Below are 230,686 nucleotides of genomic sequence, written 5' to 3' on the forward strand. Positions count from 1 at the left end.
AATTAGAATCATCACTGGAAAAAGAATTTAAGCGGTTTAACCTCGATATTAGAGTATATGCATCTCCAGATTCAAAGCTTTTCATAGATGCGGAGGGCTTAGGCTTTAATTATTCATATGAAAGCGAGGAAATACTAGGCGAAGCCATTAATAATCCAACAACAAAAGACCAGGTAATCAAGCAATTTTCAAGATTAAATGATACGATATTCGAACTTAATCATGTGGAATATGAAGAATGCAATGCGTTTATTCCAGCTAAACTGTTAAATGCAGCAAGAAGGGATATTGTACTGGGCTTATATGACTTGAAGCTTAACAGCCAAAAGAAACGAACCAAGGCTTTGGAAGCAAAAGAAAAAATAAGCTTTGCCCCTGAAGAACCATACCTTACCGCCTCTGTAACGACTAAGGAGCAGTACGAGGCTTGCGTAAGCTGTGGAATTAAGGAAATCTATTTTAAAAACGTTGTTAGAAGAAATCAGATTGATTATAAGGAAAAGGAAGGGCAGCTACTCATTGGAGGATATGGTGGAATTTATCACTACAGAGACACGAATCCGTTTGTTACGGACTATTCTCTAAATGTTGTTAATGCTACTAGTTGCTATGAATTATATAAATTAGGGGCAAAACGAGTCACTTTATCTTATGAATTGAATAAGAGCCAAATTGAAGATTTAAGGAATGCCTATGTTGAAGATAATGACGGCTATCCTGCGCTGGAAATGATTGTATATGGCAGGGTTCCTTTGATGTTTACTAAATATTGTCCGATGAAAAAAATGAATCAATGCAGAATTTGCAGAACGAAGAGCTATGAGTTAAAAGATGAGCACGGAACGTTCCCTATCATTTCCCATAATGATTGTACAACGACGCTCCTTAATGGGAAGACACTTAATCTTCTGGATGAGCTGCCAAACATCAAAGGAATCGAGGCGCTCAGATTAAACTTCACAGTTGAATCTAAAGAGCAAGTTGTGAAAGTCATTAATATGGCGTCAGGTAAATTAAATGGCTCAATGAATAATGCTGTCTTTAATCAGGAAACAGACACAAGAGGACATTTTAATAAAGAGATTGTGTAGTCGTGGAATTCATTAAATGTCCAAAATCTTGGGAAATACTACAAGTAAATCTGGGACAGGTGCAATTCAATCCAATCATAAGGATGACCTTCAGATGAAAATATTATTAGTTGAAGATGATAAGACGATCGCGTCGGGACTGGAATATTCGCTGCAGCAAGAGGGTTATTGGACCGTTCTCTGCCATGATGCCGCTTCAGCCCGAAAGGTGCTCGCCGAAGACATCGATCAGTTCACTTTGTGCCTGTTCGATTTACAGCTTCCAGACGGAACTGGTTATGAATTATGCAAGATGGTGAAGGAACGACGGGATATTCCGGTCATTTTCTTAACGGTGATTGATGATGAGGTCAATGTCGTGATGGGACTCGATATGGGAGCCGATGATTACATTACCAAACCTTTTCGGGTTCGCGAGCTTCTCTCCAGGATCAAATCCGTCTTGCGGAGATACCAGAAGCTGTCCCACGCCGGAGCGGTCATCGACATTGACAATGTGCGCATCCATACGCTGGAAGGCAAAGTATATAAAAACGGTGCCGAAATTTCGCTAACCGCCTTGGAATACCGCTTATTGCTGATCTTTGGCAACCACGTTGGACAGGTCCTCACCAGGAATCAGCTCTTGGAGCAAATCTGGGACGTGGCCGGCGACTTCGTGAATGACAACACGTTAACGGTCTATATCAAAAGGCTAAGGGAAAAGCTGGAGGATAATCCAGAGCAGCCGGCTCTGATCAAAACGGTACGCGGTTTAGGCTATAAGGTTGGTGATTAGATGCTGCGCAATCGGGAAAATCAAATATTATTACTCGTCATGGGCTCGATCAGCTTATCGGCGATCGTCATTGCTGCTTTCATTTCGTCCGTCGCCGCAGCCCTGGTTATTATTGTATCCGTGCTGCTTACCGGCACAGCTTTATTATTCACAAAACGGAGATATTACGAGCTAGAGAAGCTGTCCGTCTATTTGCGGGAGATTAGCAGCGGCCAGGCCTCCCTTGACCCTCGCGATAATCAAGAAGGTGAGCTTAGCATCTTAAAGAATGATATTTACAAGGTGACACGCATGCTCTCCGAGCATCGTTCGCTATTGCAGCGGGATAAGCTTCAACTGACCGATGCCATCTCCGATATTTCACATCAGCTCAAAACACCGATCACCTCTATGACAGTCATGGCAGATCTGTTAAGCGCCCCTGATCTGCCTCCACGCAAAAGAACGGAGTTCACCCATCATATTCGCATTCAGCTTGAACGGATCGATTGGCTTGTTTCATCCTTATTAAAGCTAGCGAAAATGGAAGCGGGAACTATCCCGTTCAAAAAAGATCGAATACACATGGAAACCCTAATCCAAAAGGCACTGGAGCCGGTTATGATTCCGATGGATATTAAGGGACAGACCGTTTCCATCACAGGGGATGACAGCGTCTCTTTTGCCGGCGATTTCCATTGGACTGCTGAAGCGGTTATCAATATTTTGAAAAATGGAGTGGAGCATACACCTGAGGGCGGTGCGATTACCATCACATTTTCCGACAACGTGCTATTTACGGAAATCGTTATTGCTGACAACGGAGAGGGCATTCCGAAAGAGGATTTGCCTTATATTTTCAAACGTTTTTATAAAGGAAAAAATGCTAATGAAGGAAGCATCGGTATAGGGCTTGCGATGGCTCACAGCATCATTGCAAGCCAGAACGGCGTGATTGATGTAACGAGCGACAGCGGGACTGGTACAGAGTTTCGGATCAAATTTTATAAGCATGTGATTTAACAGCACTCCGTAAGTGACTGAACTGTCACCTCCAACGTCACTGTAAAGTCATTTTGGACAGATAAAATGATATTCATCAGATGAACGATGGAGGTACAACCATGCAAGTGAAGCAGCAGCGCAAGATTACTTTTATTATCACGATAGGCTACACCCTGATTATTCTTTATTTTATGCTTTTTGCTTTCGGCAGAGCGGATAAGGTAGATCAAATCAGTCAGTACACCTTTATTTTTTTGCCGGACGGTTTTTTTAGGGTGCCGGGTCTTTCCGATCTTCTACATCCGACACTGATGGACTTGGTGGGTATTGGAAACTTTGCAGCCTTCATACCTTTTGGCATACTGTTTCCGTTGTTATACCGCACCAGCTTTGTTCGCTTCATGACAGGGTTTATCCTGTCCATTCTTGTGGTGGAGACCATCCAGGCACTAACATTCCTCGGCAGCTTCGACACGAACGACGTCATACAGAACTCATTGGGCGCTGCTATTGGATTCGGGGCGTACAAGATTGGCTTCCGTACAAAAAACTACTGGAGAAATATCGCTGCTACGGGAATTGCAAGTGCTGTCTTAATGCTCGGCGTGTGGGGGGTCTTCGGAGTAGTTGATCAAGTGTTCACCAAAGAGGTGGGCCCTTTTGTAGCGATAAACGAATGGAAAGATAGTAACGGAAATCGATTAACGGGAACCAAACAGGACAGTCTTAAGATTGGCGGTCAAGACGTGACACCCCAATATAATGTGTATGGCATCGAAGGTAAAAAGAAGGAAACATATACGTATTCGCTAGGCAATAAGGGAGAGCTGTATCTTAGCTTGAATTATGGAATTCCTGATCATAAGGATTTTCAGGGCAGCATTAAGGTTACGGTTGACGGGCATGAGCTCCTGTCTGTATCTGCAGAAGATCAGCTCCATGAGCCGGATATGAGGATCCTTTATCTCACCCGGGCTAATGAGCTTAAGATAACCATTGAGGGGAATGAAACCCTTTGGGATATTGGATATAGAGAGATGGTATATACCTGGAATTGAGCATCTAGGGAAGGGGGGATGACAATGGAGATTTTAACAATTGAAAATTTGTCCAAAATATACGGCACAGGCGAATCGGCGGTGAAGGCGCTTGATGATGTTTCCTTTTCGGTCCAAAAAGGTGAATTCGTCGCAATTATCGGACCTTCCGGATCGGGAAAATCGACACTCCTTCATATGCTGGGCGGTGTGGATCGACCGACTGGCGGGAAAGTGTATGTTCAGGATACGGATATGTATACCTTGGACGAAACGCAGCTGGCCATCTTTAGACGCAGGCAAATCGGGCTGATCTACCAGTTTTTCAATCTGATTCCCGTCCTGACGGTGGAAGAGAATATTACGCTGCCGCTCTTGCTGGATCAACAAAAGGTAGATCAAAAGCAATTGGCTGATCTTGTGAATACGTTGAATTTGCAGCATCGATTAAACCATCTGCCGAATCAGCTATCCGGCGGACAGCAGCAGCGTGTCTCGATTGGCAGGGCGATCATCGGCAATCCTGCGATCATGCTGGCCGACGAACCCACCGGGAATCTGGACAGCAGGAATAGCAGCGAGATCGTCGATTTATTGAAAATGCTGAATAAGACCTATCATCAGACACTGATCGTAATCACGCATGACGAACGGATCGCCCTGCAAGCCGACAGAATCATTTCAATCGAAGATGGGAGGATTGCCAAAGACGAGGTGATAAGGCGATGAATATTGTCAATACATTAACCATCCGGCATCTGAAGCAGAACAAGAGACGAACACTTGTGACTATTCTTGGCGTAATTATTTCGGTATCCATGATGACCGCTGTCATTACGCTTGTTTTTTCCTTTGCGGATTTAATGATCAGACAAACTATCACAGATACAGGGGAGTGGCATATTCAGTATCAAGATATATCCAAGGAACAGCTTGCGGCGATACAGGGCGATGATGCAACCAAAACGGTTGCAATCACAAGAGACCTTGGGTATGCCCCATTAGAAGGGGGACAAAATTCCAATAAGCCGTACTTGTTCATTAAGGAATATGATGTGCAAGGGTTCACACAATTTCAGATTGAAATAAGCAAGGGGCGTCTTCCGCACACGGACAAGGAGGTTGTGATCTCCGAGTCTGTTGCAACAAATGGCAAAGTGAAGTACGAAATCGGCGACCGTCTAACGCTTCGCGTCGGCGACCGATTCGAACAAGGGGGCGATCATCCCCTGGATCAGACGGAACCGCTGCGCAGGGAAGACGGCACATTGACCGAGACATTACAGCATAGCATAATTAGGGATTATACGGTGGTAGGCTTCATTAAACGTCCGGTGTCGGAAACGGCTTGGGCCCCGGGTTATACGATCATTAGCTATGTCGATGATCATATCATCGGGGGGGACGATCGGGTCGATGCGTCGGTGGTCTTGCAGCAGGTCAATCCGTTCTTGTTCGCACATGCGGAGAAGCTGGCTGAGAAAAACCAAATTGACACTGTCCAATATAATAACGATTTGCTTCGTTATTATGGCTTGTCCAGCAGCGGAGCCTCATCCAGCATGATGTTCTCATTATCGGCAATCATTATGGGGGCCATTATAATTGGCTCGGTTGGGCTCATCTATAACGCTTTTGCGATATCCGTCTCGGAACGTTCCCGCCATTTAGGGATGCTCGCGAGCGTGGGGGCGACGAAAAGGCAGAAGCGAAATTCCGTATTTTTTGAAGGTATCGTCATTGGTTTGATCAGCATTCCCATTGGCATCTTATGCGGTCTTGCCGGAATCGGAATCACCTTTTCGTTCATGAACACAATGATTGAAGGGGCATTATGGACTAGTGAAAAGCTGAGGCTTATCGTCACGCCGTTATTGCTCTTGATTACTTGTCTTGTTTCGATGCTGACGATTTTCGTTTCGGCGTATCTCCCGGCGGTTAAAGCATCTAGGGTATCTCCCATGGACGCGATTCGCCAAACCACTGACGTAAAGCTTACGGCCAAAGCAGTGAAGACGTCGAAGATCATTCGTAAGCTCTTCGGAATCGAAGCAGAAATCGGGCTGAAAAACTTAAAAAGGAACAAACGAAGACATCATGTTATTCTTTTTTCGCTTGTCATCAGCATCGTTTTGTTTTTGACGATATCGTTTTTCACGACTGGCCTGACACAATCTCTGGCATTGTCGCTGGAAGGCATCAATTACGATATTGAAGTGTCGTCCAGTAATGGAAAAAGACTAGATGACCGGTTGATGCAATCGCTTGTATCTCTGGATGGCGTCACGGAATACAACGTGAGTCATGAGTTAGTCGGGAACGCTTGGGTCGATGCAGCAAGCATCGCCGACGAGTTGCAAGAGAAGGTTAAGCAGGATAAGAGTATGCTGCAAGACGGGAAATACCCTTACGAAATTAAACTCTATGCACTGAATGATTCGAGCCTGCAAGCCTATGCCAGAGCGGTTGGCGCAGATTACGAACAGCTTACGGATCTGGATCATCCCGCCGCAATCGTGATGGATACGATTCATTACAAAGATATAGATACGGGGAAATATATTCAGACGAAGTCTATATATGCGAATATCGGTCAACATATCGAGCTAACGAGTTTTATTAATGAGAGCGGGGAAGAAACGAAGGCAAATAAAGTGATATTTGCCGCATTGACGGATAAGGCACCGATGGGGATGAGCCCGGTAGGCGTAGGTGGGTTAAATATGATCGTGTCGGAACGCGTCATGAATCGGCTGGCAGACGGCGAGGAGCTGGCTAACGCTTCGATGTACCTCCATTTGAAAAGCACGGAACCGGTGAAAACGCAGCAGGAAATTGAAGCGATGAATGAGACCAATCTGAATGTCTACAATGTATATCAATCCAGAATAAGCGAAGAACAACAGATTCTGCTGATGAACGTCTTTTCTTACGGTTTTATCGTATTAATCTCTGCGATTTCCGTTGCGAACATCTTTAATACGATCTCAACAGGGCTGGCTCTTCGCAAACGGGAATTTGCGATGCTGAAATCCGTAGGCGCGACGCCAAAGGGGTTTGCAAAAATGCTGAACTATGAGAGTGTTTTTTATGGGGTCAAGTCGCTCTTGTATGGGCTTCCTGTCAGTTTCGCCGTGATGGTTCTAATCTATAAAGCATTTGCGAACAAATTCAGCTATGGGTTCACCCTGCCCTGGATGAGCATTCTGTCTGTCACTGTGTGTGTATTTGTCATTGTCAGCTCTGCGGTTGTTTATTCCGGAGCTAAAGTAAAAAAGGAGAATATTATTGATGCATTAAAGCAAGAGAATATATGATTCACTTACTTCACCCAGAGGAGGAGACGTTACCCGACGTCACACACAATCATGCGAGTCAATCGATTGCTCTCCATGCTGCTGATCATCTCCGGTAAAGGTACGGTAACGGGCAAGGAGCTTGCCGAGCATTTCGAGGTATCCTTGCGGACGATCTACCGGGATATCGAAAAAATAGGAGAAGCCGGCATACCGGTTGCATCGTCCAGCGGCAAGGGCGGAGGATACTATATTATGGACAGCTATAATATAACCAGCCTCTTTTTAAACCAGGATGAAGCTCATACGTTTGTAGCTGTAATGAAGAATTTACACGGCTTGTTTGGCAGGAACGAAGCTTTTAATGACATCATGCTAAAGGTTGAGCATACCTATAAGCAGGAGCAAGGTAAGCACAAACTGACTCTGGATATGTCCCATTTCAGCATGGAGCAGGAAATTAAAGAGTACATGGGGATCATAAGCAAGGCCATCACGGATAACAGGCTGCTGGTGTTCGACTATATCAACAGGGATATGGAATACCTGGAGCGAACGGTAGAGCCAAGCTGGATTGACTTTCGCCACGGCCATTGGTACGTGATAGGTTTTTGCCGGGTCAGAGAGGACTACCGCAGATTCAAGCTCGTGCGGATCAAGCAACTGAAGCAGGGACCGCCTTTTGCAAAAAGAGAGCTGCCCGATGACCGAATCGCCGAGGTCATTGAGCACAGCTATTCGCAGCGGGACATACAGGTTGTGCTCAGATTCACTTCGCGAATTGGCGCGCAGCTTACTGAGTACTTTCAGAAAGAGAAAATTAGCCGGGGTGAAGATGGCTTCTATCTCGTTAGGGATACTTTTCCTCATGAGGAGGGCCTGCTGAAATTCATTCTAAGCTTCGGCAAGGAGTGCGAGCTGCTGGAGCCTCGTGAATTACGGGCGGAGCTTCAGCAATATATGCAAAATATGCTTCTATCCTACAATGACTGACGCCCTGGTGTCAGTCATTGTGTTCTATAGTGGGGATATCGGCGGAAAGAATACATACCGCCCGCTATAACTAGGCTAGGAGTGAACCGACTAAATGAAAGCCAGTATTTTGGACGATGATTTCAATGAATGGGGTACGGAGGACACACGAACAGAACTGATACGGAAGCTGCAAAGATTGGAGGAGGAACGTTATATCCTGCGTGAGGGAGAAAGGTTACAAGACTTTACCTGTCTGATGCTGCGACATATTGGCGATCCGGAGCCTGTGCTCCGTGAGCATATCTATTCGATTTTTTACATATGGCTGAAGCGCGATAATAAGTTCTCCTGTGAGGAAATGTGGAAACTTTTGGCTGTTCTAATGGATGACCGGCATTTGTTCTATCGGATTGGAAGCGAGGGTGACCAAAGTGTGCTTACCAGGGCGTTCTCGGTTCTGCCTGTCGCTCTTATTGTGCAGCGGGACAGGAACAATCCATTCTTGACTCCGGATGAGTTCCAGCATCTAAAGCATTCGCTGCTTCGCTACTACCAGGAGGAGAAGGACCTGCGCGGTTATCTGGCAGTCGAAGGCTGGGCTCATGCTGCGGCTCATGGGGCAGATGCCCTGGAGGAGCTGATCCGCTGTCGGGAAAGCGATAATGTGTTGCAGCGCGAGGTGCTGGAGGCGGTTAAAGGGATGCTGCATAACGGTGTGCGGATTTTTGACGAGGAGGAAGACGAGCGCATGGCCAGCATTGTGGACACGATGATTAGCGAAGCACTGCTTCCGCAGCAGGAGATTGCCGACTGGATTCATTGCTTGTCGAAGTGTACGGAATGGCCGGATACGCGCACGCAGAGAATCGCCAGAGTAAACGGGAAAAATTTCGTACGCAGCCTGTATTTCAGAACAAGGGTCCGGAATGACGGAAATAATCTTATTCTTAACGGCGCCATGCTGACGGCTGAAGCTAAATTAAACCGTTTTAATGAGGCTAATTAAGAAGTGCGCTAGAAATAATACATATGGAGGTAATTAAGTTTGAGTACCCACTACTATTTCAGTTGGTTTAATGAATTTTTTCCGGAGAAGCTGGTCCATTGTTTGCAGGAGGATATACAAGACAGACAATCGCTTGTTATGATTAGTGCTGACCCGTCTGGTTATACAGATGAGCCAATTAACTTTGATGATATCTCTGAATGGACATGGCTGAATCAGGCTAATATTATTTTTGATGAATATCATTTCATTGATTACCGCATGCAGAAGGAAGATGCCCGGCGATTCATTCAGAACGCTTCCGTCATTTTTTTATGCGGCGGTTATCCTGGTTTGCAGAAGGATTTCTTGGCGGATTATGAATTAGCGGACATTATTAAGAACAGCAATGCCATTATACTGGGTGCCAGCGCCGGTGCGCTAAACATGTCTGCTCAATGGTTAAGCTTGAATGACACGGACCATGAAGTTGAAACAGGTACTATTTATGAAGGTATGGGCTTTGATCAATTTGCCTATGAATCTCATTCTAAACGGGGCTACGACACGTTTGTTCAAGGCTACCTGTTCCCCTTGTCTGAAGAGATTGATGTCTATGCGGCAGAACAGGAGAGCGCTATACGGGTAAAGGACGGCAAAATCGAAACAATGGGTCCTATATATTTAATTTCCCGCTCAAAGATTCAGAAATTGGTTGAGACGCTCTTCCTGAATTTTTCGGAAAAGGCTTTTATTTTATCCAAGAAAATTCCTTTCAGTTGATCGGAACCTTCTTTCGGTGCAGCATAAGCCTTATAACCGCCAAATGATTCAATGCAGACAGCGGCTTCTCTCAGATCAGCGGGGATATTCCGGTCTATTATTTCTTTTGTCTCCTTTTGCTTCTCATTGCAAATGAAGTATCCCATTCTTTTCTAAAGCAATTCATTATGATTTTTTTTGATAAAGTCGCGAATGGGTTTGTATATTTTCCCGTCCCTGACTCCTGCACCCAAAATGATGTAATCAAAATCCCCGATATTAGGCTTCTCCAGTTCTATATTACAAAGGGTACAATCCGAAATCTCTTCTGCTAAAATTTTTATACATTGTTCTGTTGCCCCTGTTTTCGTAGCATATACAACTAGTACTGCCATTTGACTCATCCTTTGTCATTTAGAATATGAATCTGTTCCTCTAGAACGAACGGTAACCAAAATGTGGTCAAGTTTTCCCGTGATATTAGAGAGGCCTGTGTTAAAAATGGGGGGATTCGCCCAGCTCTGTCACGGCAAGTCAGCGTCTTTACGTAAAATGCGCCCAGGCGATTGGATGATCTACTATTCCCCACGCACGGAAATCACGAAAGGTGAACCACTCCAAGCGTTCACAGCAATCGGAGAAGTGGCTGATGATAGAGTCTATGAATATCCGATGTCCGAATCGTTTGTGCCATTCCGCAGAAATATCAGCTATATATCATGCCAGGAAGTAAAGATTAGAGATCTATTAGAGCAGCTTAGCTTTACGCGCGGGAACCGAAACTGGGGGTATTCCTTCCGCTACGGCCATTTTGAAATCGGACGCGAGGACTTTCTGATCATTGCCAGTGCGATGCTTGAGCCAAGCTTGCAGATAGAATGTTTTTGAACTTGTCTCTTCAGACAGCGCGGGGAACCGTATCATAAGTAGGGCGGAATTTTTATAGCTGCAATAATAGCTTTGGGAATTCAAGTTTCTTAAGGTCTGCAGGTTATGTGAGCTTGGAAACCTAACTCTTTATACGTAGAAATAAAGGATGATAGTAGCCAAAACAGTTGAATAGTTTGTGCTGAAGTGTTGCCACCTTGTCGTAGCTCATTGAGTTCAGACAGGACCCTACTCTTTGAAATATAGTTTACCACAATGTAAATATGGCTTGTTGCATTAGGATGATTCAGCGTTTTGATTTTTAAGTCTGTTGTTTCAATGCATAGCATAAGATAGCATATTTGGCCTTGATCGGAAATATTTGTTTATGGCTAGTTTGGGTGAACCATACCACAAATAGTGGTAAAGCGGAAAGTTGAGTTGAGGGTTGAAGCTTCAATGCTAAATCTATTAAGAAGCGCGTTAAGACCTAACTCATGTGGAATTGGTCATATATGCCGAGACAAGACCTTTATCAGGAATAGTTCTCCACCATTTGATATAAATAATTTCGAAAGTCTTCAAGATAGGTTTTGGGCTCTACAACTTTTAGATGAGTGCCAAAGCTTGCTAAAAGTTGAAATCCCAAATAATTTTGAGGGACATATATGGTTGCTAATAAAAGTCCAGAACCATGGTCTTCAATACTTCGTCGACCATACCTTTCGATGATTTGATCTTTTATGCTAGGCGATATCCATGCCTTAATCGTGACGAATTGCGGTAGATAACTTGCTTCGTGTCCTTGCTCAGACCAATCGTCTCTAGGATGAAACGCGCGTTCATCCATAGTAATATGATCGATCCGGGATAACTTGAATGTTCGAGACCCCTGTCGATGTAAACAGAATCCTTTCAAGTACCAACTCGATTCGCTAAAATGCAGCTCATAGGGCTCAACCATTCTATCCGTTACAGCCCCGTCTTTATCTGTATAATCAAACGAAACCAGCCTTTTCTTTGATATGGATTCTTGACATGTCTTTAAGGTTTCAAGAATCTCGGACCGACCTTCCCAATCATAAAACGACAGTTGAATGGAACGATTCAGAGACAATGGACTAACCATTGCCTCTATTTTTTTTATCGTTCTTTCCACTTCTTCAGTAAGGAGGAGTTGTTCCAATCCGCCGAGCGCAGCCAATATATTCTGTAAATCGGAGCTGCTTAGAAGGCGTTTATCGACCTTGTATTCCTCCATTATGCCGTAGCCGCCTTTGACGCCAATGACAGAGTAGATCGGGATGTTACATAAGCTCAATGTTTCCATATCGCGAAGGATCGTTCTTTTGGAAACATGGAATAGTTGTGAGAATTCCGTTGTAGAAACAATCTCTTTCCTCAGCAATATCATGATAATCGAAATGAGTCTCTCCACTTTGTCCATAATTGCCCTCTTTTTTCTACATGAATTCAGAACGGTGACAATAAGATGTCACCGTTTATCCATTATACTACATGTATCACAAGAAGGAGGTTTTGATTTAATGTTTAATCCAACCGATTTTCCCAAGCCCACCCTTATCTCAGTCAATGGTGTGGAACTCGAAGTGTTTGAAGCAGGCCGAGAAAACGCTGGAAAACCTATTGTACTCTGCCACGGCTGGCCAGAGCATGCCTTTTCTTGGCGCCATCAGATGGCCGCCCTTGCCGCAGCGGGCTACCATGTCATCGTCCCCAACCAGCGGGGTTACAGCAACTCATCCCGTCCGCCCGAAGTAACAGACTATGACATTGAACACTTGTCAGGTGATCTCATCGCGCTTCTCGATCACTATGGATACGAGGACGCTACCTTTGTCGGTCATGACTGGGGTGCATTTGTCGTTTGGGGACTGACCTTGTTGCATCCAAACCGCGTCAATAAAGTGATAAATCTGAGCTTGCCTTACCAAGAGCGCGGAGAAAAACCCTGGATCGAGTTCATGGAAGAAATACTTGGCGGCGATTTCTATTTCGTCCACTTCAATCGACAGCCAGGCGTCGCGGACGCCGTATTCGAAGACAATACATACAGGTTCCTTCGCAACCTGTACCGGAAGAACGAGCCTCTCAGAGCACCTGAGCCAGGTATGGCGTTGATCAATCTCGCCAGAGCAGAAACACCGCTCGGTGAGCCCGTAATGAGCGAAAGTGAGCTGGCCGTTTACGTCTCCGCTTTTGAAACATCAGGATTCACGGGCAGCATAAATTGGTACAGGAACCTTGACCGCAACTGGCGGTTATTGGCGAAAGTGAACCCAATCATCCAGCAGCCGACCCTCATGATCTACGGCGACCGGGATGTGGTTGCGAAGTCTGAAAACCTGACAAAGTTCGTGCCCTATGTGGAAGTGGTCAATCTGGATTGCGGTCATTGGATCCAGGAAGAAAAGCCGGAAGAAACAAACCAAGCGATTTTGAGATGGCTGGAACAGCAGAATGCCATCTAGTCCCAAGAGCGTTTCAAGGCTGAGCCTGCCCTACGGCTTGACCGGAGGGTGGAATGAGACGCGGCCACCGTCTTTGAGGTGACTGATTGGGCACCGCAACCCCGGTTGGGCTAGTACGTGTCTTCTAATGGTGTGGCGGTCGTGAGCCATGCGGGCGGCGTACGGTGTGGTCAGCGTGTTGAAGGAGGGCAAGGGGCATGATCAGGCTCATGGGTCTGATCTCCGAGTACTTCGTCGCTTGGATAGAAGTGGACTCGATCCCGCCGCACGCGGTGCACGGCGGTACAATACTTGTATAACAACATTCCTAGCAATCTACCGGCTGACACAGTGCAAGCCGCGATGATGCTGAATAGAGTCGCTTAGCAAGCAAAACATAGAAGGACAATAAGGGCACCCTAAGAGGGTGCTTCTTGATTTCGCGCTATTAAAAATACATAGAAAAAACAACAAATGATTTCGCGTTAGAGATGATACGGTGAACCGTATCATAAGTAGGGGCAAGTTTTTTGCTGACTTTTTTGTGCAGAGAATGCACGGCATTCACTTCTTATCTCCGATAAAATTTATCTTGAAGGGAGGGAAAACGATGGATTGGTTGGACAGGATGATTAGCGCCATGGAATATATCGAAGCAAATCTGGCGGACAATATCTCATATGATGAAATAGCTCAGAGAGCCTGTTGCTCTACTTATCATTTTCAAAGAATGTTTCCGTATATTACTGGAGTATCGTTATCTGAGTACATCCGACGTAGACGGTTGACATTGGCAGCATTTGAACTGCAGACAACAAATGCAAAGGTTATAGATATTAGAGTATATGCATGTCCAGATTCAAAGCTTTTCATAGATGCGGAGGGCTTAGGCTTTAATTATTCATATGAAAGCGAGGAAATACTAGGCGAAGCCATTAATAATCCAACAACGAAAGACCAGGTAATCAAGCAATTTTCAAGATTAAATGATACGATATTCGAACTTAATCATGTGGAATATGAAGAATGCAATGCGTTTATTCCAGCTAAACTGTTAAATGCAGCAAGAAGGGATATTGTACTGGGCTTATATGACTTGAAGCTTAACAGCCAAAAGAAACGAACCAAGGCTTTGGAAGCAAAAGAAAAAATAAGCTTTGCCCCTGAAGAACCATACCTTACGGCCTCTGTAACGACTAAGGAGCAGTACGATGCTTGCGTGAGCTGTGGAATTAAGGAGATCTATTTTAAAAACGTTGTTAGAAGAAATCAGATTGATTATAAGGAAAAAGAAGGGCAGCTACTCATCGGAGGATATGGTGGAATTTATCACTACAGAGAAACGAATCCGTTTGTTACGGACTATTCTCTAAATGTTGTTAATGCTACTAGTTGCTATGAATTATATAAATTAGGTGCAAAACGAGTCACTTTATCCTATGAATTGAATAAGAGCCAAATTGAAGATTTAATGAATGCTTATTATGAAGAAAATGACGGCTATCCTGCACTAGAAATGATTGTATATGGTAGGGTTCCTTTGATGTTTACAAAATATTGTCCGATGAAAAAAATGAATCAATGCAGAATTTGCAAAACGAAGAGCTATGAGTTAAAAGATGAGCACGGATCGTTCCCTATAATTTCCCATAATGATTGTACAACGACTCTCCTTAATGGGAAGACGCTTAATCTTTTAGATGAGCTACCAAACATCAAAGGAATCGAGGCGCTCAGATTAAACTTCACAGTTGAATCCAAAGAGCAGGTTGTGAAAGTCATTCATATGGCGTCAGGTAAATTAAATGGCTCAATGAAAAATGCTGTCTTTAATCAGGAAACAGACACAAGAGGACATTTTAATAAAGAGATTGTGTAGGTAGCCAAAGGGATGGTTCTGGCGATATGATGGCGGGGGCGAAACCAACAGCGGCAGCAGTCAGATTATGGCGTACATAAATGCCCGGACGGCAGACTCTGCGATGGGGGTATTCCGCGTACAGAGTGTTATGGTGAAGAGTATTTCTTTGATAATGCCCCGGGTAACTTTGGTGGTTAAGGTAGAGCGATTATAAAAAAGAGGCTTGATTTACTCAAGCCCCCTAAGATTATTTGCGACGAGAAATTATCATGATTTCCATACTGTCTACCTTTAACGGATTGTTACTGAATTGTCCCGCCATGCAACCATAAGCTGCTTCGACTTCAAATCCTTCACTTTCTAAAAGCATTTTTAATTCTCGGAAAGTAAAGGCAGTAGTATAAATAGATACTTCTTTTGTTTCGCCTTTCTGGGCTAATGACCTCATCTTTATCGATAATCGTACAAGAGTATGGGTCAAAGTGCGATTCGTCATTAACATTTCGAGCCAAATTTAGAGCATTAACAACCGTAAGAATAAATAAAGAACCAGCTCGTAATGATTGATGGACACCTCTTAGAACATTTCTATGGTTCTCCTCACTGCCAGCTAAACCAAACGCACCTTCGCAAAGACAAATAGCTGCATCAAATTCTTGGTTAAAGGTTAGTTCACGAGCATCCGCAACCAAAAACTCTGCATTTAGCTTTTCATTTATTGCTGCTTGATTGGCGTATTTGATAAATTCCGAAGAAATATCAACGCCTACTGATTTAAAACCACGTCGGGCAAGTTCTAAGCTATGACGACCTGGTCCGCAGCCAATATCCAAAATGCAATTATTTGGTTTAAGGCTCATCAGTTCTACCAAAAAGTCAACTTCCTGTATTGTTCCCTTGGTAAATCCGAATTTCAAATAATTATCACGAATGAAATCTCCAATTTCTTCGTAGAAACCGCCGTTATATTCAATACCTGAAGCTTTTTTATCAATACTCAATGTTTTTCCCTCCGTGTAGTAGTTGCACGGAAGTGTATTAGCAAGAAAGCCTAATTATCCTTCCGTGCCTCGAATAATAGTATTTGGCGTATTAATTATTGTCGCACTCATAAACTCACTCACTTTCTTTTGGATTCATTATAAGGTTAACCTAATAGGGAAAAAATGTAAATATAAAAAATGCTTTTAATTAACATTACAACCCGTACCCGCCTGGCTCTATATAGTGACAAAGTGGTTCTGACTCATTAGGCGGATGGCTCTTTTACATTGTAATAATCATGGGATTAATAAAAATCCCGAACACGGTTGGTAGTGTTCAAAGGTTACCTTAAGTTTGATTGCATTTATTCGTTTGTCCCCACTTATGATACGGTGAACCGTACCACAAGTAACGGCAAGTTTTTTTGGTGGAGAGCAGGCAAACTCCATGCCTGGCAAGGGTTTTTCATGTTGGGCTAAAACAAGTTAATTTTTGGGAAACCCTTGAAGTTATCGTAGCGTCAAGTGCTAGAATATACTTAGAGCTCGGAAAGGAGACCCAAAATGAACAGATCTGTTGCAATAAATAAATTGTCGGAGCAGATGGGACTGACGAGTCGCACCTTACGGCACTGGGAATCAGAAGGATTGTTCAAGAGTGAAAGGGATACATCCTCTGGATGGAGAGTGTATGGCGAGAATGCACTCCTTTGTATCAGAATTACAGCCATTTTAAGAAAAATGGATATTCCCATAAAGGATATTAAAACTGTGATTGCAAACAAATCCCTATCACAGTTGAGCATGGTTGTTAAAAATAAGATCTCCGAACTACAGTTACAGAAAGCTGAATTATCTCTTTTTCAAGAACAACTAGAACAAGTTCAAAAATTCCTTCAAAAACAAGATGTAGGTTGTTTTTCAAATGTTGATGTAATCCTTACTGAGACGGAGGACTTGTTTATGCGCAGTTTAAGTGAAAGTAGTATGGTCAAAATCATTGCCCTTCCTCCTATGAGAGTAGCCTACAATATAGCCATTGGTGTCTCTCCGGAAGATGAAGCAATGGCACCGGTGCTAGAGTGGATAAAATCCTCGAATTTATTAGGTACAGCACGTTTTTTCGGTGGCAATGTTAAACCGATGCCAAGCCATCTCGGAAAACCTTATGGTTATGGTATGTGTGCGACAATTCCAGACGGAATTACGGTTCCGAAGCATCTGAAAGAAATGGTTCTACCTGGTGGTCTTTATGCAATGCTTGAGAGTAGTGACGATGTTAATTTATCGTGGAAAACTTTAATGAAGGGTTTGTCAAAGGACGGAATTTACCATTCTGATCGATCACGACTATGTTTGGAAGAACACATTCGCAACGAAAAACCAGATGGAAGTGGGAACGAGTATCACTTGATTTTGTTGGAGCCTGTAAAGGCAATTAAAAACTAGGAGTACAAAAAGCTAAGCAAAAAGGCCATCCTTTGCGGGATGGCCTTAAAACTTGCCGTTACAGCCAGCGCGGTGAACCGTATCATAAGTGGGGCGAAATTTGGGCCAAGGCACTGCTTTGTAGGAGACATATGATAACATATTTCTATATGATCCAGGCAAGGGGGTAATACTGTGGGTGATAATTTTAGAGAGGTTTACAGGCAACTACAGACAAGTCAGGACAAGTATATTTAATTCATTTTGGCTGCTTCATTAGCTTCATTAGCTTTCGCTATCAAGCAGTCGCAAGTTTTGCCTCTTGAGATGAGTCAGAGGAATTGCCGCACCTGTAGAATGGAAATCATTCAGATTACATACTCGTCCCGGAAGTGCTTGCATTCAATGAACTGGCACAGGGTGTCTAATTTTCTACATCAGACACCCTGCAGTGTTCACGTAGGATTAGGCCGCGATTATCTAGTATTTACTATGTCTTCTTTCGTAAGTTCTTGGTATAGGGTAAGTTTCTCTTCGGCGAGAGAAATCATGTATTCAATTTCTTGTCGCCTGGATTCCAGTTCCATCAGATGCTTCTCAAGGATTTCAATCCGCTTTTTTAAGGTGGGATTATAATTAGAAGGATTTTCCCCTTGTTGAATTTTATCCATTACACAGCCCTCACGAGTAAATTCCGTAATCTCCTCAAGCGATAAACCCAATTTTTTTAGTTTATTTAGACATTGAATGTAGGAAACCTCGCTTTCTTTGTAGACACGTGCCCCTCCATTACTACGCTTGGGTTCATGTAGTACCCCGATTTTTTCATAATAACGTATCGTATAAGGAGTTAATCCCGTTTTTTCTGACACTTGACTGATTGTAAGCATCCGATTTCTGCCCCTCCTTTTTAATGCTGATATTGAAAAATATTATACAGCTTTCAGTCAACTCAAAGCGAATGTTTACAATTCCCCCTAACTTCACCCTGAAGAATCTCTTGACTTCCAGTTGACTCTAACTTGTAAGTTAACTCTACTAATTGATAAAGGGGTGCAACAATGAACAACGAGTATTTCACCATTCAACAAGCATCGGAAGGTATCTGGGGTGTTATTTCGGTTCCAGGTAGCGGTTCTCTGGGGAATTCAGCAATTATTGATCTTGGGGATTTAACCGTTGTAGTGGATACAACCAACCTGCCACATTCTGGTGCTTTGTTACGTCATACTGCTGAACAATTAACAAACAAACCGGTTAAATATGTAGTGAATACACATTTTCATGGAGATCATGTCAACGGTAATCAGCAATTTATGAAAAGCGAATTTATATCTACCGTTTGGACAAGAGATTTGCTTTCTGATATGGGTGAAGTGAATATTGATCTCATGCAGCAAAACATTCAAAAGATAATAACTAGCCTAAATCAGGTACGTTCAACGCAAAAAGATCCCCACATGCTGACTGAAATCGACTATGATCTTTCCGTACAGCGTGCCCTTTATGATGCCATCCCTTCCCTTTGCAGGGTGATACCCACGATAACTTTTGAGGATAAACTCGTTATTCAAGGAACAAAGCGAACAATCGAAGTTCTATCTTACGGAGGCGGCCATTCTTTAAGTGATGCTGTTGTGTACGTTCCAGAAGAGCAAACTTTGATCGCGGGCGATTTAATAACGACTAAGACCATTCCGGTCATACCATACGGTAATCCATACGCTTGGATACGCATCCTTAAACGCATTCAAAAAGACCTCAAGGTCGATACTGTCATTCCTGGACACGGAGAGGTATCTAATTCAGATCGAATCACGGATGTCATACGCTTTTTGGAGAATACGATCACTTATGTTTCTGGAGCTGTAAAAAGCGGGAAATCAGAGTCTTACTGGCTGGAACAAGGGGTATTAAAAGGCTATGAGGATTGGCATCTGCCCCAGTATTTCAGATGGAACTTTCGCTGGCTCTTTAACAGTATGCTTGTTCAAAACAACAGATGAGACAACAAACAGCACTGTTTGCAAAATAAATATAGAAACGAGGATAAGTATGAAGTATACCTTATAATTTACGCGAAGAGGGCACCCATCGTGTGCCTTTCGATTTCGCTCAATAGATGTTGTCACTTGCGACAAAAAAACTAGGGGGTGTTATTCCTGATGGATATTGACTACAGTGCGATAAGAGATCTTCCTCAAGCAGCGCACCTTTCCGATGAGGACTGGAACCTGTTTGAAGAACGTACACGAACAAAACGAATCCCTAAAGGAGTCACCCTAATTCAGGCGGAACAATTGGTGAAGCATGCTTATTTTTGCACAATGGGCTTATTTCGCCTGTATTATACGCTTCAAGACGGCAGGGAATATAATGTTGCCTTTACGGTGGAAAATGATTTTGCTACTTCTTATGGTGCCATGGTCATGGGGACGCCTTCTTTCTTTACAATCGAGGCTATGGAAGACTCTGCAGTTATCGAAATATCTTATGATATTCTGAAGGAGTTAATGGATAAAAGCCGTGCATGGGAACGTTTTGTGTATAAGAGTGTTGAAAGATTATATATACGAAAGGAAGAAAGAGAGCGGGAATTGCTTTACCTGACCGCGAAGGAAAGATATGACGTGTTTTTGGTCAAGTACCCTGGATTGGGCCATCGGATTCCTCAGTATCACATTGCGTCCTATTTGGGAATTACCCCTGTTTCTCTGAGCCGGATCCTTCATTCGGAAAAAGATTAACCTATGTTAATGCGAAGCCAGCGCTTTGCCGCTAAAATAAAACAAAAATAAGCAAATAAAGGTGGTAAAGAAATGCGGTACATGATGGTTGTGCTGTTGGAGTTTTATCCTTCCTGGCTTGCATTGCCTCGGGAGGAACGGAGAACATATGCCGATTCATTGCAGGAGATTATACAAAAATACGGTCAGCACGTCAAAGTGCGATTCTTTGACGCAGAAGCGCTGCCTGGAAAAGATTATACGGATTTTGTCCTGTGCGAAACGGTAGACTTAAAGCAGTACCACTATATGTGGGAAGAAATCAGAGACTCGCTCCCGTACACCAAAGGGTATATGAAAATCAAAGATGTTGTGATGGGAATAGAAAACGCGTTTCAATCGTATGAGGAAGAAGTACTGAATATGGGCCCCTAAAAACCGAATGCGAAACGTACCAAAACTACTTCATGGGGAAGGTCCTTAATGAAATGATTCCCTAGCCTTGCGAAAGCGCTCCGCCTAATTGTTCGTTAGTCAATGCTTGACCACCAATGCCCCATGCTCCATCGACTGCATGAATAACGTTGATCCAGATTTGCTCTTTTGGTAAATTTCCACCTGACATTTCATGAATGATGTCGGTCGCTTCCATGAAATACCCCTGTTGAATTTCTCGGGTATTAAATGCTGTCGCTGGGGTTTTCCATTCAATAAAAGCGACAGGCGCTTCTTTCGAGCCAGAGAATGTGTGCTCTTGCGAAATGATGTGAATGGAGCCGACAATGTTTGGTGTCATGATCTTGTTGCCGCTAAGCCCGTGCCATTCTAACATCAGGTCACTTAGACGTGAGAACGCTAGTTTCTCGGTTCCTTGGGGTAAAACACCTTCTGTAAGAGTAAGGGTTAGAGGCATGCACATACATCTCCTTTTGGATTATATTATCGGAACTGTTTCGCTATTCGGTTTTCAAGGAACAAAGAGCAGTCCTAGAGGACCCGCATGGCAACGTCCTAATCTCCCAGGACCTTGCGGTCCAAGTACCATTGGCGATGGAGAGCTTAACGGTCGTGTTCGGGATGGGTACGCGTGTGACCCCTCCGCTGTTGCCACCAAACGGATCTGTAGAAAATTTCTCGTTGCTTAATTTTGGAGTGTTCACTCCACTATTTACGAACTCATCATAACGTTGCGATTCTGGATTGTCAACTCCATTTTTGATATACTACAAGTATGGAAAACTTAACTGAAATCAAAAAGCAAGAGCATCGGCTGACAAAAAAGGGAAAAGAGACCCGCTCACGTATTGTAGCCGCTGCGGCCAAACTGATGTTTGAGCGGGGTGTTGCGGGTACAAGTGTGGAAGACGTTCAGCGGGAGGCGAAGGTAAGCGCCTCTCAGCTATATCATTATTTCAAGGAAAAGCGAGAGCTCGTTCTGGCGGTCATTGTGTATCAGACGGAGTGTGTACTGAATGCCCAGGAGCCCTTACTGAGCCATCTGGACAGTATGGAGGCGCTGCAAACTTGGCGGGATGCGATCGTACAAGTTCAGATTGAACGAAAATGTCAGGGGGGGTGTGCCATCGGCTCGCTTGTCAGCGAGCTGGCCGATACGGAACCGGCGGCTCGTACCGAACTCGTGTCCGCATTTGTGCAGTGGGAGCACTCCATTAGACGAGGACTTCGCGCAATGCATGAGCGCGGTGAGATGAGAGCCGACGGTGATCCGGACAGCCTCGCGCTTGCGCTGCTGACCGCCCTTCAGGGCGGACTTCTTCTTACACAGGTCCGCAGGGAGACGAGCCCGCTCGAAGCGGGATTGGACGCCATGATCGCGCACATCCGCTCGTTCATGGTCTGAAGTGCTGCACCTTAGGGATGTAATCACATTCCAAGGTAGGACTATTGCGGAGGTTAGACAAGCATTTCAGGATTCAGTTGAAAATCCCGATAAGATCCGCCATAGTGTTGGAACCCGAACCATTCGATTCGTGAGGAAGCCCTGGAAATTCTAAAACGCTACTGACATAACGTTGTCAGTAGCGTTTTTTTATAATTGAACATGTAAATGTAAGAGAGATAGATAATTAAAAAATTAGGAAGGATGATATCTGGTGAACTTCGCTTCTGTACGCATCATTACGGACGACGTGGACCGTCTCGTCGAGTTCTATGAGCACGTTATGGGGGTTTCGGCGGAGCGACCCGCGCCTGTATTTGCCGAACTCGTTGTGCCATCATGCACCCTTGCCATCGGCCACTCCCAAACGGCGCAGTTATTCGGCGCCGGTTCCGTAGTGGGGGCTAATAATCGTACTGTCATTATTGAGTTCCGTGTCGTCGATGTCGAGGCCGAATATGTACGCTTGAAGCCATTTGTCGATAATTGGGTAAAGGAACCGACCACGATGCCGTGGGGGAACCGTTCTATGCTGTTCCGCGATCCCGACGGCAACCTTATTAACCTCTTCGAGCCGGTGACCGAGGATGCGATTAAACGGTTTAGAGGTAGAATGTGAGAAGAATGTTTCTTTATTGAATTTATATAAGATAACAGAATCGCTTGAAGTTAATTTAGTCCAGTTGTTTAAGAATTATTATGAGGCAAAGCCCTATAGGGCCCATGAAGTCGTAAAAAGCAAAACGCACAAGCCATTGGCTTGTGCGTTTTGCTGTAGCGTATGTGTAGCACTTATTTTATGATTAATGGCAATAATCAGAGGCGGGAAACCTGGATCGGCGAGGCAATTAAATATCTTTGTATTACAGCTAAATGAATTACTAAAATTGAGGTGCACAATGAACATGGTGAAAAGAGTAATCATCGTTGATGATGATATAGAATTATGTACGGTATTGAAAAAATGCCTTGAAAGTGAGGGTTATTCCGTAGACGTGGCTCATTCCGGGCTCGCAGGAATAAACATGGTGAGAAATAATCACTATGAGCTGGTTGTGTTAGATGTGATGTTACCGGAAGTAGGCGGCTTAGAGGTTCTAGCTGAACTGCGCAGAACCTGTAATATGCCGGTTCTTATGCTATCAGCGAAAGATCAAGAAATGGACAAGGTATTAGGTCTGAAAGCAGGTGCAGACGATTATCTTACCAAGCCATTCAGTCTTTCTGAATTGAATGCCCGTGTGAACAGTTTGATTCGAAGGTTTACAGTATTCGGGGGTCGAGTAGACGATAAGGAAAGTAACCACGTTCTTACTTTTGGGAAGTTAACAATAGATCGTGAAAGACATCTAGTTTCTAAGAATGAAACGGAAATATTATTAACTGCAAAAGAGTTCGAACTGCTGAACTTTTTGGCCAGCCATCCTGAACAAGTATTTAGTAAAAGACAAATTTATCAGAACGTTTGGAACGAGGAATATGTGTATGACGATAACAATATCATGGCGCTAATCCGCCGTACACGTAAGAAAGTCGAAGATAATCCGGACAATCCTCAGTATATTCAAACGGTTTGGGGCGTGGGATACCGCTTCCACTACGAGGCAGCTTATGACGAATAATTTATTACTTATCTTTTTCATTGTTGTATTGCTTGTTTCAGTGGGATTAATAGTTCGCCAATGGCAAACTCGTAAACGTATTAAAGAAATGGAATCTATACTGGAAAAAGTATTGGAGGGCAATAATAAATTACATTTATTTACCATGCCCGGAAAAGAAACGGCGAACTTATCCTTGCAAATTAATCAACTCATGGAATCCTATCAAAAGGAACGTATTCTAGTGAACCGGGAACAACAGGCGAGAAAACAACTACTGGCAAACCTTTCACATGATGTTCGCACTCCTTTGGCTTCTGTTATTGGTTATTTGGAAGCCGTTACTGGGAAACTGGTTCATGGTAATGAGCGGGAGCTCTATCTGCAAACCGCGCTGCAAAAATCATACGACTTAAAACGCCGCGTTGACCAGTTGTTTGAGCTCGTGCGGCTTGATGCCAATGAAATTCAACTGAAAGAGAAAAAACTAGATATTTGTGAACTGGTTCGCGGTGTTGTTATCGATTTCGTCCCCCTGCTTGAAAAAAGCCATTTCGATGTGGAAACGCAAATTCCTCATGAAGAATACTTTGTAAAGGTAGATCCATCCGCTCTTAATCGTGTGATCCAAAACTTAATTCGCAATGTGCTTATTCATGGGAAATCAGGTTGTTATTTAGGAATCCACGTCTATGTAGAGAATAAGCATGTTTTTGTAGAAGTCATCGATCATGGAAACGGTATAGCTGCACAAGATATGGAGTTCATTTTTGATCGATTGTATCAAGGTGATGCGGCTAGAACAGAACATGGTGGGCTTGGTCTTGCGATTGCTTACGAACTTATGAAGAAGATGGGTGGTAACATTAATGTAAGTAGCCTGCCATCTTCACAAACGGTGTTTAAGCTGCAATTGCCATTAGCAAGATAAGAGGAGGGAATGCCAAGAGCATTTCCTCCTTTTTGTATGACTATCAGAAAAAAATCAGAATTATATCAGTGGCGTATAGAATTTACTCCTTACAATGAAATCATGAAGCACAAATGTTAGGAGTGGAATGCTGTGGGATTATTTCTGAAATTTGTTATGACATCAGCGATGGAGAAGAAGGGGAAGTTTATCATGCTTCTATTTGCTATCCTGATGAGTGCTACTTTGTTCATTGCAAGCTTGGGAGTCACAGACGTTATGATGAATAACTACATCGAGTCCTATACTCAGGTGATGGAGAACAAAGAGATTTCAATTAAAAGCAAAGACCCAAGCGTTGGAATTCAATTAGATGAGGTGAATTTGAAAGGGGTACAAGATATCGTTCCCCAATTAGAATTGAAGGGGATTTACCGCCATGACTTGGATAACAGTACAGTGACAGTCCTCGGCAGGAACACACAAGATATCATCACTAAAAACATTAATGAAAAAAGAGCACTGGACCATTTTCATGGTGCAACATGCATTATTTCACAGAAAGTGAGTCAGGATCTTCATTTGAAAGTGAATGATACCTTACAGCTTAATGTGAATCATCAGGACATAACCGTTCAAGTAGCGGGACTGTTCCTGAATGAGGGGATCTTTTTTGGAGATACCAACGAAGCGTTCCAAATGATTGTACCGTACGATTTTCTGGCTGGGCAATCGAATATGCCGGGAATGTACAACAACATTATCGCTACAGGAACAGGACCATCTACTCAAGCGTCCATTGATGAGTTTAATAGTGCCAATGAAAACTATGTTGCAAGAACAAGTTTTACGGATCAACAAGGAATGCTGAATGCAATTAAAGAAGGAAGAATCATCTGTTTTGCCCTGTTAGCCGTCGTAATGTTGCTCAGTGCGGTGATTATCTCCAGTTCTTTCAGACTCATTATTGCAGAAAGAATGCCTGTGATTGGCACTTTTTTTAGTCAAGGGGCTACGAAACCTAACATTATTAACGTTCTACTATTGGAAAGCATCCTTTTTGGCGCAATTGGCGGTGTTCTATCATTTTTAGCTGGTAGTGGAATCACCTATGGAGCAGCTTACTTTCTGTCCCCGCATAGAGAGTATGGGATATTCAAATGGCCCACAATCCCCATCTATTACTTTGTATTGGCAGTTCTGTTTGGAATCTTGTTGTCTGTGATTTCATCGATCCTCCCCATTCTGCAAATCAATAAACTATCCATCAAGGATGTCATATTGGGAGCAGCTGTAGAGAACAGAGCAGGCAATAATACAAGAAAGCTATTAGGCAGTGGCTTTCTTGTCATTTCTCTCTTATTGTTTCTTGTGCAAATAGACGGGATCGTAAGCATTCAGTGTATTCTGCTCATTGCGGGGATTTTATTAGTTCTCCCGAATCTGATTCATGTGGTAACAGCTAAGCTATATGGGATACTCAAGGACAAAGTACCTGTATTGGCTCTAGCCCTTAATAATATCCGGACTTCGAAAGAACTGTTAGGCAACATTACCTTAATGCTGATCGCAGCATTATCGGTAATTACGATCACATCCGTTGGTGATAGTATTCGAACAGTTATGACAGATGGTTTTAACAGAAATAACTTTCAGATACAGATTACGGTTCCGTCAGAAGCTGGCAATATTACGGACACTCTAATGAAAAATGAGCTGAACCGCAGTGATATAGAACAAGATACGCTTCAGAAGCTAAAAGTATTTGGAGGCCAGCGTAACGGAACAGCTTTTCAGATTGCGGGAATAGATAAAGATAAGTATTTAAGCTATGACGGGTATATTGACTGGACAAAGCCTAAGAACCTAAACATATATGAGGAATTCAAGAATGCCAAGGTACCTTCGGTCATTGTCTCAGAAAGTATGGCTAAAGCCCTCGGTATACAAGCTGGAGATAAGCTGCCACTAACGGTTAATCAAACTGAAAAGGAATTGTATGTTACAGGACTTGTAGATATGAAGATGCTGTACGGGGGCTATGTTGTATTAGTAGATAATGATGTGTTACAGCAACAATTTAATTATGTTGGTACGAATATGATTAATGCTAAGGCAACGGGAAACGATGTGAAATTAAGAGATAGCCTGCGGAAACAACTGGGAAATTATAACGTAAAGGTAGTGACGTATGAGGAACTAGAAAGAGCCAATATTGCTGAAAACGAAAAGACCATTGCGGCATTTAGCCTGTTCTCATTGATGGCCTTGGTCATTGCGTCGTTCGGTGTATTAAACAACACCAAAATCAGTTATTTAAACTCAAAGAAGAACATCGCTCTGTTGCACGCAATCGGGTTAAGCAGACAACAGAAGAATAGGTTATTGCTGTTCCAGTCTATTTTTGTGGTGCTTTGGGTGATGCTCCTGCTTATCCCTTGTTCCTATGCGATGATATTTCTGACAAAAGACTTACTGAGCCTCATCGGAATGCTATATGATATCAGGCTAAATCTAATATATGTTCCGTTAGTATTAGGATTCTTGCTAGTTTTAATTGTCCTTTCCACACTTCCAGTCCTCTTAAATGGCAAGAGATTTTCAATAATTAATGAAATGAAATACGAATAGAAGGATAGGTGAGTGTGGTGAACAACAGCATCGAAATCATAAATTTAAATAAATCATTCTATATGGGCAAGGAAGAGGTACAAGTATTAAATGATCTGAGCTTTTCGGTAGAAAAGGGTAGTTTTCTCTCCATCATGGGACCTTCAGGCTGTGGGAAATCTACATTGCTATATTTGCTTGGCGGCCTGGATGACCCAACTTCTGGACAGATTATAATCAATGGAAAAGACATAGGTAAATTAAAGGAAGATGAAAAAGCAAAGATGAAACGCAGGGACGTAGGCTTTGTATTTCAATTTCATAACTTGGTGCCTAATCTGTCGGTTGAGGATAATATCCTCCTGCCCATTATATTAGATGGTAGGAGTGTAAAGGATTATCGTATAGAATTGAAGGGAATTCTTGATTTGATAAAACTGTCTCATAAGAGAACAGCAACGCCCAGAGAATTATCAGGTGGGCAGCAACAAAGAATTGCCGTCGCAAGAGCCTTGCTGTTTCAACCGGAGATTATTCTTGCTGATGAACCTATAGGTAATCTGGATTCCCACAATGGTGCTACTATTATGGAGCTGTTTCAGAGTATTAATAGGGAGTTCGGAAAAACGATTATTCAGGTTACCCATTCAGAAGCATCTACGCTATATGGCGACTCTGTTATTCATTTAAAAGATGGCGTAATTGAGTCGCAGGAAACCCTACGACCCTGCGGGAGAGGAGTGATTACTACTTTATGATGGTGTTAGAAACCAATGGATTGACCAAAAAATATAATGACCAGCTTGTAGTAAATAATCTCAATATGCATGTGCGGCAAGGGGAGATTTATGCTTTACTTGGCCGTAATGGTGCCGGAAAGACGACAACTTTAAAGATGGTGATGGGTTTGGTAAAACAAACCCGTGGGGAGATTACCGTTTTCGGTGAAAAACTGACTACGTCCAATACAGGAGGATATAGAAGGATCGGGGCACTTATTGAAGCCCCGGCCTTTTATGAAAACTTAACGGCTATAGAAAATTTGAACTTGATTGCTTCTTTGCGGGGTATCCATAACAAAAACGCAGTGAACAACACATTGGAATTAGTAGGATTGGAGAAAGATACAAACAAGAAATCAGGAAAATTCTCTTTGGGCATGAAGCAACGCCTTGGAATTGCATTGGCCTTAATGCATGATCCTGAATTTATTATTTTGGACGAACCAACGAATAGCCTTGACCCGGCAGGTATTCAGCAAATGCGTTCACTCATTCTCAGGCTAAGTAAAGAAGCAGGAACGTCCATACTCATTTCTAGTCATATTCTAAGTGAGGTGGAACAGCTTGCCGATACCATAGGAATTATTCATCAAGGCTGCCTAGTTGAAGAAGTCCCCATGAATGAAATAAGACGGCGTAATCGCCATTTTATAAAAATGGTAGTATCCAACACAGCCTTAGCCGTACCCATTTTAGAGAAGCAGTTAGGGATTACCGATTTCGATGTTGAAAGCGACTATATTCTAAAAATTTATGAAATAGAAAGAAACATGGAGGACGTAAACAGGTATTTTCATGATGCCCATATTGGTGTTAGCGAAATCAGCATGAACAAAGGGAATTTGGAAGAATACTTTATGAAAATAACAGGGGGGTGAACTAATATTGTTTAGATTCATTCGAGCTGAGTTTATGAAACTCAAAGGCTCCAGTATAATCTGGGTTTGCCTTGCTGCTTGTTGTCTTCTTCCGTTAATCGGTTTTGTTGTAAATCTAGAGGCATCTACTCAAACCACATGGGTCTCCTACTCCGCTCAAAATTTATGGTTGGCAATATTACTGTTGTGGCCATGCGTATTTGGACTTATTGGTACTTATATCTTCACAAGGGAATCCATAGAGAATACATACCGGAACCTGTTTATCATCCCTGTTGGTCGTGTACGATTAGCCCTAGCAAAATTAGCTACACTACTTCTAATTATTTTAGCGATGGCCTCTCTATCCTATATGCTTAACTTTCTTGGCTTATTTATTGGAATCCCTTTTGAAACGGCTCCATTCTGGGATGGACTGATAACCTATTTAAAGTCTGGCTTACTTATGTTCTTTAGCCTTTTACCCGTTCTATCGGTCGCGGTAATTTGCCGTAAAGGTTATCTTATCGCTATTTGTGCAACGATGATATACACAGTGTTATCTTTTGTTGGAGTCTGGTCATCTATGCTATCCTCTATCTTACCTATCGTTACAATTCTGAGGGTCGTCCAGGTTACATCCATTAAGATTGAATATGCATTTCCCATGAGTGTTTCATATTCTTGTATGGCGGCTATTAGCGTTGTTTCCGTGGTCAGTATTTTATGGGTACTAAAAAAACAGGATTTATAGGTTGTTATCTTTATCAGGCGAATGCGCAGCAGGCATGTGTTCGACGATGATACAAACGGCGACTTCGGGGTTTTGGGCGATCTGCTGCATCTTGCCTGAGGTCGTGTAATTTATTGCAGAACGATCATTTCAAATTCCCCCCTTTTTCAAGAAAAATGATGAGCGATATTAGTTAAATACTCTGTTTCATCCGTATTTTCTTTCATATGAATGAGCATCTTGGCATCTTCTCCAACTACATATCGGAATTGACTTGTACCGTCTGTGGCCGCTTGGTATATGGTTTCGGCAACAATTTCTGGAGGCGAAGCGTATGCCGGGTGTTTTTCCATCTCAGCCAATTTACCCCGAAACGCAGTAGTAAATGGCATATAGTCTGTTAGAGCATCATCAAAAAAGAATTCCATTGATCTTCCACCAAAGTCCGTATTAATAGCACCTGGTTCAATCAATTTTACTTTGATGTTTTGTGATGCTAATTCATAAGATACGGACTCAGAAAAACCCTCCACTGCAAATTTGGATGAATGATACAGAGACATCGTAGGAAAGGTTACTTTCCCTCCCATAGAAGAGATATTGATCAGCAAACCTTCTTGATTCGATCTAAAATGTGGTAGCATGGCTGTAGTCATACTGATAAGACCAAAAACGTTCACTTCAAACTGTCTTCTAATCTGCTCATCCGTAGCTGCTTCAATAAGACCCATTGTTCCATATCCGGCATTATTGAGAAGAACATCAATTTTACCAAACCGCTGAGTCGCTTCCGCTAACGCAGATTGAATCGTATCTTTTTTCTCGACATCAAGCCTTAGCACTAACACATTATCTAGTGAATTGAACTCAGTTTCTTGTTCAGGTGAGCGCATCGTGGCTACAACGTTCCATCCTCTTTCGGCAAAATGTTTTACTGTAGCTCTCCCAATGCCCGATGAAGCACCCGTGATAAAAATTGTTTTCATAAAAATTCCTCCTAAAGTTTTGGATTCACTACATTCAGTTCTACTCTTGCACTAACTTCTCCAGGCTTACCAATCCCTCGGCAATGGTCGTAAGTTTAGCCTTATATTCTTCTATCCCAATTTGAATGCAGATGATCTGCGCTGGATGCATTTCATCTTTATGAAGCGAATATTGCTCTAATAATTGATCTAATTTTGTGTGTGATTCCTCTTGGACTTGCTTCAACCAAATAATCACCTTGTCATACCCGACGAATTCACCAAAATATAGCCTCATCATAAAGTCAGATTTCCTGATGCTGTCTGCTACTAGCGGAGCCAGTAAATAGGCTTTAAAACGTTCTCTGCCTTTAGGCGTTATATATATAAGATTTTTGTTAGGCTTACCATCCTGGAGCACATTTTCCTTAGTGATCAACCCCTCCTTTTCCATTCGGGCAAGTGTGGGATAGATCGTTCCATAACTAGAACTATAGAAATTAGAGAATACATTTTCTAATAACTGTTTTATTTGGTATCCAGTCAACGCTTCTTTCATAAGCGTCCCTAAAATAACATCCTGACTGTTCAAAATTGGACCTCCTTGTAGTTTGGGGGAATTTGTATACCGCGATCAAAATATATCACAGTGTTATATATCGAGTCAATACATACTGGTTCAATATATAAAACATTCTTTCCCACTGAATAATACAATCATTGAAGGATTTTCCTGTGATTTCTTGAAAGATAGGAGTACCTGAAATCGATGTACGGCGCTATTGGAAATGGAGAAGTGGGCACACGGATGTGGTGTGCTAGGCTTCGCGGGCGATCATCCGTTTGGGAATCATTTGCGAAAAGGGGAAATTGAACTGATGTCAAAGATTCGGTTAGGCAGTACCCGATTAACTGGAGCGGATGGCATTCGTGCGATCGCTTGCCTGTCCGTCATCCTGCATCATTTGTCACAACGGCTGATGATGCCCGCACAAAAGCCCTGGTTTCAGGATGTGCAATCGGTTTTCTTGCTAGGGAACAGCGGGGTTAGCTTGTTTTTCTTGTTAAGCGGATTTTTGCTGTCATCCCCCTTTTGGAGCGCTTACTTAGAGAATGAGCCGTATCCTAGTATCCGGACGTATGCATTGCGCCGTGCTGCAAGAATTATGCCCGGCTTCTATGTATCATTCATGGTTTGTCTGTTGCTTGTGTGGAGGCTGGACATTCCTACGGAGTTCATGTGGCGGCGAATCCTAACGGGGGTCACGTTCACGACGGGTTTCCACTATACAACGTTTTTCCCGTCCGACTTGAATGGGCCACTCTGGTCGATCAGCTTCGAGGTGTTTTGCTACGTGCTTATGCCTTTGTTAATGGCGATATTGTTTGTGCTCAGCAAGCGGCGTTCGTTTGGAAAAGCGATCTTATTCTGGGTCATCGCGTTTGGATTGGTGCTTGCCGTAAACGCTCTCATCCATCAGTGGTTTACGCCAAGCGAGCAGGACCGGGGCTGGGATTATGGCCTAATTGGTGGTGCGAAATTCTGGATGCCGAATTACAATCCCGTCGGATTCTTCGGCCACTTCTCGATCGGCATCCTGGCCGCAGGCGTAACGACCGCGATCATGCAGCGCGGCACTGCAGTAGAACGGCTCCGTAAGCTCGGGGTGTTCGACGCCGTTGGAGCAGCCGCTGTGGGGCTTGCCAGTTTGCTGATCTGGCGTATGCGCCACCAGGGCGAATTTGACTTCAGCCTCCAGCAGCAGCCATACTACTTCCCGGCTTATGCCATTTTGTTCGGAATCGTACTGCTGTCGGCACCGTTCAGCGTGATCGTAGGCCGCTTGCTTGATAACCGCTTTTTCCGGTTTACCGCAAAAATTTCGTTCGGTCTGTATATTTGGCACTATTTGTTCATTACGTTAATCGAAAAGTACGGCATCCAGGATTACCACTATTCCGGGATTAGGGACGTCTGGCGATGGCTCGGCATCAGTATATCCGTCGTCGCAATCTCGTATGCGGCGGCCACGATATCATATTATGTCATAGAGCAGCCGTTCATCAATTGGTCAAAGGGCAAGCCGTTCTTTCGGCACAAGCGGGCGGATACACACTCCTTTTATTTATGAAAAAGCCGAATGAGGGATGAGATTTCTTCTAAGGTTTCCTTTTGACCATTTTTGATCCACATCACCCAAATTTCAAACACACCGGCACTCATGAAGTCAATCCAATAGCTCCGTTTCGCACCTGTCCAGTCCGGGAAGGGAATGATCTCATCATAGAACTGGGCAATATGGTGCTTAAAGATTTGATACAGCAGCTCTTTGTAATCATTATCAATGGCTGTGTGGAAATCATTGGATAGGGCATGGAAAAAATTCGTCAAATCTGTTACTTTCTGCTCATGGCTGGTCTGAAAGGCAATTTTATTAAAGATATCTGCATATTTAGGTTCATAGTACTCTTCTAATACTTGTTCAAGACTTTCGTAATTCCTATAAAATGCCATTCGGCTGACGCCGGCTTTCTTGACGACTTCTGAAATGGTTAGTTTGGATAATGGCTTTGTCTGTAAAAGCTCCAGTAATGCAATAGTAATCCATTCTTTTGTGTCCCTTTTTATATTTTGGGCGTGCTCCGTTGCTGCCATAACACTTCCTCCATTCTGTCACAGATGTTTGTTGTCCACTTGTTTTAGATCCTGTTCGGTCCTAAAATAGTGTACATCCGTTACAGTTGTAACGTCAATGGAGAGGAGCGCTCGAGATGCCACAAAATAACAATCCCTTGGTGCTTGTGACCGGAGGTTCGGGATTCATAGCTGTTCATATCATTTTGAAATTACTAATGCAAGAATATCGTGTGCGGACAACACTTCGTACCATGGGCAGACAAGATGAAGTAAAAGCCATGCTAAGGTCAGGCGGGGTGACTAATTTTGCAGGTTTGTCATTTATTCAAGCGGATTTATCCTCCGATATGAACTGGGCTGAGGCAGTGAAAGGCGCGGAATATGTCATCCACGTGGCTTCTCCGACACCCAATATAATTTATAAAAATGAAAATGAAATGATTGGGCCCGCACGTGAAGGTGTTCTGCGAGTGTTGCGGGCGTCACGTGATGCAGGGGTTAAACGTGTAGTGCTAACTTCTGCCTTCGGGGCGATTGGTGTGGGACATAAGCATCATAAAGGGCCTTATACCGAAAAAGATTGGTCCAATACAGACGCAAACATTCATCCCTATCAAAAATCGAAAACACTCGCAGAAAGGGCGGCTTGGGACTTTATCCGTCAAGAAGGAAATGGATTAGAACTGGCAACGGTAAATCCCGTTGGTGTAATGGGGCCCATTCTAGGCAATGATTATTCTCATTCCAATGAGACCGTTCGCCAAATGATAGAAGGCAAGCTAAAGTCTGTCCCTAAAATTTATTCGGATTATGTAGATGTCCGGGATGTTGCGGAGTTGCATATATTGGCTATGGTTCGCCCCGAAGCAAGCGGGGAGCGTTTTATAGCTTCCAGTGCGGAGAATCTGTCGATGCTCGATATTGCAAAGATCCTGAAGAAGCATTTAGGGGAAGATGCGAGAAACATACCCATCAGCGAGCTTCCAAATATCGCGGTACGTATTGTGGCGGTGTTTAACCCTAAATTGAGAATGATTGCAAAACTCCTGGGAGAAGATATGTCCACTAGTAATCAAAAAGCCATACAATTACTTGGCTGGGCACCGCGTCCGGCTGAAGAAGCCATTATAGCAACGGGTAGGAGCATGGTGAAAATCATCAAAGGGCAGATGAAGTAATCGAGAGCACAAAAAGAAGCTTGGCTTTAGGTCAATTTAATTATACTGAAAGTTTACCTAGAATTCGCATGGTGCGGCAGGTAAAATATGTTAAACAGTTTTTTTACTGGAGGAGATATTATAAATTATAACGAGGTTGTTGAAATCAGTGATGCATATTTACTTCCATTTGTATCAGAGTTGTACGGATTGGAAGACTACGAAATGAAGCCGGTTAAGGAACATAAGAGAGGGCGTAATGTCGTTTATACCTGTGTGAAGGAAGGCACTGATGCAAAAATACTCAGAATCTCCTTCATAAATGACAGAAGCCGTGAAGATTTTCTAGGTGAACTTGAGTATGTCAGGTATTTATTCGAGCATGGCGGCAGTGTCTCGAATGTAGTCAGTTCCCAGAAGGGGAATCTGCTGGAAGAGATAACTCATAATCATCACACCTTTTTTGTCTGCCTGTTTGAAAAGGCTAAAGGAAAAATGCTTGTGGAAAACCATTATCGGTATCGGGAAGGCGTTCCTCTTTCTGAATACTATTATAACTGCGGTAAAGTTCTGGGGAAGCTGCACGAATTGTCAAAAGGGTATGTTCCAGTCCATCCCCGGTACAGTTTTTTTGATAAATACAATGCCGAATATATCGATAAACTGATTCCCAACTCGTTATCTTTGCTTAAGGAGAAGTTGTTAGGGCTCCTTAAAACCTTGGAAGGGTTGGACAGGAACCCTGAGTCGTTCGGTATGATTCATTTTGATTATAACGATGGGAATTATTTTATTGATTTTGATACCGGGCAAATAACCGTTTATGATTTCGATAATTCTTGTTTCGGTTGGTATATGTTTGACTTGGCCAGTATCTGGGGTAACGGAATGGGCTGGATACAATCTGAACCAGACACCGGTAAACGCAAAAAATTTATGGAGGATTATTTTGAAAGAGTCCTCGCGGGATACAGATCCGAAACCAGGCTTGATCATTCGACGTTGAATAGTTTGCCCTTGCTTATTCAAGCAAACCTCATGGAGGGTATTATAGATGCATTCGAGGTCATGCGAAACAACGGCGAAGAGCCGGAGTGTGATGAGGAGCTGTCCTATAATATAAAATGCCTGGAAGACGATATCCCATATTTCGGTTTTTTCCATGAAGTTTATTCGTGTGAAGAACCCTTTGAGTATGAGAAACGAAATATGTAGTCTTTTTGTAGCATCCTTCGTATTACAAGTAGAGGCAAGTTTTTTGTAGAAAAGCTCACGGGAGCCTGTATTTACATCATACCGATCATAGGAGCAGGGTACGTTACTCTCCAGTCGGGATGATATGTAGATATTTTTCCTGTGGGCTTGTTTATGTTACAAATGACACTTGAAGGGACTTTACTGTCCCCGGTGGGTCTTAGGTATGGTCGAAACAAGCGCCAGACTGGGACTATGCGACGATTATTTATAGATTAGCGGATAAAATGTTTTCATGGCGGGAGCTGCTGGGTAATAGAGATAATTAGAACTTTCGAATTGGCTGAATCTGGATGGGGAGCCACGGAAATGGGGGGAGATCATGGCGGCACAGACAGTGTCAGGCATCAGCCCGGTACAGGCCATTGCAGCTTATGGTGACACACAAAGCGATGTCAGTTCCATGGAGAAACAGCGGAACCGGTTACTGATGGAACTGGACAAGGTGAATGAAGCGCAGGGCGGAGAGATGCAGACGCCTTATCGCCGGGAGCAGCTGCAGCGGCAAATTCGACTGCTGGAGGCCCAGCTGGTGCAGAAAAGCGGAAGCAGCACCTCGGTCCATTTTGTACCGGCTCCTCCGCTTCAAGACCATCTCCCGGTCTGGCAAACGGAACGAATGGGAGGACTTAAGGGCATCGTACTAACCGATCCACGGACGGCGACGGTCAACGCAGAGGGCCATTTCAATGCGTTGATTTAGACAAGAAGGCAAAGGTGCGAAAAGTATCCGGTGATGCACCGGCTTTTTGCACCTTCTTTTTTTAAAGAGAGAACTCCGGAATTGGCTGATTTGGGTGAATATAATTTCTACTGTACCAAATAGTCTAATTCCGGCTGTAATTTGTTCCGCAGAACATACAGCATGAAGGCACCGACAAGGAATGCGGCGGCATCCGCAATGACAAGCGACCAGACCACCCCGTGGAAGCCGTTCATTTCATTGGCGATATAAAGCACAGGAATCAGTGTAACGCCTTGAATGATCGACATAATAAATGCGGCCGTTCCTTGCGCTGTTGCCTGGAAGACCCCGGTGAACAGAGTGGTCATTCCTGTAATGAACAAGGATAAGAACGTCACATGCAGAATGTAGCTGCCCATTTCAATTAAATGCGGGTCATTTGTAAATAGCCCAATTAAATGGTCGGCAACGAAGTAGACGATGATACCGAATACGGCTGCTAACCCCACAATCGCTTTGATCGTAAATCCAATGGTATTTTTCATGCGCAATTTATCCGCTGTAAAAGAGAAGGCAATGAGCGGTACGACCCCCTCGCATAAGCCCATCAGAATAAACTCAGGAAATTGCAATAAACGTGATGAAATTCCGTAAGCCGCGATGGCTGCATCCCCGTATTCGACAAGAAAATGGTTGAAGATCAGCGACATTGCCCCCAAAAAGATGCTCATAATAAAGACGGGAACCCCGATTTTGAATACATTGCCCAGAATGTCTTTGGTAGCCTTAAACCATTTTACGGAGATCGTTAAAAATTGGCTTTTATTTCTCATATAGAGGGCAAAGTATACACTCGCAACTATGTTGGAAACGACCGTAGCTGACGCAACGCCGATCACGTCCCAATGGAACACGAAAATGACGAGCGCATCGAGAATGATATTTACAACAACACTTAGAATCATCCCGGTCATCGATGTGATGGCTGCACCCTCCGAACGCACGATATTCTCCAGCGTGAAGAATAATACAACGAATGGTGAACCTATAAGCATAATAGTGACATAGTCTTTCGTAAATCCGAAGGAGTCAGGTGTTGCCCCCAGGCCATGAACGATGAGATTGATGAGCGGGAGGCCCACGGCCATCGCGATAAGACCGAGAACTAAGCTGCTGTAAAAAGCGAATGAAGACACATGCTTTACGTCATCGTACTTTTTCTCACCTAGCATCCGGGAGATGTAGGTACCGCTGCCCATGCCAATCAAGTTGCCTAGCGCCATAATGATTGCGAATAGCGGCAAGGTTAGCGCGAGAGCGGTTAACATAGCAGTATTATGCAGTGTGCCAAGGAAATAGGCATTCAAGAGGGAGTATATAACATTCATTGATGTGCCTAGCATCATCGGTACAGCGAAGTGAGCTACGGCCTTTGCGACCGGTGCTTTCTCAAAGTAATAGAGGTTTTCTGAATCCATGTTGGATCACCACTTTCTTTTATTTTTACAGTCTAACGGTGTTAGATTGAACCTTACAGTGTTAGATGATATCATGAAGCTATAGACCTGTAAAGCATAAACTTACACTGTTAGATAAAAGGGCGGATATTGATGAAAAAGAAGCAGCCTCAAATTTCGGAGGACAGGATTCTGGAAGTCTCGTGGGAGCTTCTTGGGGAGGAGGACATCGAGAAATTCAGCATGAGACGACTGGCCGACAGGCTGGGAATTCAGGCTCCTTCCCTGTACTGGTACTTCAAGAGCAAACAGAATCTTTACCAGCGCCTGGCCAATCAGGTATCGAAGGTGATCCTGGAGGAATTCGATTCCGAGGGGGATTGGAAGGAGCAATTGACAGGGCTTGCAGTAACCGTAAGGAACGTGCTTAGCCGATATCCCTGCTCTACGCAGCTCATGATGATGACGCTGCCCCACGAACCGGACATCATCCGGTTCACCAACCGTATGCTGCTCTGCGTGGAATCGACACCGCTTGACCAAGCGCAGAAAATGCAGGTGGTTACTACACTTGTGAACTATGTCTTCTACTTCGTTCTAGACAACTATCAGCATGAGCGCAATGTCACCGCGATCCTTAAAGACCAGGGGGCGCCTCCGGGTGAGGAGCTGATCCGGCTCATGGATTCCATGGGGGAGGCGGATGCAGGACTGTTCCGGAGGATGTTTACGAACGGGCTGTTCGAGATAATGGGGACCGACGGGGCGTTTGAGTTCGGCCTGAAGCTGATTCTGCTCGGGATTGAGCAGGTGATCAAGGAGCAGGAGAAGTAGAATGTCATCTGGAGAGTTCGACATCATAACAGATTGCCAAAAAACTTCATAATTCTGCTACGTTCTCTACGCAGTTTCGCTGTTCGGGGCGGAGGGATTTGGAAAGGTTGGTTTTAAATGCTGTTGATGAATGAGGAGCAAATAGTCAACGAAATCGCGGTCTGGCTGAAAAAGCATTTTTCGGCTGAGATGTTGTCCGCCGAGCGTGTTAGGCGTGGGCTATTGAACGAGAAGTGGATTGTTGAGACGAACAAGGGGTGGCTGTTCGCCAAAAGCTATCACCCTGAGCGGTTTAAGATGGGTGATCCGGAATTTCGCGTCAAGATTGAAAATGCACTGCAACTGCAACTTCTTTTTTATCAGTCGGGTGGACCGTGTCCTGAGCCGCTGACACTGGAAGGGAGCTGCATGCACATCCTGCCATGCGGAAGGTACATGACCGTCATGACGTGCTGTCCGGGCGCTATGGTGCCTGCTGGCATGATCGGTGAGCATAGGATGCACGCACTCGGACGGGCTGCCGCGGATATGCATACCGTCTGGGATTCCGCGGCGGCGTTGGGGCTGGGAGCAGCAGCGCCACCGGAGGAACCAGTTTGGCGGTTGTCTCGCGAGGAGATGGAGCGCACCTGGGAGGTGAGTTGGGATGCGGCGCGTGACTCGTCTGAGCGTGTCCGGAATGCGTTGCAACTACAGAAGGCGGTTGCTGATTCTCTTGGAGATGATGACTTTACGCCTCTGACTGCGGGCTGGGCCCACCTCGATCTGTGGGCAGACAATCTGCTTTTCGAAGGAGACGCTCTGGCAGCCATCGTTGACTTCGACCGGGCACGCTACTCGTTTCCAGCGCTGGACCTCGGGCGGGCTGTCCTTTCTGGCACGCTCAGCGAGCGCGGATTCTGCAAGGATGCAGTGGCCGCTTTCACTGAAGGCTACCGTAGTGTGCGGCGGCTACCGCCGGGCTCGCTTTTGAGGGCAATCAAGTATGTCTGGTGTATCGAATCGCTTTGGTGGATGCAGCCATCGCTCGAATCGTCCAGCGCGGTACCTGTCCGTTTTGCCGAAGAAATGATTCACATTGCGGAGCGGTGGGAGCAACTCGACGCTCTTCTTGGGGACATTTAGCTGGATGTATATACAATAGATTTCAAAGCCTCTGGAATACCTTCCTCCAGATCCTTTAGCAGGTAAAGTTGGTTCCATGGTATATTGAATGTACAAAGAAACCTCTCCTTTTGTAATGGTTGGTCGCACTTCCATTTACCAAAGGAAAGGTTTCTTTTTTGCGTTTCTTTAAAGACGGTAGATCCATATCCCCCTTAACTCCAAAACCAAGGGGCGTTATCCATATCAAGAAAATATTCATAAATCCATAGTTGTGAAATTATTTATTTTCCGTCTTTAAAACACTATAGTCTCTCAGTTGAGTAAGATCTTGAGAGAGTGCAATACGATAGAGTTTATTAGAAGCAGTTGTGACATCAAAGGTATGTGAAATTACGGCGAATGCATCAGAAGATATCCACTGATAGGTTATAGATTTAATAGGTTCAGTTAAATAGCCTTTTTTGGTGATAAGATTTTCTACTTTTGCATACGAGCCATCAAGAGTAAATTGTTTAGTACCAGCATCGAGTCGTTCAGATATGAGTTCGTATAATATGCAATATGAGGTTCAAAAAATATATTTGCAGATTTATAAAGATAAAATGAATGTATATTCCAGTTTACCTATAGAAGCAACATTGAGTGGTACAGAAATGAATGAAGAAAAAGATATAACGGAGATAAGTGTTGTAACACTAAATGGGGAAAAATACATACGAGTATTCGGGTACTTACCAGAGCAGTATAGCCAATATGCATTAGTCTATTATGCAGACATAACAGGTATAGTAAATGATTGGGAGAAGATGAATAACTCTTTATTTATTGCAGGTATTGTTATTTAAGGAGTTTTAAGTATATGCTTGTTTATTTTGTTAGAGTATCTTTTTGAACCACTAGAAAGAATTTCATCTATTTCAAATAAAATTGCCAATGGTGTATACAAAGAAAAGCTGGAGATTAGTGGTGGCGAAGAAATTGCAGAGGTTGTACAAAGTTTTAATATGATGACGGATAAAATTCAATATCAGATGGAAGAGCTTGAGAACCATGCGAGAGAAAAGCAGAGATTGATAGATGATTTGGCACATGAATTAAGAACTCCATTAACTGCAATCTATGGATATGCTGAATATATGCAGAAAACGCATTTAAGTGAGGAAGATAAGTATGCTGCAACCAATTATATTTTATCAGAGAGTAAAAGGTTAAAAAATATTTCTGAAAGTTTATTGGAACTGGTAATCATACGAGAAGAAAAAGAAATAGAAAAGGTATCAATTGATATAGCACAGTTGTTTAAAAAAATTCATCAAACCGAAAATATTAAGCTCAAAGAAAAAGGAATAGAATTAGTATATTACAATGAGTTGAAAGAAATAAAAGGAAATGAAGATTTAATAGAAAGTATGATTGTGAACTTAGTAGACAATGCAATAAAGGCATGTGGCACAAAAGGTAAAATTACAATGAGAGCTTATTTTGAAAAAGAGAAAAAAATTATTGAAATAGAAGATAACGGAAAGGGAATGACAGAGACGCAGCTCCTTTTGGTGACAGAAGCATTTTATAGAGTAGATAGGGCAAGAAGCAGAAAAGAAGGGGGAACGGGACTGGGACTCACATTATGTGCGCAGATTGCTAAGAAGCATCATGCAGAGTTATCTTTTTCTTCAAAGCCTAATGAGAAAACAATTGTAAAGGTGATTTTTTAAGAATGTTAACTTAAAAGAGGCTAAGTCGCCTGTAGGGGTCATAAATTCTATGAACAAGCCTTCAAAAAACAGGGTCAGTGCTCTCTCAATAGTATCAGGCGGTTAACCATAAAAAATAGAGGAGCACCACAGTAAACGGGTGCTCCTCACTAATCTGAACAGGTGTTTTTATTGTATCCCTTTCATATACCCCTGAATTTTCGAGGAGAACGAGTAGAGCAGAATACTGAGGAGGATTGCCGCTCCTCCAATGACACCAAAGTATACCATCTCAGTCTCAGGCGAATAAAATCTGACAATCTGCGCATTAATCGCTTGGGCAGCCGCATTGGATAAGAACCATAAGCTCATGGTCTGAGCGGAGAAGGCGGAGGGCGCTAGTTTGGTCGTAGCTGATAGGCCGACAGGAGACAAGCATAATTCCCCCACCACAACGATGAAATAGCTAAGCACGAGCCATAAAGGATTCACCAGGGAGTTCTCACCGCCAAAGTAAGCCGGCAAGAGGATCACCAGGAAGGACAATCCGGCAAACAATAGACCCAAGGCGAATTTCTTCGGTATCGTGGGCTGCCGTTTCCCAAGCTTCACCCATAACCAGGCGAACAGAGGGGCTAACGTGATAACAAACAAAGGATTTAAAGACTGAAACCAGGCTGGCGAAATATGAAGTCCGGCAAAATGGAGTTCTGTACGTTTATCTGCATAACTGGCAAGAATGGTTGATCCTTGCTCTTGAATAGCCCAGAACATAATCGCTGCAATAAACAGCGGAATATAAGCAACGAGTCTTGAGCGTTCCACGCTGGTTGTTCTTGGACTACGGAACATGACAATGAAGTATAGGGTTGGAATCAGAATCCCCAGAATCCCTACGATCACGATAAAGGATTTAAACGTTAACAGGCCTAATGGAATCGTAACCGCAACGATAACAGCGAGAAGTACTGCACTTGTACCGAATAAAAGAGACACTTTTTTACGTTCCGCGCTTGATAACGGACTTGCCACTAAAGTGCCTGCAAGACCGAGGTTTTTTTTCTTGGTAGAGGCAAACATGATTAATCCCAGAAACATCCCGACGGCTGCAATACTGAAGCCCAGGTGGAAATTGTAATCCATGCCGATGGTTCCTACAATTAGCGGAGCGATGAATGCCCCCAGATTGATGCCCATGTAGAAAATACTGAAGCCTGCATCCCGGCGCCCATCATCCTCGCTGTACAGTTGACCTACAATACTGGATACGTTAGGCTTCAGTAGGCCTGTACCCAGTACGATTAAAACCATGGAAACAAAAAACAATGAAATACTTCCCGGGATAGCCAAGGTGATATGCCCTAGCATGATTAAGATACCGCCGTAGAATACAGCCTTCGACGCTCCGAATACCCGATCCGCTAACCAGCCGCCAATAATCCCGGACATATAGACAAGTGAACCATAAATAGACATAATGGCGAGAGCGGTGCTCTCCTCCATGCCGAGTCCGCCTTGACTCAGTTCGTAATACATATAATAAACAAGGATAGCTTTCATTCCATAATAGGAAAAGCGCTCCCAAAACTCTGTGAAGAACAGAGTAAACAACCCTTTGGGATGTCCGAAAAACCCCCGTTGCGGAACACTCTCCACGATTCTTTGTTTGTTAAAATCGGCCATGCTGATACTTCCTCCCTTGGTGGTAACAAAATTGTGTGTTCAAAGTATCATCCCTTAGTAAGAATACCCATTATGAGACATTTTCAACTTTCAGAGGCCCATATTAGATCCCACAGCGGATGCAAAAAAATTAGTATACAACATTGGGTGTAAGGTTGGATGTGACATAACTCCAAGAATGGAATCGTAGTAGAATTACACCATACTCAAATCAGTTTCAAGTACTCGAGGAAAGGGGGGCTCCCGGTGGCGAAGTGGGATAACATGCTGTCCATGCTGTGGATGCTGCGATCTGGAAGGAAGCTTACCGCTGCGCAGATTGCGGACAATTTGGAGATCAGCGTCCGCACCGTGTACCGGTATATAGACGCATTATGCGCCAGCGGTGTGCCGGTTGTTGCGGAGTCAGGTCATGAAGGCGGTATTCGCATTTTGGGGAATTTCAAGGAGACGCCATTGTTCTTCAACTCCGTAGAGCTGAAGGCACTCATGGATGCATTTAAATTTGCGCAAGGCGCGGGCTATCCCTATACAGAGGAGCTGGAAAGCGCATTGAAGAAGGTGGAGAACGGACTACACGAGGAGCAGCGCCACGATCTGTCCCTTCAGATGAGCGGCTTGGATGTAATCTCTCCGGTGCGTCCGCCTTCCGCCGTTCTGTTGCTCAAGGAACTGGAGCAGGCGGCCAAGGACGGGCGAACGCTCCACATCGCCTATCGTAAAGTGAATGCGGAGCTGGCGAGCGAACGTGACATCGATCCGTACGGGTTGGTGTACGACCGAAACGAATGGTACGCTGTCGCGTTCTGTCGGCGGTCGCAGGCAGTGCGGACATTCCGCGTGGACCGCATTGCACGGCTGGAGCTGACTGAAGCGCGGTTCGAAAAGCCAGAGCGTTTCTCTGCGTCCGTCTATTTCCGTGATCAATCCGAGCGGAGACGGGAGGCGGATGGACCGCTGACCGTTATCCGCATTGAGGGAGAGCCTGGCACGCTGAACGCGGTTTGCGGCCACTGGCATCTGCGTCACTATTTAACGGAACGGACCGATCGGGAGGCACGGTTTCTACTCGACGTCCCGACGATGAACAAGTACCTTCCGATGTACCTGATGACGTTCGGCACAGCCATTCGCATTCGGGAACCGCTGGAGCTGAAGCGCCAGATCCGGGAAATGGCATATGGAGTCGCAAAACATTATGAAGACGGTCCGGATTGAACTTCGCTGACAATGATTGTCAGTGAATCCGGTATACGATAGAGTCAAGGCTGCGGTAGTGGCAGCCAAAACAACGAAAAAAAAGGAAAGGTGGATTCATCCATGGTTCAGCACGCGCATCCATTGTACGAATACTTGCCGTCACAGCCAGTGCAGACCAAGTATAACTAGGGATGAATGTTGTCTGAGGCTCTGAGGCTTAACATGTTCACCCGGCTGTTTTAAGCGGCCTTGGTTCTGATTTCATGGGACTGAGGCCGTTTTGTCTGCGTTAAAGAGGGATTTTACTTGAATATTGCCGGATTCTCTGTTATGTTGATAGTAACAAATAGTAAATATCAATGTATTACTAAGTTATTGGGCTAAGTGACTTTCAGCAAGCATAAACGGGGAAATGGAGGGATAGAACATGAAAAGGGCTGTGGGCGGTTGGAAGTTGTTCGAAGTGGTCTGGCTGGTGTTGTTTACTTTAATTGCTGTCAGTTTTACGTTTCTTTCCAAGGATTCTTTTTTCGGATTCACAGTCTTTATCACCGGAGTGCTATGTGTAGTGCTTACGGCGAAGGGGAAGCTGATGAGTTATGTTTTTGGCATGTATAATACCTTTGGCTACGCCTATTTGGCTTATGTCAACGGATTATTTGGCGAGGTGACGCTGAATTTGATGTTCTTTGTTCCGATGAATGTCGCCGGCTTCTACATGTGGAAGAAGAATTTTCAGAGTGGTAAGCTGTCTATGCGCCAGATGGAGCTTAAAGGTATGTTCCTCGCTTTGGCGGTCTGTATTGTAGGTTCCCTGCTGCTGGGGTTCAGTCTATCGTTCATTTCGGGGCAGAACTCGCCTTACATTGATGCCATAACGACAGTGTTATCCATAGTGGCCACGATTTTGATGGTGAGAAGATTCAAGGAACAATGGCTGGTCTATATTGTGCTGAATATGTTCACGGTGCTGCTATGGGTGATCCGGACGCTGGAAGGCAGCGGTGAGGGCCTGTTGATGATTGTCATGTGGAGCGCCTACCTGATTAACGCGGCCTACGGCTATTATAACTGGAACAAAGGGGCTAAGGAGGCGCTCGCATGAAGACTCTTGGATTAACGCTCGGGAAGTTCGCTCCGCTGCATAAAGGACACCAGTACATGATCGAGATGGCGCTGCAGGAGGTAGACGAATTGATCGTGGTCATTTATGAGACGAAGGTTACCCCGATTCCGCTGCATATCCGGGCGGGCTGGATCCGTAAGCTCTATCCGCTGGTTCGGGTAATCGAAGCCTGGGATGGCCCGGATGGGTACTCGGACGACAGGGAGCATGAGATCCGGGAAGAGCTGTATATTCTGGGGCTGCTTCAGGGCGAGCAAGTGACCCACTTTTATTCGAGCGAGTTCTATGGGGGGCATATGAGCATCGCATTAGGTGCAGCGGACCGGCGGGTGGATGAAGCTCGCCAGCATGTACCGGTATCGGCTACAATGATCCGTTCCGATCCTCATAAATACCGGGATTATGTAAGTGATATCGTGTACCGGGATTTAATCACGAAAGTGGTTTTTGTGGGAGCAATGTCAACCGGTAAGTCAACCATCACCGCAGCATTAGCCCGGCGGTACGGGACAACCTTTGCCAGTGAGTACGGACGGGATTATTGGACTGAGCATCAGGTGGACCGCCGGATCGGCCTCAGTGCCTTTGATGAAATCGCCGTGGGCCATATGAAGCGGGAAGAGCAGGCGTTGCTGGAAGCAGACCGGTATCTCTTTGTCGATACGAATGCGATTACCACTTATATGTATGCCTTGGATTACCACGGACGGGCTCCGGAGCTTCTGACCCGGATCGCTCTGGAGAACGCGCAGCGGTATGATTTGTTTTTCCTGTGCGACGACGATATTCCTTACGACGATACGTGGGATCGCAGCGGCGATCAGAAGCGCCATGTTTTTCATAAGCAAATCCTAGCGGATTTGAAGGAGCGGCGGATTCCCTTTATTACGTTAAGAGGAACGCTGGAGGAACGTATGCGTAAGGTAGACGCGGTGTTAGCGAAGTTTGAGCCTTATTGCAATTATTTCGGAGAACTGCAAAACTAAAAGAAAAGAATCAGGGAGGCGGAGACGTTGGAATTGGTGGATCGTGACGGACTTACAGAGCGTGAATTTTTGGAGCAATATCGGGCAGGGGATTACGAGCGGCCTTCAATGGCGGCGGATATGGTCATTTTTACTGTGACGAATACGGAGGCGGACAACTACCGCAAGCTTCCGGAAAAAGAGCTGCGTATCCTGCTCATTCGCCGGGGAGGGCATCCCTTCTTAGGAAAATGGGCACTGCCCGGCGGATTCATCCGGCCGGACGAGAACGCTGATCAGGCTGCCGCGCGGGAACTGAGCGAGGAAACCGGCGTTGATGATGTATACTTGGAACAGCTCCATACCTTTACCGATGTCGGGCGTGATCCCCGCACTTGGGTGATGAGCTGCAGCTATATGGCTTTAATCGACAGCAGCCGGTTTCAGCTAAAGGCGGGTGACGATGCCGAAGATGCTGCCTGGTTCAAGGTGAGCTACCGGCAGCTGCGGGAGCAAAAGGAATTGCTGGACGAAGGATACGTCAAAACCTTGACCTACGAGCTTAAGCTTAGTGCCGAAGGAGAAGAACTGACGGCGGTTATCAACCGGACTGTAACGGCAAAGCCGACCTCTAAGTCAGTCGTTTACGCTATCATGTCGAATGACGGATTGGCTTTTGATCATGGAAAAATCATTGCTAGCGCAATCGAACGACTGCGATATCAAACCAATGAAACCGATATTGCCCTGCACCTGATGCCGAAGCTGTTTACCCTGACGGAATTGCAGCAGGTGTATGAGGTGATTCTGGACAAGGAACTGCTAAAGGCTGCCTTCCGGCGTAAGGTGGCTAATCTCGTGTCCGAAACCGATCACTACACAGAAAATGGGGGACACCGTCCTCCCCGCTTGTATCGGAGGAATTGGGAGCAAGCCTGAGGATAATTGTATGGAGACAGACCGCCGTAAGAGATCCCTTTCTTCGAGAGAGAGGGTCTTTTTTTATTTTTACGAATAGGGATTGTCAGATGAACACTTAAACTTAGATATCAATTAATTATAAAATTGACAGTTAGTATTCTAAGTGTTATGTTTCTAACATGAATAAATCACATTTCATAATAGGAGGGTAACACGATGATTACTGCAATCACCAACGCGCGTATATTTGACGGCGAGAAAGTGATCCGAGCCACGACGGTCCTGATCGAAGGCGGACAGATTCTATCGGTTGGCGGGGATATACCGGAGCATGCCGTCATTATTGATGCAGAAGGAGGGACTTTGCTGCCGGGTCTGATTGATGCGCACGTTCACACTTCCGTAGAGGGCTTGCGCGACGCATTGAAATTCGGAGTTACAACTGAATTGGAGATGATGGGCGGGTTCACCAAAAGCGGCCGCGAGACACAATTGAAAGGGCTCGATGACATTGCAGACGTACGATCTGCCGGGATGGCGGTCACGCCTCCTGGGGGACATCCCGATGAGCTCATGCCGGGGGATGGAGAAATTCCGGATTTTGTACTGAAGGAATTGGAGAAGATGAGCGAAGAAGACCGTAACGCCATGTTGGCTGCCCACTCGCATGATCATGGGGAGGCGCCTACGGTAACCAGCCGGGACGAAGCGCTGGCCTTCGTGGGCGAACAAGTTAGTGCAGGAGCCGACTATATCAAGATTATGATTGAGGAAGGCACGGTATTGGCTGCGCCCGGACTGCCTGTCTTAAGCCAGGATATTCTAAGAACGGCTGTAGAGGAAGCGCATCGTCATCACAAGATTGCGATTGCCCATGTATTGACTGCTGAATCCGCCCGGCAAGCTATAGAGGTTGGGGTTGAGGGACTGGCTCATTTATTCATTGACCGCCCTGAAACTACTCCAGATCTGGTGAAATGGATTGCTGAGGCTGGTGCGTTCGTTACGCCGTGCCTGGTCTTGAACTCCTCGATTATCGGTCACCCCGCATCGGAATTGGCGAAGGATCCGCGTGTGAGCTCCAAGCTCAGTCCGGAATGGATCGATACTCTGAATGCCAGCTTCAATACGTACCCGCAAGGCAGCATGGATGACAACTACCGGAATGTAATGGATCTTCATCGTGCAGGTGTAGACATCCTGGTGGGTACGGATGTCTCCGTACCGGTTCCATCGCTGGGCGGACTTGCCCATGGTGTCAGCGTACACCACGAGATGCAGTTACTAGTAGAAGCGGGATTCACACCCATAGAAGCCTTACAGTCAGCTACCTCAAAAACAGCCCGCCGTTTCGGCCTGAATGATCGCGGGCATATCGTTGCAGGGACAAGGGCGGACCTGGTCTTGGTTGACGGGGACCCGACAGTAACGATCTCGGATACATTATCGATTCGCGAAGTATGGCAGCGCGGTATCCAGAAATAGGAACTTAATAATCTAATTTGCTCCATAGGCGAAATCCTTGATCCACAAGGGTTTCGCCTATCTCTTCCTTACCGTCTCCCCTTCAATTAACACAGGCTGATAATAGGTGCTGTTTCTTAAATCCTTCTTCCCTTGCAGTTTCTTAATCACCCAATCGGCGGCATCACGTCCCATTTGTTCCTGCGGGTGTGTCAATGTCGCCAGTTTGATGTTCGCATTTTTGGCAATATAGGAATTATCCTGACCAATAATAGATAAGTCCTCAGGAACAGATATATCAAGTTGTCTGCACACATGTACGACTTCCAGGCCTACCTCGTCGTTATAGCAGACAATCGCTGTTAATCCGCCTCTATTTTCGGTTAGGAATGTCTTCAAGTTGGTGGACAGGTCCTGCTTGGTTTCTGTATAGAATGAAAGTACCTGCTCGGGGTGAAAGCGTAATTTGGCTTCTCCGAGAGCTTTGATATAGCCCTTCATCCGATATTTTCCTTGTAAATCATCCATTTTGGCAATGATTCCAATCTGTGTATGTCCGTTAGAGATCAGCTCTTTGGTGGCCAGATAGCTGGACTGTACGTCATCGAGACAAAAGAACGGGACCTCGAGTTCTTCATAATAAGCATTAATCATGATGAATGGAACATCCTGTTCCTTGAACGACAGGTAGTAAGCGATATTGGGATTGTATAAATTGCTCTTCGTAGGTTCAATAATAAGACCATCCACACCAAAGGACAGCATCATCTCCAGAGCTTTCTTTTCTTGTTCGACATCATTATTGGTACTGGCTAATAGTAATGAATAATTATCTTCATTCAATCTGGATTCAATCCCGCGGATAATAGAAGGGAAGATGTAATCAGAAATGTAGGTCGTGATGACTCCGATTGTTTTATTATTTGAATTTCCACCGGTTTTTGACCGGAATTGGTTGCTGACATAAGTCCCCGAGCCTTTTTCACTTCTTAAAAAACCCTCATTGGATAGTTCCAGAATAGCCTTTCGAACGGTCTGCCGACTAACTTTATACATATCCTGCAAGGCAGATTCCGTTGGAATCTGGTTTCCAATGCCGTATGTTCCTGAAAGAATATTGCTTTTGATATCCTCAAGAATGACCTGATACTTTGGTTTCACTGTACTCCTTCTTTCTTGGTTGTTCTAATACCAATTTATCCACCCGTAATATTTGTATGTACATATTTTAGCATAATTATAAGCTGATTAGATACTATCGTCTTACATGTACTAATACTTCAGCTGAAATATGATGAAAAGCCCTTGGTATTCGCGATATTTGTAAGTATAACTATGAATGTCTGTTGACAAATGTACGAACAAAAAATATACTGAAACTGTAAATAAGGGAAAGCGCCTTCTTTCTAATATGGCGGTTAAAACAGTTGTTCAGAGAGGAGTAACGTGTGCATGGATCAAGACATCAAACAAGCGATACTCAAGGGAGAAACCTCACTTGGGATCGAATTTGGATCCACACGTATCAAGGCAGTGCTGATTGATCATCGTTTTGAAACAATCGCATCTGGAAGTTATGAGTGGGAGAACCTCCTGGTAGACGGGTATTGGACGTACAACTTAGAGAGTATTATCGCGGGTCTGCAAGAGGCTTATAGTGGAATGAAGCAAGAGGTTGAACGGAAATATGGAATCACCATTCGAACAGTGGGCTCTATAGGCTTCTCTGCAATGATGCACGGGTATATGGCTTTTGACAGCGCGGGTAAGCTGCTTGTTCCGTTCCGGACTTGGCGGAATGCGACAACCGGTGCTGCAGCAAAAGAGTTAACTGATAAATTTCAATTCAACATTCCTGAGCGCTGGAGTATTGCTCACCTGTATCAGGCGATATTGAACGAAGAAGAACATGTTCCTCGTATCGATTTTATTACGACGCTCTCTGGATACATTCACTGGCTGCTGACTGGAAATAAGGCTATTGGTGTCGGAGACGCTTCGGGTATGTTCCCGATCGATGAAACTACACATGATTACAACGAATCCATGGTTAAGCAGTTTGATGAGCTCATTGCGGCCAAAGGCTACTCCTGGAAGCTGAAGGATATTCTCCCGGAGGTCCATATTTCAGGTCAGCAGGCAGGTGCATTAACGGCAGCGGGAGCCAGAATCTTAGATAAATCCGAAAATATGCAGCCAGGTATTTCGCTCTGTCCTCCGGAAGGTGATGCGGGAACAGGCATGGTTGCTACGAATAGTGTGAGAAAACGGACGGGCAACGTCTCCGTGGGAACTTCGGTTTTTGCTATGCTTGTATTAGAGAAGGAGCTTACGGCGGTATATCCCGAAATTGATCTGGTGACAACACCGGGCGGCAATCCGGTCGGAATGGTTCATGCCAACAACTGTTCAAGTGATATCAACGCCTGGCTGGGCTTGTTCCGTGAATTCTATGAGGCTATGGGGCAGAAGGCTGACACGAATCATTTATTCGGTGTGATGTTCAATAAGGCGCTGGAAGCAGACCCGGATGGCGGCGGATTGCTTAGCTATGGTTACTTCTCAGGCGAGAATATCACCGGAATGGAAAAAGGCCGGCCATTGTTTGTACGCTCCCCTGAGAGCCGTTTCAATCTGGCCAATTTCATGCGCACTCATCTGTTCACTGCTTTTGGTGCATTGAAAATCGGAATGGATATTCTGACAAAGAAGGAAAATGTCGAAATTGACAGCATTCTGGCACACGGCGGTTTATTTAAGACCCCTATCGTCGGACAAAAAATTGTTGCAGCTGCCTTAAATGTCCCGGTATCCGTGATGGCTACAGCCGGTGAGGGCGGAGCATGGGGAATGGCTATTCTGGCTTCTTACATGAGTAACAAGGATCAGCAAGAAAGCCTGGAAGACTTCCTCGACCAGAAAGTATTTAAAGATACCGAAGGACAGGAGATTTATCCTGACGGCTCCGACGTGAAGGGATTCGAAGCATTTATGGAGCGCTACACTCAAGGTCTGGCGATTGAGCAGGCTGCTGTAGATAATCTAGTGGAAAACTGGAGGGGTTGACGTGTTAGAGCAACTGAAAGAAGAAGTATTTCAAGCGAATCTGGATTTGCCTAAACATGGGCTTGTAAAATACACCTGGGGGAACGTAAGCGCTGTTGATCGGGAGAGCCGCTTATTCGTTATTAAGCCTAGTGGTGTCAGTTATGACACGATGAAAGCCAGTGATATGGTAGTTGTTGACTTTGACGGCAATGTGGTTGAAGGAGCGATGAGACCCTCTTCAGATACACCAACTCATGCCGTACTGTATAAGCATTACGCAGAGATCGGCGGTATTGTGCATACCCATTCGACTTGGGCGACCATTTGGGCTCAAGCGGGTCTGGATGTACCTGTTATGGGGACTACTCATGCAGACACCTTCTATGGTTCGGTTCCCTGCGCCCGTTTCTTAACCCAAGAGGAGATTGACCGTGGTTATGAAGCGGAAACCGGCCGTGTCATCATCGAGACGTTTGAGCAGCGCGGGCTTGATATTTTAGCAGTGCCCGGTGTCCTGCTTAAGGGTCATGCTCCGTTCACTTGGGGCAAAGATGCCAAATCCGCAGTTATGAACAGCGTCGTGCTCGAAGAGGTTTCGAAAATGAATTTATTCGCACGGCAATTGAATAGTTTTGCTGAGGAATTGCCGCAGCGCATTCTAGATAAGCACTACTTACGCAAGCACGGGAAAGATGCCTACTACGGGCAGAAGTAATACCAACTACTAATTTATGAAAAGAGGATGAATGATGTCAACAGTAGGTGCAAAAGAATTCTGGTTTGTCGTAGGTTCACAACATCTGTATGGGGAAGAAGCGTTAGCAGAAGTTAAAGCAAATGCACAAGTAATGACCGATGCCTTGAATAAGAGCGGCGTTCTGCCTTACCCGCTTGTATTGCAGGATCTGGCAGTCACTGCAAACAAAATCACTGCCCTCATGAAAGAAGTCAACTATCGTGACGAAGTTGCCGGTGTCATTACCTGGATGCATACCTTCTCACCTGCAAAAATGTGGATCCGCGGTACTAAAATGCTGCAAAAGCCGCTGCTTCATCTGGCTACACAGTACAATGAAAGTATTCCTTGGGCAACCATTGACATGGACTTCATGAACCTAAACCAGGCAGCACATGGTGACCGTGAATATGGATTTATCAACGCCCGTCTGAAAAAACAGAATAAAGTAGTAGTAGGATACTGGGGACGCGCGGAAGTTCAGAAGCAAATTGCAGAATGGATGGACGTAGCGGTTGCTTACAATGAAAGCTTCAATATCAAAGTTGCCCGCTTTGGCGACAACATGCGTAACGTTGGCGTTACCGAAGGCGATAAGGTCGAAGCTCAAATTCAATTTGGCTGGACCGTGGACTACTTCGGAATTGGCGACCTTGTTGGGTACGTGAATGCTGTGAAGGAAGAAGAAATCGATGCTTTGTTCGCGGAGTATTCCAAAGCTTATGAATTTGACTATGGTACTTACAGCAAGGAAGCTTGGGAAGCCAGTGTAAAAGTGCAGGCAAGCTATGAAATTGCCCTCAAGCGCTTCCTGGATCATGGCGGCTACACGGCCTTCACGACGAACTTCGAAGACCTCTATGGGATGAAACAGCTTCCTGGCCTTGCCGTTCAGCGTCTGATGGCGCAAGGATACGGATTTGCCGGTGAAGGGGACTGGAAGACCGCTGCCCTTGATCGTCTGCTGAAAGTAATGAGCCACAACCAAAACACCGGTTTCATGGAAGATTACACCTATGAAATGGCAGCAGGTCAGGAATCCATCCTTCAATCCCATATGCTTGAGGTTGACCCGACACTGGCAAGCAATAAGCCCAAAGTCCTCGTGTCTCCGCTCGGTATTGGCGATCGTGAAGATCCGGCCCGATTGGTGTTTGACGGCAAGGCAGGAGACGGCGTGGTTGTGTCCATGGCTGACTTCGGCACTCATTACAAACTGCTGATCAATGAGGTTACTGCATTTGAACCAACAGTTCCTGCTCCCAATCTTCCAGTAGCCCGTGTACTATGGAATGTGAAGCCGAACTTCCAGGACGGGGTTAAGGCATGGATTGAGAACGGCGGCGGCCACCATACCGTGGTTTCCTTGAATCTAACCACAGACCAGATTGTTACTTATGCCAAACTGGTTAACCTGGAATACGTAATTATTAAGTAATCAGAAGATGGTTATCTATAAAAGCATTGGGTCCGTTCACAGGACCCAATGCTTTTTTGTACGCCCGGTATGGTCGTTATCTCTAGAGTGAAAGTTCTACAGGTGCTGGCAAGTACCTGCCTCTAGACAAGCGGAAGTCCGTCCAGCCGGTCGTAAATCAACAGTCCTTTCTCTCTTGCAATCCTGACCATTTCATCGGCACCCTGGGAGGCTCCTCCGACTCGAAGCACGGCATCACAGAAATCCAGCAGACGGATGGAAGACGGATGAAAAATCCGGTTAAATGTCTCATCCCCCAGATTAGCGCCGGCTGTCGCGATAAGGGGCAATGCATACCATTCCCCCAGCACCGGCATGTGCCCAGCCTCGTAAACTTGAAGAGCGATTTCATTCATATATTTGACGTTTTTCTCGATTAACACATGATCATCATTGGTTCCAGAACGATATGGGCCAGCGATGAGGATGTGCAGCGGTTTCGATTTTACGTTCAAGAGACCTTGGATCTGAGCGTATTGCAGCAGCATGATCGTCTTGGCGTCACGAATTTCGCCGCTTTGGACCATGTCGAGGGCCTGAGCAAACGGAAGTTCCAGCACTTCAATGTTTTCCTGTTCCTCATCAAGCCCCCCACCCCGGCCTGTTGTCATTTCTTCACTATACTCGGCTACAAAGAAGTACAGGATTTCGGTAACCGATCCCGGTGACATATAGGCTTCGCCAACTTTCTGCACATGCTCGATACGGTACCCCGTCTCCTCCTCTGTTTCCCGCAGAATACTTTCTTCGGGTGTTTCTTTATCCAGCAATCCCGCACAGGTTTCAATAAGCATTCCCGTCTCATTACCGTTTCGTAAGTAGGCATTCGAAACTGTCTAGTCAGTACAATAGTTTGTTTGTGGCGATTAAAGAGCAGGATTGTTGCGCCGTTGCCGCGGTCGTACACTTCACGGGATTGTGTCTCCCATTGTCCATTTTCTTTTTCATACTCGAATATGACATTCTTTAAGATATACCAGTTCCAGACCATCTGAATGACCCTAAAGCTCCTAGATTAACATGGGATTATTATAGCAACTACAAAGTAGCGTCAATTATGCATGAGTGGAATGTCCTCACTAGCATGGAAGGTGATATCACGCTGGATGCTACAGACTTGATGAATCATATTCTCTGTAAAGGAGGCATTCTAACGTTTGCAAAGAATGGTAGCCAAACGTCTTACGGAGCGTATGCGTACCGATCTCTGTCAACCCAACCTCTGAACAAATCATGTTCCACGTAGAAGCATATGAGGACGGTCTCTATGCTCAAGATGCGTTGAGGCATCAATATGAGCCTGTATGCTTGCATGGCGTTTCTCTTTGAGAGGGGACGACAAGAGTGGATACGCTATCGCAAGTCAAAGAGATGTTACGCCAGTAAGCAACAACAAGAGGAGCTAGATGCTCGTCTGCAATTTCTTGATCTACGATTGACGGCACTCGAATCAGCGAGACCAGTTCCCGCCCTTTGCGGGATGGCGGAAAGCGTTCTGGCATGGACACGGTACTCGACGCTACATTTGGAACCGCAGGCAAGCTGCTACACGGCACACTTGATACCTTGTCGTATTTGACGGCTACAATCATCGACGTCGCAACGCTCGGACGAGCACGGTATGTCGCAACAGCATCACAATCGAATAAGTAAGGGACTGGCCCTGCGATAACGCGCAGGGCCTCGACTTTTCCAAATTCCATAATACTCACAGCTAAATTTCATGTTTTTCAATAAACCGTAACATTTCAGATTTCTATATATGGTATATAATGTTATTATTGTATTATCATACAATAAGGAGGGCTGGTACTTGTGAAAAAAGCGTTTAAGCTCGCTCTAGTCTGTACATTTCTATTGAACATTAGCTTTGCTTCTGCCGTAATGGCAAACCCAGTTGAAGCTGACAGAAAAGATTTCAAAGAGGTTAAAACATCTGGTGTAGAAAAAGCAAGGGTTGGGGAATGGAAGGGCGATGATACGGTAGTAATCGATTCTCTTGGAAACGAAAGCACTGTTGGAGAGCTTAGAGAGGCTGCGAGTTTTGTACCGACAATAGAAGGAGATTCAATCCAAGATAAATTGTTGGCGCCGGAACAAAAAGCACCCAAATTGGGGCCTGAAGCTGTATCGTCGGCTTATGGACATGCTTGGCCTTACTACGCTATCAACAGCAAAGACATCAATTGTTATGCCTACGCTGTTGATTTCCCTTATGCCATGAACCCTGGATTTGGTGATAGCGTTGAGAATTGGACTGACTCTGGCTATTTTACAAACGTGTTTTATACTGCTGGCCTAGTTGTCCAAGACGGCAATACCAATCCAGCGAACTTCAAATCTCCTTGACGTATTCTTTCTAGTAGAACCGCTGCAGTGTCCGATACTGAGCATCGTATTGCACTTAGAGTCGGTTGGATCGATGCTAATGGAAATGGAGTAGTAGATGTTTATAGTGATGTTATTGATTATCATTTTATGCTTCAAAATAACTCAGGTTTATGGTCAGAAAAGCATGGTCAATATCCATCTCAGAATACGGCTATTTCAGATCCAAGTAATTTCACATGGACATTAAAAAATTATGTTGGATTCTACAATAGTCCAACAGTGTACATTGCGGCTAAAGTATATTAAACATACAATTTCTTGACTAAAAGAGATGACTTGAAAGAAAGGTCATCTCTTTTTTTGTTTTTCCATATTGAACAGCTCAATGAAATGCACATCGAACTCAGTGTCTTTGTAATCCCACGAATCATGGCTCATATTATCAGCTTGTTGCTTTGCCGCAGCTTCAAGATCCGGATCGCCTATTCCAGCAAAATCACCTTCGACAACAACCTTAGCCTCGTAAGTTTTTGTGATCGTCATTTCAACCTCGAAATTTTCTTTTCATCTTTATACGCTCCTCATTATTTTTTGAAGAACCGTATGCGTCTACTGTTCGATATCTTCGTACTGCGCAACATCTTTCGGAACCATTTCTGTAAAAAAAGTATAGGACTGGTGCGCACTCATTAATCTAACAGATAGTATAGTTGAGTCATGCAAAAGGAATATTCATCTGTTTCGCGAATTCTTTAATATCAAGTGGTTATTTGTGAGTCTGATCCTAAAATTTTTCTAAAGGAGATAAGAGTTATGCTGTTTTCAGATGTATGTCTAATTACAGAGGATGTCACAACTTTAACTAGGTTCTATGAAGTCGTTTTACATGAAAAAGCCGTAGGAGATCATATCCATTCGGTAATTCATACGAAAGGTCCTGGATTGGCGATATATTCGAAACAAGCTGCAGAATCAGATATGAAATTTGATTTTTCAAGATATTGGGGATCAGGCAATATTACACTAAGTTTTAATGTTGATGATATTGACATTGAATATGAACGATTGAAGGAATTTGATGTTGAATTTGTAACTGTGCCTACAACCTATCCTTGGGGAGCAAGGTCAGTACATTTTCGAGACCCTGACGGTAACATCATATGTTTTAGAAGTAAATCAAAATGAAGTCAAGTCCACATGTGGTTTTTATACTGGAGCCCTCAAAACCAGCTCTTTTGGAATTCGCTAGTGAGCAGTTTGCGTCTACTGCCAAGTATCTTCGTACTGCGCAACAATCACTATGGCTCTCGATGAAAAAGATTCATCAAGCTCCCGAGCAGTAAATTTTGACTATAAGAGTACTTTCCCAATCTCGAAGAAGAAATTTATGTAATATTATTTATATAAAAAGGAAAAGGATGGGATATATATTAAAATTAGGTCAGAACAATTAAATGATTATGGTGAAGTATTTAAATTGAATTATTTGGCTTTTGGAAATAGGGATGATGAATCAAAATTAATTGAAAGTATTAGATTATCTGATGGTTTTATCCCTGAATTATCCCTTGTTGCGGAAGAAAATGACCAAATAGTTGGTCATGCTTTATTTAGCAAAGCTGAAATTGTTGATCAAGAACATTGTCATGAGGTCATAGTTCTTGGCCCTATTGCAGTATTGCCAAGCAATCAAAAAACAGGGATTGGTGGTAAACTAATTCAAGAAGGCTTAAAAAGATGCGAAGCATTAGGTTATGAATTTGTGTTCTTAATAGGACATCCGACTTATTATCCGAAATTTGGATTTAAGCCGGCGAGAAACTGTGGATTTGAAATAAAGCAATTTGACGTACCAGATGACGTTTTTATGGTCTTTGAATTAACAGAAGGAAAGATAAAAATAACAATTAAGGGTGAGTTGAAGTATCCGAAGTCATTTCTTTAATTGAAGTATTATTCCTACTATCGTTCCGCTAACAGGATCGCTAGCAAAAATGCAGTGGCAGTCTATGATTTTATTTTCTCGTTCAGAGCTGCCGCAATAGGCTAAGATTCTCACCGTACAATCCCTCCCTTATTGCGCCGTATACGTCTACGATCTGATCGTAATATCGCAAGGTTCTGACCGTTATTCCGGTTCGCTTGGCAAGTTGCCCGGTCGTCAGATAGTTCTCTTTGTTCATCCTTTCCCCACCATCCAATCGATTGCTCCACATGTTGTTCCCAGTAAGTATAGCAGGTGACGTAACGTCACCTTCAAGCAAAATTTATGCATAAAAAGGAAACTCTAAATTTCTTCAGGGTTTCCTCGGGTGCTTACGAATAGAGGGAGAAGCGAGGTTATGAAATAGAAAAAGCCTGGCAGACGCGCCAGGCTAAGACTTATATAATCATTGCATACAAAGAAGCAATATGTTAAAGTTGAAGGACTGTCGATATTCATAACATAAAGACAGACTTATTGATTATCTTTATACTTTGATTATAGCAAAAGAATTTGCGTTTTGTCAACCGTCCTTTTTTCTTTTCTAACTTAGTTTGAGAAGGAGTGTATTCAGGAATGATGGACTCAAATGAATGGCGGCAGGAGCAGCAGCGGCTGGATCTGGTGGTAGGAAAGCTGGAGGCAAGAATTGTTGAACTGGAGCCCAAGATAAGTCAATTAAGGGAGCAGGCGGCGGATATCCGCAAAAGGTTCTGGGATGAGGTTACGGTCAACACGAGCACGGATGAGGATTTTGAAGAGACGTTCTTCACGATCAATCAGCAAACTGCAGTGTTATCCGAACGGGAACGGAGCCACGGACGGTTGTTGCAGCAATGGAAAAATATGAACCGGCTACTGCCATCTCCATATTTTGGACGTGTTGATTTTCAGGAAGAAGGCCAGGGAATCACTGAGCAGGTGTATATCGGGGTGTCTTCCTTCGTCGATGCAGATGGCCTGAGCTTTCTGGTGTACGACTGGCGTACCCCTATGGCGAGTCTATACTATGACTATCCTCCAGGAGAAGCAGCCTTTGAAACGCCGGGAGGGCGCATCACCGGGACCATGAAGCTGAAGCGGCAGTACCAGATTCGTGACGGCCATCTCCATAATGTATTCGATTCGAGTATTACTATCGGTGACCAGTTACTGCAGCAGGTGCTCGGTCAGGGGGCAGATGCACAAATGAAGAGCATCGTGGGGACGATTCAAAAAGAACAGAATGCTATCATCCGCAACGATAACAGCCAAATGCTCATTGTGCAGGGAGCAGCCGGCAGCGGGAAAACTTCTGCGGCGCTGCAGCGTGTGGCTTACCTGCTGTATAAACACCGTGAAAGACTCACCGCTGATCAGATCGTTCTTTTTTCACCTAACCCCATGTTCAACAGTTACGTATCCACTGTTCTTCCTGAACTCGGAGAGGAAAACATGCAGCAGACCACCTTCCAGGAATATCTGGACAATTGGCTTGCCTCAACGTTTCGTTTGGAGGACCCGTTTGATCAGATCGAATATGTGCTGACCGAGCAGCAGACTCTGGGTTATGAGGCTCGTATGAATGGAATTCAGTATAAGGCATCTGAAGCCTACCTTCAGGCACTCCGCGGTTATTCGTTGTGGCTGGTGAAGGAAGGAATGAGGTTTGACGATATCCGTTTCCGGGATCGCGTGTTAATTCCGGGCGAGCAAATCAAAGAAAAGTTTTACAGCTATGACTCCTCCATTCGCCTCACGAACCGCATCGCACTGGTACAAAAATGGCTGCTGCAGGAGCTGACCCGGCTGGAGAAGAAGGAGCAGGAAGCGCCTTGGGTACAGGAGGAGCTGAACTACCTCGATAGTGAGCAGTACGCTGAGGTGTTCAGTATGCTGCATAAAGAGCAGGGGGTCTTTGACTTTGCCGAAAAGTACGCCCGAATATACGAAATCCTGCACAACCAACGCCGCCCGGATGAGAGTGATTTCGATTTTGCCGAGCGGGAGGAAGAGCTGCTCAGCCGAATGATTGTGAAGGAGGAATTCAAACCACTCAGACGGAGCGTAAAACAGTTCTCGTTCATAGACATGGTTGGACTGTACAGCCAGTTGTTCAGAGACGAGGCTGCATACAGGGAGATGACGAATGAAGCTGAGGTACCGGAGCTTTGGGCGGAAATCTGCAGGCAGACCCAAGAAAAGCTGGGCCGAAAAGAACTCTATTATGAAGATGCTACACCGTATCTATATCTGAAAGAACTTGTGGAAGGTGCCCGGACCAACACGCAAGTGCGGCATATCTTCATCGATGAAGGCCAGGATTATTCGATGTTTCAGTATGAGTTCCTCAAAAGACTCTTTCCCCGTGCCCGTATGACGGTACTCGGTGATTTCGGTCAGGCCATCTTTACGCAGGCAACGAATTTGCACGGGATGGACTCTCCCTTGATTCAGCTCTATGGTGAAGCGGCAACCAGTCAGTTTCTTCTGATCCGCAGCTATCGCTCCACCCGTCCAATTGTGGAGTTTACGAAGTCGCTTTTGCCGGGCGGAGATGCAATTGTGCCGTTTGACAGAAGCGGCAGGAAGCCGTCCCTCCTGAAGATGGAGTGCAGCGAGAAACGGGCGGAACGAATAGCGGCAGATCTGGCGGTGCTTCAGGCTGAAGGTTGTACATCCATCGCTGTTATAACGAAGACTGCCGCCGAGAGCAGAGAGGCTTACGAGACTTTGACAGCCGGGGGTTCCAAAGAGCTGCGGCTGATCACAAAGAACACACCCACTTTTGAAAAGGGTACGCTAGTTATTCCTGCCTATCTCGCTAAAGGTGTTGAATTTGATGCAGTGCTGACCTACGATGCTTCCCCGCAGTCCTATGACCGGGAGAGCGAGCGCAAGCTCTTTTATACAGCATGCACACGGGCAATGCACCGGCTTTTACTGTATACGACAGGGGAATGGACGCCTTTTGTTCAGGCGGTAGATCCATCGTTGTATGAGCTAGTGTAAGCACCGGTACGGCTTCAAGCTGAGCTCCAGCAGCTGGATAACGGTCTCCTGCAGCTGGGGCGGCTCTGCGACCTTCACTTCAGGTCCGAACTTCAGCAGCCCCCGCGCCGTATAAGGGAACTCTTCCACGGGGACGCTGCTCTTCCAAAGATAGGCATACTCAGAAGGGAGCTCTGCCTGCTGCAGAGAGTGAAACATTGGATCGGATTCCGCGAGCCGGGCGCCAAAGGCGGTAAACCATAGCGTAACCTCCAATCGGGGCCGCTCATCGGCAGCTACCAGCCACTCCTGCAGATCTGGAGCGGAGAGGTCCTCTTGTTCCAGCACCTCCAACTGCAGAATGCGATCGACGCGGTACAGAATCACACGGTCGTCTTTCTTGGCGGGCATATACCAGTAGCCGTTCTCCAGGTAGATGCCGACAGGGGTTGCTTGTGCGTCCTTCGTTCCGCTCCGCGAGCGGTAGGTGAACGCAATCTGCCTCTTGGCGATTGCCGCTTGGAGAATAGCTGTTGTAAACGGCGCAGGCTGTGCAGGCTGCTGCTGGAGGACGGCGATGTGGCTGCGCATCCGGTCGATCGAGTCCTTCACGTCAGGCGGCAGACTGGCATAGTACTGCTCGGCCAGGTGCGTCCGGAACGACTCATAGGGGAAGCTCTGGATTTGCTCCATGACCTGAATCATCAGGAAGAGACCCAGAGCTTCGTTAGGTGTAAGCCGCAGCGGTGGCAGAATCCGGTTAGGCAGCGCCCGGTAACCGCCATGGGCACCTACTTCGGCATATAACGGGAAGCCGATCTGCTGCAGGTAGTCGAGATCGCGCTGAATCGTACGCAAGGACACCCCGAAGCGTTCGGCCAACTCACGGGCAGTGAATTTTCTGCGGGAGTCGATGATTTGCATCATGGCTAGCCGTCGGTCATTCATTTTTTGCACCTCGTTTAATTACGACGTATATTGTCATAGTTCCAGTTTATCATGAAAGCATGAGAGGAGCGATGAACAATGAAGCAGAGTAAAGTTGTGCTGTATGTTGCCATGAGTCTGGACGGGTATATTGCCAAGCCAGACGGTTCAGTGGATTGGCTCTATGATGTCCAAGGGGATGGGGGTGACAACGGCTACGGTGATTTTTACAAGGGCATTGGCGTGGTGGTTATGGGAAGGCTTACCTATGATGAGGTGCTGAAGATTTCGGATGAATTTCCTTATGCCGGCAAGCCTTGTTACGTTCTGACCAGAAGAGAGCAAGCTCCAGACAAGTATGTTCATTTTACCGACGAGGCACTGGACAGCTTGATCCCGCGGCTGCAGGCCATGAGCGATGGGGATGTCTGGCTGGTGGGGGGCGGCCAGCTGGTGCAGGCGTTCCTGGAGCATGAACTGATTGATGAAGTGCAGCTAACCCTGATTCCGAAGCTGCTTGGCGAGGGGATTCCGTTATTTCCTGCAGGAACAGTTCCTGGCAATCTGAAGCTGACAGGGCTGGAGCGTATGGGTCAGATGGCATCCATCCATTATGAGGTCATCAAGTAAGAAGCCTGGCGGCGGGAGGGTCTTTGCGGAACCGGGTTCGTGACGAAGCTGAAAAAGAATTAAAATGCTACTGACATAACGTTGTCAGTAGCGTTTTTGTATAATCAGATTAGATCAAGATAAAGGAGCTGTTCGAAAAGTATGAATACCACCGAAGCGTTGCAGCGGTTTGAAGAAACGGCAAATTACTATCTCCATCAACTGGATGATTTCAGCATGGAGCAGTTGAAGCGTCAGCCAAGTGAGGACGAGTGGTCGCTTGGACAAATGTATCTGCATCTGATTAACTCGGCTCTGTATATGCAGCTTCGCAATATTGAACAATGCCTGGCTCCAGGAGAGGATTCTGTTGCCTCTATCGCGGAAAAAACAAGAGAGGGTACAGAGATTTTTGATCAAGGAAGCTTCCCGCCTATTCGTGTCCATGTCCCGCCTTCTCCACAATATACCCCGGTGCAGCCGGAGAGCAAAGAACAGTTAATTCAGGGATTGAATACTGTGATCGGCCGAATGAAAGAAACCTTGCCGAAGCTTGAACAGGCATCTCTGCAGAATACGGTACCCCATCCGCGGTTCGGTCCACTCCACTCCAAAGAATGGTTTTTGCTTATTGAAATGCACTATCGTCATCATCTTCTGCAGATGGACCGGTTGAGGGCATTTCTAGAATGCAACGTATAAGCGAGCAAAGCCGATGCTGGATTGGGGTTGTCTCCGCTTCTCATGTGAAGCGGGGGGTGCTCGGTGGATTCGCCCAGCTCAACCATGGCAAGTCAGCACCTTTGCGGCGGATGAGCCGTGGCGATTGGCTGATATACTATTCTCCACGGACGGATATGGCGAAGGGGGAGGTTCTCCAGGCGTTCACTGCCATTGGTCAGATTGAAGATGACACCATCTACCCCTATCCGATGTCCGAAACCTTTGTGCCCTACCGCCGGAATATCCGCTATTTTCCGTGCCGGGAAGTGAAGATTGCGGATCTATTGAACCAGCTTAGCTTCACACGCGGGAATCGAAACTGGGGGTATAGCTTCCGTTATGGTCATGTCGAGATCAGCCGGGAGGATGGTCAGACGATTGCGGCCGCCATGCTGGACCCCATAAGAGAATAAGCGGATGCGGTTCCGTCTTATGAACATCTGGTAATAAGTAATAATTCAAGAAACGGCTGGAACAGGGGGACCTGAACCAGGCGTTTTTTATATTTTAGCGGAGTTATGGAGGGATTCACTATGTTATATAAAAAACTAGATAAATATTAAAATTTATATGTAATAGTGATACACTAAGATCAGGTCATCATTGATCAATAAAAGGTGTGTGACGAAGTCGCGCCCTGGCTTGTTATAGCGCCTAAGCAGGAGCGCCTGAATCTTCCTGCAAATCGTAGGGTAGAAGGACGGGTAAACATGAGCAACCAACAAACAAAAACAGACGTTATTTTAATTGGTGCCGGAATCATGAGTGCGACGTTAGGTTCTATGCTGAAAGAATTAGTCCCGGACTGGACCATCACCGTGTTTGAGCGGCGGGCGGGCGCAGGCGAGGAGAGCTCTAACGAATGGAATAATGCGGGAACAGGGCATTCCTCACTGTGCGAGCTGAACTACACCGTAGAGGGGCCGGATGGATCCATCGATATTAGCAAGGCTGTAAAAGTAAATGAGGAATATCAGTTCTCCAAGCAATTCTGGTCTTATCTGGTAAATAGCAAACGGATACAAAACCCGCGGGACTTTATTGTGGCCGTACCCCATATGAGCTTTGTCCAAGGGGAAACAGATGTTGCTTTTCTAAAAAAAAGATATGAAGCGCTTTCGGAAAATCCGTTGTTCCAAGGGATGGAGTTTTCCGATGACCCGGAACAGCTGATGAAATGGATTCCGCTAATGATGAAGGAAAGAAGAATAGAACAGCCTATAGCGGCAACCCGAATTGAATCAGGTACAGATGTGAACTTCGGTGCTTTAACACGTATGTTGTTTGACCACCTAGAGAGTAATCAGACGGATATCCGATTCAAACATCAAGTGGAGGATATTACCCGTGCCCGTGACGGCTCTTGGGACTTGAAGGTGCAGAATCTCGATAAGGGTACCACTTCGCATCATTCTGCAAAATTCGTCTTTATCGGCGGCGGGGGAGGAAGCCTGCATTTGCTGCAGAAATCCGGTATTCCTGAAGGGAAAGGGATTGGGGGATTTCCGGTAAGCGGACTGTTCATGGTGTGCCAGAAGCCGGATATTGTAGCAAAGCATCATGCCAAAGTATACGGAAAAGCTGCGGTCGGAGCTCCTCCAATGTCTGTTCCGCATCTGGACACGAGAGTGATCGACCAGAAGGAATCGCTGTTCTTTGGACCGTTTGCCGGCTTCTCGCCAAAGTTCCTCAAATTCGGCTCGATGTTTGATTTGATTACTTCTGTAAAGCCGGGTAATCTGACAACGATGCTGGCAGCGGGGGCAAAAAACCTTCAGTTGACCAAATACCTGATTGGACAGGTGATGTTATCCAAAGAACAGCGTATAGAAGCTTTACGGGAGTTTGTCCCGGACGCCAAGAGTGAGGATTGGGATTTGGTGGTGGCAGGCCAGCGTGTGCAGATTATCAAAGATACCGCAGCCGGCAAAGGAACGCTGCAATTTGGCACAGAAGTGATCAGCAGTGCCGACGGGTCGATAGCGGCTCTATTGGGGGCCTCTCCCGGTGCTTCTACTGCTGTTTCTGTCATGCTGGAAGTCATCATCAAATGCTTCCCGCAGCAGATCAAAGCATGGGAATCAAAAATCAAAGAGATGATCCCTTCCTATGGCGCCACCTTATTGGAAAATCCCAAACTTATACAAGACATTCACACCTTAACGGATCGGTCCCTTGGTCTAACGAATGAAGCGGGAGAGTATGAGACACAGAAACATGCATTTACTTCATAAATGTTTTTCTGGAAATATTCGAAATTCTTGAATGGGTAAGTAAACACCCGGTTCCCGATTGACGCGGAATCGGGTGTTTGACATGGGGATTTATGGGAATGGCTTGTCCCTTCTTCGACCGGCTGTTCATCCAGTACGTTCTATCATAGTAATCTCCCTCAATACGGGCGTATATCTGCAATCATAGTTTAATAGGTCATTGATGCTTAATATATACCCAAGCTCCTTTATAGCTTGTGCATAAAATATAAAGAGCTCATCTGCACCGAGCCGAAATATTTATTTTATCAGTAGGGGGGATATTTATGAAAGGATTAATCCTGTGTGCCGGCCGAGGGACGAGACTGCAGCCTTCAACATATACCAAACCAAAGTGCATGTTACCTGTTAACGGGGAGTATATTCTTGTCTCAATCATTAATAAACTTGTTGCGGCCGGAATCACCGAGATTGGAATCGTAGTGAACCATTCGCAAGGAGAGATCCGGCAAACGATTGGAGATGGGGAGCGATGGAACGCCTCGTTAACCTTTCTTCTGCAAAAAGAAGCAAAGGGACTGGCGGATGCGGTCAAAAGCGCGCGGTCCTTTGTGGCGGATTCCCCTTTTTTAGTGATGCTTGGCGATAATTTGTATGAGGGTGATCTGATGCCATTCATCCGATCATTGGAGGCGGGTAAGGCTGCGGCCTCGATCCTGCTTCAACAGGTTAAGGACCCTAGTCAATTTGGCGTTGCCGTCATCCATGATGGACAAATTGTCAGTCTGGAAGAGAAACCCCGCATCCCTAAATCCAATCTGGCGATCGTCGGTGCATATGCTATTACTGCAGCTATCTGGCCGGTATTGGACAGACTGGCACCCTCCCCACGTGGAGAATACGAGATGACGGATGCCATCCAAATGTTAATCTCAGAGGGCAAGCATGTTGCGTACAGCATAACGACCGCACCGTTTTTTGATATCGGGACCCATGAACGATGGCTTGAAGCGAACCGATACAAGATGGATCAAGATCCGCAGAACTTCATGAACTCATCTGACATCCACATATCTGCTCAATTCATTCCTCCGGTTAGGATTGATCCGACTGCAAGTGTAACGAACAGTGTTGTTGGACCTTATGTGTATATTGGTCCGAATAGCGTGGTGCAAGATTGCATTCTAACGAATAGTATTTTAACTGATCAGGTGGAATTGTCTCATGTTCATGCGGAAGGAAGTGTTTTTGGATCATATGTTCATCTGGCTGAACAAGAAATTCAGGAGCGGCCGGCTCGTTATATCCTGGGCGATCGTGCATCAGTCACAAGAGTCCAAGGGGATTCGTAAAATGGATTCAAAATAAATTGCATATGTACTGGGGAATAGTCCAATCCGGTCACTGGGGCAAACATACACTTAAAGTAGTCGAATGCATCAGGCAACTATGCAAAAGATACTTTAAAGGTAGGTGATCGTTGATAATGGTTGATTTAGTTTTAACGATTAACGATAAAGACGGGAGCTATACGGAGCATGCGGGTGTTGTTCTTGCATCAGTTTTTGCTAACACCCAGCAAATGATTAATGTGCACATTGTGCATGATGATTCCCTAAGCGAAGAAAACAAGTTAAAGCTCACTCAATTAGTGGATGTATTTCATCACAACATCTTTTTTTATCATGTTTCAATTCCTTGGGATATGCAAGAGGTTGCAGCCGGCGTGCATAAAATCGACTACTGGACAATGGCCAGTATGTACCGTTTGTTGCTTCCGATCATTATTCAGGCTGACAGGGTTATTTATCTCGACTGCGACATTTTGGTTAATATGGATATTAATGAACTATGGAGCATCGACCTGGGAGAACATTATTTGGGCGCAGTACTGGATCAGGGCGAAAATTTGCTGGAGTACTTCATCTCACTCGGGCTAAGTGCAGAGCTGTATTTTAACTCAGGGGTCATTCTGTTTCAACTGAACAATATCCGTGGTAAAGAGAACTGGTATGGCGAAATGCTAGATTTCTTGCGTAATTACCCCACGATGACCATGCCTGATCAGGATATTCTGAATGCTGTTTATAGCTCTAACTATTTGCAAATGGATCAGCGTTTTAATACGTTTGCTCATAGCGATCTCGATTTAGAGAATAAAATTGTGCATTTCGCCGGAGACAATAAATGGTGGGATGTCAATTCACCCAATGCACCGATATACAATAATTACCTTGCCATGACTCCGTGGGCCAGAGAGCTTACACCAGTGCCGGTTTCCGAGCCGGCGCCGGCTGATATCCCGGCCGATATCCTGGCTGAACCGCCAGCTGGTATCCCGGCTGAACCGCCAGCTGGTATCCTGGCTGAACCGCCCGCTCCGGAAATCCAGCTCCCGGAAACTTCAGTTCTGGAAAACCCGGCTCCTGAAGTGCCTGCACCGTCCCCGGAAATTCCTGTGAAGCGGCACAGACGTAAACGCCGCAGAACGTTGCGGCTGATACGCAGACTGAGAAGAAGAAGAATGATCCGCGCCAAATACCGTTCAATCAAGCGGGCAAGGCTGATTAAGTACCGGTATGCAAAGAGAAAGGTGCTGAAACTGAGAAGGAGAAAGCTGCGTTCACTGAGAAGAAAGAGCAGATATGTGATCCATCAGGTCTCGCTGAAAAAAAGCAAATATACCCGGAAGCGTAAGCGTGTCTCATAAAGTAGGTTAATGAATATAATCCCGCAAAAGAAGCAGATGTGTCGGATACCCCGGCAGACCTGCTTCTTTATTTTTTTGTATTTCTACTGGCCAATGCAATCAGGCAAATAAAGAGGAAAGAAAGTTCAGGTCTGCTCCTCCCCCATTGGCAGGAATACTCCCTCGGATCGTGGAATATAAACCGGGAGCAAAGGATTCGAAATACAGGCGTATCCTGGATATGTCCTAACCGCAGGAGGAGAACAACAATGAAGTCTATCACTGTTCAAGGTCTTACGGAGAAGTTCCATTTGGAAGTGCTGGCGGGCTCCAGCCGTATGGACCGTGAAATCACCCGTCCACGGACGCATAGACCGGGGCTGGAGTTTGTCGGCTATTTTGATTTTTTTCCCATGGAGCGGGTGCAGGTGCTCGGCCGTAAGGAAATTACCTATTTATTGACGCTAAGCGTAGAAGAGCGCATGCTGCATATTGGAAATATCGTTAAATATCATCCACCGTGTTTTATTGTGACCTCAGGGCAGCAGGAGATCCCCTACCTGACTTTATTCTGTGACCAGGAGGGGATTCCGCTGCTGCGGACAGGTGATACCACAACAGAGTTCATTGCCAAGCTCGACAGCTATCTGGTGAAGACGCTGGCGCCGGAGCTGTCGATCCATGGAGTATGTGTGAATGTGTCAGGCATCGGTGTTCTGCTCAGGGGCAAGTCCGGGATTGGCAAAAGCGAGACCGCACACACGCTAATCGGCAGAGGCCACCGGTTCGTGGCAGACGATATTGTGGTGCTCAAGAAGCTGGGCCCGTCCACACTTCTCGGGACACATAATGAGACCACACGTGAATTTCTCGCACTGCGCAGTATTGGCCTGATCAACGTGGTGCGGCAATACGGACGCAAAGCCTTTCAGGACGAGACGCGCATTGTGCTCGATATTGAGCTGTGTCCATGGCAGGAGAATTCACTGAACAACGACTTGGAGCTGGTGCCCAAGTTCACGGATTATCTCGGTGTCCAGATTCCTCATATCGAGGTCCAGCTTCAGCCGGGGCGCGATGTAGCGGGGTTGATCGAAGCGGCAGCCAACAATTGGTACCTGAAGCAGCTTGGCTACAGTGCTGCTGAAGAGTTCATGCAGCGGATTGAGAATGGAATGGAGTCTTAGAACGATAGAGCAGCCGTTTCCCGTCATAACCGGGGAACGGCTTTTTGCCGTGTGCGCCTGGGATGATACCTGATGCAGTAGTGTGCCAACGTACAAAATGCTTGCTTAAGCATACAAAATGTTTTCTTTTCATACGTTACCTAATATTTTAGCGATTGATATATTTATATGTAAGTGCTTACGTGCAACAGGAGTACTCATTGGCATCGAAAGACTGCATAGAAAGGTGATCAGAACATGAGAAATAGAGTAAAGGGTATATCCGTGGTATTAGCAGTATTGTTGATGTTCAGTTCATTTTCATTCCAAATGGGGACGGCGAAGGCTACAGCTTCGAATGGTCCGCAGATTGTGAACGGCGGTTATGAGACGGATTTCTGGGCCGACCATTCATGGAGTGTAGAAACGGCAGACTGGAATCAGGTAGAGATTAGCCGTTTTGCATATGCCACTGATAAATGGCTCACACCGGATCAAGGAACTTATGCATTTAAATATTGGATGAAAGATGCGGCGACTGGAAATCAGGCCATCACGGTGAAGCAGACCCTGAATTCTCTTCCGGCAGGGAGCTATGAATTGTCGGTCAAGTCGATGGGCGGCGCTGGAACAGCAGCGGGTAAGGTTGAGCTGTTTGCGGGAGACGGCAAATCATCCGTTACTGCCACTACCGGTTACAATGCCTGGGGAACGGTCAGTCTGAAATTTGTATTGGCACAGAATACCTCCAGTCTTGTCATCGGGGCGAATATCAGCGGTGCTCCGGCAGCGTGGGGATATTTGGACAGCTTCGAGCTGAAGCAGACAGGCGTAGAAGCTGCTCCGCCGGTAGCGGCAGATATTTTTGTGAAGAAGGTTGAAGGACTCTCGCCTGACTTTATTAAGGGTGTGGATATTTCCAGCATCATCGCTTTGGAGAATAGCGGAGTCAAGTTTTATAATGAGGCCGGAGCAGTGCAGGATATTTTTACAACGGTACATGAATCCGGAGTGAACTATGTTCGGGTGCGGATCTGGAATGATCCTTTTGATACAGCGGGCAGGGGGTATGGAGGCGGCAATAATGATCTGGCCACCGCCATTGAAATCGGCAAAAGAGCCACCGCCAATGGAATGAAGCTGCTGGTGGACTTCCACTATTCCGACTTTTGGGCCGATCCGGGCAAGCAGCACACGCCCAAGGCATGGGCAAATCTAAGTTTCGAAGACAAGAAGAACGCGCTGTATACCTATACCAAAGAAAGCCTGCAAGCCCTGCTAGATGAAGGTATTAATGTCGGCATGGTACAGGTAGGCAATGAAACCAACGGACAATTCGTCGGGGAATCCGATTGGACGAAGATGAGCGCATTGTTTAGTGAGGGAAGCAGAGCGATCCGGGAAGTCAACTCTAATATCCTGATCGCGCTGCATTTTACGAATCCGGAGTCATCGGGCAGATATGTTTCCTATGCACAGAAGCTGAAGGATAACCAAGTAGACTATGATGTGTTCGCGAGTTCCTATTATCCGTTCTGGCATGGCACATTAAGCAATTTGACATCTGTTTTGAAGCAGGTAGCCGATACTTTTGGCAAAAAGGTAATGGTAGCCGAAACCTCTTACGCGTATACCGCTGAAGATGGGGACGGACACGGAAATACAGCGCCGCAAAGCTCTGGCCAAACCTTGGATTATCCCATCAGCGTTCAAGGCCAGGCCAATTCAGTCAGAAATGTGATTGAGGCGGTTGCCAATGTTGGTGAAGCGGGAATTGGCGTGTTTTATTGGGAGCCGGCATGGCTTCCGGTAGGTCCGAAAGAAAACCTGGAGCAGAATAAACTCCTGTGGGAAAAATACGGTTCAGGTTGGGCCGCGAGCTATGCGAAGGAATATGACCCTAAAGATGCAGGGGTGTGGTATGGCGGAAGTGCGGTCGACAACCAGGCATTGTTTGACTTTGATGGTCATCCGCTTCCTTCGCTGAATGTATTCAAATATGTGGATACTGGGGCGGTTGCTCCGCTTGCCATTGATGAAATCGGGGCGGTCTCGGTGACTGCGATGGCCGGGGAGCCGGTTGAATTACCGACGGTCGTAAGTGTTACTTACAATGATGGAAGTACCGGAAAGATACCGGTGGTATGGGATCAAGCCGCACTTGATCAGGCGACCAGCCAAGGGGCTGGCAGCTATGTAATTAGCGGAACCGTAGAAGGCGGTCATGCGGTGAAGGCTTCGCTTGTCATTAAAAAAGAGAACTTCATCGTTAACGCGGGTTTTGAGAATAGCGACAGAAGCATGTGGAAGATCACGTACGGAGAGGGAAGCACACCTCATACGGATTATCAGAATAAGGTTTCTGATGCCAAGACAGGTAATTATTCGCTTCATTTCTACTCCGCAAACCAAGTCAACTTTAGTGTAGTACAGACTGTTTACGGGCTAAAGCCGGGATACTACAATCTCTCCATGTCCATTCAAGGGGGAGATGCTGTTCATCCCGAGATGAACCTCTTCGCCGTGACGGGCGGACAAGAAGTGAAAGCGGACACCGGGGTTAACGGGTGGGGGCAATGGAATAACCCTGAAATCGGGAATATCCTCGTTACCGATGGGAAGCTAACGATCGGAGCCAATATTAAGGCCGATGGCGGCGCATGGGGAACGATGGATGATTTTTACCTAAGCTTTGCCAAAGATATGGAGCAGGAGCCTGATCCAGGAACGGGGACCCCAGGAAATCCTGGCGGAGAAGTACCTCAGCCGGGGAATCCTGGCGGAGAGGTGCCACAGCCGGGGAATCCTGGAGGGGAGCAGCCTCAACCTCAACCGGAGACTCCGGCTACTCCGCAGCCTCAGCCAGAGACGCCAGTTAGCCCGCAGCCATCTGCCGGAGGGACACAACCTGTGACCGAGACGATCACAGTTAACGTGGATGGCGGGAATGCAGGGGGGCAGCCGGTATCCAATGTGGTTATTAACCGGACAACCCAACCGGATGGAACCCAAAAAGACAAGGCTGATTATACAACGGCCAAGGCACTTGAAGCCGTAGGTAAAGTTACTGCAGCGGGGCTGGATACAGTCCGGCTAGTCCTTCCGGATAAGGAAGACAAGGTTTCCGAGCTGGATCTTGGATTGTCCCAGGATACCTTGAAGACACTTGCTTCCGGCAAGGTCAATCTGGAAATGTACACGAATAATGCAAGATTGATCCTGCCACAGCAGACTCTAACTCTGCTAAACGGAGATTATCGGTTCAAGTTCATCCCTGTGAAGAATACGGCTGCGGTCAAGTCTGTAGAGGAACGGGCCAAGAAGGAGGCTGTCGTCCAAACGGCTGCAGGTACCGGAAGTATAGAAGTTGTAGGACGTCCGGTGACCATTGAGACGAGTCTGAAGGATCAGCCGGTCGACTTGATTCTCCCGATTCCAAGCCACGCTGTTCCCACCGGTGCGGCTGATCGGGCGGCATTCTTAGCGAAGCTGGTGATCTACATTGAGCACAGCGACGGCGAGAAAGTGCTGGTACAGCCAGAAGTGGTGCAGTATTCAACCGAGCAGCTTGGACTGAAGTTCCGCGTGACCAAATTCAGCACATTTACTGTACTGAGTATGGATAACTGGGTAGCATCCCAGCAGAAACCGTCCACGCACCAACCCTATATGAAGGGGTATCCGGATGGCGCCTTCAGACCGGGTCAAGCGATGACCCGAGCTGAAATGGCAGCGGTTCTGTCCCGGATTGGAGCAGGTCAGAATACAAAGGCCCAGACTATAAGCTATAAGGATATGAGTGATTTTGGGTGGGCAGCAAACGATATTGGTACAGTAACATCGACCGGATTAATGACAGGATACAAGGACGGAACCTTCGGACCCAATGTGTTCATCACCCGGGCTGAAATGGCAGCCATTGTGGTGCGCTGGATGAATCTGAGCGGAGAGCCCGCATCCTCATTCACGGATACTCAGGGTCACTGGTCAGAACACAATATTGCCTTGGTTCAGCAGGCAGGGTATATGAAGGGGATGCCGGACGGAAGCTTCGGACCGGATAAGCTGCTCAGCCGGGTAGCAGCGGTGACTTTAATCAATAGAGTACTTAAGAGAGGACCTTTATACGGTTCCCTGACTCCGGCATGGTCAGATGTGCCCCTGGGCTATTGGGCCTTTCAAGACATTGAGGAAGCCTCCGTCAGTCATAGCTACACCCTTCGGGAAGCTGGCGGGGAAGAGAACAAGGGGGAGTAAGAGGAGGGACAAGAGGGGGAACAAGAGGGAGAACAGGGTCAAGTAGCAAAATCCTTCCGCATCTTATCAACAATTCCCTTACGATGGCCTTCTGTTGTGGATAAGATGTGTATAGTTGCCGAAGTGGAATTAGTCCACTTAAATAGACGAAAAAGCGTTCTGCGGAGGTAATAGTGGGAAAGAGTAGACTTAATTTAAGCGAATTTACCCGAAAGGGTGGAAATCGGCCGGATTAGATCTACTTTTTCCAACATGCGCTTGCGGAGAAGTGGGTGAATAAGATTTAAGTTCACTTTGTCCAACTTGCTTGCTGCCGAGTCTAATGAGGCCATCCAAGCAAGTCTAAATCAGAAATCCACAACGGCTATACTGTCCAGCGAAGGACGGTGTAGCCGTTGTGTCTTGGGAGTAGTCCGGGCATCCTCCCCGTGGGCCAGCCAAACAGCTGGTGCAGATTCTGATACTTAGTCTTCTAATACGCAGGAGTCGGAGTGTTGACCTTGTCGACGACCATCAGGCCGTCGAATTGCTCCTTCGGAACAAACTTCATCGACATCGGAGCAATGACCTCGCTTGTCATCCCGTCTTCAGCGGCATAGATTGGCTTAAACATCCAGCTGTTGGCGGCCTTTGCCTTGGTGTGGCCGGACAGGTCGACAAAAGTATTGGCGTAGCCAGACTTCATAATGGTTTGCTCCAGGCTGCCATTTGGCATAGGGGTGATTGAAAATGGCTTCATAGTTGTAATTGAAACGGTCTTGCCTCTGTTCATAAAGAAACCGACTACGTACATTTTATCCTTGAGCTTTTGGTGCAGGAGTTCTCCCATGCTCTTGAAGCTGCCCACCCATTTGCCGCCCTCGAGCACCCGGATGTCCGAGGTGTTTTTGGCAAGGTGGTCATTATGTGCCCACAAAATGATTTTTTTACCCGGATATCGGACTTTCATCAACCATTCCACATGCTCGGCCATAGCCCGGTCGCGTGCCTCGTAGGATTCCTGCACATTTGTAATCAAGCCACTTTGCAAAAATTGCACACGATCCTCCAGCGATTTCAGGACAACATCGACGATATAAGGATCATTTGGATAGGCCGCCGCAAATTGCTTCCGCCGGTCTTTGATGAACTGGATATACTTTTCATATTCCGGTATATTACGCTGGTTTACCTGTTCCATCCCCTGCTTATACTCTTTACTCTCAGGATGCAAACCATATTCATTCATTATGTCATAGAATTCGGTGACTGCCTGCAGATCAAAATGTTCAAAGGCCTTCCCGTATTCCTTGTCTTGAGTGGCGATGAAGTCTCTCACGCCGTAGGTCAGCAGAGGGTTAGTGAACTGGTTATCAAAACCGGCCAATTCCAGTGGCTTGTCTGTCTTACGCGACTTCTTAATATAGTTGAACAGCTCAAGCGTCTCTTTGGAGTGCCAGACCGGCAGGACGGAATACATCATCATCTGGGTGGCAGTCAACTGATCGGCTTGTTTGTTGATAAATTCGGCATCGCCCAGGCCAGATTCAAAGGCAATGACATCAAATCCAAGCTCTTCATGCAAATATTTAATCATTTTCGTCTTTAGACTTGCGTATTCGGCTACCCGGTGAAAGTTCTCACCCAGACTGACTACCGTTTTACCTGCAAGCAGCGGCTTTAGAAAGGCCAGATCGCTGTAATCCTCTCCGCGGAGTGACTTGATCTCGTGCGCATAGGCCAGCGGCTTCGAAGCAGACTGTGGTACAGCTCCCGCAAAAACGCTCTGGCCGGGCAACAGCACCAGCAGTGCAGACAATAGAGTGATTACCCTCCGGTTCCATTTTAATTTCACAGACATTGGTGTTCCTCCTCAAATGGGTTATGTATACCTTTTGCCCTCATTATAGGAGACGTTTATAAAGATTTGATAATGATTCAAAGTGAAAAAAAAGAAGGCATCCCGCGAAGGATGCCCTTTGTTTGTCCGCTATGGGTTTAGCCCTTAACCGCTGACCCAACGGTAAGCGCATTTTCGACTTGTTCGCTGAACAGCATGTAGATTAGGACGGTAGGCAAGCTGGCAATGGTCATGGCTGCTCCCATTGCACCCCAGTCGGTTGTGAATTGACCTTGGAAGAATAGCAGACCCAGCGGCAGCGTCTTTAGGCTTTCCTTGGTAATCAGGATGACGGCCATCGTGAATTCGTTCCAGGAGTTCAGGAAGATAAAGATGACCATCGTGGCGAGCGCCGGCTTGATAATCGGCAGCATGATGCTGAAGAATGTCCGGTAGATCGAAGCTCCGTCAATACAGGCCGACTCCTCCAGCTCGTTAGGAATACTGCGGAAGAAGCCATAGAATACAATAGAGGTAAAGGACAGGTTAAAGGCGATATACGGCACAATCAGCGCACCATACGTATTGGCAAGATGAAAGTCTCTGACCAGAATAGCCAGCGGAATCATAATGACCTGAATGGGGATGAACATGCCTATCATAATATAAGTGTGGGCGATGCCGCGCAGCCGCCATTGCAATCGGGCCGCCGCATAGGAGAACATGACGGACAGAACGATTGCCCCAATAACGGTTGCCCCCGCAACGATTACACTATTCATGAAGTATACCGGCACATTGTATTTGGACCAGGCATTCGAATAATTTTCAAATCTTAGATGAGTCGGGAACCCAAAGGGATTGGTTACGAAGATCTCGTCATTATTTTTTAGCGAGTAAAAAATCATCCAGATCAACGGATACACCGACAAGATTGCATACAGCCACATAAAGCCTGTGACGGGCAGGTTGTTTTGGCGCACCTTCTTAATAAGCCAGGCCATATTTGGACACTTCCTTTAATAAGTGATTCGTTCTCTGGCAACCAGACGGTTGATGATCAGTGTGGCAAGCAGGCATTCAATGACCAGCATAGCCGCCGCCGCACTTCCATAACCGAACTCTCCCACACGGAAAGCGGAACGATACATCAAATAGGTAAGTGTATAGGTTGAAGTTCCTGGTCCACCACCGGTCATAATATACATATTTGCAAAAGCATTCAGTCCTCCCGTAACTGCGAAGACCAGACAGAACTTATACGTTTCAGCCATCATGGGAATCATGATTTTGCGGATCGCCTGCAGTTTGGTTGCACCGTCAATCCGGGCCGCTTCCATATATTGCTCGGGTACCGATCTTACTCCCGCAAGGATCAGAGCAAAGTGATAGCCCATATACTGCCAGGCATTGACGAAGGCCACGGCGATGATCGCCGATTTGCTGCTTGACAGCCAGTCTTGCTGATAGTGAATGCCGAGGATCTCGAACAGCTTGTTCATGAGACCATATTGCCCGTTATAAATGGACAGCCATAATTGGCAGACCACTGTAATCGACAGCACAACGGGGATGAAATAGCTGATTCTCAGCAGACGGCGGCCCTTAACGACTCCATCGGCGATGACAAAAGCCAGAATCGAAGCGATACCGATCTGTGTAACGGTAATGATGGCTGCAAAGATCAGCCCATTATAGAGAGAAGTATAGAACACACTGTCGTCAAATAAATTCTTATAGTTGTCAAACCAAATGAAGGTTCCTGCTGTTAGACCGTCCCATTCATATAAACTGCGGAAGAAAGTCTGCATGATCGGGTAGAACACCATAATGGTATACAAAAGGAGTGCAGGCAGCGTAAATATGGCAATCGCTGTCTTGTTCCCTAAAAATTTCTTCATCTCTTCACATCCCTTGCTGGTAGCTGCACAATCCATAGCTTTGAAGAAAAAGATAGGACCCGCCCGTACCCAAGGTCTAGGCGGGTCCTATTCAGGTGGTGCTGTTTATTTACCGTTTGGTATTGCTTTGGTTACATCTTTAATGAATTCATCTACGCTGTAACCGCCGGTCATCAGGACCTGTGTGGCATCTTCAATGGCGGCCTTGAATTTAGCATCAGAGAGACCCCAGTCGAAGGCGGTGGTACTGGTGACCTTGGAAATATCCTCGGACAGCTGCTTCATCATTGGAGGGTATTCTTTTACAATAGGCTTATCCACTTTGGTGGCTACCATCGGATTGCCGCGCTCGGTGTATTTGAATTCGGCATACTTCAAGGAGATGAAGGCCGCTACTTTGGCTGCCAGCTCAGGATCCTTAGTGTCCGGATTCACTGCATAGCCGCCTGGATTTCCTCCACCGACAAAAGCATATTTGTTCTTCTCATAGGAGGCTGCGTCTGCGGCCGGGAAGTACATCCAGCCCACTCTGTCGCCGAGCTTCTCCGTGGAAGTTGCAATTTCCCATTGTCCATTCAGGAACATGGCGGCTTTGCCTTCATAGAACAGGGAGGCTGCCTGGTCGAAATTCAGGTTGGTTGCGCCCTTAGGCAGCAGGCCGGCCTGGATCAGTTTATATAATTCCTCTGTGGCTTGCTTGTACGCAGGATCGCTTGGCGATGCCCCGCCGCTTTGCAGCTTCAGAATGCCTTGCGGCTCTGTGCGTGTTGCGAACACATCATAGAGTGCAACGGTTGGCCATTTCTCTTTGGCGAACAGGGACAATGGAGTAATTCCCGCTTTGTTAAAGGTTTGAACGGCTGTCATCAGCTCGTCATAGGTGGTAGGAACTTTAACATTATTTTTCTCGAACAGCTCCTTGTTGTAGTAGAGGAGCATGAATTCGTTGCCGGCATAAGGATAGGCATAGATATGGCCGTCTTCACTGATTAGCGTATTCATCGTACTTGGGTACATTTTGCTTTTGAAATCATATAGATCGGAGTATTGGTCCAGCTCCAGAATATTGCCTGATTTCTTGAAGGTATTAATAATGTCTGTGCCCGCCTGGTAGATGTCCGGCAGGTTCCCGGTTGCGGCGTAGGTTTTGAGCTTCTGCCCGTCATCCTGAGCCTGTACCTCCAGTTCCAGCTCGACATTGGGCATCTCTTTCTTCAATTCCGCGACAGCGTAGTCATAAGGGAGCTTCGTGTCATCATCGGAATATTGGGCATAAATACGCAGCTTGACTGCTTTTTCCGGTGCTGCCGTTGTTGCCGCTGCTGCTTCTGTCGCTGCAGGTGATCCGGCGTTTGCTTCTTTTGCTGCTGTATCTGTGTTGTTGCCCGCTGATCCGCATGCGCTTACAAACACTAGGCTTAAGCCCGCTAGAGCTGTGGCTACTTTCTTCATTCGGGTGACCCCCTTCAATGTTGTTTTCTGACTTAAGTATAGTAAGAGCGGGCCAAGGTGATAAGGCAAAAACTGCGTGCTTCTGGTAAAATCCGCGCAGAAAGAATCTTTAACTCCGGTTCTTCTCATACTCGCTGGGGGAGTAGCCGTAGAATTTCTTGAAGCTTTTGCTAAAATATCCTGCGTCGCTGTAACCGACACTCTCGGCGATGTCGGATAAGCGCAGACCGCCTTGCCCCAGCTGTTCTTTCGCTTTTTTCATCCGGTATTGTGTAATGTAATCGCTCAGTGTCACGCCGAACTCCTTCTTGAATACAGCCCGCAGATAGCTCGCATTAATGAATACATGCTGGGCGACCTGCTCCAGTTGAAGCTCAGGATCGGGATAACATTGCTCTATATATGCTTTAGCCGATTGTGCAATTTTCGCGGCCCTTGTATTTTTATACTGGCCCGTGTACCGGATGGCCTTATGAAACAATTCCTTGATCCATTCAAAGGTCATTTCCAGCGACTCAAACTTGCGGATTTCGTTGTAGGGGAAAAAGTTCTCTCCGAAGCACTCTTCAACCGGATGGCCCGATTCTGTGATATAGGCGAGATTCACAGCAATCAGACCAATGCAGATGACATAGACATGTTCAATCGACAGCCGTCTTTCGAGAATGGAGTCAAATACACCATCCAGGATGTGCTGCACCCCTTCCGAATTCCGCATCCGAAGCTGGATCAGCAGCTTCTCGTTGACCTCTACGGGGTAAAAGGCCTGTTTTCCAACCTCAGTGGCAACCGATTCATAAGTGATCACACGGTCATGGCCGAGGACAAACTTATTCTGCAAGGCGACAAGCGCTTCCTGGTAGGATTCGTGGATATCCTTGAACCCTTGTTTACTGCGGCCGATGCCAATCGTAATCGTGAAATTCAAGTATTTCTTGATTAATTCACCGAGCCTTCTGTATCCGTCCAAAAAAGACGCCATAGGGTTGTGATGGTCCACATGTTCAATCAGTCCGACAATCCGTCCTTCCGGTCCATTGAAGATATGATGTTTCCAGCTGTCATCCAAGGCTTCGTTAAGGATATTCGTAACAGCGTATTTCATGAGCAGCCGTTCGCTTATTTTCTCCCATTTGCGGTCAATATGGTCGATTTCGATGCACGCGACAACAAAAACAGGGCTTTGAATGTGGATGTTATACTGCCCAAGGCGCGTCATAATTTCTTCATGGGTCAGCATGCAATCGCCGCTAATGAGCTGATTAAGGAAGCTTTCCTTTACGAGTTGCTGGTTCTCCTTATACGTTAAATTCTCCTGTTGAACCTTCCGGTGCTCCTGCTGCAGCTTGAGCAGGGTCAGCATCAGCTCGTCCTTGGAAAAGGGCTTCAGAATATAATCCTCTACCCCCAGCTTGAGTGCTGTTCGCGCATACTCAAATTCATTATGTCCCGTAATCAGCACGATGCTCATTTCAGGGTATTGCGCCTTCAGCTTCCGGGTAAGCTCCAAGCCATCCATGAAAGGCATGGTGATATCAATCAGCGCGATATCTACCGGATTTGCCGCACAAAGCTCCAGCGCCTCCACTCCATTCCTCGCTTCAATCGAAATCTCAAAGCCCAGCGTGTCCCAATCCAGCACTCCGCGCAGATATTCACGGAAGATACTCTCGTCGTCTACGATCATTACTGTCTGCATGTATATTATTCTCCTGACCGGCCCGGATAAGGGAGATTCACAGCGATCTCTGTTCCTTGTCCAAGCTTGCTTGAAATCTGCAATCCATATTCAGAGCCAAAATACAGTCTGATTCGTTCGTGAACACTGCTTATTCCATAGCCGACGGGCTTTTCCTGACCCCTCATGGCGGTTTCCAGTGCGTGCAGCCGTTCTTCGGACATCCCTACCCCGTCATCTGTGATCTTCAAGATCACCTTGCTTTCTTCCCTGTATCCGCTGATTATAAGTTCACCAAAGGAGCTCTTGGTCTTAAGCCCGTGATAAATCGCATTTTCTACAAGCGGCTGCAGGGTAAGCTTAGGAATAATACAGGGGAGAATATCCGGTTCGATCTCAATCAGGAAGTTGAATACATCCGAATACCGGATCTGTTGAATAGACAAATAGTCCCGAACGCTGTTCAGTTCTTCCTGTAACGTGATCTGGTCCCGGCCATTACTTAAGACCACCCTATAGAAGTCGGCCAGCGCCTTCGTGGTCCGCTGTACGTCCCGTGGTCTTCCCATGTCTGACAGCGTATAAATAACATCCAGTGTATTATATAAAAAATGAGGTTTGATCTGCGCCTGAATTAGAGCAAGCTCATATTCCCTCTTTTCCCGCTGCTCCTTGCCGATGTTGCTCAGCAACTCTTCAACCCGGTTCATCATCATATTAAACCCGGAGGCGAGGATTCCGATTTCGTCCCTGGACTTGACCTCCAGGTAGGGGTCCAGATGGCCTTCATTCACATGCTTCATATGACGGGAGAGGTTAATAATAGGCTTGGCAATAAGATTGGATAACATGCCTGCACCAAGAATCGCAAAGAACAGGCAGATGAAACCTATGAGGATGATCAACTGTGTAATGGTTTTGGTGTCCTCGTTCAGACGATTATAGGGGACCATAGAGATCAGCTGCCAGCCCAGCTTTGTAATATCTGCACGGATCAGAAGCATCCTTCCTGAGGGGGAAGGCTGCAGCAGATTTTGTTCAGCAGATCCCATCACCCAGTCTCTTAGAGCACCTCCGGGCAGCGGGTGTAATACCTGGCTTGGCTCCAGTGCAGAGACCACCAGGCCGCTGGGGTCAACAATCATGAAGGATTCATCCTGGATGGAGCCGATATTGCGATAGATGGCTGACAAGGCATCCTCCCGCACATTCAGAATGACGTAGCCCAGCGTCTCTCCGGTATTGATGTTGACAATTCGTTTGCCAAGGGAGAGCACCGGCTGTTCCGGGCTGGCGACCAGATAGCTGCGGCGCTCCATAGGAAACCAAATATTGGAGCCGCGGGAATGCTCCAGTGTGGTCAGCATATCGCTTCCCTGGAGCTGCTCGGCGTTCCTCTCCATCTCCAGATTTGAGCCATAGACCACACCGCTTCGGCTGATATAAGCTGCTGAATCCACATCCGGGAAGATCAGCAGCGCGTAACTTAACTGATTGGTGATTTGGGTGTAGAGCTGCAGATCCGATACCTGCCCGCCGTCTTCCGAATATTTCTCGACGATCACTTTATTCAGATTTAAGGTTAATATATTGGCAGCGCTTTCCGTATTGGTCAGCATGCTGTTCATGAGTGTAGTAATCAAGGTTGAATTGTCGGAGACACTGTTCACTGTTTTCTTGACAATAGCATCGGTATAGACCCGGTACGAGACAAAGCCTAGAATAAATAAGGGTAAGATAATCAGCGGAATGTAGACATACATAATCTTTTTGCGTATCAATAGCCTGTCGAACCATTTACCCGGATATAAACGTCCCCTGAATTGCATATTGCTCCTCCATTTCAGCCTGTTGACCCTATGTTCTGGTGCAACTGATAACGCGAATGTTAACACGTTTCATTAATATTTTGCAAAAGCAAAAATTGTAACCGTAGGAACAGTAGGAATCGCTTGGCAACCGGTGTTTCGTGTGAAATGATCGAGAGAAGTGGGTTGGGTGGGGCAAATCGATGAAACGGGAAAATGCGTAGCCGGAGGAGAAGCTTCGATTATCGTCTCGATAATGCAATGGCAAGCTTCATTATCTTCCTGTATCCAGATGTATATACACCTACAACTACAAGTGTGAAATGTATTGTCTAGATAATTATCATGCCATAATAATGGAGGGTTACTATGCCTAAAATCAGATGTAAATGTGGAGAGGTTCTTAGATTTGGTGATATACCTTGTGATATTGAATACAAATTCATCTCTGATGTTGAATATGATCAATATCAAGGACAAATCGATGCTGAAGAATTATACCTTAAAATGAAAAGTTTTCTTGAATGTAAAATATGCGGTAGACTGTGGTTTTTTTGGAATGGATTTGAAAATCCGCCTAAAGAATACGAATTAAAATAGTAATTGAAACTATTATGAAACCACATGTTAGTCAGTTTATCATGTGGTTTCTTTCAGCTAATCGTAAGAATATGTTTGAGGGGCAGATAGATAATCCACTGAGTTTGAATTTGTATACGTATGTCGTTAATAACCCGTTGATTTATACTGATCCTACAGGGCATTACAATAATTCTCACAGTTTATCTAATCAATCACGCTCATTCGTCGATGCTACAAAGTGGGGATTTTAATTGAATGCAATTGCTACCGTTTGGCTGGTTAACATATCAATCCTAATTTTTGGGTGGTGTCAAAATTACAAATTATTGCTTCAGGGTTTGAACCGGTACCCCGCTCCCCAGACCGTCTGAATATACTTCGGATTGCCCGGGTCCTCCTCGATCTTGTCACGGAGCCTGTTGATATGCACCGCCACCGTAGCATTGTCACCTACAGCGTCATAACCCCAAATTCGCTCGTACAAAGAATCTTTGCTGAACACGATGTCCGCATTGACTACAAGAAAATATAAAAGGTCAAATTCTTTTTTCTTCAAATCCAGCTCCCGGCCTTTAAGATAAGCTCTATGCGACTGGGTATTGATTACGAATGGACCCATTTCGATACTGCTGTTCTGAGCCATTGTTACATTTCCGCCTTTGAGGCGTTCATATTGCGCCAGGTTGGATTTGACCCGGGCCACCAGCTCACTTGGGGAAAAGGGCTTGATGATATAATCATCGGCCCCGAGTCCCAGACCGCGGATTTTATCAATGTCCTCCTGCTTGGCTGTAACCATCAGGATCGGGATGTCGAGCTTGCCTCTAAGCTTGCGGCACACGGAAAAACCATCCTCGCCAGGCAGCATCAAATCGAGCAGAACGAGTTGGAATTGTCCCGAAAGGGCCTTTTCTACCCCGGTTATCCCGTCTTCCGCGATCTCAACCGCAAACTGGTTAATCTCCAAATAATCACGCTCTATCGAAGCGATGGCGCTGTCGTCTTCAATAATTAATATTTTCTTCATGCTATTGCCCCTTTGCTTAGAACTGGCAGCTTGATAACCATACATAAACCGTCTGCCGAAGAGAGTTCAGCGTGAATACTTCCACCCATCCGGTCCACTGCCTTTGCCGTTATCGCAAGTCCTAATCCGCTGCCCTTGTTGGGATTATTGCGGGAAGGATCGCTGCGGTAGAACACGTCAAACAATTTCTCCAGGGCTTCCACCGGCACACCGGGCCCATCATCGGATAAATAGATAAAGACTTCGTTACCCTTAACTTCAGTACGTATATTTACATGGCCATGTTCTTTATTTTTGTACTTCAAGCTATTCTCCAGAATATTAGAAAAGACGCTGTTAAGTTGAACCGGATCAGCAAAGATGAGCACATTTTCGGCTAAAGCCGTAATATTCACTTCCAGCCCATTTTCTCTATATTCCTCTGCTGTGGCTTTTACCAAGGATAATATCTCCTGATTGACTTCTAGCGGTTCAGGATCGTAGGGATAATCGCCCAAGTCCATTTTCGAAAATAGGGAGATTTTGGCCACCATCCGGTCAATGTCCTCGGCTTTGGTCTTTATCATGCGGATATAGTTTTGTTGGGATTCCGGTGTCTGGGCCACACCATCCAATAAGCCTTCTGAATAGGCCCGGACAGAGGTTAATGGAGAGCGGAGATCATGCGATATTCCGGCAAGGAGCTCTTTTCGGTTCTCATCCTGTTTCTGTATAAGCTGAAGAGATTCTTTCAGGCGTACGGCCATATCATTAAAATCCTCGCAGACGGAGGCGAATTCATCCTTGTTCTCGTAGTGAATTCTAACATCCAAATTGCCGTCCCTGAGCTGATGAACGCCATCAACCAAAGTATCCAAGGGCAGCTTAATTCGTTTGAACACAAACCGGGTAAGAAAACGGTTGGTTAAGATAATCGCGACGATGATGCCGAGGAAAAATAAAATAACGAACATAATGATCTCAGGCGGGAAATCCTCATAATTGAAATCAGATATGATGTTGAAAATGATCACTGTATACGTTTTGCCGTTAACGTTCATCTTCTCTGCGTATACTTCTTCGTTATTGAGGGAGGCGGAGCCTTCTCCCTTCAATGCCCAAATCGCCCCTGTAAGCTCTTCGGTATACCGAATGTTAAGAGTTCCGAAGCTAAATATATTCTTTTCGGAAGAGTAAATATTCAGACTCAGCTCATTTTTTTGCAAAACCTGTTCCAGCGCAGTCTTGGTTTTTGCCTGCTCCTGCTGGTTTCCGTTCTCAAGAAATTGCTTAGCTTTCTGAATCAGATCATCGCGCGAATCATAGAACTGATCATCTTTTTGAACCCCGTCTTGCGAGGCTCGGAAAATAATCTCTCCGCCGACAAAGATAATAAGCAGGGAAATGAGCACAGGGATTACAATCATCAGGATATTCGAAATGAACAAGCGCCGCTTAATGGTCATACTGCGTTCCCAGCTCCTTCTTGTAGCCGTTTCTACTTGTTCAATCATATCATAGTACCCCGGTTCGTTAATCCGTGCGTAGGGCATAAATCGGCCGGAGTCTTGCTGCTTTGTTGGCCGGCAACAGTCCGAAGAACACACCGATAAAGAGAGAGAACAGGAACGAAATCACAACCATGTTCCAGGCGTAGCCTACCTGTAATGAAGTGAACTTGCCGACTAACCAAGTGAGCCCTAGTCCAACGCCAATTCCCACCACTCCGCCAAGGGTGCTTAAGAAGATGGACTCTATCATAAACTGCAGCAATACATCCCGCTTTTTAGCACCAATGGCCTTGCGAATTCCGATTTCCCGTGTTCGTTCGTTGACCGAGACAATCATGATATTCATGATCCCGATTCCACCCACAATCAAGGAAATTCCGGCAATTCCTGCGAGTCCAATCGAAAGGGTGTTGGTGGTTTTTTTTACAGTATCCATGATCTCCTTGGAGTCGTAAACAAAGTAAGAATCTTTGGCTTTAAGGAACTTCTTGTCCAGGATACTTCCGATCCTGCTCTTGACAGGTTTAACGTCTTCATCAGCCAGTACCTTGACGGTGAAATTTTGAATGCCTTTACTCTGAAGCAGCCGTTCAGCTGAAGATACGGGGATGAGAATTTTGTCATCATTTGATCCAGCCATTGACGTCCCTTTCGCTTGCAACAAACCAACGATTGTAAAGGTATTTCCATTAAGCTGTATATCTTTCCCAACCGGATTCTCAGTGCCGTACAGCTTTTTTGCAGTGCCCGCACCAATCAGAGCTACCTTTTGGCGGTACTGGATATCTATATCGAGCAGGAATCGGCCGGACTGGACATGGAAATCTTTCACCTTCTCGTAGCTCGGCGTTACCCCTTCGAGCGGGACGCTTCTATTCTTGGTACGGTATTTGGCGGTAATGTTGCTGCTGATGCTGGGGGACACGAGATCTACACCCGGGAGCTTGGCATAGGCCATCACCTCGTCATACTCCAATGAATTGACAGCTCCCCGTCCTGTGATCATTACCGCCATCTGGTTCGTGCCCAGATCACTGAGCTGACCAGAAATCTGGCCGGTGACGCCCTGTCCGACGGATACAAGCAGAATAACGGAGGATACTCCGATGATGATTCCCAGCATGGTAAGGAACGAACGAACCTTGTTGCCGATGATGCTCATGAGCGCCATGCGTATGCTTTGAAAAAAGATCATTCGTCATTTCTCCGATCTTCTACCAGATTTCCATCCTGAATCCGAATGACCCGTTTTGCCTGCTTGGCAATCTCCAGATCATGGGTAATCAGAATAATCGTATGCCCCTGTGCATTCAGCATCTTGATCATCTGCATCACCTCTTGCCCTGTCTTGGTATCCAGCGCTCCGGTCGGTTCGTCCGCAAGAAGCATGGGAGGATTGCCCGCGAGTGCTCTTGCGATGGCTACCCGCTGCTGCTGCCCCCCGGATAGCTCGCTGGGACGGTGATGCATCCGATCGTGAAGCCCTACCTTTTCCAGCGCCACTTCTGCCAGCTTTCTTCTTTCCCGGTGAGTCATGCCCCGATAAATCAGGGGCAGCTCTACATTTTCTACAGCGGAGAGCTTCGGCAATAAGTTAAAGCTCTGGAAGATAAATCCGATTTTCTCGTTGCGGATCTGCGCCATGCGGTTGTCTGACAGCTTTCTGACATCCTGTCCGTCAAGAGAATAGCTTCCTTCATTAGAGAGGTCCAGGCAGCCGATCATGTTCATGAGCGTTGATTTGCCTGAACCCGAAGGGCCGATAATTGCCACGAATTCCCCGTGGCTGATCGTAAACGAGAGTCCTTTTAGCACCGTCATCCGTTCTCCTGCCATCGTATAGCCGTGGACCATATTTTCAATCCGAATCAAGGGTTCACCGCTCATAGTCCACCCCCTGCGGGAGACATTTCTCCACCTCCGCTGTTTCCACTGTCTCCACCGTCTCCACCGAAGAAGCCCTGATCCTGGGAACTCGAGCTTGCGCTGCTTGGCGCGATAACGGTTGGAATAACCACCTGTTCCCCGAGCTTCAGCCCGCCGGTGATCTCAATCTGACTCTCATCGTGAACGCCGACGGTAACGGCCTTTTCTTCAGGTACAGGGGCTATGTCCGTTTTCGCCGTTTTCGCCGTATTGTTCAACACCTGAACGAAATATGTATCACCCTTCTGAGTCACGGATTCAATAGGAAGCACCAGAATCCCCTTCTTCTCTTCAATTTGAATTCTCCCCTGTGCTGACATTCCGGCCTTTACATCCCCGGGATCGGATAGACGGATCGTGACATCAAATAAGGATACGCCGTTTGTAATCTTGCCTTCATTTGCAATTGCGACCACTGTGCCAGAGTAGTTCTTATTTGCCAAAGCATCCAGTTTAACGGTGGCAGTCATTCCCAGCTTGATCTTGGGGATATCCAGCTCATCCACCCGGATGGTTGCGCTCAGATTCTGGTAATCGGTAATCTTGAAGGCTTCCGCGCCGTTAACGACTGCTCCGCCTGAAGATACGCTAATCTTGGTAATCGTTCCCTCCATCGGCGAGGTCAATGGGGCACGAGGGGTCTGATCCTTGTGCAGTGCAGCAATTTCAGCCTCAGTGGCGGCGATATCTTCCTTGGACCTTTCAATAGCCAGCTTTGCCGTGTCCACTTCGCCCTGCACCGCACCGTCCATTACAAGCTTCTTATACTGATCCTGTTTGTCCTGCAGCGCGTTTTGATTCTGCCTTAGGATGTTAAGCTGCTGCCTGAGGCTGCTATCCACATTTGTTGCTTTATAGGTCATCAGGAGCTGGCCTTTCTTAACCCGAGCGTTTGCGTTGACAAATACCCGGGCCACGTTTCCTTGATCCTTGGCGAAGACCGTTTCTGAGTGTGTAGCTTTGACAGAGCCGGAGCCTTTGACAATGACAGAGATATCTCCCTTTTGCACTGCGGTTGTTTTGACGGTTACTTCGGCTCCTTGCTTGTTTTTGTCTGGCGACAAGGTAACTACCGCAGTGCCTGTTGCCACAAGCGCAAGGATCACAGCCGATATCCAGACCCCTTTTTTTATCTTCATAATGATCCTCCACCGTTCGTGTTAGTGCTGTCCTTAGGGGCAGGGGTACTTGTGGGCTCGGGAGCCTTTGGTGTCGGGACGTAGGTCAAATTATAGTTTTGGCTTCCCAGCTTGATTCGCTCGCCCTGGAACTCGTCATACAGATTAAGAATGAAATTCCCGCCTTTCAGCGTCTTATATAAGCTGCTTATGAAGGTTGTGGAATAGGTCATGAATTGTCCCGGGGTAAGATCTGTACCGGGTGTCAGTGTTCTTTCCTGGCTTTGGCCGTAGGGGTCCATTAGCTGCACAACCAGCTTATGTCCATAGGTTCCCATATCATAGATGCTGCTCTTGCCCAGGCTGTAGGTCAGGTTGGTTGAGAGTGTTTCCTGGCCCTCCGTCAATGTCCCTGTAGCTCCGGTTATCGTGAGACTATAAGGGAATAATTCCACACCGCCGCTAAGTGCGGTTAGAGGAGCCGGCGTTTGCTTGTTCAGTGCGAGCGCTACAGTGTTGATGTAAGCCGTCGGCGTTCCGCCCGGCAGCGTAAGCTTGCCATCACTCACGCCTTCCCCGACATAGAGAGTCAGCTTGGAGGTGTCTACCGACACAGGCAGCTTGCTCCACACGGTTACCAGATTTTTGCCCTTAGGTCCGGTCGCCAGCTCCGATTGGCTGATTTCCGCTTCGTAATAATCATCGCCTGACGTCTTATAGTAAGCTACGAGCTTGGCCTGATCCGATTTACGGGTTTCTTCGCTGTTCATTTCCAGCTCTGTGTACACGATGTTCTTGCTTGTTCCGGGATATACAGTGGTCCGGCGTTCCTTGATCTCCGCCCGTTTACCCGGCGTTTCAATGTGGAACGATTTGCCTTGGTCTACCGTAAGGGCCGTAGCAGCTACCTGTCTTGTGTTCAAGGAGAGGAAGGACTCCGCAGTATCGCCAGAACCGCTGGTGAGCTCGATATTGATGTGCTCGAAGCCCAGCTCATAAGGGATTTTGCCGATCACATAATAACTAGCACTTTCCCCAGAAGCTAGCGTAGGGTCTGAATCGGCTGCAACCACCTGAATTGAACTGCCCAGATCGTGGGTTCCGGCTTTCATCGCGCCAGTGAGCGAAGGCATTGTAATCGTGGAAGTTTTGGTGTTGCGGATGCGAATTTTGGCTACAACCACATCTTCAGCGGACCAGGGCATACGCTCTACGGACTCGAGATTGATGCCGAAGGTTCCGTTGCTGTTATCCAGTACATATTCAGAGTTCACGTAACGGTCCTGCTCCAGCGCATAAGGAATCTGGTAAAAGGCCGTAGGGAAGATGATTTTGCCTTCAGCTGCGGGCTCTACTAACTGGAGCTGAAGCGTACCCTGACTCAGTTCAATCGGCACTTCTGCGGAGAACTGGAGAATTCGCTCCTCAAGCGGCTTCAGTGTAAGACTGCTGAAAGCTTTGGTATTTACCGGTAAGGTATAACCCTCTGCGGCTTTGACAGATACATCATAGCTCGGCAGAGTTACTGCTTTGTTACCGGCATTTTTCACCCGAAACTGCAGATTCCATAGTGCTTTGACACCCTTAGCCGTAACGGAGGCTTTTGTCAGCTGTGTCTCTACGGTATTACTACTGATGCTGAGCTTCTTCGTCGCATACGCAGCTACGCTGAGGCTCGGGGAGATAGAAGCAGGCAGCAGGAAGGAGGCCACGGGCAGGTCGGCCTTAAGCTCGGTACTTTCCCGGGTGATGGACAGTGACATATTGCTTGTATTGGTGTAGGAAGGGATTTCAGTCAGATAGTAGACTGTCCTCTTCTCCCCGGATTGCACTTTATAGTCGCGGCTGGTATCGCTTAACGTAAGCTCGAACATGGAGCCGCCGGAGGACTCCAGATATACCCGGTAGCTGGGAGCGCTCAACACCTTGGAGCCCAGATTCGTTAGGCTTAAGGCGATTTTGGCGTAGACCTTGCTGTTGAAATGGTAGATTTGCAGATTCTCTGGCTTCAAGGATACCGGAAGGCTGTTCATGGTGATCTTTTTACTCTGGCCCTGCTGGACGGATGAGGAATATGGTGTCGGGATGGCAAAGGTGCCCAGCTTCTTCTGGTAATCGGAACCGCTGAAGTCCCAACCGAACATGGATACTTTGATCCCGCTGAGCTTGGTGGTCTTACGGACATTCACGTAATATGTAACAGATAATTGGTCCTTGGGGGGGACTTCCACTTTGTTTTTATCTTCTGGTACAGGGTTGCTTTTGATCTCTATGCCTTCAGGAGTGGTTACTTTTGAGAATCCATTAAAAAGCTTATAGGGACTGCCGCTCGTATTGGTATAAGTAAGTGTATAAATGAGGCTGTTTCCGGTTTCCTCCTTAGCCAGCTGCAAATCGGTCAATCTGACGCTAACGCCAGCCTGAATGGAGATAGAGGCCAGCTTAGTCAGAGCATCGACACTCCGCGGAATGTCTTTATTTATAGGAATGCTGCCGGGTGCCGCAAACGCCGGCAAGCTGAGCTGTTGACTAGCTACAATCGCTCCTGCCAGCAGAACGGCATAGGCACGGTAATTCTTCATATACTTCCCTCCTAATATTCATAGCCCTATCATAAAAGGCAGTTTTAAAATAGGGATAAATAAAGAGGCGAAGAGTTCGTCGCAAACTTAAACAGCTGTTAAACTTTTTATAAATTGAACCAATTAGGCAAAAAGAGCCAATATCTGTTGTAAGACCCGAATGGAGGCCGGCCCTTATGAAGGACTTAGACTTGAACCCGTGGCTTATCCGGATGAGCCAGGGGGATGAAGAAGCATTCCAAGTCGTTTACGAAGCAACACGCGAGCATGCTTACCGGTTAATCGGTTACCTCGCTCCAAGCAGGAAAGATATTGCAGATATTATGAGTGAAGTCTATTTCGAGCTATACAAAAGTGTGAGCAGGTATGATCCGGAACTACAATTCAATTCATGGTTCAACGGATTGATTGTCAGGCAAGTGCGCAACTGGAAGCGGAAGGAGTGGCGGCTGTTCCGGATCACGGAAAAACTGAAGCTGAGCACCGCCAAATCATCCGATGCTGCTGCAGAGCTGCGGCTAACGGCGCTGGATGATCAGCTTGAGCTGCTTCCGGTTCTCCAGACACTATCGCTCAAATTCAAAGAGGTTATTGTCCTCCGCTATTATCAGGATTGCTCGCTGGAAGAAATCGCCGTATTGCTGAAGATTCCAATAGGTACCGTAAAATCGAGGCATCATCATGCGCTTAAGCAGCTGCGCCAGCGGTTCGACGAACTGGGATTGCGAAAGGAGGGGGATGGCTTTGTCTATTGAGCGGCAGCTGGTAGAGGAGTTCAAACGAGATTCCCGGAGGTGTCCTTCTGATCTGGATACCCGAATAGCGGCAGAATACAGGCAGCAGGTGATGCAACAAAGGGGAAAACCATCCATGTTCAAAACTAAAAAAACGCCGAAATTTGTCCTGATCGCCGCTATTTTCATTGTACTATGCGGGTTCGGCTATGCAGGCAGCAAGCTTCTGTTTGATGACCATACCGATAAGCTCTCCTCTAATTACAAAATCGAGCAGAAGCTGCAGCTCATTCCAGAGGATGTAGCGAAGATACGCGGTTCGCTTGCGGAAGTGAGAGCACAGCTAAACCCTGGAGAAACGGCGGTTGTATATTTTAAAGACCATGACCTTGAGGCTCAGGGAACCCCGGTTGTCTACGGCATCAATAAACCAGTTGTGCTTCCTGTAGAGGAGTGGAGAGCGGCCTTACAGAAGCATCATGTCGGGGAGAAGTTTCCTGAATCGATCCTTGGAGCCTACCATTTCGTAGAAGGAATGGAGACTTCACCCTTCCAATTCACGTTCGGGGCGGATGCCTACACACTTCTGGATGAAATGAAGGCTGAGAGCAAGAAGACGGGAAGTGAGATGCTGTGGCGTAAGACGGATGTGTCTGAAGATATTACTGAAACCTACACTTCTGTATACCGCAATGCGGCGGGCGACTCGATCTATCTGACCTGGCAAATTGCAGACGGCGCTCCCGGCGCCAAGGTATTCCAACTCGTTCCGCCCGGTACGGTGTATGAGGAACTTCAAATCGGCGGCCTAACGGCACATTATCTGAAGGACAGTCAGTCGCTGTTCGGGGAGAGCAGTGTTCATCAGGATGTAACATGGCTGAGTGCAGGTGAAGGCAAGAGTACTGCCTATCATGTGCAGACCGATTCCCGGACGGTGACCAAAGAGCAATTGATTGAAGCGGCTAAAAGCCTGTTCTAGACAGCTACAACAAAGAACGGTTGATCCATGATCCATGGAATCAACCGTTCTTTGTTTGGCCTGCATGCGAACTTGGGGTTACAGGAATGAGAAAAAAGTGCGCAGCAGCCCGCGCTTCCGCGGCGGACTCTGGATCCTCCCGGCTGCAGCGTTAGGCTCGTACGGGGAGAGGGGTGGGTCGGTCCGCTCCTGAATCGTTTCCAGAGATACTGCCAATTGCTTGATCATATGACGCAGGTCCTCAAGCTCTCCGCGCTGCTGGAGCAGCTGTACCGAGACTACCTCGTCAGCTTTATGTTCTAGTGAGCGTTCAATGTAATCGATTCGCGACAGCATGTCTTCCATAGGCCCATCCGGTGTGCGGAGGAGCGGGTTCTCCTGCTGTGACACGGGCTGCCCGGTGCCAGTAGCAAGATCCAGGTTGATGCACTCCAATGCTTCCCCGTGATTGATGCGGTCTTTAATCGATTGTAGCAGGCTGATTGCCTGCTCTGAGAATATATAATGTCCAAACCGGTCCTTTGGAAAGAAATCAGGGAACATGGCAGCCCAGCGTTTGATAGTGGTCTGGCTAACGGACAACAGCTCTGCGGCATCCTTTGTTTTCAGCATTTCCATTTCGGTTCCTCCAGTTCAGGTAGTCTTGCTATGAACAATTCGCCCTTCATAAGCGGCTCCCTGCACGGGTGACAAAGGAAGTGCTGATTCGATAAACAAAGTGCTATTACGAGAAATTATTTAAGGCGTGTTCGCTTGAAACAGGCTGTTTCTGTACTGGGTAAGCGGAGCCAGCCAGACGGTTCCTGTCCCCCGGTACACATTAACAAGCCCCTCGCCGGAGGCAGCGGAGCCAAGACGGGTTTTGCCTGACTTTTCTACGGTGAAATCCAGGGTGTTGGACCACATTAATGCAAAGTTGCCATCGACCTTCAGCACATCATTCTGCAGCTCAACGACAACGGCTTCCTCGGAGGGAATCGGTGCTTCCAGGGCCAGGATGCCTTTGCCTTTGGCGCTCAGATTGAACAGCCCTTCTCCGCCCAGTGCGGCAGAGGACAGATTCTTGCGCGCAGTAACGGCCAGCTGGAGGGAAGACTCACAGGCCAGGAACAGGCCGTCATCAATAACGATATGATCGTTGTCGACATCAATCAGCCACAGATATTTATAAGTGGTTTCCAGCAGAATCGTACCCGTGCCTTTGTAGAGAGGTTTGATGGCACTGGTTCTGGTTGCGGCGCTGGACACGATATTTCGCATCAGTCCACCGACCCCTTTTACCCCTGAGGTCATTTCAATATTCCCGACCATATACTGCATGGCCCCGGCACTCAGCGTAACCTCGCTGTTGTTCAGCTCAATCATGAGCTGCTTGTTGCGCATGTTGCTTTTGCTCATGAAGAAGTTGGATTGTGCTTCCGCCAAGGTGGTGCTGCTCAAATCCTCTTTGTACTCGATAACCGAAAATCCGCCAAGCTGTTCCTTGATCACAACATTGCTGTTATCTTTCAGATTATTGATGGAATAGGCCAAATGAATCCTCTCCTCTGCTGGGCAGTGATGTCGTAAGCGGAAGCAGTTCTGCTTCGAAGGTAGGTATTCGACACAAAGGGTGTATCTCCTTGTCCCCTAGAAGCCTCTCACACTGGAGGGGGTTCTTTGCTTGTGTTTTTTGAAGGTGCGGCTGAAGTAGTAAATATCATTGAATCCGGTGGCTGCGGCGATTTCAGAAACGGTCAGCTGCGTATGGCGCAGCATGGAGTCGGCCCGGTCCAGCCGGACGGCGTTAACATATTCGGATATCGTGTGTCCGGTCAGCTCCTTGAAGAGGCGGCTGAAATGGAAGCGGCTGAGCCCGGCGAGCGCCGCAAGATGGTCCACAAAGATAGGCTCACTATATCGGGTGTCAATATAACGAAGCACCGGAGCGAACCGCTCAATGGTCTGAATGCGCCGGGTCTGTTCGGCCTGCGACAGTACGGTTACCACATGTCCGCGCAGCAGCAGGGTAAGCAGGCGGTACAGCTCGGACTTGACTGCCAGCTCATAGCCGAATTCGCGGCGTTCGAGTTCGCGGATAATGGTCAGGGCACAGTCAGTAATATGCTGATCCCCGGAGATATGGTTGCGGAGCAGCAGACGGTTCTGCTGGATCGGTGCGATGAATTTGGTCTCTGCAGCGTCACTTACGGCGCTATGCAGTAATGAGGTGTCCGCGATAATCGCGTAATAGAGCAGATCGGCAGAGGCGCTTACGCCATAATGCAGCTCATTGCTGTTCACGGCGATCAGATCGCCGGCACGGACATGGATTGGTGTCCGTCCGCATTCGAACACCGCTTCTCCGCGCTCAATGAACAGAAATTCCAGATGCTCATGCCAGTGATGGGGAAACAGCACGACGCCTGCCCTGTCAAAGCGCTGGGTATGTACTTTGATTGGAAACTCGGGGTCCGGCATATCCATGGGCTCCCGCAGTTCCAGGTCATAGTTCAACATTGTTGGATCACACCTCCACCGCACAATTGTACAAATAAGACCGCAAGGCGCTGCATGGTCTTCATGATTGAAATCATTATAATACGAATCAGAACGTATGCAAATAAAAGAGAGAAGGTTCGTGGATATGATCAGGGTTGGCGTAATTGGAACAGGCTCCATCTCAGGCATGCATTTGAATGCCTACCGGAAGAATCCGCAGACCGCTGTGTATGCGGTGTGCGACCTGAATGAAGAGCGTGCAAGGGCGGCGGCGGCTGAGTATGGTGCGGAGAAGGTGTATACGGATTACCGCGCGCTGCTGGCTGATCCAAGCGTTGATGCAGTCAGTATCTGTACCTGGAACAACTCCCATGCCGAGATCAGCATTGCGGCGCTGCAAGCCGGCAAGCATGTGCTGGTGGAGAAGCCCCTCTGCCGTACGCTGGAAGAAGCGGTACAGGTTCAGCAGGCAGTGGAAGAGAGCGGCAAGATTTTGCAAGTGGGCTTCGTACGGCGCTACGATGCCAACGTCCAGCTGCTTCAGAAGCTGGTGGAAGCAGGGGAGTTTGGTGAGATCTACTATGCGAAGGCGACGACGTTAAGGCGTCTTGGCAATCCCGGCGGCTGGTTCGCTGACATCGAACGCTCCGGCGGTGGACCGCTGATCGATATCGGGGTCCATGTCATCGATCTGTGCTGGTACTTGATGGGCCGTCCGAAACCGGTATCAGTCAGTGCCAATACCTACCGGAAGCTGGGCAACCGCGCCCACGTGGAACATCTCTCTTTCTATAAAGCTGCTGACTACGATGCGGCGAATAATACGGTGGAGGATCTGGCGAATGCGCTGATCCGGTTCGAGAACGGAGCTTCGCTGTTAGTAGATGTCAGCTTTACACTGCATGCGAAGGAAGATGAAAGGTCTGTACGCCTGTATGGGGAGAAAGGCGGCTTTGAAATCGATCCCGAAACGGTGATTGTGCGTGAAGAGGCCAATACCATCGTCAATATCTATCCGCAGACGGATCATGCAGGATTCGATTTTAACAGTGCGTTCCAGTATGAAATTGATCATTTCACCAACTGTGTAGGGAGTGGCTCGCAGCCGCTGAGCCCTGTGCAGGACGGGGTGGAAATCATGAAGATACTTGGCGGGATCTACGCATCCGCAGCCAAAGGCGAAGAGGTGAAATTATGAAGCTCGGAATCAGCACCTACAGTCTGCACGCGGCGTTTGCCGCCGGAGAGCTGACACTGAAGGGCGTCCTGGAGACGATCGCCGACCTGGGGGCGGAACATGCAGAGATTGTACCCTTAGGCTTCAATCTGATCGACAATCCGGAGCTTATGGATGTCATTCTGCAGACTGCAGCGGACCGTGGCCTTGAGTTGTCCAATTATGCGATCGGTGCGAATTTTGCCGGACTGGAGACAGAGATGCGGCGGAAGGAAATGGAGCGGGTGAAGCGGGAAGTGGAGGTGTGTGCGGCACTTGGCATTCAGCGGATGCGGCACGATGTGGCCTCGTCACCTGATCTGTCCATCGTCCATTTTCTGGAGGAGCTTCCCCAGCTGGCTGACGCATGCCGTGAAATTGCCGATTATGCATCCGGCTTCGGCATTACAACGAGTGTAGAGAATCACGGGTACTTCATTCAGCACAGTGACCGGGTACAGGCATTGGTAAGCGCTGTGGACCGGGAGAACTTCCGTACGACACTAGACGTTGGCAACTTCTTGTGCGCCGATGAGAACCCGCTTACCGCTGTGGCCGGCAACCTCAAGATTGCCTCCATGGTTCACCTCAAGGATTTCTATGTCCGTCCGCAGGACCGGCATCCCGGAGAAGGGTGGTTCCAGTCTTCCGGTGGGAATTGGCTCAGGGGCGCGATCGTGGGCCAGGGCGACATCGATATGCCGCGTGTGCTCAGGCTGGTGAAGGAGAGCGGGTATGACGGCTATATATCCATTGAATTCGAGGGTTTGGAAGAATGCCGCAAGGGAACAAGGCTGGGCCTGGAATACGTCAAGCGGACATGGAATGCGATCTAATCAAATCACTTGAATATGAGGAGGATTACCGCCATGGCGACACCTGTTATCAGCAATAAAATCGGCGTGATCGTAGACAGCTTTCAGGTCGGGGTGAAGGAGGGCTTGCGCAAGGCAAAGGAAGCAGGCGCTGACGGGGTGCAAATCTATGCGGTACAGGGTGAATTCGATCCTGCTAATCTGTCTCCGACTGCCCGCCGTGAATGGAAGGAATATATCGCTTCGCTCGGGCTCGAAATCTCGGCTCTTGTCGGCGATCTGGGAGGGCACGGCTTCCAGGACCCTGCGCAGAACCGCGCCAAAATCGACAAGTCGAAGCGTATCATGGAGCTGGCCAAGGAACTGGGCACAGACATCGTGACCACGCATATCGGGATCGTTCCTCCGAACAAGGACAGTCAAATCTATGAGACGATGCACACAGCTTGTGAGGAGCTAAGCCGGTATGCGCATGAGATGAATGCTTACTTCGCGATCGAAACCGGGCCGGAGACTGCCGCGCATCTGAAAATGTTCCTGGACGGGCTGGGTTCCAAAGGGGTGTCGGTTAACTTCGATCCGGCCAATATGGTGATGGTGACCGGAGATGATCCGGTGCAGGGTGTTCATACCCTGAAAGACTACATTGTGCACACCCATGCGAAGGATGGCGTCAAGCTGGCTAATATCGATCCGCGCGATGTATACGGAGAGTACGGCTATGAAGCACCGGAGCTGGACCATGAGAAAATCGCGGAGATGGCAGAGTCCGGTTCGGCGTTCCGCGAAGTGCCGCTGGGAGCGGGAGGTGTCGACTGGAACGGTTATCTTCAGGCATTGAACGATATCGGCTACCAAGGGTATCTGACGATTGAGCGTGAAGTCGGCAGCAATCCGGAGGCGGATATCCGCCTGGCTGTTGAGTTTTTGAAGAGGTTCCGGGCATAGGCGAGGGCTAAGCGGCGGACTAGGCTGATTTACTGTATTGGAGATCCTGAAGTCCGGGTGAACATGGAAACGGCTGCCCTTTCTTGTGAAGGAGGCGCAGCCGTTTTTTGTTTGGAAATAATCTTCATGGTATCCAAATGAAATTGCTATAATCCAAGAGAGAAGGAAATTTTGGGAGGGCAACCAATGACCACACAAGAACGTTTAAAGACACAGCCGCTGTCTGCTGTAGCGCATGTAAAAGTCCATGGAAGAACCACAGGAGCACTTGCTCCGTTAACCCTGTTCTGGACGGGGAGTGCTGTTGAATTCAATGTACAGGGCTCAGAGCTGTGGATTGAGGTTGAGGCGGACTATGAGGTGTATGAGCCGTGGATTAGCATTCTGATTAATTCGGTCCCTGTAAGCAGACAAATGCTGACCGCAGGCCGGTACTGGATTTGTGTATTTAGAGGTATGAATGAGAACGCTATCAAAAATGTGCGGGTGGTCAAAGAGGTCCAGGCGATGAGCGAAGATCCCGCGTGCCTGCTGCAGATCCATGCGGTGAAGGGGGATGGGGAATTTCTTCCGGTTGCGGACAAGCCCTATAAAATGGAATTTATCGGTGACAGTATTACTTCAGGAGAGGGTACGGTAGGCGCCAAGGCGGAGGAAGACTGGATTCCTGCCTGGTTCAGCGCCACCTACAACTACACGGCAATGACAGCAGAGGCGCTGAATGCCGATTACCGGGTGATTTCCCAGAGTGGTTGGGGTGTGCTCACAAGCTGGGATAACAATCCGCATTGCAATATTCCAAGGTATTATGAGCAGGTATGCGGGATGCTGACGGGTGAGAGGAATGAAGCGTTAGGGGTACATACAGCGAACGCTTTTGAGGACTGGCAGCCGGACGTGGTGGTGGTGAATCTGGGCACCAATGATGGCGGCGCATTCCAATCTCCGGCATGGAGGGATGAAGCGACCGGGGAAACGCATAAGCAACGGCTCCATGAAGACGGAACGTATAACGAAGAGGATTTGGCGGCCTTTGAGGAAGCAGTTGAACGTTTTCTGGGTACACTTCGGAAAAATAATAAAAAGGCCCATATCGTATGGGCCTACGGCATGCTGGGCATACCGATGATGCCGTCGATCCACCGTGCGGTCAGCAGCTATATGAGGAAGACAGGTGACAGACGGGTGTCGGTATTCCAGCTTCCCAATACAACAGCTGAAACTGTAGGGTCCAGAACCCATCCCGGTGTATTGGCCCATGAACGGGCAGCCCAAGCGTTGACCGGATATTTGCATGAGATTTTGCCGGGATAGTCCCCGCTAAATGGAGCCTCTAAGGCTTAGACGATGTTGAACACCAGACCGGACTGCTGCCGCGCCGCTTCTTCAAACAGATCGAACAAAGACTGCAAATGCGGCAGCAGATACCCGTCGACGAGCTCTTCATAGGTCTCATCGTCTCTCATTGGAAAGGCCAGCAGGATCAGCTCCTGTTCATCGAGGGAATCCAGATCCATGTTGTGGATACGGGTCCACTTCTCGAAATCAATCCGTTCGTCCACGCGTTCAGGCTGCCTAAGCCCGGGTATCTGTAATGCGATTTGGGCAACCTTCCCCGCAGGCAAATAGAAAGAGCCATACTCCACACCGGTAATGCCCATCTGCATCTCTCCTTAATAACGAGTGCAGCCATTATTCAGCGCAGCCCGGGAGCAGGCTGCGCTGACAGGCTCTCTTGGAAGTGATTACCCCTAATCAGGGGGAGTTACTCCAGGTATTGGCCCTCAATCTGATCTGCGCTTACCGGCTTGCTGTAGTAGAAGCCTTGTGCGTTGTAACACTGGATCTCCTTGAGCAGTGCGACTTGCTCTATCGTCTCTACGCCTTCGGCGACGATGGTCAGCCCGAGCTGCTTGGCCATGGAGATAATCATCTCGGCGATGGCCCGGCTGTCGGTGTCAGTCGTGATTTTGCGGACAAAGGAACGGTCAATCTTCAGGCAGCCAATAGGAAGGCTCTGCAAATAGCTGAGCGAGCTGTAGCCTGTCCCAAAGTCATCCATAGACACGGAAATCCCGGCTCCCTGCAGATCATTCAGGATACTGATTACATGTTCTTCGTTGTGCATCATCGCACTTTCTGTAATCTCAAGCTCCAGCAGCTGGGTGTCGAAGTCAAGCTCACGGATGGTACTCATAATTGTCTGGAAAATATCCGGCTTCATCAAATGGATCTGCGAGACATTGACGGCAACGGGAACGACCTGGCGGCCCTCACGCTCCCACTTTTTCACCTGGGTACAGGCCGTTCTTAGCACCCATTGCTCCAGCGGAATAATGAAGCCGGATTTCTCTGCCAGCGGAATGAACTCCAGGGGAGGAATCATGCCCAGAATGGGGTGCTCCCAGCGAACTAATGCTTCAAGGCCAACGATTTCGCCGCTGCGGATATCAATTTTGGGCTGATAGAACAGCCGGATCTGATCATTGTCCAGCGACTGCTCCAGATCATTCTCCAGAATAATCCGTTCCAGACTGGTCTGGTCGCGTTCCGCATCGTAGAACTGATACTGGGAGCTGCCGTTCTCCTTGGCATTATACATCGCAGTATCGGCGTGCTTCACCAGGGAGTCAGCATCAAGGCCATCCTCCGGAAAGCAGGCGATCCCTACAGAAGCGGACAATTTCACAGTATGGTTACCCACTTCAAACGGATGTGTAAATTCACCCACGATGGTGGCTGCCAGGGCTTCCGTCTCCGCACGCGTACGCAGATGGGGAACCAGCACTGTGAATTCGTCCCCGCCCATCCGTGCAATGCTGCAGGAGGAGGGCACACAGTTCTTCAGCTTGCCTGCCGCCTGCTGGATGACCTTGTCACCGAAGGAATGACCGAATAAATCGTTGATCCGTTTGAAGCGGTCCAGATCAATGAAGAACAGTGTGAACGGGTAAGCAGGGAGGCCGGTCTGCGCTGTATGCTCAAGCAGCAGATTGTGAAAAGAACGGCGGTTGGCAAGCCCGGTTAGCTCATCTTGGTAGGCCAGATGACGGATGGTTTCCTGGTCTTTCTTATTCTTAGTGATGTCCTTAATAATGCTGTAGATGCCCACTGGGACGTCTTCGACCACGATCGGAAGCGAAGTGAGCCAGAAGGTCAGCATAGTACCACCAGGGTTCCGCAGCTGGAGCTCGATGGTACTGGATTTGCCGCGGAGGACATGCCGGTAATGGTGCTGAGCCAGTGAATGGTACGCTCCCTCAAAAAGATCCGAGAAGTGCCGTCCGACCAGCTCCTGGTCTAGCTGCTGGGCGAGCAGCTCCGCCTGACGGTTCAGACCAGTGACAATACCCTGGGCATCGAACGCCAGCACACTGTCCGGATTGTATTCAAAGAGTGACATATAATGTTGTTCTGTCTCCATAATTCTGCGGTTCTGATATTCCTGGCGGGTGTCCCTGTAGGCGTCCGGGATGATATACAGGCCTGTACAGATAAACAGCGTCAAGATATAGGGAATCAGATGCAAATAGCTTCCCGGATCGGCATCCTCGACCGGAATCACCGAGAAGGCGCAGAGGAGCGGAATCATCAGCAGCCCTATTGCACAGAGGAAGATGCCTGGAACCGTGGCCTTGGAATATAGTTGATGCTCTCGGTTGCGGTTCGAGATCACCAGGACACGCAGAATGGCGAGACACAGACTGAGGGCGGAAGCTGCAGTCATGAAGACGAGTACGGGCTTCCAGACCAGAAATTCACGGAACAGAAAGATGATATTCAGGTAATCGAACACCAGAATGGTCCCGGCGATCAACAGACTGATTCTGAAGTGACGTCCTGTATGGCTGCGGGGCATGCTGGAATACCGGATGCCAAAATAAGTAGCAGCCCAGCAGCCGCCGAGAGTGAACAAGAGATGCAGTATGTAATATTTCGGAGCCAGAGGGAGGTTAAGCGACAAAGGCACCAGGATGTGGGAGGCACTAAAAGCAGTGGTGCCCAGGATCATCACCTTCATTCGTGTGAACCGCCTCCCCCGGCCTTGGCCGTCATTATGGAAGGGAGCTGCTCCGAAGACAATGAGAGTGCAGGACGCAAGGCTTGCCAGCAGGGCCAGAGCCAATTGCAGCCAGTTCATATTCAAGGGTTGCAAGTATAACATGGAGTACCTCTTTCGTTATGTAGATAATATATAAAAGGTAAATTATGTAGGCCTTTTTTCATAGGACATTTATAGTATATAAACAATAAATTAGACGATTAAAATCCTTTTATGATAACAATACGAAAAAATCATGACAAAAAACCTCCAATCTACAGTATATGTAGGATCGGAGGTCTTTTTATATGCGTGTTCATCTTATTCAAGGTTAAAAAGTAACCGAGAGGTAGCTGAGCGACCCCATTTCGTAGCTCCGGTGGACTTCTTGAGGCGTCCGGGCGGGATTGCCGCTCCCCATAGTGATGTACAGCGGAACGAAGTGCTCGGGTCGGGGTACAGCCAGCTTGGCATACGGTGCCTGCACTTCGTAGCTGAATAGAGCATTCAAGTCATGCTTATGCATATGTTCAATCAGCCAATCGTCGAAGGCAACAGCCTTAGGGTCAGGAGCCGTGGCATCCGGGTTCATGGTACGGAAATTATGAACCGTAGCCCCGCTGCCCATAATCAGGATGTCTTCTTCATCCAGACCCCGCAGCGCTCCACCAATCCGGTACTGCTCCGCCGGTGGCAAATACGGATTAACGGAGATTTGAATGACCGGACAGACAGGAACCGGGAACATCCGCAGGAGAGGGACCCAGGACCCGTGATCGAGACCGCGCTTCGTATCGAACTGAACAGGAATATCTTGGGCCCTGAAGCGGTCCGCCAGGGACGCTGCCAGCGCAGATGAGCCTTTGGCCGGGTATTTGATCTGGTACATCTGGTCGGGAAAGCCGCCAAAATCGTAAACCATGTCATACACATCATCCGTGGAGGAGACGGTCAGCACCTCGGTTTCCCAGTGGGCTGTAAAGATGACAATAGCCTTAGGCTTGAGCTGCTGTCCGTAGGAGAGCAGGAAATCTGTACAAGGGGTATTCTGTATCGCCATCAAGGGAGATCCGTGACCAACAAAGAGGGGGGCAATCATCGTAAACGCTCCTTTTCGTATCAAATAGGTTCACATTATTGCTTACATTATGTTATTAAGTATACATTATATATTATATTTCGCAAAGTTATTTATTGGGATGGATGCTGAAACGGTCAAAAAGTGGCAACTTATTAAGGAACTGTCCATCTTTTGTTTTTTTTTCTGTATATAATCATATTACATAGGGATAGCTGGATTGCGGGAGAATTGTATAGGGAATTTCCTGGAGTTTCCTTATAATAGAAATAAGTACACTAGAACCACTAGCTGAGAGGAAGTTAGCCTTGTTCGAAACCTTACTTTTGAATTTCTTGTTTTTATTGTTTCCAGTCTTGATCGTAGTGATTTTCTTTGAAAATAGAGTGTACCCCTACAATAACAAGCTGCTTGTGCTGATGTCCGCCGTGACGATGGTTCTGTGTATTGCCAAGCCTATTCGCCTGGAAATGGGATATATATATGATCTCAGATATATCCCGTTTATACTTGTGGCGCTTTTTGGCGGATACCGGAACGTCATTCCGTTATATGTAATCATGAATATTTACCGTTTCTATGTAGGAGGTGCGGGCACGCTCCCCTCCTTCCTGTTCTCAACGGCGGTGCTGTTGCTGGTGCCTTATTTTAGCAAACGCTTCATCAAGCGCTCTTCCAACCGCCGCATCTTCTGGGCAGCAGCTATTGCCACGTTAACCATGGGAATCTACCTGATGATTCTGGGGACGATGACGGGGAAGTTGGACAAGCAATTTTGGACGCTCACGGTCTATGCCTTGATGACACATGCCGTAGTGATGAGCATCATCATGATTTTGATCGAGCAGATTATCACCAATATCAAGAACCGTGACCGGATTCTCCAGTCGGAGCGCCTGAATGTAGTCAGTGAGCTGGCGGCCAGTGTATCCCATGAAATCCGAAATCCGCTCACGGTGACCAGCGGTTTTTTGCAGCTGCTCAATAAATCAACTTCCATTACGCCCGAGGAAAAAGAATATGTACAATTGTCGTTGCTGGAGCTGAACCGTGCAGAGAAGATCGTTAGCGATTATCTCTCTTTTGCCAAGCCGCAATCCGATAATATGGTGTTCTCCAATATGCAGGCGGAAGCAGAGTACACCAAGAACATCATTATGCCCTATGCGTCCATCCACAAGGTGGAGGTCAAGTTCAGCTTCGACAACACGCTCAATAAAAGCTATGACAAGAACCAAATCCAGCAATGCCTGATCAACCTCTACAAAAACGGGATTGAAGCAATGAGAGATAAGGACGGGGGCATCCTCACCATCGATATCTCGGAGAAGAAGCAAAACATTCTGATCACGATCCGGGACACCGGCATCGGCATGACGAAGGAAGAAATCTCACGCCTGGGCAAGCCGTATTACTCCACCAAAGAAGAAGGAACCGGACTCGGGATGCTGATGGCCTACAGCACGATCAATAAGGTTAAGGGGAACATTGAGGTGGAGAGTGAAAAGGGCAGGGGTACAACCTTCCTCATCACCATCCCTACCTAAAAGGCTCTGTGGCAGACCCCTGTTCAAAAATGATAAAGTATTTATTGAAGATAGAATTCTCAGGAAATCGTAACCAGGAGGCAGAAGGAATGAGACAAGAATTGATCGCACAATTAAATAAGTGGCATGAGGAGGACAAATACCAGGAAATCGTAGACCGGATCAAAGAAACGCCGACGATACTCATTGATGATGAGCTGGCTACCCATTTGGGGAGAGCGCTGAACAATCTGGGGCGGTATAAAGAAGCGCTGAAATGGTTCATGAAGACGGCTGACCAGGGCAAGAAGGACCCGTTATGGCATTTCCGCGTGGGGTACGCCCACTATTATCTGGACCAGCTGAAGGATGCGATCCGGGAATTTGAAATTGCGCACAAGCTGGACCCTGAAGATGAAGATACGGTACAGTTCCTGGAATGGAGCCGCAAGGAAGCTACTGAAGCCCCGGCGGATAAGGATTCTGACGAAGAAGATGAATGAAGAATTGAGGGGAAGTCATTAGGCGTGAGAGGGATGCCAGTGGTTGCCGACTAGGCGCTCCGAGAGGTATAAGTACCTCTGAGTTTGCCAGACTTGAACTACTTGGTGGAATGAGAGGTATAAGTACCTCTGAATTGCCGGATTTGAGCTATTTGGTGGAATGAGAGGTATAAGTACCTCTGAATTCGCCAGAATTGAGCTACTTGGTGGAATGAGAGGTATAAGTACCTCTGAATTTGCCGGATTTAAGCTATTTGGGGGAATGAGAGGTATAAGTACCTCTGAATTCGCCGGATTTGAGCTATTTGGTGGAATGAGAGGTATAAGTGCCTCTGAATTTGCCAGACTTGAGCTACTTGGTGGAATGAGAGGTATAAGTACCTCTCATTCTGCACCTGTGCGCCCCGGCGGGCTTAAGAGCGGCCATGCTAGGAAACCAACAAGGGCTGTCCTTAATGGGACGCCCCTTTGCTGTTTCTTTCACCTTCCAGCAGGAAATCCGCGTGCTTTGTTGCGCCAGACTGTCACAAATGCAAAGGCCAGCAGGACGCACAACGCCCACGGGAAAGAAACGACACCCGTTGTTTCGAGAAGAATCCCACCGGCCACACCCCCGCCGCCGATGGCGAGATTCCATGCGGTCACCAGCATCGATTGAGCTACATCTGCGCTCTCTCCGCCTGCTACGGCAATTGCTGTCTGCAGCAGCGTCGCCGCTCCCCCAAACGTTAAGCCCCACATGGCAGCTGCCGGATAGATCACAAAAGGCTGGCTGCTGCCTATGCCCAGCAGGATAGCTGCCAAGGCGAATGCAGCGAGGCTGATCAGAACAAGCAGTCTCAGGTGCCGGTCAATCCAGACCCCGGTTAGCCAGATGCCAAGCAGTGCTGTAACACCGAAGATGAGAAGTACTACGTCCACCCTCCCGGTAAGCCCGGTCTGAGTAAGGTACGGTGCAATGTAGGTATACAGGATGTTGTGGGCCAGTACCCAGGCTAGTACGACAAACAATATCGGGCGCACTCCGGGAGTAGTGAAGACCTTGTGGAGAGGGAGCCGCTGGTCTGCGGACTCTCCCGGAGAGTCCGGCAGCTTCCAGAGCACCCATATGGTCAGCAGCAGCGCGAGCAGCGACAGGATACCGAAGACATTGCGCCAGCCCGCAAGGTCCCCGAGCAAGGTTCCGGCAGGGACACCAAGCGCAAGAGCAAGTGGCGTTCCTGCCATGGCAACGGCCATAGCCCTTCCCTTAAGCGGCTCCGGTACCATGCGCCGGGCATAGCCGGCGATCATGCCCCATAGGACACCGGCTGATACACCCGCGAGGAACCGGGCCGCAAGCGTAAGGGGATAGCTTGAAGAGAAAGCAGTGACGGTGTTAAATACGAGAAAACCAAGAATGCATGTCAGCAGCAAGGGACGCCGTCTCCACCCGCGTGTTGCGGTGGTCAAAGGAATTGCGGCAAGTAGCGAGCCCAGGGCATACAGGGTAACGAGCTGACCCGCCATGGCCTCTGTCACTCCAAGTCCCTTACTGATCTGGAGCAGTAATCCGGCGGGAATTGTCTCGGTAAGGATACAGATAAACCCGGTCATAGCCAGGGCAAGCAATCCGGCCCAGGGAAGGCGTCCGGAAGCAGAAGCGCTGGAGATTTGCTGTGAAGAAGAAGCTGTGCTGCTGCTCATATCGAACCTCCTTCCTTATGATTCATGTTTCAATCTGCCGTAGACGGCATTGCACAGGTCAACCGTAAACGGACCCGACATGCCCTCCAGTGCGGTATTGGTGAAAGCCGCCACGCTTAGCCGCTGCTTGGGATCAACGAACCACGAATGACCATAGGTACCGCCCATGCGCCATGTGCCAGGGGATTCCGCAGTGTCTGCGGCAAGAGGATCTTTAAGCACCGTGATGCCCAGGCCAAAGCCCCGCCCTGGCCAGAAGGGCATGTGCAGATCACCAATCTGATTGGTGGTCATTTCCCGAACCAGGGATTCCGGCAGCAGAGGTGCTCCCCCTTTGCGCAGGGTTTCCAGCAGCTGCAGAAAGTCTCCGGTGCTGCCGACCATGCCAGCTCCTCCGGAAGGATAAGCGGCAGGGTCGAGCGCCCGTTCAGGGGCGAGGCGGAAGCCTGCCGTACCTTCCACAAAAGCAAGGCTGTCGGGATTGTGCAAAGGACGCAGCCCGGGAACATCATCGGCGTAAGCAGCGGCCAGCCGCTGCGGGTCGGCTGCAACGAACCCGGTGTCCTTCATACCTAGCGGATGGGTCACGAGTGAATCTATGGCTTCGCTGAGTGTGGTGTCTGTGACTTTTTCAATCACGGCCCCTAGCACATCTGTTGCGATAGAATATCTCCACATGGTGCCTGGGGTATAGAGGAGCGGGACAGAGGCAATACGCCGTAGGTTCTCTTCGAGCGTAAGGTTAGTCTGATCCATGCCATCAGATACACCAGCCCGCTCATAGGAACCGCCCTCTTCCTGAAAGAAGCGGTAGGTCAAACCAGCGGTGTGCGTCATTAAGTGCCTTACTGTTATTGCTGCGGGCTTACCGTTCTCCAGTCGTGGCTGAAAATACGGAAGCCAGCGGTCCACGCGGTCATCCAGCTTCAGGCGGCCTTGCGCCACCAGAACCAGAGCAGCCGCAGAAGTGATAGGCTTGGAAACCGATGCGAGCCGGAATAAGGCGTCCTCCCGCATAGGCTGGTTCAGCTCGCGGTTCGCAAAACCGGCAGCACGGCTATAGATGAGCCTCCCATCTAACGCTACCTTGATGACAGCCCCCGCCAGACGCTTGTCGGCTAATGTCTGGTCTAGTACGTTATCGATGCGCTCCGGTAGATGCTCCGGGTTCATGAGATTTGAATCCTGCATTCGTAGTCATCCTTTCGCTATAGTTAAAGCTAAAATCGCTTTACTATTGTAAGTATATTATATAAAATTAGTTGACCTGCTAACATAAGGCAACTAAGCTATAACAGCCATTCAGCAGTTAAAAACAAGGCAGTTTGCACATGAATCCTTAAAATTAAAGGAGCTGAATGAGATGGACCATACAGACAAGCAGATTCTGTTTCATCTTCAAAACCAGGCGAGAATGTCCATGACAGAACTCGGGAAATGTGTGGGTCTATCACAACCGGCAGTGACGGAAAGAGTTAAACGTATGGAGGAAAACGGGGTGATCCAGGAGTACCGGACTATTATTTCACCTGAAAAAATTGGGAAACTAGCTACTGCTTACATTCTGTTCCACTCCAGGGATTGCCATGCCTTCGTTGATTTCTGCCGCTCCTCCCCTGAGGTCCTTGAGTGTTACAGGATCAGTGGCGAGCACAATTATCTGCTAAAAGTAATGACCGACTCCACGCAAGCCTTGGAGCAGTTCGGCAATGAATGCGATAGATACGGGACTTATACAATCCTAATCGTAATGTCATCGCCCGTTGATCATAAGTACCTTATTCCTTTGCTGGAAGGAACTGTTTAGGACCTGCCCTTACTGGGGAATGAAGAGTAGATTCGAGAGGAGGCATATACATAGTGGAAGAGACATTGCTGGCGCAACTGGTACAGTGGCATGAAGATGATGAATTTGCCAAAATTGTGGACCGCATCATGGAAATTCCCGAACCGGACAGAGACTATACACTTATTGGTCAACTGGGCAGGGCGCTGAACAATCTGGACCGTTACCATGAAGCGCTGGAACAGCTGCTGAGTGTTGCCGGGCAAGGAGAGAAGGACCCGATCTGGCACTACCGGGCGGGATATGCCTACTACTATCTGAAGCAGTACGATCAAGCGGTTCGTGAATTCGAGCTGGCAGATCAGCTGGAGCCTGGAGATGAGGCGGTTCAGCAGCTGCTTGGCTGGAGCCGCCGTGCGGCGGAGCGGGAGGTACGGGAGCAGCAGCGTTTTGCAGCTGCACAGGCCGGCGAGAGTACTGTGGGGGGAAGCACAGTTCAACCTTTTGACTTCGACGGCTTCTGGGAGGACAGCGATTATGCCCGCAAATCGTATGTATCCGATCCGCCTACAGACGAGCTGATTGCCTCGGTGGAGCAGGAACTGGGGTATAAGCTACCGGCCTTTTATATCGAGATGATGAAGCGGCAGAATGGGGGGATTCCCCGGGATACTTGCTTCCCTACAGAGGAAGCGACCTCTTGGGCGGAAGATCATGTGGCGGTTACAGGCATTATGGGCATTGGGCGGGAGAAGACCTATTCCTTGTGCGGGGAACTCGGCAGCCGCTTCATGATTGAAGAGTGGGGTTACCCCGATATTGGTGTGGTATTCGGCGATTGCCCGTCCGCAGGGCATGATGTGATCATGCTGGATTACCGGGCCTCTGGTCCGGAAGGCGAGCCGGCTGTGATCCACGTGGATCAGGAAGCGGATTATGAAATTACTTTTCTGGCCAAAGACTTCGAGAGTTTTGTACGCGGGCTGGTGAATGAGGAGGTCTTCGATACGTCCGAGGAGGATAAGGCAGAGGATCTGCGGAAGGTGGCTCATGGGGCCTTTTCACCCCTGCTTGCGGAGCTGTGCGGCAATGTCACGGAGATCGATAATGTAGAGGGTATAATCCGTTCAATCTGTACGGAGATTGTAGAAGACAAAGGGCATTTCTCTCTCCATGCCGATGAGCGTTCTATCTTGATGTACGATTTGCAATTCTGGCTGTATACCAAGTCGTACCCGCAAACGAACCGGGCTGAATACCTGGAGGTCTATTCCAAAATGATCGCCTTTGGCGGCGAATTTGGAACCGGCGGCTACGCGCCGTCCTTCATTACGGATTGGCTGGACGATCGGGTCCGGCAGGGGAGTATTATTGAGCGTGGTGGTGTGCTCAGCTTCACGGAAGAAGCCCGGGAGGCCCTGCTGCACAGGATGAACGGTGTCACCGTCCCTGCAACCGGCAATGTAGCTCCGTTCATCCTGGTAGAGCAGGAAAATGGCGGTGTGTCTGTTATTCTGAGCGTAGGTACCTATTTGGCCGATCTGTTTGATACGCGGGCAGATGAAGGCTTCGAAGGCAACGGCTACGATTGGGCTTCCCTTGCGGCGGTTTTCCTGGAGGAACAAATGCCGGGGCTGGCAGGCATTGTGCATTTTGACCCGGAGGCCGACATGTTCTGCGCCTACTCCGGCAACAGGGAAGCTATTCTTGGTTTTGCTGCCGGATTCAAGCAGGCTTGCGAGGATGAGGCACTGATCCGGGACCTGTTCTCCCGCGCCGAGCTGGACTGATTACTCCGCTGCGGCCGCCCGGGATCGGTCTTTTATCCACTCTGTGAACATTCCATAATCCTTCTCCACCTGATCGGCATATCCGTAAGCCCACCGGGAGAGATAGCGCGCAAAAGCATCCGGGTCCTGCCCCATGGCCTTGGCAATTTCCTCCTCGCTATGATAAGGAAGAATGCCCTGGTCCACATCGGCATCGGCCCGGGCATGCATTTTGGCGGTCAGGCAACCCATTATCTCAAGTACCCGGGTCATATCCTCCATAGTTGCGATATCGGTCAGCTTCAGTCTTTTCTTATACGGCGACCGTTCTCTTACATAGAAGTGCCTTCCCTCAAGCGTCAGAAAGCCCAGATACGGGTCGGCCTTATGGTGCATGGCCTGCTGTGTCGCCGTTACCCGTTTTCCCTGATGCCCGAAATGCAGCCAAAAGGACTCGGAATACGGCATGAAATAAGCCGGAACCGGCACGCGGACTTCTTTTACCTCAAGCACGGTATCGTCCGTATCCTCCCGCTCATGTCCACCCTCGATTAATACATAATAGCGGTCCAGCCCGATGGAGGCGGTGCCTGAACCATGCTTGACAGCAATGTCTTTTATCCGGAAGTGATCCTCATTCAGGTTTCGGGTAACCACGGTCTGTGTATAGAACGCCCAGGCGCTCCCCAGGAGGGTCTGTTCGGCTTGTCCGGGTACAGTCAGCTCGGAATTCTCCAGAAACACTCTGCCCGTCTGCATCTGAGCCGTAACCTTTTCCAGAAAATGTGCTTGTCTGCGTTTCTCCAGCTTGCGGAGGAGCTTCTTCACCGGACCTTTGGCGGTATCCTCATCTATACTATAAGTGGCAGGGTCATCCTTGCCCTGTGCGAACCGCCGGATCTGTCTGGCATACGCCTTAACAAAGCTCTCAATATGGCTTAGCTGTTCAGCTTCACCCTGTCCCAGCTGTCTGCCCACCAGTGCGATGCTGACGGCCATACGCAGGAGATCATAGAGATACGAGCCGACATACCCCTCATCGAAATCATTGACGTCATAGACCATATCTCCGTCTTCGCTGCGGATGGCGCCAAAGTTCTCGAAGTGCAGGTCTCCCTGAATCCAGGTTGGCCGGTCCTCAGGGGTGTGGTAAGGGAAGTATTGGCGGGTTGTATCGAAATAGAATAAGTACGCGCTGCCCCGGTAAAAGGAGAAGGCGTTCTGCGACATTTTCAGATATTTCTCAGACCGTTTCTCGGGACTCAGGCCCATAATGCCGCTATCGAACTCTTCAAAGATGGAGATCAGCAAATCCTTGCGGAGCTTGGTTCGTGTGCGGATGACGCCTTCGGTAATAGATTTGTCGATCACGGGAACCCTCCTTGGCTATATTGCTAAAAAGTATACACATACACCTTGGTCCGCAGCGGATCTCTGCAGGTCACTGTGCGGGCTGGCTGCCTGTCCGGCAGGGCGAAGAAAATACTGATCACCACTGCGCCGGGCGGCAGCTCCTGATTGAACTTGTCCGCCAGCCGCTCCATGGCACCGGGGAATAAATAGCATAGAACCATATCGGCATCGGCGTAGGAGCTGCGGTAGATATCGCCCCGGATGAAGCGGAGTCTGCCAGGGAGCGGCTCCGGGCCGTTCCCTGAGTGAGGGAGCCGCGCGAATATCAGCGCCAGCAGTTGCGAGCACCATAACGGGAGGCTTGAATTCTCAATCCCGATGAGTCTTTTGCCTGGACAATGACGGACGATATCGAGTCCTAATGTGCCCCAGCCGGACCCCGCCTCCACAACCGTGCTGTAGCCGGGAATCCGGTTTACCTCTCCGGCAACCGCCAGCCGTACAGCCTTCGAAGTGGGCATCGGCGAGATCCCGTTCCTCCAAGTGTCCACAACGATCCACACCACAGACAGGAGAACGGCGAGCGCGAGAACCCACGTGATAGTCTGGAGGATGAGCATGCAATCCCCTCCTCTCTCCATGAACAGGTTTCTAATGTTTCTGTTATTATAAATCCCATTTGGCGTCATAACCAGCTAAAGTGCTCTCATCAAACTCTAATCTTCCTGCAAAGTCTTTCTCATTCAGTCTGCTGTAACCTAAGGGTAATCACAAGGACTAGGGAGGAAATGAGTATGAAGTTAAATTGGAAGTGGCTGCTGTTGGGTGCCGCTCTGGCGGTAGTATTCTTCTACATTGGAAAAGGATATGGCGGCCCAGTCCAAGCCCGCCAACTGTCTGGGGCAAATTCTGTATCTGAGCCTACGGGGGTCTCTGCCTCTGCTACGGATGTTGTATCCGAAGCCACCTCTGCAGCCGCTGAGTCTGCTCCGGATGCTGTGTCCGAAGCTACCACAGACTCTGTGTCCGTTCCGGGGGTTATTTCCGACGTCATCTCTGCCGCCTCTACGGTTATCGGGTCGTGGCAGACAGGTGCGGAGGGTATGTCTGCAGGGAATGCACGGTACTCTTTTGACAAAGGCATCACCCGGGTCGATGTACCAGAAGGTACGGAAAGCATCTCTATTGCAAATACCAACGGAAAGATTGAGATGAAGCAGGGCAACGGGAAGGATATTGAAATCCATACGACAGTGGTCGTGAATCAAGCCACAGCCGAAGAGGCCCGGACCATAGCGGACAAGGCGGGGGTGAAGGTAAGCGGGGGAGCTCAACTGGAGATTAAGACCTACAGCGAGCCTTACGGCAATATTCATTATCCGAATCTTGAGCTGACGGTTACACTGCCGAAGGGAATGAAGGCCGATCTGCAGGCGAAGACCAAGAACGGAAATCTCTCTTTGTCAGATGTTTCTAGTACAGGTAAAATTAAATTATCGTCTGTGAACGGCAACGTTACGGCATTCGGCCCCCCGAAAGACATCTCTCTGCACACGGTGAATGGGAATGTTGAAGTATCCGAAGCGAAGGCAAATGTGGATATTTCGCTTACCAATGGCAATGTGAAGGCAGAGCAAATTGCGGGAACTCTGGTGGCTGAAACGACAAACGGCAATCTGACGGTGAAGGATGCGCTCGCTGCTATAGAAGCAGTCACGGTAGCTGGTAATATCCATGTGGAGAGCAGGAAGGTCGGCGGAGACTGGAGGGTGACCTCGACGGTAGGGGATGCTGAACTGGCCTGGCCGGAAAATGCCGGAGTGGTGGTAAATGCAAAGTCAGCTCTTGGGGAGATGGATACCGACTTCCCGCTGACGGTGAAGAATCACAAGATTAGCGGGAAGATTGGCGAAGGGACGTATCAGATTCATGCGCAATCCATGGCCGGTTTATCGCTAATGAAGAAGAAATGATCTGTGAAGAGGTGGACGAGGGGTTGAAGGAACGCGTATTGATTATTGAGGATGAAATCGCCATGATTCGCCTGCTGGAGCTGGAGCTCTCTTATGAAGGCTACGACATCACGGTTGCATACGATGGCCTTGAGGGCGCAGACAGAGCGCTGAATGAGCACTTTGACCTGATTCTGCTTGATTTGAATCTGCCGGGAATGGGCGGGTTTGAGGTATGCAAGCGGGTGAGGGCGGTGAAGCAGACCCCAATTATTATGCTAACGGCCAGGGATACTGTCAGCGACCGGGTGCGGGGGCTGGATACCGGGGCAGATGATTATGTGCCGAAGCCATTCGCCATTGAGGAGCTTCTTGCCCGCATGCGTTCCCTCCAGCGCAGGCTTCACTTGGCGGAGACGGGGGACGAAGTGCTGTGTGCCAAGGATCTGACACTCGACAAGGCCTCGCACCGGGTGAGCCGTGCCGGGCGCGAGATTGAATGCTCTCAGCGCGAATTTGAGCTGCTGCATTGTCTGCTGGCCCATAAGAACCGGCTCATGAACCGTGAAGCCTTGCTCAATCTTGTCTGGGGGTATTCCTATGAAGGCGAGACGAATGTGGTAGATGTCTATATCCGTTACGTGCGCATGAAGGTGGATGAAGGGTTTGAACACAAGTTGATACATACTGTCCGTGGCAGCGGCTATATTCTGAGGGACTGAGGTGAGTGAATGAAGCCGTGGACGTTCTCCCGTAAAGTAAGCGCATCTATTGCGCTGACAGCGCTGCTCGTCGCAGCCGTTGTCAGCGGATTTGTCTACATCACCTTCAAGCACTGGACAGAGCGCCAGGAGACAGAGCTGCTGGATGCCAGGCTCAGGCAGTTCGAGCTTCAGGTCGGCGAGGTGGAGTTCCTGCCTTCCTTGCTTAAGCCGGGCCTGGGTAAAGGAAGCGGAGCGGCGGCGGTACTGAAGCCGGACTTGTCGGCGTTTGCCCCGGATCTGAGCGAGGGACAATTACTGCAGATGCTCGATTCCAAAGGACGGGTGCTGGCAGAGGTGGGTTCAGGCGGAACGGCAGACACTGCCGTCACCTACAAGGCAGAGAGGGAGCTCTCACTTCTTGTATACGGTCCTGTCCGGCTGAGGCTCACTGAAAGTGGGCACTCGGGCAGCGCAACCGCAGAGAAGGAGGTCGGCAGGCTGCTGCTGCTGGGCCTCCTGCTTGCTGCAGGGATGGCTATAGCAGCAGGGTGGGTCGTCGCCCGTTCCACGCTGAAGCCGATCCGCAGTATGATCGGTGAGGTGCATAGCATCGGGACGAACAGCTTGTCCCGGCGGCTGCATGTGCCCGCGGCCCAGGATGAGCTTCATCAGCTCGGGGAGACTTTTAATAGTCTTCTGAACAGGCTGGAGGGGTCCTTTGACCAGCAACGGCGATTCATCGCCGATGCTTCCCATGAGCTCAAGACACCGCTTGCCATTATTGAGGGACATACGCATATGATTCAGCGGTGGGGCAAGCAATCGCCGGAGGTGCTGGACGAGTCACTGTCGTTCATGATGAATGAGACCCGGAGGATGAAGGAGTTGATTGCCCAGCTGCTCCTGCTTGCAGAAGCGGAGTCCCCGGTGGCAGACGGCGGGGAAGAAACCTGCAATCTTAAAAATACCCTCAACGAGCTGCTGCCCCAGACCGTTCATGTTAATCCCGAGGTACAGCTTGATTATGACGGCCATCCGGAGGGTCAGGTGATACTGATTCGCATGCCCGGAAGCGCCAGCTACCAGGTGCTGCGCAATATCGTGGAGAATGCACTGAAGTATACGCCTGAAGGCGGATCGGTAACGATCAGGCATTCCTATGCGGATGGGCAGGTGATCTTGACGGTAGCCGACACGGGGATCGGGATATCCTCTGAACAGCTGCCGCATATCTTCGACCGCTTCTACCGCACGGAGGGCTCGCGCAGCCGCACCCGGGGCGGTTCGGGCCTTGGCCTTGCTATTGCCAAAGCCATTATGGAGCGGTACGGCGGTTCTATTGCCATCGCTAGCACACCGGGGCAAGGAACGACTGTGACGCTGCGGTTTATGGGCGGATAGGTGTGAGAGTCCCAATAGTCACTGGCAGATCTAATCTTCTTCCAGGGGCTTTTTTCTGTGTTCAGATCATGAAACTGGTTGGCAGGTAAGCACGGACTACCTGTGACTGGTGAAATCAGAGGTAAAAGTGCCTTTGAATTCGGCGTAGGCAGGCCAATTGGCGGAATCAGAGGTAGAAGTGCATTTGAATTCGGCTCAGGTGGGCTAATTGCTGGAATCAGAGGTAGAAGTACCTTTGAATTCAGCATAGGTGGGCTAATTTGTGGAACCAGAGGTAGAAGTACCTTTGAATTCAGCATAGGTGGGCTAATTGCTGGAATCAGAGGTAGAAGTACCTTTGAATTCAGCATAGGTGGGCTAATGAGTAGAATCAGAGGTAAAAGTACCTTTGAATTCAGCATAGGTGGCCTAACTGCTGGAATCAGAGGTAATAGTACCTTTGAATCCCCTCGTGTGTCTGGGGGCAACCCATGCCCGCCCTTTGGAGCGAATGTGGTAATAAGAAAAAAGTCAATAATATTCCTTGACGGGAATATTCCTTGTGGGGTATATTATGTATGCAAGGTGATAAAAAACTGATTCACTGAAGGAACATCGGTATTATGGAAACGAAGATATTTAGCGCACTAGCCGAACCCACCCGCTTGCGGATGGTAGAGATGCTGAAGGACGGGCCTCTGAGTGTAGGTGATATTGCCGAACGTCTCTCGCTCCGCCAGCCCCAGGCCTCGAAGCATCTGCGGGTGCTGCTGGAGGCCGGGCTAGTCGAGGTAGAGGCGCAAGCCAATCGCCGCAACTATAAGCTGCGGACGGAGCCGCTGGAGGTACTGGATACTTGGCTTGAAGCCTACCGGAAGATTTGGAGTGAACGCTTCGACAACCTGGATGACTACCTGCGGCAACTGCAATCCAAAGACAACGAACGACCATGAACTTTACTTTCAGGAGGGATTTGGAATGACCAACAAAATGATTTCCCGAGTAGAAGGCCTTGAGCTTGTTCTTGAACGTGTGTTCGATGCACCGCGTGAGCTTGTATTCAAAGTATTCTCCGAGGCAGAGCATCTGAAGCAGTGGTGGGGCCCGCGCGGCTGGATCGTTCCCTTCTGCAGTGTTGATTTTCGTCCGGGCGGGGTTTGGCATTACTGTATGAAGTGTGTCGATGAGCAGCAGGGTGATTTCTTCGGAATGGAATCCTGGGGCAAAGGCGTCTACCATGAAATCATGGATGGTGAGAAAATCGTCTACACCGATTACTTCTCGGATGCCGAAGGCAACGAAACCGAAGGCATGCCGTCCACGCTGGTTACGATGCTTTTTGAAGAATATGACGGGAAAACGAAGCTGGTAAGCCGATCAAAATATGACTCCGCGGAAGCGCTCAAAACCGTTCTGGATATGGGGATGGAACAAGGCATTACCGAAACCTGGGACCGCCTCGAAGAGCATTTGCAGTCGGTTCAATGATCTCTATGAACCCTCTGGATGTTGTTACCAGAATTGAACAGATGGAGTTGAAGCTTACCGAGTGGAATGCGATACCTTTTGGATTAAAAAGTGAAGACAGAGAACAATAGCCTCCTTCTCGACCTCCTTCTCGGCCTGCCTCCGGCAGGCTCTATTTGCGTTCCCGTTTCTTTTGTGTCCGTTTGGAAATAATGGGGGGGAGGAGGCTTGATAATGAACTATATAGAGATTCTGATGCGGACGGTTCTATCGGTGGGTCTGCTGCTGCTCATTCCCAGAATCCTGGGCAAGCAGACCCTTTCCAATATGACGTCCAACGATTTCGTGATTAGCATTACCCTCGGCTCCCTGGCGGCGAATCTGGCGTTCAATGTCAGTCTGAAGTCAACGTATCTTGTCCTGTCCATTATTGTGATTACGGCTATGTCATTCCTGCTCTCCTTCATTGCCCTCAAAAGCCGCCGCCTGCGCAGCTGGATCGCCGGTTCCCCCACGGTCCTGATCGAGGGTGGAAAGATCATGGAAGCCAACATGAGGAAGATCCATTATACGCTGGATTCGCTGGTCCAGGCGCTGAGGGAGAAGGAGATTTTTAATCTCGAAGAGGTCGAATATGCGGTGCTTGAAGATAATGGACAGGTCTCTGTTCTGAAAAAGGAAGCGTATCAGTTCGTTACGAAGCAGGATTTGGGGCTGGCACTGCATGCGCAGGCCTTCCCCGTAGAGCTGATTATGGATGGTGTGCTGGTGGAGGCTAACCTGAAACGGAATGGTCTGACCCGTGAGTGGCTGGAGACGGAACTTGGGAAGAAGCAACAGGGCAAGACGCTGGCAGATGTGTTCTATGCGGTAAAAGGCACGCAGCAACAGCTCGTGTTCGATTTCTATGAGGATGGAGTGGGGCAGCCGCTGGATCAGGAATGATCTCCTTCAGGGAAGCCATTCGCTTGTTCCATTTATCAAAGCTTGCTCATATGGAAGTATTTTGCATAACTTTTTTATTGGCTTTTGAAATTAGGACTGCTATATTTGAAAATGCTATGTTAGAGAGGGTAAGCAGCTGAGGTGTTGGCATAAAAGGATGAGAGGCGGATTTACATGCAACAAGTATTAGAGGGTATCGGTCTAACAAACGATTTTCTTTGGTCTAAGCTTCTGATTGTTCTTCTGATCGGTTGCGGTTTTTATTTCACCATTCGATCGAGATTTGTACAATTTGGCATGTTCAAAGAAATGTTCGTTGTGCTAAAAGAGTCCAATGCGAAGTCTACCAACAGCATCTCATCATTCCAGGCATTCTGTATCAGCATGGCAGCCAGGGTGGGGACAGGCAATATCACAGGAATTGCGATTGCCATTGCCTTAGGCGGGCCGGGCGCGGTCTTCTGGATGTGGGTGATAGCGATTATTGGTTCTGCATCCAGCTTTATTGAGAGTACTTTAGCACAGGTGTATAAAGTAAGAGACCAAACGGGATTTCGTGGGGGTCCTGCTTATTATATGGAACAAGGCTTGAAGAAACGTTGGATGGGATCTTTATTTGCCGTGCTGATCACGTTGTCTTTCGGCCTCGTTTTTAACGCGGTCCAGTCCAACACGATTACCGTTGCTTTTGAAAATTCATTCGGCACCAATCGTTTGATGGTTGGGCTTCTAATGGCTGTTGCGTTTGCAAGCATTATCTTTGGCGGCATCAAACGTATTGCCAAATTGTCTGAATATATTGTAGTCTTCATGGCCGTGATTTATATCGCCGTTGCCTTATGCATTGTGCTGATTAACATTACCAAAATGCCTGAAGTTCTGGCGCTTATTGTGAAGGGTGCATTCGGATTTGAGCAAGTTATAGGAGGGTCTCTGGGGGCGGTGATTCTGCAAGGTGTGAAGCGCGGTTTGTTCTCGAACGAAGCGGGAATGGGAAGTGCGCCGAATGCTGCAGCAACGGCAACGACAAGTCATCCTGTAAAACAAGGGCTTATGCAAGCATTCGGTGTGCTTACAGATACGTTGTTGATTTGTTCGAGTACCGCCTTCATTATTTTGCTATCTGATGCGTATAAGCAGCCTGGGCTGGATGGCATCAAGCTTACACAAGCTGCACTGAGCGAGCACATCGGTTCTTGGGCCTCTGGTTCTCTGGCTATCATGGTGTTCCTGTTTGCGTTCAGTACATTAATTGGAAACTATTATTACGGAGAAACGAATATAGAGTTCTTAAACTCAAAGAAGTCAGTAGTCATATTCTACAGATATAGTGTGCTCGCGATGATTCTATTCGGTTCGGTTGCCAAGGTTCAACTGGTGTGGGATTTGGCTGACTTATTTATGGGGCTCATGGTGGTAGTTAACTTGATTGCCATCCTTCTCTTATCCAAAGTAGCCTTTGCAGCCCTTCAGGATTACAAGCGGCAGAAACAGGCTGGAAAAGACCCGGTCTTTGTTAAAGACAGTATTAAAGGCCTGGATCACATTGAATGTTGGGAGAACGCTTCAGGTATGGAAGGGTAATAGATGGTTAAAAGCCCAGGGCTCCGGTAACGGAGCCTTTGTGTTGTTGGGCATTAATAGCCGAGCAGGTTACAGCACGTTCATTACCAGCATTACCACGCGTAAACCCCATTCACATCCAAAAACTCTCCGTTATGGCGTTTGCCATCCGTGGCATAGCCTACAATAATGGCCGCCCCAGCTTCTTTTGATTTCCCGCCTTCCGCATTACCATTCAGATCCGTCTTCGTGAAGCCGGGGGTTACTGCAAATACCTGGGCTTTGCTGTTTTTGAGCTCTATGGCCATGGCTACAGTCATCGCATTGTTTGCGGTTTTGGAGGAATTGTAGTCGAACGCATTCAGCGCATACTCCGAACTCTGCATGAAGTGAAGGGACGCCATATCGGTGGAGACATTCACAATCGTTCCTTCATTCTCTTTTATTAAGGGAAAAAGACGTTGATTCAAGCGGAAGGTTCCGAAGAAATTCACCTCAAAAGCGTTCCGCAAATGCTCCTCCCGGGTATCGCTGAATGAACTGGAGAAGGCTCCCGGCATGCCGGCATTGTTAATGATAAGCGTCACATCAGAATAGTTGTTGCGAAGGGTAACGGCTGCCTGCTCAATGCTGTCCAGATTCGTCATATCGATTTGCAGAAACTCCACGTCCAGCCCTTGGCGGGTTAATTCAGAAGCTGCGTCCTTCCCCCGTTCGAGGCTGCGTGCGCCAAGCAATACCTTCCATCCGGCTTCACCAAGCTGTCTTGCAATTTCAAAGCCGATCCCTTTATTAGCACCTGTTACAAAAGCGGTTCTTGTCATCTTCATCCTTCTTTCTGCAAGTTATGATCTATCCACAATTCGCAGCTTACTATGCTACACTAAGTGTAGGTCAACACTAAAAGTCAGGCGGTGAGCAAAATTTTTACCATTGGACAGGTTGCCAAAAAAGTAGGGATAAATATTGGCGCGATTCGCTTTTATGAACGAAAGGGTCTTCTGGAGCCAGTAGTCCGCAACGAGCAAAACAATCGCCTGTATACCGACGACGAGATTGGCTGGCTGATCTTTCTGAAATGCCTGCGGGAAACGGGAATGAGTATCGAGGAGATCAAGAAGTACCACGAGATGGTCAGAACTGGAATCTCTACCCTACCGGAGAGAACCAAGCTCATTGAGGAGCAGAAGCAGGCCCTTTTGGACGAAATTGAACAGAAAAAAGCTCAGCTCGTTCACCTGGAGCATAAGCTGGAGCGCTATTATCGCGGGGAGAATTATTAGGAAGAGGGCGGAGGTCGGAGAATGGAGTGGGGCTGGTGCGGTCAAGAACTCCGGCGGCACCAACAAAGGCGTGTGGATTCCATCGGGCTGCTTTACCTTGGACACAGATACCGTGCGGACAGGTTCAGGAATTACCTTCGGCACCAACTTCAACCCGCCGTCCATGACCGTAACTCTAACCATCAAGAACAACAGTGGCAAAGCCCAGAATTAGACCGTTACCGTATCCGGTAACACGCTCCAGGACAGCACTTACTCTGGCATCTTGATCGAGGAACCAGCACTGAACATCATGGTACCTATGCCTCGAATACAATTATCAGCGCTGGAACCAACAGGCAGTGTGGATGGGTAGCACTCTTCAAAAGTCTTCTGGACTTCTCCAACAATTTTCTTCAAGGCTTAACACTCAGTTCACTAACAGCAGCCGCATATTGATTGCTTCTTGCTGGCTTCTTCTCTTCCCACTCCATAACAGATTTCAGTACACTAAGCGCCATCTTCTGATCCTCCGAAGAGCGTTCAATAAGCAACTCTACAATCTGACTAAGCGCATCTTTTTGCTTCATGGGTCCGATGTAGCGGAACAATTCCTCTAAAGATAAGTCTATACCTCCAACTACTTTCTCCAAGGTCTCAAGCGTAAGGTTCTTTTCTCCGCGTTCGACTTGTCCTACATAATTCGTATGTAAACCTGACCGTTCTGCAAGCTGCTCTTGCGAGAGGTTCATTTCTTTTCGTAATCTTCGTATGCGTTCTCCAATTTTTTTTACAAGCTCTGACTTGGATTCATCTGGCATCTTGGCTCACCTCATAAGAGTAAAAAAGCCTAAAACAAAATAATGTTTTTGGCTTCTATCTGCTTTCTCTTCGGAGTTAAATTCGTCTTATTTAGTGTTCCTGTCTCTAGACATATCAAGAGTAGCAATTACTTCCCGATTAATCTTAGTGAGTGCTGCTATTTCCTCTGTACTTCTATCACTGATCAAAGTCATATGCTCATCTAACGCCTTACGGCGGTCAGTTTCATCCTCAAAACGGAAAATTTCTATAGCGGGGACTTTGAAGGCAGCTATTATTTTCTCCAGAGTCTCCAAAGAAATGTTGCGGTCTCCTCGTTCTACTCCACCTATGTAACTGTAATGAAGCGATGCTGCTTCGGCCAGTTGCTCTTGGGTCCATCCTTTTGCTTTTCTGAGCTCTCGTATCCGATTTCCTACACCTTCTGGTAAATTCATCTTATCACCTCCACTTAAGGTTAGAAGAGGTACACTGACCATTACAGACCATCAAGTGCAAACTTATTATTTGATTAATTGTACTTAAAAGTACTATTTATATTGACCAAATATATAATCGGCTATACAATTAACTGAAAATGGATAAAAAGGAGGCCCACCCATGCGCCCTTCCATTCTGAAATCACTCAAGCCGGATATTATGGTTGAAATGCTGGAAATGGCTTATCGCTTCGAGGATTGGGACAAGATGCTGAATACGGCGGGTATTCTGTACAGCTATGCGCAGTGCATCTATGAGGAGCGGCAGTATCACAAGGCTAAGAATCTTCCGGTACCGACTCTGGATACGGAGCGTCCACTGGTCTATTATTTTGGGTTCAGTCATCTGATGCGGGGCATCGTGTGCCAGAAGCAGGGGAAGTATGATGAGGCTAGAGAGTCCATATATCGCTATGCCGAGCTTGGCTGGATGGAGGATTTGGGGGAGGAAGGGCAGGAGATTGCCGAGGAGTTCCGGGTTCTGGCTCGTGCCAACTTATACATCGTGGAGATTCTGTCCGGCAAGACGGAACTACTGGAGGGGTACGCACGATTCTTACAGGATAATCCCGAGGAGTTGCTGCCGGGGCTTGGGACTGTTTTGCAGGCTGCGGTCCAGTACGGGCTTGATGTGGATGATCTGCTGCATATGTTCGCGGAACAGAGTGCCGGATTTGGGGAGTATGAGGATGCAGGCAATATTTCGCATTATTACAGCTATTGTTATCACTTGGCGTTATATCATGAGCGGGCGGGCAGAGTGCCGGAGGCGCTGGACTGGACGATACAATCTCTAATGCTGGCTCACCAGTCCAGTCATGACGGAAATTTCAAGCGTTGTCTGGCTCTGTTTGAAACATTGCGTGAAGAGATCACGGAAGAACAAGATCGGCGATATCATGAGGTGCTGGCGGAGTGTCTGGGGCAGGTTGTCTTGAAGCTCCCCGAACTGCGCCATGCGGGTGTCTAAGGTTAAGTTGTTTTCTTATTCAGCAAAAGAAAGATTATTCCGCCAAAAATAAAGCCGCTAAGCACACCCGCCAATATACATTTGGTCATACTGAGTACAATGTCCGATGACGTGCTGTCGGGGGTGGATACTATATTCACAATGAACAACAGGCTAAACAGGATGGATGTAATCAGAAAAGACTTAGATTTCAGGAATCGCTTCATGGTTCTCCCTCCCAAACCACGACATACAGCTGTCCGGTTTCCCCTCTATAATGAAAGTATCTTGAACTGATAAGGAGACGAGCACAGGCATGGGCGAGATCGTTAGGCATGATGTGAATGAGGAGTATGCGTATTCCGGATTTGTGGAGGCGGGGGATTTTATTTTCCTCAGCTTCTGTGTGGGCAATGTGGGGGGAACGGTGGAAGAGCAGGTGGAAGGTGCGCTGGATCATATGAGCGACCGCTTGCAGCAGGTGGGGTTAACGCTGGCGGATGTGGTGAAGGTGGATATTTTGCTGCGGGATGTGTGGGATATTCCGGTGATGGAGCAGGTGTTCCAGCGCAGATTCCAGGGCAAGTATCCGGCGCGGAAAACGATCTCCACGGAGTTCGCGCATGTCGGCGGGCCGGATGGACTTAAGGTTCAGATCGATGGTGTGGCGTATCGTCCACGCGCGTAACGTTTGGGCAGGAAGGAAATGCCCCCAATAACAATAGCAGCTCCTCCTGTACGGAGTGAGCTGCTGCTTGGCATGCCTTGAAGTAACAGCGGGGTGGATGAATATAACATTAACACTAACTTACGGATTCATAAGCACCCGATGAACGCCCTGGCTTCCTCCCGGTGCGGTTCCGAGATATAAATATCCGCCCTGGCTTACGGCAGTGGTGATGCCATACAATGTACCTTCAGGATCATGCCAGCTATTCACAAGTTCCCCTTCGGGTCCATATTCCGCAACCAGTCCATGCTTCACCGGCGCACTGGCTCCATTTAACATGGATTGTGGAACTTTGGACATTGTAGCTGCTAACCAGGGATGACTGTGCATGTAGTCGGCAAAAGACAAACGGGTTGTGAATACCCCTACCCAGAAATGTCCCTGCGCATCACGTGTGATGTTGTCCGGGAATCCAGCAATATTATCTGCAAAAATATCCGAGGTACCCTGCTTGGCCCCCTTCAGCCAGTATCGCGTCAGCTGATAATGATACGATTCGGCCACGAGCACGAAATCTTCTCCGGCAGACAAGGCTACCCCATTGGCAAAATATAAGTCCTCAAGTAAAACACTCGTCTGCTTGGTCTGCGGATCATATTTCAGCAATCGTCCATGTGGTTTGTTCTCGGCAATTTCTTTGAACATGACCTTGCCATAGTTAGAGGTATCCGAGAAATAGATCGATCCGTCCTGCGCAATGTCCAGCTCGTTCGCCAGGTAGATTGGTCCACCCTCCACTTGATTGGTCAGCACTTCAACTTTTCCCTTCGGGTCAATCGACAGCAGCCCTTTCTGAATATCTGCTACAATCAGATTCCCCGCTGCGTCGAATTTCAGTCCGTTAGGGGTTCCATGGGTATCGGCGAACACTTCAGCCGGCTGCGCTTTACCTGCCGTGTCAAAGGCTACTCTGTAAATTTTGCCGTCGGAGTCCCCCGTATATAGCCTTCCTTGTGCATCAAAAGTAATGAATTCCGGGAACTTCGCGCGGTCTGTAACCAGCTCTGCGGAGCTGAGCTTGCTGTTTTCTTTCCAGGGACCGTCTTTCTCAAAGGAAGGGGCGGCAGGCGCAGACCATACAGCTGGATCTACCGGGGCAGGGATCAGCAGAAAAACAGCGATTCCCAGCACAATTACCCCGAGCAGGGCTAGGCTCCATCTGCCGACCCTTTGACGTGTTGAACGTTTGCGTTGCTTTGGTTCTGTGGACATTATTAATCCTCCTTATTGTTTCTTGGGGCGAAGCATGCCCCCAACTAGTCGCAGACTCTGTCTGCGGGTCATGAAGCGGGAAATCTGGGCGCCCAGATAATTCTGGAATCCCGGAACAACGTACTGTTTTCCTTTTTTCATAGCGCGGAGGGTGACTGCTACTACACGCTCCGGCGTGTCCTTCGCACCGACAGAGGCATCCTCCGAGCCAACGACATTGAAGAAATTCGTATCCGTCGAGCCTGGGCACAGAGCAAAGAATTGAACGCCACGGTCACGATTCTCCCACCACAGGGCATCGGTAAAGGACAAGACAAAAGCTTTGGTAGCGCCGTAGACGGCCATATAAGGCAGCGGCTGAAAGCCTGCGGTAGACGATACATTGATAACAGCGCCAGCACCCCTGTGCAGCATCCCCGGAAGGAACAAATGAGTCATATCCACTACAGCGGCGACATTAAGCATCACTTCTTCATGCTGGCGCTCGCCGGAGACTTGCTCGAACAGACCGTGGGTGGCAAACCCCGCATTGTTGACCAACAGATCAATTACCAGGTTGAGTTGCTGGCACTTCTGATACAATTCTCCGGCAGCACCTTCGACAGATAGATCCAGGGGAATAACCTGGGTCTGAACCCCATAGCTTCGGGTCAATTCTGCTGCAAGCGTATCAAGTTTGCGTTTGGATCTGGCTACAAGCACCAGATGACTTCCTTCCTTGGCAAGTTGTCTGGCGAACTGTTCTCCGATGCCCGAAGAGGCCCCGGTGATCAGTGACCATTTTCCTTTAATATTCATAAGTTTCGCTCCTCTGATTACGATGTTTTGTTGTGGTAACACTGTTACCGATGTGAATCATCGTAACCCAAAGGGTCATCTGTGTCAAATCTTTTTTTTAAACTTACGGATCAATTGACAACCCTCCTGCAAATGGTTAGAATGCCTGGTAGAACGCAGTAACTATGTTTCCGGTCAACAACATGACATCCGAATGAGGTGATATTCATCCATAACGAAGACAAGCCCTCATCATCCACAGGGCGGGTACTAAAAACATATCAGGAGGCTCGTCTGCAAAATACAGAGAATCTCCGTAAGCTTGTGGTGGATGCGGCTGCGGACATTTTGCAGGAAGAAGGGCCAGAAGCTGTCACTGTGCGTAAAGTGTCGGAAAGAATGGGCTGCTCCACCAAGATCATTTACAGTTTGTTCGTCAATAAAGAGGGGCTGGCCCAGCAACTGTATCTGGAGGGCTGTAAATTGCTGGCTCAGGGTTTTGAAGAAGTGCCGCTGTCCTCTGACCTTTTGCAGCATTTGCTGGATTTGGGCGAAGCCTTCTGGCAGTTCGGGCAGGATCATACCAGCTACTACAAGCTGATGTTTGGAGGGGCTTTTGCCGAATTCAAGCCGGATGCAGAGAGTATGCAAGGGACGATGACAGCCATGAGCCGCTTGTTGAACCTAATCAGCACCGCCCAGCAGCAAGGACAGATATCGGACCAGGAAGAGACAGGGACCCTTGTCAGCATCATATGGGCTTCGCTGCACGGCGTAATCCACCTGTATATTGGCGGGTTCCTTGGCGATGCCGAAGCGGCCCATGCCGTATACAAGCAAACCATGGTGTTGCTGTCCCAATCGCTGTTTGCAGCACAATTGGTTCAGCAGAGGAGCGAACAGGAATGATCGCATTGATCTTGGCTGCGGGGTATGCAACCCGGCTCTACCCGTTAACGAAAGATACGCCGAAGCCGCTGCTGCCGGTTCAAGGAAGCCGGACGATTCTGGATTTGCTGATGGACCGTCTGGAGGTTCTGGAGGAAATTACGGAGATTCTGATTGTGACGAATGAGCGCTTCTTCCGTGCTTTTGAACAGTGGCATCTGCAGTATAGGGGGACGAAGCCGATTCGTATTCTGAATGACGGCACTTCTTCGCCAGAAGGACGGTTAGGAGCGATTGGCGATATCCAGTTTGTGATCGACCGGGAACAATTGTCGGAGGATCTGCTGGTGCTGGCGGGTGACAATGTGCTCGGATTTGGCCTTGAGGGGTATCTGAATTATTTTCATCAGGTGGACAAAGACTGTATTCTGGTCCGGACGGTGGATGATATTCGGGAGCTTCGCAGTGTTGGCGTGGCTGAGCTGGATGCGGAGATGCGGGTCCTTTCTTTGGAAGAAAAGCCGCAGTCGCCCCGGACGAACATTGGCGTATTTGCACTCTATATCTATAAGCGGTCTACGCTGCCGCTATTCTCCCGTTATCTCGCCGAAGGGGGCAACCCGGATGCACCGAGTTATTTTCCCGAGTGGCTGCATTCCCGTCAGGAGATCCGGGCGTACTACACGGAGGGCACGATTGACGATGTCGGCACCCCGGAAGCTTATGCGGAGATGCGGGATAGGCTGGGTAACGGTGAAGCCTAGACGGCAGGTGCGCTGAAAGATAGGAGTAAAGGGCTGGAGATAAGGGGTTTGATGAGTCTTAATAGCAGGAACAGCGGCAGTCCAGGAGGCAAAAGATAGCTCCCAGACTGCCGCTGTTTTATTTAAATAATCTATCCGTTTAAGTAAACTGTTCAGTTGTTGAAATAGTGGCCTTCTTCAAGATCTGCGATCAGTCCGTGATGTTCTGGCCGCCAGTTCAGGCGTTCTTGGGTAAGTGCGCTAGATGTCGGGTTATCGCGCCCGGCAAAAGCGCCGAGAAATCCGAAGTGTGCGTTTGCCTCCTCCGGCGGGATACTGACCACGGGCAGGTTCAGGTGGCGGCCGATGACACCGGCGATGTCACGGAATGGGATCCCTTCCTCTCCGGCCCCGTGCAGGCGAGATCCCGCCGGGGCGTGTTCCAGCGCCAGCCGGAAGAGCCGCGCCGCATCCAGCCGGTGTACCGCTGGCCAACGGTTTGTGCCGTCTCCGATGTAGGCGGACACCCCCTTGTCACGGGCAATGGCAATCAGTGCAGGGACGAAGCCCTTGTCTCCCTCTCCATGCACGGATGGTGAGAGACGGACGACTGAAGTCCGCACACCGCGCTCAGCCAGTGCCATGGCCAAGCATTCTGATCCGCCCCGGGGCAATTCGGCGCGGGCCACAGTTTCTTCTGTTCCGGTTTGTCCCGGCGGGAGCAGCATGGAGAGGATCATTGTTCCTGAGGTGATGACAAACGGCTTGCCGGAGCCCTCAAGAGCTGCTCCGATCGTCTCGACGGCACGAAGATCGGTAGCAACGGCACCGGCATAGTCCGAGAAGTCGTGCTTGTAAGCAAGATGAATAACGCCGTCTGCTGTGGCGGCGCCGCTGCGCAGACTCTCGAGGTCGTCGAGTCCGCCGTGATGCACTTCCGCGCCAGCCGCCGACAATGCAGCGGCAGCCTTGTCCGTCCGGGCAAGTCCGACGACCTGATGCCCGGCGCCGATGAGTTCAGGGATGACTGCAGAACCGATGAAACCTGTTGCTCCGGTCACAAAAACACGCATAGGGAATTCCTCCTAAATGAAAATGAATACTTGCAATTGAAATGATAAAGTATAGAGTGCACTCGATAGCAATAGGGCTAAAACCCATGCTACAATAAAAGTATGGAGAACAAATTTTCGAGCAAACAAGTTGCTGAAGAGACGGGACTAAGCATCCACACCCTGCGATATTATGAACAAATCGGATTAATTGACGGGATAGAAAGGGATGACAATGGATATCGCCTGTATTCCCAAGCCGATATGGTATGGTTTAAGGCTTTACATTACTTTCGGTCCATGGGAATGCCTGTACGGGAGATTCAGAAGTTAATGGCTGTAAAAAAGAGCGGGGTCTCAACCATAACGGCAAGACGTGAATTTATAGAAAATTATCGCGGGACAGTTATCGAGCAAAGGAAGGAACTGGATCTGAGGTTAGAAAAAGTCGATCAAAAAATCGATTTTTTCAAAAGACTAGAGTCCGCACAGCTGGAACTGGAGAGATGATGGGGACAAAGGTTACAGGTCCCTGCATATGAAGTTTCAAGAAAAGCCCACCTTTGGGTTTTTCTTTTTTTTGTTCGCTTACCCGGATTGAGGTATACATGAGCGTCTAAACAATCATCATACCCTGGAAATTTCTCGACTTCCAGACAACCTCGTAATAGCGCTTGAGCTTCTCCTCTGTTGGAACGTAGGGTAGCTTTTTGGATGATGTACGTTTTTCCGTCGCTGGTATCCCAGCAAATAACAGAAGGCAAACGCGACTTCGCTCTGCCCGTGGGAATCGGCGTAGTTCTTCTCGACTTCCATATCGGTACAGTGGCGAAGCAGTCCCTCCATCATGGCAGCGACTTTCGACGAGGAACATGATTTGAGTTGCGAGTAAATGCACGTTGAATTTTTCTCAACAGGCCAGTAAATCATCACGCCGCGGCCTCGGTACCGGATGTGCCATTCCGTCATGAGGTTCTGATCCTTTACTGATTATAGTGTGCGGAGGTATAAAGACAGGCGGGTTTCTCAAAATTTTTCGACTAAAAATAACTTGGGTAGGTTCAATTTGGGCCTATTGTTGTTTGTGATTTAGATAACATAAAGTTAACCTTATTCATAAATAATGTTAATTTTATGTCATTCATCGCTTCAATGGCTCTGATATAATTTCTGCTAGGTAGATGAAAGTAACAACTCAACCGGAACAAAATACTGAGGCAAAACTGATTTTTAATCCATAACGGGGATTAATTCAGTTAGCAAGCGAGTAAACATGCGATAACATAACTTTATAGTAGGAGTGTGAGATATGAAAAAAACATTATTGGCTTGTATTTTGATCATGTTGATGCTAGCATCGGCCTGTGGAAATGTTGAAACGACATCAAATCCAAATACTTCTAGTGAGCCTACACCTGAAACTAAGGAGGCTATTATTCCAAAAAACACATCCGATTATTGTACTGTAGATCGTATAAATTTGGATAGTGAAACTGAAAAATATTTCTATGGAACTTGGAAAGTTGAGAAGCTTTTAGGATTTGCAAATTCATATAACGATGCTTCTGAATATCCAACAGGGCAAAAATTTATTGGAGATGAAATTATAATCAAAAAAGACTTTTTTTCATCAAAAGGACTTAAAAATTATAGTGAATATCAAATTGAACTAAAAAATCCATTATATGAGGTCTCAGCGACATGCAATAACTCTCTCTCTTTTTATAGATTATATAAAATAGATATCCCAGACTTAAATGAAAATGATGTAGTTAAGGCAATAGTTATAAGTGACCCTTCTACAAAAATGGGCATACCTGTAAGTGTAAGTTTTTTTGTTGTTAATAACGATAGGCTTATCTTGTTATCAGAGGCAACTATTTTTGAACTTAAAAAAATTACTGATTAAATGAATGCGATTCTGAAAATGCTTGTGAATATATTTTTTTAAACAAGAAAGGCCAGCCTTTAGGCTGACCTTTCTTGTTTATGCCGTAAAACGATTATACTACAGTGTATATACTGGATATTTATGAGTATATTTTCTGCCTTTACAAAATAAAGTTGCTTCTTGATTTCTTCGTCTTTGTAAATTTCGATCATATGAAAATGCTTTGCTGACTAATTTTGAACAAGTATCAAGTTCATTTTTTGAAATTGGACCATGAAAATCTGGATATATTTGCTTATAATCAAGCATAGCTTTTACATCTTTGGTATCTAGCACCCCAGGACCTCCATTAAAAGTGAGCGAAACAAGGGCATCAAACTGAGATTGTGACAAAGACGGAAGCGACAAACTATTTACTGCCGTTACAGCATCTGCAGTATCTTCAGCAAAAAAAGTATTTGCCTTAGACTGAGAAATTGGTGAAGTATAACCTAGATTTAAAGAGCTTGATAGAGCATTAGCTTCTGCTTGGGTTAGAAGAGAATCTTTTGCATTACCTGTTGTATTTTTAGTATATGTTCTATTCCTTGTTATTAGATGTCCCCATCCAACTGTTGGATACCCAACAGGATCTCCATAAAATTTCAAAGAAAATCCCTCATGCGATTTGATAAGGTTTGCTCCACCGGTTCCTAGATTCATAATAATCACTCCTGAAATTAATAGTAGTAAAAGAACAATAGGGAGGAATCATAGACAGAGCACCATTCCCAAGTTTTCTGCAATGCCGTATTGCCTTCACATATATATAAAGAGAAATGAGTCTCTTTTTTTACAACCACTCTCCAAATTTTATTTCAACTCACTAATATCAAAAGCTTGTATCACCTCAATCATTTTGACATAGAGTTCCTGTTTTAAATCATCTTGATGATCGGCGGGTACTTGTCGCAAGGAGGCTTTGATCTTTGGTGTGAAAGATTCTAGGATATTTAATGTTGCCTCCTGATCGTGGTGTTGCTGTGCTTGTACTAAAAGTTCGGCCAACAAAAAATCACCGCTTTACGTTTTTTTGTATTTCATTTTTCAAGCCATTAATGGCATCGCTTAGATCAGATATTTTTTTTTCAAAACGAATAAGTAGATACAAAGTAATTGCAATCGGGAAGCCTAAATTAGCAATAAAAGTAGCAATGTCACCCTCCGTCATAATTCATCCTCCTTCCGTTAGTAAGCTGCGCAATTTAGTTAGAGCTTTTAAGCGGTGTTTCGAGACATTTTGTTGGGATACTCCCAATATTCTGGCTATTTCCTTGTCATTTAGTGCTTGTACATAAGCCAAAGATAGAATCTGTTGTTGTTGTGCTGAGAGGGATTCATAAGCTTGATAAAGTGAATGATCCGTAATGTGATCTTTTAAATTTGGTGGCACAGATTCTGAATCATGAACAGTAAGTAAGACAGATTCTAGGTTTTCATCGTTGTTTAAAGTCAGCGGGAATCGGCTGTCCTTCATTCGTCTCCTTTTGTCATAATTGATAGAGTTATAGTGAATAAGATTGGCCATATACTTGATAAAACGACGATTTACCTCATCATCCTTATTCAATATAAGGCCCCCTTTCTTATGAAGAGATTGCCCCTACTTAATAAAGAGAAATGAAACAGTGTTTTTACAACCAATCCCCAAATATAAGAACAGGTGTTTTCATTCATTATCATTAATAGAGCCAAGGGCAAAGTCGTATCTAGGTAAATCAGGGAAGGCATGGAGGCATCATGTCCGCTCTGCGTTGTTGCGCTCCCATCAACCAGCCATGCATAAAGGCAGCACCATAAAAAAAGAACCGGCATACGATACGCCAGTTCTTGAAATAGAAGACACCAAAAAGGGTAAACCTCCTAATCTTGGGATGGTTACCTTTTTAAATGGTTAATATATAACCATTTACTTTGCGTGTAGTGTCAGCTTCGCTGGTACTACCCCTAGAAGTTGGGGGAACATACAGTATACGTTTTGATACTAGATCACAATAATGTGCGTACTTCCGGAAATGTGGTGTATACATTAAACTGCCAGTATAAGCAAGTTAGCACGTAACCCCATTCAAAGGAGAGAATGACAATGACGAAGGAAACCATGAAAGCCGTTGGCCTGTATAAATATTTGCCCATTGAAAATCCGGAGAGTCTGATCGACGTGGAAGTGGACAAGCCGAGCCCGACGGGCCGGGATCTGCTGGTGAAGGTACAAGCGGTCTCCGTGAATCCTGTGGACTATAAAGTCCGTTCACCCAAAAACCGTGAGGAGAGCGTACCGAAAGTGCTGGGCTGGGATGTTGCGGGCGTGGTTGAACAGGCTGGCCCGGAATCCACCTTGTTCCGTCCTGGTGACGAAGTGTACTATGCCGGAAGCATTATACGTCCCGGTGGGAACAGCGAGTTTCATCTGGTGGATGAGCGGATTGTTGGAGTGAAGCCGTCCACGCTGGACTTTGCACAGGCCGCGGCTTTGCCGTTAACCTCGATTACCGCCTGGGAAAGCTTGTACGACCGGCTGGGCGTTTCCCTGAATAAGGCTGACAATGCAGGCAAGACGCTTTTGATTATCGGAGCAGCGGGTGGCGTGGGATCGATTGCCATACAATTGGCGAAGAACTCTGGCCTGACGGTTATTGGCACCGCATCCCGGCCGGAATCCGTGAGCTGGGCGAAGGCGCTTGGAGCGGATCATATCATCAATCATTTCGAGGCGTTCGTTCCGCAATTAAAGGCTGCCGGATTTGACCAAGTGGACTATGTGCTCTGCTTGAACAGCACCGGGAAGCACTGGGCGAATATGGCCGAGGCGATCGCACCCCAAGGCAAAATATGCTCGATTGTGGAGACGGAGGAATTACTGAACCTGACCCTGCTGAAGAACAAAAGCGTCACGTTCGCCTGGGAATTGATGTTCACCCGCTCCACCTACCAAACGCCGGACATGATAGAGCAGCACAAGCTGCTGAATGAAGTGGCACGCCTCGTGGACGAAGGTGTGATCCGGACGACGACGAATGAAACGCTGAGGCCCATCAATGCGGAGAATCTGCGTAAGGCACATGCCATGCTGGAAACGGAAAGAACGGTCGGTAAAGTGGTTTTGGAAGGATTCTGATGAATTGCGATTCATGGAGTATTGGATACAATGGTCTGTAGACTTCATTACCTAAGCGAAACGGCGGTTCGGCCCGGAATGATCCGGGAGAACCGCCGTTTTCGCTTGAACTGGCATTTACTATACTACTCTTCGGAATGCGCGGCTTCGTCCTTAACTTCCTCGCGGAAGCCCTTAATGCTTTCTTTACGGCGTTCGTTCTTGGCTTCGATCTGTTCACGTTCTTTGCTGCTGATTTCAGAAGAGAATTCGTTCAAATAGTCTTCAGCTTCATGCAGGTTCTGCATGGTGTGCTGAATGCTTTGCTGTAAATGCTCAACATTGTCTGCCCGGTTATCCGGCTTTGCCATTGGTGGATCGCCTCCTGTGATTAGCGCGCCGCAAGGACGCTAACCTGTAGGTTGAGCGTTGCCGGACGATTTTATGCATTATTTTTCCTTGTAATCCAACATTCTTATGTGTGCACCCGCTGATCCATAGTCTGCTTAATAGACATCCCGCGCATACTGCTTGGTTAAAGACATTTCTTGTACATAATGATTCGCTTCATCCGCAGTCATACCGCCGTGCTTCTGGATTACTGTCTTCAGTGCGGCATCTACCTCGTTGGCCATTTGCTGGGCATCTCCGCATACGTAGAAATGCGCGCCTTTCTGAAGCCAGGCCCAGAGTTCGGCTCCATGCTCAAGGATGCGGTGCTGCACATAGATTTTGTCCGCCTGATCACGCGAAAAGGCAGTATCCAGCCGATGTAGAAAGCCTTCCTTCCGGAGAGCTTCAAGCTCATCACGAAAATAAAAATCACGGTCTTCCCGCTGTTCCCCGAAGATCAGCCAATTCTTGCCCTTCGCCCCGGATGCCTTCCGATCCTGAAGGAAGCCGCGGAATGGAGCGATGCCTGTACCCGGTCCGATCATAATCATCGGGGCATTGGGATTGGCCGGCGGGCGGAAATGGGCATTCTTGTGAATGAAAATGGGAATGTCCGTATCCTCTGTAGCGAGGTCTGCGAGAAATGTGGAGCATACTCCCTTGCGGGCGCTGCCGTTGTTCTCGTAGCGAACGGTGGACACTGTAATATGGACCTCGTTCGGATTGGCTTTCGGGCTGGAAGAAATCGAATAGAGGCGGGGCTGTAAAGGCTTGAGCTGTTCCAAAAGCTCCTGTGCGCTGAGGGAAACCGGGTATTCCTGCAGCACATCGATCAGCTGACGGCCCCACAGCCATTGCTTGAGGTCCGCCAGGTTCTCACTGTCGAGGAGTTTACTTAACCGGGCATCCTGAGTACGGTCCCGGATGAACCGGAGCATATCCGGTGTCACCCGGGCAATCTCGAAATGACGTAGTAGTGCTTCGGTTACCGGCATTTCTCCCTGGCCTTTGACCCTTACCGGGGTAGAGGGCTCAATGTCCAGCGTATCCAGCAGATTACGGGCCAAATCCGGACAATTGGCAGGCCACACGCCCAGCGCATCGCCTGCTTCGAACTTCAGTCCGGCAGGCGTGAGGTCGAAGGCGTAGTGGCGGGTTTCTTTTTCAGATCCGGCTTGGTTCAGATTCTGCTTGAATAGCAGGCGTGAAGGTACCGGGTGGTTCCGGTGATATCCGCGTGGTTCCGAACTTGGGGCAACCTGAGCGGATACGGCAAGCTGAGAGGACGAGTTATCGCTTGCTGCGGCAGGTACACCGGGCTTTGGGCTGCTTGTAAATCCGCTCAACAGTGCAGAGATATCATTCGTCCATGCATCCACCTGCTCCTGAAAGTCTGTATCGCAATGGGCACAATCAAGCAGCCGCTGTGCGCCAAGCTCCGCGAGACGGGTGTCCAGATTCCGCCCGAAGCCGCAAAAGAGATCGTAATTGGAATCCCCGAAAGCAAGCACGGCATAATGCAGATCCTGAAGCTGTGGGGCATTCTCTGCCTTGAGCGATTGGAAGAAGCTTTCTCCATTGTCCGGAGGATCGCCGGCTCCGAAGGTACTGGCGATGAACAGGACAAACCGGTTCGCTGTCAGATCACTCACGGCATAATGATTCATATTTACGAGCTGCACATCATAACCGGCTTGTTGTAGCTTTTTGGCGCAGTCAATGGCTGCATCCTCCGCATTTCCGGTCTGCGAGGCCCATAGGATGGTTACGGGAAGCTTGGTTGTTGTGGCACTGTCCGGGAATGGAGCGGTCTCTGATGGAGCTGAACCCGATAACGGTTCAGTTCTGGAGTAAGCTTCTACTCCGGGTACCGAAGTCCGGGAGAACATACCCGCGAGCAGGCCATCCACAAAGAAGCGGGTGGGTGCTTCAAAAGGCGCGGTGGGCGGCAGAACCGGAATGCCGGATACGGACCGGCCAGCCTCGGTGCGCAGGCTAGTGATGAAGCCGGACAGATAAGCCTGTTCATGGCGATCCAGAGTCAGGGCGGCAGGGGCTTCAATCCCAAGCACGCCAGCGAGCGTGTCTAGCTGCTTCATCGTTATGGCCTCCTTCGGGCGGGCGGTCTCAGCGCCGGCTGGGGTTGAAGCCGGATTGCTGTCCATATCCGGCGTATGCAATTCCCCGGCGGGCTGGCCAGCCGCCTTGACGAGTGACACAGCGCAGAATTTCAACTCGGGCTGTAAGGACATAGGGTCAACGGCATCATTGGTAACGTCATTGACCGCCAGCTGTGAGCCAAAGACATCATTCCAGTGAAAAGGGGCAAAGCAGTTCCCGGGGCGCACACGGTCTGAAAGGACCGCCGGGAGAATGGCCAGCCCCCGCCGCGAACGCAGCTCCACCGGCTCCCGGTCTTTAATTCCCAGCACCCCTGCGTCTTCCGGGTGAATTTCCACAAAGGGCCCCGGGTTCAATTTATTGAGCTTTGGAACCTTGCCTGTTTTGGTCAGCGTATGCCACTGGTGCTGCAAGCGACCGGAATTCAGCACAAAGGAGTACTCGCTGTCCGGCATCTCTGCAGGCGGCATATACGGACGTGCCCAGAATACGGCTTTCCCGTTTTCTGTCGGGAACACGATATCCGGAGAACTGTCACTTGGACGCTCACTTCCGTCAATACCGCCCTGACGGTTCAAATACCTGATGGGGTTCCTGTCATTCTGGTGATCCGGCGCACTAGGCCATTGTACTGGTGTCTCCCGAAGCCGTGCGTAAGTCGCCCCGCGCAGGTCATATCCTGTTTTCGGATTCCAGGCTTGCTGGATTTCCGCATAGACCTCTGCCGAAGAAGAGTAGGAAAAAGCCTCCGCATAGCCCATTTCAGTGGCGACCCGGGCGATAAGCTGCCAGTCCGGCATGGCCTCTCCGGGCGGCTCGACGGCTTGCTGCATCAGGGTCAGGTTGCGCTCCGAATTAATCATCACCCCTTCACCTTCAGCCCATAAGGCTCCGGGCAGCAGGATATCCGCATACCGGTTGGTCTCGGTATCCAGGAAGCTGTCCTGGGTAATAACCAGCTCAGCCGCTTCCAGGGCAGCGATGACCTTCTTGCGGTTGGGAACGGTAGCGACCGGATTAGTACAGATGATCCAGCAGGCTTTGATCTTGCCTGTAATCATGCTTTCGAACATGGAAATGGTGCCGCCGCTGACATCCGTTCGAAGAGTGCCTTGGGGGATTTCCCACAGCTTCTCTATGAAGCTGCGGTCAGCCTCAGACACCAGAGAACGCTGTCCGGGCAAGCCCGGCCCCATGTAGCCCATCTCCCGTCCGCCCATGGCATTGGGCTGGCCGGTGAGGGAGAAGGGGCCGCTCCCCGGACGGCAGATAGCTCCTGTAGCCAGATGCAGGTTGCAGATGGCATTCGTGTGCCAGGTGCCGTGGATGCTCTGGTTGAGACCCATAGTCCAGCAGGACATCCACTCCGGGGCCTCACCGATCCAATCAGCCGCCTGCCGGATATCCGCTTCCGGGATGCCGGTAATTTCGGAGACTTTATCCGGCGGATAGTCCTCCAGGAATGCCTCCATACTCTCAAAACCCGAGGTGAACCGGGCGATAAAGTCCGGATCTGTATGTCCGTTCTTTACAAGTAAATGCAGCAGCCCGTTCAGCAGGGCGAGATCCGTTCCGGGTTTGATCTGCATGAACAGGTCTGCTTTCTCCGCAGTAGCCGTCCGCCGGGGGTCCACGACAATCAGCTTGGCTCCGCTCTTGACCTGGTCCATCATCCGCAGGAACAGAATCGGATGACAATCGGCCATATTGGCACCGATAACGAAGAACACATCCGTTTGATCCATATCCTGATAAGAACCCGGAGGCCCATCCGCTCCCAGGGAGAGCTTGTAGCCGTTGCCGGCACCTGCCATACACAGACGTGAATTGGACTCAATATTCGGTGTCCGGATGAAGCCCTTGGCCAGCTTGTTAATCAGGTACTGGGCCTCCAGCGACATTTGGCCCGATACATAGACGGAGAGGGCGTCCGGACCGTGTTCCTCCAGAATGCTGCGCAGCCGCTGCGCGGTTTCGGTGATGGCTGTATTGATTTCCATTTTTACAGGTTCAGTTCCCCGGGAAGGGCGGCTGTAGGCATACTCCATCCGGCCGGATTCGGTGATCGCGGCGGCTGCCGTACTGCCTTTGGTGCACAGCCGGCCGAAGTTGGCCGGATGCTCCTTGTCTCCGGTGATTTTGACCACCCGGTTATCCGATACTTCGAGTACGATCCCGCAGCCAACCCCGCAGTATGGACAGACGCTTTTGATTAAGCCAGTTGTCATGTGAGTTCACCGCCCCGAAGTTTTCTGTACAAGCTGATTAGAAATTAACCCCTGATTCCGCCTTCGCCCAGGATTTTCTCCAGGATCTGGTGACCGCGAAAAAGATAAGGGTGGTAAGGAGGACAATGGAGCCGACCACCAGAAATCCGGTGACCTGTGAGCCTGTGGACTGCTTCAGCGGGCCCAGGACATACGTCGGCAGCAAATATCCGCCAAGACCTCCGGCAGCACCGACAATTCCGGTAATGACTCCGATCTCGCTGGAGAAGCGCTGAGGGATAATCTGAAAGACCGAGCCGTTCCCCATCCCGAGGCAGGCCATCATTACGCTGGTATAGAGCAGCATCACCAGGAATGAGCCGGGCATGGATGCAATGGCAAACGCACATACCGAAATGACACTGTACAAAACAAGAAGCAGGCGCATGCCGCCAATCCGGTCCGCGATCCAGCCGCCTAAAGGCCGGAAGAAGCTGCCCGCAATAACGGTGATGGTGACCAGGTATCCCACCTGAATTTTGGTCAGGCCCCCGGAGTGTACACCGTCGCCGTACACATCATAGAAGAAAATGCTCGCATAGTTGGCGAATCCGACAAACCCGCCGAAGGTAATGGCATAGAACATCGAGAACCACCAGGTATCCGCATGTCTGAAGACGCTGAGGTAGTCTTTGAGCGGTTTGGGCGCAGGGGCATTCGGGGCATCCTTAGCCAATATGGAAAAAACAATCATCACGATCGCCAGAGGAATCAGCGCAATCCCAAATACACTGTGCCAGCCGTAGGCCTGGGCGATCTGCGGCCCGAAAAAGGTAGCCAGCGCGGTTCCGCTGTTCCCTGCGCCGGCAATGCCCATCGCCAGCCCCTGATATTGCGGGGGGTACCAGCGGCTTGCAAGAGACAGCGATACGGCAAAGCTTGCGCCTGCAAAACCGAGCAGGAATCCGATCATATGAATCTGCAGCAGGCTGGTTCCGCCCAGCCATCCCCACAGAAGAGGGATAACGGTGAGGAACATCCCGAGCAGACCTGCCTTTTTACTGCCGATGCGGTCAGCCAGAATGCCCATTGGAATCCGGAATATCGAGCCGCCGAGGATAGGAATGGCGACCATGGCTGCTTTTTGGGTATCCGATAATCCGAAGTCCTTGGTAATGTAGAGCGATAGAGCTCCGCACAGCACCCAGATCATAAAGCTTACGTCAAAGTACAAAAAAGCTGAGAACAAACTCGGGGCATGACCCGCCTTGCGAAAACTCTTTGCTTCCATTGCTGACATCCTCCTTTAATTGAACCCCAAGTAAGTGAATCGACAAAAAAGGGCCGACTGACAGAACCCGCAGACTCGCGGATCTTGTTAATCGGCCCCGTTGCCAATTGCAGCCACGTCATCGTGACTGACTGTATAAGTGATGTAAGAATACCGGTGCAACAAGCTATCCGTCCACAACATTGTGGGCAGAAACGGCCTGCGTCCTTCGTTGACACAATGTTGTGTCGTTGAAATCTTATATTGTCAATATAATTAGCTCGATAAGAAATGTCAACAACTATAACATAAAAATTTAAAAATATTAATTTTTATGCTTATAATAGCCTGATTAATGGATTTTGTGTTATATAATCTAACATAACTATGCAGGTCTTTGCTGCCTCTCAAGAGAGCTGCACATAAAATGAAGTAGACTCCCCGGCCACACTTTTGGCATAGATTTTCCCCTTGTGCTGATCCACAATCGACTTGGCGATGGCGAGGCCCAGGCCGTAACCGCCCTGCTTACGCGCTCGGGAATTATCCGTACGATAGAAGCGGTCGAAGATACGGGTCAAATGCTCCGCAGCAATGCCATCCCCGGTGTTCGAGACGCACAGCAGCACATCGGTATTCTGTTTTTTTAGCGTGACCGCTACCGAGCCCTTGGGATTGGTGTATTTCACGGCGTTATCCAGAAGAATCATGACCACCTGCATGAGCTGTTCGCTGTTGCCCTGCACGGTCAGGTCCGGTTCGATATCATATTCGAAAGAAATATGCTTCTCAAAAATGACGGCCTCCATGGTCAAAATGATATTCTCTACGGCATCGCTCATATTGAGCCTGCTGTGGATCATGCTTGTCCGGGTATCGTCCATTTCCGTCAGGTAGAGCAGATCATTGGTCAGCCGGGTCATCCGCTCCGTCTCCGATTTGATATACTGCAGCCACTTCGCCTGATTGCCGATCGTATCGTCACTGTTCGACAACAGCACGTCGGCATTGGTATTGATGATCGTCAGTGGTGTCTTCAGCTCATGGGAGGCATCGGCGATGAACTGCTTCTGCTTGTCAAAGGCTTCCCGGACCGGCGCAATTGAGCGGTTGGCGAAGAAGCGGCTGGTGAAGTAGAGAATGATCAGCATCAGAATGCCGACAGCAGTGAAGGTATAGATCAGGTTGGTAAGGATTTTCTGCTGGGCAGTGATATCCAGGAAGACAATGACTTCCCCGCTGCCAACATGCTTGACCGTGAAGATCCACCGGCTGTCATCCAGGGTGAAGCGTCCAATATCCTTGCCTACGCTAAGGGCCTCCTTCAGCGCAGCCGTATAGAATTCCTCGTCCATTGTAAATTTGGATTCCTTATCGATCAGCTTCCCGGTTGAGTCGGTAGTCACCGTGAAGGAAATAGAGCGCTCTGGCGGCTGATCCCCGCCCTGCATCGGCCCGTTGTCTTTGGGCGGAATTCCGTCAGCGGAGCCTGGATGACCTGCATCGCCCGGGCCCTTCTGCTGGTAGTCAGCAATCCGGTGCAGATCCATATTAATGTCGTTTTTCACATTCAGGTACATGATCACATAGATCGTGGCGAAGGCAATCAGCATCATTACAGAGATGGTGGTCAGATTAAGAATTAAGAACCGGTTTCTGAGCTTTGTGAACATCAGCAGGTCACCTCTAATACATAGCCGACGTTTCGGATCGTGTTAATGCGTACCTCCGAGTTCAGGAAGGTCAGTTTTTTCCGCAAAAAAGAGATGTATACCTCCACGTTATTATGCTCTGCCTCGGAGTCGAAGCCCCACAGCTTCTCAATGATCTGCTCCTTCGAGGTTACCGCCTGCTTCCTCAGGATCAGCAGCTCCAGCAGCTCGTTCTCCTTCAGATTCAGCTTGATCTCCTTGCCCTTTACAGAGAGCCGCAGGTTCGCCGTATTCAGCTCTATATCCCCCAGCTTCAGGGCATCATCCGGGATGACCTCACCTTTGCGCCGCAGCGCCGCACGTATTCTGGCCATCAGCTCCTCCGACGAGAAGGGCTTGGCAATATAATCATCGGCTCCATAATCAAGCCCCGTCACCATATCGGTAATCTCACCTTTGGCGGTCAGCATGATAACAGGCGTGGATACGCCTTCGCCGCGGAGCTTCTTCAGCACGGTGATTCCATCCATTTCCGGCAACATAATATCCAGCAGCAGCAGGTCATAGATCCCGCTCTGTGCATAGTCCAGCCCCGTTCTTCCGTCATGGACCGCGTCCACGGAATAGTTCTGTTTTTTCAATATTTGAGTCAAGGCTTCCGCCAGATGCACTTCGTCTTCCACTATTAATATCCTCATGGGTATGCCCATCCTCTGCCTAGAAAGTTTGCTGATTACTTAAGCCATTATAGCAAGCTTACCTTTAACCAACCTTAACCGGATTTTCTGTGCAGGTGCGCTATAGATGAAGAATCCTGGGAGCACAGCCCATTTGTTAAGCCAATGTAAAAAGATCAAGGGGGTGTAAACTCATTTAAGATTCATTAAAGGTTCCGGGACTAAGATACATTCATAAGCAAGCGGGACACACATGGAACACACACATACAGCACATAAAAGCACTTATGAGACACTCCACTACGAAAGGATCTGAACCCTATGGCGATTGAGGTATTCAACCGATACGAGAACAAATATCTGCTCGATCATGCTGCTTATCTGAAACTCTACTATAATCTGCTGGAATATATGGAGCCGGATGCTTACAACAAGCAGCATGAATTCTACCCGATTACGAATCTTTATTATGACACCGCTCATGATTCCCTGATCCGCAGCAGCCTGGCGAAGCCGAAATACAAGGAAAAGCTCCGCATAAGAGCTTACGGCACTCCGAACCAGGACACCAAGGTGTATCTGGAAATTAAGAAAAAGGTGTTCGGCCTGGTCAATAAAAGAAGAACCTCGCTTAAGCTGCAGGAGGCTTACGATTTCGTCGCCACAGGCGTGGAGCCGGAATTCAAGGTTTACATGAACAAGCAGGTGATCGGGGAGATCAAGTACATGCTAACCCGGTACGATCTGCAGCCCAAGCTGTATCTGTCCTATGACCGCAAAGGGCTTTTCTGCAAAAATAACCGTGATTTGCGGATCACCTTCGACACGAATATCAGAAGCCGGCGGTACGATGTGAAGCTGGAGCGCGGTCCATATGGCGAACCTCTGCTGGAACCGGGGCAATGGCTGATGGAAGTGAAGGCCGAGAAGACGATTCCGGTCTGGCTGGCCAAGATGCTCTCGGAGCACCAAATGTACCGCACCAGCTTCTCCAAATACGGCAATGAATATAAAAAAATGCTCAAGAACAGCAGAATAGAAACGGAGAGTGCCCTTTATGCTTGACTCTATGTTCTCAGCCGCTACAGCGACAACAGAATTAACCTTTATCAACGCGATTCTAACCATACTTATAGCGATTGCACTCGGAGGAATAATCAGCTTCACCTATATGAAGACCAATCCGGGGGGGTATTCGCAAAGCTTCACGCTCACGATGGTCCTGCTGCCGGTGATTGTAGCGATCATTATTCTGCTGATTGGCAGCAACGTAGCCCGCGCCTTCAGCCTTGCCGGTGCCTTCTCGATTATCCGCTTCCGCAGCGCGCCTGGCGATCCGAAGGACATCACATTTGTTCTGTTCACCATGGCTTCGGGCCTGGCTTGCGGGGTGGGTTCCTTCGGCTACGCGATACTGTTCACCCTCATTCTCTGCGTGCTGATGTTCATCCTGAACCGCACCGGCTTCGGTGTAAGAAAGTCGCAGCAGAAAACGCTGAAGGTAACCATTCCCGAGGATTTGGGGTATGAAGAGGCATTTGCTGAAGTGTTCGAGAAATTCAATGTCCGCTTTGAGCTGAAAAAGATTAGAACCACCGAGCTGGGCAGCTTATACGAGCTGGTCTACGACGTTACGATTGATGAGTACACGAGCCAGAAGGAACTCCTGGATGCGGTCCGCACCCGGAACGGCAATCTTGATCTGTCGCTGACCATGAGTCCAACCCCCGCGGAGTACTAAAATCGAAGGGAACGATGATATATGAAGAATTTCATTACAGGAAGCAAGATAGGGATGGTGCTGCTGAGCGCGGCACTCATGACGGCGTGCAGCACAACTTCCGGAGCGAATACCAATACCACGAACCGTGCGGCAACAGGTACAGCCGTTACAACCCGTGCACAGAGCGGAACCACTGCTGCTGTAGCTCTGGCAAACGTCAAGACGACTGACCTGGTAGCGTATGACGAAGACGATACCACTACAGACTGGACGGCAGATGCTTCAACCGATATTACCCTCGCAGGGACGACAGCGAAGATCGAAGGTGCTGGTGCTACAGCCAAGGATGGATCGGTAACGATCACCGAAGCGGGAACCTATATCCTCACCGGGTCACTAAGTGACGGGCAGATTATTGTGGATGAGCAGGCCAAAGGAACCGTTCGGCTGGTGCTGAACGGTGTGAACCTGAAGGTTAGCGACAGTGCTCCTGTCTACATTAAGGAAGCGGGCAAGGTTGTGATTACTCTGCAGGAAGGTACGGAGAACAGCGTCTCAGACGGGACAACCTATGTGTTCGCCGATAGTACCACGGATGGACCCGGTGCAGCTATCTTCAGCAAAGCTGATCTGACGATTAACGGAACCGGCAAGCTGACGGTTACCGGAAGTTTCAAGGACGGTATTTCCAGCAAGGACGACCTGAAAATTGTGGGCGGCACCCTGAATATTACGGCAGCAGATGACGGAATCGTGGGCAAGGATCTGGTAGCGGTGAAGAACGGAAATATTACCATCAAGGCAGAAGGCGATGGTATCAAGTCCACCAATGACGAGGATACAACCAAAGGCTTCGTGGCGATTGCAGCCGGAACATTCGATATTACGGCAGGCAACGACGGCATTCAGTCGGAGACGGCGGAAGTGATTGACGGCGGAACATTTAACATCGTGACGAATGGCGGCTATGAGAACGCAGCGGCAAAGACGGGTGAGCAAGGTCCGGGCGGTATGGGCATGGGCGGCGGTAAGGGCGGCTTCGGCGATCAGGGTGCAGTAGACGGAACCTCAGCAGCTACATCCGATGATACTCCGGCGAAAACTACGGCTGCAGCTGCGACGGATACAGCAACGGTGACTACAGCATCAGTGACTACAGCAGTGGCAACAGCCACAACGGCTGAAACGGAATCTACGAGCGCCAAAGGATTGAAATCCGGCGGAGACCTTACTGTGAATGGCGGCAGCTTCACACTGAACTCTGCAGATGATGCTCTGCACAGCAACGGCAATGTCTCCGTTACGGACGGCGAATTCAAGATAACTGCGGGAGATGACGGCATCCATGCAGACAGCCTGACCTCCTTGTCCGGCGGCACCATCGATATTACCAAGAGTTATGAAGGTATTGAAGGCAGCAATATCACGATTGCCGGCGGACAAATCCACGTAGTCGCTTCCGATGACGGTGTGAACGTTTCTGGCGGGAATGACGCGAATACTGCACAGGGAACAGCGCAGCAGGATCAGTTCACTAGCTCCGGCAGCAACATGCTTACGATCAGCGGGGGAACGATAACCGTTGATTCCACCGGTGACGGCCTGGATTCCAACGGGTCATTCACTATGACAGGTGGCACCGCCATTGTTAATGGTCCTACCAATGACGGCAACGGCCCGCTGGATTATGACGGCACCTTCGATATGACCGGCGGCTTCCTGGTCGCTGCGGGCAGCGCCGGCATGGCCCAGGCACCAAGCGAGGATTCCAGCCAGTACTCGGTCAGCATGAGCTTCACGGCAGATCAGCAGGCAGGCACTCCGGTTCATCTGGAGGACAGTGACGGCAACACCATCCTGACCGTCGCGCCCTCCAAGAATTTCCGCTCAGTCGTTGTCAGCTCCCCTGATCTGAAGAAGGGCGGATCCTATACCCTCTCAACAGGCGGCACCTCGACAGGCACCGCAGTGGACGGATTGTACACAGACGGCGAGTACAGCGGAGGCACCCAGGTCGTAGCGTTCGACATCTCCAGCAGCGTAACCTGGCTTAACGAATCAGGTGTCACAACGGCTAACACCGGCCGTGGCCCTGGTGGCGGAGGCGGAGGCACCAGACCGGATCGCGGCGCTGGCGGTACACCACCTCAAGGCGGAACAGGCGGCACCCCGCCTGACGCTGCAAGTGAAACTACAAATTAAACAGCAGCTAAACCAATAAGCGGCCCATCTCCAGGTTAAAGGAGGTGAGCCGCTTTCTTTGCTGCTCAACTGAGCAATGTACAGCTACTGGAAAGCGCGGGGGCTGAGGATATTCCCTTACGTAGTCTGACTAACCATAGTTAGGGCATTGAATAAATGGAAAATAAATCCGATATATATGATGTATTTATTCATTATCACTTCAGTGGTTTCGTTAACGCAGTAGAAAAGTACATAAAGATTTATCATTTGACTGCAGGATATCATATCGTGAGCTTATCGGAGCTGAAAAGTCGGAGGGAATAGATGTCATCAAATAAACTGGTATTCAAAGAGGATGAAGTCGAGCGCCTGCGAACAAAAATAGGACAGGTGAGCCAGGATACCAATCAACTGTACTTGCAGCTGAAAGGCCAGGCAAACAGTTGGGGGGGGATCCCGCTCGGCCAAAACTTGCTGCAGGCGCAAGTACTAATCAATGAATTGACGGTGGATGCGGAGAAGCTGGAAGACATCCTTAGGGCTGCTATCAAGGGAGTTCAGGACGTTCAAAACGAGAATAAACGGCAGATGAGCCAGCTTGAACAGCAGTTCAGTCTGTTAGGAGGAATGTTCGGCAGATTTGGGGGAGGGAGCGAGACAGGAAGAATCCAGATTCCCTCTTTTGCCCGGCAGGCCGTTACGAAGCTGATCTCTACAGTTTCCACTTTAATGGGACGGGATGGACTGCACAGCGATCCTACGGTGCAGAAGCTGCAAAATATCATCCAAAAGTTTAGCTTCGGGACCACAGAGAGCATTGCGGCGCAAAGCAAGCTGAAAGATATCTACGAAGCGCGTGATGTAATTGCCAAGGCGCAGACGGCCTATGAGGTATACCAGGCATTTGGAAATAATGCTCAAATGAACGCGGTGCACAAGCTGGCAGAAGACGCACGCAAGAGGCTGGAATCCCTGGGTGTAGACGAAGTCCAGTACCGTGCGGAGAAGGATCTAAGCGCGGATTTCAAGCAGCCCGCGGTTAAAGCGTGTGACTATGATCCGTCGATTACGACTAGCAGCGTACCGTTAGATCAGGATGAAGCGTATCTTTTGCTGCTGCGAATGGCGATGGAACCCGGGGACAAAGGGGAGTGGGCCAAGAACCAGTTGGAAATCATTCATCGCGGAGGGCAGGGAATACTCTTAGCGAATCCAAACTCGGAAGCTTGGCGGGGAATCGTGAATCAGGCGATGGTACAGAATATCAAAGACGGCCCCCCAGTGGAGGAGGTCAGAGGAGACCAGGCGGATTGGCGAAGCCGTCCGGCCAAGAAGGACTTTATTGACAAATATTTGGTAGACCCTCTTGATGAACTGATTACAGGTGAGAAGCCAGGAATCAAGACACAGGGACAGCAGGCGATGGAAGCCCAGTTTTTTGCAATGCAAATGGAGCAGCAGTCGGTACTAAGTGAGTTCACAAGCGATTTCCAGGCCACATTGCGTGGCGCGGCGAGTGCAGACCGGATCACTGAAGTCTTGGGAATAGGTACCGTCAATCTGAAGAGTGGATCCAATAAGAATGGACAAATTCAGTCTCCTAGTGGAATGGGAGGAAGCGGATTTGGTAAAATAAAAGAGTTGGACGGAGTAGAGGTAGGTGAAATGAAGCCTTTACCTAATCACAGTGAGCTGGAGAGCGTGGATGATTTTAATCCTACGTTTAAAGGGATTGAGGGGATGGGTAATAAGGTTTCTAAAGTTGGAAATTTCCAAAATAGAATAAATGATATCAGAAATAAGATGCCGAATGCCAGTTTACAGAAACAAGGTAATATGGCCACTGCTGACGTGAAAATACCTGGAATAAAGACGGAGTTTAGTGCACATAGCAGAGTTAACAAGTCTGGTGACAAAGGCTCAGATGTAGCTGATTTTTCTTACCAGAAGTCAGCAGAAGTAAGAATGTTTGGGACTTACGTAAAAGATGGAAAGCCCGGAGCAGAGTTCGATAGGTTTCATGATACGGAGGCTAAAATTTTAGAGGATATTGCTTCTCAAATAAAAAATCCAAGTATTAGAGGGAAAATAGACCTATATACCGAACTCCCGGCTTGTCAAAGTTGTTCGAATGTTATCCTTGAGTTTAGAAGAATGTTTCCGAATATCGAACTAAATATCTTTACAAAATAATCAGGGGGGAAAAGTATGATACTTACATATCCAGAGCTTAAAGACGACGTTATGGACTGTTTTATGATGTTTCATGAAGATATGAATTACCCAGTCAAAGATAGTTTATATGCGATATTGGGTGAAAGTGAACATCATCCAGAATTTACACAAGCAAACGAGTGTTGTATTTATGTTAATTATGCCCTTATTATGATTGACAAGAATGAGAATATTGATTTTATGCAACAACGTCTAAATGAATTGCTTGAAGAAGAACATATGCAAATCTATAAAGAGGAATTACAAGATGATTTCGATGAATTCAATGCTGATGTACTTAATTTAAAAGTGAGGCTGTCCCAGAAGTAATATTGGAATACCCTCATGTCTATTCACGCTCCATCTTGGTGGCTTATGAATAGCCCCACTCAGTGCCGAATGAATCGGGCGGTACAACTCAATTAGACTTAACCCTCATCAGCCCCGTATTAAGATTTCGTCACTTCATGGCCGGAGTAGAGATAGGTGAAATGAAGCCTTTACCTAATCACAGTGAGCTGGTGAGCGTGGATGATTTTAAACCTACTGAGGGGACGGGTAAACTTAGAGACTTATCCGGTATCCTAGACCGTGTTAATGAGCTACGGTCACAGTTGCCAAGTAAATCGGAAAATAAGGGAATTTTGGTTAAGCTGAAGTAGATGTTCAAGGTGATAATAAAAAGGAGTTTTTCGCTCATAGTTCTGCAAATGAAGCATCAGATAAGGGGGCGATACCGGAGAATATCCTTGTAACCTCAAGGTGAGCCAATATTTAACGCTAAAAAGGTTGACCTCAATAATGCAAGAATTGACACACCTGAAGCATACTTAAGAGACTACGACACAGAGTATGAAATTTTGAATGATATTGCATTTCAACTTGGAGATAACAAAAATGCTAAAGGGACAATAAACTTGTTTACAGAGCGTCTTACTTGCCAAAGTTGTTCTGATGTAATCATGAGTTTTAGAAGGGAGTACCCAAACATCACAGTAAACATACTTGCAAATAATGATAAAAATGCAAAGTGAAATGGTGGTGTGGGCGTGAAGGAATGGGAATATAACGAATTAACTGAATATATTGCCGAGGTCTTTAATAATTCAATTAGCGATGGTCTAAATGCTTTACACGCAGGAGGACGATGTTTGTATGAGTTTACTAACGTGATTGAGGAGGGTGACACCGAGAAGATGATATTTTATATTAGTGTAGCTAATCTACAAATTAATAGTGGGATTCTTTCTTCTCGAATCTATGAAGTAGTTGATAATATCATTAAGTCTTTTGATTTCGATACCATTGTTGATGAGCTAGGAATTACCGATGCTAAGGATTTAATTCTTCGTATCGAATCACTTAAAACAAAGATGCAAAGTGTTGAGGTTATTGGTTGAAAAATATCTGTCCAAGGTCGTGGGGGCTACCCAGTCCCAAATGAACCCATCATTCAACCAATAACACGTATAACCCATGTAATACCCGTATAAAGTTTTCTTCAATACGATGTACGCACTTCAAAGCTTGAATTTTATACCCTAATTAACGCTACTGCTTTACATAGAACAGGTTGATTATGGTCAGATACCACCATGATTGACCTGTTTTTTGTTATCGTTGTTTTCTTGCGGGTTTTTCAAATTTACTCGTAACTGTGTTAACGATGGTATCTTTTGCTGCTGCGAATGGCGATGGAACCAAGGGACAAAGGGGAGTGGGCCAAGAATCAGTTGGAAATCATTCATCGCGGAGGGCAGGGAATACTCTTAGCGAATCCGAACTCGGAAGCATGGCGGGAAATCGTGAATCAGGCGATGGTACAGGATATCAAAAACGGTCCCCCGGTGGAGGAGGTCAGAGGAGATCAGGGGGATTAGCGAAGCCGGCCGGCCAAGAAAGATTTTATCGATAAGTATTTGGTGGACCCTCTTGATGAACTACTTACAGGTGAGAAGCCAGGAATCAAGACACAGGGACAGCAAGTGATGGAAGCCCAGTTTCTTGCAATGTAAATGGAGCAGCAGTCGGTACTAAGTGAGTTCACAAGCGATTTCCAAGCTACATTGCGTGGCGCGGCGAGTGCAAACCGGATCACAGAAGTCTTGGGAATAGGTACCGTCAATCTGAAGAGTGGAACCAATAAGAATGGACAAATTGAATCCTCTAGTGGAATGGGGGGAAGCGGATTTGGTAAAATAATAGAGTTGGACGGAGTAGAGGTAGGTGAAATGAAGCCTTTACTAAATCACAGCGAGCTGGAGAGCGTGGATGATTTTAATCCTACGTTTAAAGGGATTGAGGGGATAGGAGAAGGTAGATTACCTGATCACATGTTAGGAAAGAATGATGCTGATCCGTTTAGGGATATTTATGGACCAGGGCGTCTCTGTCACCCCGAAGAATGGAATAATATTATTAAGCAAGCACAGGAAGCAGGAGTTGAAGTAAGAATCCTAGATCGTGATATTATGGCATATGCGCCAAGAGGAAATGTACCAGGGCAATTAAATATATTTGAAGATGCTTCAATAAGTGCTCTAAGACATGAATATCAACATTTCCTAGACGATATGGCAAAAGGCTACCCCAAATTGGATGTGACTTATGAGTTCAAAAATAGAATTATAATGGAACATAGTGAGTGTATTGTGTGAATATAAAATAGCAAATGACAACGAGATTCATGGCTTTACCGAATTGGAAGTGGGGAGGTGCGAACAGTCGATAGGTTTTGTTTTACCGTTCCAGTATCGAGAATTTCTTTTAACGATTGGTCACGATGCAGGTTTGCTCTTCCAAGGAACGGATATATTATTTCGAAATGTAGAAAATCTCTTGGAACTTAGAAAAGAAGCTGAAGATCTATTGGAAGAAAATGAAGAAACTTTTAGCTTACCATCTGATGCTTTTGTCTTCTCAATGCATCAAGGGTATGAATTTAACTACTTTGTTATATCGGAAGGTAATGATCCTCCAGTTTATCAATATGTTGAGGGAAATGGTAATTCTGAATTATTTTGGGGTAGTTTCAGTCTATTTCTTAGAAAATCAATAAATTCATGTGCTCAAGCTATTAAGGATGGGGTTATTCCCTTGCAATGGTGGGGTGGGTACCTTGATGAAAATGGAAAAGTGATGAATTTCTTTCCGACCATATCAGAATAATTTTTAGGAGGATAATTTGATGAGTGTCAAACTAACAGAGAAAGAATTATTGGATATGTATTATCGACACCTTGAAGGGAAATATTTCTTAGATGCACTTAAAAACTATTGCAATGGAAATGGGTTTGGTGGTAGTGAGAGTGTTTGGTGTGTTTTTGCTGGTGAGTTAGATGAGTGGGAAGAAGGTTATTTCGGAGATGCGGGAGTTTGTTATTTTTTTGACTACCCTGCGGTAGAGGAAGATCAGACACTTGTATTGGACTACCTAACTTTCTATCAGTATCTAAATGAAGCAAGTAAAGACTATTTAATACGGAATCCAATAGTTACCGATGAGGTTGAAGCACGATTAATGGAAATCAAACAAAAGTTCAATATTGCATAAGTTGGCGAGAACATTTCTAACCCATATCAACCCATTAATGTACCCATGCAAAGATTATGTAATTTTCAATTTTCTTGAAACTACAGGTTGTGTAAAGCAAAAAGCGGCACTTCTCCAAGTTAAGAGAGTTGCCGCTTTTGCTTACATAAAATCAAAAAAGTACCGGATCACATGGAAGAACACCGGTGAGGTGTAGGCCAGGCTGTCGACGCGGCTCAGGTAGCTTGTCTGCAGGGCAGCGAATTTGTCATCATCGCCGATGAGCAAATCGCGCTTCAGCACCGACACCGTTAAGCTTCCGAAGAATCCGGCCAGACTGATCAGCACGCCGGAGAACAGACCGAAGATCGGGGTCAGCGGCGTGAAGTAAGGGTAGATCAGGTACGATACCCCTGTAGTAGCCACAAATGCACAGGCGAAGCCCTCCCAGGTCAGATTCGGGTTGGCGGTTGGAACGACCTTGCGTTTGCCGAAATAGATTGAAGCCAGATAATGTACGGCATCATTCAGCTGCGTGAGCACTACCAGGAACAGCACCAGCCCCGCGCCATACTCCGGTGTGGCAAATTGGAAGTAGGCCAGGTGGCTGAGACCGAACACCATGAGCATCAGTCCCCACTGGGTGGCGCTTACGCTGCGCAGGAATCCGAGCGTGCCTTTGTTGATGAGCCGGGGCAGTGGCAGGAGCAGGAAGACATATACCGGGATGAAGACGATGAACATGCCATACCACTCTATGTAGATCCAGTAGAACTGCAGCGGAATGGACAGGTAGGCCCACAGGAACAGCCGTCGGTCCGCTTTTCGGGTACGGATCATGGAGAAATATTCTTTCAGTGCGAAGAAGGATAGTGCCATCAGGGATAGCAGGGACACGACCGGATTAATCAATGTGGCCAGACAGAAGATAAAGAGCATGCCCCACCAGGTCTTGATCCGGAAGCCAATTCCCGTGTAATCTTTATCCTTCTGGAGTCTGCTTACCAGGATGTAGAGCAAATGAATGGCGGATAAAGCGGTGAAGATAAGCACGAATGTAACGAGCGAACTGTTCAAGCCATCACCAACTTGTCGCAGGATAGGATTCCAACAAAGGAATCATATGTTAATATATAAAAAAGTACAAGTTGCATGTGAGATTTTGACACTTCGATAAGGGGACTTTCTGTATATGGAAGCTGATCATTCGGTCTATATCCTGCTCACGAATACGGGGACACTGTTCACGAAGCTTATTCAAGGCTATACCAAAGCGCCTTACAACCACGCCTCCATCTCGTTTGACCGTGAGCTTACAGAGCTGTACAGCTTCGGCCGGAAGAATCCGAGTAATCCCCTGAATGGCGGCTTTGTACATGAAGATCTGCGGACAGGCACCTTCAGCAAATATCCGAATACCACCTGTGTGATCTACGAGCTGCATGTTTCTGGACGCGAGGTCGAGAAAATGCGGCGGGTCCTGCACATCTTCATCCGCAGCCGCCAAAAGTACCTCTACAACATGCTGGGCGTCATTGGCATTGCCCTCAAGGAACCTGTTGAATTCAGCAACTCTTATTTCTGCTCGCAGTTTGTTGCGGAAATTCTGGACCGGTCCGGCATCAAGCTGTGGAACAAGCTGCCTGCGCTCGTTACGCCGGATGATTTCCGGCAGAGTGACCGGCTGGAGCTGATCTATCAAGGGAAGTTGAGTGAGTACGTGCCGGAGGAGGGCAAGTGAGCGTCTACAGCCTGTTTTTCTCCATCCATGAAGTAGCCCAATCGACCAGAGGACGTTGTTCCAGAAACCGGATATCGGCCTGCCCGACTTTATATACCGGAACATTCATTTCTTGGTCATACGCTTCTCCTAGTCGGATAAAATCCTCATCTTCAACAGCCTGGGTTTCGTAAGTCACCCACTTGCGCTTGCCTTCCACCAGGATGGCACTGCTTTCAAGAACCCTTTTCTTAGCGGGGAAGTCTGCTCGGGTTTCTGCCAGATGCAAAGATGTGCTTTTATCATAGCCGACGCCTGCCAAGAGTACATAACCATGTAACTGATACAGCTTATCCAGCGGTGAGCCTGAGCCGAAAATATTGCTTATGTCATGGCCTTGCGTAAGATATTCAGCATGCTTGCCAACTGCAGCGACGGATCGGGCCGGATGATCGGACCGCGCAGCCCCTGGCCATTTACGGAACATTTCGGCCACAGCACCCATCCCTATAGCCGGCGTGATTTCTTTATTATAAGCTGGCCAGTGTTCCCGGATTAGGGGCCATCCTTCGGTGGGCGCGTCCCAGTGGACGCCTGTGGATGGATCGAGATTCTTCCAGGTCTGGGAAGGCATCATCAGAGTGCCTTCTTCACCCACAATTTCAAGGAGTGAACGGATGAAGGTTTCGGGTCCTCCTACAACATAGCCCAGTTGGCTTAAGGAAGCGTGTACGAGGATATGTTGTCCTTTGGTGAGTCCACAGTTTGTGAACTGGGAGACTAAGTCCTCTTTCGTTAAAATCATGCGGTTCTCCTTACCAGTTGTCACGTGAATCTCCGCCTTTCATTAAGGTCAGATAACCCCGCTGCAAAAGCAGCGGGGTTGTCTCTTGGCGTAGCCAGGGAAGCAGTGCCCTTTGGTTATATATTCCATAAATACTATACCAGCGAGTGTCATTTGCAGCAATAGCGGATCAGCCCATTTTATGCATTGACCTGTAAACGGATACAGATTAAAATTATGGTGAATTTATAACAATATAATAACAAAAAAATAACAAATAAATAAAAGGAGAGATACACTACAATGGCAATGTTAAAGCATTATACCCCCTGCAATCCAAACGCCTCGGAAGAGGTCCGGACCGTCTTGAAGTATCTCAGCGATATTTCCGGTAATGGAATTCTTACAGGCCAGCATACCCAGACCACTGTGCAGAAGGAGCTGCGTTATATCGAAGAGGTGACCGGCAAGCTGCCTGCTCTTTGCGGATTTGAGCTGCTGGCGTATTCGCCTAATATCAATGTCGAGAAGACCACCCCGGAATGCATGCTGGAAGTGGAAGAGAACAAGAATACACTGGATAATGCATGGGATTGGGCACTGGGCCGGGGAGGATTAGTTACATTTACGTGGCACTGGTTTTCACCTTTTGGCAGCTGGGCTAAGGGTTTTTATGCGGAGAATACCACTTTTGACGCCTCCAAGGCTGTCATAGAAGGAACGGAAGAATACGAAGCGCTGCTGTCGGACATGGATGTGATGGCGGGGATTTTGAAAGAATTTTGTGACAAGCAGATCCCTATCCTGTGGCGTCCATTCCATGAATCCGAGGGTACGTGGTTCTGGTGGGGAGCCAAGGGACCTGAGGTTGCAGCGAAGCTGTACCGGATTATGTACGACAGATACACCCATCATCACCAACTGAATAATCTGATCTGGGTGTGGAACTCGCCGCTCGTGGAGGGCTATCCGGGTGATGATGTAGCCGACGTGATCTCCAGAGACCTGTACCCGCCGAAGCATGTCCACACGGATCTGCGTCCGGAATATGAGGAACTAATCCAGATCACACCGTCCCCCAAAATCACGGCACTTGGAGAAATAGGCGTGATTCCGAGTATGTCCCAGTTGTCCGAAACAAGAATTCCGTGGACATGGTATATGACCTGGTCTAATGAATACGGTGCATCTGAGGAATGGAATACACAAGAGGAGCTGCGCCGGGCGTATCACCATGAATACGCGATCACCCTGGACAAGTTGCCTAAGCTGTATTAAGGGAACGGTAATGGAGAAGGGCTGGCCGTGAGGCCGGCTGAGCCCATATCAAGCGGCATGGTCAGAGCGCGGTGGTGGCCGTGTTTACGCCTCTTCCGGCACCACTACCTGAATATGGCGGGGGAGTACGCTCAGCCGGATCGGCAGAGCCGGGCCTTCTTCGCCGTCCACGTTGGTCCTCATGACATCTGCCGAGCTTACGGTTACTTCTCTTGCAGTGAAATAATCCACGTCCTTGTGGTTCTTGAGTGTGCCAAGCAATAAAGAGATACTGACCGTAAGCGTGTTGAGGAAATTCAGATCCTTAATGATGTAGCAGTGGAGCAGTCCGTCATCAACAGCGGCATCCGGGGCCAGTTTTTCGAAACCTCCTACGGAATTGGTCAGTGCAGCAAGGAACAGCGGAGTCTCACCTACCCAGGTCTTGCCATCATGCTGTATGGTGAGCGGATGGGCGGCGTTGCCTGCCAGCTCTTTGATGCCCTCTTTGAAATAGGCCAGAGCGCCGAATCTGGATTTGTCATGCGAAGATACGGAGGACAGGGATTCGGCCAGCGGTCCGGCAGCGACCACGTTGACGAACAACTGGCCGTTTAGCCTGCCTGCGTCTACCCGTTGCACCCGGGAGGAGGCCAGTGTATGAATGGCTTCTTCCGGAGTCAGCGGAATCTGCAGCGCGCGGGCAAAGTCATTCACCGTCCCAAGGGGGATAACCCCCAGCTTCGGCTGGTGTGACTGGCCAAACAGGCCGTTGATCGTTTCATGAAGCGTTCCATCCCCTCCGATAGACACCACCAGATCGGCTTTAGCTTCACAAGCAGCAATGCAATATTCGGTGGCATCCCCTTCTTTTTGCGTCTCCTTGACCGTAACCTCATAACCCCGGCTCACCAGCAGTTCCTCGGTACTACTGACATAATCCGGTGCTTCCTCCTTGCCGGATGAGGGGTTCACAATAATCATAGCCTGCGTCATACACGACTTCCTCTCTGTTTGCAGTTATGTGTTGTACTTACATTACCCCCAAAAGAAGCCATTGAATGATAGCTAGAGCAGTATCAGTGTGCGATATGGACAATCCGGTTGCGTCCTTTATTTTTGGCCTGGTACAGCGCTTGGTCTACTTCTTCGAACAGGTTGTTGCCCAGAGAGAAGCTGCTGATGCTCAGAAGTCCCATGCTAACAGTAACTGACACGGGCTCGGCAACGTTTTCGATTCTAATCTGATTTAATTCAACCCGTGCTTTGACACGCTCGGCGATACGCTGGGCTTCAGAATGAGCGATATCCGGCAAATACACCATAAATTCTTCCCCGCCATAACGAGCTAAAACGTCGGATGGGCGAATTTCCTCTTTCAGCGCCTCCACCGTATGGCAGAGGACTTCGTCGCCGGCTAGATGTCCGTAAGTATCATTCACTGACTTGAAGAAATCGATATCCAGCAAAATAAGTGCGAAGGGAATATGCTCTTTCCTGTTTCGGCCCATTTCATCCTCCAGATGCTGCGTCAGATAATGGCGGTTATAACAGCCGGTGAGGCTGTCTGTAAGGGCCATTTGCTGCAGCTGCCGGTTCTTCTCGAACAGCTCCTGTTGGACCTCAATCAATGAATGGTTGCGTTCCTGCAGGGCCATGTTCTGGTGATTGGTCTCATGAATCAGCTGCTGCAGCTCGGTCATGTCCTGAAACGTGACGATCCGGCCCACCCGTGACTCGCTGATCATAATGGGTGCAGCCTGAACATTCAGATGACGCTGGATACCCGAATGGAAAATCTCAATTTCGATACGCTCCAGCGGATGTTCGCAATAGGTCTGAATGAACGTTTCGATGGCTGGCGACAGATCGGAAAAAATAATATGGATGCTGAACCGTTCGCCCCGCTGCAGATGCATATAAGGATGCAGGGAACGGTTAATCTCAACCACGTTGTCATATTCATCAAGCACCAGAATCCCATGTCCAATCGTGTCCATTACATCCTGATGGGCTATGGTTACGATATCAAATACTTTGTCCCGGTTGATGGAAATGACAAAAAAAGTAGCGGACAATAATATTCCCAGTGAGGTCATTCCCGGGATGACCGGCAGGTACGGGTCCAGAACCACATTAAGCAGGATATCCAGCAGAATAAATAAGGTTATAGATAGAAGGCCTTTGAGTACCAGCATCACTTGTTTTCGTACGCGTGGGGCCATGTCTTGGACAAGCGCTGCAGAGATCACATACAGTGAAGCAGTCACCTGGATGAAGACCACGGCGATGAAGAGCCAAAAAAGGGGGCCATAGGTTCTCTGAATATAGCCGCCATTTACCGGCTGCACAAACCAGCTGTGGGGATTAAAGATGATGCCGGCTGTGGTCAATATCACCGGAATCGACAGCAGCAGTATGATTTTGCGGTGCAGAAGCCGGGCTTGTCCGGTCAGCAGAATAGTGAAAAAGATCCAGCCTGTGCTCAGCAGCGCCGAATCCACAAATGCAGCCTTGACATAAAATAATTGATAGGTAGACTGATCCGTTGTTTTAATGGCAAACTGGCAAAAGGGCCATATCATCATCGTGAAGTGGAAGGCTAAATAAACTTTATGCAGCTTCGTGATGTTAACAGTAACGAAAATATAGACGAATAGTGCAAACAGTATGAAGAATAAAATGAGATCAATCCATATCACGAAACCCAATAAATTACACCTTCCTGCTATTATTAGTCATTATGAATGTTTTTTGGGTCTAAAGTCTTGCATCTTGCCTCTAATATATAATCAGCATGCTAAGAATACAACCACCTTGGAAGTGTCATAGGCTGAAAATCAAGGAGATTGGGGAAGTCAGCAGTGCAGCCAGGAAAAAAATAGCAATAAAAGACTCTCGAAAACAAGGGGGGTTTTTGTGCTGAAGTTTGTCATTGGTTTGTCATTGAGATGCGTTATTATTCTATTAAATTTAATTATTGCAAACTTGAAAGGGTGAGGCCGACAATATGAAAAGAACTACAGTATTGAGACTATTTCTGGTTTCAGCCTTGACACTCGCTGTATTGAGCGGCTGTGTATTAAAAACAAGCTCGGTATATGTGAACTTCCCGGTTGATAAGCCGGATAGCTCAGAGCATTTGTTCTTCAGGTATGCAGATGGAAGCGTAGTCCAAGTTCCGGATGCCGGTGCGGCTTCTTCGGTAACAGCTCCTACGGATCCCGCAAAGACCATTGTGGGCGGGTATGTGAATGACAATACCATCAGCTGGGTTCCCAGTTATTCGTACAATGGCGGCTCTTATGTAACTGTGAGCAACATTAAGGCACATAAGCCTGATTATGCTGCAGATCATGTGGTGCTTGCTAAGCAGCCGGAGGCGAGTGTAGCTTATCCCGGATATATTAGTGTAACTTTTGCCGTGTACGGAGCAGATAACCAGCTGGTGAGCGGCCAGGCTGAAGTCTTTGCACATGCTGCTGATCCCAATACCGTGTTCTATAACACGGACCCTAGTGATAATAATTTCAGGACCATTGAGGCTCTTGAAGGATTCTCTTCGTATACAGACCAAGGATTAGTCACCTTTCTGATTAAGTCTCCCACTGTGCAGTTTTCATCGCCCATTTCGTTATATTCGGGTCCCAAATTAATTGCGGATAATATCTTTCACCTCACCACCGGAATCACAGTAAACGGAGCCGGAGGCGTAAGCTCTCTGAATACTGGTGATACCCTGGTGATGAATGCCGGGATAACACCGGTAGACGCAGCCAATCAAAGTGTAGTCTGGTCCGTAGTTTACGGAACCGGTTCAGCAACGATTGATGCGGTAAGCGGAGTGCTCACGGCAGGTGATCCGGGTACTGTAACCGTAAAAGCGGAAGCCACTGACGGAAGCTTAGTAACCGGCAGTACAGAATTAACTATAACGGCTGCTCCGACACCAACTGAAGCGCCGGTACCGACACCGACGCCGACTGAAGCACCAACACCGGCACCCATTGAGACACCTGCCAAGATCCCGGTTGCTTCCATTTCGATCGGTGGAGATTCTTTGGTGAAGTCGGGTGATTCTATTCAACTGGATATGGTTGTTGCTCCTGTAAAAGCCACTGATCGGACTGCTGTCTGGTCTGTTGTGTATGGAACGGGAACAGGTACGATTAGTGAAAACGGCCTGTTAACGGGGACTTCCCCAGGTACCCTTATTGTAAAAGCTACCGCTAATGACGGTTCCGGGGTATACGGGGAAAAAGAGGTTACGGTCATAGCATCCAGTGAGAGCAGCCTGCCAACAGCAACTGCTGGACCGACTATAGTACCAACCACAGCGCCGGCGCCAACGGAGCCAACACAAGCAGCAGTTCCAGCTTCAACACCGGCACCAACGTCTACACCAACACCAACACCAACACCAACACCAACACCAACACCAACACCAGCACCAACACCGACACCAACGCCAACACCGGAAGTGCAGGCGGCAGCCCACTTCGCTGACAAGGTGGTAAATATTAAAGATATAGTATTGAGCTTGAGCAAGAAGATCGAAAAGGCGAATGTTAATCCGTCTGCGGTGGAATTCACCGACATTTCCTCCCACTTTGCGGACCGAACGGTAGAAACCTTCGTTAAGCTGGGTATGGTTCAGGGCTATCCGGATGGAAGCTTCCACCCGAATGCAAGCATTACCCGTGCGGAGTTTGCAACCCTTATTTCCAAAGTGTTTGATCTCACCGGTACCCGCAGCGCAAGCAAATTCAGTGATATCTCCGGTCACTGGGCAGAGGCTTCGATTCGTACCCTGCAGGAAAAAGGCTTGGTCTCGGGCTATCCGAACGGCACATTTAAGCCAAACGGTGAAATCACCCGTTCCGAGATGATCTCAATCATCTCTAAGCTCATTGACTTTAACAACGCAGCCCCAGTGGCAACGGCAGACTTCTCGGATATTGATACAACATGGAATAAGGATCAGATTCAAAAAACTGCGGCAGCCGGGATTATCAGCGGTACCGGAAATGGAGAATTCCTGCCGGAGAAGCAGGCATCCCGTGCCGAAGCCATCACCATTGTGCTGCGCGTTTTGCAGATCAGCCCGGAGATTAAGGCTCTACTGGACACCTTAAAGTAAGTCTGGCACCAACATGCTGCAGCCACCGGACCGGTGATGCTAACCCCAAAAAGCCCTTTTCGCCTGAATTGGTGAAAAGGGGCTTTTTTTGTCGAAAAATTTAAATATTAAGTTCTTTATAAGAAGTCGATCTGTTAACATAAGAGGCATAGAATGTAGGGGTTCTTCCAGAATAGAGGTCATTTATCGATGGGCTACAATCTGTATTTATCTGCGCTGCTGATGGCAGCAACCTGCTGTTCACTGATATTGACATATCTTTGCTGGAAGAGAAGGAGTCTTCCGATTGCTATAAGCTATGGCCTTGGCATGCTGACCGGCTCATTGTACAGTTTTGGCTATGCGTTTGAAATTGCCAGCACTTCTTTGGAGCATATCCGTTTTTGGCTACGGATTGAGTATATCGGCATCCCCTTTGGTACAGTCCTCTGGTTTATTATGGTCCTGCAATATACAGGGCGGCAATCCTGGGTGAGCCGAAGGAATGTAACGCTGCTGATGATTGTACCGGTAATAACCTTTATCGCCCATTATACCAATGAATGGCATCATTTGTTCTATAAGAGCATGACACTCAATGCTGCAGAAGGATTTATGCTGGCTACTCTGGTAAAAGGCCCCTTATATAAGCTTCATGTCGTGTATTCGTACAGCTTCTTCGCTATCGGAATGATATTTCTGGTGCAAATGTACCTTAAGGCCATTCCCCGGATGAAGACGCCGGTGGCATTGATGATTATAGGGTCCTGGGGACCTTACGGATTTACACTGGTGTATCTTACCGGCGTGTTTCATTTGCCTATTGATATTTCGCCTTTCGGTTTTTTGTTCTCGGGGATTTTTTTCTTATGGGGGATTTATCAGTTTAATATGCTTCGGCTCGCTCCTTTGGCTCTCCAACAGGTACTCCGATCGATGCAGGAGGCCGTTATCGTTTTTGATCTCGATCATGTGCTGATCAGCTACAACCGTTCAGCCAGAGAGAGGGTTCAGGGATTAAACAACAAGAGTATAGGAAGAACAGCCTCAGAGGTATTCGCCAACTCTTCCGTATTACTTGGGCAGATTCTGCAAGAGCCGTCCTCGTTAACCAAGCTTCAGCTTCCAAGCCCGACCGGTGACAAATTCTACAATGTACAGCTGTCCTATGTCTGGAACAACAGCAGTAAGCCTATAGGCAAAATGCTCCTCTTAAGTGATATAACTGAAAATGTACGCACGCAGGAGAGGCTTATGGATAATGCCAGACAGCTCGGTGAGCTGAATACGTTCAAAGACAGAATGTTCAGCGTGATTGCCCATGATATCCGCGATCCCATAGCGGTGCTCGTTAACTTGATGGAAATACTGGAGGAGGAAATGCAAGGCAGCAGAGAGAACCGGGAGGAAATCGTTCATGAAATGGGCCGGCAGATCCACAATACTTTTGCTTTGGTAGATAGTTTGCTGGACTTTTTTCGTACGCAAGCCGGAGGCCTTGTATTCCATCCGCTGGAGAGGGATGTATCCTATGCCGTTGAGCAGAATTTACGCCTGATGTCGGTGCGAAGCGGACGGAAGCATATTGAAATCATTTCCGAAATTCCGGAGGGAACCTATGTGTATGCCGACAAAGAAATGCTGGAGCTGATTATCCGGAATCTTTTGACCAATGCGATTAAATTCACGGCTGATGGGGGATTTATCTTTTTAAAGGCAGAGCGGAAAGATCAGCATCTGGTCATTTCTGTAAGGGATACTGGTGAAGGCATCGCGCCTGAACAAGCCGATACGTTGCTGCAGGATCAATATCCGGTTTCTTTGCTGGGTACAGCCGGGGAGCGGGGAATGGGTCTTGGTTTATCGTTATGCAGGGAATTTGTCCGCCTGAACGGAGGAGAGATTTGGTTTGACAGCACACCGCTTCAAGGGAGCACCTTCTTTTTCTCGCTCCCGCTCCCGCCAGCGGGCTCAGTGGTTGCGGCAGGCAGCTGGGTGGAAGGTGGTATGAAGCAATGAAAGCGATCCTTATTGATGATGAGAAGGCCATGCACTTAATCATGAAGCGGATGCTGGCCAAAATTGATGATATTGAAATTGTGGGTACATTTGCGGAGACGGCAGCAGCTTATACCTATTGGTCCAGCCACGAGGTGGACCTGATCTTCGTTGATATCAGCATGCCGCGGGAAAATGGTCTGGATTTTGCCCGGCGGCTGCTGGACAGCGGCAGAGGTACGAAGATCGTCTTCATTACCTCCCATAAGGAATTTGCACTGCCAGCCTTTGAAGTGTACGCCTTCGATTACATTGTCAAACCCGTGGTGCAAGAAAGACTTCTCCACACGGTGCAAAGGGCGATTGTGCAGATTCGTCTGGAGCGTGCCACAGGAAGGGACCCGGAGCCCATTCCCCATGAGGTGCAGATCAGCTGCTTAGGCGGGATTGAAATTCATGGTGCCCAAGGAATGAAGACGAAATGGAAATCGAAGAAGAGTGCCGAGGTGTTCGGATATCTGCTGGTACATAAAGGGAGACTTGTCTCCAGAGCACGGTTAATCGAGGATATCTATGGCGGGATGCCGGATAAAAATGCGGAAATCTATTTGAACACAACGGTATATCAATTGAGGAAGCTGCTGGACACCTATGGACTGAAAAAGAGTCTGCATTCGGACAGCATGCATTATGGGCTGAGTCTTAACGGAGTGCAGGTTGATGTGCTGAACTTCGAAGAGGGCTGCCGGAGGATGTCTGTGATAGATCAGACGAACATTGAGGAGGCGCTCGAGCTTGAACGGCTGTACAGAGGTGATCTATTTGGCGATCAGGTCTATGCCTGGGCCTGGAATGAGATTGAACGGCTGTCGTTCATGTATACCTCGTTTACCCGGAGACTGTGCGTTGCCTTGCTGGACCGGGAAGAGACCAATACGGCCATGCGGCTGCTGCTGAAGCTGCTGAAACGCAATGAACTCGACGAAGAATCCCATATGCTGCTTATGAAAACATTGGCCATGCAGAAAAATAAAGAAGCGCTCAACCGGCAATACCTGCATTTTGCCGATATTTTGCAAAGTGAGATCGGAGTTACCCCCTCCATAGAGTTCAAGTCTTTTTATGCGCAGCTGCTTGCGGATATGGACTGAATTGACCTCCAGCCAATAGTACGTTAACAATTCAGTGCTATGATGAAAAGGCGTGCCTGAAATAAGGCCAAGAGTATGGGAAGAGGGGGCTTGAATATGGAAGTAAAAAGGCAGAGGTCAGCGGAAGCTGGCAGGACCCGGGGAAAAGGGGCTGACCTGCTGGAGGTTCTGGGCGTTTCCCTGAAACTCGGACTAACCTCCTTTGGAGGGCCGATTGCCCATCTGGGCTATTTCCATAATGAATATATCCGCCGCCGGAAATGGATGGACGAGCGAAGCTACGCCGATCTGGTCGCACTGTGCCAGTTCCTTCCCGGTCCAGCGAGCAGCCAAGTTGGGATTGGCATCGGTGTGGTCAGGGCTGGCTTGCTTGGAGGAATCATAGCCTGGCTGGGATTCACTTTGCCTTCGGTGATCGCGCTGGTTGCCTTTGCCTTTCTGCTGCAGGGCTTCGACATCTCGGGTGCGGGCTGGATTCATGGACTGAAGATTGTGGCTGTGGCGATTGTGGCACAAGCGGTGCTGGGGATGGGGCAAAAGCTCACGCCAGACAGGGGAAGAGTCACCATTGCGGTGATGGCGGCAGCAATCGCACTGTCTTGGCATGCCGCATATGGTCAGATCCTGATCCTCGCCGCTGCCGGAGTGATCGGCCTTGCAATATACCGGACAAAACCGGCTAAAGGGCCGGATCTGCCGATTGCCATCGGCCGCCCTGTGGCTGTCTTTTGTCTGGCCTTATTCTTTCTTCTGCTTATCCTGCTGCCGCTGCTTAGAACGTCCGTGGAGGCTAGGGGTTTTGCGATATTCGATAGCTTTTACCGTTCCGGTTCCTTGGTATTCGGTGGCGGGCATGTCGTGCTTCCGCTTCTGGAACGCGAGGTTGTACCTACCGGATGGGTCAGCCGGGAGGACTTTCTGGCCGGCTATGGAGCGACGCAAGCCGTTCCGGGACCGCTGTTTACTTTTGCCGGCTACCTTGGGGCCATGACCTCGGGAATCTGGGGAGCCGTGATTGCGACAGCGGGGATCTTCCTGCCTGCCTTTCTGCTGGTCATCGGCGCACTGCCCTTCTGGAACGGCTGGAGGAATAATCCGAAGGTTCAGGGAGCGCTGACAGGAATTAATGCGGCTGTGGTGGGGATTCTGCTGGCTGCCCTGTATGATCCGCTCTGGACCACTGCTATCCTGAAGCCGCTGGATTTTGCGCTGGCCGCTATTTTGTTTGTGATGCTCTTCTTCTGGAAGCTTCCGCCCTGGGTGATTGTTCTGGCCGGTGCGGCGGGAGGGATGCTTATGGAGTTCATGTAGGTAACATTTAAACGAGCAGCTTCTCGTACACATCGACATGGTTTCCGTGCTGATCCTTGGCAGTTTTGATGAAGGCATAACCATTCTTATTCCAAAAAGATGCTCCAATCCGGTTCTCCAGTTGAACAGCCAGTCTGACTTGCGTTACATCCTCCTGTAATAATCTCCGCTCCAGAGCATTCAAAGCAATTGAACCTATCCCTTGCCTGGCATAGCCGTGATGAACGATAAAAAGACCGATCCAGGAATGTTTGTCACTAGGATTGCTGGGCAGATAGGTAATAATGCCAATGGATTGCCCATTCTCCTTAATGAATAGCATCTTTTCGCCCATTTCGAGATTCTGCCTGTTCTCTTCACGGATGTCCTCCGGGGTGAGAAGCTCCTGGTGCAGCACCATAAGGTTGAACGCTGGCTGCGAGTTGAGAATGGCTGCTTGAAGCTCCACACTATCTGCGGATATAGGGTCCGGTACGGCTTCTAGAATGATCAATGGATACATCTCCTTTAAGATATTTATCTAATTAGATATTAATGTAATTTGTGCATGAGTTCAAGGGGTATGCTACAATAAGAAGAATTTATTTAAGACCAAGCTGTCGATAAGAAATGGAGAAATGAGATTATGAATGAATTGCCAAACTGCCCGCAGTGCAGCTCGGAGTATACATACGAGGACGGGTCACTGCTGGTTTGTCCGGAATGCGCACATGAGTGGGCACCTGGAGCAGAGAACACAAGCAACGGGGAAGACAAAGTAGTTAGGGATTCTAACGGGAATATTTTGAACGACGGGGACTCGGTTACAGTCATCAAGGACCTGAAGGTCAAGGGCAGCTCCTCGGTGCTGAAGATCGGTACTAAAGTGAAGAACATCCGGCTGGTCGAGGGCGATCATGATATTGATTGCAAAATTGACGGCTTTGGAGCAATGAAGCTTAAATCCGAATTTGTCAGAAAAGCATAATCAATCTGACCCATTCACTGAAGGATCACAAGGGGACCACGCAGTCCCCTAAAGGGATTTGTTATTTGCACTTGACTTCTATCCAGTCCCGATATAAAATCTAACTAGTTAGTTATAAATGGAGGTGGCAATCATATCACCAACAGAAGGCAAACGAAGTTCGAAAATTTACGATGCCGCCCGGACCAGGGGAATCATCCTTGATGCTGCCGAGAAGATATTTGCCGAGCTAGGCTACTCGGCGGCACGGATAGATGTGATTGCGAAGGAGTCAAGATATAATAAGAGCCTGATCTATCAGTACTTTGGTGACAAATTGGGCCTTTATACAGAAGTGGTCAAGCGCGCGGACCAGATTGGCGAACAGATTACAGGCTCGTTCATCGCCGGATTATTGAAGAACGAACAGCTTGTAACGGATCCCGCGGCCTTTCGGGAGTTCCTGGAAGTCATGACCCGGGAAACGGTATCCTTCCTCCTGGAGCATCGGAGCTACCTGAGAATTCTATTCTGGGAAGCGGCTGAAGATTGGAAGACCTGGAATCAAATTACCTATCGCCCGGATGATGCGACTCAAATGCATGATTTGGCCTTAGCTGCCCAGAAGAACGGAATCCTCCGTCAGGATTTGGATCCGGCGCTTTTTCCCATTCTGATTATGAATGTGACTACAGCTACTCTCCAGTCGTCTTCACGGTTTGAACAGCTGCTCGGTAAGCTCGATTCCCCGCAGATGAGAGAGCAGACCACCCAGCAGATTGCGAAGTTTATCATCCATGGCGTGATGGAGCCGTCTTTGCTGTAAGAGGCGGCTGTTTTTTTGGACAAAATATAAACAACTAGTTAGTTTTAAATTGAAGGCAGGAGTGAGGATAGTGGCCGCAATGATTCAGACAAAAGAGTTAACCAAGCATTTCGGGAGCAACCATGCTGTGAATGGGCTATCGCTGGAGGTAGACCAAGGCGAAATTTACGGATTTCTCGGACTCAATGGAGCGGGCAAAACGACAACCATCCGTATGCTGCTGGGCATGATCCGGCCCGATTCCGGTTCCGCCTATGTGTTCGGACAGCGGGTGGATGCGGGCAGCCACAAATTATGGGCCAGTGTGGGCTACATGGTGGAAACACCGTACTCCTATCCTGAACTTACCGTACGCGAGAATCTGGAGATTATCCGCAGGCTGCGGGGCATCTCTGACCGCAAGGCGATTGATGCCATTATCGACAAGCTTCAGCTTACCGCTTACCGGGACCGCAAAGCCGGAACGCTCTCTCTCGGCAACGGGCAGCGGCTCGGTCTAGCCAAGGCCATGCTGCATGATCCGCAGGTGCTGATTCTGGATGAGCCGACAAACGGGCTGGATCCGGCCGGGATTGTTGAGGTGCGTGAACTGCTCCGCGACCTGGCACTTAACCACGGTGTAACGATCTTTATCTCCAGCCATATTCTCGGCGAGGTCTCCAGGCTGACAACGAGGATCGGAATCGTTCATCAGGGCCGGCTGCTGCAGGAGACGGATGTTAAGGAGCTGCAGCACGTGCTCCGCAAACGTCTGCTTGTGCAGACCCGCGACTCCGAAGCGGGCCGGAAGAGGCTGCTCCAGGCCGGCTATGATGTCAAGCTGACCGAAGCTGGCACGCTAATGATTATCGACAAGCGCGCCATAGCACACCCAGACCAGATCTCCAAGTTGCTTGCGTACGCGGATATGCCGCCCACGCTGATTCAGGTGGAGGAAGAGGATTTAGAGGCTTATTTTCTTAGAATGATCGAGGCTGAGGGAGGAATGAAAGGATGAATCAATGGCTAGCGGCCTTGTGGGTGGAAATTTTGAAGCTTCGCCGCTCCAGACTGTTTTGGATTTCACTCACCGCCAGCATACTGCTGCCAGTGATGATTGGGCTGGTTTTCTCCGGGTGGCTTGGCTCCCAGGACGCCTTTGAGGGAGAAATCAATATGCAGGGATTCATGAAGGAGCTTGGCATTGTGATATCCATGGGGGGCCTCATCGGATTCGGATTTGTATTCAGCTGGATGTTCGGACGGGAGTATACCGACCGTACGGTCAAGGATTTGCTGGCATTGCCGTTGTCCCGGTACGGAGTAGCCGCAGCCAAATTGATCGTTGCTGCTGCACTGTGTGCAGTCCTGGCAGTGCTTATGTTCATTGCCGGCAGCATAACCGCATGGTTGGTCCAGTTAGACGGCTGGAGCCTTGGAGCCATCGCTCATGGCTTCAGAGCATACGCACTGCTCAGTCTTATAATTATCTGCCTGAGCATTCCGGTAGCCTGGATGGCCAGTGCAGGGCGCGGATATCTGTCTCCCTTAGGTTTTGTTCTGCTTACGATTGTGATTGCCCAGTTTGGCGGGGGCTTGGGGATTGCGGAATATATTCCGTGGGCAATTCCCGGCTTACTCAGCGGTGCTTCGGGAGATGAGAGTTCACATTTAGGGCTTCTAAGCTGCCTGCTTCCTTATCTCACCGGCGGCATTGGCATAGCGGGTACGCTCGCCTGGTGGCGGTATGCCGATCAAACGTAAGGCAGGCGGATTTTAATAATTTTTTTAATGGAGGGGAAGAGCATGGAGAAGATACCAAAGGGAACTATTCTAATCATGGCTATTCTAATCATCGGGGCAATGGTGGGGCTGCTGAATCAATCCGCGCTTAATACAGCACTCCCGAATATTATGGGGGATTTCCAGCTATCCACAAGCACAGCGCAATGGCTTACGACAGCTTTCGCACTGGTTACAGGCATTGTGGTTCCGATTACAGCGTTTCTTATTCAGAGATTTACAACCAAACAAGTCTTTGTCTTCGCCATGGGCCTGCTTACTGCGGGAACGCTCCTGTGTGCGGTCTCGCCGAACTTCGGTCTGCTGCTTACCGGAAGAATAGTGCAGGCGGTCGGGGTGGGGATCATGCTCCCTTTGGTGCAGACGTTGGCCTTCATCCTGATCCCGGTCGGTAAAAGGGGGTTCACGATGGGAATGATCGGGCTTGCGATTAATTTCGCTCCGGCCATCGGACCCGTGTTGAACGGCTGGCTTGTACAGGACCATTCCTGGCGCTTGTTGTTCTATATTCTGTTTCCTTTCGCTTTGTTGATTACCATCGCCGGCTTATGGTTGATTAAGAACGTTACCCGGCAGGTGAAGAGCAAAATCGATGCATTATCCATGGCGCTGTCATCTCTTGGGTTCGGGGGCGTATTATATGGATTCAGCGTCTCCGGCAGTAAGGGGTGGGGGAGCACAGAAGTGCTGATTTCCCTGGGAATCGGATGCATCGCGCTTGGCCTGTTCGTATGGCGGCAGTTGACCATGGATAATCCTTTGCTGGAATTAAGAGTATTCACAAGCCCCTCGTTCACCTTGGCTACAGCAATCAGTATGATCCTTATGATTATCATGCTGAGTGCCCAGCTTCTGCTGCCGATCTATATGCAGACCATGCTTGGGTATACCGCGCTCAAATCTGGTCTGATGCTGCTCCCCGGTGCAATTCTTATGGGAGTGATGTCACCTGTAGCGGGGAAGCTATTCGATAAAATGGGCGCCCGGATGCTGGTCATCATAGGGCTTAGCTTAACGGTAGTCTCCGCCCTGCTGTTCTCTAATTTAACGGAGCACACCTCATATGCTTTTTTGATGATCGGCTATTCCTTGCGTATGATCGGAGTCAGCCTGACCCTGCTTCCTGTTGTAACCAGCGGTATGAATTCACTGGCGCCTGATCTGATCCGGCATGGGATTCCTGTTAACACCACTCTACGGACAGTAGCCGGTTCTATCGGAACAGCGCTGCTTGTGACTATAATGACCTATAGCGGTGGCGGACTGGGCCAGACGAGTGATGTACACAGCTTAATACACGGGATGAATGTGGCTTCAATGGTAACCGCCGGTAGTGCCGTGCTTGCGCTGATCCTGGCCTTCTTTATCAAACGCAAGGAAGCTCCGGTTGAGAGTCCGGCGAAGGGTGTTCCGGTAAAATAATTGTTGGTTCTATGCGGAACCGCCTCAATAAAATACCTTCTGCTGCAAGAGATCGAGCGCCCGCTCGATCTCTTTGCGTTCCTCGTCCGTAACGCTTCCCATCCGTTCTGCGAACTGGATAGCGATATGCTGAAAGGCTTCATTCATCATCGCTTCTCCGGCAGCGGAGAGAGTAATGCCCTGCTTGCGGCGGTCGGCCGGGTCGGTGATTTTGTCGCACAGCTGCTTCTCGCCAAGCTTCTTCAGCTCACGGCTCGTGTTCGGCATCGACATATGCATGCAGTCGCTAATTTCGCTAAGGGTTACCGGCTGGCTGACAGCAATATATTCAAGGATTTTATATTGTAAGGGAGTCAGAGATTCCGATTTCACATCTTTGCTTATTTCACTGGTTATTTGGTGGACGGAAGTTGTAAATGCTACGAATTTCTGAAATAGACTGTTGTTGTCCATGGAGATCACCTCTACATGAACCTTAGCAAAAACATTATCAAAAAACAATTATCATTTGACAACCATGCATACAGATGCTACGATTTACTTATCAAATGATAATTAAAGAGGTGGCAGAATGAACACATTGGTAATCTATACACATCCGAATCATCAGAGTCTAAACTATGCGTTTCTACAGGAGGTACTCCGGGGAAGCCGGGAGAATGCGCGGGCGGCAGAGATTCAGGTGCTAGATTTGTATGAGGAGGGGTTTGATCCTGTACTGGTCTTTGGTGAACATAAGCGCAGGAGGGATATGCACACGGACCCCACTCTGGCTAAATACAGGGAGCAGCTGCTGTGGGCGGATCAAATCGTGTTCGTCTATCCGATCTGGTGGGGCCGGCCTCCAGCCATGCTGCTGGGCTATATTGATAAGATGTTCGCTTCAGGGTTCGCCTATCAGGATAAGGGAGGACTGGTACCGGAGGGCCTGCTGAAGGGGAAGTCGGCAGTGTGCATCTCCACGATGCAGGGGCCGACCCATTACCCGCTGTTGTGGCTACATAACGCGCACAAGGTGTTAATGCGCAAGGCATTGTTAAATTACGTAGGCATCCGCAGGGTGAAGTTCTTTGAGTTCGGAAACATGGAGAGTAAGCGGGGCAAGCATGCCCGCAAGCTGGAACGGATCTACCAGTTTTTCAAGACAGCCCGTTAGAAAAAATTGAAGCAGAAACGGATACCTTCCTGTATGAGGGTATCCGTTTCTGCTTCTGTATAGTCTCAGGAATGGTTCTCGACCACCCAGTCAATCAGTTTGCGGGCAATGCTGATAGGGGGCGGAATGACGGGCAGCTGATCAAGTGAGAACCAGTCGGCGTGATCCAGCTCTTCGCCGTCCACCGATATGTCTCCACTCTCATAATCGGCCAGAAAGCCAACCATCAGAGAATGGGGAAAAGGCCACTGCTGGCTGGCGAAGTAGCGGATGTTCTTGACCTTGATACCGACCTCCTCCATGGTCTCGCGCTGTACACAATCCTCCAGCGTCTCGCCGGGCTCGACGAATCCGGCAATCAGCCCGTACATATTGTTCACAAAATGAGGTGAGTGTGCGAGCAGAATCCGGTTGTCCTTAAGAATCGCGGTAATGACCGCTGGGGCAATCCCGGGATAGCTGACCAGTCCGCAGGCCGGACAGCTGCGGGAATGCTCGGCCTGCGACAGCTCAGTAGCAGTGCCGCATTTGCCGCAGAACTGGTGGGTTTCATCCCAGGCCAGCATTTGAATGCCCTTGCCTGCGAGATGGAACAGATCCTCATCCAGCGGCTCATACAGGGAGCGCAGCGGACGGAAGGCCATGCCTTCGGGTTCAAGTGACTCTGCCGGGACCTCTGCGGTAAAGCAGGGGAGATCTTCCCAGGTTCCGAGATACAGGGTCCTTACAGGAGCCATGGACAGCTGTTCAAGGGATGGAACAAGCGGAATGCCAGTGCCCTCTTCCGTTTCGGTAACCAGCAGCTTGCCGGAATGGAAGATCAGCCAGTAGGCAGAACCGCTGAACTCAGGCGGGGGAGTGACGGCAGGAATATAGCGCTGATAAATGCTTGCTCTTGGTTTTGACATGGCGCAGAACCTTTCTGATAACAGATCATTTCTATTTCCATTAAGAATAGCAAAAACCGGCAATGCTAACAAATATCCGGGCGTGCTCCGCTCCGCAGGACATCAAGTTGAAGCAGAACAGGGAAGCGGCACTGAGCGGGCCGTTTTTTTGTTTGACATTTTCTCAACATGTAACTATATTAGTTACAGGAAGATAAATCTGCTGCACTGCATCGGCATGCAGCAGGCTCTACGATACAACTCAATTACTTAGGAGGAATAGACAATGAAGATTGCATTAACAGGAGCAACAGGACATTTCGGTTCCATCGTGGCAGAAACTTTACTGAAGTCGGTAACGGCAGGAAACCTGGTGGTCAGCGTCAGAAACCCGGAGAAAGCAGAACATCTCCGCGCGCTTGGAGTAGATGTGCGTCATGGTGATTTTGACCAGCCTGAGACTCTGGACAAGGCCTTTGCCGGTGTGGACCGGCTGCTGATTGTATCCGCGGATGGCGACAACGACACACGGATTCGCCAGCACAAGGCTGCCGTTGATGCCGCTGTACGTGCGGGTGTCGGCTTCATCGTCTACACCAGTGTCGGCCATGCAGACAGCAGCACGCTGTTCCTGGCACCTGTACACAAAGCTACGGAACAATTCATCCGTGAATCGGGGATTGCATACTCCTTCCTGCGGAATAACTGGTATCTGGAGAATGAGATTGGCACGATCCAGGCGGTTCAAGCCGGAGCACCATGGCTGACCTCTGCTGGTGAAGGCAAGGTGGGCTGGGCTACGCGCCGCGACTATGCAGAAGCAGCAGCTGCTGTACTGGCAGGCGAAGGCCATGCGAATACTGTATACGAATTGTCAGGCCAGCCTGCAACCCAGGCCGAACTGGCAGCCGTTGTGGGCGGGGTACTGGGCAAGGAAGTTCAAGTACAGCAGGTGGATGATGCCACTTATGCCGACATTATGGCAAAAGCCGGAGTGCCGGAGGGTGCACTTCCGATAGTAGTCGGCATTCAACGTGCGATCCGCGAAGGCGCACTCGATATTGCCAGCAGCGATTTCGTGAAGCTGCTGGAGCGCCCGCTTACACCCCTAAATGTTGGTGTAAGTGATTTGCTCGGCGTTAAGGCTTAAGACAGAGTCCGGCGGCCTTACTCCGCCGGAAGCCGAGCCGGGTAAGTATACAAGGCTCGTCCTGTCATGAGAAAGAGGCTTCCGCTTACGGTCGATGGACCGTAAGCAGAAGCCTCTTTTGGTGCGAAATTCCTGACAGCGGTCTAGCCCGGTGAATCATTGAAATGCCCCTCGACCAACTCCCGGACCGCTTCAGCTAGAGCTGCACGATCCGGGGTTTCCAGCCATTCCTGAGGAATAATAGAATAGTTTCCGGAGCTGCCCGCCAGATAGCTGTAGATAATCTGGGCTTCGTCCAGCTTATGCCGGCTGATTGCATCCGGCTTCCCGCCCGCCGGCTTACTGAAGCTGCTGCTGATGGCGGACTGGATGAACTTTTGTAGTGATTCTATACTCATCTGTCCTGTATTCAGCCTGGCCCGGTCAAGAATCTCGCTACCCCGGATCAGGATCAGCTTGAGCTCCTGTTCATGCATGGGTTCAAGCACTACAATATTCTTGTTCTGTCCGGTAAATCCGATTACCTTCTCTTTCTGGAGCAGCGAGCTGACCGCTGTACAATAATCGCGGTATTTGGCGGCGGTCTCGAACTCGAAATTCCCGGCTGCCTGATTCATCCGCCGCTGCATGTCCTCCAGAATTCGCTGGTCGTTCCCGTTCAGCAGTCCGACCACACGGTGCATAATCTCCTCGTACCGCGCCAGTGCCTCCCCGCCCCCGCACATGCCGATGCATAACCCAAGCGAGTGATTAAGGCAGAGTGTATTTTTGGCGTGGGGTGCGCTGCAGAGGATCTTCTGACTTTCCTTGATCCCCTGTAGTGCCCGTTCGACGGTGCTTCTGCTGGTATAAGGGCCGAAATACAGGCTGTCCCCGTATTCTGCAGGATCATAGGTCACCGCCAGCTGCCGGTAGGCTGTGTCCGTGCGAATGGCAATATAGCTGTAGGCGAGCGGATTTTTCATCTTTTTATTGTACATGGGCTTGATTTCCTTAATCAGCTGGCACTCCAGCATGAAGGCTTCAAATTCCGTATCGGTCAGCTTGTAATCGAGATCCCGGATGTTCCGGACCAGTTGTTTCACTTTCGGAGAATGGCCCTTGGCATTGTAAAAGTAGGATTGGACCCGTTTCTTCAGCTGCTTGGCTTTGCCGACATAGATGATATGGCCCAGACTGTCCTTCATCAGGTAGACCCCTGGAGATAAAGGGAGGCTTGCTACTTTCTCCGCCAGATTCATGAGGTTCCCTCCCCGATCATATTTACTAGTATCCTTTAGTATAAACGATCCTTGTGTACGGAGCGACTGGAAAAGCGCCGGATCTCCCACTACAATGATGATATACAGAGCTTGGCTCTCTGACAGGAGGTAATCATGATGAAATTTCAGGCTATTGTTCAACTGAGCGGGAAAACAGCGACAGGCATTCCGGTTCCCGAAGAGGTGGTGGCGGGACTCGGGACCAGTAAGAAGCCTGCCGTTAAGGTGAAGATTGGAGAATACACATACGCCAGTACGATTGCTGTGATGGGCGGCCAGTTTTTGATTCCGCTGAGTGCAGAACACCGTCAAGGCGCGGGAGTTAGCAGCGGAGATGAAATTGAAGTGGAGCTGGTGCTGGATACAGAGCCGCGTGAGCTTACGGTGCCGGCCGATTTCCGTGATGCGATAGACTGTGAGCCGGCGGCAAAACTCTTTTTTGACGGATTATCCTACAGCAACAGGCGGAGACTGGTCCTCTCCGTTGAGAGTGCCAAAACCGCAGAGACCCGCCAGCGGCGTATAGAGAAAGCCGTTGGTCTGCTGAATGAGGGACGGGTACAGTAGCGGACACGCTGACTGCATGAATGCGGGCTGAACCATTGATGTGACAAAAACCACAAAGCCCCCCATCAAAACCCTCTATCATAAATGACAGGGAAAGATAGATATTGAAGCTGGGGGGCTTTTTATGAAATATTCTATCGGAGAATTCGCCTCAATTCTGGGTGTGACAGCGGATACCTTGCGGCTCTATGAGAAGCACGATATCGTGCACCCGATGAAAGATCAGCACAACAACTACCGTTATTTCAGTGATTTGGATGCCAGAAACTTACTGTCGAGCCGGTGGTACCGGAGTATGCAGATTCCGCTGCAGGATGTAGCCGGGCTGATCAATGACGCGCCTGCGGAGCAGGTCATTCAGTCTATTGCCGCCGCGCAGCAGCAGCTGGAAGAGGAAATCAGGCGCAGTGTTATGCTGCTGGAGAAGATCAGCGAGATTCATGCAGACCTGAGCCGGATCGGCGACTCCTTTTATACCTGCCGGATCAAAGAGGTGCCGGGCATGTACCGCATCCAGCAGACGGACAAGAATCAGCTGCTGCAGAAGGAGTGCCTGAAACAGACGGTGCAGGCTTGGATGGAGCTGCTTCCCTTTACATTCTATACCTTCAGAATTGAAAATTCGGAGAATATTATGGGGACAGCAGAGCTGGAATATAGCTGGGGGCTCGCCTTGCTGGAGAAGGATCAGCGGAAGCTGGAGCTGTGCATGAATGAGACCGTGGAGTATATCGAGCCGTCCACCTGTATCTCCGCAGTCATTGCCAGCTCTTATGAGGAGGATCTGGGACGGGAGACCTTTCAGTTCATGCTGGATTATATCAGGGCAGAGGGCTACCATATCACCGGTGATATCCACGGCAAAATCCTGTTCACGGAACGAATGGGCAGAGGAACCAAAACCTATCTGGAGATCAATATTCCATTTGAGAAAAATTTCACATAACATTCATTGACCTTGGTGCCGCACCAAGGTTTACACTCTGTGTGTATTCGGTGGCCCTTCCAGAGAGAAAGGGGCCTCCAACCAACCACACAGGGGGAAAACCAATGCGCAAGCAAGCACAGAGCAAAATGTTCATGTTATCCGTGTGTCTCGTCCTCATTCTGTCGCTGATCAGCGGCTGCAGCGGCAATAATGCTGCCGAGCCGGCCGCTTCCGTGAAGCCGTCTGCATCGCCCGAGGCGACTCAGCAGGCAGCGAATGATAACGAGGTGCCTGCTTCTTTTAAAGCAGGAACCTATAAGGCGGAGGCTGATGGCAAGGACGGAAAAATCCAGGTAGAGGTTACCCTGGATGCACAATCCAAGATCACCGATATTCAGGTGCTCAGCCAGAAGGAAACCGCAGGAATTGGCGTTGAAGCCATCAACAAGATCAAGGATGAGATCATCTCAGGCCAGACACTTGCGATTGATGCTGTCAGCGGGGCTTCTGAATCCAGCACAGCCATTCTGACCGCTGTAGAAGATGCAGTGAAGCAGGCAGGCGGCAACGTAGAGGCGTTCAAGTCCAGAACCGTAGCCAAAGCCGGTGAAGGCAAAACCGAGCAGCTATCGGCCGATGTTGTCGTTGTAGGCGCCGGTGCATCCGGTGTCTCGGCAGCGGTATCCGCAGCAGATAAAGGTGCCAAGGTCATAATTATTGAGAAAACAGCTACCATTGGCGGAGCAAGCAACCTATCCTGGGCGGGCAAATTCTATAACTCTTCGGCGGCTGTAAGCAGCGGATTAAAGGTCAATGTGGAGAAGGAAATCGCCGACTGGATCGTTAATAACCACTGGAGAGTCGATGCGGCGGCGATCCGCCAGTATGTGACCAAGTCTGGTGAAACCTATGATTGGCTGAACAAGAAGGGCTACAAAACAACCTTCATCAACTTCGCGGGAGAACAGCTGCATATGCTTCCGGCCTACGAAACACGCCAGCCCACACTGCGGGCGATGCTGGCTGCTTCAGTTGAGAAGGGCGGAGGACAGGTGATTACCGAAACGACCGCCAAGAAGCTGATTACAGGCGCTAACGGTGAAGTGACCGGTGTAGTCGCTGAGAAAGCCGACGGCACAACGCTTGAGATTACCGGAAAAAGCATCATCATGGCAACCGGAGGCTATGCCGGCAACAAGAAAATGGTTAAGGAAGCGTTCGGCTTCGAAGGCGTCAACGGGGGGCTGGGCCAGAATATCGGCGAAGGGCTGCAGATGTCCTGGGATGCCGGAGCCAAGGTTCCCGATAATTTTGGCGGCCAAATGCTGCATCAGACCCTGGCTAGAGCTACCGAGAAGCTGAAGACGGAGTATAAGCCGTTTGAAGCCAGCTACCCGTTGATGCTCTCTTACCTGCCTACATTGATGAATGTCGGTCCTTCCGGAGCAAGATTCAGAGACGAGGCAGCTACGCTAACCTCTGTAGCCGCTGCTAACACAAGTGCTTTTAACGGAGCGTATCATTTGGTTATTGTCTCGCAAGCGCAGATCGATGCCTTGAAGGCCAAAGGGATGAACGGTGTAAAAGCGCCAGCTCTGCCGGGAATGCCGCCGGAATTCTATGCTTCTTTTGCAGATCAGTTCAAGCTGGACACGCCATGGAAGGATGCGGATCAAGTATTTGAATCCATGGTCGCAAATGGCGACGGCTATAAAGGCAGCACCATTGAAGAACTGGCTCAAAAAGCCGGGCTGGATGAAGAGGTCTTTGCCAATGACTTCAAACAGTATCAGGAAGCAACGAAAACCGGTGTGGATACGGAGTTCGGCAAAGCGAAGGAATACCTGGTGCCTATGGGAGACAGCGGTCCATACTATGCAATCATCGCCGAAGTCAACAATCTGGGTTCGGTTGGCGGACTGCTGGTCAATACCAAGTTCCAGGTACTGAATGACAAACGTGTGCCGATCAAGGGGCTATATGCGGTTGGACTCGAATCCGAAGGTGTATTGTTCAATGACACTTATGTCGGCAACGGCGTGGGTCTGGGCTATTCCTTCACCTCCGGCCGTTTGGGCGGAGAGGATGCCGCAGCAGGTGCGGTGGCTAAATAAGAAATAACGTTCAAGGGAAGGGGGAGCCGGCGGCTCCCTCTTTTGCGTCTGCAGGCCTTTATAAGAAATCGTTCCGTTTCAGCCGATAAATAGAATAACTTGAACTTTATGAACCAAGGAGGAAGGCAGTATGTATATTCCTATTACGGGAATCCAGGGCGTTTCTTTGACCCGGCCTCCACAGCAGCAGGAGTTCCACCCGTCTACCCCGGTTTCTGCGCTCAGTTTTAATGAAACCCTGGCAGCGGTTAATGCGGCAACGCAGGATCAGGCGGAGCGGATCAAGCGGAAATATGGGATTAAAGTGCGTATTCAGACCGTTTCCCCAGACGATAAAGAGCCGGAGCATTCCGGTATAAGTAGCGGGCAGGAAATGATCATTGCGCCAAACATCCTTCAGCAGATGGCCAAAGACTCTGCCCTGCGGAGTAAAGTGTATGGAACCATTGATCAGCATATTCATACGGATAAGAGGAGCCCGAACCCGCTGCAGCAGCTAAGTGGAGGGAAAACCTTGAGCCATAGTCTGATTATTCACACGGACGGTACGGTTACCGTAGGTTCTCTATGGGCCAGCCCGAAGGGAGCGGGGATCAGCAAACTTAAGGATGCAGAAAACCTGAAAGAACAGACAGAGGAGACAAGCGCGGCAGCGGAGAGGCGGCATGCCTGGGAGTCTGCGCTCCCTATTTTATCGAGAAAACTGCTGTCTGCTTCGGAAGCCTCGCTTCAGGGGGCAGAATCTGCACCGAACCCGGTAGACGGGGTAGCCGCACATGACTTCTTGCACCAGATTCAGCTGATGAGGGCCAGAAGATCCAACAAATTGCTGTAAAAGGCTCAAGCGAACAACCGCCTATTCTCCTGCATAGCATATAGCACCAACCTGCAGGGTGAAGAGAGGGCGTATGCAATAATGGGCATTCAGCTTACGGCGATACACTGGGTTTACCTGGTTTTTATTGTGTTCATTATTGCGCTGCTGATCCGGCGGCGTGATACGACGATGATCTGTGTGGCCGGGATTTTTGCTTTGGGTTTGTTTGCTACAGAGACGCTCAGCGGCTCGGTATCAGGGATTTTCAACGCATTTGTCTATGCGACCAAAGAGCTGTTAGGGACCATAATGATTATATCTATTATTGTAGCGATGAGCCGGATTCTAATGATTACTGGCATTAACGAGACCATGGTTGCCCCGCTTACCCGGTTTATTCGTACACCGGCAATGGCTTATTGGGGCATTGGACTTATTATGATGGTAACCTCTTTCTTCTTCTGGCCTTCGCCTGCCGTTGCGCTGGTGGGGGCAGTGCTGCTGCCGGTGGCTCTACGGGTGGGGTTACCTGCACTTGGGGCCGCTGTGGCCATGAACCTGTTCGGTCACGGTATTGCATTGTCCGGAGATTATATTATTCAAGGCGCTCCAAAACTCACCGCGGATGCTGCCGGTCTTCCGGTATCCAGCGTGATGGAAGCGAGCATCCCGCTGGTTCTTGTGATGGGGCTGGTAACCACCGTTGCGGCGTTCTGGATGATGCGCCGCGACCAGAAGAACGGCACCTGGAGAGATGGCCTGGTTACCCTTAAGGGCAGTACGGGCAAGCTGAGGGGGCCGGAGAGTGAAGGCGGGGAGGAACGGCCGGTTCTGCTGGACGCCCGGCTCCGGCAAGCGCTGGCTATCGCCATCCCGCTGCTCTTCCTGCTCGACGTGGCGGCGATGTTCGCGCTGGGCCTGCAAGGCGGGGATGCTACAGCATTGGTGGGCGGTACTGCCGTGCTGATTCTAATCTCGGTTACACTGATGGCCCACCATAATCAGGGGCTGGAGAAAATCACTGCTTACCTGATTGAAGGCTTCACCTTTGGTTTCAGGGTGTTTGGACCAGTGATTCCCATCGCTGCTTTCTTCTATCTAGGCGATTCGGCGTTCACTGAGCTGTTCGGCAAGGTGCTGCCGAATGGCTCACACGGCATCGTGAACGATCTGGGCGTAGCCCTCGCGGATCACGTGCCGCTGAACGGCGCAGTGGGAGCCGTGACGATGACGGCGATCGGTGCGATCACCGGCCTCGACGGCTCCGGCTTCTCCGGCATCTCGCTGGCCGGCTCGATAGCCCAGCTGTTCGCCGCCGCCATCCATTCCGGCGCGGCGACGCTGACCGCCCTGGGACAGGTGGCCGCCATCTGGGTCGGCGGCGGCACCCTGATTCCGTGGGCGCTTATTCCTGCGGCTGCCATCTGCGGCGTCAGCCCCTTTGAGCTGGCCCGGCGCAACCTGAAGCCGGTCCTGCTTGGCCTTATGGCGACTACGATCGTCGCCATGTTCCTGGTCTAGATTTCACCTTGGGGATAGATCCACTGTACAGCCATTTTCTGTAATGGCGCCTTCCACTTGGGTGAAGGCGCCTGATCCGTTACGATCATGTGGATTTCATCCAGATCGGCTATTTTGGCTACGGTACGCTTATCAATCTTAGAGGAATCGGCGACTACGATCGCCATCTCTGAGTTGCGGATCATTTGTCTTGTGAATACAGCCTTCTCGTAATCATAGCTTGTGATACCGTTCTCCAAGGAGACACCATCAACAGAGACAAAGGATTTATTCACATAGAAACCTTCCAGAACCTTCTCGGCGATCGGGCCGGATACCCGGAGATGCTTGGCGCTTACTTCACCGCCAATGAAGATAAGCTTCCCGTTGAACGTCCCGCGTTTTTGAAATTCAATGAGCAGCATGAGGGCAGGCACGGAATTCGTTAAGATGGTCAAATGCTGCTTGCCTTCCAGGCAATGAATGATTTGCAGCGCTGTGCTTCCTTCATCCACCACAATTACATCATTGTCCTCAATGAGTCCTGCGGCCAGGATGCCAATTTTACGTTTAGCTTCAACATGAATGGCCTCTCTTTCCAGGAGAGGAGGCTCCACTTCAACCTTGAATTTAACCGCACCGCCATATACCTTTTTCAATTTATTCTCTTTCTCTAGCTCGTCGAGGTCTCTGCGGATCGTTTCAGTGGACACTTCGAACAGCAAAGAGAGCTCGTTTGCGATCACTTTACCTCTCTCATTCAGGAGAGTCATGATCGTCTCTTTTCTTTCTTCGCTGGCAAGAGACACCCTACCCTACCCCCTTCACGTTATGAACTATTATTATATCGGCTCTTCATTTAATAATAAAGGGCATTCACAACATCCTCAAGCACTCGTCTTTATCTATATAAGTTGAACTTTAGATTTTCATATTAGGATCTGGTCGTAACTGCGGGGAATGTTTGGACTTCCGGCCGCTGTTGTCTGCAGACTTCTTGATTTATACCGCTGTTCGCGGTGGAAATCCGCAGACTGTTTATGCTTCCGATGCGAGCTTTCCTACGGAAAGCTTTCAGGCGGTCGCTATCGCTCCTACAGTTCCAAACTTCCCCTCCGCACTCCTACCTTTTTTATGTTTTTTAAGTTCAACTTATTTATATTGCAATAAATTGCGGCCGTTATCGTTCATATCGAACAGATGGAATTTGTTCTCTTTGAATTTGATGTACACTTCATCACCGGACTCGATCTCGGCCTCATTGCCGGTCAACAGCCGGATCATCGTATCCAGCTTCCCTAACGGATCAATCACTTTGACCAGCTTGCCGCTGCCCAGGTGCTCAACCAGATCAACCTTCATTTTAATCTTTTGATGATCGGTCTGAGAGCAAATCGCGATATCATGCGGCCTGATTCCGAACTTAACGGATTTCCCCATATGCTCTTTATCCAGTCTCCGGTCAGCCGGCAACAGATATTCGAAGCCTTCCGTAACGACTACCTGGTTGCCGTTCATCTCTCTGAGCTCTCCTTGAACAAGGTTCATCGGCGGGTTGCCCAGAAAGCTGGCTACGAAAAGATTCACCGGATGGTTGAACAATTCATGTGGAGGCGCGTATTGCTGAATCTGGCCGCCGTTCAGGATGGCGACCCGGTCGGATATGGCCAGCGCCTCTTCCTGGTCATGAGTCACAATAATGGTGGTCACTCCCAAATTCCGCTGAATCTTGCGGATCTCGTCCCGGACATCCAGTTTCAGGCGTGCGTCCAAATTGGACATGGGTTCATCCAGCAATAAGATTTCAGGATTTTTGGAGAGTGCCCGGGCCATAGCCACCCGTTGCTGTTGTCCACCGGACAATTGTGAGGGCTTGCGGTCAAGCAAGTGATCAATTTGCAGGATTTTACTCGTTTCTTTAGCCCGTTCATACGCTTCCTGTTTGGGAATCTTCCGTTCTCTTAGCGGAAAAGCGATATTATCTCTGACAGAGAGATGTGGATAAAGCGCATAGGACTGAAACACCATGCCTATATTGCGGTCCTTCGGCTCCACATGATTGACCAGTTTCCCGTTAAAGAGAATCTCTCCCGAAGTCGGCTTCAGCAGCCCCGCGAGCATCATAAGTGTCGTAGTCTTCCCGCATCCGGAGGGACCGAGCAGCGCTACGAATTCGCCTTTGTTAATCTCGAGATTCAGGCCGTCTACCGCTCTGCCGCTGTCTTGCTTGCCATCGTATTCTTTTACAATATTTCTTAAGGTAATCATACTTGCTTAGCCCCTCCCAAGTTGACCTTCATGAATATCTTCTGGGTGAAAATGTAGAACAGAATGATGGGAAGTGTGTAAAACAATCCAATCGCTGTAATGAGGCCATAGTTCATAATCTGATCCTCTTTGGTTACTAGCTTGGACAAGTAGCCGGCCAGTGTAAGCATATCGTCATTGAAAATAAGCAGCTTAAACAGGAACCATTCACCGTAAGCTCCGAGAAAGGAAAATACAGATATAGCGCCAATCCCGGGCAGCACGAAGGGAACAAGTACTTTCTTGAACGCCCGATAGCGGGTACATCCATCGACCATGGCCGCCCATTCAATATCCCAGGGCACCTCGTCAAAGAACCCCTTCATGATGTAGACCCGCCCAGGAAGGGAACCGGTAACCGCGACCAATAATACACCCGTATACGTATTGACCAGATTCATTTGAACGAGGATGAAAAAGGTCGCGATAATGAGTGTGATCCCCGGGAAAGACCTCATCAGAAACAGAAATTTCATCGCAGACACTCTTCCTTTGAAGTCCAGCCTGGAGAAGGCGTATGCCGTCGGTACAGAGATGCAGACTTCGATCAGGACAATCAAAAAGGAATACACAAGGGTATTAAGTACAATAGGCCATATTAAGGGGAGCTTCACCCCGGCATATTCAACAGGCTCTGTGAAGAAAGAAAAGTTGTCCATTGAAAACTGCCCTGTCGTAAAATTCATCGTCGCTGCCAGGAAATACCAGATAATCATCGCGATAATCGGCAACGTAAATAATGTCATATAGGTGTGCACTAGCAACTTCTTAAGCGTACTGGTCGACATCAGACTGCCGCCTTCCCGGATTAGTCTTCAATTCTTGAAGGTTTGATCATTTGGTCAAAATCAAATAACCGCAAAAAGAATAGCGTTAGGATAAAAGAGATAATTACAACAATCAGCGACACCGCTGCTCCATAGCCATAATATTTCAGATTGAAGGCCTGCTGGTAAGCGTACAGGGACAAGGTTGTCGTATCTCTCATCGGACCGCCGTTTGTAAGTAGCATGATAAAGAAATAGGAGGATACAAAGCCGATCAGCTCCGAGATGGTAATATACATTAACGGCCACTTTAAGGTGGGCAAAATGATTTTCATAATGACGGATTTCTCGCTTGCGCCGTCTACTCTTGCCGCTTTGTACAAGTCCTCGGGTATCGAGTTGATCGCTGCGGACAAGAGAATCATACCGCCGGATATCGTGGACACGACAGTCGCCAGGATGACAATTCCCATTGCGGCCTTGGAGAACCAGGACACAGGATCGGACTCTACCCCCAGTTGAAGCAGGATGCGGTTGATTAGGCCACCCTCCGTAGGATCAAAGATATACTTCCAGAAGGTAACATAGACGACAGCGGGGATAATACTGGGAATGAGCCACAGCACTCTGTAGATGACAGCCGTAATTTTTCCCTTGAGGAAGTACTGGGTGGCAATGGATATAATCAGAGCAAAGAGCAGGGAGACCGATAAGGACAGGATGGAGAAAATAGCCGTATTCCATAAAATAGCCGGAAGATTATAGTCTGAGAATACTCTTGTGAAATTTTCAAATCCTACGAATTTCGGCTTCATCGACGCATTCAAATCCGTGAAGGACATGGCGATCGTTGCGATGGCCGGCAAGACAAAGAAAACAAGAACCAATGCCGCGAACGGCATGATGAAGAAATAAGGGTACATCTTCTTTTTAAACGGTTTTTTGTAGATAGGTTGAACTGTAGTGTGATCCATGCCGATCCTTCACCCGCCTTCATAATATGGAACAAGAGGAAACGGCTACGCAGTCCTACAAAGGACGGTATCCGTTTCCCGTAGAGTGAATCCCAGGCTGTTATTGTTCAATGATGAGATGATCGGAAGGTACGTTCTGCTTCGCATCCTTCTGGAACAACTCGTATGCCTGTTCTGCGGATTGGCCTTTGGTCAGGATGGCATCCACACCCAAAATGTAGGATTTGGTATAGGTTGCGTAATCCGGTTGAGCCGGACGGGTCTTCGTGAATTCGAGCAGGTATGCATGATCCTTATAGAAGTCCATTTCCTTGAAGCGTTTGTCTTCTTGCGCTTCCGGTGTTACCGGAAGTTTACCGCTGACCAGCGTGTGATTGATTTGCAGGTCCGGGTCAAGTACGTGCTCAATCAATCTTTGGACATACGGCATCTTCTCGTCATCAACCGTTGGCCCCACGTAGATCATAGCCGGGTTACTGTAGGATACAGGTTTGCCGCCCTTTTCAGCAGAGGGAATAGGAATCCAGACGATATTCTTATTGAACCAGGTGTTGAAGCCTTCAAGGTCGTTCTGCATGCCATTCGCTTCACGCATCATCTGATAGAACTCGGTGCGGGCGAATTCCGCGAAAATCTCACCTTTAACAAACATAGGCGCTGCCTTATCTGTGTCTACATCACCGATGGATTCGTTGATAATGCCGCGTTTCACTGCATCTGCCCAAAAGTCATAGACGTCTTTGGTTTTTTTGGTCAGCACCATTTTATTCTCATCGACATTATAGTTGTAGTTGCCAAACGCGTAATTCCAGCCTTCAAAACGTGTATCTTCTACTGCGAAGCCCATCTTGACCAAGTTCTTCTGCTTCGCTTCCTCAGCCAGCTTTTCGAGATCCCCGAATGTGAAGTCGCCGGAGTCCACACGCTGTCTTAAGCCATCGATCTGCTCCTTCGTCCAGCTGAGACCTTCGAGTGCTTTGCGGCTGATGAATACCGGGGAAGCATCCATATCCTGAATAGCCCCATAGTAGTGACCGTCGTACTTCATGATATTGGTATAGGAATCCGGCACATTCTTGAATACTTTAGAATCCTTAACCCAATCCACATCACGGATGATACCGGCATTGAGCTCCCAGCCAATATCCACGCTGGAATTCATAAAGATATCGGCTACTTTTCCGGCCTGGGCCTGAAGAATGAGCTCGTCATCGCCGATTCCCGGCCACCAGTCGATCTTTACATGAACATTGTCAGCCTTCAGTTCTTCGTTCAGGCGCTTCTCCGCCTCGATGAAGTTGTCCTTGCGCGCTCCCCAAGTACTCTCACGGACAGAAATCTGAATCTCCTTCATCTTCGCCTCACCTGCCGATGTTGCCTCTGCCGGTTCGTTACCCGATCCGCATCCCGCCAACAGTCCTGTACTCAAGACTACACTCAAAGCAGTAACAACAAGCTTCTTCATTCCTCGAAGTCCTCCTTATGGCCTTTTCACATTTCTTGTTTTCCTGTACAAGCTTAGTATAAAGGGGACATGTAAACCTGGGATTAAAACCACGTATTATTTTTGTTTTGTTGTTGTTTAATATTGTTTTCGTTGTTTTTTAGTCATTTAAAGTTGTTTTTATGTGGTGAAGGTTAAATCGATAGCTTCCTCAATAATCGTCAATGCCTGGTCCAATTGTTGCTGAGTGGTAATTAAGGGCGGGACAAGCGTGATGACATTTCCATTCGATACCTTGAAGCTCAGGCCTCTCTCCATACAGAGATACATCACTTTTTCGGTATGTCCGACCGCCTTTTCCTTCGTGTGCCTATTCGTTACCAGTTCAATTCCTGCCAGCATTCCTATGACACGCACATCGCCTATCGCTTCGTGCCTTTGCATCATCTCCGTAAGCCGCTGCTGAAGGTAAGCTCCCATTTGTACGGCATGCTCCAGCAAGCCGTTGTTTTCGATGAATTCAATGGTGGCGAGTGCTGCTGCGCAGCCCACAGAGCTCTTTTCATGCGTATAATGTCCAAGGGAAATGTCCTGTGCCACATCGAGGCCTTCCCGGACAATAATCCCGGCCATGGGGAACACTCCGCCACCGAAGCCCTTGCCAATCACTACAATATCAGGCACGATTCCGAAGTGCTCATGAACGAACATCGTTCCTGTTCTTCCGAATGCCGTAGGAATCTCGTCCAAGATGAGCAGGACACCGTATTGATCGCAGAGCCGGCGCAGCCTCTGGAAGTAAGCTTGAGGAGGAATCTGCACGTCCGTACTCCGAACCGGCTCCAGGAGGATAGCTCCCACATCCTCTTCTCTCTCCAGCATGTACTCCAGATAGTTAAGGGAATAGGTGCCATCATCGTGATCTCCGAAAATACTGCGGTAGGAATTATAGGGCATCATATGCTCCGACCCCGGCAAGAGTGGCCCTATTCCATTGCGGAACACGCCTTCTCCCCCCACGGAAATCGCATCCAGGCTTGCGCCGTGGAACGAATCCCAAGTGGATAGGGTCTTGAATTTGCCAGTTGCCTTACGGGCGAGCTTCAGCGCAAGTCCGATTGCGCTTGTTCCGCCAGGCGTGAATAGTACCTTATTCAAATCGCCTGGAGCCAGATGGGCCAGCTTTTGCGCTAACCGGATGGCTACCGGATTGGTAAAGCGGCGGGGCAGAAAAGGGAGATTTTCCATTTGGGCCATCACCGCATCCAGAACATACCGGTTCTTATACCCGACCTGATGTACGCTGTTCCCGTGGAAGTCCATAATCTTACGGCCATCCATATCTTCCAGATAGATGCCTTCTGCATTTGTGATGACATTGAGGCATGGTGTCGACATGGACTGGTGGAGGAAATAACGGCTGTCTTCTGCTAATACTTCCTTCGTTTCGGGACTGAGCCAGGCTTCTTGAAAGCTTCGCCGCTCTGAGGATAAGTTAATATCCCCCTCCGTTCTCGTATTAGCTCTAAAGTCCACAAGGCATATCCCCTTCCCCTAGCCGGCGGTTCACCCGTTCGATAATGTCTGGCAGATCAGATATCCGGTCAATCACATAGTGGGCTCCGTTATTCATGAATTGCTGTTTGGCAGCCTCGGCAAATTCCCTTAGGACAGCAGGTTCCATTGCGGCGGTCTCTTCTTGCGTTAAGCCCAGCATCGAGCTGCCGTTAACCACACCCACCGCCCAGACACCGGCATTTCTGGCTTCCTGCATGTCGGACGCCGTGTCTCCAACCTTTATAACCTGTGACGGCATTCCCATATCCAGTTCAATCATATTGGAGTAAATCATATAGGGATAGGGACGGCCCTTGCCGTTCACCGAGTCCGGCGTTACCCAATAGTCCGGTGCATAGCCTTTCTCCCGCGCATGCTCTGCCACTATCTTCATCATCGTATCGTTATATCCGGTGGTAGCGCCGATCTTCAAGCCCTCCTGCCGCAGCTGATCGACGACATCCACCACATTCCCGATGGGCTCCGAGAACCGGTGCAGAATTCCCAGCAGCTTCGGTTCGAACGCTTCATGCATCTCGTCTACATCGCTGTCTGTATAAGGACGGCCCAAGCGCTCTTCGAACAGCCTGCCGATCCTTGGCATTTCGAGCATGGCCTTCAGGTGATCCCATTTCAACAGACCCATGGGGGCCCGCACCTCTGCCATAGTCGGTTCTATTCCTTTGGAATGGAAGATCTCGAGGAACACTTGAACAGGAGCCATGCAGCCATAGTCCACCGTGGTTCCTGCCCAGTCCATAATGATTCCTTGCACTCTTTTCGTCATATCAGCTCTCCAGTCGCAGGGTAGTTAGATAAGAAGCTGCCGCCTCGCATAACCTTTCAATATCCTCTATGTGCACATCGCCGATGGTTCCGATCCGGAACACAAGCGCTTTGCTTAATTTGCCGGGGTAGATGACGAAGCCCTTTTCTTTTAGAAATCGATAGAATGCTTCGAATGTAAATGATGTAAGAGCCGGATATTCAAAAGTAGTGATAAAAGGGGAGTGGACAGCCGCGGGCAAATGGGCCTTAAAGCCTGCCTGCTCCATGAATCGCACCAGTGTCTGTTGATTCCTGGTGTATCTTGCACATCGCTGTTCGACTCCGCCTTCTTCATCCAATTCAAGCAACGCCTGATAAAATGCCCGGACAACATGCGTAGGAGAAGTAAAGCGCCACTTGCCTGCATCGTTGTCCATTACCTGCCATTGATCGAACAAATCCAGGGATAACGATCTTGCTCGTCCCTTGCATTCGATAAGCGCACTCTTCCTGCTGATCACAAAGCTGAAGCCCGGGACGCCCTGGATACACTTATTCGCGCTGCTGACCAGATAATCGATGCCGAGCTCCCCGACCGCTATAGGCGTACCGCCGAAGCTGCTCATGGCGTCGACGATGGCTATTTTGCCATGATTCTTGATTACCTGAACGAGTGCTTCCAGCGGATTCAGAATCCCTGTCGTTGTCTCGCAATGGACGAAGGCTACATGAGTAATTAGGGTATCCTGCTTGAGCACGGCGTCCAATTGGTCTGCACCGGGAAGCTCATCAGGTGCATATTCAAGCGTCCGGTGCCGGATTCCAAGGACACGGGCGATCTCCTGGATGCGCTCGCCGTAGGCACCATTCGCGAGGATCAGAAGCTTGCCGTCACCCGGTACTGCGGTGCCTATCACCGCCTCGACCCCGAACGTCCCGCTGCCTTGTATCAGCACTGCGGTATACTCTTCTTCGGGTGCTTGTCCCAGCTGAAGCAGCTTGCTTCTGATCGATTGAACGATGTCTTTGTAGTCGCTATCCCAGGTGCACCAGTCTTTTAGCATGACTTCTTTAACGGACGAGGTTGTCGTCAGGGGACCGGGTGTCAGTAATAAATAGGGTTGTTCCATGGTTCCTCCTACAGGTTATGGACAAGGTTGCGTGCCCATTTATTTGAGCGGTATCTGAAGAATCCGATACATGCCTTCGATACTTCCTCAAGTGAAAACATCAGGTATACCCACTCCACCGGCCAGTGAAATAGATAAGCTCCAGCAAACACTAGAGGCAAGGCTATCAGCCATGTGGTGACCAGGACCAGATTCATCGTGTACAGATTGTCGCCGCCCGCTCTGAACAGTCCGACAATCCATAGATTGTTCAAGAAGAACATGACCATAACGATTGCCTGAATGATCATGATATGACGGAATGACGACTGCACTTCACGGCTGAGATTAGGAAATAAGTGAACAATATATGGGCTCAGAATCAGAATTCCAGCACTCATGGCCAATGCGGAATACAAGGCGATCCGAGTGAATTTCCGGGCATAGAGTACCGCCTCGTTCCGGTCGTCCTGGCTGAGCTTCTGGCCGACCATTACTTTTGCGGCATAAGCAAAGCCATAGATCCCCATCATGAAGTAGCCGTTGAACGTGTTCGCCAATTGATAGGTCGCCAGCGCCGCCACGCCAATATGACCGAAGGCCAGCGCATACAGCATATTCCCGACCGACCACATGCCTTCATGGAACATGAGCGGCAGTGTGGTGGCATACACTCTCTTTACAAACGGCCAATGGAAGGAGAAGATCTCCCGCAGCGTAACGTTGACGTAGTACTTCCTTCCATAAACATAGCCTATTAAAATACCTGCGCTGAGAATGGATGAAGCAAGTGTCGCCCATCCCGCTCCAACAATGCCTAACTTGGGAAATCCAAGCTTTCCATAGATCAGCGTGTAGTCCAGCAGGACATTGACCAGCATTCCGATCATGCCAACCACCAGCATCAGCTTCATTTTTCCGATCGAGCCGAGTGCATTTCCGTATACATCCTTAACCGAATTGATCAGATAGACGAATACGATGACGGATACATATTGAACGCCGTAAGCAGCAACGTCCTTATCCTTAATAAATAGCGACAGGATGGGAGCTTTGAAGCAGGAGACTAATATGAATGCAGTTAAGCTGATAGCGACACTGGAGATAAGCATGAGTCCAAAGGCCTTTTTCACATTGGCGGTATCGTTTTTCCCATGAAATTGGGTGATGTAGGCAGAAATGCCGAAGATGGCGGATAGAATCATCCCGAGAATAAAGTTGATCTGACCTGCGGCGGCCATAACCGCTATGGCGGAATCGCCCATGCTGCCCACCATCAGCGTATTGATCAGCGAGAATGAATTCCCTATTAGCATCTGTAGAATCGAAGGCAGGACAAGCCTTTTCATGTCCCTGCGGAACTGCCATTCTAAGCTGTCCACCCTATTCAAGGGCTCCGTGCGGAAGGTCGGCCGGGAAAATAGGATTAGACCAGGCCACCTTCCCCTCAAAGTCCACGCATTCCACGCGGATATATTGCTCGTTGCCCTCTATCCGGTAGGAGCCCTGGCTGACGGGAAGTGCCTCCTTGCTGTATATGTTGCGGCCATTGCCGGGATGTGTAAGGAATCTGATGAACTTGACCGGAGAGCATTCAATCTGAAGGAAGCCATCCTGTACCCGCAGGTCATAGATTTCAGGGCCGTTTGACGAATAGTATTGACCGGCTTTTAAGGCATCAATGACAGATTGCTGCTCCAGCTTCTCCGCTTCAGCGCACACCCATCCGCCGAAAAATTCAGAGATCGCAATGTCGATGTCACCGCCGTGTGCGTCATCCGAGGCGATCCCGTACACCTTGCGGCCGTGCTTCAGCAAATAGTCCCAATGATGAACCCCATATCCAACCGCCTCATCAAGCTCCGACTGATGGTTGTATATCTCGATGGCGAAATAGCCCTCCAGCCGCAGCAGATCCTCCGGTGTATTCCTGGACCATTCCGGATGATTCATAATAATCAGATTTCCCTTATCCCGCATTTCGTCGATCAAGCTTTGAATGGTGTCCAGGTCCTCATAATCCGGCTTCGCATGCTCTTCGTCATGCCTGAATTCTTGGGCCGAATGCAGCGTCCGGTCGAGCAGTCCATGGATATGGTATTGCTGGCCTGTCTCCTGTCTGCTCATCTCACAAGCCATCTCGTAGCCGTCTATCATGATGAAGCGTTCATCATCATAGGCGTCTGACTTGAAATAGATTTCATGATCGCTCAGGCACATAAAGTCATAGCCGTTATTCTTATAGGCGTTCATTACCATTTCGGGAGGGTACTGCCCGTCGCTGCGCGTTGAATGTGTATGAAGATTGCCTTTATACTTGCGTTTCTGGTTGTCCAGAACAATCACCGGCGTCATCCTTATTCGTCCCCCTCCAGTAAATCTGCTACAAACACCGGATTGGACCAAGCTACATTTCCGTCAAAATCAATGCACTCCACCCGGATATACTGCATCTCCGGTTCTACCGGCATCGAGGCGACCGTCAGGGGTTCACCATTCTGGTAATTACCGACAAACGGCCCCCGGAGCGGGAACGCTTTGAACATAATGAATTTGCAGGGGGAACATTCAATGATGAGTTGTCCGTCTTCCACCCGAAGATCGTAGATCTCCGGTCCGGTGCTGGAATAGAAGCTGCCTGCCTTAAGACTGGTCACAATATCGTGAGGCGTCAGCGCTTCCGATTGAACCTGAACCCAGCCGCCGCCGTATTCAGGAAACGCCCAATTCCGGTCGTGTCCGTGGGAGTCGTCCGCAGCGATGCCATACACCCGTTTGCCGTTCTGCAGCGCGTGATCCCAATAGGCAGCTCCATAGGAGCTGACCGTAGACCATTCCGTTGCATGGTTATAGATTTCAACGGCAAAAAATCCGTCGTAGTTGACCATGTCCTCAAAGCGCGTCAGATGCCACTCCGGATGGTTGAAAATCACCAGATTACCGTGGGCAATCATCTCATCAATCAGCACCTGCGGGGACTGATCCCCCTCCCAGGGAATGGGAACCGGGAACCTCTCGAGATGCTGGAATCTTGGCTGCACAGGCTGTGCGGTGGGATCATCCAGAACTCCGAAGTGGTAGCCCGGGTCCTTATCAGGTACAGGGTTGAGCCCGCCCCGCTCCATTCCGGGAATCGTGATGAAATGGTCTGTATTGAACTCATCCGTTCTGGAATAGACATCATGATCGCTTATGCAAATAAAATGATAGCCCTTCTCCTTGAACACCTGGACAGTCTCCGCTGCCGGGAGTGAGCCGTCAGACCATGTGGTGTGGAGATGCAGATTGCCTTTATACACCGTTTTATTTCTTGCCAGGTAAATTTGATTCTTCATCTGCCATTCTCCTTACATTAGGAATTTGTTTTCTTGTGTTTTCATATTGATTCTTGTTGTTTGTGATCATCATACAGCCAGGCGAAATGGGTTTCAATCGAATTTAAATTATTTAACAGAGCGATTACAAACTTTACCGAAATCGAAAATAACTCCATCCAATAAGCCGTGATTTGACGCGGGAGTTACAAATGGAATGTATAAAAACCTTTGTTCTATCCATCCTAAAAAGGATTGAACAGTGAGACAGAAGGGAGCGGTTGACAAGATGAAGCATTACGAATCCAGCCTCCGGACCAATAGTACGGTAGATCAGGCGCAGGATGCGGTGACCACGCTGCATAACTCTGTATCCCAGGCGCTCAGCCATCCGAATGATCAGATGCTTATGCAGGCTGAGAACAGCCTAACGCACGCGGAGGAGGCAGTGAGCCATGCTCCGGAGGGCTCGATTGGGGGCCATGGGGTGGATCTGACCGAGGAAAGACTGGCTGATGAGAAAAAGAGGCTCGCTCTCGCAGAAGCAGCAAATAGAGGCACCAAACAGTAGATATTTGAAGCTCAGGCATTTCCGGTATTATCCGGGAATGCTTTTTTGTTATGCAAAAGCTGTTCTTTTAGAACCCCGAAGTAGCTAAATGAACTACGGAACCAAGTCGAGCAAATTGGTGGAATGAAAGGTATAAATACCCTTGAATTCGGCGCAGGTGAGCAAATTGGTGGCATGGGAGGTAGAAATACCTTTGAATTCAGCTCAGGTGAGCAAAATGGTGGAATGAAAGGTATAAATGCCTTTGAATTCGGCTCAGGAGAGCAAAACGGTGGAATGAGAGGTAGAAATACCTTTGAATTCGGCTCAGGAGAGCAAAATGGTGGAATGAAAGGTATAAATACCCTTGAATTCGGCGCAGGTGAGCAGATTGGTGGCATGAGGTTCTTGACAGCCTATAATCCCTTAATCTTTCAAGTGTCCACAAACGGGTTAATAAAGTTAACAGAACCGATTGCCTGCAACGAACGTACTATTGAAACGAACAAGTATCATTAAGGGGGCTTAGAGATGCCGGAAACCACCGGGCCGTATCTGGAGACTGTAGAGGAGCTGAATGCCGCGCTTGCCGAAATTATGAAGTGGGAAAAGGAACAGAACCAGCTAATGATCTGGGACCGCATCACCAGGCTGCCGTTCAAGCTGTTCGATAAGCTTACGCCGAAGTTTATTCATGAGAAGCTGGGCAAGCTGCTCGACGAGCTGGGAGGCTATATCCAGAATGGGGGCAACTATCTCGTAGCCGGGCGCAAGGTTGGGGTGTTAATGGAGACCGGGAGCCGCGCGGCCGGAGGGACCGGGAAGGGACCATATCCGCTGGCGGTGATGGATAATGCTGCCCGGCAGCTTACAATGAGCAGCAGGAACGTCGCCACCGCGCAAGGAGCGACGACGGGATTCGGCGGATTGTTCACGCTGGCGGCGGACATCCCCGCGATTCTGGGCCTGTCCCTTAAAGTCATTCAGGAGATTGGCCTCTGCTATGGCTACAATCCTACAGATAAAGCAGAACGGATATTTGCCGTCAAGGTGATGCAGTTTGCCTCTTCGGATATTGTGGGCAAGCGAACCATCCTGAAGGAGCTTAATCTGCAGGCAGGTGGCGACGGCGATATTACTGCCGGAACCCAGGCTGCCGTGTCCAGGATTCAGGGCTGGCGGGAGGTCATCACGGTGTACCGGGACAATTGGGGCTGGAAAAAGATGCTGCAGGCTGTCCCTGTAGCGGGGATGTTCTTCGGGGCCTATATCAACCGTAAGGCGCTGGAGGATGTGGCCGAGGCCGCCCGGATGCTCTACCGCAAAAGAAGAATCATCGCCAGACTGGCAGAGATGGGTTGACTCTCATGCGAAGGAAGAAATCAGAGTATATCTGCAAGCAAAAAAAGCAATAGTGCAGTGCTTCATGCGGCTGCCATTATTGCTTTTTTTGTTCAAAACATCTCTTAGGCGTCGGGATTAAGGGACTCAAGTCCCTTGCCCCCAAGGGGAATCAGCCGGGTAGGTTCAACACCTGCAATCAGCGGCTTAGCCCGCTGGATGGCCTCCCGGGTGGACTCCTCCTGCAATGAAGCCGCATGGGCTTCCGCATGGCTCCATACCTCAGTAACCCAGAGGGTGTCAGGCTCACTCTCCGAGAGGTTAACGATGTACAGCTCACATTCATGAACTTGCTCCATTGCAGCTGCAGCTTCCAGAAGAATCGCCGCAAGGGCATCACGTTCACCTGGTTTGGCGGTGAATTTGGCAATCATTCCGAATTTACTCATGCCCCGTCACTCCTTCAGGTTTGGCTTTACAATCCAAGGAACAGCATTTGGAGATCAGCTATATCTTATCAGAGATCGGGTGAACAGGAAGGCTATAATCGATTTTCGTCTACAATCAGCCTCTTGCAGCCATTCTTGCATATTCCTCCAGGAGTTACTATGATGAAATCATTCAATTTTCCGAAGGTGAAATCCTACGGGAGAGGAGTGGGAGTAGGCAGGATGGATAATAGGGAACAAGAGAAGTCGTACGGGAAGCTGACCGGACAGGCAGAATCTTTCATCCGGCTATGCTATACAGAGCTGGAGAAGCCGGAGCAGCTCATCGCGGAACGTATTCAGGCCATACATAAGGAAATCGAGCAATCCGGTACCTACAACCATACAGAGGAAGAGCTTGCCCATGGTGCAAAAATGGCCTGGCGCCACAACAGCCGCTGCATCGGACGCCTGTTCTGGCACACCCTTGAGGTGAACGATGCCCGGCAGGCAGAGACTGCCGAGGAGGTGGCGGCGGCACTGCTGCAGCATGTGCAGCAGGCGAACAATGGCGGCCGCATCCGGCCTATGATTACGGTATTCCGCAGCGGCGGGAATCTGGAGAAGGCGGTCCGGATCTGGAATCACCAGCTGATCCGTTATGCCGGATACCCTGGACAAGGGGACCTTGCCCGTGCCGGCGATCCGGCATCGGATGTGTTCACTGCCGTCTGCCGGAGGCTGGGCTGGCAGGGCAATGGCGGAGACTTCGATGTGCTTCCGCTGGTCGTCAGCATTGGTGAAGAAGAACCGCGCTGGTTCGCCATTCCGCCAGAGCTGGTGCAGGAGGTCCCGCTGACCCATCCCGAGATCGAACGGTTCCCGGAGCTTGGCTTGCGCTGGTATTCTGTACCGGTCGTGTCGGATATGCTGCTCGAAATCGGTGGAATTTCTTATACTGCTGCGCCTTTTAACGGCTGGTATATGGAGACAGAGATTGGTTCACGCAATCTTGGGGACACAAGCCGCTATAACCGGCTACCGGCTGTAGCGGATCTACTCGGTCTGGACCGTTCGACCAACACCTCTCTCTGGAAAGACCGGGCACTGCTGGAATTGAACCGCGCGGTGCTGCATTCCTTCAAGCAGGCGGGGGTCAGCATTGTGGATCATCATACTGCCGCCGATCAGTTCGCCCGCTTCCAGGAGCAGGAGAAGCAGCAGGGACGCCAGGTCTCAGGCAAGTGGGGCTGGCTGATCCCTCCAATGTCACCATCGTCTACACCGGTTTGGAACGATAACACCCTGAAGGAGCTGAACCTCAGCCCGAGGCTGATCTATCAGCAAGCGGCATACGCCCATTGGCTGGAAGAAGGCTCACAGAGGAGTCCAGACTCTAAGATCAGTTCAAACGCTGAGGCTGCTCCTGAACCTAAGCCGGCTTGTCCCTTTCACCCTCCTCAGAATTAAGGGGAAGGCGAGACGAATGTTTTCATGCGGTGAATATGCTATTATGGACACAAATAAGTGATGAAATGAGATGATCTCTTGATCGGACGCAGCGGAAATCCCACACTAAATGAAAAAACGTTTGAGCGTGCAGAGCGGTACTCCGGGCAGGAACGCATGAGCATTAACGGAACGGTCAACAAAACCTTTATCACACTGACCATTCTGCTGGCAGGGGCGTTCAGTGCCTGGTCGATGTATTTCAATGGACAAAATGTAGGCCCTTATGCCGTCGGCGGTGCACTGATCGGGTTCGTGCTTGCCTTGATTATCAGCTTCAAGCCGACTGCTGCACCGTATCTGGTGCCTGTCTATGCGCTGGCTGAAGGCTTGTTTCTGGGTGCTATTTCAGCAACATACGAGGGCCTGTACTATGGGATTACTCTGCAGGCCGCCTTGTTGACGCTGAGTATATTTGTCGCTTTGCTGCTTGCCTACAAGACAAGAATCATTAGAGCGACGGAAAAATTCAAGCTCGGCATATTTGCTGCCACAGCCGGAATTGCCATCGTCTATCTGCTGAGCTTTGTGCTGGGAATGTTCGGTGTAACGGTTCCATATTTGCACAGCAACAGCCTGATCGGAATCGGCATTTCGGTCATTATCGTTATTGTGGCTGCGCTCAATCTGGTGCTGGACTTTGACTTTATTGAGAACGGCGCACAGCAGGGCGCTCCCAAATACATGGAATGGTACGGAGCATTCGGCCTTATGGTCACACTGGTATGGCTCTATGTAGAGATTCTCAGACTGCTGTCTAAGCTGCGGAGCCGGAATTAAGGACAGCAGTGCTGTAACGAAGGGTTTCATAAAACAGCTGTTTCCGTCCTTATTATCAAAGGCGGGGCCAGCTGTTTTTTATAATAGAAAGGCTTCTAGGCTCTGCATGGAGAATGGATTCAAAAAATTTTAAATATAGGCTTGATTTCCGGGAAGAGTTCTTGTATACTTCAAATTAAGATAGTGATTGACCAATAACCAAAAACTAATCATCAAAACCCAACATCTTATCAGAACACATATCCGCAGAACAACAGGAGGCCAGCATGACAAAGCTATCGGGAGGCGCACGGACGAAGGATGAAGCAACCTCAGTCAACCGGAGGGAGCAAATCCTGGAGGCGGCTGTGGTTGTATTCGCAGAGCATGGCTATTTCAAGGCCACTACCGCACAGGTGGCAGAGAAGGTGGGGATCTCCCAGCCGTACATTTTCAAGCTGTTCAAGAACAAGGAAGAGCTGTTTGTGGCGGCGCTGGACCGGGCATTTGAACGGACGATCCGCACGTTTACAGAGGTGAAGGCTTCGGGAGAAGAATTGCTTCGGGAATCGATCCGGGTATATGAGCAGATGATGGAGACACATCCAAGTGAAATCATTCTGCAGGTGCAGGCGCTCGGAATTCGTGATGAAGCCATCCGCCGGTCTATGCAGACAGGAATGCAAAGGGTGACAAGCCTGATGGAAAGCAAGTTTACTGCAGCGGGGATCGCTCATCCCGAGGTAGAAGTCAGTACATTTATGGCCAATGGTATGCTGTGCCATATTGCGATGGCGCTGGAGATGCCTGATCTGAAACCGAAGCATTTGGAGTAGCCGGGGGGAATCAACCAGCCCCTGGACCTAAGGGCTCTGCCCTTACGGTCAATAGGTAGTGATTAATCAATAACAAATAACAAAAACAAATTGGAGGAATAACTAATGATGAACAAAACAACGAAGGCTGTCGTGTTGGGTGCAACGGGAGGAACAGGAACGGTAATCATTGCCGAACTGTTGAGGAGAGGGATCGAAACGGTTGCTTTTGGACGGTCATTGCCGAAGCTGGAGCAGTTCGCAGCAAAACTGGGCCATCCGGCTGGTCTTAGTTTGAAAACAGGAGATGTGTTCAAACCGGAGGATGTATTCAAGGCTGCGCAGGGAGCGGATATTATTTTTCACAGCGCGTCGGTGCCTTATAACGAAATGAGCACCAGACTGCTTCCAATGGGTGAGGCCGTGATGGAGGCGGCGGACAGACTCGGTGCCCGGGTCGTTGCAGTAGACGGAATTTATCCTTACGGACGCAGAAAGGATGAGCAGCCGATCACGGAGGAATTCCCCAAGAACCCGCATACCCAAAAAGGCAAAACAAAGCTGGAGTTCGAGCGGATGTTCTTCAGCCCGCGCTGGAGCCATACCCAAGGCATGATAGTACGGCTGCCTGATTATTATGGCCCTACTGCCAATGAAGCTTCGTATCTGGGTTCAACGCTTGATGCGATTGCTGCCGGCAAACCGGGAATGTTCGTCGGGAATATGACGGTGCCGCGTGAATATGTATATCTGCCCGATGCAGCGGTGATGATCGTGGAGTTGGCCCTCCGGGAAGAGGCCTATGGGCAGAACTGGAACATTCCCGGTGCAGGTACCATCTCCGGCCGGGAAATTGTCCGCATCGCCCGGATGGCAAGCGGCAAGTCCAAACCGGTCATCCCGGTGGGGGCCTTTGGTTTATCGCTGCTTGGCCTGTTTGTACCGGTCATGAAAGAGATTGTAGAGATGCTCTATCTGACGAAGGAACCGCTCCGTTTAAGCGGCCGGAAGTATGAGCGTCTGGTCGGCCCGATTCCGGCGACTTCATTCGAGGAAGGAATCCGGGAGACGATCCAAGCCATTCAGAGCCGTCAGGCCAAATCTTTATGAGCAGCAGGCTCATACATCCCGGTCCCGATCTGCACGCAGGGCTCCCCTTTGTATAATCCGGCGCTGCTTCTGTATAGTCAGGGTTCTGGAACTATGTTACTATTTATGTCTATATCCAAGAGGGAAGTGAGCTACAATGATCAGCATTACGATTCCAACGCCGGATGTCACCATTACGAAGCAGGCGAATCCCGTACTGAGCCATATTTACGGATTTACAGATTTCCACCTGATTACCCGGGAACAAGGCGGCATCTTCATGTTCTACAATGACAAGGATGAGCTGCTGTTCGTGGGTAAGGCCAGAAAGCTGAGACCGCGGATCAAAAAGCATTTCGAAGATAATGTTTCCGTGATGAAGCCGCACCGTGATGAAGTGACCAAGATTGAAGTTTGCATCGTCGATGAAGCCGTCGACAGAGAGATTTACGAAACGTACATTGTGAATAAGCTTAGAGCTAAATACAATGTGGAGAAAGTGCTGTACAAATAAATCAAGTATCGCTGAAGCGCGGTCCCCGGGATTGCGCTTTTTTGTTGCCCATTTATCTAGCCCCAGCATTTACCTAAAGTTCGAAGTATCCAGATTCTGTACAAAAAAGTGCCTATAGCATGGGCAATTATTCCTAAGTTGTTGGTTAATACTTCCGCCCAAGGGAAATTAGGCCTTTGGATACATTTGCGAAACTTAGATACTAAGGCTCACTTACATACAGGTAAAATCAACTATAATAAATGCGTATAGGCTCGACATATTTTGACATATATAATGAGGTGATAGCATAGATGGCGACTCCTTTTTTCAAGAAAAAAGACATGGCGGACAAGCAGCCCAGGCCCGGCGTGGTTCAAAAGGTTCAATTGGCGGAAGACCCGCCTGAGGAAAAGGAAACTTACGAAACGAACGAGAGCCTGTCCAGCCTCATTTCCATAGGCAAAGCGCAGCTGGACAAGAAGTCACTTGATTTGATTTTTGCAGTAGAGCAAATGATCCAGGCCAGAACGCATGCGGATACAACCAATCATGAGCTCCAGGACCGGTTGACGCATACCAGCGGACATGTGGAGCGTTTGAACAAGGACCTGAAGAATCTGAACAAGGTGATTGAGGAACGGGAAAGAAGCATCCTGGAGCTGGAGCATAAGCTGGTAGAGCGCAACCTGAAGGTGGATCAGGTCATGGAGGACCACCGTGAATTGCACACCACCCTGTCTTCAGAAATGGACGAGCTCAAGAGCACCATCGAGCTGGAGCGGCAAAAGTATACGAATCTCGTTCAGAAGCATAATGATGCCATTTCGGAGAAGCTGAAGAAGATGAACGAGCTTGAGGAAAAAATCGGACGCCTTGAAACAGAGAACGCCCATATGAAACAGAAATACGAAACGGTCCGGCAGGAGAAAGCCTACCTCTCCAGCATGATTAACGATTTCACCACGCGTATGACGGCTCCTTTTGGAGGAAGTACTCCCCCGGCAGACCGCACAGATAACGGGACTACATAATTACTATGCCTCTTTTAGAACAAGATTCCGCACTGATGATAGAGCTGCTGGCGCTTGAGCCTATGCAGGATAGCTATCAGATGGAGGTAGGTCTAACCCATAGCGGCGGATTCACCCGAAAAGTTCTCCTCATCGATGAATATACATATCTGCAAGTGAATAGCATACTGGGCTCTTATCAGGAACACAGAGTACGGCTGTCGATTTACCCCAAGTGGGACCCCTTTCGCCGCAAATATTTCAGCTCTCTCACCAAGATGAACAGAACCTGCTCCGAGACTCTGTATTTTGCCTGCTCAGAAGATTTCGTCTCACAGCTCCTTGAGTTGAAACAGCAAACCATGCCGTCCGATGAAGCGAATACGGTTCAAGCAGTGGTTCCTGTGCCCGAGCCTGAACAACCACAGCCGCCCAAGCGACGTGCAAGCGCCTTCCGGGTTACCCGGCCTATTGTAACGCGTTGCATGTTGTTCAGCCTGTTATTCGTATTATTTTTTCTGCGGATGGATGACACTCTGCTCAATAGTGCTGAAGCGCATGAAGACTTCACGTCGCCGGTGGACAGCAGTGTCCCTGTGCCCTATGTCCCTGTAGTTCATACGGCATCCTTTCAGAGCGCTCAAGCTGAAGCTGTGCCGGAAACAGAACAAGAACCGGCGCCGGTACAGAGTGCGGAGCCAGAGGTGCAGAACCCGACAGTTGAAGAGATGGAGCTGGACGGAAGCCGTTATGAGTATAGTCTGCTGAAGGGTTATGTAGCTTTATCCTTTGATGATGGCCCATCCAAGTACACTAAGGAAATCGTCGATATTCTTATGGCGTACGGAATTGCGGCGAATTTTCTGTTCATTGGCCAGAATGCCCAGCAGCACCCGGAAGCGGTCCAATATGCCAATGCACACGGAATGCCGGTGGGCAGTCATTCCTGGGATCACAGCGACATGACGAAGAACAGCAGCGGGGAGAACCATAACAACCTGTTGCGTTCCGTTCAGGTACTGGAGCAGAATATAGGGAGGCCGGTGACCGTATTTCGTCCGCCTTATGGGGCTATCAACGGTTCTCTGGCTGCAGAAGCCGTCAAACAGAACTTGAAAGTACTGCTCTGGAACCGTGATCCTGAAGACTGGAAAGCACAGACCTCGGAGCAAATCATCCAATATTTTTATCATACGGACCCCTCCGGGGGCATCTATCTGCTGCATGAAAAAGCAATAACAGTCAAAGCGCTGCCTGCCATTATAGAATATCTTAAGAAAAAACAGCTGAAGTTCGCCATTTTCAAATAATGGGCGGATGCTTATGCCAATCCAATACAAGCGTATCCGATCCTTTCGGGTACGCTTGTATGTCTTTCAGAGGGCTGTCCGTCTTCGCGGAAGCCGGGGAAGCACTGGAATCTTCTTGTTTTAATAAAAAAAATTTGAGACAATAAGTGCATGTTGTTAGACGGAGCCCTGCAAGGTAGAATGAATTGAACTTTAATGTTTTGAAAAGAGGATAAATAATGAATAAACAATCCATTTATGGATTAACTTTGGAACAAATGTCGTCATGGCTCGTGGAGCATGGTCATAAGAAATCCCGCGCGTCCCGGATATGGGACTCTCTGTACCGCCAGCGGGTTACGGATTTCGCGGAAATGACCGAGGTGAACAGCGAGACAGTGCAGCTCCTGTCAGAGCATTTTGTCTTTCAAACGATGGACGAGCATGTGAAGCAGGAGTCGGCGGATGGCACAATTAAGTTTCTGTTCCGCCTGAAGGACGGCAACCTGATCGAAACGGTGCTAATGCGGCAGAAGTACGGTTTGTCCGTCTGTGTGACAACTCAGGTGGGCTGCAACATCGGCTGCAGTTTTTGCGCAAGCGGATTGCTGGCGAAGAGCCGCGATCTGTCCAGCGGAGAGATTGTGGAGCAGATTATGAAGGTGCAGCATCATCTGGACCGCGCAGGTCTGGGTCAAAGGGTCAGCCATGTGGTAGTAATGGGGATCGGCGAGCCGTTTGATAATTTTACGAACCTGCTCAATTTCCTGACTATTATCAAGAGTCATAAGGGACTGGCGATTGCCGGCAAGGGCATCACGGTGTCCACAAGCGGTCTGGCTGACAAAATCAGAGAATTTGCTGATGCCAATATGCAGGTCAACCTGGCTATTTCTTTACATGCGCCGAATAATGAGCTGCGGACACGGATTATGAAGATCAACCGGGCCATTCCTATAGAGAAGTTAATGCCCGCTATTGATTACTATCTGGAGAAGACGAACCGGAGAATTACACTGGAGTACATTCTGCTTAAGGATATCAATGACCAGCAGGAGCATGCCCTGGAGCTGGCAGAGCTGATCGGAGACCGCCGCCAGATGGCTAACGTGAACCTGATTCCGTACAATCCTGTAGATGAGCATAGCCAATACCAGCGGAGCGAGCGTGAATCCGTGCGGGCTTTCTTTGATACGCTCAAAAAGCAGGGCGTCAGCGTAAGCACCCGGCTGGAGCACGGCGTCGATATCGACGCCGCCTGCGGTCAGCTGCGCAGTAAGCAGATCAAGAAAGCCAAGGGCGCCGCTGCTGAGAGCGGCGTGGCCGCCGGGTAACCCAGGCAGCCTGCTGGAAGCAGTGACGGGACGGAACAACGGCAGAGATGCCGTTAATGCAGCGCCCGTAGTATAGCGTTACAAAAGGGCGGTGCCCCGTGTTCACATACGGGGCACCGCCCTTTTTTGGGATTAACCCGCTGACATTTATGTTTTGTGGGCCCGCCCATCCATACGTCAGGTATAAAAGACGCGGCAATGCCCGAAGCTTATGAGGACACCGGTAAGCCGATGTGGCTGTCTAGCATTAACCCCTGATTCTTACAGACTTTTACAAAAATCAATAGATGGATTTGATCTGTACTTGTTATAATACTAGCGTACAATCCGGAAGATCCGCGATAATCCGGCATTTTCCTGGTAATTTGGTCTGCAGCGGGCAACTGAGGGAGCCTCTGCCATGGATTGTATGATACAATAGCCAGATGAATGATGAAAAGAGGAATGTGAAATGTTGACATTTACAAGCTACACCGTGGAGAACGTAAGAGATCCATTTAATATTTTAAGCGGCAAGCGGTACGAGTTTGTTATTAATCTGGAAGTGCCTGAGGATGATGAGCTGTACGAAGAGAATGGCTTATCCGCACGGGCCATCGTGAAGGTGGAGGAAGAACAGCTCAGCATCGTCAGCTACGATCTGCTGGAGACCACAACCGGCCGGATTCTTGATTTTGATATGGAAGAGGACGAGGAAGCAGCCTTAGTCTTGTTCTGCAAAGAGCACCTGCCAGCTTAAGCCGGAGTGGACAATAAGCTCCGCCGGGTAGATCACGAACCAACAGACCGCACCCCTTTCGGAGGGGACGGTCTATTTGTCATACGCGTTTGCCTTACAGACACCCGCCTACATAATAGTGAATTTGTTTGTTCCACCAAGGCCAGTCATGATCAGCATCATGCCCCCAATAATCAATCTGTGCCGCAATACCTTTGTGCTGGAGCAGATCCTGGAGCAGGCGCGTCTCATGAAGCATCTCGTCTTCATAGGCGCCTTGTCCGACACAGAGGATGATCCGGCTGGCCCGGTAAGCGCTCAGGTAATGTTCATCGGTCAGGCCCGGCAGGTAATGCAGCGGCGAGTTCAGGTAGACGGTCCCGCTCATATAATCACCAAAGAAGTAATGGGTGGAGTAGACGCCGCTGAGGGCGATTAATGTATCGAAAACGTGAGGATGCCGGAAAAAGAAGCTGGCACTGTAGTACGCGCCCATGGAGCAGCCGGAGACGAGGATCTTTTGGTCGCTGCCGCCGTTGCTTGCCTTGCTGGACTGGAGGATTCGGGGGATCAGCTCCTGCGTGATGTACTTGTCGTACTGCTCATGGCGCTGCACCTTGTCCTCATGGTTCCAGCCGCCCGAGAAAAAGGTCTCCTCATCAAGGGTGTCGCAGGCCCAGATCTGCAGCTTACCCGCATCAATGAACTGCGAAAGGGTCTGAATCATGCCGGAATCCTCATATTGATAGAACCGACCCAGTGAAGTCGGGAAGACCAGCATCGGTTTCCCCGCATGGCCGTACACTTTGTATTCCATATCTCTGTGAAGGTGCCTGCTGTATTCTTTATGGTAGCTTATCCTCATGCATCAACACATCCTATCCCTCTTCAACTTGTTGAATATAGCCCACGATGTCTCTGACTTCCCCCAGATCCGCAGAACGGAATTGATAGGCGCTGTTCCCCATGGCACGGCTGAACACTTCTTCAATCTCCGCATAATGGACAATCTTGTCCCCAAAGGCACGGTAAATGTCCTCATGGCTGTGAACGTAAGGCTTATGCCGCTTACGGCTGGCATAGCCGGTATAATACTTGCCTTCAAACGGTCCGCCTACCTCATTGTGAACAATCATGCGCGCCCATTCTTCATACACATCCACATCATATGAAAAGTTAATCGCATCGGTCATCCATGCTCCTGGAGGCCGCATATTTACTTCAAGGGCAATGATCCGGCCATCCTTGTTCGACTTGAACAATTCGATATGGAAGAAGCGCTCTCTGATATCAAAAGCCTGGAGGATGTTTTTTCCCGCAAGCTCAACCTCGGGGCTGATCTCCTTCAGACAGAAATAGTAGAGGTGGTTGTCCGTATTGACGACATCCATCACGCTGTTCTCGAACAAGTGACTGACTGCGAACTGCACGTTTCCGTCGATATCCACCAGCCCGTCGTAGGTCAGAATCACGCCGTCAATGAACTCTTCAATAATAAAAGCCACATCATCCGGCTTGGTGTCAAAAAACTGCTGCAGCTCGGCCTCGTTATTGATCTTATAGGTCATGCTGGCCCCGGAGCCCAGGTCCGGCTTCACCACAAGCGGAAAGCCGGTGCCGCGGATGAAGTCATCCACACTGTCGCGGGTGGTTCCGGTGGAGAACTGCACGGTGCTTACCCCGCTTTTGCGGAAAAACTCTTTCATTTTGGATTTCTGTTTCAGGTTGTAGACAAAATCAGTCTTAGTGCCGTAAATGTTAAAATCCGTGCGGATCGCGGCATCCTGCTCCAGCCAATATTCATTCAGGGATTCGAAGCGGTCGATTTTGCCGTACCGGTGAGTGAAATAACCCACAGCCCGTAGAATCTCGTCATAATTTTCCAGACTGCTTACCTTGTAATACTCGGTCATGGCCGACTTCAGCTTGTCCTCCAGCTGATCATACTCGGCATCACCGATCCCAAGCACCGTGGCTCCCTGCTGCTGAAGGTGACTGCAGAAATCGGCGCTGTTCCTCGGGAAATGAGGCGAAAAGAAAATAAAGTTCAAGCGGACCAGCCCCTTCGGCAATATGGTATATTTCTGCGTTTTAATTCCGACTTATATTGTATGATTAATTCAATCTACCAGCTTCGGCCTCTTCCGTCAATCCTTTAGCCCCGGAACTGCGCTGCGCCAATTTTTGATTCAGTCTGGCCAGCAGTCCGCTGAAGGTATGGCAGTCCTCCGAAGACCAGTCTTCAAAGATCTCCCCATACCGCTCCAGACGGATGTTCCGCGCTTCCTCCAGCTTGCGTGTGCCAAGTGGGGTGATCTCAAAATAGCTCGATCTTCCGTCCATCGGGTCGGGTACCCGCACGGCATAGCCTTTGCTTTCGAGTACACTGGTCTGTCTGCTGATCGTGGAGGTGTCGAGTCCGAACTCTTCGGCGAGTGCCTTTACCCCTACCTTCTTGTGGTGGGCCAAATGGTAGAGCAGCGTATATGTCGAGCGGTCCAGCCCCCCATGCTTCTTGTCGAGAGAGGAACGGCGGATGAGTGTCATCAGCTCATTGTTAAGGGACTCCAGGTTTTTTTCATCCATACGATAGCTTCCTTCCTTTACGGATTACTTTTCTCCATTATTATAGTGAACATACCGGACCACAAGCAAAAGTCGCGCCCATTTATGAAAAAGGAATGAAATAAGTCATATTGACTTTCATTAATGTAGTTGTATAATACACATATATAACTATTTAATTGTATCATACACCCATATGGTGGGGAAGCCAGACTTTAGTGTATTGTGCTTCACGGAGGAGAGAACCTATTGAAGACTCAAACTGTTCGTAATTCATCCTTTTGGTTGATTATTTTAGCTATTTTTTTCGGGAATTTCATGGCGATCCTGAGTACCACCACCATTAACGTAGCGTTTCCGGTATTTATGAAGGACTTTCATGCGGAGATTGGGACCGTGCAGTGGATGATTACAGGTTATCTGCTCGCTACGGGTGTGATCGCGCCGGTGGTGGGCTATTTCGGTGATAAATGGAGTTACAAATATCTGTATGTGTTCGCTTTATCGGGATTTACCCTATTCTCCGGACTGTGCATGATGGCCTGGAACATTCACTCACTCGTGACCTTCCGTATTCTGCAGGGGGTGTTCGGCGGGCTGATTATTCCTACTACAATGACCATGATCTATCAATTTATCGAAAAGGAAAAGCAGGCGTTCGCAATGAGCCTGTGGAGCTTGTCCTCTATGCTGGCACCTGCCTTTGGCCCGACACTAGGGGGATGGCTGACCGGATATTTTGGCTGGGAATCGCTATTTATGATCAATGTGCCGATAGGGATTATTGCGATTGTGGTTGCACTCAAGTGCTTGCCGTTTCAGCGAACCGCTGGTGAAAGGAAGACCTTTGATCTGCCGGGTTTTGTAACGGTTATTCTTAGCAGTGCGTTCATTATTCTGGCTTTTAATAAAGGGAATGCCTGGGGCTGGACCTCCTGGAAGACTCTGACCCTGCTGATTATCGGAGCTATAGCGCTAACTTATTTCATCCGCAGAGAGCTCGCTTTGACAGAACCGCTGCTGAATCTTAAGGTATTCCGGCAAAACCGGTTCACTTACAGCCTGATGATCAACTGTATCATTACCATTGCCCTGTATTCCGGGACGTTCCTGATTCCCGTCTTTCTGCAGGACATTCAGCAGTCTACTCCGCTCGCAACAGCACTGGTCCTGCTGCCGGGTTCCATTGCCATGGCTGTCATGTCACCGGTTGTCGGCAAGCTCTACAGCAAGACCGGGCCGTTCTGGCTGATTCTTGGCGGCATCCTGCTGCTGGTCGCCTCAACCTGGGAGCTCAGCCATATCACACTCGCCACTACCCATGTTCGGCTGGCTTGGCTGATGGCGGTGCGCAATGTCGGGATTGCTCTGGCCTTCATGCCGGTTACGAACGCCGGAATGTCTTCCGTGCCGAAACAGATCACCGGTCATGCTTCTTCTGTTACCAACTGGGTACGGCAAGCCACCGGGGCGCTGTCCATCGCGATCTTCAGCTCGCTGCTGGCTTCGCGGGCCTTGACGCACCAGAAGGAGCTTAGCGGCGGAACCTCAGCTGCGGCCGGCTTCATCAAGGCCCAGGGTATGACGCTGGGTGTACGGGATGTATTCCTCATCGCAACCGTGATCGGGATTCTGGCAATTCCCTTGACCTTTCTGCTCCGAACCGGAACAGCCAAACCGAAGGCTGCTGTACTGAAGGCAGCTTCCGTCAAGCAGGAGGCGAATAGCTAAGTGCTGTGTGCCGGCAGGAGACCAAAGGCTGACTTATCCAACAGCAAACCGCCCCAGCAGGTTCTTGACAGACCTGCTGGGGCGGTTTAGTTATACCTGAATAGATGGAGAGCAGTCTACTGCAAGCTGATCTGATAATCCTTTTTCAGATAAGAACGGATTCTCTGGAAATCTGCTGTGTTCAGGTCAGTCAGCCGTTTGCTGCGCTCCCGTCCCAGAATGATGCCGATGGTCTGGGCTGCCAGTGCAGTGGTGGGCATGATCCTTGCGCTGCCGTAGGCTTTGATGCTCGCACCGACATTTTTCCCGGCTACAAGCACATTGTCATAGGATTTCAGTTCAAAGGATCGCAGCGGCAACCCGTAATGGTCCGGCTTGCCAAAGCCGATTCCAGTGGGAATCTTCCGGGTCCCCTGCAAATCGACGGGGTACCCGCCAATGCTCACATCATCCCAGAACATCCGGCTGGACATTAAGTCCGTGTAACCCAGCACGTATTTGGTCTCATAGCGGTTATAGTCACGGATGTAGAGGTACTCCGGGAACCCGTTCAGTTCAGCGTTAGCGAACCCGGGGATATTTAAGCGCAGGAAGTTTAGAATAGAAGGGGCTTCGGCTTTGCCCTTCTGTACCGCTGCTGCCACAGACTTAGGGTCGGAAGGATTTACATCGTAAATCAGCAGGGCATTGATGATCACCTGGCCATTTTTTTGATAGGCGGCATTTAGCCCGCGTAACCTAAGCTGCTTGTCCTTGGTGGAGTATCTTTTGGTGATCTTGCTGAATCCGGTGGCGAAGTGCAAATCCACGTAGGTATTGGGTCCATATTTGTTGCGCACATTCGTCAGCGGATAGTTCTCGAGAATGGACTCATGCAGCTGGTTCCAATTCACATTTTTGAAATTGAGCATATATGTAGCGGCCATGTAATCAGGCTTCTTACCGTGGTCAATGGACTCCATTCCCGGAATCCGGGCTTCCTTCAGACGTCCGCTCAAGGCATTGAAGTCGGTATTTTCTACCCAGTATCGGGACCTGATCGTAATCGGAGCTTCGTTCTTAACGTGATAGGTTAGGGAACTCAGCGTCTTTTCGCTGCCCGCCGCCTTCGTGTCAATATGGTCCAGAACAACCCCGCTCTTCAGCGGAATGCCTTGCATAATCTTGTTATAGTACTTTTGGAAATCGGCTGCCTTCAGAATGGTTCCTGCCTTGTAGCCATTGAAGAGACTTTTGATCTCACCTTGCACGAGACTTCTGTGCTTGTTGTCGTTCACATCATCGAGAAAAAACATTTGCCCTTGAATTAGTTCACCGCCCGGTTTGCTGCGGGGATCAAGCATCAGCACTTTCAGGCCGGCCTTGACGGCTTCCCTGGCGAGCAGTGCGCCTTGAATTTCGCTTCCAATGACAACGACATCATAGCTTGGAGAGGCCATGGAAGGGACAATTGACTTCGCTGCCGCCGTTGTAGTCGGGTTTGATGCCGACAGCAGAATCAGTGCAGCGGCCAGACAGCTTGTAAAGCGATGGAATTTGGGGGAATGCATAAACATGGACTTCTTGTGCTCCTGACTGTGTATGAGATTTAATATCATTATTGTAAATCAATTTTGGTTATTTATACTAGGATGGATATTGGCAATTTTCAGCGGAAGTGCTTTCTTTTCGCATGTTGGCCGATTATGGGGTAGAATACAGTAAAGCGAGTAAAAATAGGAGTTGTATACATGTCGAATGAAGAAGTGTTTTTGACGAAAGAAGGTCTGGCCAAGCTGGAGGAAGAGCTCAAGGAGCTCAAGGGAGCAGGGCGCAAGGAGCTCGCGGCCCGGCTTAAGCTGGCCATAAGCTACGGGGATCTCAAGGAGAACAGTGAGTACCACTCTGCCAAAGAAGATCAATCCTTCATGGAGACCCGCATCATGATTCTGGAGAAAATGCTGATCAAAGCGCAGATTGTAGACTCCAGCAATATGGATCTGAGCACAGTCAGCGTAGGCTGCATCGTCATTCTGAATGATGTGGAATACTCCGAAAAGATCGAATATAGAGTGGTCGGTCCGGCTGAAGCCGATGTGCTGGACAACAAGATTTCGTACGAAAGCCCTCTGGGCAAAGAACTGCTCGGCAAAAAAGTAGGCGACATCATCAGCGTGAACGCACCAATGGGCATCATCAAATATGAACTGCTGGAGATCAAAATGCTGTAAGCTGAAGCTCCTGAAAGTTAAAATCCCTGCCTCCCGTATGATTAGGGGGCAGGGATTTTTTTGGTTTGGCCAGGGTAGTCCGGTTTAGATTAGGGTGTGGCCGCCTTCCACATGAAGCACTGTGCCTGTAACGAAGCCGTTACGTATCAGATAGAGCACGCCTTCGGCAACATCCGAGGCTGTGCCTACGCGCTGCACAGGCAGCTTGGCTGCGATGCTGCTGTAAAAAGCACTGCGGGCCTCTTCCGCCATGCCTGCGCGGGAAGGGGTATCGATGATGCCCGGCGAGACGGTGTTCACCCGCAGCGGGGCCAGCTCCAGCGCAAGGGTCTGCCCCAGATTGGCTACGGCTGCATTCACTGCGCCGAGCACGGAGGACCCGGCCATGGCTTTGAAGGCAACGACGCCGGAGAACAGAGTAATGGAGCCATGGGGGTTCAGGTTCGGCGCACCGTATTTGGCGGCATAGTATTGGCCCCAGAACTTATTGTCCATCAGCTGGCGTGAAGCACTGGTGGCTGTAGTGAGGAACGGGCCCCCTTTGGTTTCGGCTGCGGTGACCACCAGATGGTCAAAGGCCCCCAGCTCTGCGAATAAGGACCGTACCTGTTCCTCGTCCGTAACATCCAGCGTATACGTAATTGCTTTTGCGTCAGGTCCAAGTGCTGCTTTGGCCTGCTCCAGCTTCTCTGCGGAGCGGCTGGCCAGAACCACCTCCGCACCTTCTGCAGCAGCAAGCTTTGCGGTTGCCAGACCGATTCCTGAGCTGCCTCCGATAATAACTATTTTCTGTCCTCTTAACATAATGATTCCTCCTCTAAATTGAAACTGCCTTGTGAGGAGAGTATATTCCTTATACTTCCTTTAGGGAAGTAGTTACATTCTGTACATACAGTTACCGTAAAGATAGTATTGTGCTGATGCTGAGCTGCCGGGGGTAAACTTTTTTTGGGAAAACGTCTGCTTAGAGGGCAAGACCGTATCTTTTCAGCTCAATAAAAATGCCTTCCAGCTGTTCGCCCTTCTTCGTCAGGGTATATTCTACGCGAGGGGGCACCTCGGGATATACGGTGCGCATAAGAATGCCGTGGTTCTCCAGCTCACGCAGCCGCAGCGCTAATGTCTTCGGGCTGATTCCTTCCAGAGAACGCAGCAGATCACTGAAGCGCATGGTGCCGCCAATCAGCAGATCACGAATAATCAGGAATGTCCATTTGGTTCCGATGACATCCAGCGTTTTGGCGATGGGACAAGGCTCGCCGGGGGTTCCTTTGGTCAGAATGACCGGCTCGGTGAAGTCCATTTCAGTCAACCTCCTGTGGTGATCACGATTTATGTTAATCATACCACAATAGTATCCTTTGGGAAGTTAAGACGTTCATAGGCTTTTACTATTAAGCATATTGCTTCCATGTCTTAGACGGCATCCGCCGGGGAGGGGTATAGTAAGAGTAACTTTTTTAGCAGAGGAGTCCTCGCAATTGATTCAACAGGTGTTGTCCACTCTGGTCGAGGTGATTGTCCCGTTATCCATCCCGGTCGTATCGGGTGCGCTGCTTGGACGGTTCAAGAACCTGGATACCAAGCCGCTGTTAATGCTGTATCTGTATTTCCTGAGTCCCGCAATTATTCTGGATACGCTCGCTACAGCCAAGATTTCTTTCGATGATGTATACAAAACGCTTGCCTTCTCGCTGCTAAATCTGCTGGTGCTGTGGGCGCTGGCCCGTCTGATTGGCAGAGTCCTGAAGCTGGCTGCGCCGGAGGCAGCCGGCCTGACCCTGATCTCCACCTTCACGAACAGTGTCAATTATGGCCTGCCGCTGGTGCTGCTGGCCTTTGGTCAGCTGGGGCTCGACAAGGCTTCGGTCTATGTCATTGCCCAGATGGTGATTGTGAACACGATTGGGGTGTATTTTGCGGCAAGATCACAGTTTTCTATCGGCAGTGCCGTCCGTTCGGTATTCTCCCTGCCGGCGATCTACGCGGCGATGCTGGCTCTGCTGCTGCGGGCACTCGGTCTGCATATGCCGCATGAGATTGCTTCGGGGGTGTCGATGGTAGCCGGAGCTTATTCCCCGGTGGTGCTGGCCATACTGGGGGCCCAGATGGTCCGGGTACAGACTGCGGATGTTGTACGCAATGTACGGCTGGCGTTCTGGACAGGGTTGTCGGTCCGTCTGCTGCTGGCCCCGCTGACCGCCGCGCTGCTGCTGTACCTGTTGAACATTTCGGGAACGCTATTCGCTGTGCTGCTCATTCTCGCCTCCATGCCGGTTGCGGTCAACTCCGTGGTGCTGGCCGAACGCTTCGGCAGCTCGCCTGCGCTGGTATCGCGCTGCATTCTCTGGACCACCCTGGCGTCCTTTCTCGTGCTCCCGATCTTAATCTCTATCGTTGGCAATGCGTAAATTCCCTTCTTGAGGTTCTGGGGATGCCTCCAAGCACCATGGCCGGAAACCGCACCAAGCCCTCCTTTCAGGTGAGAAAGGAGGGCTTGGTGAATCGGACGGGTCCCGAATTAAAAGTCGAAATGGTCTGGATCGGGACCCACCCGTTGATCCCGGTTAAGCTGGTCGATCCGGTCCATGTCTCCAGTGCTCAATTCGAAATCGAACACGGAAGCATTCTCGGTTATCCGGTGCGCCTTGATAGATTTCGGAATGGTAACAATGCCGTGCTGCAGATCCCAGCGCAGAATCACCTGGGCTACAGACTTGCCGTGAGCCGCGGCGATCTCCGCGAGTACAGGCTGATCCAGCAATTGCCCCTGCATCAGGGGTGACCAGGCTTCAATCTGGATGCCCTGCTCCTTGCAGAAGCTGCGCAGCGCCTGCTGGGACAAGTAGGGATGCAGTTCCACCTGGTTGACCATCGGCTTAATCTCCGCATCCTTGAGAATATCCTCCAGATGATGAATCTGGAAGTTGCTGACCCCTATAGCTTTGACCCGTCCTGTCTTGTATAAGGTTTCGAGCGCTCTCCAGGCCTCCTTGTATTTGTCCTTCACCGGCCAATGAATCAAATACAGATCGAGGTAATCCAACCCCAGCTTCTCCAGACTGGCCTCATAGGCGGCAAGCGTGGCCTCATACCCGAGATCGGCGTTCCACACCTTGGAAGTGATGAAGAGGTCTTCGCGGACCAGCTTATTCTCAGCCAGAGCCTCCGCGATAGCCTGACCCACGCCCCGCTCATTCTGATAGACGGCAGCGGTATCCACGCTCCGATAGCCGTGGGCAATGGCTGATTTCACTGCCTGAACCAGTTCTGCCCCTTCCTCTACTTGAAAAACTCCCAGCCCGAGCCAGGGCATATTCACTCCGCTGTGCAAGCGGATCGTATCCTGTAAATGCTGTGCCATAATGAAAAAACCTCCTGAATGGATATAGTATGAGTACGGATGATCTTTCTACTCTACGGTGAGCTGATTGGCTGTAAGCCGAATTAAGGTGAGTGGCAGTGGCAGTGGCAGTCAGGTACTTAGGCAATCATGCTGCCTTGTTCAGAAGCTTATGCTCATCCCTGCTCTCCAGAGCACGGCTCCAAGCGGTAAGAATGACTGCGCCGAATACCATGAGGGACCCGACCCATGCGGTATGAATCAGTCCGATATGATCTGTGACGAGGCCTCCAAGATAGGCCCCAATGGCGATGCCAGCATTGAAGGCGGCAATATTAACGGCAGAAGCAACATCCCGGGCGCTTGGGGCATACCGGTCGGCCAGCATCACCACAAAGACCTGCAGCCCGGGCACATTCATGAAGGCGAGCAGTCCCATGAAGAAAATAGTGATGAGGGCAGCAGCCTTAAAAGGAGCAGTAAAGGTAAGCACCAGCAGAACTACTGCCTGAAAGGCAAACATATAGAACAAAGCGTTCATCGGCTTGCGGTTGGCCGCTTTCCCTCCTATGATATTGCCGATGGCAATGGCTATACCGTAGACAAGGAGAATGACGGCAACCGTCTGTTCCTGAAAGCCGCTGATCTCATGCAGCAGAGGGGATAGATAGGTGAAGACGACGAAGGTGCCGCCGTAACCAAGAGCTGTGATGGCAAAAGCCAGCAGCAGCCGTCCGTTCGTCACCAGCTTCACCTGGTCCCGCAGCGGGGTTCGCGTGCCCCTGCGCAGTCCGGAAGGAATAAGAATCAGGTTGGCGATCAGCGCGACAATGCCAACTGCGGCAATGGCGATAAAGGCGGCCCGCCAGCCGAGCTGCTGCCCGAGGAATGTGCCCAGCGGCACTCCGGTTACGGTCGCTACCGTAAGCCCGGTGAACATGATGGAGATGGCGCTTGCCCTGCGGTCCTCGGTCACCAGATCGGCAGCGATCGTAGAGGCGATGGACATGAACAGGCCGTGCGACAGCGCGGATATGACCCGGGCTACCAGCAGGACGGTAATACCGCCTGCAGTGGCCGCCAGGCTGTTGCCGGCAATGAAGAGCAGCATCAGCGCCAGCAGCAGGGTTTTGCGGGAGACGGCTGTGGTCAGTGAGGTCAGCACCGGCGCACCGAAGGTAACGCCCAGCGCGTACAGTGTTACGGTTAATCCGGCTGTCGTCACGGATATATGCAGGTCATCAGCGATGAGGGGCAGCAGCCCGACACTGATAAACTCGGTTGTTCCAATTGCGAATGCACTAATGGCTAGAGCCAGCAGTGCGAGAGTGCTCCTTTTTCGATCCAGGGACATGATATTCACTCCTACTATGGTAATCACCGGCCGGTAAGTGCTATTATGAATTACTATAGCGATTAAGGGTAGTACGTACTTTTAAGTAATATAGGTACCAAAAAGTAACTATAGACCAAGCTTAGGGAATGCTTCCGAAGCCAGTTTGTACGAAGCTGTTCAGTGAAGGAATGCTAACAAACTTTCAGGAGGGCTGATCATGGCCAAAAAATATAATATATCGGTTGAAGCTACACTCGAGGTGATCGGAGGGAAGTGGAAATGTGTTATCCTCTGCCATCTGACGCATGGTACAATGCGGACCAGCGATTTGAAGCGTCATATGCCGAACATTACACAGAAAATGCTGACCCAGCAGCTTAGAGAACTGGAGCAGGACGGCATAGTGAACCGCATCAGCTACAATCAGGTGCCGCCGAAGGTGGAGTATGAGCTGAGCGATTACGGGCGCACGCTTAGCTCCATTCTTGATTCCTTATGCGCCTGGGGAGAGCAGCACATCGTCAAGGAGTATGGGGATAAATTCACTGTGCTGGAGGACAATGTACTGAACCATAAGAAGACAGAAGCTCACACAGCTGTTATGGAGTAAAAGAAAACCCTACACGCGGGCCGCCTGCAGATTCAGCAGGCGGCCCGCGTGTGCTGTTTGCAGCAAAGTAAAGGGACCGGCTGCAACCTTTTAGCAGATGATCCGTCTGGAAGGAAGAAGAGGGCAAGTAAGGCTTGTAAATCCAACTAAGAGGTGACCCGAATGAAGAAAAATACATTGAAACAAATCACATTATCGGCAGCAGCCGTACTGACTTTGACTTTTGCCGGACAGAGCTTCGCCGCAGCCGCGACGTTCCAGGATCTCTCCAGCACACCGGTCAAGGATAAGATCGCCGAATTGCAGCAGCGAGGCGTGATCCACGGCGTAAGCGATACGCAATTCATGCCGAATGCGACAATTACAGCCGCCCAGGGAATTCAGATGTTCGTTAACGCTTTTGGTTTGAATATAGACCTGCTCAATTTCGTGAAGGCGCCCCAGGCTACCGACTATTTCGCTAATGCCCACAACGATGCCTGGTATGCAAATGCACTTATTATTGCAGCTAACAACGATATTGGTTTATCTCCTGATCTTAACCCTGCGAAGAACTGGACCCGTGAGGAGTTCACCCATCAGCTGATTCTGACGATCGAGAAGCACAGTAATCTGCCGATGATCAAAATCATGCCGGTAGACATTGCAGACCAGGCAGAATTCACCAACGGTTTTGACGGCTCCATTCAACGCGCGCTGGCGCTGAAGATTGCCAGTCTGGACGGTACCGGCAAATTCCATCCTTCTGCCGGCATTACCCGCGCCGAAGCTGCGGAGATGATCTATAACGCTTTGAAATATATTGATGCTCATCCGGCCCCGGCCGGTGGCCTCCCGGAGTAAGGCGGTTCCCGCCTGTCAGTACGGCAGCAGCAAAAACCGCAAGCCCCATGATAGGGAGCTTGCGGTTTTTGCTGCTGAGTACAGGTAGCTGCCGCAGAATATACAGCGATGATAGGGCAGGGCATCCCCGATATTTGAACAAAAATGAAACTCCTATGAAAGACCGGGAATATTCATGAAAATACTTGAAATTCCACTTGTCCGGAACGTAGTAGAGCGTGTAAGATATACAAAGGTTTTAAAAAAATATGAACAACTCATATAATCTTGGGAATAGGGCCCATAAGTTTCTACCGGATAACCACTGCAATTATCCGACTATGAGTGATATAGCGCATCTAGGGTTCCGTTTTTTTGTGCCATGGCATAAAAGAAGCTGGTCCAAGCGATGCGGACACATGTATGTGTTACACCACCAAGGGACAAAAACCCAGAAGGACAGATTCACTTGAGAGAAGCGCTCAAGGGGATCTGTCTTTTTTTATAGACAAGGAGAGGTTGGCTGCAATATGAAAATACTAGAGGAACGCATTAGACAGGAAGGTCTCATTTTGTCGGATACGGTGCTTAAGGTGGACTCGTTTCTGAATCATCAGGTGGATACGCAGCTGGTGCTGCAGATTGGCGAGGAGTTCGGGCGGATTTTTGGACACCAGCCGGTTACCAAGGTGCTGACCGTTGAAGCCAGCGGCATCCAGTTCGCCATGGCAACAGGAATTGCACTGGGGGTTCCGTTCGTGTATGCCAAGAAAAAGAAAGCCGTTACCCAGTCTGAGGAGGTCTATTCGGCCCCAGTCCATTCCTTCACAAGGCATGAGGATTACCAGATCAGCATTTCGCAGAAATACCTGGGTCCCGATGATAAGGTGCTGATTGTCGATGATTTTCTGGCTACAGGTGCGGCGCTTGTGGGGCTGGCGGATATTGTGAACGCATCGGGAGCAGAGCTGCTGGGTGTGGGCTGTGTCATCGAGAAAAGCTTCCAGGAAGGGCGCAGCTTGCTCGAAGAACGGGGTATTGCTGTTCATTCTTTGGCAAGAATCTCGTCGATGTCTCCAGGGGAAATCCATTTCATAAATCACCATACAGAAGAAACCATGAAGGAGAGTGCGGGATGTTAAGCAAACAGAAAATATTTGCCTTGGGACTGCAGCATGTGCTGGCGATGTATGCCGGAGCTGTCATTGTGCCGCTTGTTGTCGGAGGGGCGCTGAATTTAAGCGGAGCACAGATGGCTTACCTGATCGCCGCGGATCTTTTCACCTGCGGGCTGGCTACACTGCTCCAGATTATCAGCAGCAAGCATTTCGGCAGCGGGCTTCCGGTGGTGCTGGGCTGTACCTTTACGGCGGTAAGCCCGATCATTGCGATTGCTTCCGGTTCTAACCTGGCAACAGCCTACGGAGCGATCATCATCTCTGGGCTGTTCGTCGTTCTGGCAGCCCCGATATACGGCAAGCTGTTGAAGTTCTTCCCGACAGTAGTTACCGGTTCCGTGGTAACAATCATTGGCTTATCGCTGATTCCCGTCGCTATGAACAATGTGGCGGGTGGTCAGGGCAGCGCTGATTTTGGAGCGCCCCGTAATCTGCTGCTTGGCCTAATTACACTGCTGGTAATTCTGGCAGTGAACCGGTTCACGACAGGCTTCCTTCGATCGGTATCTGTTCTGGCCGGACTCGTGGCCGGAACCGTGATCGGCTATGCAATGGGTCTCGTTCACTTCTCCACCGTAGGCAGCGCATCATGGGTCAGCATTGCCCGCCCGTTCTATTTCGGATGGCCTGAATTCAGCATTACCGCAATCTTTACGATGATTATCGTCAACATCGTCTCCATGGTTGAATCGACTGGCGTGTATTTCGCTGTAGGCAAAGCCACAGACCAGCAAGTGGAGCAAAAGCAAGTCGTAAACGGCCTCCGCTCTGAGGGCCTGGCCATCATGCTGGGCGGCCTGTTCAATGCCTTCCCGTATACGGCATTTTCCCAGAACGTGGGCCTGCTGTCACTGACCCGCGTCAAGACACGAAATGTTATTTTTGCAGCCGGCGGAATTATGGTCGTCCTTGGCCTACTTCCGAAGCTGGCGGCGTTGACCACCGTCGTGCCGAATGCGGTGCTCGGCGGGGCTATGATTGTTATGTTTGGCTCGGTGGCCGCGTCCGGGATGTCCATTCTCTCCGAGGTCGACTTGCGTAAGGACGGGAATCTCTTGATTGCTGCGTGCAGTATTGCTGTGGGCCTGGGGTCCGCAGTTCTGCCATCCATGTTCGATCAGCTTCCTGAGTTCGCCAGAATGCTGCTCCAGAATGGGATTGTCTCCGGCTCGCTGACAGCTATTATTCTGAATATCTTCCTATCCAGAACGCAAGAGAGTACAGCACAGGCTGCCGCAGCACCTGAGGTAAAGTGAAATATTCCAGGTTCTCAATTCTAAAAAGATTATCCGCCGATTCCGAAATAGAATGGAATCGGCTTTTTTTGCTTTTAACACTAAAGCGTTTCAAGGTATAATTTGCTAATCCCGGTGGGTGATTATTTCGGATTCAGGAGACACTATGAGAACTATAAGGCGCTATTGCATAGCGGGCTTGGTATCCATCCGGATAGTGTCATGGACAGCTGGGTTCAGAGAGTCCTATGAATATATTGCCAATTATAGGTCCAGGGCATAGAATTTAATGGGGTTGTAACAGATATATATATTGATAGGGATGGAGTCAAGCATGAATGACAAAGTCGTAATGCCGCTGTGGACCTTTTGCCTGTTCATTGTGGTTATGAACACTACTATGTTCAATGTGTCACTGCCCACCATTATTCAAGATCTGCATATTTCAGCTGATCTCGGTTCGTGGGTAATCTCGGGCTACTCCATTGGTTATGCCTTGTCGACGGTGATCTACAGCAGATTGTCTGATCTGGTGCCCATCCGCAAGTTGCTGACCATTGGCCTGACAACGCTGGGCCTGGCTTCGGTCACCGGATTGTTTGCGCACAGCTTCAATGTTCTGCTGATTACCCGGATTATGCAATCCGCCGGTGCCGGCGTCATGGCGGGTCTAGGGCTGGTCCTCGCCAGCCGGTATGTGCCGCTTGCCAGGAGAGGTGCCTCCATCGCCATGATCTCTGCAGGAAGTGCCATGGCTTTCGGGCTGGGTCCGATTGCTGGCGGTCTGATCAGCCAATATCTCGGCTGGAACGGATTGTTTGGCATTACTTGTCTAGTACTGCTTGTTTTGCCGGTGCTGCTCTATTTGCTGCCCAAGGAACAGCCCAAGGCGGCGGCGTTTGACCTGTACGGAGCTTTACTTACGGTTATCAATGCAGGAAGCCTGCTCGTAGCCGTAACCAGTAAGTCCTACATATGGCTTGCCGGAAGTGTAGTCTCATTCGGGATTCACGCTGTCCATCTCCGCCAAGCCCGGAACTCCTTTATTAATCCCGAACTGCTCCGGATGTCCGGTTATTTAAAGCTCACAGCCATTGGCTTCAGCATTTTAGTGCTGAATCTGGGTAATTTATTCCTGATGCCGCTTGCCCTGGCCAGCGTGTACCATCAATCGGCGCTGATGATTGGCCTTTTTATTGCACCAGGCGCGATTTTGTCGGCATTTTTGACCCGTTTTGTCGGCCGCTGGATCGACCGGTATGGAAATCTGCGTTTTCTGCTCATCGGCCATGGTGTGCTTGCCGCTGTTATGGCGACTTTTGCCCTGAGCCTGTCCGCGTCGCCGTTCGTGCTTTTGTTCGGGTACCTGTGCTTCTCGCCGGCTTTTTCGGCAACCATGGCATCCTTGAACAATGAAGCCTCCGGGATCCTGCCGCGCACCTGGATCGGATCGGGGATGGGGCTTCTGCAGCTGATCCAATTCTTCGGAGGATCAGTCTCTGTTGCCGTCTGCGGATTACTGCTTCATGCCCAGCGGGAAGGGGTACCATCGAGCGCTTACAAGCATGTCTATGGACTTCTGCTTGCGGTGAGTCTGTGCTCTCTGGGCCTGGTTCTCTTCTATAGACGATCCCGCGGGCCCGGGTTGAAACGAAATGGTGCTAACGACGTATCAGAAACATAATAGTGTTCAGGAAGGATGAGGAAAAAGTGGATCAGGGAATGAATGTCATTCTGTTTGAAAAGATGCCGGATGGCGAACTGCGAATCATTGAGGAGCGGACCTGGAGCATGAATATGATTACGGCTCTGGAGCATGTCAATTATATTGTAGTCGGCAGCCGGGAGTACGAAGCCGTGGAAGGACGGCTGAATGTGGATCAGGGCAAGCTCGAACTACTGCTTGTCCCCATGCGTACGGAAGAATAATGTCAGGAGAGGAGGGTCTCAAATTGGCAAAGGATGAACAACAAAAAGAACCGGCGGCTTCCAGATTATTCACCCCGGACGGCAAACCGATCCGGGTATTGTCCACGTCCCTGGGTATTGCGCTGCTGGCTAATGCTCTATTTATTCCAGGGGGCGTAGGTGCAGCCGGGAGCAGCTCTGCAGATGAGCCCACGCTGGTTTCGTGGTCTACCGAGGAGGTCAAAGCTTATTTTGACAAGAATGTAGACTGGAATATCCCTTACCCGGATGAGAATGCTGGAGAAGTGCTGCAGGAGGGCCAGGGGGTAGTCACCTCGGGGGGCACAACGGTCATCAACAATTACGGCGGCTATAACTCTGGCTTCGGCTGGGATGATCTGCTGCTGTACCACATGCTGTTCAACAGCGGCTCTTTCTATTCTTCAAGAGGCTGGTACAACAACCGCCCTACCTATTATGGAGGCACGCGGAAGGTCTACAAGGCACCCAGCTATAACAGCGGCAGCTTTCAGAACAAGCCGGTGCCCGGCTCCGTGGTTAAACCGCGGACCTCTACCTCGTCCACCGGTTCGATCACCAGAAGAAACACTTCGAGCAAGGCCGGAGGAGTCGGAGGCAAATCCAGCGGTCTGAGCTCAGGCAGCAAGTCCAGCTCCTCGTCAAAGTCCAGCTCCGGCAAGAGTTCAGGCAGGAGCGGTTTCGGCGGATGAGCCCGGCAGACAGCGTCTTTGAGTATATCGATCAGTCGGGGCTGGAACGGGCTCCACGTGTAGAAGAGCTGCACGGGCTCGGATTCACCTGGGCTGACCTGGAGGATGAAGAATACTGGCTGGATGCAGTTGCCGTGATGCGGGGCGAGACCTACAAGGAGCTGGAGGAAGCCTCGGTTAAGCTCTGGAGTATCCTCGACAAGGCCGTCCGTTATGTCCACCAGCGGCATGATTTGTATGAATTGCTGGGTATTCCGCATGTCCTGTGGCAGATGCTGGACGACACTCCGCTGCCGGAGCCGGGGCTGATCAGCCGCTATGCCAGATTTGATTTTGCCATAGCCGGCGACGGTACGATCAAGCTGCTGGAACTGAACGCCGATACGCCAACCGGGTATGTGGAAGCTTCCATCGCTACACCCTGGATTTGCGGGAAGGCCGGAGTGTCGAGCCCCAATACGGGCATGAAGGATCGCCTGGCTGCTGCCTGGGGCATTGAGCAGCCGGATACGGCGGCCTGTGTTGCTTATGGAACACATCAGGAGGATTCCGGCACCATTGAGGCGCTTGTTGCGCACAGCGGTCTGGATATCCGCTGTGTCGACTGCCTGGATTTGTGGATTGATGAAGGGACAGTCAGAGATGCGGAGGACCGGGTCATCAAGCGGATGTTCGCTCTTTATCCCAAGGAGTGGATGGCGGTGGATGATGGCGGCGAGGCGCTATCCTACGCCATCGAGAGCGGGCAGCTTCAGCTGTTCAACGGTCCGCACAGCATCCTGCTGCAGTCCAAAGGACTGATTGCCGCTGTGTGGGGGATGTATGAGCTGGGCCTGCTCTTCGGCGAGGAGGAGCGTCAGGCGATAGCCAGTTATATCCTGCCAACCTACAATAAGCCTGTATTCTCCGGCAACTTTGTATCCAAGTCCGTCTTCGGCCGCGAAGGCGGCTCGGTACGGATTTTCGATAACAGCGGATCGCTGGAGCTTGCCGACGAGGACGGCTTCGACAGCAGCGTGCTGTTTCCGACGGTGTACCAGAAGCGGGCGGAGCTGGCCCGAATTCAGACCCCTGAAGGGGAGCTTCACCTGCTGACCGGCATGTTCGTGATCAACGGCGTGCCATGCGGGCTATTGGGCCGCGCGGGCGGACCGATTACAGGCAATGCCAGTCATTTTATCGCGCTAGGAGTGAGGGGGCTTGAAGATGAACAAGGATAGAAGTCGCCGGAATAGAGGGGGCCGCAGGCTCCATTCAGGAACAATGCTTGGCATGCTGCTGATGGCAGTACTGCTGCTGAGCGCATGCTCGGGCAATGCGAACAGTGTGTTTCATACCGATAAGGAGACAACGGACAGTGTAACACGGGTCCCCTGGGATTACCGGGTGGTTGAAGGCACAGTTGGAGATCTGATCGGCAGCGACATGACCGTATTGCCGGACAATGAGCTGCTTCCGAACGACGGTAATTATGCCACCGGCGACAAGATATGGACCTTACAGTTCATGGATGCCGAACTGGTGACGGATGCCGATCAGAAGAACGATATCCGCCTGTCTTCCTGGGATACGATTAAATCGTATGCCGACCAGAAGACGGCCGCAGAAGATTTGGCCCGTCTGAAGGTATCCATTACAACGGATGTGGATCTTGTAGGTGTATACAAAACCAAGTACAAGGATAAAACCAGAAATTTTGCTGTGGTTGAGCTGCCTTCGGGCAACCGGATCAAGCAGCCGATTGATGATAAGCGCTATACGGCGCTGGAGAAACAAAAGAAAGCCTCTGTTGTGCTGGAGGAAGTGCATGATTTCGCCGATTATGATTCGGCCTACGCAAAATTTCGGGGGTGGGCAAATTGACGATTGTGATTAACCTGATTGTCAGCGTGTTGACAATCATTCTGCTGCAGGTACTCGGGATGGTAGTGTTCAGCCTGATGACTCCATTCAAGGACATGGAAGAATTGAAAAAAGGCAACGTAGCCGTAGCTTTGGCGCTCGGTGGCAAGTTTCTGGCCACGGCGATTATTCTGGGCGTGGCCGCGTATACGAATACCTCAATCTGGTTCATGATGCTCTGGTTCGCGGTTGGATACGTCTGCCTGATCGCTGCATACTGGATCTTCGAGCTGTTCACACCGGGCTTCAAAATATCTGATCATCTGCAGAAGGGGAATGTCGCTGTAGGCCTGATGCTGTGCCTGGTTTTCATCGGGACAGCGTTCGCCGTCAGCAGTCTGATCATTTAAGCCGATGCATTTTCTACTGCGTCTCTCTGGAAAGCTGATGCGTCTAAGGAAAAAGTCCATTGGGCTGGTCATCCTGGCCTTTATTGTGATGAGTGCAACGATTGCCTTTTTACTGGAGCCAGGAACTTTCCATAACTGGTTCAATGCCTTTTATTGGGTCATGACAACGATGTCCACCGTAGGTTATGGCGACTTTTTTGCCAAATCGGTGACGGGAAAGCTATTTACCATGTTTCTGTATATTTTCGGCATTGGGCTGCTCAGCTTGGTGATCGGGAAGATTATTGATTCCATGGGGGAGTTGCAAAGAAGGAGAGGAGCCGGAACCTTGAGCTTTCATGGGAAAGACCATGTGGTACTGATCAATTGGAACCGCAAAACGCAGGCTGCCGTCGATGAGATTCTCTGCTATTCGCGGGACTGCCGGATCGTCATCATCGACGAGAGCGGTCAGCATCCGCTGCAGCATCTGGAGCATGTCCATTTCATCAGCGGTGATCCTTCCAGCGACGATATCCTGCAGAAGGCGAATATTTATGGAGCCAGGGCAGCAATCATATTCGGGGATACGCGGATCGATGAGGCCTCTTTGACGGATGGCAAAACCCTGCTGATCGCCTCCAGTATTGAGCGGATTGCTCCGCAGGTACATACCACTGTTGAGATCATGCAGGAAAAGAACATCCAAAACTTCCGCCATGTCCATGTCAATGAATTCGTACTTTCGCATGATGCCATTTCAAGACTCGCTGTCCGCTCAGCGCTGCAGGAAGGGAATCCCGAGGTGATTACCCAACTGCTTAGCCGGGAGCATGGGGATGATATCTATGAAGTTCCCCGGGATGCCGCTTGGCGTACCTACGGCGATGCGTTTCAGGCGCTGCTGCTTCAGGGAGCGACACTATTGTCCGACCGGGGTGACCTTGGCATCAACCGCAAGCTGGATCAGCCGATCCCGCAGGAAGCCAGACTCTATATCGTGTCGGATGAGGAAACTTACCGTCAGATCAAAGGCTAGCCGAACGATATCTATCTATATTTCATCCGAAAAAAGAGCTGTACAGGTCCCTCAGGAACCTTCGTACAGCTCTTTCTTATTGAAATTGAATCTTTTATTCGATTAGACACATAATGATCAATTACATAGTTAAAGTTTGTGACTTATATTACCGTTATATTATATAGATAACAGATGCCTTCTTCCTCGAGGATGTGATGGAATGACCGGAAAACTCAGCGAAGCCACCGCGCTTCTACTCACACTGCTGCTGCTGACTTCCTGCAGCGGCGGCCAACCAGCCACCGAACCTACCGCCACAGCCAATGAGACGATGACCACAGCTCCTTCCTCGTCACCCATAGGCCAAAGTATCAATATCCGTGAAGAAAGGCAGGAGTTGAGCGCATTTATTACGAAGCAGCTTACCGGTCCTTACGGTGTATATACCAATTTGCTGGAGACCGATGAATCCGGTGAAGCGGCCACCGGTCATGAGGTGCTGAGCGAATCGGCTTCGCTTTTGATGAGAGCAGCCGTGCTTGCCGGCGACAAGGAGCAATTTGCCAGCCAGTGGGCATTGGCCGAGCAAACCTTTGATATGGAGGGCGGATTTAGCTATCGCTACAGCCCCAAACAGCAGAAGCAGTATCCTGTGAATGCAGCTGTCGATGACCTCCGTTTAATTGGAGCTTTATATGAGGCGGGTAAGATTTTTGACGAGCCGGCTTATACAGAGCAAGCGGATAAATACAGCCAGCGCTTCTATGAGAATAATGTAAAAGAAGGATATATGTACGATTTTTATGACAAAATTTACAAAACTACGAATAGCTTCATTACATTATGTTATATTGATTTAGGCACATTGCGAAAAGTGTCGATTTCTAACGAATTAAGAGGTATATTATTGCATAACATGGATGGGATTCTGGAGGAGGGCTACCTCTCAGATTCGTTCCCATTCTACGAGACGAGATTCGATTATGGTACAGGAGTTTACAGCTCGGAGAATATCAATACGGTGGAATCCCTCCTGAGTATTCTGCATTTGGCAGAGACAGGCCGGCAGAAGCCTGCAAGTATCCGCTATATCAAGGAACAAGTCGAGGCAGGGACGCTTTACGGGCAATATTCCCGTGACGGGAAGCCGCTGAATGAGATAAGGTCCACCGCGATTTATGCTCTGGCGGCTATGATTGGCGCAGAAGCAGGAGACGATGCACTCTACCGTTCGGGAATTTCGCGAATGAACGAATTTCAGGTCCGGGAGACGAACAGTCCGCTGTTCGGCGGATTCGGCAATACGGATACGAGACAGGCGTATTCTTTTGATAATCTTATGGCCTTACTTGCTTATTCTTATTCACTCTAAACCACAGTAACGAAGGTGACCCGTATGATCGATAACAACATAGTAAAAACAACGCTGCGGCAGCATATGGTGCTTACCGGACTACGGGTTTCCCCAGCTCTTGTAGCAGCCTTCGGAGTATTGCTGGTTACAGTTATAGCTCTGTTTACAGCTCCCTATGTAGGAATGGCAGACAACGGTGACTTTTTCCGGATCATCTACAGTAATGGGCTGTACTTCAACCTGCCTGATTATGACAGCAGATATTTTGGTTATTTTGTGAAGCAGTTTGGAATCTATCAATACTATAACGAGAATAGTTCCATGCTGGTATCCTCCCAATCCCTATTTATTAAGCTGTCCCTTGTGATCAATAAGCTGGTATTCAGCAAAGAGGTCTTCGATATCCGATTTCAAGCAGGTATTTATACGATTCTGTATGTGACCGGCGTCTATTTATTAATCGAAGCCGTGACCTGCAAAATGTCTCGCACACGGGGGATGATTGTCGCTGCCTTGGCTGTTTTTATATTTGGCGATACAGGCTATACGGCTTATTTCAACTCTTTTTTCAGCGAGAGCGTGGTGATGATCATGATGCTCTTCGTTTTCGCTTCTTGGTTGCTGCTGTACCGCAAAAAATACAATGACTATGCCATGCTGGCACTTTTTGTGGTCAGTACCCTCATCCTGACTACCTCCAAGCAGCAGAACGCTCCTGTAGGCATGGTCATTTCCGTGCTCGCAATACCGCTCATTGGGATTCGTAAAGATCGTATTTTCCGCTACCTTACTGCCGCCTCTATTGGGCTGATGATGATATCCGGAATAGCGACCTATCTGAACATTTCTAAGGAATTTGTGAACATCAACCAATACCATGCGATGACCCGCGGCGTGTTGTTGGAATCGGAGAACCCGGAAACGGAACTCCAATCCTTTGGCATCAATGAGCAATACGCCATTCTGAAAGGGAATACGTATTATGACCAGTACGGTACGGTCGATGTGAAAGCGGGAATTCTGGAGAAGAATTTCTACAGCCACTATGGATTTATTTCGATTTTGAAATACTATATGACTCATCCCGACCAAATGGGCTCTATTCTGAATACCGCTGCCAAGAGCGCTTATACCATCAAACCTGCGGCTATGGGAAACTACGAGAAATCAGCAGGGAAGGAATTCCGGGCACAGAGCAGGTTTTTCACCGGATACAGTCTGCTTAAGGAAAAGCTTGCTCCCCGGACGTTTGGTTTCATTCTCCTGTGGATGGCAGTGGTTACGGGAATCTATATGCCATCCTTCGCAGCGGCGGTCAAACAGCGGGATTTCCGGTCAATGCAGAGATCAATGCTGGTTCTGGCGACCATGCTGGTGGGTCTCTCCGGCATATTTGTATCCATTATTGGAGCGGGCGATGCCGACATCGCCAAACATGAATTTTTGTTCACACAGTCGTTTGATTTGGTGACATTTCTGACCCTGTCGAGCGTCATTAGCCGGGGATTGTTTACTCGCAGAAAACTGCCAACAGCTGCACAGGCGACCCCTGCTGACACCGCTCTTCCTACAATTCCTACAACCGATTATGCGGGACCTGAAAAGGGTGTGAGTGTTTGAAACTTAAAGGGATGGTCAGCCTGCTGCTGCTTATGACTCTATTGTTGCTGCCCGCACCCGCACATTCCGCGGCCGCTCCGCAGCGAGTCTTGCTGCTGTACGACAGCCTGGCGAAGGGGACGGCCCTCGCGGGAAATGTGGCGGAGCTTCAAAGGCTGCTGGCAGCTTACAGCACAAAAGTTACGCTGTCGAGTCTGGATAAGTACGAGAAAGGTGTTCTGAACTCCTACTCCAAAGTAATTACTGTCATTAACCGTTCCGATCTGTCCATTACAAATGAGGCTTATCTGAAGGATATCGCGGACTATCCGGGTCAGTTGATGTATGTAGGATACAATACTCCCGGTCCAATGAAGCAGGCGCTGAGGCTTACTGCTGCTGTATGGCCCGGAGGGAGTGCCAAGCTCTCTATAGGGGGCTTTTCAGGGATTGATCTTAAGGTGGAGGAGATGCCCTATATTGCTGCAAGCCAGGCAGTCAGGACTTATGGCCGCCTGTCTTTTCAGGAGAGCAGCCTGGAGGCTCCTTATGCTGTAAGCAGCGGACAATATACCTACGCTCCTTACCTGAGGCAAGGAGACTCCAGTGTAATGGCGATGGCCTATGTGCTAAAGGACTGGCTTCCTTCTTCCGCAGTTCCCCACACTTATCTGGTGCTTAGAGAGATTTATCCATTCTCTGATCTGGATCTCTTGGAGAAAGTGGCGGACCGGCTATATCAGGAAGGCATTCCGTTCATCGCAAGTGTCCAACCGGTGTTCGGCAATACTGATTTTCCGGCGATGGAACGTTATCTGGAGGCACTGAAAATTGTACAGTCCCGCAATGGCACTATCCTGGTTAATGCCCCTGCCGTGAGACCTCCCATCAACAGCAATGATTATACGCTGCATGATAAAATGAACGCTTTTCTCAATGTGTTGATCAAGAACGGGCTGGCACCGCTTGGTGCGGGTGCGGAAAGCTACTGGAGCTATGACAAAGAATATGCAGAGCGGGGACTGGGCTTTTTTGACTCTGCGGTGCTGTACCCGGATGAGGAAGTCAGGTACATGGACCAGACGAATGTCTCCAAGACGTTCGCCTCCTCTCTCTACAGCCTGACGACGGAGTCCCTGCAGGGGCTGAGTCACACTTCCCACGCGATGCCGCAGCTGCCGGTCAATACGGCAATTACCGCAGAGCTGCCGGAGGATGAAGCCGGGATTAACAAGCTGCTGCAGACGCTGGAACAGCAGTGGATCACTTTTGCCGATTACAAGCAGGGGGCGCACAAGACTGTTACAGAGGAGAATACGGTGGTCTCCGCAGATGGAGTGGTGTCGGTGAACGGCGTTCCCCTGAATGTCGACTATGTCCCGGAGGCCGTAAGCAGTGATTACCAATACAAAGAAGAGCAGATCCGAAGCTTCACCAAGCTGTTCAGTGTGCAGAATAAATTTTTTATCGTTGTTATTATTGCTGCCCTGCTGCTGTTCGGCGGCCTGATGACCATCGGTTACAGGCTGTACCGGAAGAAGTATTTGAAATCATGATAATAGGAGCTAGGAGAAAACATGACGATCTCAGATGTGCTGATGGTAATTGCGGTGATCTGCATCTGGTCCCTGCTGCTGGTCAACGTAGCTCTGATTATAGCGGGCTATCTGTATTACATTACAACCGAAAATGAAGATGTTCCGGAGATTAAGGGCGAGTATCCTTTCGTTACGATTATGGTGCCGGCCCACAACGAGGGTGTTGTCATCAGCAAAACCGTCGAATCCCTGCTGGCGCTGGATTACCCGCAGGACCGGTACGAGATTATTGTGATTAACGACAATTCGTCCGACAACAGTGCTGAGCTGCTGGGCCATATTCAGAGACGCGTCCCGGGACGCAATCTGATCATTATCAACACGGATGCGGTCACGGGCGGCAAAGGGAAGTCCAATGCGCTGAACATCGGCTTCACCCGCAGCAGAGGTGAATTGATCGCTATCTATGATGCAGATAATACGCCGGAGCGGACCGCACTGAGGTATCTCGTCGCCGAAATCATGAATGATGCCACGCTGGGCGCGGTGATCGGCAAATTCCGGACCCGCAACCGCAATGCAAGCCTGCTCACCCGGTTTATTAATATTGAGACACTGTCCTTTCAATGGATGGCCCAGGCCGGGCGCTGGAAGCTGTTCAAGCTGTGCACGATCCCCGGCACCAACTTCATTATGCGCAGGTCGATTGTGGAGAGCATTGGCGGCTGGGACGTCAAAGCAATCGCTGAGGATACGGAGATCAGCTTCCGCATTTATATGATGGGCTACCGGATCAAATTCCAGCCCAAATCGGTCACCTGGGAGCAGGAACCGCAGACGGTGAAGGTCTGGTTC

General features: G+C 48.9%; 222 protein-coding genes, 1 rRNA gene, 2 pseudogenes and 1 riboswitch (1 of these 226 cut by a window edge). Of the genes and pseudogenes, 142 read left to right on the plus strand and 83 right to left on the minus strand.

The window, feature by feature from the left end; all coding sequences use genetic code 11:
- The 9 genes from A3842_RS00005 to A3842_RS00045 all read left to right on the plus strand — a co-directional run.
- Positions 1 to 1,091: U32 family peptidase (locus A3842_RS00005; protein WP_178382268.1), on the plus strand; the 1,091-nt coding region annotated here is incomplete at its 5' end.
- 94 nt (positions 1,092 to 1,185) lie between these two features.
- Positions 1,186 to 1,869: a response regulator transcription factor gene (locus tag A3842_RS00010; RefSeq protein WP_042141824.1), complete on the plus strand. Its 684-nt coding sequence runs from the start codon at positions 1,186 to 1,188 to the stop codon at positions 1,867 to 1,869.
- A complete protein-coding gene (locus A3842_RS00015; protein ID WP_074087049.1) occupies positions 1,870 to 2,871 on the plus strand; it encodes a sensor histidine kinase in 1,002 nt (333 codons plus the stop codon).
- Between the two features lie 101 nt (positions 2,872 to 2,972).
- The gene (locus tag A3842_RS00020; protein ID WP_074087050.1) at positions 2,973 to 3,911 is read left to right on the plus strand and encodes a VanZ family protein; all 939 of its coding nucleotides are present in this window, start codon (positions 2,973 to 2,975) and stop codon (positions 3,909 to 3,911) included.
- A gap of 24 nt (positions 3,912 to 3,935) precedes the next feature.
- Positions 3,936 to 4,619 (plus strand): ABC transporter ATP-binding protein, encoded by a 684-nt coding sequence (locus tag A3842_RS00025; RefSeq protein WP_074100000.1) that lies wholly within the window; start codon positions 3,936 to 3,938, stop codon positions 4,617 to 4,619.
- Complete coding sequence (locus A3842_RS00030; RefSeq protein WP_074100001.1) at positions 4,616 to 7,207, plus strand: FtsX-like permease family protein; 2,592 nt, start codon at positions 4,616 to 4,618, stop codon at positions 7,205 to 7,207. Before A3842_RS00025 ends, A3842_RS00030 begins: the two co-directional genes overlap by 4 nt.
- Before the next feature lie 51 nt (positions 7,208 to 7,258).
- Positions 7,259 to 8,179 (plus strand): helix-turn-helix transcriptional regulator, encoded by a 921-nt coding sequence (locus A3842_RS00035; RefSeq protein WP_074087053.1) that lies wholly within the window; start codon positions 7,259 to 7,261, stop codon positions 8,177 to 8,179.
- A gap of 94 nt (positions 8,180 to 8,273) precedes the next feature.
- Positions 8,274 to 9,167 carry a DUF2785 domain-containing protein gene (locus A3842_RS00040; RefSeq protein WP_074087054.1) on the plus strand — a complete coding sequence of 298 codons (894 nt, stop codon included), beginning with the start codon at positions 8,274 to 8,276 and terminating at the stop codon, positions 9,165 to 9,167.
- A gap of 39 nt (positions 9,168 to 9,206) precedes the next feature.
- Complete coding sequence (locus tag A3842_RS00045; protein ID WP_074087056.1) at positions 9,207 to 9,929, plus strand: type 1 glutamine amidotransferase family protein; 723 nt, start codon at positions 9,207 to 9,209, stop codon at positions 9,927 to 9,929.
- 152 nt (positions 9,930 to 10,081) lie between these two features.
- On the opposite strand, the gene A3842_RS33085 is transcribed toward A3842_RS00045, so the two are convergent.
- Positions 10,082 to 10,303 carry a flavodoxin domain-containing protein gene (locus tag A3842_RS33085; RefSeq protein ID WP_244169799.1) on the minus strand — a complete coding sequence of 74 codons (222 nt, stop codon included), beginning with the start codon at positions 10,301 to 10,303 and terminating at the stop codon, positions 10,082 to 10,084.
- Positions 10,304 to 10,409: 106 nt separating this feature from the next.
- On the opposite strand from A3842_RS33085, the gene A3842_RS00055 reads away from it, so the two are divergent.
- A complete protein-coding gene (locus A3842_RS00055; protein WP_371915968.1) occupies positions 10,410 to 10,796 on the plus strand; it encodes an EVE domain-containing protein in 387 nt (128 codons plus the stop codon).
- Positions 10,797 to 11,310: 514 nt separating this feature from the next.
- Here the strand turns inward: A3842_RS00055 and A3842_RS00060 are convergent.
- Positions 11,311 to 12,222 (minus strand): helix-turn-helix transcriptional regulator, encoded by a 912-nt coding sequence (locus tag A3842_RS00060; protein WP_074100002.1) that lies wholly within the window; start codon positions 12,220 to 12,222, stop codon positions 11,311 to 11,313.
- 100 nt (positions 12,223 to 12,322) lie between these two features.
- On the opposite strand from A3842_RS00060, the gene A3842_RS00065 reads away from it, so the two are divergent.
- The 3 genes and pseudogenes from A3842_RS00065 to A3842_RS00070 all read left to right on the plus strand — a co-directional run bounded on the left by A3842_RS00065 (position 12,323) and on the right by A3842_RS00070 (position 15,125).
- Positions 12,323 to 13,267 carry an alpha/beta fold hydrolase gene (locus A3842_RS00065; protein ID WP_074087059.1) on the plus strand — a complete coding sequence of 315 codons (945 nt, stop codon included), beginning with the start codon at positions 12,323 to 12,325 and terminating at the stop codon, positions 13,265 to 13,267.
- A 589-nt stretch (positions 13,268 to 13,856) separates the two neighbouring features.
- Positions 13,857 to 14,324: pseudogene (locus tag A3842_RS33660) on the plus strand (U32 family peptidase); the annotation flags it as partial.
- Positions 14,325 to 14,378: 54 nt separating this feature from the next.
- Positions 14,379 to 15,125: a U32 family peptidase gene (locus A3842_RS00070; RefSeq protein ID WP_371915971.1), complete on the plus strand. Its 747-nt coding sequence runs from the start codon at positions 14,379 to 14,381 to the stop codon at positions 15,123 to 15,125.
- 335 nt (positions 15,126 to 15,460) lie between these two features.
- Here A3842_RS00070 and A3842_RS00075 read toward each other — a convergent pair whose 3' ends face one another.
- Positions 15,461 to 16,108 carry a class I SAM-dependent methyltransferase gene (locus A3842_RS00075; protein ID WP_074100004.1) on the minus strand — a complete coding sequence of 216 codons (648 nt, stop codon included), beginning with the start codon at positions 16,106 to 16,108 and terminating at the stop codon, positions 15,461 to 15,463.
- A gap of 546 nt (positions 16,109 to 16,654) precedes the next feature.
- Here A3842_RS00075 and A3842_RS00080 point away from each other — a divergent pair.
- Positions 16,655 to 17,539, plus strand: coding sequence for a MerR family transcriptional regulator (locus A3842_RS00080; RefSeq protein WP_074100005.1), 885 nt, complete (start codon positions 16,655 to 16,657; stop codon positions 17,537 to 17,539).
- Between the two features lie 455 nt (positions 17,540 to 17,994).
- On the opposite strand, the gene A3842_RS00085 is transcribed toward A3842_RS00080, so the two are convergent.
- The gene (locus A3842_RS00085; RefSeq protein ID WP_074088237.1) at positions 17,995 to 18,408 is read right to left on the minus strand and encodes a MerR family transcriptional regulator; all 414 of its coding nucleotides are present in this window, start codon (positions 18,406 to 18,408) and stop codon (positions 17,995 to 17,997) included.
- 171 nt (positions 18,409 to 18,579) lie between these two features.
- On the opposite strand from A3842_RS00085, the gene A3842_RS00090 reads away from it, so the two are divergent.
- The 3 genes from A3842_RS00090 to A3842_RS00100 all read left to right on the plus strand — a co-directional run bounded on the left by A3842_RS00090 (position 18,580) and on the right by A3842_RS00100 (position 20,679).
- A complete protein-coding gene (locus tag A3842_RS00090; protein WP_074100006.1) occupies positions 18,580 to 19,524 on the plus strand; it encodes an MBL fold metallo-hydrolase in 945 nt (314 codons plus the stop codon).
- 159 nt (positions 19,525 to 19,683) lie between these two features.
- Positions 19,684 to 20,265: a Crp/Fnr family transcriptional regulator gene (locus A3842_RS00095; RefSeq protein WP_074100007.1), complete on the plus strand. Its 582-nt coding sequence runs from the start codon at positions 19,684 to 19,686 to the stop codon at positions 20,263 to 20,265.
- 72 nt (positions 20,266 to 20,337) lie between these two features.
- Positions 20,338 to 20,679, plus strand: coding sequence for a darcynin family protein (locus tag A3842_RS00100; protein ID WP_074100008.1), 342 nt, complete (start codon positions 20,338 to 20,340; stop codon positions 20,677 to 20,679).
- A gap of 61 nt (positions 20,680 to 20,740) precedes the next feature.
- On the opposite strand, the gene A3842_RS00105 is transcribed toward A3842_RS00100, so the two are convergent.
- Together A3842_RS00105 and rrf are read right to left on the minus strand one after the other, a co-directional pair.
- The gene (locus A3842_RS00105) at positions 20,741 to 21,157 is read right to left on the minus strand and encodes a 4-oxalocrotonate tautomerase (RefSeq protein WP_074100009.1); all 417 of its coding nucleotides are present in this window, start codon (positions 21,155 to 21,157) and stop codon (positions 20,741 to 20,743) included.
- A gap of 85 nt (positions 21,158 to 21,242) precedes the next feature.
- A 5S ribosomal RNA gene (gene rrf, locus A3842_RS00110) occupies positions 21,243 to 21,359 on the minus strand.
- 116 nt (positions 21,360 to 21,475) lie between these two features.
- Between rrf and A3842_RS00115 the strand changes: the two genes are divergently transcribed.
- The 8 genes from A3842_RS00115 to A3842_RS33665 all read left to right on the plus strand — a co-directional run bounded on the left by A3842_RS00115 (position 21,476) and on the right by A3842_RS33665 (position 29,658).
- A complete protein-coding gene (locus A3842_RS00115; RefSeq protein WP_074100010.1) occupies positions 21,476 to 22,105 on the plus strand; it encodes a TetR/AcrR family transcriptional regulator in 630 nt (209 codons plus the stop codon).
- Between the two features lie 253 nt (positions 22,106 to 22,358).
- The gene (locus A3842_RS00120; RefSeq protein WP_074100011.1) at positions 22,359 to 22,763 is read left to right on the plus strand and encodes a VOC family protein; all 405 of its coding nucleotides are present in this window, start codon (positions 22,359 to 22,361) and stop codon (positions 22,761 to 22,763) included.
- 286 nt (positions 22,764 to 23,049) lie between these two features.
- On the plus strand, positions 23,050 to 23,766 hold the full coding sequence (locus A3842_RS00125; protein WP_371915969.1) for a response regulator transcription factor: 717 nt from the start codon (positions 23,050 to 23,052) through the stop codon (positions 23,764 to 23,766).
- Positions 23,756 to 24,676 (plus strand): sensor histidine kinase, encoded by a 921-nt coding sequence (locus A3842_RS00130; RefSeq protein ID WP_074100013.1) that lies wholly within the window; start codon positions 23,756 to 23,758, stop codon positions 24,674 to 24,676. The genes A3842_RS00125 and A3842_RS00130 overlap by 11 nt, the downstream gene beginning before the upstream one ends.
- 132 nt (positions 24,677 to 24,808) lie before the next feature.
- Entirely contained in the window at positions 24,809 to 27,286 is a 2,478-nt protein-coding gene (locus A3842_RS00135; RefSeq protein ID WP_074100014.1) for an ABC transporter permease, read from the plus strand.
- Between the two features lie 17 nt (positions 27,287 to 27,303).
- Positions 27,304 to 28,023, plus strand: coding sequence for an ABC transporter ATP-binding protein (locus A3842_RS00140; RefSeq protein WP_074100158.1), 720 nt, complete (start codon positions 27,304 to 27,306; stop codon positions 28,021 to 28,023).
- Complete coding sequence (locus A3842_RS00145) at positions 28,020 to 28,925, plus strand: ABC transporter ATP-binding protein (RefSeq protein WP_074100015.1); 906 nt, start codon at positions 28,020 to 28,022, stop codon at positions 28,923 to 28,925. Before A3842_RS00140 ends, A3842_RS00145 begins: the two co-directional genes overlap by 4 nt.
- A gap of 7 nt (positions 28,926 to 28,932) precedes the next feature.
- Positions 28,933 to 29,658 (plus strand): ABC transporter permease, encoded by a 726-nt coding sequence (locus A3842_RS33665; RefSeq protein ID WP_074100016.1) that lies wholly within the window; start codon positions 28,933 to 28,935, stop codon positions 29,656 to 29,658.
- Between the two features lie 146 nt (positions 29,659 to 29,804).
- Here A3842_RS33665 and A3842_RS00155 read toward each other — a convergent pair whose 3' ends face one another.
- Together A3842_RS00155 and A3842_RS00160 are read right to left on the minus strand one after the other, a co-directional pair.
- Positions 29,805 to 30,623, minus strand: a complete 819-nt coding sequence (locus tag A3842_RS00155) for an SDR family oxidoreductase (RefSeq protein ID WP_074100017.1) — start codon at positions 30,621 to 30,623, stop codon at positions 29,805 to 29,807.
- A 40-nt stretch (positions 30,624 to 30,663) separates the two neighbouring features.
- Positions 30,664 to 31,194 (minus strand): PadR family transcriptional regulator, encoded by a 531-nt coding sequence (locus tag A3842_RS00160; protein WP_074088251.1) that lies wholly within the window; start codon positions 31,192 to 31,194, stop codon positions 30,664 to 30,666.
- 286 nt (positions 31,195 to 31,480) lie between these two features.
- Between A3842_RS00160 and A3842_RS00165 the strand changes: the two genes are divergently transcribed.
- A complete protein-coding gene (locus A3842_RS00165; protein WP_074100159.1) occupies positions 31,481 to 32,734 on the plus strand; it encodes an acyltransferase family protein in 1,254 nt (417 codons plus the stop codon).
- Here A3842_RS00165 and A3842_RS00170 read toward each other — a convergent pair.
- Positions 32,725 to 33,258 carry a TetR/AcrR family transcriptional regulator gene (locus A3842_RS00170; protein WP_074088252.1) on the minus strand — a complete coding sequence of 178 codons (534 nt, stop codon included), beginning with the start codon at positions 33,256 to 33,258 and terminating at the stop codon, positions 32,725 to 32,727. The two genes, A3842_RS00165 and A3842_RS00170, sit on opposite strands and share 10 nt — an antisense overlap.
- A gap of 116 nt (positions 33,259 to 33,374) precedes the next feature.
- On the opposite strand from A3842_RS00170, the gene A3842_RS00175 reads away from it, so the two are divergent.
- From A3842_RS00175 to A3842_RS00185, 3 genes are all read left to right on the plus strand, one after another.
- Positions 33,375 to 34,418, plus strand: a complete 1,044-nt coding sequence (locus A3842_RS00175) for an SDR family oxidoreductase (RefSeq protein ID WP_074100018.1) — start codon at positions 33,375 to 33,377, stop codon at positions 34,416 to 34,418.
- Positions 34,419 to 34,505: 87 nt separating this feature from the next.
- Positions 34,506 to 35,612, plus strand: a complete 1,107-nt coding sequence (locus tag A3842_RS00180; protein ID WP_178382269.1) for a phosphotransferase enzyme family protein — start codon at positions 34,506 to 34,508, stop codon at positions 35,610 to 35,612.
- A 361-nt stretch (positions 35,613 to 35,973) separates the two neighbouring features.
- Positions 35,974 to 36,354, plus strand: coding sequence for a hypothetical protein (locus A3842_RS00185; protein WP_074088254.1), 381 nt, complete (start codon positions 35,974 to 35,976; stop codon positions 36,352 to 36,354).
- Positions 36,355 to 36,461: 107 nt separating this feature from the next.
- Here the strand turns inward: A3842_RS00185 and A3842_RS00190 are convergent, their stop codons facing one another.
- The gene (locus tag A3842_RS00190) at positions 36,462 to 37,814 is read right to left on the minus strand and encodes an MATE family efflux transporter (protein ID WP_074088255.1); all 1,353 of its coding nucleotides are present in this window, start codon (positions 37,812 to 37,814) and stop codon (positions 36,462 to 36,464) included.
- A 132-nt stretch (positions 37,815 to 37,946) separates the two neighbouring features.
- On the opposite strand from A3842_RS00190, the gene A3842_RS00195 reads away from it, so the two are divergent.
- From A3842_RS00195 to A3842_RS00210, 4 genes are all read left to right on the plus strand, one after another.
- A complete protein-coding gene (locus tag A3842_RS00195; protein WP_074088256.1) occupies positions 37,947 to 38,627 on the plus strand; it encodes a TetR/AcrR family transcriptional regulator in 681 nt (226 codons plus the stop codon).
- 117 nt (positions 38,628 to 38,744) lie between these two features.
- Positions 38,745 to 39,752, plus strand: coding sequence for a phosphotransferase (locus A3842_RS00200; protein WP_074100019.1), 1,008 nt, complete (start codon positions 38,745 to 38,747; stop codon positions 39,750 to 39,752).
- 536 nt (positions 39,753 to 40,288) lie between these two features.
- A complete protein-coding gene (locus tag A3842_RS00205) occupies positions 40,289 to 40,579 on the plus strand; it encodes a hypothetical protein (protein WP_074100020.1) in 291 nt (96 codons plus the stop codon).
- An 18-nt stretch (positions 40,580 to 40,597) separates the two neighbouring features.
- Complete coding sequence (locus A3842_RS00210) at positions 40,598 to 41,449, plus strand: sensor histidine kinase (protein ID WP_074100021.1); 852 nt, start codon at positions 40,598 to 40,600, stop codon at positions 41,447 to 41,449.
- Positions 41,450 to 41,617: 168 nt separating this feature from the next.
- On the opposite strand, the gene A3842_RS00215 is transcribed toward A3842_RS00210, so the two are convergent.
- Complete coding sequence (locus A3842_RS00215) at positions 41,618 to 43,111, minus strand: peptide MFS transporter (RefSeq protein WP_074100022.1); 1,494 nt, start codon at positions 43,109 to 43,111, stop codon at positions 41,618 to 41,620.
- A 246-nt stretch (positions 43,112 to 43,357) separates the two neighbouring features.
- Between A3842_RS00215 and A3842_RS00220 the strand changes: the two genes are divergently transcribed.
- The 5 genes from A3842_RS00220 to A3842_RS00240 all read left to right on the plus strand — a co-directional run bounded on the left by A3842_RS00220 (position 43,358) and on the right by A3842_RS00240 (position 48,808).
- Positions 43,358 to 44,329, plus strand: a complete 972-nt coding sequence (locus A3842_RS00220; protein ID WP_074088259.1) for a helix-turn-helix transcriptional regulator — start codon at positions 43,358 to 43,360, stop codon at positions 44,327 to 44,329.
- Between the two features lie 409 nt (positions 44,330 to 44,738).
- Positions 44,739 to 45,416 carry a nicotinamide riboside transporter PnuC gene (gene pnuC / locus A3842_RS00225; RefSeq protein ID WP_074100023.1) on the plus strand — a complete coding sequence of 226 codons (678 nt, stop codon included), beginning with the start codon at positions 44,739 to 44,741 and terminating at the stop codon, positions 45,414 to 45,416.
- Positions 45,413 to 46,423 (plus strand): AAA family ATPase, encoded by a 1,011-nt coding sequence (locus A3842_RS00230; protein ID WP_074100024.1) that lies wholly within the window; start codon positions 45,413 to 45,415, stop codon positions 46,421 to 46,423. The genes pnuC and A3842_RS00230 overlap by 4 nt, the downstream gene beginning before the upstream one ends.
- Positions 46,424 to 46,450: 27 nt before the next feature.
- Positions 46,451 to 47,341, plus strand: a complete 891-nt coding sequence (locus A3842_RS00235) for an NUDIX hydrolase (protein WP_074100025.1) — start codon at positions 46,451 to 46,453, stop codon at positions 47,339 to 47,341.
- 198 nt (positions 47,342 to 47,539) lie between these two features.
- Positions 47,540 to 48,808: an amidohydrolase family protein gene (locus A3842_RS00240; protein WP_074100026.1), complete on the plus strand. Its 1,269-nt coding sequence runs from the start codon at positions 47,540 to 47,542 to the stop codon at positions 48,806 to 48,808.
- 57 nt (positions 48,809 to 48,865) lie between these two features.
- Here A3842_RS00240 and A3842_RS00245 read toward each other — a convergent pair whose 3' ends face one another.
- Positions 48,866 to 49,948: a GntR family transcriptional regulator gene (locus A3842_RS00245; RefSeq protein WP_074100027.1), complete on the minus strand. Its 1,083-nt coding sequence runs from the start codon at positions 49,946 to 49,948 to the stop codon at positions 48,866 to 48,868.
- Positions 49,949 to 50,239: 291 nt separating this feature from the next.
- Here A3842_RS00245 and A3842_RS00250 point away from each other — a divergent pair, with 291 nt between their 5' ends.
- From A3842_RS00250 to araA, 3 genes are read left to right on the plus strand one after another with little or no spacing between them, the layout of a single operon-like run.
- Positions 50,240 to 51,853: a xylulokinase gene (locus A3842_RS00250; RefSeq protein ID WP_074100028.1), complete on the plus strand. Its 1,614-nt coding sequence runs from the start codon at positions 50,240 to 50,242 to the stop codon at positions 51,851 to 51,853.
- A 1-nt stretch (position 51,854) separates the two neighbouring features.
- A complete protein-coding gene (locus A3842_RS00255; RefSeq protein WP_074100029.1) occupies positions 51,855 to 52,550 on the plus strand; it encodes an L-ribulose-5-phosphate 4-epimerase in 696 nt (231 codons plus the stop codon).
- A gap of 34 nt (positions 52,551 to 52,584) precedes the next feature.
- Positions 52,585 to 54,009: an L-arabinose isomerase gene (gene araA, locus A3842_RS00260; RefSeq protein WP_074100030.1), complete on the plus strand. Its 1,425-nt coding sequence runs from the start codon at positions 52,585 to 52,587 to the stop codon at positions 54,007 to 54,009.
- 122 nt (positions 54,010 to 54,131) lie between these two features.
- On the opposite strand, the gene A3842_RS00265 is transcribed toward araA, so the two are convergent.
- The gene (locus A3842_RS00265; RefSeq protein WP_256701376.1) at positions 54,132 to 54,842 is read right to left on the minus strand and encodes an NUDIX domain-containing protein; all 711 of its coding nucleotides are present in this window, start codon (positions 54,840 to 54,842) and stop codon (positions 54,132 to 54,134) included.
- A gap of 290 nt (positions 54,843 to 55,132) precedes the next feature.
- Between A3842_RS00265 and A3842_RS33670 the strand changes: the two genes are divergently transcribed.
- The 3 genes from A3842_RS33670 to A3842_RS31740 all read left to right on the plus strand — a co-directional run bounded on the left by A3842_RS33670 (position 55,133) and on the right by A3842_RS31740 (position 56,685).
- Positions 55,133 to 55,294 (plus strand): hypothetical protein, encoded by a 162-nt coding sequence (locus A3842_RS33670; RefSeq protein WP_371915972.1) that lies wholly within the window; start codon positions 55,133 to 55,135, stop codon positions 55,292 to 55,294.
- A 569-nt stretch (positions 55,295 to 55,863) separates the two neighbouring features.
- Positions 55,864 to 56,397 (plus strand): hypothetical protein, encoded by a 534-nt coding sequence (locus A3842_RS00270; protein WP_074100031.1) that lies wholly within the window; start codon positions 55,864 to 55,866, stop codon positions 56,395 to 56,397.
- Between the two features lie 27 nt (positions 56,398 to 56,424).
- Positions 56,425 to 56,685, plus strand: coding sequence for a hypothetical protein (locus tag A3842_RS31740; RefSeq protein ID WP_143186106.1), 261 nt, complete (start codon positions 56,425 to 56,427; stop codon positions 56,683 to 56,685).
- Between the two features lie 42 nt (positions 56,686 to 56,727).
- Here the strand turns inward: A3842_RS31740 and A3842_RS00275 are convergent, their stop codons facing one another.
- Positions 56,728 to 56,922: a hypothetical protein gene (locus tag A3842_RS00275; protein ID WP_074100032.1), complete on the minus strand. Its 195-nt coding sequence runs from the start codon at positions 56,920 to 56,922 to the stop codon at positions 56,728 to 56,730.
- Positions 56,923 to 57,192: 270 nt separating this feature from the next.
- Here A3842_RS00275 and A3842_RS00280 point away from each other — a divergent pair, with 270 nt between their 5' ends.
- Both A3842_RS00280 and A3842_RS00285 read left to right on the plus strand, forming a co-directional pair.
- On the plus strand, positions 57,193 to 57,564 hold the full coding sequence (locus tag A3842_RS00280) for a VOC family protein (RefSeq protein WP_074087924.1): 372 nt from the start codon (positions 57,193 to 57,195) through the stop codon (positions 57,562 to 57,564).
- A gap of 250 nt (positions 57,565 to 57,814) precedes the next feature.
- On the plus strand, positions 57,815 to 58,324 hold the full coding sequence (locus tag A3842_RS00285; protein ID WP_256701405.1) for a GNAT family N-acetyltransferase: 510 nt from the start codon (positions 57,815 to 57,817) through the stop codon (positions 58,322 to 58,324).
- Between the two features lie 82 nt (positions 58,325 to 58,406).
- On the opposite strand, the gene A3842_RS31270 is transcribed toward A3842_RS00285, so the two are convergent.
- A complete protein-coding gene (locus tag A3842_RS31270; RefSeq protein ID WP_143186107.1) occupies positions 58,407 to 58,562 on the minus strand; it encodes a MerR family DNA-binding transcriptional regulator in 156 nt (51 codons plus the stop codon).
- Positions 58,563 to 58,942: 380 nt separating this feature from the next.
- Here A3842_RS31270 and helD point away from each other — a divergent pair, with 380 nt between their 5' ends.
- A complete protein-coding gene (gene helD, locus A3842_RS00295) occupies positions 58,943 to 61,354 on the plus strand; it encodes an RNA polymerase recycling motor HelD (RefSeq protein WP_074100161.1) in 2,412 nt (803 codons plus the stop codon).
- On the opposite strand, the gene A3842_RS00300 is transcribed toward helD, so the two are convergent.
- Positions 61,346 to 62,281 (minus strand): helix-turn-helix transcriptional regulator, encoded by a 936-nt coding sequence (locus tag A3842_RS00300; protein ID WP_074100034.1) that lies wholly within the window; start codon positions 62,279 to 62,281, stop codon positions 61,346 to 61,348. The two genes, helD and A3842_RS00300, sit on opposite strands and share 9 nt — an antisense overlap.
- 78 nt (positions 62,282 to 62,359) lie before the next feature.
- Here A3842_RS00300 and A3842_RS00305 point away from each other — a divergent pair, with 78 nt between their 5' ends.
- The 8 genes from A3842_RS00305 to A3842_RS00340 all read left to right on the plus strand — a co-directional run bounded on the left by A3842_RS00305 (position 62,360) and on the right by A3842_RS00340 (position 73,917).
- Positions 62,360 to 62,890: a dihydrofolate reductase family protein gene (locus A3842_RS00305; RefSeq protein WP_074100035.1), complete on the plus strand. Its 531-nt coding sequence runs from the start codon at positions 62,360 to 62,362 to the stop codon at positions 62,888 to 62,890.
- A 141-nt stretch (positions 62,891 to 63,031) separates the two neighbouring features.
- Positions 63,032 to 63,571 carry a DinB family protein gene (locus A3842_RS00310; protein WP_074100036.1) on the plus strand — a complete coding sequence of 180 codons (540 nt, stop codon included), beginning with the start codon at positions 63,032 to 63,034 and terminating at the stop codon, positions 63,569 to 63,571.
- Positions 63,559 to 64,005 carry an EVE domain-containing protein gene (locus A3842_RS00315; protein ID WP_074100037.1) on the plus strand — a complete coding sequence of 149 codons (447 nt, stop codon included), beginning with the start codon at positions 63,559 to 63,561 and terminating at the stop codon, positions 64,003 to 64,005. The genes A3842_RS00310 and A3842_RS00315 overlap by 13 nt, the downstream gene beginning before the upstream one ends.
- Positions 64,006 to 64,302: 297 nt before the next feature.
- Entirely contained in the window at positions 64,303 to 65,826 is a 1,524-nt protein-coding gene (locus tag A3842_RS00320; protein WP_074100038.1) for a malate:quinone oxidoreductase, read from the plus strand.
- Between the two features lie 305 nt (positions 65,827 to 66,131).
- Positions 66,132 to 67,157, plus strand: coding sequence for a sugar phosphate nucleotidyltransferase (locus tag A3842_RS00325; RefSeq protein ID WP_074100039.1), 1,026 nt, complete (start codon positions 66,132 to 66,134; stop codon positions 67,155 to 67,157).
- 134 nt (positions 67,158 to 67,291) lie between these two features.
- On the plus strand, positions 67,292 to 68,515 hold the full coding sequence (locus A3842_RS00330) for a glycosyltransferase (RefSeq protein ID WP_074100040.1): 1,224 nt from the start codon (positions 67,292 to 67,294) through the stop codon (positions 68,513 to 68,515).
- A gap of 248 nt (positions 68,516 to 68,763) precedes the next feature.
- Entirely contained in the window at positions 68,764 to 69,681 is a 918-nt protein-coding gene (gene hprK / locus A3842_RS00335; RefSeq protein ID WP_074088275.1) for an HPr(Ser) kinase/phosphatase, read from the plus strand.
- Between the two features lie 237 nt (positions 69,682 to 69,918).
- On the plus strand, positions 69,919 to 73,917 hold the full coding sequence (locus A3842_RS00340) for a glycosyl hydrolase 53 family protein (RefSeq protein WP_074100041.1): 3,999 nt from the start codon (positions 69,919 to 69,921) through the stop codon (positions 73,915 to 73,917).
- A gap of 472 nt (positions 73,918 to 74,389) precedes the next feature.
- On the opposite strand, the gene A3842_RS00345 is transcribed toward A3842_RS00340, so the two are convergent.
- The 6 genes from A3842_RS00345 to A3842_RS00370 all read right to left on the minus strand — a co-directional run bounded on the left by A3842_RS00345 (position 74,390) and on the right by A3842_RS00370 (position 82,596).
- A complete protein-coding gene (locus A3842_RS00345; protein WP_074100042.1) occupies positions 74,390 to 75,757 on the minus strand; it encodes an erythromycin esterase family protein in 1,368 nt (455 codons plus the stop codon).
- A 137-nt stretch (positions 75,758 to 75,894) separates the two neighbouring features.
- Positions 75,895 to 76,740: a carbohydrate ABC transporter permease gene (locus tag A3842_RS00350; protein WP_083607032.1), complete on the minus strand. Its 846-nt coding sequence runs from the start codon at positions 76,738 to 76,740 to the stop codon at positions 75,895 to 75,897.
- A 15-nt stretch (positions 76,741 to 76,755) separates the two neighbouring features.
- The gene (locus tag A3842_RS00355; protein WP_074088278.1) at positions 76,756 to 77,637 is read right to left on the minus strand and encodes a carbohydrate ABC transporter permease; all 882 of its coding nucleotides are present in this window, start codon (positions 77,635 to 77,637) and stop codon (positions 76,756 to 76,758) included.
- 105 nt (positions 77,638 to 77,742) lie between these two features.
- Positions 77,743 to 79,089, minus strand: coding sequence for an ABC transporter substrate-binding protein (locus A3842_RS00360; protein WP_074100043.1), 1,347 nt, complete (start codon positions 79,087 to 79,089; stop codon positions 77,743 to 77,745).
- 109 nt (positions 79,090 to 79,198) lie between these two features.
- On the minus strand, positions 79,199 to 80,788 hold the full coding sequence (locus A3842_RS00365; RefSeq protein WP_074100044.1) for a response regulator: 1,590 nt from the start codon (positions 80,786 to 80,788) through the stop codon (positions 79,199 to 79,201).
- A 5-nt stretch (positions 80,789 to 80,793) separates the two neighbouring features.
- Positions 80,794 to 82,596, minus strand: coding sequence for a sensor histidine kinase (locus A3842_RS00370; RefSeq protein ID WP_074100045.1), 1,803 nt, complete (start codon positions 82,594 to 82,596; stop codon positions 80,794 to 80,796).
- 348 nt (positions 82,597 to 82,944) lie between these two features.
- On the opposite strand from A3842_RS00370, the gene A3842_RS00375 reads away from it, so the two are divergent.
- Positions 82,945 to 83,175: a hypothetical protein gene (locus tag A3842_RS00375; protein WP_074100046.1), complete on the plus strand. Its 231-nt coding sequence runs from the start codon at positions 82,945 to 82,947 to the stop codon at positions 83,173 to 83,175.
- A 313-nt stretch (positions 83,176 to 83,488) separates the two neighbouring features.
- Here A3842_RS00375 and A3842_RS00380 read toward each other — a convergent pair whose 3' ends face one another.
- Genes A3842_RS00380 through A3842_RS00405 form a run of 6 tightly spaced genes read right to left on the minus strand, consistent with a single transcriptional unit; the run spans position 83,489 to position 91,300 of the window.
- Entirely contained in the window at positions 83,489 to 84,184 is a 696-nt protein-coding gene (locus A3842_RS00380) for a response regulator transcription factor (RefSeq protein WP_074088282.1), read from the minus strand.
- Positions 84,181 to 85,677: a sensor histidine kinase gene (locus tag A3842_RS00385; RefSeq protein WP_256701380.1), complete on the minus strand. Its 1,497-nt coding sequence runs from the start codon at positions 85,675 to 85,677 to the stop codon at positions 84,181 to 84,183. Before A3842_RS00385 ends, A3842_RS00380 begins: the two co-directional genes overlap by 4 nt.
- A gap of 19 nt (positions 85,678 to 85,696) precedes the next feature.
- Positions 85,697 to 86,869, minus strand: coding sequence for an ABC transporter permease (locus A3842_RS00390; RefSeq protein ID WP_074100048.1), 1,173 nt, complete (start codon positions 86,867 to 86,869; stop codon positions 85,697 to 85,699).
- The gene (locus tag A3842_RS00395) at positions 86,866 to 87,561 is read right to left on the minus strand and encodes an ABC transporter ATP-binding protein (RefSeq protein WP_074100049.1); all 696 of its coding nucleotides are present in this window, start codon (positions 87,559 to 87,561) and stop codon (positions 86,866 to 86,868) included. The genes A3842_RS00390 and A3842_RS00395 overlap by 4 nt, the downstream gene beginning before the upstream one ends.
- A complete protein-coding gene (locus A3842_RS00400; RefSeq protein ID WP_074100050.1) occupies positions 87,558 to 88,739 on the minus strand; it encodes an efflux RND transporter periplasmic adaptor subunit in 1,182 nt (393 codons plus the stop codon). Before A3842_RS00400 ends, A3842_RS00395 begins: the two co-directional genes overlap by 4 nt.
- The gene (locus A3842_RS00405) at positions 88,736 to 91,300 is read right to left on the minus strand and encodes a hypothetical protein (protein ID WP_074100051.1); all 2,565 of its coding nucleotides are present in this window, start codon (positions 91,298 to 91,300) and stop codon (positions 88,736 to 88,738) included. The genes A3842_RS00400 and A3842_RS00405 overlap by 4 nt, the downstream gene beginning before the upstream one ends.
- 176 nt (positions 91,301 to 91,476) lie before the next feature.
- Here A3842_RS00405 and A3842_RS00410 point away from each other — a divergent pair, with 176 nt between their 5' ends.
- Positions 91,477 to 92,055, plus strand: a complete 579-nt coding sequence (locus A3842_RS00410) for a sigma-70 family RNA polymerase sigma factor (RefSeq protein WP_074100052.1) — start codon at positions 91,477 to 91,479, stop codon at positions 92,053 to 92,055.
- A 115-nt stretch (positions 92,056 to 92,170) separates the two neighbouring features.
- On the plus strand, positions 92,171 to 93,016 hold the full coding sequence (locus A3842_RS00415; protein ID WP_143186108.1) for a hypothetical protein: 846 nt from the start codon (positions 92,171 to 92,173) through the stop codon (positions 93,014 to 93,016).
- 78 nt (positions 93,017 to 93,094) lie between these two features.
- On the opposite strand, the gene A3842_RS00420 is transcribed toward A3842_RS00415, so the two are convergent.
- From A3842_RS00420 to A3842_RS00430, 3 genes are all read right to left on the minus strand, one after another.
- The gene (locus tag A3842_RS00420) at positions 93,095 to 93,634 is read right to left on the minus strand and encodes a MerR family transcriptional regulator (protein ID WP_074100054.1); all 540 of its coding nucleotides are present in this window, start codon (positions 93,632 to 93,634) and stop codon (positions 93,095 to 93,097) included.
- 120 nt (positions 93,635 to 93,754) lie between these two features.
- Complete coding sequence (locus A3842_RS00425; protein WP_074100055.1) at positions 93,755 to 94,549, minus strand: AIM24 family protein; 795 nt, start codon at positions 94,547 to 94,549, stop codon at positions 93,755 to 93,757.
- 96 nt (positions 94,550 to 94,645) lie between these two features.
- Entirely contained in the window at positions 94,646 to 95,515 is an 870-nt protein-coding gene (locus A3842_RS00430; RefSeq protein WP_074088292.1) for an AraC family transcriptional regulator, read from the minus strand.
- Between the two features lie 121 nt (positions 95,516 to 95,636).
- Between A3842_RS00430 and A3842_RS00435 the strand changes: the two genes are divergently transcribed.
- From A3842_RS00435 to A3842_RS00450, 4 genes are all read left to right on the plus strand, one after another.
- On the plus strand, positions 95,637 to 96,695 hold the full coding sequence (locus tag A3842_RS00435) for a Gfo/Idh/MocA family protein (RefSeq protein WP_143186109.1): 1,059 nt from the start codon (positions 95,637 to 95,639) through the stop codon (positions 96,693 to 96,695).
- A complete protein-coding gene (locus tag A3842_RS00440; protein ID WP_074088294.1) occupies positions 96,692 to 97,549 on the plus strand; it encodes a sugar phosphate isomerase/epimerase family protein in 858 nt (285 codons plus the stop codon). Before A3842_RS00435 ends, A3842_RS00440 begins: the two co-directional genes overlap by 4 nt.
- A gap of 33 nt (positions 97,550 to 97,582) precedes the next feature.
- A complete protein-coding gene (locus A3842_RS00445) occupies positions 97,583 to 98,476 on the plus strand; it encodes a sugar phosphate isomerase/epimerase family protein (RefSeq protein ID WP_074100057.1) in 894 nt (297 codons plus the stop codon).
- A gap of 186 nt (positions 98,477 to 98,662) precedes the next feature.
- Positions 98,663 to 99,790 carry an SGNH/GDSL hydrolase family protein gene (locus A3842_RS00450; protein ID WP_074100058.1) on the plus strand — a complete coding sequence of 376 codons (1,128 nt, stop codon included), beginning with the start codon at positions 98,663 to 98,665 and terminating at the stop codon, positions 99,788 to 99,790.
- 26 nt (positions 99,791 to 99,816) lie between these two features.
- Here the strand turns inward: A3842_RS00450 and A3842_RS00455 are convergent, their stop codons facing one another.
- From A3842_RS00455 to A3842_RS00465, 3 genes are all read right to left on the minus strand, one after another.
- Positions 99,817 to 100,137, minus strand: coding sequence for a hypothetical protein (locus tag A3842_RS00455; protein ID WP_074100059.1), 321 nt, complete (start codon positions 100,135 to 100,137; stop codon positions 99,817 to 99,819).
- Between the two features lie 104 nt (positions 100,138 to 100,241).
- Positions 100,242 to 102,641: a putative bifunctional diguanylate cyclase/phosphodiesterase gene (locus tag A3842_RS00460; protein ID WP_074100060.1), complete on the minus strand. Its 2,400-nt coding sequence runs from the start codon at positions 102,639 to 102,641 to the stop codon at positions 100,242 to 100,244.
- 208 nt (positions 102,642 to 102,849) lie between these two features.
- The gene (locus A3842_RS00465; RefSeq protein ID WP_074100061.1) at positions 102,850 to 103,617 is read right to left on the minus strand and encodes a DODA-type extradiol aromatic ring-opening family dioxygenase; all 768 of its coding nucleotides are present in this window, start codon (positions 103,615 to 103,617) and stop codon (positions 102,850 to 102,852) included.
- A 287-nt stretch (positions 103,618 to 103,904) separates the two neighbouring features.
- Between A3842_RS00465 and A3842_RS00470 the strand changes: the two genes are divergently transcribed.
- Together A3842_RS00470 and A3842_RS00475 are read left to right on the plus strand one after the other, a co-directional pair.
- Entirely contained in the window at positions 103,905 to 105,143 is a 1,239-nt protein-coding gene (locus A3842_RS00470; RefSeq protein ID WP_074088300.1) for an ATP-binding protein, read from the plus strand.
- An 89-nt stretch (positions 105,144 to 105,232) separates the two neighbouring features.
- Entirely contained in the window at positions 105,233 to 105,625 is a 393-nt protein-coding gene (locus A3842_RS00475) for a tetratricopeptide repeat protein (protein ID WP_074088301.1), read from the plus strand.
- 480 nt (positions 105,626 to 106,105) lie between these two features.
- Here the strand turns inward: A3842_RS00475 and A3842_RS00480 are convergent, their stop codons facing one another.
- Both A3842_RS00480 and A3842_RS00485 read right to left on the minus strand, forming a co-directional pair.
- A complete protein-coding gene (locus A3842_RS00480) occupies positions 106,106 to 107,311 on the minus strand; it encodes an MFS transporter (protein ID WP_074100062.1) in 1,206 nt (401 codons plus the stop codon).
- A 15-nt stretch (positions 107,312 to 107,326) separates the two neighbouring features.
- The gene (locus A3842_RS00485; protein ID WP_074100063.1) at positions 107,327 to 108,502 is read right to left on the minus strand and encodes a serine hydrolase domain-containing protein; all 1,176 of its coding nucleotides are present in this window, start codon (positions 108,500 to 108,502) and stop codon (positions 107,327 to 107,329) included.
- 172 nt (positions 108,503 to 108,674) lie between these two features.
- Between A3842_RS00485 and A3842_RS00490 the strand changes: the two genes are divergently transcribed.
- The gene (locus tag A3842_RS00490) at positions 108,675 to 109,118 is read left to right on the plus strand and encodes an Lrp/AsnC family transcriptional regulator (RefSeq protein WP_074088304.1); all 444 of its coding nucleotides are present in this window, start codon (positions 108,675 to 108,677) and stop codon (positions 109,116 to 109,118) included.
- Positions 109,119 to 109,171: 53 nt separating this feature from the next.
- Positions 109,172 to 110,887 (plus strand): Imm51 family immunity protein, encoded by a 1,716-nt coding sequence (locus A3842_RS00495; protein WP_074100064.1) that lies wholly within the window; start codon positions 109,172 to 109,174, stop codon positions 110,885 to 110,887.
- On the opposite strand, the gene A3842_RS00500 is transcribed toward A3842_RS00495, so the two are convergent.
- Both A3842_RS00500 and A3842_RS00505 read right to left on the minus strand, forming a co-directional pair.
- Positions 110,888 to 112,237, minus strand: coding sequence for a DUF2252 domain-containing protein (locus A3842_RS00500; RefSeq protein ID WP_074100065.1), 1,350 nt, complete (start codon positions 112,235 to 112,237; stop codon positions 110,888 to 110,890). It abuts the gene before it with no gap.
- A gap of 23 nt (positions 112,238 to 112,260) precedes the next feature.
- Positions 112,261 to 112,839, minus strand: coding sequence for a class I SAM-dependent methyltransferase (locus tag A3842_RS00505; protein WP_074100066.1), 579 nt, complete (start codon positions 112,837 to 112,839; stop codon positions 112,261 to 112,263).
- Positions 112,840 to 113,013: 174 nt separating this feature from the next.
- Between A3842_RS00505 and A3842_RS00510 the strand changes: the two genes are divergently transcribed.
- The 8 genes from A3842_RS00510 (at position 113,014) to A3842_RS00540 (ending at position 120,251) form a co-directional block, all read left to right on the plus strand.
- The gene (locus tag A3842_RS00510; protein ID WP_074100067.1) at positions 113,014 to 114,192 is read left to right on the plus strand and encodes a DUF4097 family beta strand repeat-containing protein; all 1,179 of its coding nucleotides are present in this window, start codon (positions 113,014 to 113,016) and stop codon (positions 114,190 to 114,192) included.
- 23 nt (positions 114,193 to 114,215) lie between these two features.
- Positions 114,216 to 114,893, plus strand: a complete 678-nt coding sequence (locus tag A3842_RS00515; RefSeq protein WP_083607039.1) for a response regulator — start codon at positions 114,216 to 114,218, stop codon at positions 114,891 to 114,893.
- 9 nt (positions 114,894 to 114,902) lie between these two features.
- Positions 114,903 to 116,276 carry a HAMP domain-containing sensor histidine kinase gene (locus A3842_RS00520; RefSeq protein WP_074100069.1) on the plus strand — a complete coding sequence of 458 codons (1,374 nt, stop codon included), beginning with the start codon at positions 114,903 to 114,905 and terminating at the stop codon, positions 116,274 to 116,276.
- A gap of 102 nt (positions 116,277 to 116,378) precedes the next feature.
- Positions 116,379 to 116,855: a hypothetical protein gene (locus A3842_RS31745; RefSeq protein WP_143186110.1), complete on the plus strand. Its 477-nt coding sequence runs from the start codon at positions 116,379 to 116,381 to the stop codon at positions 116,853 to 116,855.
- 23 nt (positions 116,856 to 116,878) lie between these two features.
- The gene (locus tag A3842_RS00525; protein ID WP_074088310.1) at positions 116,879 to 117,208 is read left to right on the plus strand and encodes an ArsR/SmtB family transcription factor; all 330 of its coding nucleotides are present in this window, start codon (positions 116,879 to 116,881) and stop codon (positions 117,206 to 117,208) included.
- Between the two features lie 25 nt (positions 117,209 to 117,233).
- Positions 117,234 to 117,743: an SRPBCC domain-containing protein gene (locus A3842_RS00530; RefSeq protein ID WP_074088311.1), complete on the plus strand. Its 510-nt coding sequence runs from the start codon at positions 117,234 to 117,236 to the stop codon at positions 117,741 to 117,743.
- Between the two features lie 213 nt (positions 117,744 to 117,956).
- Complete coding sequence (locus A3842_RS00535; protein WP_083609418.1) at positions 117,957 to 118,667, plus strand: DUF421 domain-containing protein; 711 nt, start codon at positions 117,957 to 117,959, stop codon at positions 118,665 to 118,667.
- 174 nt (positions 118,668 to 118,841) lie between these two features.
- Complete coding sequence (locus A3842_RS00540) at positions 118,842 to 120,251, plus strand: alanine/glycine:cation symporter family protein (RefSeq protein ID WP_074100070.1); 1,410 nt, start codon at positions 118,842 to 118,844, stop codon at positions 120,249 to 120,251.
- A gap of 92 nt (positions 120,252 to 120,343) precedes the next feature.
- Here A3842_RS00540 and A3842_RS00545 read toward each other — a convergent pair whose 3' ends face one another.
- Entirely contained in the window at positions 120,344 to 121,054 is a 711-nt protein-coding gene (locus tag A3842_RS00545) for an SDR family NAD(P)-dependent oxidoreductase (RefSeq protein ID WP_074100071.1), read from the minus strand.
- A 90-nt stretch (positions 121,055 to 121,144) separates the two neighbouring features.
- On the opposite strand from A3842_RS00545, the gene A3842_RS00550 reads away from it, so the two are divergent.
- Positions 121,145 to 121,513, plus strand: coding sequence for a MerR family transcriptional regulator (locus A3842_RS00550; protein WP_256701384.1), 369 nt, complete (start codon positions 121,145 to 121,147; stop codon positions 121,511 to 121,513).
- Positions 121,514 to 121,908: 395 nt separating this feature from the next.
- Here the strand turns inward: A3842_RS00550 and A3842_RS00555 are convergent, their stop codons facing one another.
- Together A3842_RS00555 and A3842_RS00560 are read right to left on the minus strand one after the other, a co-directional pair.
- Entirely contained in the window at positions 121,909 to 122,313 is a 405-nt protein-coding gene (locus A3842_RS00555) for a helix-turn-helix domain-containing protein (RefSeq protein ID WP_074100072.1), read from the minus strand.
- 87 nt (positions 122,314 to 122,400) lie between these two features.
- On the minus strand, positions 122,401 to 122,751 hold the full coding sequence (locus A3842_RS00560) for a helix-turn-helix domain-containing protein (RefSeq protein ID WP_074100073.1): 351 nt from the start codon (positions 122,749 to 122,751) through the stop codon (positions 122,401 to 122,403).
- Positions 122,752 to 122,914: 163 nt separating this feature from the next.
- Here A3842_RS00560 and A3842_RS00565 point away from each other — a divergent pair, with 163 nt between their 5' ends.
- On the plus strand, positions 122,915 to 123,763 hold the full coding sequence (locus A3842_RS00565) for a DNA-binding protein (RefSeq protein ID WP_074100074.1): 849 nt from the start codon (positions 122,915 to 122,917) through the stop codon (positions 123,761 to 123,763).
- Between the two features lie 2 nt (positions 123,764 to 123,765).
- On the opposite strand, the gene A3842_RS00570 is transcribed toward A3842_RS00565, so the two are convergent.
- Positions 123,766 to 123,969, minus strand: a complete 204-nt coding sequence (locus A3842_RS00570; RefSeq protein ID WP_074088318.1) for a hypothetical protein — start codon at positions 123,967 to 123,969, stop codon at positions 123,766 to 123,768.
- A gap of 89 nt (positions 123,970 to 124,058) precedes the next feature.
- Here A3842_RS00570 and A3842_RS00575 point away from each other — a divergent pair, with 89 nt between their 5' ends.
- Complete coding sequence (locus tag A3842_RS00575) at positions 124,059 to 124,430, plus strand: RidA family protein (RefSeq protein ID WP_074100075.1); 372 nt, start codon at positions 124,059 to 124,061, stop codon at positions 124,428 to 124,430.
- A 120-nt stretch (positions 124,431 to 124,550) separates the two neighbouring features.
- On the opposite strand, the gene A3842_RS00580 is transcribed toward A3842_RS00575, so the two are convergent.
- Together A3842_RS00580 and A3842_RS00585 are read right to left on the minus strand one after the other, a co-directional pair.
- Positions 124,551 to 125,684 (minus strand): SMP-30/gluconolactonase/LRE family protein, encoded by a 1,134-nt coding sequence (locus tag A3842_RS00580; RefSeq protein WP_074100076.1) that lies wholly within the window; start codon positions 125,682 to 125,684, stop codon positions 124,551 to 124,553.
- Positions 125,685 to 125,696: 12 nt separating this feature from the next.
- On the minus strand, positions 125,697 to 126,482 hold the full coding sequence (locus A3842_RS00585; protein WP_074100077.1) for an SDR family NAD(P)-dependent oxidoreductase: 786 nt from the start codon (positions 126,480 to 126,482) through the stop codon (positions 125,697 to 125,699).
- Positions 126,483 to 126,689: 207 nt separating this feature from the next.
- Here A3842_RS00585 and A3842_RS00590 point away from each other — a divergent pair, with 207 nt between their 5' ends.
- Together A3842_RS00590 and A3842_RS00595 are read left to right on the plus strand one after the other, a co-directional pair.
- Entirely contained in the window at positions 126,690 to 127,370 is a 681-nt protein-coding gene (locus A3842_RS00590) for a TetR/AcrR family transcriptional regulator (RefSeq protein WP_074100164.1), read from the plus strand.
- Positions 127,367 to 128,113 (plus strand): nucleotidyltransferase family protein, encoded by a 747-nt coding sequence (locus A3842_RS00595; protein WP_074100078.1) that lies wholly within the window; start codon positions 127,367 to 127,369, stop codon positions 128,111 to 128,113. Before A3842_RS00590 ends, A3842_RS00595 begins: the two co-directional genes overlap by 4 nt.
- A 152-nt stretch (positions 128,114 to 128,265) precedes the next feature.
- Here A3842_RS00595 and A3842_RS00600 read toward each other — a convergent pair whose 3' ends face one another.
- On the minus strand, positions 128,266 to 129,165 hold the full coding sequence (locus A3842_RS00600; protein WP_074100079.1) for an SDR family oxidoreductase: 900 nt from the start codon (positions 129,163 to 129,165) through the stop codon (positions 128,266 to 128,268).
- Between the two features lie 102 nt (positions 129,166 to 129,267).
- Between A3842_RS00600 and A3842_RS00605 the strand changes: the two genes are divergently transcribed.
- Complete coding sequence (locus tag A3842_RS00605; protein ID WP_074088324.1) at positions 129,268 to 129,654, plus strand: MerR family transcriptional regulator; 387 nt, start codon at positions 129,268 to 129,270, stop codon at positions 129,652 to 129,654.
- Between the two features lie 192 nt (positions 129,655 to 129,846).
- Here the strand turns inward: A3842_RS00605 and A3842_RS00610 are convergent.
- Positions 129,847 to 130,125, minus strand: a pseudogene (locus A3842_RS00610) (Tn3 family transposase); the annotation flags it as partial.
- Positions 130,126 to 130,453: 328 nt separating this feature from the next.
- Here A3842_RS00610 and A3842_RS00615 point away from each other — a divergent pair.
- Positions 130,454 to 131,053, plus strand: a complete 600-nt coding sequence (locus A3842_RS00615) for a hypothetical protein (protein WP_074100080.1) — start codon at positions 130,454 to 130,456, stop codon at positions 131,051 to 131,053.
- Between the two features lie 99 nt (positions 131,054 to 131,152).
- Here the strand turns inward: A3842_RS00615 and A3842_RS00620 are convergent, their stop codons facing one another.
- The 4 genes from A3842_RS00620 to A3842_RS00635 form a co-directional block, all read right to left on the minus strand.
- Positions 131,153 to 131,737, minus strand: a complete 585-nt coding sequence (locus A3842_RS00620; protein ID WP_074100081.1) for a lysozyme — start codon at positions 131,735 to 131,737, stop codon at positions 131,153 to 131,155.
- A 150-nt stretch (positions 131,738 to 131,887) separates the two neighbouring features.
- Positions 131,888 to 132,082 (minus strand): helix-turn-helix domain-containing protein, encoded by a 195-nt coding sequence (locus A3842_RS00625; RefSeq protein ID WP_178382270.1) that lies wholly within the window; start codon positions 132,080 to 132,082, stop codon positions 131,888 to 131,890.
- A 7-nt stretch (positions 132,083 to 132,089) separates the two neighbouring features.
- Positions 132,090 to 132,245, minus strand: coding sequence for a YvrJ family protein (locus A3842_RS00630; protein WP_074100083.1), 156 nt, complete (start codon positions 132,243 to 132,245; stop codon positions 132,090 to 132,092).
- A 3-nt stretch (positions 132,246 to 132,248) separates the two neighbouring features.
- Entirely contained in the window at positions 132,249 to 132,644 is a 396-nt protein-coding gene (locus A3842_RS00635; RefSeq protein ID WP_074100084.1) for a sigma-70 family RNA polymerase sigma factor, read from the minus strand.
- Positions 132,645 to 133,160: 516 nt separating this feature from the next.
- Here A3842_RS00635 and A3842_RS00640 point away from each other — a divergent pair.
- A complete protein-coding gene (locus tag A3842_RS00640; protein WP_074100085.1) occupies positions 133,161 to 134,192 on the plus strand; it encodes a zinc-binding alcohol dehydrogenase family protein in 1,032 nt (343 codons plus the stop codon).
- A gap of 125 nt (positions 134,193 to 134,317) precedes the next feature.
- Here the strand turns inward: A3842_RS00640 and tlp are convergent, their stop codons facing one another.
- The 5 genes from tlp to A3842_RS00665 form a co-directional block, all read right to left on the minus strand.
- On the minus strand, positions 134,318 to 134,542 hold the full coding sequence (tlp, locus tag A3842_RS00645) for a small acid-soluble spore protein Tlp (protein ID WP_074088328.1): 225 nt from the start codon (positions 134,540 to 134,542) through the stop codon (positions 134,318 to 134,320).
- Between the two features lie 135 nt (positions 134,543 to 134,677).
- Positions 134,678 to 138,913 (minus strand): sulfite reductase subunit alpha, encoded by a 4,236-nt coding sequence (locus A3842_RS00650; protein ID WP_074100086.1) that lies wholly within the window; start codon positions 138,911 to 138,913, stop codon positions 134,678 to 134,680.
- Between the two features lie 37 nt (positions 138,914 to 138,950).
- Entirely contained in the window at positions 138,951 to 140,183 is a 1,233-nt protein-coding gene (locus A3842_RS00655; RefSeq protein WP_074100087.1) for an MFS transporter, read from the minus strand.
- A 386-nt stretch (positions 140,184 to 140,569) separates the two neighbouring features.
- Complete coding sequence (locus A3842_RS00660) at positions 140,570 to 141,835, minus strand: sensor histidine kinase (RefSeq protein ID WP_074100088.1); 1,266 nt, start codon at positions 141,833 to 141,835, stop codon at positions 140,570 to 140,572.
- A complete protein-coding gene (locus A3842_RS00665) occupies positions 141,835 to 142,512 on the minus strand; it encodes a response regulator transcription factor (protein ID WP_074100089.1) in 678 nt (225 codons plus the stop codon). Before A3842_RS00665 ends, A3842_RS00660 begins: the two co-directional genes overlap by 1 nt.
- A 300-nt stretch (positions 142,513 to 142,812) precedes the next feature.
- On the opposite strand from A3842_RS00665, the gene A3842_RS00670 reads away from it, so the two are divergent.
- The 11 genes from A3842_RS00670 to cdiI all read left to right on the plus strand — a co-directional run bounded on the left by A3842_RS00670 (position 142,813) and on the right by cdiI (position 152,165).
- Complete coding sequence (locus tag A3842_RS00670; RefSeq protein ID WP_074100090.1) at positions 142,813 to 143,556, plus strand: polyphosphate polymerase domain-containing protein; 744 nt, start codon at positions 142,813 to 142,815, stop codon at positions 143,554 to 143,556.
- Positions 143,549 to 144,232 (plus strand): DUF4956 domain-containing protein, encoded by a 684-nt coding sequence (locus A3842_RS00675; RefSeq protein ID WP_074088334.1) that lies wholly within the window; start codon positions 143,549 to 143,551, stop codon positions 144,230 to 144,232. The genes A3842_RS00670 and A3842_RS00675 overlap by 8 nt, the downstream gene beginning before the upstream one ends.
- Positions 144,233 to 144,253: 21 nt before the next feature.
- Positions 144,254 to 146,416, plus strand: a complete 2,163-nt coding sequence (locus tag A3842_RS00680) for a carbohydrate-binding domain-containing protein (protein ID WP_074100091.1) — start codon at positions 144,254 to 144,256, stop codon at positions 146,414 to 146,416.
- A 306-nt stretch (positions 146,417 to 146,722) separates the two neighbouring features.
- Complete coding sequence (locus A3842_RS33095; protein ID WP_256701389.1) at positions 146,723 to 148,591, plus strand: deaminase domain-containing protein; 1,869 nt, start codon at positions 146,723 to 146,725, stop codon at positions 148,589 to 148,591.
- 15 nt (positions 148,592 to 148,606) lie between these two features.
- A complete protein-coding gene (locus A3842_RS00695; protein ID WP_074100092.1) occupies positions 148,607 to 148,942 on the plus strand; it encodes a hypothetical protein in 336 nt (111 codons plus the stop codon).
- A gap of 440 nt (positions 148,943 to 149,382) precedes the next feature.
- Complete coding sequence (locus tag A3842_RS33675) at positions 149,383 to 149,646, plus strand: deaminase domain-containing protein (RefSeq protein ID WP_083609419.1); 264 nt, start codon at positions 149,383 to 149,385, stop codon at positions 149,644 to 149,646.
- Between the two features lie 15 nt (positions 149,647 to 149,661).
- Positions 149,662 to 150,012 carry an Imm3 family immunity protein gene (locus A3842_RS00705; RefSeq protein WP_074088337.1) on the plus strand — a complete coding sequence of 117 codons (351 nt, stop codon included), beginning with the start codon at positions 149,662 to 149,664 and terminating at the stop codon, positions 150,010 to 150,012.
- A 288-nt stretch (positions 150,013 to 150,300) separates the two neighbouring features.
- Complete coding sequence (locus A3842_RS00710) at positions 150,301 to 150,492, plus strand: hypothetical protein (protein WP_143186112.1); 192 nt, start codon at positions 150,301 to 150,303, stop codon at positions 150,490 to 150,492.
- Between the two features lie 135 nt (positions 150,493 to 150,627).
- Positions 150,628 to 151,269, plus strand: coding sequence for a hypothetical protein (locus A3842_RS33105; protein WP_083609421.1), 642 nt, complete (start codon positions 150,628 to 150,630; stop codon positions 151,267 to 151,269).
- Complete coding sequence (locus tag A3842_RS00720; RefSeq protein WP_256701391.1) at positions 151,253 to 151,780, plus strand: SMI1/KNR4 family protein; 528 nt, start codon at positions 151,253 to 151,255, stop codon at positions 151,778 to 151,780. The genes A3842_RS33105 and A3842_RS00720 overlap by 17 nt, the downstream gene beginning before the upstream one ends.
- 19 nt (positions 151,781 to 151,799) lie before the next feature.
- On the plus strand, positions 151,800 to 152,165 hold the full coding sequence (cdiI, locus tag A3842_RS00725) for a ribonuclease toxin immunity protein CdiI (protein ID WP_074088340.1): 366 nt from the start codon (positions 151,800 to 151,802) through the stop codon (positions 152,163 to 152,165).
- A gap of 141 nt (positions 152,166 to 152,306) precedes the next feature.
- Here cdiI and A3842_RS00730 read toward each other — a convergent pair whose 3' ends face one another.
- The gene (locus A3842_RS00730) at positions 152,307 to 153,221 is read right to left on the minus strand and encodes a phosphatidate cytidylyltransferase (protein WP_074088341.1); all 915 of its coding nucleotides are present in this window, start codon (positions 153,219 to 153,221) and stop codon (positions 152,307 to 152,309) included.
- Between the two features lie 115 nt (positions 153,222 to 153,336).
- Here A3842_RS00730 and A3842_RS00735 point away from each other — a divergent pair, with 115 nt between their 5' ends.
- On the plus strand, positions 153,337 to 153,885 hold the full coding sequence (locus A3842_RS00735; RefSeq protein ID WP_074100094.1) for a hypothetical protein: 549 nt from the start codon (positions 153,337 to 153,339) through the stop codon (positions 153,883 to 153,885).
- A gap of 4 nt (positions 153,886 to 153,889) precedes the next feature.
- Here the strand turns inward: A3842_RS00735 and A3842_RS00740 are convergent, their stop codons facing one another.
- Positions 153,890 to 154,669, minus strand: a complete 780-nt coding sequence (locus A3842_RS00740) for an AAC(3) family N-acetyltransferase (protein WP_074088343.1) — start codon at positions 154,667 to 154,669, stop codon at positions 153,890 to 153,892.
- A 282-nt stretch (positions 154,670 to 154,951) separates the two neighbouring features.
- On the opposite strand from A3842_RS00740, the gene A3842_RS00745 reads away from it, so the two are divergent.
- Positions 154,952 to 155,926, plus strand: coding sequence for a glycosyl hydrolase (locus A3842_RS00745; protein ID WP_256701392.1), 975 nt, complete (start codon positions 154,952 to 154,954; stop codon positions 155,924 to 155,926).
- 84 nt (positions 155,927 to 156,010) lie between these two features.
- Here A3842_RS00745 and A3842_RS00750 read toward each other — a convergent pair whose 3' ends face one another.
- Both A3842_RS00750 and A3842_RS00755 read right to left on the minus strand, forming a co-directional pair.
- Positions 156,011 to 156,901: a diacylglycerol/lipid kinase family protein gene (locus A3842_RS00750; protein ID WP_074100095.1), complete on the minus strand. Its 891-nt coding sequence runs from the start codon at positions 156,899 to 156,901 to the stop codon at positions 156,011 to 156,013.
- A gap of 83 nt (positions 156,902 to 156,984) precedes the next feature.
- The gene (locus A3842_RS00755) at positions 156,985 to 158,607 is read right to left on the minus strand and encodes a histidine kinase N-terminal 7TM domain-containing diguanylate cyclase (RefSeq protein ID WP_244169908.1); all 1,623 of its coding nucleotides are present in this window, start codon (positions 158,605 to 158,607) and stop codon (positions 156,985 to 156,987) included.
- Between the two features lie 326 nt (positions 158,608 to 158,933).
- On the opposite strand from A3842_RS00755, the gene A3842_RS00760 reads away from it, so the two are divergent.
- The 4 genes from A3842_RS00760 to A3842_RS00775 all read left to right on the plus strand — a co-directional run bounded on the left by A3842_RS00760 (position 158,934) and on the right by A3842_RS00775 (position 165,484).
- The gene (locus tag A3842_RS00760) at positions 158,934 to 161,045 is read left to right on the plus strand and encodes an S-layer homology domain-containing protein (protein WP_143186113.1); all 2,112 of its coding nucleotides are present in this window, start codon (positions 158,934 to 158,936) and stop codon (positions 161,043 to 161,045) included.
- Between the two features lie 189 nt (positions 161,046 to 161,234).
- The gene (locus A3842_RS00765) at positions 161,235 to 163,043 is read left to right on the plus strand and encodes a sensor histidine kinase (RefSeq protein ID WP_074100097.1); all 1,809 of its coding nucleotides are present in this window, start codon (positions 161,235 to 161,237) and stop codon (positions 163,041 to 163,043) included.
- Positions 163,040 to 164,173, plus strand: coding sequence for a response regulator (locus tag A3842_RS00770; RefSeq protein WP_074100098.1), 1,134 nt, complete (start codon positions 163,040 to 163,042; stop codon positions 164,171 to 164,173). Before A3842_RS00765 ends, A3842_RS00770 begins: the two co-directional genes overlap by 4 nt.
- A gap of 96 nt (positions 164,174 to 164,269) precedes the next feature.
- The gene (locus tag A3842_RS00775) at positions 164,270 to 165,484 is read left to right on the plus strand and encodes a chromate transporter (RefSeq protein ID WP_074100099.1); all 1,215 of its coding nucleotides are present in this window, start codon (positions 164,270 to 164,272) and stop codon (positions 165,482 to 165,484) included.
- Positions 165,485 to 165,491: 7 nt separating this feature from the next.
- Here the strand turns inward: A3842_RS00775 and A3842_RS00780 are convergent, their stop codons facing one another.
- Complete coding sequence (locus A3842_RS00780; RefSeq protein WP_074100100.1) at positions 165,492 to 165,977, minus strand: GNAT family N-acetyltransferase; 486 nt, start codon at positions 165,975 to 165,977, stop codon at positions 165,492 to 165,494.
- A 132-nt stretch (positions 165,978 to 166,109) separates the two neighbouring features.
- Here A3842_RS00780 and A3842_RS00785 point away from each other — a divergent pair, with 132 nt between their 5' ends.
- The 5 genes from A3842_RS00785 to A3842_RS00805 all read left to right on the plus strand — a co-directional run bounded on the left by A3842_RS00785 (position 166,110) and on the right by A3842_RS00805 (position 170,460).
- A complete protein-coding gene (locus tag A3842_RS00785; RefSeq protein WP_074100101.1) occupies positions 166,110 to 166,451 on the plus strand; it encodes a zinc ribbon domain-containing protein YjdM in 342 nt (113 codons plus the stop codon).
- A gap of 118 nt (positions 166,452 to 166,569) precedes the next feature.
- Positions 166,570 to 167,256: a TetR/AcrR family transcriptional regulator gene (locus A3842_RS00790; protein WP_074088351.1), complete on the plus strand. Its 687-nt coding sequence runs from the start codon at positions 166,570 to 166,572 to the stop codon at positions 167,254 to 167,256.
- Positions 167,257 to 167,335: 79 nt separating this feature from the next.
- Positions 167,336 to 168,253, plus strand: a complete 918-nt coding sequence (locus A3842_RS00795) for an ABC transporter ATP-binding protein (protein WP_074100166.1) — start codon at positions 167,336 to 167,338, stop codon at positions 168,251 to 168,253.
- Positions 168,250 to 168,999, plus strand: a complete 750-nt coding sequence (locus A3842_RS00800) for an ABC transporter permease (RefSeq protein ID WP_074100102.1) — start codon at positions 168,250 to 168,252, stop codon at positions 168,997 to 168,999. The genes A3842_RS00795 and A3842_RS00800 overlap by 4 nt, the downstream gene beginning before the upstream one ends.
- Before the next feature lie 42 nt (positions 169,000 to 169,041).
- Positions 169,042 to 170,460: a DHA2 family efflux MFS transporter permease subunit gene (locus A3842_RS00805; RefSeq protein WP_256701393.1), complete on the plus strand. Its 1,419-nt coding sequence runs from the start codon at positions 169,042 to 169,044 to the stop codon at positions 170,458 to 170,460.
- 24 nt (positions 170,461 to 170,484) lie between these two features.
- On the opposite strand, the gene A3842_RS00810 is transcribed toward A3842_RS00805, so the two are convergent.
- On the minus strand, positions 170,485 to 170,913 hold the full coding sequence (locus A3842_RS00810; RefSeq protein WP_074088355.1) for a MarR family winged helix-turn-helix transcriptional regulator: 429 nt from the start codon (positions 170,911 to 170,913) through the stop codon (positions 170,485 to 170,487).
- A gap of 118 nt (positions 170,914 to 171,031) precedes the next feature.
- On the opposite strand from A3842_RS00810, the gene A3842_RS00815 reads away from it, so the two are divergent.
- Positions 171,032 to 171,616 carry an NAD(P)H-dependent oxidoreductase gene (locus A3842_RS00815; RefSeq protein WP_074088356.1) on the plus strand — a complete coding sequence of 195 codons (585 nt, stop codon included), beginning with the start codon at positions 171,032 to 171,034 and terminating at the stop codon, positions 171,614 to 171,616.
- Between the two features lie 65 nt (positions 171,617 to 171,681).
- Here the strand turns inward: A3842_RS00815 and nudC are convergent, their stop codons facing one another.
- Entirely contained in the window at positions 171,682 to 172,524 is an 843-nt protein-coding gene (gene nudC / locus A3842_RS00820) for an NAD(+) diphosphatase (protein WP_074100104.1), read from the minus strand.
- Here nudC and A3842_RS32825 point away from each other — a divergent pair.
- On the plus strand, positions 172,502 to 172,777 hold the full coding sequence (locus tag A3842_RS32825) for a hypothetical protein (protein WP_218618640.1): 276 nt from the start codon (positions 172,502 to 172,504) through the stop codon (positions 172,775 to 172,777). The two genes, nudC and A3842_RS32825, sit on opposite strands and share 23 nt — an antisense overlap.
- 12 nt (positions 172,778 to 172,789) lie before the next feature.
- Positions 172,790 to 173,653 (plus strand): SDR family oxidoreductase, encoded by an 864-nt coding sequence (locus tag A3842_RS00825; protein WP_074100105.1) that lies wholly within the window; start codon positions 172,790 to 172,792, stop codon positions 173,651 to 173,653.
- A gap of 143 nt (positions 173,654 to 173,796) precedes the next feature.
- Here A3842_RS00825 and A3842_RS00830 read toward each other — a convergent pair whose 3' ends face one another.
- Entirely contained in the window at positions 173,797 to 174,894 is a 1,098-nt protein-coding gene (locus A3842_RS00830; protein WP_074100106.1) for a UvrB/UvrC motif-containing protein, read from the minus strand.
- A gap of 138 nt (positions 174,895 to 175,032) precedes the next feature.
- Between A3842_RS00830 and A3842_RS00835 the strand changes: the two genes are divergently transcribed.
- The 5 genes from A3842_RS00835 (at position 175,033) to A3842_RS00855 (ending at position 180,862) form a co-directional block, all read left to right on the plus strand.
- Positions 175,033 to 175,482, plus strand: coding sequence for a YdeI/OmpD-associated family protein (locus A3842_RS00835; protein WP_074088360.1), 450 nt, complete (start codon positions 175,033 to 175,035; stop codon positions 175,480 to 175,482).
- A 124-nt stretch (positions 175,483 to 175,606) separates the two neighbouring features.
- Entirely contained in the window at positions 175,607 to 176,428 is an 822-nt protein-coding gene (locus A3842_RS00840; protein WP_074100107.1) for a MerR family transcriptional regulator, read from the plus strand.
- A gap of 104 nt (positions 176,429 to 176,532) precedes the next feature.
- Positions 176,533 to 178,524, plus strand: a complete 1,992-nt coding sequence (locus tag A3842_RS00845; RefSeq protein ID WP_074100108.1) for an FAD-dependent oxidoreductase — start codon at positions 176,533 to 176,535, stop codon at positions 178,522 to 178,524.
- Positions 178,525 to 178,654: 130 nt separating this feature from the next.
- Complete coding sequence (locus tag A3842_RS00850) at positions 178,655 to 179,359, plus strand: DUF6033 family protein (RefSeq protein WP_074100109.1); 705 nt, start codon at positions 178,655 to 178,657, stop codon at positions 179,357 to 179,359.
- 81 nt (positions 179,360 to 179,440) lie between these two features.
- A complete protein-coding gene (locus A3842_RS00855; RefSeq protein ID WP_074100110.1) occupies positions 179,441 to 180,862 on the plus strand; it encodes a hypothetical protein in 1,422 nt (473 codons plus the stop codon).
- On the opposite strand, the gene A3842_RS00860 is transcribed toward A3842_RS00855, so the two are convergent.
- From A3842_RS00860 to A3842_RS00910, 11 genes are all read right to left on the minus strand, one after another.
- Positions 180,859 to 181,650, minus strand: coding sequence for a DeoR/GlpR family DNA-binding transcription regulator (locus A3842_RS00860; RefSeq protein ID WP_074100111.1), 792 nt, complete (start codon positions 181,648 to 181,650; stop codon positions 180,859 to 180,861). The genes A3842_RS00855 and A3842_RS00860 overlap by 4 nt on opposite strands.
- A 343-nt stretch (positions 181,651 to 181,993) precedes the next feature.
- The gene (locus tag A3842_RS00865; RefSeq protein ID WP_074100112.1) at positions 181,994 to 183,109 is read right to left on the minus strand and encodes an ABC transporter ATP-binding protein; all 1,116 of its coding nucleotides are present in this window, start codon (positions 183,107 to 183,109) and stop codon (positions 181,994 to 181,996) included.
- Entirely contained in the window at positions 183,106 to 183,936 is an 831-nt protein-coding gene (locus A3842_RS00870; protein ID WP_074088367.1) for a carbohydrate ABC transporter permease, read from the minus strand. Before A3842_RS00870 ends, A3842_RS00865 begins: the two co-directional genes overlap by 4 nt.
- Before the next feature lie 20 nt (positions 183,937 to 183,956).
- Entirely contained in the window at positions 183,957 to 184,889 is a 933-nt protein-coding gene (locus A3842_RS00875) for a carbohydrate ABC transporter permease (RefSeq protein ID WP_074100113.1), read from the minus strand.
- A gap of 100 nt (positions 184,890 to 184,989) precedes the next feature.
- Positions 184,990 to 186,354 (minus strand): extracellular solute-binding protein, encoded by a 1,365-nt coding sequence (locus A3842_RS00880; protein WP_074100114.1) that lies wholly within the window; start codon positions 186,352 to 186,354, stop codon positions 184,990 to 184,992.
- Between the two features lie 159 nt (positions 186,355 to 186,513).
- Positions 186,514 to 187,869 (minus strand): aspartate aminotransferase family protein, encoded by a 1,356-nt coding sequence (locus A3842_RS00885; RefSeq protein WP_256701396.1) that lies wholly within the window; start codon positions 187,867 to 187,869, stop codon positions 186,514 to 186,516.
- A complete protein-coding gene (gene phnX / locus A3842_RS00890) occupies positions 187,859 to 188,677 on the minus strand; it encodes a phosphonoacetaldehyde hydrolase (RefSeq protein ID WP_074100116.1) in 819 nt (272 codons plus the stop codon). The genes A3842_RS00885 and phnX overlap by 11 nt, the downstream gene beginning before the upstream one ends.
- Position 188,678: 1 nt before the next feature.
- Positions 188,679 to 189,788 (minus strand): 2-aminoethylphosphonate--pyruvate transaminase, encoded by a 1,110-nt coding sequence (gene phnW, locus A3842_RS00895; protein ID WP_074100117.1) that lies wholly within the window; start codon positions 189,786 to 189,788, stop codon positions 188,679 to 188,681.
- A gap of 8 nt (positions 189,789 to 189,796) precedes the next feature.
- Positions 189,797 to 191,116, minus strand: coding sequence for an MATE family efflux transporter (locus A3842_RS00900; RefSeq protein WP_143186114.1), 1,320 nt, complete (start codon positions 191,114 to 191,116; stop codon positions 189,797 to 189,799).
- 34 nt (positions 191,117 to 191,150) lie between these two features.
- Positions 191,151 to 192,122: a PHP domain-containing protein gene (locus tag A3842_RS00905; protein WP_074100119.1), complete on the minus strand. Its 972-nt coding sequence runs from the start codon at positions 192,120 to 192,122 to the stop codon at positions 191,151 to 191,153.
- Between the two features lie 2 nt (positions 192,123 to 192,124).
- On the minus strand, positions 192,125 to 193,102 hold the full coding sequence (locus A3842_RS00910) for a CehA/McbA family metallohydrolase domain-containing protein (RefSeq protein WP_074100120.1): 978 nt from the start codon (positions 193,100 to 193,102) through the stop codon (positions 192,125 to 192,127).
- A 268-nt stretch (positions 193,103 to 193,370) separates the two neighbouring features.
- On the opposite strand from A3842_RS00910, the gene A3842_RS00915 reads away from it, so the two are divergent.
- From A3842_RS00915 to A3842_RS00925, 3 genes are all read left to right on the plus strand, one after another.
- A complete protein-coding gene (locus A3842_RS00915) occupies positions 193,371 to 193,652 on the plus strand; it encodes a hypothetical protein (protein ID WP_074088376.1) in 282 nt (93 codons plus the stop codon).
- Between the two features lie 123 nt (positions 193,653 to 193,775).
- The gene (locus tag A3842_RS00920; RefSeq protein WP_074100121.1) at positions 193,776 to 194,150 is read left to right on the plus strand and encodes a hypothetical protein; all 375 of its coding nucleotides are present in this window, start codon (positions 193,776 to 193,778) and stop codon (positions 194,148 to 194,150) included.
- A gap of 12 nt (positions 194,151 to 194,162) precedes the next feature.
- Positions 194,163 to 194,993: an EcsC family protein gene (locus A3842_RS00925; RefSeq protein WP_074100122.1), complete on the plus strand. Its 831-nt coding sequence runs from the start codon at positions 194,163 to 194,165 to the stop codon at positions 194,991 to 194,993.
- A gap of 104 nt (positions 194,994 to 195,097) precedes the next feature.
- Here the strand turns inward: A3842_RS00925 and A3842_RS00930 are convergent, their stop codons facing one another.
- Positions 195,098 to 195,421 carry a putative quinol monooxygenase gene (locus A3842_RS00930; RefSeq protein WP_074100123.1) on the minus strand — a complete coding sequence of 108 codons (324 nt, stop codon included), beginning with the start codon at positions 195,419 to 195,421 and terminating at the stop codon, positions 195,098 to 195,100.
- A gap of 222 nt (positions 195,422 to 195,643) precedes the next feature.
- Here A3842_RS00930 and A3842_RS00935 point away from each other — a divergent pair, with 222 nt between their 5' ends.
- From A3842_RS00935 to A3842_RS00975, 9 genes are all read left to right on the plus strand, one after another.
- Positions 195,644 to 196,870, plus strand: a complete 1,227-nt coding sequence (locus tag A3842_RS00935) for a nitric oxide synthase oxygenase (protein ID WP_074100167.1) — start codon at positions 195,644 to 195,646, stop codon at positions 196,868 to 196,870.
- A gap of 78 nt (positions 196,871 to 196,948) precedes the next feature.
- Positions 196,949 to 197,689 carry a Bax inhibitor-1/YccA family protein gene (locus A3842_RS00940; protein WP_074088380.1) on the plus strand — a complete coding sequence of 247 codons (741 nt, stop codon included), beginning with the start codon at positions 196,949 to 196,951 and terminating at the stop codon, positions 197,687 to 197,689.
- A gap of 266 nt (positions 197,690 to 197,955) precedes the next feature.
- Positions 197,956 to 198,504 (plus strand): TetR/AcrR family transcriptional regulator, encoded by a 549-nt coding sequence (locus A3842_RS00945; protein ID WP_074100124.1) that lies wholly within the window; start codon positions 197,956 to 197,958, stop codon positions 198,502 to 198,504.
- A gap of 105 nt (positions 198,505 to 198,609) precedes the next feature.
- Complete coding sequence (locus A3842_RS00950; RefSeq protein WP_074100125.1) at positions 198,610 to 199,593, plus strand: NAD-dependent epimerase/dehydratase family protein; 984 nt, start codon at positions 198,610 to 198,612, stop codon at positions 199,591 to 199,593.
- A gap of 136 nt (positions 199,594 to 199,729) precedes the next feature.
- Entirely contained in the window at positions 199,730 to 200,086 is a 357-nt protein-coding gene (locus A3842_RS00955; protein WP_074088383.1) for a nucleotide excision repair endonuclease, read from the plus strand.
- Between the two features lie 293 nt (positions 200,087 to 200,379).
- The gene (locus A3842_RS00960; protein WP_074088384.1) at positions 200,380 to 201,099 is read left to right on the plus strand and encodes a hypothetical protein; all 720 of its coding nucleotides are present in this window, start codon (positions 200,380 to 200,382) and stop codon (positions 201,097 to 201,099) included.
- A gap of 5 nt (positions 201,100 to 201,104) precedes the next feature.
- On the plus strand, positions 201,105 to 202,388 hold the full coding sequence (locus A3842_RS00965) for a polysaccharide deacetylase family protein (RefSeq protein ID WP_083609424.1): 1,284 nt from the start codon (positions 201,105 to 201,107) through the stop codon (positions 202,386 to 202,388).
- Between the two features lie 218 nt (positions 202,389 to 202,606).
- A complete protein-coding gene (gene rlmN / locus A3842_RS00970) occupies positions 202,607 to 203,701 on the plus strand; it encodes a dual-specificity RNA methyltransferase RlmN (RefSeq protein WP_074100127.1) in 1,095 nt (364 codons plus the stop codon).
- A gap of 451 nt (positions 203,702 to 204,152) precedes the next feature.
- Positions 204,153 to 204,440: a DUF6509 family protein gene (locus A3842_RS00975; protein WP_074088387.1), complete on the plus strand. Its 288-nt coding sequence runs from the start codon at positions 204,153 to 204,155 to the stop codon at positions 204,438 to 204,440.
- Positions 204,441 to 204,534: 94 nt separating this feature from the next.
- Here the strand turns inward: A3842_RS00975 and A3842_RS00980 are convergent, their stop codons facing one another.
- The 3 genes from A3842_RS00980 to A3842_RS00990 all read right to left on the minus strand — a co-directional run bounded on the left by A3842_RS00980 (position 204,535) and on the right by A3842_RS00990 (position 207,005).
- Positions 204,535 to 205,236, minus strand: coding sequence for an esterase family protein (locus A3842_RS00980; protein WP_256701402.1), 702 nt, complete (start codon positions 205,234 to 205,236; stop codon positions 204,535 to 204,537).
- A 61-nt stretch (positions 205,237 to 205,297) separates the two neighbouring features.
- The gene (locus tag A3842_RS00985; protein WP_074100129.1) at positions 205,298 to 206,470 is read right to left on the minus strand and encodes an ATP-grasp domain-containing protein; all 1,173 of its coding nucleotides are present in this window, start codon (positions 206,468 to 206,470) and stop codon (positions 205,298 to 205,300) included.
- Between the two features lie 64 nt (positions 206,471 to 206,534).
- Positions 206,535 to 207,005, minus strand: a complete 471-nt coding sequence (locus A3842_RS00990; protein ID WP_074100130.1) for a MarR family winged helix-turn-helix transcriptional regulator — start codon at positions 207,003 to 207,005, stop codon at positions 206,535 to 206,537.
- Positions 207,006 to 207,233: 228 nt separating this feature from the next.
- Here A3842_RS00990 and A3842_RS00995 point away from each other — a divergent pair, with 228 nt between their 5' ends.
- Positions 207,234 to 208,715 (plus strand): MDR family MFS transporter, encoded by a 1,482-nt coding sequence (locus tag A3842_RS00995; protein WP_074100131.1) that lies wholly within the window; start codon positions 207,234 to 207,236, stop codon positions 208,713 to 208,715.
- A 116-nt stretch (positions 208,716 to 208,831) separates the two neighbouring features.
- Here the strand turns inward: A3842_RS00995 and A3842_RS01000 are convergent, their stop codons facing one another.
- Positions 208,832 to 210,271: an FAD-dependent oxidoreductase gene (locus A3842_RS01000; protein ID WP_074100132.1), complete on the minus strand. Its 1,440-nt coding sequence runs from the start codon at positions 210,269 to 210,271 to the stop codon at positions 208,832 to 208,834.
- A 174-nt stretch (positions 210,272 to 210,445) separates the two neighbouring features.
- Between A3842_RS01000 and greA the strand changes: the two genes are divergently transcribed.
- A complete protein-coding gene (greA, locus tag A3842_RS01005) occupies positions 210,446 to 210,925 on the plus strand; it encodes a transcription elongation factor GreA (RefSeq protein WP_074088393.1) in 480 nt (159 codons plus the stop codon).
- Between the two features lie 84 nt (positions 210,926 to 211,009).
- Here greA and A3842_RS01010 read toward each other — a convergent pair whose 3' ends face one another.
- Positions 211,010 to 211,729 carry an SDR family oxidoreductase gene (locus tag A3842_RS01010; protein WP_074088394.1) on the minus strand — a complete coding sequence of 240 codons (720 nt, stop codon included), beginning with the start codon at positions 211,727 to 211,729 and terminating at the stop codon, positions 211,010 to 211,012.
- A gap of 160 nt (positions 211,730 to 211,889) precedes the next feature.
- Positions 211,890 to 212,228 carry a winged helix-turn-helix transcriptional regulator gene (locus tag A3842_RS01015; protein ID WP_074088395.1) on the minus strand — a complete coding sequence of 113 codons (339 nt, stop codon included), beginning with the start codon at positions 212,226 to 212,228 and terminating at the stop codon, positions 211,890 to 211,892.
- Positions 212,229 to 212,406: 178 nt separating this feature from the next.
- Between A3842_RS01015 and A3842_RS01020 the strand changes: the two genes are divergently transcribed.
- On the plus strand, positions 212,407 to 213,336 hold the full coding sequence (locus A3842_RS01020) for an AEC family transporter (protein ID WP_074100133.1): 930 nt from the start codon (positions 212,407 to 212,409) through the stop codon (positions 213,334 to 213,336).
- 110 nt (positions 213,337 to 213,446) lie between these two features.
- Here A3842_RS01020 and A3842_RS01025 read toward each other — a convergent pair whose 3' ends face one another.
- Positions 213,447 to 214,289 (minus strand): aldo/keto reductase, encoded by an 843-nt coding sequence (locus A3842_RS01025; RefSeq protein ID WP_074100134.1) that lies wholly within the window; start codon positions 214,287 to 214,289, stop codon positions 213,447 to 213,449.
- Positions 214,290 to 214,416: 127 nt separating this feature from the next.
- Positions 214,417 to 215,622, minus strand: a complete 1,206-nt coding sequence (locus A3842_RS01030; protein ID WP_074100135.1) for an MFS transporter — start codon at positions 215,620 to 215,622, stop codon at positions 214,417 to 214,419.
- 199 nt (positions 215,623 to 215,821) lie between these two features.
- Between A3842_RS01030 and A3842_RS01035 the strand changes: the two genes are divergently transcribed.
- The 15 genes from A3842_RS01035 to A3842_RS01105 form a co-directional block, all read left to right on the plus strand.
- Complete coding sequence (locus A3842_RS01035) at positions 215,822 to 216,214, plus strand: winged helix-turn-helix transcriptional regulator (RefSeq protein ID WP_074088399.1); 393 nt, start codon at positions 215,822 to 215,824, stop codon at positions 216,212 to 216,214.
- 162 nt (positions 216,215 to 216,376) lie between these two features.
- Positions 216,377 to 217,057: an S-layer homology domain-containing protein gene (locus A3842_RS01040; protein WP_074088400.1), complete on the plus strand. Its 681-nt coding sequence runs from the start codon at positions 216,377 to 216,379 to the stop codon at positions 217,055 to 217,057.
- Positions 217,058 to 217,294: 237 nt separating this feature from the next.
- Positions 217,295 to 217,398, plus strand: a riboswitch (purine riboswitch).
- Positions 217,399 to 217,566: 168 nt separating this feature from the next.
- Positions 217,567 to 218,178 carry a xanthine phosphoribosyltransferase gene (locus A3842_RS01045; protein WP_074088401.1) on the plus strand — a complete coding sequence of 204 codons (612 nt, stop codon included), beginning with the start codon at positions 217,567 to 217,569 and terminating at the stop codon, positions 218,176 to 218,178.
- Complete coding sequence (locus A3842_RS01050) at positions 218,172 to 219,470, plus strand: nucleobase:cation symporter-2 family protein (RefSeq protein WP_074100136.1); 1,299 nt, start codon at positions 218,172 to 218,174, stop codon at positions 219,468 to 219,470. The genes A3842_RS01045 and A3842_RS01050 overlap by 7 nt, the downstream gene beginning before the upstream one ends.
- Positions 219,471 to 219,783: 313 nt before the next feature.
- Positions 219,784 to 221,133: an MFS transporter gene (locus tag A3842_RS01055; protein ID WP_083607130.1), complete on the plus strand. Its 1,350-nt coding sequence runs from the start codon at positions 219,784 to 219,786 to the stop codon at positions 221,131 to 221,133.
- 38 nt (positions 221,134 to 221,171) lie between these two features.
- Positions 221,172 to 221,378 (plus strand): hypothetical protein, encoded by a 207-nt coding sequence (locus A3842_RS01060; protein ID WP_074088466.1) that lies wholly within the window; start codon positions 221,172 to 221,174, stop codon positions 221,376 to 221,378.
- Between the two features lie 23 nt (positions 221,379 to 221,401).
- A complete protein-coding gene (locus A3842_RS01065) occupies positions 221,402 to 222,088 on the plus strand; it encodes a hypothetical protein (protein ID WP_074088404.1) in 687 nt (228 codons plus the stop codon).
- A complete protein-coding gene (locus A3842_RS01070) occupies positions 222,085 to 223,308 on the plus strand; it encodes a glutathionylspermidine synthase family protein (protein WP_074100137.1) in 1,224 nt (407 codons plus the stop codon). The genes A3842_RS01065 and A3842_RS01070 overlap by 4 nt, the downstream gene beginning before the upstream one ends.
- Positions 223,295 to 223,951, plus strand: a complete 657-nt coding sequence (locus A3842_RS01075) for a hypothetical protein (protein WP_074088406.1) — start codon at positions 223,295 to 223,297, stop codon at positions 223,949 to 223,951. The genes A3842_RS01070 and A3842_RS01075 overlap by 14 nt, the downstream gene beginning before the upstream one ends.
- On the plus strand, positions 223,948 to 224,340 hold the full coding sequence (locus A3842_RS01080; RefSeq protein ID WP_074100138.1) for a DUF350 domain-containing protein: 393 nt from the start codon (positions 223,948 to 223,950) through the stop codon (positions 224,338 to 224,340). Before A3842_RS01075 ends, A3842_RS01080 begins: the two co-directional genes overlap by 4 nt.
- Before the next feature lie 37 nt (positions 224,341 to 224,377).
- The gene (locus tag A3842_RS01085; protein WP_371915970.1) at positions 224,378 to 225,358 is read left to right on the plus strand and encodes a potassium channel family protein; all 981 of its coding nucleotides are present in this window, start codon (positions 224,378 to 224,380) and stop codon (positions 225,356 to 225,358) included.
- Between the two features lie 202 nt (positions 225,359 to 225,560).
- A complete protein-coding gene (locus A3842_RS01090; RefSeq protein WP_074088409.1) occupies positions 225,561 to 226,712 on the plus strand; it encodes a glycosyl hydrolase family 8 in 1,152 nt (383 codons plus the stop codon).
- A 24-nt stretch (positions 226,713 to 226,736) separates the two neighbouring features.
- The gene (wsfD, locus tag A3842_RS01095) at positions 226,737 to 228,314 is read left to right on the plus strand and encodes a glycan biosynthesis hexose transferase WsfD (RefSeq protein ID WP_074088410.1); all 1,578 of its coding nucleotides are present in this window, start codon (positions 226,737 to 226,739) and stop codon (positions 228,312 to 228,314) included.
- Positions 228,311 to 229,849 (plus strand): hypothetical protein, encoded by a 1,539-nt coding sequence (locus A3842_RS01100; RefSeq protein ID WP_083607132.1) that lies wholly within the window; start codon positions 228,311 to 228,313, stop codon positions 229,847 to 229,849. The genes wsfD and A3842_RS01100 overlap by 4 nt, the downstream gene beginning before the upstream one ends.
- 21 nt (positions 229,850 to 229,870) lie before the next feature.
- Positions 229,871 to 230,686, plus strand: the 5' portion of a protein-coding gene (locus A3842_RS01105) for a glycosyltransferase family 2 protein (RefSeq protein ID WP_074100140.1). It continues 435 nt past the right edge of the window; only the first 816 of its 1,251 coding nucleotides appear in the window; the start codon lies at positions 229,871 to 229,873; its stop codon lies beyond the right edge, outside the window.

The organism is Paenibacillus sp. P3E, from assembly GCF_001909045.1.
Lineage (GTDB): Bacteria > Bacillota > Bacilli > Paenibacillales > Paenibacillaceae > Paenibacillus_AQ > Paenibacillus_AQ helianthi.

Coding starts and splice junctions, on each gene's coding strand:
- A3842_RS00525 (WP_074088310.1), top strand. CDS start 116,879: ATGGAAACGAAGATATTTAGCGCACTAGCCGAACCCACCCGCTTGCGG.
- A3842_RS00595 (WP_074100078.1), top strand. CDS start 127,367: ATGATCGCATTGATCTTGGCTGCGGGGTATGCAACCCGGCTCTACCCG.
- A3842_RS00030 (WP_074100001.1), top strand. CDS start 4,616: ATGAATATTGTCAATACATTAACCATCCGGCATCTGAAGCAGAACAAG.
- A3842_RS00440 (WP_074088294.1), top strand. CDS start 96,692: ATGAAGCTCGGAATCAGCACCTACAGTCTGCACGCGGCGTTTGCCGCC.
- A3842_RS00115 (WP_074100010.1), top strand. CDS start 21,476: ATGGAAAACTTAACTGAAATCAAAAAGCAAGAGCATCGGCTGACAAAA.
- A3842_RS00015 (WP_074087049.1), top strand. CDS start 1,870: ATGCTGCGCAATCGGGAAAATCAAATATTATTACTCGTCATGGGCTCG.
- A3842_RS00365 (WP_074100044.1), bottom strand. CDS start 80,788: ATGCAGACAGTAATGATCGTAGACGACGAGAGTATCTTCCGTGAATAT.
- araA (WP_074100030.1), top strand. CDS start 52,585: ATGTCAACAGTAGGTGCAAAAGAATTCTGGTTTGTCGTAGGTTCACAA.
- A3842_RS00405 (WP_074100051.1), bottom strand. CDS start 91,300: ATGAAGAATTACCGTGCCTATGCCGTTCTGCTGGCAGGAGCGATTGTA.
- phnX (WP_074100116.1), bottom strand. CDS start 188,677: ATGACGAAAAGAGTGCAAGGAATCATTATGGACTGGGCAGGAACCACG.
- cdiI (WP_074088340.1), top strand. CDS start 151,800: ATGAGTGTCAAACTAACAGAGAAAGAATTATTGGATATGTATTATCGA.
- tlp (WP_074088328.1), bottom strand. CDS start 134,542: ATGGCAAAGCCGGATAACCGGGCAGACAATGTTGAGCATTTACAGCAA.
- A3842_RS00315 (WP_074100037.1), top strand. CDS start 63,559: ATGCAACGTATAAGCGAGCAAAGCCGATGCTGGATTGGGGTTGTCTCC.
- A3842_RS00430 (WP_074088292.1), bottom strand. CDS start 95,515: ATGTTGAACTATGACCTGGAACTGCGGGAGCCCATGGATATGCCGGAC.
- A3842_RS00650 (WP_074100086.1), bottom strand. CDS start 138,913: ATGACAACTGGCTTAATCAAAAGCGTCTGTCCATACTGCGGGGTTGGC.
- A3842_RS01060 (WP_074088466.1), top strand. CDS start 221,172: ATGAATGTCATTCTGTTTGAAAAGATGCCGGATGGCGAACTGCGAATC.
- A3842_RS00090 (WP_074100006.1), top strand. CDS start 18,580: ATGAACAACGAGTATTTCACCATTCAACAAGCATCGGAAGGTATCTGG.
- A3842_RS00395 (WP_074100049.1), bottom strand. CDS start 87,561: ATGAGCGGTGAACCCTTGATTCGGATTGAAAATATGGTCCACGGCTAT.
- A3842_RS01045 (WP_074088401.1), top strand. CDS start 217,567: ATGAAAATACTAGAGGAACGCATTAGACAGGAAGGTCTCATTTTGTCG.
- A3842_RS00925 (WP_074100122.1), top strand. CDS start 194,163: ATGCCGGAAACCACCGGGCCGTATCTGGAGACTGTAGAGGAGCTGAAT.
- A3842_RS01070 (WP_074100137.1), top strand. CDS start 222,085: ATGAGCCCGGCAGACAGCGTCTTTGAGTATATCGATCAGTCGGGGCTG.
- pnuC (WP_074100023.1), top strand. CDS start 44,739: ATGAAAAGGGCTGTGGGCGGTTGGAAGTTGTTCGAAGTGGTCTGGCTG.
- A3842_RS00655 (WP_074100087.1), bottom strand. CDS start 140,183: ATGGAAGCAAAGAGTTTTCGCAAGGCGGGTCATGCCCCGAGTTTGTTC.
- A3842_RS00915 (WP_074088376.1), top strand. CDS start 193,371: ATGAAGCATTACGAATCCAGCCTCCGGACCAATAGTACGGTAGATCAG.
- A3842_RS00155 (WP_074100017.1), bottom strand. CDS start 30,623: ATGAAAACAATTTTTATCACGGGTGCTTCATCGGGCATTGGGAGAGCT.
- A3842_RS01010 (WP_074088394.1), bottom strand. CDS start 211,729: ATGTTAAGAGGACAGAAAATAGTTATTATCGGAGGCAGCTCAGGAATC.
- A3842_RS00930 (WP_074100123.1), bottom strand. CDS start 195,421: ATGAGTAAATTCGGAATGATTGCCAAATTCACCGCCAAACCAGGTGAA.
- A3842_RS00905 (WP_074100119.1), bottom strand. CDS start 192,122: ATGACGCCGGTGATTGTTCTGGACAACCAGAAACGCAAGTATAAAGGC.
- helD (WP_074100161.1), top strand. CDS start 58,943: ATGGACTCAAATGAATGGCGGCAGGAGCAGCAGCGGCTGGATCTGGTG.
- A3842_RS00300 (WP_074100034.1), bottom strand. CDS start 62,281: ATGAATGACCGACGGCTAGCCATGATGCAAATCATCGACTCCCGCAGA.
- A3842_RS00615 (WP_074100080.1), top strand. CDS start 130,454: ATGAAAAAAACATTATTGGCTTGTATTTTGATCATGTTGATGCTAGCA.
- A3842_RS00695 (WP_074100092.1), top strand. CDS start 148,607: ATGATACTTACATATCCAGAGCTTAAAGACGACGTTATGGACTGTTTT.
- A3842_RS01085 (WP_371915970.1), top strand. CDS start 224,378: ATGCGTCTAAGGAAAAAGTCCATTGGGCTGGTCATCCTGGCCTTTATT.
- wsfD (WP_074088410.1), top strand. CDS start 226,737: ATGATCGATAACAACATAGTAAAAACAACGCTGCGGCAGCATATGGTG.
- A3842_RS00555 (WP_074100072.1), bottom strand. CDS start 122,313: ATGCCAGATGAATCCAAGTCAGAGCTTGTAAAAAAAATTGGAGAACGC.
- A3842_RS00460 (WP_074100060.1), bottom strand. CDS start 102,641: ATGTTATACTTGCAACCCTTGAATATGAACTGGCTGCAATTGGCTCTG.
- A3842_RS00375 (WP_074100046.1), top strand. CDS start 82,945: ATGCCTAAAATCAGATGTAAATGTGGAGAGGTTCTTAGATTTGGTGAT.
- A3842_RS00815 (WP_074088356.1), top strand. CDS start 171,032: ATGAACACATTGGTAATCTATACACATCCGAATCATCAGAGTCTAAAC.
- A3842_RS00275 (WP_074100032.1), bottom strand. CDS start 56,922: ATGACGATCACAAAAACTTACGAGGCTAAGGTTGTTGTCGAAGGTGAT.
- rlmN (WP_074100127.1), top strand. CDS start 202,607: ATGAATAAACAATCCATTTATGGATTAACTTTGGAACAAATGTCGTCA.
- A3842_RS00545 (WP_074100071.1), bottom strand. CDS start 121,054: ATGACAAGAACCGCTTTTGTAACAGGTGCTAATAAAGGGATCGGCTTT.
- A3842_RS00145 (WP_074100015.1), top strand. CDS start 28,020: ATGATGGTGTTAGAAACCAATGGATTGACCAAAAAATATAATGACCAG.
- A3842_RS00570 (WP_074088318.1), bottom strand. CDS start 123,969: ATGAAGCGATTCCTGAAATCTAAGTCTTTTCTGATTACATCCATCCTG.
- A3842_RS00960 (WP_074088384.1), top strand. CDS start 200,380: ATGGCGACTCCTTTTTTCAAGAAAAAAGACATGGCGGACAAGCAGCCC.
- A3842_RS00560 (WP_074100073.1), bottom strand. CDS start 122,751: ATGAATTTACCAGAAGGTGTAGGAAATCGGATACGAGAGCTCAGAAAA.
- A3842_RS00835 (WP_074088360.1), top strand. CDS start 175,033: ATGAAATTTCAGGCTATTGTTCAACTGAGCGGGAAAACAGCGACAGGC.
- A3842_RS00920 (WP_074100121.1), top strand. CDS start 193,776: ATGAAAGGTATAAATACCCTTGAATTCGGCGCAGGTGAGCAAATTGGT.
- A3842_RS00175 (WP_074100018.1), top strand. CDS start 33,375: ATGCCACAAAATAACAATCCCTTGGTGCTTGTGACCGGAGGTTCGGGA.
- A3842_RS00180 (WP_178382269.1), top strand. CDS start 34,506: ATGTTAAACAGTTTTTTTACTGGAGGAGATATTATAAATTATAACGAG.
- A3842_RS00965 (WP_083609424.1), top strand. CDS start 201,105: ATGCCTCTTTTAGAACAAGATTCCGCACTGATGATAGAGCTGCTGGCG.
- phnW (WP_074100117.1), bottom strand. CDS start 189,788: ATGGAACAACCCTATTTATTACTGACACCCGGTCCCCTGACGACAACC.
- A3842_RS01050 (WP_074100136.1), top strand. CDS start 218,172: ATGTTAAGCAAACAGAAAATATTTGCCTTGGGACTGCAGCATGTGCTG.
- A3842_RS00370 (WP_074100045.1), bottom strand. CDS start 82,596: ATGCAATTCAGGGGACGTTTATATCCGGGTAAATGGTTCGACAGGCTA.
- A3842_RS00195 (WP_074088256.1), top strand. CDS start 37,947: ATGAAAAAGAAGCAGCCTCAAATTTCGGAGGACAGGATTCTGGAAGTC.
- A3842_RS00455 (WP_074100059.1), bottom strand. CDS start 100,137: ATGGGCATTACCGGTGTGGAGTATGGCTCTTTCTATTTGCCTGCGGGG.
- hprK (WP_074088275.1), top strand. CDS start 68,764: ATGAAGTCTATCACTGTTCAAGGTCTTACGGAGAAGTTCCATTTGGAA.
- A3842_RS00955 (WP_074088383.1), top strand. CDS start 199,730: ATGATCAGCATTACGATTCCAACGCCGGATGTCACCATTACGAAGCAG.
- A3842_RS33105 (WP_083609421.1), top strand. CDS start 150,628: ATGGAGCAGCAGTCGGTACTAAGTGAGTTCACAAGCGATTTCCAAGCT.
- A3842_RS00130 (WP_074100013.1), top strand. CDS start 23,756: ATGACGAATAATTTATTACTTATCTTTTTCATTGTTGTATTGCTTGTT.
- A3842_RS00540 (WP_074100070.1), top strand. CDS start 118,842: ATGCAACAAGTATTAGAGGGTATCGGTCTAACAAACGATTTTCTTTGG.
- A3842_RS00740 (WP_074088343.1), bottom strand. CDS start 154,669: ATGATTTTAACGAAAGAGGACTTAGTCTCCCAGTTCACAAACTGTGGA.
- A3842_RS00380 (WP_074088282.1), bottom strand. CDS start 84,184: ATGAAGAAAATATTAATTATTGAAGACGACAGCGCCATCGCTTCGATA.
- nudC (WP_074100104.1), bottom strand. CDS start 172,524: ATGTCAAAACCAAGAGCAAGCATTTATCAGCGCTATATTCCTGCCGTC.
- A3842_RS00065 (WP_074087059.1), top strand. CDS start 12,323: ATGTTTAATCCAACCGATTTTCCCAAGCCCACCCTTATCTCAGTCAAT.
- A3842_RS00330 (WP_074100040.1), top strand. CDS start 67,292: ATGGTTGATTTAGTTTTAACGATTAACGATAAAGACGGGAGCTATACG.
- A3842_RS00790 (WP_074088351.1), top strand. CDS start 166,570: ATGGAGGTGGCAATCATATCACCAACAGAAGGCAAACGAAGTTCGAAA.
- A3842_RS00865 (WP_074100112.1), bottom strand. CDS start 183,109: ATGATTACCTTAAGAAATATTGTAAAAGAATACGATGGCAAGCAAGAC.
- A3842_RS00710 (WP_143186112.1), top strand. CDS start 150,301: ATGGCGATGGAACCAAGGGACAAAGGGGAGTGGGCCAAGAATCAGTTG.
- A3842_RS00850 (WP_074100109.1), top strand. CDS start 178,655: ATGTATATTCCTATTACGGGAATCCAGGGCGTTTCTTTGACCCGGCCT.
- greA (WP_074088393.1), top strand. CDS start 210,446: ATGTCGAATGAAGAAGTGTTTTTGACGAAAGAAGGTCTGGCCAAGCTG.
- A3842_RS00205 (WP_074100020.1), top strand. CDS start 40,289: ATGCAATATGAGGTTCAAAAAATATATTTGCAGATTTATAAAGATAAA.
- A3842_RS00830 (WP_074100106.1), bottom strand. CDS start 174,894: ATGAATCTGGCGGAGAAAGTAGCAAGCCTCCCTTTATCTCCAGGGGTC.
- A3842_RS00505 (WP_074100066.1), bottom strand. CDS start 112,839: ATGCTCATCCTCCAGACTATCACGTGGGTTCTCGCGCTCGCCGTTCTC.
- A3842_RS00250 (WP_074100028.1), top strand. CDS start 50,240: ATGGATCAAGACATCAAACAAGCGATACTCAAGGGAGAAACCTCACTT.
- A3842_RS00805 (WP_256701393.1), top strand. CDS start 169,042: ATGGAGAAGATACCAAAGGGAACTATTCTAATCATGGCTATTCTAATC.
- A3842_RS00990 (WP_074100130.1), bottom strand. CDS start 207,005: ATGGATGAAAAAAACCTGGAGTCCCTTAACAATGAGCTGATGACACTC.
- A3842_RS00630 (WP_074100083.1), bottom strand. CDS start 132,245: ATGACGGAGGGTGACATTGCTACTTTTATTGCTAATTTAGGCTTCCCG.
- A3842_RS00980 (WP_256701402.1), bottom strand. CDS start 205,236: ATGGAATACAAAGTGTACGGCCATGCGGGGAAACCGATGCTGGTCTTC.
- A3842_RS00385 (WP_256701380.1), bottom strand. CDS start 85,677: ATGATTGAACAAGTAGAAACGGCTACAAGAAGGAGCTGGGAACGCAGT.
- A3842_RS00355 (WP_074088278.1), bottom strand. CDS start 77,637: ATGAAGAAATTTTTAGGGAACAAGACAGCGATTGCCATATTTACGCTG.
- A3842_RS01015 (WP_074088395.1), bottom strand. CDS start 212,228: ATGGACTTCACCGAGCCGGTCATTCTGACCAAAGGAACCCCCGGCGAG.
- A3842_RS00025 (WP_074100000.1), top strand. CDS start 3,936: ATGGAGATTTTAACAATTGAAAATTTGTCCAAAATATACGGCACAGGC.
- A3842_RS00975 (WP_074088387.1), top strand. CDS start 204,153: ATGTTGACATTTACAAGCTACACCGTGGAGAACGTAAGAGATCCATTT.
- A3842_RS00620 (WP_074100081.1), bottom strand. CDS start 131,737: ATGAATCTAGGAACCGGTGGAGCAAACCTTATCAAATCGCATGAGGGA.
- A3842_RS00040 (WP_074087054.1), top strand. CDS start 8,274: ATGAAAGCCAGTATTTTGGACGATGATTTCAATGAATGGGGTACGGAG.
- A3842_RS00510 (WP_074100067.1), top strand. CDS start 113,014: ATGAAGTTAAATTGGAAGTGGCTGCTGTTGGGTGCCGCTCTGGCGGTA.
- A3842_RS00580 (WP_074100076.1), bottom strand. CDS start 125,684: ATGTCCACAGAACCAAAGCAACGCAAACGTTCAACACGTCAAAGGGTC.
- A3842_RS00320 (WP_074100038.1), top strand. CDS start 64,303: ATGAGCAACCAACAAACAAAAACAGACGTTATTTTAATTGGTGCCGGA.
- A3842_RS00480 (WP_074100062.1), bottom strand. CDS start 107,311: ATGAGCAGCAGCACAGCTTCTTCTTCACAGCAAATCTCCAGCGCTTCT.
- A3842_RS00660 (WP_074100088.1), bottom strand. CDS start 141,835: ATGTTCACAAAGCTCAGAAACCGGTTCTTAATTCTTAATCTGACCACC.
- A3842_RS00340 (WP_074100041.1), top strand. CDS start 69,919: ATGAGAAATAGAGTAAAGGGTATATCCGTGGTATTAGCAGTATTGTTG.
- A3842_RS00870 (WP_074088367.1), bottom strand. CDS start 183,936: ATGTCGACCAGTACGCTTAAGAAGTTGCTAGTGCACACCTATATGACA.
- A3842_RS00400 (WP_074100050.1), bottom strand. CDS start 88,739: ATGAAGATAAAAAAAGGGGTCTGGATATCGGCTGTGATCCTTGCGCTT.
- A3842_RS00880 (WP_074100114.1), bottom strand. CDS start 186,354: ATGAAGAAGCTTGTTGTTACTGCTTTGAGTGTAGTCTTGAGTACAGGA.
- A3842_RS00105 (WP_074100009.1), bottom strand. CDS start 21,157: ATGCCTCTAACCCTTACTCTTACAGAAGGTGTTTTACCCCAAGGAACC.
- A3842_RS00935 (WP_074100167.1), top strand. CDS start 195,644: ATGGATAATAGGGAACAAGAGAAGTCGTACGGGAAGCTGACCGGACAG.
- A3842_RS00825 (WP_074100105.1), top strand. CDS start 172,790: ATGAAGATTGCATTAACAGGAGCAACAGGACATTTCGGTTCCATCGTG.
- A3842_RS00640 (WP_074100085.1), top strand. CDS start 133,161: ATGACGAAGGAAACCATGAAAGCCGTTGGCCTGTATAAATATTTGCCC.
- A3842_RS00775 (WP_074100099.1), top strand. CDS start 164,270: ATGGAAGTAAAAAGGCAGAGGTCAGCGGAAGCTGGCAGGACCCGGGGA.
- A3842_RS00530 (WP_074088311.1), top strand. CDS start 117,234: ATGACCAACAAAATGATTTCCCGAGTAGAAGGCCTTGAGCTTGTTCTT.
- A3842_RS00010 (WP_042141824.1), top strand. CDS start 1,186: ATGAAAATATTATTAGTTGAAGATGATAAGACGATCGCGTCGGGACTG.
- A3842_RS00305 (WP_074100035.1), top strand. CDS start 62,360: ATGAAGCAGAGTAAAGTTGTGCTGTATGTTGCCATGAGTCTGGACGGG.
- A3842_RS00265 (WP_256701376.1), bottom strand. CDS start 54,842: ATGCTTATTGAAACCTGTGCGGGATTGCTGGATAAAGAAACACCCGAA.
- A3842_RS00445 (WP_074100057.1), top strand. CDS start 97,583: ATGGCGACACCTGTTATCAGCAATAAAATCGGCGTGATCGTAGACAGC.
- A3842_RS00345 (WP_074100042.1), bottom strand. CDS start 75,757: ATGTCTGTGAAATTAAAATGGAACCGGAGGGTAATCACTCTATTGTCT.
- A3842_RS00190 (WP_074088255.1), bottom strand. CDS start 37,814: ATGGATTCAGAAAACCTCTATTACTTTGAGAAAGCACCGGTCGCAAAG.
- A3842_RS00125 (WP_371915969.1), top strand. CDS start 23,050: ATGGTGAAAAGAGTAATCATCGTTGATGATGATATAGAATTATGTACG.
- A3842_RS00100 (WP_074100008.1), top strand. CDS start 20,338: ATGCGGTACATGATGGTTGTGCTGTTGGAGTTTTATCCTTCCTGGCTT.
- A3842_RS00900 (WP_143186114.1), bottom strand. CDS start 191,116: ATGAAAAGGCTTGTCCTGCCTTCGATTCTACAGATGCTAATAGGGAAT.
- A3842_RS00420 (WP_074100054.1), bottom strand. CDS start 93,634: ATGGAAATGCTGAAAACAAAGGATGCCGCAGAGCTGTTGTCCGTTAGC.
- A3842_RS00845 (WP_074100108.1), top strand. CDS start 176,533: ATGCGCAAGCAAGCACAGAGCAAAATGTTCATGTTATCCGTGTGTCTC.
- A3842_RS32825 (WP_218618640.1), top strand. CDS start 172,502: ATGCTTGCTCTTGGTTTTGACATGGCGCAGAACCTTTCTGATAACAGA.
- A3842_RS01040 (WP_074088400.1), top strand. CDS start 216,377: ATGAAGAAAAATACATTGAAACAAATCACATTATCGGCAGCAGCCGTA.
- A3842_RS01035 (WP_074088399.1), top strand. CDS start 215,822: ATGGCCAAAAAATATAATATATCGGTTGAAGCTACACTCGAGGTGATC.
- A3842_RS00080 (WP_074100005.1), top strand. CDS start 16,655: ATGAACAGATCTGTTGCAATAAATAAATTGTCGGAGCAGATGGGACTG.
- A3842_RS00855 (WP_074100110.1), top strand. CDS start 179,441: ATGGGCATTCAGCTTACGGCGATACACTGGGTTTACCTGGTTTTTATT.
- A3842_RS00605 (WP_074088324.1), top strand. CDS start 129,268: ATGGAGAACAAATTTTCGAGCAAACAAGTTGCTGAAGAGACGGGACTA.
- A3842_RS00665 (WP_074100089.1), bottom strand. CDS start 142,512: ATGAGGATATTAATAGTGGAAGACGAAGTGCATCTGGCGGAAGCCTTG.
- A3842_RS33095 (WP_256701389.1), top strand. CDS start 146,723: ATGTCATCAAATAAACTGGTATTCAAAGAGGATGAAGTCGAGCGCCTG.
- A3842_RS33670 (WP_371915972.1), top strand. CDS start 55,133: ATGGAAGGTGATATCACGCTGGATGCTACAGACTTGATGAATCATATT.
- A3842_RS00910 (WP_074100120.1), bottom strand. CDS start 193,102: ATGAAGAATCAAATTTACCTGGCAAGAAATAAAACGGTGTATAAAGGC.
- A3842_RS00055 (WP_371915968.1), top strand. CDS start 10,410: ATGGGGGGATTCGCCCAGCTCTGTCACGGCAAGTCAGCGTCTTTACGT.
- A3842_RS00735 (WP_074100094.1), top strand. CDS start 153,337: ATGGAAGCTGATCATTCGGTCTATATCCTGCTCACGAATACGGGGACA.
- A3842_RS00230 (WP_074100024.1), top strand. CDS start 45,413: ATGAAGACTCTTGGATTAACGCTCGGGAAGTTCGCTCCGCTGCATAAA.
- A3842_RS00310 (WP_074100036.1), top strand. CDS start 63,032: ATGAATACCACCGAAGCGTTGCAGCGGTTTGAAGAAACGGCAAATTAC.
- A3842_RS00770 (WP_074100098.1), top strand. CDS start 163,040: ATGAAAGCGATCCTTATTGATGATGAGAAGGCCATGCACTTAATCATG.
- A3842_RS00875 (WP_074100113.1), bottom strand. CDS start 184,889: ATGGATCACACTACAGTTCAACCTATCTACAAAAAACCGTTTAAAAAG.
- A3842_RS01090 (WP_074088409.1), top strand. CDS start 225,561: ATGACCGGAAAACTCAGCGAAGCCACCGCGCTTCTACTCACACTGCTG.
- A3842_RS00200 (WP_074100019.1), top strand. CDS start 38,745: ATGCTGTTGATGAATGAGGAGCAAATAGTCAACGAAATCGCGGTCTGG.
- A3842_RS00485 (WP_074100063.1), bottom strand. CDS start 108,502: ATGCAGGATTCAAATCTCATGAACCCGGAGCATCTACCGGAGCGCATC.
- A3842_RS00840 (WP_074100107.1), top strand. CDS start 175,607: ATGAAATATTCTATCGGAGAATTCGCCTCAATTCTGGGTGTGACAGCG.
- A3842_RS00765 (WP_074100097.1), top strand. CDS start 161,235: ATGGGCTACAATCTGTATTTATCTGCGCTGCTGATGGCAGCAACCTGC.
- A3842_RS00565 (WP_074100074.1), top strand. CDS start 122,915: ATGCGCCCTTCCATTCTGAAATCACTCAAGCCGGATATTATGGTTGAA.
- A3842_RS01075 (WP_074088406.1), top strand. CDS start 223,295: ATGAACAAGGATAGAAGTCGCCGGAATAGAGGGGGCCGCAGGCTCCAT.
- A3842_RS00750 (WP_074100095.1), bottom strand. CDS start 156,901: ATGACGCAGGCTATGATTATTGTGAACCCCTCATCCGGCAAGGAGGAA.
- A3842_RS00535 (WP_083609418.1), top strand. CDS start 117,957: ATGAACTATATAGAGATTCTGATGCGGACGGTTCTATCGGTGGGTCTG.
- A3842_RS00035 (WP_074087053.1), top strand. CDS start 7,259: ATGCGAGTCAATCGATTGCTCTCCATGCTGCTGATCATCTCCGGTAAA.
- A3842_RS00215 (WP_074100022.1), bottom strand. CDS start 43,111: ATGGCCGATTTTAACAAACAAAGAATCGTGGAGAGTGTTCCGCAACGG.
- A3842_RS00675 (WP_074088334.1), top strand. CDS start 143,549: ATGCTTGACTCTATGTTCTCAGCCGCTACAGCGACAACAGAATTAACC.
- A3842_RS00800 (WP_074100102.1), top strand. CDS start 168,250: ATGAATCAATGGCTAGCGGCCTTGTGGGTGGAAATTTTGAAGCTTCGC.
- A3842_RS00410 (WP_074100052.1), top strand. CDS start 91,477: ATGAAGGACTTAGACTTGAACCCGTGGCTTATCCGGATGAGCCAGGGG.
- A3842_RS00520 (WP_074100069.1), top strand. CDS start 114,903: ATGAAGCCGTGGACGTTCTCCCGTAAAGTAAGCGCATCTATTGCGCTG.
- A3842_RS00575 (WP_074100075.1), top strand. CDS start 124,059: ATGGGCGAGATCGTTAGGCATGATGTGAATGAGGAGTATGCGTATTCC.
- A3842_RS00680 (WP_074100091.1), top strand. CDS start 144,254: ATGAAGAATTTCATTACAGGAAGCAAGATAGGGATGGTGCTGCTGAGC.
- A3842_RS00745 (WP_256701392.1), top strand. CDS start 154,952: ATGGCAATGTTAAAGCATTATACCCCCTGCAATCCAAACGCCTCGGAA.
- A3842_RS00240 (WP_074100026.1), top strand. CDS start 47,540: ATGATTACTGCAATCACCAACGCGCGTATATTTGACGGCGAGAAAGTG.
- A3842_RS01030 (WP_074100135.1), bottom strand. CDS start 215,622: ATGTCCCTGGATCGAAAAAGGAGCACTCTCGCACTGCTGGCTCTAGCC.
- A3842_RS00465 (WP_074100061.1), bottom strand. CDS start 103,617: ATGATTGCCCCCCTCTTTGTTGGTCACGGATCTCCCTTGATGGCGATA.
- A3842_RS00785 (WP_074100101.1), top strand. CDS start 166,110: ATGAATGAATTGCCAAACTGCCCGCAGTGCAGCTCGGAGTATACATAC.
- A3842_RS01055 (WP_083607130.1), top strand. CDS start 219,784: ATGAATGACAAAGTCGTAATGCCGCTGTGGACCTTTTGCCTGTTCATT.
- A3842_RS00350 (WP_083607032.1), bottom strand. CDS start 76,740: ATGGCCTGGCTTATTAAGAAGGTGCGCCAAAACAACCTGCCCGTCACA.
- A3842_RS31270 (WP_143186107.1), bottom strand. CDS start 58,562: ATGAACAAAGAGAACTATCTGACGACCGGGCAACTTGCCAAGCGAACC.
- A3842_RS33085 (WP_244169799.1), bottom strand. CDS start 10,303: ATGGCAGTACTAGTTGTATATGCTACGAAAACAGGGGCAACAGAACAA.
- A3842_RS00600 (WP_074100079.1), bottom strand. CDS start 129,165: ATGCGTGTTTTTGTGACCGGAGCAACAGGTTTCATCGGTTCTGCAGTC.
- A3842_RS00360 (WP_074100043.1), bottom strand. CDS start 79,089: ATGAAGAAAGTAGCCACAGCTCTAGCGGGCTTAAGCCTAGTGTTTGTA.
- A3842_RS00325 (WP_074100039.1), top strand. CDS start 66,132: ATGAAAGGATTAATCCTGTGTGCCGGCCGAGGGACGAGACTGCAGCCT.
- A3842_RS00020 (WP_074087050.1), top strand. CDS start 2,973: ATGCAAGTGAAGCAGCAGCGCAAGATTACTTTTATTATCACGATAGGC.
- A3842_RS00085 (WP_074088237.1), bottom strand. CDS start 18,408: ATGCTTACAATCAGTCAAGTGTCAGAAAAAACGGGATTAACTCCTTAT.
- A3842_RS00095 (WP_074100007.1), top strand. CDS start 19,684: ATGGATATTGACTACAGTGCGATAAGAGATCTTCCTCAAGCAGCGCAC.
- A3842_RS00060 (WP_074100002.1), bottom strand. CDS start 12,222: ATGGACAAAGTGGAGAGACTCATTTCGATTATCATGATATTGCTGAGG.
- A3842_RS00810 (WP_074088355.1), bottom strand. CDS start 170,913: ATGGACAACAACAGTCTATTTCAGAAATTCGTAGCATTTACAACTTCC.
- A3842_RS00280 (WP_074087924.1), top strand. CDS start 57,193: ATGCTGTTTTCAGATGTATGTCTAATTACAGAGGATGTCACAACTTTA.
- A3842_RS01025 (WP_074100134.1), bottom strand. CDS start 214,289: ATGGCACAGCATTTACAGGATACGATCCGCTTGCACAGCGGAGTGAAT.
- A3842_RS00490 (WP_074088304.1), top strand. CDS start 108,675: ATGGACCATACAGACAAGCAGATTCTGTTTCATCTTCAAAACCAGGCG.
- A3842_RS00475 (WP_074088301.1), top strand. CDS start 105,233: ATGAGACAAGAATTGATCGCACAATTAAATAAGTGGCATGAGGAGGAC.
- A3842_RS00945 (WP_074100124.1), top strand. CDS start 197,956: ATGACAAAGCTATCGGGAGGCGCACGGACGAAGGATGAAGCAACCTCA.
- A3842_RS00450 (WP_074100058.1), top strand. CDS start 98,663: ATGACCACACAAGAACGTTTAAAGACACAGCCGCTGTCTGCTGTAGCG.
- A3842_RS00795 (WP_074100166.1), top strand. CDS start 167,336: ATGATTCAGACAAAAGAGTTAACCAAGCATTTCGGGAGCAACCATGCT.
- A3842_RS01000 (WP_074100132.1), bottom strand. CDS start 210,271: ATGTTTATGCATTCCCCCAAATTCCATCGCTTTACAAGCTGTCTGGCC.
- A3842_RS00170 (WP_074088252.1), bottom strand. CDS start 33,258: ATGGCAGCAACGGAGCACGCCCAAAATATAAAAAGGGACACAAAAGAA.
- A3842_RS00585 (WP_074100077.1), bottom strand. CDS start 126,482: ATGAATATTAAAGGAAAATGGTCACTGATCACCGGGGCCTCTTCGGGC.
- A3842_RS00950 (WP_074100125.1), top strand. CDS start 198,610: ATGATGAACAAAACAACGAAGGCTGTCGTGTTGGGTGCAACGGGAGGA.
- A3842_RS00165 (WP_074100159.1), top strand. CDS start 31,481: ATGTCAAAGATTCGGTTAGGCAGTACCCGATTAACTGGAGCGGATGGC.
- A3842_RS00390 (WP_074100048.1), bottom strand. CDS start 86,869: ATGATCTTTTTTCAAAGCATACGCATGGCGCTCATGAGCATCATCGGC.
- A3842_RS00185 (WP_074088254.1), top strand. CDS start 35,974: ATGGCGGCACAGACAGTGTCAGGCATCAGCCCGGTACAGGCCATTGCA.
- A3842_RS00415 (WP_143186108.1), top strand. CDS start 92,171: ATGTTCAAAACTAAAAAAACGCCGAAATTTGTCCTGATCGCCGCTATT.
- A3842_RS00670 (WP_074100090.1), top strand. CDS start 142,813: ATGGCGATTGAGGTATTCAACCGATACGAGAACAAATATCTGCTCGAT.